Raw genomic sequence first — 225,797 nt, 5'->3', positions numbered from 1 at the left:
GATCCCGGGACTGAGCAGCGCGCTCGTCTACGAGCCGTGCGACAAGGGCGGCCCGAGCGGCGACTTCTACGACCTGTTCCCGGCGGGCGACGGCCGCTGGTGCTTCGCCGTCGGCGACGTGCAGGGCAAGGGGCCGGAAGCGGCGGTCGTGATCGGCCTGGCCCGGCCCTGGCTGCGGCTGCTCGCCCGGGAGGGGTATCGCGTCGCCGACGTCCTCGACCGCCTCAACCAGCTCCTCCTCGACGACGCGACCGAGGCCGCCGACGCGGCGGCCCGTGCCCTGGTGGCCGCCGGCGGCCGGGCCGTCGCGTCCGCGGACCAGACCCGCTTCCTGTCCCTCCTCTACGGCGAACTGGTCCCCTTCGCGGGCGGCGTCCGCTGCACCCTCGCCTCCGCGGGACACCCGCTGCCGCTTCTTCTGGGCTCCGACGGCGAGGTCCGTACCGCCGCGCAGCCCCAGACGCTTCTCGGGGTCGTCGAGGACGCCACGTACACCGCCGAGACCATCGACCTGCGCTCGGGCGAGAGCCTGTTGTGCGTCACCGACGGGGTCACCGAGCGCCGCTCCGGCTCCCGCCAGTTCGACGACGGCGACGGGCTGGCGCAGGCGCTCTCCGGGTGCGCGGGGCTGAGCGCCGATCTGATCGCGGAACGGATCAGGCGACTGGTGCACGAGTTCGGCGGTCTGCCGCCCGAGGACGACCTGGCGCTGCTGGTGCTCCAGGCCGACTAGGCCCGTCCGTGCGGGACAATGGAGGACATGCCTTCCGCACTCCCCGACGGCGAGCCCGTCCCCGCCGACGGCGCGCTGCCCGCGTCCGCGCTCGCCGGGGCCGCCGGGCGCCCCCTCGGCTTCTACCTCCACGTCCCGTACTGCGCGACCCGCTGCGGTTACTGCGACTTCAACACATACACCGCCACGGAGCTGCGCGGCACCGGCGGCGTCCTCGCCTCCCGGGACAACTACGCGGACACCCTGATCGACGAGATCCGGCTGGCCCGCAAGGTGCTCGGCGACGACCCGCGCGAGGTCCGCACGGTCTTCGTCGGGGGCGGGACGCCGACGCTGCTGGCCGCCGCCGACCTCGTACGGATGCTGGGCGCGATCCGCGACGAGTTCGGCCTGGCGGCGGACGCGGAGGTCACGACGGAGGCCAACCCGGAGTCGGTCGACCCGGCGTATCTGGCGGCGCTGCGGGAGGGCGGCTTCAACCGGGTCTCCTTCGGCATGCAGAGCGCGCGGCAGCACGTGCTGCGCGTGCTCGACCGCACCCACACCCCGGGGCGCCCGCAGGCGTGCGTGGCGGAGGCACGGGCAGCGGGCTTCGAGCACGTGAACCTGGACCTGATCTACGGCACGCCCGGCGAGTCGGACGACGACTGGCGCGCCTCCCTGGACGCCGCGCTCGGCGCGGGACCGGACCACATCTCGGCGTACGCCCTGATCGTCGAGGAGGGCACACAGCTCGCGCGCCGCATCCGCCGGGGCGAGATCCCGATGACGGACGACGACGTCCACGCGGACCGCTACCTGATCGCGGAGGAAGTGCTGTCGGCGGCGGGCTTCGACTGGTACGAGGTCTCCAACTGGGCCACCTCCGAAGCCGCCCGCTGCCTACACAACGAGCTGTACTGGCGAGGCGCGGACTGGTGGGGCGCGGGCCCGGGCGCCCACTCCCACGTGGGCGGGGTGCGCTGGTGGAACGTGAAGCACCCGGGGGCGTACGCGGCGGCGCTGGCGTCGGGCCGAACACCGGGCGCGGGCCGCGAACTCCTCTTGGGGGAGGACCGGCGGGTGGAGCGGATCCTGCTGGAGCTGCGGCTGCGGGAAGGTGCCCCGCTGGACCTGCTGCACCCCGCCGGCCTCGCCGCCTCCCGCCGTGCCCTGGGGGAGGGCCTGCTGGAGACCGGCCCTTACGGCGAGGGACGTGCGGTGCTGACCCTGCGCGGGCGGCTGCTGGCGGACGCGGTGGTCAGGGACCTGGTCGACTGATCACCCGGCGGAGTGAATCACTGCGGAGCGCCGGTTCGGTCCCTAACCTGGTTCACAGGCTGCCGCCAAAAGTACGCGGCGGATGTGGAGGGCCACGGAGCTGACCGCTGTGGACGAGCGCGGGATGACCAAGTACTTCGAGGAGTTCGAGCCTCCCGAGGGGGTCAAGGCCGAGCTTCTCCGTGGGGTAGTCGTGATGACGGCCAGTCCTGACATCGTGCACAACCTGATCGTCGCCGATGTGCAGGACCAGATCCCGCGGCAGTACTTTGCCCGACTCCAGACCATGGACGTCGACATCGTCGGCGAGGCCAGCGAGCCGGTGCCGGACTTGGTGGTCGTGGAACGCGACGTCGTGCCCGGGTCGGGGCGCCCGTTGCCGTGCCGACTGGTCACGATGGTCGTCGAGGTCTCGTCCAAGTCCAGCGTCCACCAGGACTACGTGGTCAAACGGTCGATCTACGCGGCGGGAAGAGTGCCTGCATACCTCGTCCTCGACCCGATCATGGCGAAGTGTGTCCTGCTGACGAAGCCAGCGGGTGATGGTGAGGACGCCGACTATCTGAGCCAGGAGATCACCAAGTTCGGCAATTCGCTGCCGCTGGAGATTCTGGGCCTCGAACTGGATACGAGTGAATTCGGAACGTTCGCCGGCGTCAGGCCTCACCGCTACCCGTGACGAAGTCGATCAGCTCCTCCACCCTCCCCAGCAGTTCCGGCTCCAAGTCCTTGTAGGACCGCACCCGCGCCAGGATCCCCTGCCAGGCCGCACCGGTGTTTTCCGGCCATCCCAGCGTCCGGCACACCCCCGTCTTCCAGTCCTGGCCGCGAGGCACACGCGGCCACCCCGCGATCCCCAGGGACGACGGCTTCACCGCCTCCCAGATGTCGATGTACGGATGGCCGACCACCAGCGCGTGTCCGCTCGTCACCGACTGCGCGATCCGCCACTCCTTCGTGCCCGGCACCAGGTGGTCCACCAGGACGCCCAGCCGGGCGTCCGGACCCGGCGCGAAGGACGACACGATGGCGGGCAGGTCGTCCACGCCCTCCAGGTACTCCACCACCACGCCCTCGATGCGCAGGTCGTCGCCCCACACCTTCTCGACCAGTTCCGCGTCGTGCCGGCCCTCGACGTAGATGCGTCCGGCGCGGGCCACGCGCGCGCGGGCGCCGGGGACGGCGACCGAGCCGGAGGCCGTGCGGGCCGGTCGTGGCGGAGCACCCGACGACGGGCGTACGAGCGTGACCGCGCGGCCCTCCAGCAGGAAGCCACGTGGCTCGAGCGGGAACACCCGGTGCTTGCCGAAGCGGTCCTCCAGGGTGACCGTGCCGGCCTCGCAGCGGATCACCGCGCCGCAGAAGCCGGTGCCGGGCTCCTCCACCACCAGACCGGGTTCGGCCGGGACCTCCGGCACGGGCTCGGGCTTCTTCCACGGCGGGGTCAGGTCCGGAGAGTACTGGCGCATTCGGATGACGATAGGAGAAAGCGCGGCCCCGCGATCACGACACGCCGAAACGCGCCGCCAGCGCGTCCCGTTGCGCCCGTACGAAATGCGCGTCGACCAGCGCTCCGTGACCAGGCACGTACAGCGCGTCCGTGCCGCCCAGCGCGAGGAGCCGGTCGAGGGCCGCGGGCCAGCGCGACGGCACGGCGTCGGGACCCGCCTGCGGCTCGCCCGACTCCTCGACCAGGTCGCCGCAGAACACCACCTTCGGGTCGCCCGGCACCAGCACCGCCAGGTCGTCGGCCGTGTGACCCGGGCCCACGTCGGCCAGCAGCACCTGCCGGCCGCCGCCCAGGTCCAGCGTCCACTCGCCGGAGACCAGGTGGCGGGGCGGCGCCAGGGCGGCCGCCGCCTCGTCGGCCAGGTCCGCGGCCAGACCGTTGCGGACGGCGTCCGCGCGCAACTCCCCGCGCTCGTACGCGAACACCGCGTCCACCCCCACCGCCGCGTACACCTCCGCGTCCGGGAACGCCGCCGCCCCGAAGACATGGTCGAAGTGGGGATGGGTGAGCGCGACGTGCGTCACACCGTGGCCGGACAGTTCCTCCGCCCACGCCCGCAGCCGGGCGCCTTCGGCCAGACTCGACCCGGCGTCCACCACGAGCGCTGTACCCTCGCCGAGGACCAGCCCGGCCGTGCAGTCCCAGCCCGGCAGCCGGCACCGCCCGACCCCGGCGGCCACCCGCTCCCACCCCAGCTCTTCCCAAGTCACCGTCATACGGCGACGCTAGCCGTGACGGTCACCGCGCGGGACCAGCCTTGCCCGTGCCGTACCCCGCGGCCGTACACTGGGCCGGTAAGGCTGGCACTCGCACGCACAGAGTGCCAGGAAAGGCGCCAAGGGGACGACTTCTGGAGGTGTGCGCGATGCTGAGTGAACGCAGGCTCCAGGTGTTGCGCGCCATCGTCCAGGACTACGTCGGCACCGAGGAGCCGGTGGGATCGAAGGCGCTCACCGAGCGGCACAACCTCGGCGTCTCCCCGGCGACCGTCCGCAACGACATGGCGGCCCTCGAGGACGAGGGGTTCATCGCCCAGCCGCACACCAGCGCCGGGCGCATCCCCACCGACAAGGGCTACCGGCTGTTCGTCGACAAGCTCGCCGGCGTCAAGCCGATGACCGGCCCCGAGCGGCGCGCCATCCAGAACTTCCTGGACGGCGCCGTCGACCTCGACGACGTCGTGGCCCGTACGGTACGGCTGCTCGCGCAGCTCACCCGGCAGGTCGCCGTCGTGCAGTACCCGTCCCTGACCCGCTCGACCGTGCGGCACGTGGAACTCCTCTCGCTCGCCCCGGCGCGCGTGATGCTCGTGCTGATCACGGACACCGGCCGGGTCGAGCAGCGGATGGTGGACTGCCCGGCGCCGTTCGGCGAGACGTCCCTGGCGGATCTGCGGGCGCGGCTCAACAGCCGGGTCGCGGGACGTCGCTTCACGGACGTCCCCCGCCTGGTGGAGGATCTGCCGGAGGCCTTCGAGGCCGAGGACCGCGGCACGGTCTCGACGGTGCTCTCCACGCTGCTGGAGACGCTCGTCGAGGACAACGAGGAGCGGCTGATGATCGGCGGCACCGCCAATCTCACCCGCTTCGCACATGACTTTCCCCTCACGATCCGGCCCGTCCTGGAGGCGCTGGAGGAGCAGGTCGTGCTCCTCAAGTTGCTCGGGGAGGCCGGGGATTCGGGCATGACCGTAAAGATCGGTCACGAGAACGCCTATGAGGGACTCAACTCCACGTCGGTGGTGTCGGTCGGCTACGGTTCGGGCGGCGAGGCAGTCGCCAAGCTCGGCGTGGTCGGACCGACCCGCATGGATTACCCGGGAACGATGGGAGCGGTACGCGCAGTGGCACGGTACGTCGGACAGATCCTGGCGGAGTCGTAAGTGGCCACGGACTACTACGCCGTTCTCGGCGTGCGCCGCGACGCGTCGCAGGAAGAGATCAAGAAGGCCTTCCGGCGGCTCGCGCGCGAGCTGCACCCGGACGTGAATCCGGACCCGAAGACCCAGGAGCGGTTCAAGGAGATCAACGCCGCCTACGAGGTGCTGTCGGACCCGCAGAAGAAGCAGGTCTACGACCTCGGCGGCGACCCGCTCTCGCAGTCCGGCGGCGCCGGCGCGGGCGGCGGCTTCGGGGCCGGTGGCTTCGGCAACTTCTCCGACATCATGGACGCGTTCTTCGGTACGGCGTCGCAGCGCGGGCCGCGCTCGCGCACGCGCCGGGGCCAGGACGCCATGATCCGGCTCGAGGTCGAGCTGGACGAGGCGGCCTTCGGCACGACCAAGGACATCCAGGTCGACACGGCGGTCGTCTGCAACACCTGCAACGGTGAGGGTGCGGCGCCGGGCACGACCGCCCAGACGTGTGACATGTGCCGCGGTCGCGGTGAGGTGTCGCAGGTGACCCGGTCCTTCCTGGGCCAGGTCATGACCTCGCGCCCCTGCCCGCAGTGCCAGGGCTTCGGCACCGTCGTGCCGAACCCGTGCCCGGAGTGCGCGGGCGACGGCCGGGTCCGCTCCCGCCGCACCCTGACGGTCAAGATCCCGGCCGGTGTCGACAACGGCACGCGCATCCAGCTGGCCGGCGAGGGCGAGGTCGGGCCGGGCGGCGGTCCGGCCGGTGACCTGTACGTCGAGATCCACGAACTGCCGCACCCGACGTTCCAGCGGCGCGGTGACGACCTGCACTGCACGGTCACGATCCCGATGACGGCGGCGTCTCTCGGCACGAAGGTCCCGCTGGAGACGCTTGACGGCCTCGAGGAGGTCGACATCCGCCCGGGCACCCAGTCCGGCCAGTCGATCCCGCTGCACGGCCGGGGCGTCACGCACCTGCGCGGCGGCGGCCGGGGCGACCTCATCGTCCACGTCGAGGTCCTGACCCCGACGAAGCTCGACCCCGAACAGGAACGCCTCCTGCGCGAGCTGGCCAAGCTCCGCGGCGAGGAACGGCCGCAGGGCCAGTTCCAGCCCGGGCAGCAGGGCCTGTTCTCGCGGTTGAAGGATGCGTTCAACGGGCGCTGACACGGGCAACCCGGCTCGTTGATCAGCGCTCCATGCCGGTGGCCTATGCCAACGGAAGGGTGGATTCGGACTTGTTCGGGGGACGTGACAACATGCCGTCATGTCCTCCGCACTGACCGATCTCTTCCCACATCCGATCGTGCAGGCCCCGATGGCGGGCGGTGTCTCCGTCCCGCAGCTCGCCGCCGCCGTCTCCGAGGCGGGCGGCCTCGGCTTCCTCGCCGCCGGGTACAAGACCGCCGACGGCATGTACCAGGAGATCAAGCAGCTGCGGGGGCTCACCGGCCGCCCCTTCGGGGTGAACCTCTTCATGCCGCAGCCCGAATACGCCGACCGCGCGGCCGTCGAGGTGTACGCGCACCAGCTGGCCGGCGAGGCCGCCTGGTACGAGACCGACCTCGGCGACCCGGACAGCGGCCGCGACGACGGCTACGACGCCAAGCTCGCCGTACTCGTCGAGGACCCGGTCCCGGTGGTCTCCTTCCACTTCGGCGTCCCCAGCCGCGAGGTCATCGACTCCCTCCACCGTGTCGGCACCTCCGTCCTGGTCACCGCCACCACCGCCGAGGAGGCCCTCGCCGTGGCGCGGGCCGGCGCCGACGCGGTGATCGCGCAGGGCGTGGAGGCCGGCGGCCACCAGGGCACCCACCGCGACAACGCGGAGAACGACGACTCGGGCCTCGGCCTGCTCTCCCTCGTCGCCCAGGTCCGCGAGACCGTGGACATCCCGGTCGTCGCCGCCGGCGGCATCATGCGCGGCAGCCAGATCGCCGCCGTCCTCGCGGCGGGCGCGAGCGCGGCCCAGCTCGGCACCGCGTTCCTCGTCACCCCCGAGTCCGGCGCCGCCGACGTGCACAAGCAGGCGCTGACCAACCCGCTGTTCTCGCGTACGGCGCTGACCCGTGCCTTCTCCGGCCGGCCCGCCCGGGGTCTGGTCAACCGCTTCATGCGCGAGCACGGCCCGTACGCCCCCGCCGCCTACCCCGAGGTCCACCACCTGACGTCGCCGCTGCGCAAGGCCGCCGCCAAGGGCGCCGACGCACAGGGCATGGCGCTGTGGGCGGGCCAGGGACACAGGATGGCCCGGGACCTGCCCGCGGGACAGCTGGTGGAGGTGCTGGCCGCCGAACTCGCCGACGCCCGGACAGCGTTGTCGACCGGGGGCGGGCCGCGATGACGGCGCCGGTCTTCGTCGTCGAGACCTTCGACGCGGGGCGCGGGGGACAGTACGTCCTCGACGGCCCCGAAGGGCGGCACGCGGTCTCCGTGAAGCGGCTGCAGCCCGGGGAAGAGGTCGTCCTCACCGACGGCGCCGGGCGCTGGGCGGAGGGCGAGGTGGTCGCCACCGAGGGCAAGGACCGGCTGATCGTCCGTCTGACGTCGGTGGCCGAGGAGCCGCCGGAGTCCCCCCGGATCACCGTCGTCCAGGCCCTGCCCAAGGGCGACCGCGGGGAGGTGGCCGTCGAGACCATGACCGAGGTCGGCGTCGACGCGATCGTGCCGTGGCAGGCCGCCCGCTGCATCACCCAGTGGAAGGGCGACCGCGGCCTCAAGGCGCTCGGCAAGTGGCGGGCCACCGCCCGCGAGGCCGGCAAGCAGTCCCGCCGGGTCCGCTTTCCCGAGGTCGCGGACGCGGCGACGAGCAAGCAGGTTGCCGCGCTTCTCGCCGAAGCCGACTTCGCCGCCGTGCTCCACGAGAGCGGCGACACCCCGCTCGCCACCGCCGAACTGCCCGCCGAGGGCGAGATCGTGCTCGTCGTCGGCCCCGAAGGCGGTGTCTCCCCCGAGGAGTTGGCGCTCTTCGAAGAGGCGGGTGCGCGGGCGTACGTGCTGGGGCGTACGGTGCTGCGTACGTCGACGGCCGGGACCGTCGCCGCGGCCCTGCTCCTCGGGCGCACCGGCCGCTGGTCCTGACACCGAGGTTGGTCCTGACACCGGGGGAACACCGTGGAACTCGCCCGGATACGGCTGCTCGTCACCGACTTCGCCGCCTGCTACCGCTTCTACGCCGAGGTCCTCGGCCTCAAGCCGCAGTCCGGGGCGGTCGAGGGGCCGTACGAGAAGTTCAGTCCGCACGTCGGGTCCGCCGGGATAGCCCTGCAGGCCCGCGCGATGATGGCGGAGGTGCTGGGCGAACTCGGCGACACGGCGACGGGACACCGCTCGCTGGTCGTGCTGCGGGTCGACGACCTCGACACGTACTGCGAGCAGATCACCTCCCGCGGTGCCGAGCTGATCCACGGCCCGGCCGCCATGACCGACCGGATGCGGGTCGCCCATCTCAAGGACCCGGAGGGCAACCTCGTGGAGCTCCAGGAGTGGCTGCTCCTGCGTACCTGACGGCCCGTCCGGAGTGCCCCGCGAGCGTGACGTGCACGAACACTTGAGTGGCCGTTTGTGCCCTACCGCCACGTCCGCCGCGGTGGCAGGCTGCCCTGCATGGGGGCATTGAGGTGGATTCGGCGCCGTCCGCGGGGGACGCGTGCGGCGGCCATGGCGGGGCTGGCGGTGCTCACCGTGGGGACGGTCGTGGCGTGCGAGCCGGGCGGCCTGGGCTCGGCGACCGTCGCCTACACGACCGACAAGACGGCGACGGCCGAGTTCGAACGACGGAACGTCGACGTCCGCTGGCTCAGCTGCACCGGCACCTACGGCAGCAAGGCCTACACACCCGGCAAGACACCCTCGCCCGCCGAGACCACCGCCGTCTCCGTCGACTGCCAGGGGCAGACCACCGACAACCGGAAGATCACCGTCAAGGGCAAGATCACCCGGGCCGTGGACGGCGCGTGTGTGCGCGGCGACCTCACCGGCCGGGTGGGCGGCAAGATGTGGTTCCACGTCAGTGGGCTGGGCAACTGCGACGCCACGCCAACTCCCGTGTACGCACCACCCGTCACCCACCGCCCCTCGGGCGGGCAGCGGCCCGCTCCCACGGTCACCGTCACCCGGACCATCTGGTGCAAGGGCGACCCCACCTGCTGGCCCGTCTCGGGGAAGTGATCGGAACCGGGTCCGCCGAGGTCGCGCGATGTTTATGGTGATCGGGTGACTGAGTCCACGATGGCGGGTTCCGCGGCTTCCACAGGTTCAGCAGGTCCCTCTTCCTACCTCCGATTCCCCCATCTGCACGGCGACCTGGTCGCCTTCACCGCCGAGGACGACGTCTGGCTCGCACCGCTGGAGGGGGGCCGGGCCTGGCGGGTCAGCGCCGACAACGTTCCGGTGACCCTGCCCCGGATCTCGCCCGACGGCACGACCGTCGCCTGGACCTCCACCCGCGACGGCGCCCCCGAGGTGCACATCGCCCCCGTCACCGGAGGCCCCGCCAAGCGGCTGACGCACTGGGGCAGTTGGCGTACCCAGGTGCGCGGCTGGACCCCCGGCGGCGAGGTCCTCGCGCTCAGCACCCAGGGCCAGCCCAGCCTGCGCCGCACCTGGGCCCGGGCCGTCCCGCTGGACGGCGGTCCGGCGACGACGCTGCCGTACGGACCCGTCGGGGACGTGGCGTTCGGCCCGTCCACCGTCCTGCTGTCCGCGCCGATGGGCCGCGAGGCCGCCTGGTGGAAGCGCTACCGGGGCGGTACGGCGGGCAAGTTGTGGATCGACGCCCAGGGCGACGGCGAGTTCGTACGGCTGCACCAGGAGCTGGACGGGAACCTCGAGTACCCGGTGTGGGTGGGGGAGCGGATCGGCTTCCTCTCCGACCACGAGGGCACGGGAGCCTTCTACTCCTCCCTCGCCGACGGCTCCGACCTGCGCCGCCACACCCCTCTCGGGGGTACCTCCCGCTCGGGCGGAGCCGAGAGCGGGGAAGGTTTCTACGCCCGGCACGCGGCCACCGACGGCCACCGGGTCGTCTACGCCAGTGCCGGTGAACTGTGGCTGCTCGACGACCTGGAGGGCGCCGAGCCCCGGCGCCTCGACATACGGCTCGGCGGGCCCCGCGTCGACCTTCAGCCCTACCCTGTGCACGCCTCCCGCTGGCTCGGCGAGGCGTCCCCCGACCACACCGCGCGCGGCAGCGCCGTCTCCGTGCGCGGCGCCGTTCACTGGGTCACCCATCGCTCCGGGCCCGCCCGCGCGCTGGCCGCCCGGCCCGGCGTACGCGCCCGGCTGCCGCGCGCCTTCCGTGCCGACGGCGAGGACTGGGTGGTGTGGGTGACGGACGCCGAGGGCGAGGACGCCCTGGAGTTCGCCCCGGCGACCGGCCCGGCCCCGGGCGCCATCCCGCGCCGGCTCGCCGTCGGCCGGCTCGGCCGGGTCCTCGAACTGGCCATGGCGCCCGACGGCAGCCGCGCCGCCGTCGCCGCGCACGACGGACGGCTGCTGCTCGTCGAGCGGGAGACCGGCGAGGTGCGCGAGGTCGACCGCAGCGCCGACGGCGAGGTGTCCGGCCTCGCCTTCTCGCCCGACTCGGCCTGGCTCGCCTGGTCGCACCCCGGCCCGCGCCCCCTCTCCCAGCTGCGCATCGCCCACACCACCGACCTGACGGTCACCGAGGCGACCCCGCTGCGCTTCCAGGACTACGCGCCCGCCTTCACACTCGACGGCAAGCACCTCGCCTTCCTGTCGACCCGCTCCTTCGATCCGGTCTACGACGAGCACGTCTTCGACCTGGCCTTCGTCGTCGGTGACCGTCCGCACCTCATCACCCTCGCCGCGACCACGCCCTCGCCGTTCGGCCCGCAGCGGCACGGCCGGCCCTTCGAGACCCCGGACCGCGACGAGACCCCCGACAGCGAGGGCACCCCGGTCACCCGTATCGACCTGGAGGGTCTCGCCGACCGGATCGTGCCCTTCCCGGTCGAGGCCGCCCGCTACTCCAACCTGCGGGCCGCGAAGGACGGCGTGCTGTGGCTGCGGCACCCCGTGCGGGGCGTCCTCGGCGCCTCCCGCGCCACCCCCGAGGACCCGGACCCCAAGACCGAGCTGGAGCGCTACGACCTGGTCCAGCAGAGAGTCGAGCACCTCGCCGCCGACGCCGACCACTTCGAGGTCAGCGGGGACGGCAAACGCGTCCTGCTGTGGACCGACGAGCGCCTGCGGGTCGTCCCCAGCGACCGGCGCGCCTCCTCCGACGACGACGGCGACACCAGCGTCACGGTCGACCTCTCCCGGGTACGGCAGACCGTCGACCCGGCGGCCGAGTGGCGGCAGATGTACGAGGAGACCGGCCGCATCATGCGGGACCAGTTCTGGCGGCCCGACCTCAGCGGGGTCGACTGGGACGGCGTCCTCGACCGCTACCGCCCCGTGCTCGACCGCGTCGCCACCCACGACGACCTCATCGACCTGCTGTGGGAGGTGCAGGGCGAACTCGGCACCTCGCACGCCTACGTCGTCCCGCGCGGCGGACACGGCTCCGGCGCCCGGCAGGGGTTGCTCGGCGCCGACATCTCCCGCCATCCGGACGGCAGTTGGCGCATCGACCGGGTCCTGCCCTCGGAGACGTCCGACCCCGCCGCCCGCTCCCCGCTCGCCGCGCCCGGCGTCGCTGTGCGCGCCGGGGACTCGATCGTCGCCGTCGGCGGCCTCCCGGTCGACCCCGTGACCGGCCCCGGCCCCCTCCTCGTCGGCACGGCGGGACACGCCGTCGAGCTGACCGTCTCACCGTCCGGCGGCGGCGACCTGCGCCACGCGGTCGTGGTCCCGATCGCCGACGAGGAGCCGCTGCGCTACCACGCATGGGTCGCCGACCGCCGCGCCTACGTCCACGAACGCTCCGGCGGCCGGCTCGGCTACCTCCACGTGCCCGACATGCAGGCCCCCGGCTGGGCGCAGATCCACCGGGACCTGCGGGTCGAGGTGGCCCGGGAGGGCCTTGTCGTCGACGTCCGCGAGAACCGGGGCGGCCACACGTCCCAGCTCGTCGTGGAGAAGCTGGCCCGCAGGATCGTCGGCTGGGTCGTACCGCGCGGCCTACGCCCGTACAGCTACCCGCACGACGCGCCCCGCGGCCCCGTGGTCGCAGTCGCCAACGAGTTCTCCGGCTCGGACGGCGACATCGTCAACGCGGCGATACGCGCGCTCGGCATCGGCCCCGTCGTCGGCACACGCACGTGGGGCGGCGTCATCGGCATCGACAACCGCTACCACCTGGTCGACGACACGCTCGTCACCCAGCCCAAGTACGCGTTCTGGCTGGAGGGTTACGACTGGGGGGTGGAGAACCACGGGGTGGACCCGGACGTGGAGGTGCCGCAGCGCCCGCAGGACTGGGCGGCGGGCCGGGACCCTCAGCTGGACGAGGCGGTGGCGCTGGCGCTGGCCTCGCTGGAGAACACGCCCGCGAAGGTGCCGCCGCAGCTGCCCTGACCGTCCGGGGGCTGCCGTCCCGGACCCCCGTTTCGGCCTGAACGGCCTCGTCCTCAAGCGCCGGACGGGCTGGTTTCCGGCACCCTCGCTACCATGCACCCGTACGAGATCACCGGAGCGAGGAGGCACACCTATGCCAGGGGAGCCGCAGGACGACTGTCTGTTCTGCAAGATCGTCGCGGGGCACGTCCCGGCGACGATCGTCCGTGAGACGGAGACCACCGTCGCCTTCCGGGACATCAACCCCCAGGCGCCCACCCACGTCCTGGTGATCCCCAGGGTGCACTACAGGGACGCCGCCGAACTCGCCGCCGCCGAACCGGCCGTCGCCGCCGACATACTGCGCGAGGCCAAGGCGGTCGCCGACGAGGACAAGCTCGAGAGCTACCGCATGGTCTTCAACACCGGCAGCGGCGCGGGCCAGACCGTCTGGCACGCCCACGCCCACGTCCTCGGCGGCCGCGGCATGCAGTGGCCCCCCGGGTAGGCCGGTGAGTCACCGTGTCCGCACGTGAACTGGTGGTCCTCGGCACCGCCAGCCAGGTCCCCACCCGGCACCGCAACCACAACGGCTATCTGCTGCGCTGGGACGGCGAGGGCATCCTCTTCGACCCCGGCGAGGGCACACAGCGCCAGATGCTGCGCGCCGGCGTCGCCGCCCACGACCTGAACCGGATCTGCGTCACGCACTTCCACGGGGACCACTCGCTGGGCCTGCCCGGTGTCATCCAGGGCATCAACCTGAACCGGGTGCCCCACTCCGTCACGGCCCACTACCCGCGCTCGGGTCAGCGCTTCTTCGACCGGCTGCGGTACGCGAGCGCCTACCACGAGTCGGTCGAGATCATCGAGGCCCCCGTGGACCGGGACGGCGACCTCGTGGTGACCCCGGCGTACACGCTCCGGACCCACAAGCTGTCGCATCCCGTCGAGGCGTACGGCTACCGGCTCGTCGAGCCCGACGGGCGCCGCATGCTCCCCGAGCGGCTCGCCGCGCACGGGATCGAGGGACCGGACGTGGGCCGGATCCAGCGCGAGGGCGTCCTCGGCGACGTGACACTGGACGACGTCAGCGAGCCTCGGTACGGCCAGCGGTTCGCGTTCGTCATGGACACCCGGCTGTGCGACGGGGTGTACGCCCTCGCGGAGGGCTGCGACATGCTCGTCATCGAGTCCACGTTCCAGGACGAGGACGCGGAACTCGCCGAAGACTCCGGGCATCTGACGGCCGGTCAGGCGGGCCGGGTCGCCCATGAGGCCGGCGTGCGCCACCTGGTGCTCACCCACTTCAGCCAGCGCTACTCCGAGCCGGAGGTGTGCGAGCGACAGGCGCGGGCCGCCGGCTTCGAGGGGGAGCTGACCCTGGCGCACGACCTGCAGACGGTGCCGGTCCCGAAGCGCAGGTGAAACGGCCGTACGATGCTTTGATGCCCCTCCCCAAAGCGGAACTGCACCTCCACATCGAAGGTACCCTCGAGCCCGAGCTGGCGTTCGCGCTGGCCGCGCGCAACGGGGTCGAGCTGCCGTACGCCGACACGGACGCGCTCCGTGAGGCGTACCGCTTCTCGGACCTCCAGTCCTTCCTGAACCTGTACTACGGACTGATGGCCGTCCTGCGCACCGAGCGGGACTTCGAGGACCTCGCGAACGCCTACCTCGCCCGCGCCGCGGCGCAGGGCGTGCGGCACGCGGAGATCTTCTTCGACCCGCAGGCCCACATCGCCCGGGGTGTGGCGCTGGGCACGGTCGTGGAGGGGCTGTGGGCGGCCCTCGGCAGCAGCGAGGAGAACCACGGTGTCTCCACGCGGCTGATCATGTGCTTCCTGCGTGACGAGTCCGCCGACTCGGCACGGGAGACCCTGGAGGCGGCCAGACCCTACCTCGACCGCATCACCGGCGTCGGCCTCGACTCCGCCGAGGTCGGGCACCCGCCGGTCAAGTTCCGTGAGGTGTACGAGGCCGCGGCCGCGCTGGGCCTGCGGCGCGTGGCGCACGCGGGCGAGGAGGGGCCGCCGCAGTACATCACCGACTCCCTGGACCTGCTCGGTGTCGAGCGGATCGACCACGGGCTGCGCTGCATGGAGGACCCGGAGCTGGTCGCCCGGCTGGTCCGCGAGCGGGTGCCGCTGACCTTGTGCCCGCTGTCCAACGTCCGGCTGCGCGCCGTCGACACGCTGGCCGACCACCCCCTGCCCGCCATGCTCGACGCGGGCCTGCTGTGCACGGTCAACTCAGACGACCCGGCGTACTTCGGCGGCTACGTCGACGACAACTTCACGGCAGTGCGCTCGGCGCTGGGCCTCGACGAGCAGCGGCTGCGCGAGCTGGCGCGGAACTCGTTCCTGGCGGCGTTCCTGGCGGACGACGAGGAGCGGAGGGCTCGGTACCTGGCCGAGGTCGAGGCGTACGACTTCGGTTGATCAGCCGGCCTGACGCCAGTGCGGCGCTCCCCCGGAAGGCGCCGTCGTCTCGATCTTGCGTCTCGTCTCCCGCATCACCGTGACGATCTGCTCCTCGTGCTCCGGCGTCAGCCGGGCCACCGGTACCGAGCAGCTGATGGCGTCCAGCGCCGGTGCGTCGTAGCGCAGGGCGAAGCCGAAGCCGACGATGCCAAGGACGCCCTCCTCGCGGTCGATCGAATAGCCGCGGGAGCGGGTGGCGGCGAGGTCGGCCGCCAGCGCCGCGCGGGTCGTGTGCGTGTGGGGCGTCCGGGCCTCGTACGGCCCGTCGGGCAGGTCGGCGTCGGGGCGTTCGGCCAGCAGGGCCTTGCCCAGCGCGCCCACGTGCGCCGGCAGCCGCCGCCCCACCCGGCTGATCGTCCGCAGATATTCGTGCGACTCCCGCGTCGCCAGGTACGCCACGGACCATCCGTCGAGCCGTCCCAGGTGGATCGTCTCGCCCAGTGCCTGGGACGCCTCGTCGAGATACGGGCGTACGACGTGTACGCGCGGGTCCGAGTCGAGGTAGCTGGTGCCGGTCAGCAGCGCGTGGATGCCGATGCCGTAGAGCGAGCCGGTGGCGTCGGTGCGGACCCAGCCGCGGGAGATCAGGGTCTGCAGCAGCGCGTACATCGAGCTGCGTGGCACCCCGAGTTCGTCCGCCAGTTCCTGCAGCCGTGCCGGGCGGTCGCCGCGTTCGGCGAGCAGTTCCAGCAGCTCCACCGTGCGCGCCGCGGACTTCACCTCACGGACGCCCGCTGTCGCGCCCCCTGTCTCCGACATGTGGCGATCGTAATCGGGGCGACCGCACCGTTGACGCCTTCTGTTCGTGTATCTAATCTCTGTCTCCATACGTAGATGATGTCTACATCGGGAGATGGACGAAGGGTGACGCTCCATACGGATGTGGCGCGGCGGCTGCGCGACGGGATGGCGGACGGCGTGCTGTCGTTCCCGCTCACCGCCTTCCACGCGGACGGCTCCCTCGACCCCGACGGCTTCCGCGCCCATGTCGCGGCGCAGATCGCCACCGCACCGGGCGCCGTCTTCCCGGCCTGCGGCACCGGCGAGTTCTTCTCGCTGGACGAGGGAGAGTACCGGCGAGTCGTCGAGGTCACCGTCGAGCAGGCCGCCGGCCGTGTGCCCGTCGTCGCCGGCACCGGGTACGGCTGGGCGCAGGCCGCCCGCTTCGCCCGGATCGCCGAGGAGGCCGGCGCCGACGCGCTGCTCGTCCTGCCGCACTACCTCATCGCCGCACCCCAGGACGGGCTCGTCGGGCAGCTCGAGGAACTGGCCGCCCGCACCCGGCTGCCGCTCATCGTCTACCAGCGCGGCCAAGTCGCCTTCACCGCCGACTCGTTGCGGCGTATCGCGCGCATCCCGAACGTCATCGGCCTCAAGGACGGCCACAGCGACCTCGACCGGCTGCAGCGGCTGACGCTCGCCGCGCCCGAGGGCTTCCTGTTCTTCAACGGAGCCGCCACCGCCGAGATCCAGGCCCGCGCCTACGCCACCGTCGGTGTCCCCGCCTACTCCTCCGCCGTCCACGCCTTCGCGCCCGAGATCGCGAACGCCTTCTTCGCCGCCCTGCACGGCGACGACCACGGGACGGTCGACAAGCTGCTGCGCTCCTTCTACGTCCCCTTCGTCGAACTGCGCGACCGTGTACCGGGATACGCCGTCTCGCTGGTGAAGGCGGCGGCCCGGCTGCGCGGCCGCCCGGTGGGACCCGTGCGCGCCCCGCTCACCGAACCCTCGCCCGCCGATGTCGCCGACCTGAAGACCCTGCTCGCCACCGGACTCGACCTCGTTGGAGCCGCCCTGTGAACCTCACGATCGAGAGCGTCCGCCTGACGCCGATCCTGGTCGCCGACCCGCCGCTGCTGAACACGCAGGGCGTCCACCAGCCGTACACCCCCCGTCTGATCATCGAGGTCGAGACGGCGGACGGGATCACGGGCATCGGCGAGACGTACGGCGACACCAAGTACCTGGAGCTGGCGCAGCCGTTCGCGGAGAAGCTGAAGGGGCGTCAGGCAAGCGATCTCAACGGGCTGTTCGGCGTCGCGGACGAGGTGGCCGTGGACGCCTCCCGGGTCTCCGGTCAGGTCGACGTCGGCGGGCTGCGCGGCGTGCAGACCGCCGACAAGCTGCGGCTGTCCGTCGTCTCCGGCTTCGAGGTCGCCTGCCTCGACGCCCTCGGCAAGGCGCTCGGCCTGCCCGTGCACACACTGCTCGGCGGCAAGGTGCGCGACGCGGTCGAGTACAGCGCGTACCTCTTCTACAGGTGGGCCGGCCATCCGGAGGGCGTGCCTTGCGAGAAGGACGACTGGGGCGCGGCCGTCGACCCGGCCGGAGTCGTCGAGCAGGCGCGGAAGTTCAAGGAGCGCTACGGCTTCACGTCCTTCAAGCTCAAGGGCGGTGTCTTCGCGCCCGAGGAGGAGATCGCCGCGGTACGCGCCCTCGCCGAGGCGTTCCCCGGGCACCCGCTGCGCCTGGACCCCAACGGTGCCTGGTCCGTCGAGACCTCGCTCAAGGTCGCCGAGGAACTGGGTGACGTCCTCGAGTACCTGGAGGACCCGGCGCTCGGCACGCCCGCCATGGCGGAGGTGGCCGCGCGGACCGGCGTTCCGCTGGCCACCAACATGTGCGTGACGACGTTCGCCGAGATCAAGGAGGCGTTCACGCGCGACGCCGTCCAGGTCGTCCTCTCCGACCACCACTACTGGGGCGGGCTGCGCAACACTCAGCAACTGGCCGCCATCTGCCGCACGTTCGGCGTCGGCGTCTCCATGCACTCCAACACCCACCTGGGGATCAGCCTGGCCGCGATGACCCACGTCGCGTCCACGGTCCCGAACCTCCACCACGCCTGCGACTCCCACTACCCCTGGCAGTCGGAGGACGTCCTCACCGAGCGCATGACGTTCGAGAGCGGCAAGGTCGCCGTCTCCGATCTCCCCGGCCTGGGCGTCGAACTCGACCACGACAAGCTGCGCTTCCTGCACCGGAGGTGGCTCGACGACGACGGCACGCTGAAGGACCGCGACGACGCGGCCGCGATGCGCGTCGCCGACCCCGACTGGACCACTCCTCCGGTGCCGCGCTGGTAGGTATGACGGGCTTCTTCGTCGAGGGCGTGTTCTCCGTCGTCCTCGGCCTCGTCGCCTACCGCTTCCAGGTGGGACTGCCGGCCGCGGTTCCCGTGGCTGTTCGCGATCGCCGCCGGCTGGGTCAGCGGCCCGAACTCGGAGTACGGGGCCGTTCGACGTGAGCGGACGCTCACTGTGCGTGGTGTGGTGCAGACTGGCCAGATCCGTACCACGTCAGGGAGCGCACCGTGACCGCGTCCAAAGCGTTCGCCGGAGAGGAACCGGAGTACGTCGCCGAGGCAGCTGTCTGTCAGACCCATGTCGACCCGCTGGCGGGCCTGCGCACGCCGGACGATCCGCCCTGGGACGTCTACCTCACGGGAACGGTCTTCCTGGACATCATCTTCACCGGGCTCGACTCCGCCCCGGTGCGCGGGACCGAGTCCTGGGCACGCGGGATGGGGTCGAGCCCGGGCGGTGTGGCGAACATGGCCGCCGCGCTGGCCCGGCTGGGACTGAGGACGTCCCTGGCGGCGGCCTTCGGCGACGACCACTACGGCGAGTACTGCTGGGACGCGCTCGCCCGGGGGGAGGGCATCGACCTGTCCCCGTCGCGCACGGTGCCCGACTGGCACTCCCCGGTCACCGTCTCCATGGCGTACGAGGGTGAGCGCACGATGGTCTCCCACGGCCACGAGCCGCCCATGGAGGCCGTTTTCGGCGAGGACGGGGGCCCGGAGTGCCCGCCGTGCGCGCGGGCCGCCGTCGCCTCCCTGACCCCTGGCCGGCGCGCTCCCTGGATCGCCCAGGCCGCCCGCAAGGGCGCGCGTATCTTCGCCGACGTCGGCTGGGACGACACGGGCGCGTGGGACCTGTCGGGACTCGCCGACCTCGAACACTGCGAGGCGTTCCTGCCGAACGCGACGGAGGCCATGCGCTACACCAGCGCCGACTCCCCGCGCGCCGCCGCCCACGCCCTGACCGAGTACGTGCCGCTCGCCGTGGTCACCCTCGGCTCCGAGGGCGCCTACGCCGTCGACCGCCGCACCGGCGAGACCGCCGAGGTCCCCGCCATCGCCGTGGAGGCCCTCGACCCGACCGGCGCCGGGGACGTGTTCGTCGCGGGCTTCGTCACCGGCACCCTCGCCGACTGGCCGCTGGCGGACCGGCTGGCCTTCGCCGGGCTCACCGCCGCGCTGTCCGTCCAGGAGTTCGGCGGCTCCCTGTCGGCCCCCGGCTGGACCGAGATCGGCGCGTGGTGGCGCAGGGTGCAGTCCGTGCCGGGCCAGGACCCGGCCGCCCTGCGCCGGTACGCCTTTCTTGAGCGTCTGGTCCCGGAGGAACCGGCACGGCCCTGGCCACTGCGCCGGGCGGTGCCGACGATCGGCTTCCGGCGTTCGGCGTAGGCTGTGGGGGTTTCTTCGCGGGTGTGGCGTTCGGCTGCGGGGTGGTCGGTGAGCGGTGTGTGGTGCTGCTGGAGCGGGCCCGCCCTGGGCGCCCGCCGAGCGGTGCAGGCTGCCGGCGTTCCGTCCGAGGCGGCCGGAGCCCGTCACGGGTGTGGCGCGTGATGCCGTGAGCATACGGAAAAGGCCTACGGCGTTGTCGGTGCACCGTCGTACCCTTGAATCGCGAGGCCGCCCTCAGCTACGCGGCCGTGACGAGGAGGAACCGCAGGCCTTAAGCGCCGGCCCATGACTCAGACACCCACAGCTCACACCCCCGCGCAGGGGCAGGCGAGAGCACAGTTCACGGTCCCCGCACAGCACCCGATGGTCACCGTCCTGGGATCCGGCGATTCCCTCCTGCGCGTGATCGAGAAGGCCTTCCCGGCGGCCGACATCCATGTCCGGGGCAATGAGATCAGCGCGGTCGGCGAGCCGGGTGAAGTCGCGCTCGTCCAGCGCCTGTTCGACGAGATGATGCTGGTGCTCCGCACCGGACAGCCGATGACGGAGGACGCAGTGGAACGCTCGATCGCGATGCTGCGGGCGAGTGAGGACGGGGAGGGCCCGGCGGAAACCCCGGCCGAGGTTCTGACGCAGAACATCCTTTCCTCGCGCGGCCGCACGATCCGCCCCAAGACCCTCAACCAGAAGCGGTACGTCGACGCGATCGACAAGCACACGATCGTCTTCGGCATCGGCCCCGCGGGCACCGGCAAGACCTATCTCGCCATGGCCAAGGCGGTGCAGGCCCTGCAGTCCAAGCAGGTCAACCGCATCATCCTGACCCGTCCCGCGGTCGAGGCCGGCGAGCGCCTGGGCTTCCTGCCCGGCACGCTCTACGAGAAGATCGACCCCTATCTGCGCCCGCTGTACGACGCGCTGCACGACATGCTCGACCCCGACTCCATCCCGCGCCTGATGGCGGCGGGCACGATCGAGGTCGCGCCGCTGGCCTACATGCGCGGCCGTACGCTCAACGACGCCTTCATCATCCTGGACGAGGCCCAGAACACGAGCCCCGAGCAGATGAAGATGTTCCTCACCCGCCTCGGCTTCGACTCGAAGATCGTCATCACCGGTGACGTGACCCAGGTCGACCTGCCGAACGGCACCAAGTCCGGCCTCCGGCAGGTGCAGGACATCCTGGAGGGCCTCGACGACGTCCACTTCTCCCGCCTCTCCTCCCACGATGTCGTACGGCACAAGCTGGTGGGCCGTATCGTCGACGCGTACGAGAAGTACGACAGCACGCACGGCACCGAGAACGGCACCCACAAGGGCGGCCGGGGCAGGTCCGGGCACAAGGGGAAGTAGAGACACGGCGCCACCATGTCGATCGACGTCAACAACGAGTCCGGAACCGAGGTCGACGAGCAGGCGATCCTCGACATCGCCCGCTACGCGCTCGCGCGGATGCGCATCCACCCCCTCTCCGAGCTCTCGGTGATCGTCGTGGACGCCGACGCCATGGAGCAGCTGCACATCCAGTGGATGGACCTGCCCGGGCCGACCGACGTCATGTCCTTCCCGATGGACGAGCTGCGCCCGCCCGCCAAGGACGACGACGAGCCGCCGCAGGGGCTGCTCGGCGACATCGTGCTGTGCCCCGAGGTCGCCGCCAAGCAGGGCGCCGAGGCGCCGACGCAGCACACCATGGACGAGGAGCTCCAACTGCTCACCGTCCACGGTGTGCTGCACCTGCTCGGCTACGACCACGAGGAACCGGACGAGAAGGCCGAGATGTTCGGCCTCCAGGCCGCCATCGTGGACGGCTGGCGGGCGGAGAAGGGCCTGACCGGTCCGTCCCCGGCGCCGACGGTCTCGTAGCCGGACCGGTCCCGTATGAATCCGCAGATCGTCGTCGGTGCAATCGCACTCGTCGTCGTGGCCTGGCTCGCCGCCTGCGCCGAGGCCGGCATCGCGCGCGTCTCCAGCTTCCGCGCCGAGGAGGCCGTCAAGTCCGGGCGGCGCGGCAGCGCGAAGCTCGCGCAGGTCGCCGCCGACCCCACGCGCTATCTCAACGTGGCGCTGCTGGTCCGCGTGACCTGCGAGATGGCCGCCGCCGCGCTGGTCACCTACGCCTGTCTCCAGGAGTTTTCCGACAGCACGGCCGAGGCGCTCCTGGTCGCCATCGCCGTCATGGTCCTCGTGTCGTACGTCGCCGTCGGCGTCTCCCCGCGCACCATCGGCCGCCAGCACCCGCTGAACACGGCGACGGCCGCGGCGTACGTGCTGCTGCCGCTCGCCCGGGTCATGGGGCCGATCCCGTCGCTGCTGATCCTCATCGGCAACGCGCTCACCCCCGGCAAGGGCTTCCGCCGTGGTCCGTTCGCGTCCGAGGCCGAGCTGCGCGCCCTGGTCGACCTCGCCGAGCAGGAGTCGCTGATCGAGGACGAGGAGCGCCGCATGGTGCACTCGGTCTTCGAACTCGGCGACACCCTCGTGCGGGAGGTCATGGTCCCGCGCACCGACCTGATCGTCATCGAGCGCTACAAGACCATCCGCCAGGCCCTCACGCTCGCCCTGCGCTCCGGCTTCTCCCGCATCCCGGTGACGGGCGAGAGCGAGGACGACATCGTCGGGATGGTGTATCTGAAGGACCTGGTCCGCAAGACGCACATCAGCCGCGACGCCGAGAACGACCTGGTGTCCACGGCCATGCGTCCCGCGTTCTTCGTGCCCGACACCAAGAACGCGGGCGACCTGCTGCGCGAGATGCAGAAGGAGCGCAACCACGTCGCCGTCGTCATCGACGAGTACGGCGGCACGGCCGGCATCGTCACCATCGAGGACATCCTCGAGGAGATCGTCGGCGAGATCACCGACGAGTACGACCGCGAACTGCCGCCCGTGGAGGAGCTGGGCGACGACCGGTACCGGGTCACCGCCCGCCTCGACATCACCGACCTCGGCGAGCTGTACGGCCTCGAGGAGTACGACGACGAGGACGTGGAGACCGTCGGCGGACTGCTCGCCAAGGCGCTGGGCCGGGTGCCGATCGCCGGGGCCTCCGCGGTCGTCGACCTGCCGGACGGCCGCGAACTGCGCCTCACGGCGGAGGCCGCGGCGGGCCGCCGGAACAAGATCGTGACCGTCCTGGTGGAACCGATCGGCCCGGCCGAACCCCCGGAGGAGGCGCCCGAGTGACCCCGCACCGGCTGCGCTCCCTCTGCCTTTCCTTCAACGCGGTCGTGGAGGACTTTCCGTTCGATCCGGAGACGTCGGTCTTCAAGGTCCAGGGCAAGATGTTCGCGCTGACGAGCCTGGACGCGCGCCCGCTGACGGTGAACCTCAAGTGCGACCCGGAGGACGCGATCCGGCTGCGCGCCGAGCACGAAGGGCTGATCGTCCCGGGCCGGCACATGAACAAGCGCCACTGGAACACGGTCACCGTGGACGGCGAGCTCCCGGACCGCCTGATCCGGGAGCTCGTCGAGGACTCGTACGACCTCGTCGTCGCCGGGCTGCCGCGCGCCGACCGGCTCCGCCTCGACCGCCCCTGAACGGTTTCCCAGGCCCAGCGCCACCAGCACCGCCGCCGCGGGCACGATCACCGCGTCCAGCGCCGGCACCGTGTGGACGCCCGACAGCAGATCGTCCGAGGTCGTGGCCGGCACGCCGAGCAGCGGGATGCCGACGGTGATGCCGGTCTGCTGCGCCGGGGTCACCAGGCCCGTGGCCAGGCCCTGTTCCTCGTCCGGGACGCCCGACGTGGCCGTCAGGCCGTAGGAGATGATCGCGCCCAGGTGGCACATGCTCGCCAGCGACACGGCCGCCGTGGCGAGCCACACCGACCCCGACTCGCTGTACCGCTCCCGGTCCAAGAGCTGGGAGTGCAACGCCGTACCGTCGTCGCGCAGTTCCGGGCCGCCAGTTCGGCCCGTCCCGACGACGAGGGCTTCCAGGCACTGCTTGCCCAACTGACCGAGGTGAGCTCCGAGTTCGCGACGCTGTGGGCCGAGCGCGACATCGAGGACGCCGGGCAGATCCGCACGGAACTGGACCATCCGCGGGCCGGTCTGCCGTGTGTGGAGTCGACGGCGATGAAGGTGCCGGCCCGCCCCGGCCTGACGATCGTGCCGCACACCCCGCTGGACGAGGCGAACACCGCGGCGAAACTGGAGTGGCTGGCCACGCCGGAGGGGCGGCGCGGGGCGATGTACCCCGTGGCGGGGTGAGCGGGGCGGTGCTCCGTATGCTCGGGGCATGACCGACAGCAACGGGCTCGCCCCGGAGGACCGCAAGATCGTCACCCTGGCCCGCTCCGCACGGGCCCGCAACGGCGTGCCCGAGGGCGCGGCCGTACGGGACGAGACGGGCCGTACGTACGTCGCCGGGACCGTGACCCTCGACTCCCTCAAGCTCAGCGCCCTGCAGACGGCGGTGGCGATGGCGGTGGCGTCCGGGGCGAAGTCGCTGGAGGCGGCGGCGGTGGTGACGGAGGCGGAGACGGCGTCCGAGGCCGACCTGGCGGCCGTACGCGACCTGGGCGGTCCTGCGACGCCGGTACTGGTGGCGGGGCTCGACGGAGCGGTACGGGCCACGGTCACGGCGGGCTGACCGGACCTGGGGAGCAGCCCCGCGGCTGCCGGGGCCGCTCGTGTCCGACCGAGCGTTCAGGCCCGCCGGCCCGCCGGTCCGCGGCTCAGAGCGCGTCGGGGCCGCGTTCGCCCGTCCGGACCCGTACGACCGTCTCGACGGGCAGCGCCCACACCTTGCCGTCGCCGATCTTCCCCGTCTGCGCGGCCTTGACGATCGCGTCGATCACGGCGTCGGAGTCCGCGTCCTCGACGACGACCTCGATCCGCACCTTGGGCACCAGGTCCACCCGGTACTCGGCACCCCGGTACACCTCGGTATGGCCGCGCTGACGGCCGTACCCGCTGGCCTCGGTCACGGTCAGACCGTGCACGCCCAGCTCCTGGAGCGCGGCCTTGACCGCGTCGAGGCGGTGGGGCTTGACGATCGCGGTGATGAGCTTCATGCCTGCGGCTCGACCTTCTGGACGGAGTTGATCACGGAGGGGACGACGATCGTAGGCCGTCCCGGCGTGCACCGTAAGGTCCAGGCCGGGCGAACCGGAGGAGGCGGCGCCCATTCGGTCTCCACCGGTGTGGGCCGGTGCCAGGGAGTCACCGCTTCGGAGCTCCGATCGCGCAGGGGTGTGCTTCCGTGACGTTTCGTCGTGGGCGGGTTTCCGGAATCTCACCGTGTGCGCGGTGGTGCGGCCGGGCCTCGTGGATCAGGGACAATGAACGCCATGAGCGTTCGTACCCAGTCATCCGAGCAGCCGGCCGAGGCCGTCCACCGTGCCGGCTTCGCCTGCTTCGTGGGCCGTCCCAACGCGGGCAAGTCCACCCTCACGAACGCTCTGGTCGGGCAGAAGGTGGCGATCACGTCCAACCGGCCGCAGACGACGCGGCACACGGTACGGGGCATCGTGCACCGCCCCGACGCCCAGCTGATCCTGGTCGACACGCCTGGCCTGCACAAGCCGCGCACGCTGCTGGGCGAGCGCCTGAACGACGTGGTCCGTACGACGTGGGCCGAGGTCGACGTGATCGGCTTCTGCCTCCCGGCGGACCAGAAGATCGGTCCGGGCGACCGCTTCATCGCGAAGGAACTGGCGGGGATCCGCAAGACCCCGAAGGTGGCGATCGTCACCAAGACGGACCTGGTCGACTCCAAGGCCCTGGCCGAGCAGCTGATCGCGATCGACCAGCTGGGCAAGGAGCTGGGCTTCGAGTGGGCGGAGATCGTCCCGGTGTCGGCGGTGGGGTCCAAGCAGGTGGACCTCCTGGCGGACCTCCTGATCCCCCTCCTCCCGGAGGGCCCGGCGCTCTACCCCGAGGGCGACCTCACGGACGAGCCCGAGCAGGTCATGGTGGCCGAGCTGATCCGCGAGGCGGCGCTGGAGGGCGTCCGCGACGAGCTGCCGCACTCGATCGCGGTGGTCGTGGAGGAGATGCTCCCCCGCGAGGACCGCCCGGCCGACCGCCCCCTCCTGGACATCCACGCCAACCTCTACATCGAACGCCCCAGCCAGAAGGGCATCATCATCGGCCCCAAGGGCAAGCGCCTGAAGGACGTCGGCATCAAGTCCCGCAAGCAGATCGAGGCGCTGCTGGGAACACCGGTCTTCCTGGACCTCCACGTGAAGGTGGCGAAGGACTGGCAGCGGGATCCCAAGCAGCTGCGGCGACTGGGGTTCTGAGCCTCGGAACCGTACAACCGACGTCGTGTCCGGGTCGCGGTGCCGGGAACCCGTCGGTCCGGCATCGCCATAACGTCAGACGGTCTCGAGCAGCTCCTCCAGCGCCTGGTCGTACGCCCGGAACTCCGCCTTCCCGACCTCGGGCGCGTCCGAATCGGGGCGGAGGATGCCGGGGAGGTGGGCAACCCGCCACATGCGGAAGACCAGTGCGGGAGCGCTTGCGCCCCCCGGGTCGGCCAGGTCGGAGGCGATGCCGAGGATCCGGGCGATTCCGGCAGCGCCCGAGCGGGTCTCCGTACCGACCGTGATGGCCGCGGTGATCAAGGCCTGCAGGACGTTGACGAGGTGCAGATCCGCGGCCATGCGGCACATGCGTCGCACCATCGATGGTTCCTCCAGCCCCTCGAGCGGCTGCGGGACCCCCGTGACGCCCGCGGACCACAGGAGCAGGAACGCCGCAGGCACCTCGTGGTGAACCGTCCCAGCTCGTCGACGATCGCCATGGCCGAGTCACAGAAGCGGCAGACGGACCGGACGTCGCAGAGCAGGCGTTCCACGTCCTCCTGCCGCCGGGCCAGGAAGTCGCCCACCGAAACGTCGGCGAGACTCCAGGTGTGCGTCGAGTTCACCGCGCCGACCTCCACCACGCCCCCGAGCGGGCCGAAGACCTCACGCGCGAGCACGCTCTCCGGAACGGAATAGATCTGTTCTGCCACTACCGTCCGCCTCGCATTTTCCAGAATCGCCCCGTCATGTGCTGAATGATCGCGTCGTCCTCGGGACCGGACACTGCGTGGCTGCCCACCCGGCTGCGGTTTCGTCGGGTCAGGAGCGGGCCGTCGGTGTGGACATGTCCTGCAGGCCCACCACTCGCAGCAGTTCGAGGCGTTCGTGGGAGGCCGTGCCGGGGCGGGCCGTGTGGATGATCAGGCGTTGGTGGGCTTCCGCGCTGAGGAGGACCTCGCAGTCCAGTTCCAGCAGGCCCACGACCGGGTGGAGGAAGCGTTTGGTCGAGGCTCGGCGTATCGCCACCTCGTGGTCCGCCCACAGGGCGGCGAACTCCTCGCTGTGCTCGCGCAGTTCGGCAACCAGTGCGGCCGGTTCGGGGTCGGCCGGGCGGGACGCCGACACCGCGCGCAGGTTGGCCACCTGCTGGCGTGCGTGTTCCTCGCGGTCCTCCGGTGGGAACTGTGCGCGTGCCGACGGGTCGAGGAAGTAGCGGCGGACCATGTTGCGGTAGCGGGCCGGGCGGGCGGACGCGTCGCCCGTCAGCGCCCTTGCCATCGCGTTCTGGGCGAGGACGTCACCCAGGTCCGTGATCACCTGCGCCGGTGCGTCGTGCAGACGGTCCAGGACGAGCAACAGCCCCGGGCGGACGTGGCTCGACGTCGTCTCGTGGCGAGGTGGTTCCTCGTCCGCCAGGTGGAACAGGTGGTCCCGCTCGTCGTCCGTCAGGCGCAGGGCACGAGCCAGCGCCGTCAGCATCTGGCGTGACGGGCGCGGGCCCCGCGACTGCTCCAGACGCGTGTAGTAGTCCACCGACATCCCGGCCAGCGTCGCCACCTCCTCGCGGCGCAGCCCGGGGGTGCGGCGGCGGGCGCCCGGGGTCAGGCCCACGTCGGCCGGGTCGAGGCGGGCGCGGCCGCGGCCGCGGCGCAGGAAGTCGGCGAGTTCGGTCCGGTTCACCTCTCCAGCGTGACCGAGCCCGCCCGGCTTATCCAGGGAGTGCCGGTCCCCTGATCGGAAGGTCTCTCCCGGTGCCCGCGCCGTCGGCCGAAGCCGGCCGGGACTAAAGGAGCACCACCATGCTGACCCTGGTGACCGGACGGCCGGTCCGCCACCGGCAATCGCAGATCCGGGTACCGGAGCACGTACGGCAGCACGCCCACCGCCGTGAACACCGCGCACGCCGCGTACCCGGCCCCGATCCCGCCCGTCGCCGTCGCCAGTCCCGTCCCGACGACCACGCCCAGGATCTGCGCCGCCCCCAACCAGCCGCCCACCGCGCCCCGTTGGAGCCGCGGAACCCGGTCCGGCACCGCGGCCGTCACCGCCGCGAACGCCGCGTTCAGGGTGAGCTGAACCAGGCACCAGCCCAGCGTCATCGTCCACACCCCGCCGGCGTCCGCGAGCAGCAGCAGCAGCGAGAGCGCGCCGCCCGCCGCACAGGCCACGATCCACGGAGTACGGCGGCCCAGGAGCGCGGTCGTGCGGTCCGACAGCGCGCCGAACAGCGGGTTGGCGACCAGCGACACCACCGCGCCCACGCCGGTCACCCAGGCCAGCGTCGTCTCCTTGGACATGCCGGAGCCGGGCGCGAAATCCTCGGCCTGGGAGGCGAGCAGGATCTGCAGCGGGCCGAACCAGCCCACCCAGATGGCCCCGTTGGCGAGCGAGAGCGCGGCCGTCCAGCCCCGGCCCACCGGCTCGACGGGCTCGGCCAGAGCACCGGGGAGCGATTCGGCCGTGGTCATCCCTGCGCCCGCAGCACGTCCCGGAACCAGCGGTACGACGCCTTCGGCGTCCGTTCCAGCGACGAGTAGTCCACGTGGACCAGACCGAACCGGCGCGCATACCCCTCCGCCCACTCGAAGTTGTCGAGCAGCGACCAGACGAAGTAGCCGCGCACGTCCACCCCTGCCTCGACAGCCCGGTGCAATGCCCTTATGTGGCCGTCCAGATAGGCGATCCGGTCCTGGTCGTCGAGGCCCTCGTACGAGCAGCCGTTCTCGGTGATGACGACCGGCGGGAGCCGGTCGCCGTAGCGGTCGCGGAAGCCGGTGAGCAGCTCCGTCAGGGCCTCCGGGACGACCGGCCAGCCGAAGTCGGTCACCGGGCGGTCCTCGATCTCCCGGACGGAGAAGGGGAGTTCGGCCGGGATCGGCAGACCGCCGAACTCGATCTCCGTGCCCTGCGGGGCGCCCACCCGGGTCGGGGCGTAATAGTTGACGCCGTACCAGTCGATCGGCTCGGCGATGACCTCGAGGTCCGACTCGACATCCCCGGGCATCGACTCACCGATGCCTTCGGGGTATTCACCGAGAATGATCGGTTCGGCGAAGAGGCGGTTGAGCAGGAGGTCGTAGAAGGCGGCCGCCTCCATGTCCGCAGGGTCCGGCGAGGCCGCCCACGTCGGCCCGTGCGAGTTGGCGATGCCGATGTCGGCCGCGCCGGCCGCGCGCAGGGCCCGTACCGCCAGGCCGTGGGCGAGGAGCTGGTGGTGGGCCACCGGCAGGGCGTCGAACAGCAGCCGTCGGCCCGGCGCGTGCGCACCCAGCGCGTGACCCAGCAGGGTGTGTTCGGCAGGCTCGTTGAGGGTGATCCACTTGGTGACGCGGTCACCGAGCCGGGTCGCGACCAGCGCCACGTACTCGGCGAACCTCGACGCCGTGTCCCGCTCCAGCCAGTCGAGGCCGAGCGGCAGGTCCCAGTGGAAGAGGGTCGGCACAGGGCGGACGCCCGCCGTGCACAGCTCGTCCACCAGACGGTCGTAGAAGTCCAGGCCCTTCGGGGAGTTCACCCGCGGCCAGGAGACGGAGAAGCGGTACGCGTCCACGCCCAGCCCGGCCAGGAGCGTTACGTCCTCCGGGTAGCGGTGGTAGTGGTCGCAGGCCACCGCCGCCGTCGAGCCGTCCTTCACCCGTCCCGGCTCGGCCGTGAACGCGTCCCACACGGACGGCTCGCGCTCGTCCGCCGCGCCCTCGATCTGGTGCGCCGAGGTCGACACGCCCCACAGGAAACCGGCCGGGAACCGAGGTATCGCGTTCGTCACCATGGGTGGGATCATCTTTACCGACGGTAATGGAAGTCAACGCCCAGGCATGAACCGGAAGTTACGCCCCCTCTTTGAGGACGCGCGTGATGAGCTTGCGCTGTTCCCCGGTCAGCCGCGGGTCCGCCGCGTACACCGTCTTCCCGTCCACAGTGATCTGGTAGCTGAAGCCGTCCGGCACGCCGACGGGGGGCGTGCCCCGGCCGGCGGCCACCGCCTGCTCGGCCAGGGCATGCCACTCATGGGCGTCGGGCCGGCCCGAGGTGTCCACCTCGGCGTACCGCTCGATGCCCGCGAACCCGCCCGTGCGCTTCACCTGAATCCGCATGGGTCCCTGTGTAGTACGGAACTAGGCCGTCCGCACCCCGACCTGCTCCCACGCCTTCAGGACGGCCTGCAGTTCCTCGCCCTCCTGGAAGCGGGCCTTCGCCGCCGCGGCCGTCAGCTTCGCGAAGTCCGCGAAACTCGCCTGCGTCGGCAGCTCGCCGCCGGTCAGCACGTCGTACCAGATCTGCCCGGCCCGCTCCCAGGCGTTGCCGCCGAGGGCGGTCGCGGCCAGGTAGAAGGCGTGGTTGGGGATGCCGGAATTGAGGTGCACGCCGCCGTTGTCGCGGCCGGTCTTCACGTAGTCGTCCATCGTCGCGGGCTGCGGGTCCTTGCCGAGGACGTCGTCGTCGTACGCCGTGCCCGGTGCCTTCATCGAGCGCAGCGCGCTGCCGCTGACGCCCGGCGCGAGCAGGCCGGCGCCGATCAGCCAGTCGGCCTCGGCGGCTGTCTGGCCCAGCGAGTACTGCTTGATCAGCGAGCCGAAGACGTCCGAGAGCGACTCGTTGAGCGCGCCGGGCTGGCCGAAGTAGGTGAGGTTCGCCGTGTACTGGGTGACACCGTGGGTCAGCTCGTGGCCGATGACGTCGACCGGGATGGTGAAGTCGAGGAAGATCTCGTTGTCCCCGTCGCCGAACACCATCTGCTCGCCGTTCCAGAAGGCGTTGTCGTAGTTCTCGCCGAAGTGGACGGTCGCGTCGAGCGGCAGGCCCCCGCCGTCGATGGAGTCGCGGCCGTAGGCCTTCAGATAGAGGTCGAAGGTGGCGCCCAGACCGGCGTATGCGCGGTTCACGGTGGCGTCCTGGCCGGGCTCGGAGCCCTCCGCGCGGACCTTCTCGCCGGGCAGGTCCTGGGTGTGCCCGGCGTCGTAGACCGTGCGGTGCGGCTGATCGGCGGCGGCGCCCGCGGGCGGGGCGGCGGCGGATGCGCCGAGGACCGTGGTCAGGCGGCGGTGGGTGCGCTCGTAGGCGTCGCGCTCCAGGGTCCGGCGGGCGGGGTCGGCCAGGGCGGAGTCCTCGTGCTGGGCGAGCTTGTCGAGGACGTGTGGCGGCACGATGGTGCAGAAGACGGGCTGGAAGCCCCCGTTGGTCGTCATGCCTCGCACCATTGCACTGAGTTACTTTTCTGTCACTACCCGCAACCATGATTGGTGAAATACGGGGATATTCGCCCTGCGCCGGTGGCGGAGAGTGGTATGGCGCACCTTTTTGCCCGGATTATTCTTTTTATCTTTCGGGTCCCGCATACTGATACGGGCCCGCGCATCCGGCGCGGCTCGGCTAGGCTGCGGAGCATCATGCATTTCGGGCTGCTTCTCCTTAGCTGCCGCGGCGAGGGCCTGTAGTCGAGGCCGACTCCCTCCCCGCGGAGCTTGGCGTTGCGTCGTCGGCCGTCCTTCCGGACACGGGAAACACCGGACCACCGGACACCCGCCCTTCTCGAGGAGCCCACGCGATCATGGCGAACCGCCAGCAGCCCAGTTCCATGCCGATCCACAAGTACGGCCGATACGACCAGGTCGACATCCCGGACCGCACCTGGCCCGACAAGCGGATCACCGTCGCCCCCCGCTGGCTCTCCACGGACCTGCGCGACGGCAACCAGGCCCTGATCGACCCCATGTCGCCCGAGCGCAAGCGCCGGATGTTCGACCAGCTGGTCAACATGGGCTACAAGGAGATCGAGGTCGGCTTCCCCGCCTCCGGCCAGACCGACTTCGACTTCGTGCGCTCGATCATCGAGGAAGAGGGCGCGATCCCCGAGGACGTGACGATCTCCGTCCTGACCCAGGCCCGCGAGGACCTGATCGAGCGGACCGTGGAGTCCCTGAAGGGCGCCCGCCGGGCCACCGTCCACCTGTACAACGCCACCGCCCCGGTCTTCCGCCGGGTCGTCTTCCGCGGCTCCAAGGACGACATCAAGCAGATCGCCGTCGACGGCACCCGGCTGGTCATGGAGTACGCCGAGAAGCTGCTGGGCCCGGAGACGGAGTTCGGCTACCAGTACTCGCCGGAGATCTTCACCGACACCGAGCTGGACTTCGCGCTGGAGGTCTGTGAGGCGGTCATGGACGTCTACCAGCCGGGCCCCGGCCGCGAGATCATCCTCAACCTGCCCGCCACCGTCGAGCGCTCCACCCCGTCCACGCACGCGGACCGCTTCGAGTGGATGCACCGCAACCTGTCCCGCCGCGAGTACGTCTGCCTGTCGGTCCACCCGCACAACGACCGCGGTACGGCCGTGGCGGCGGCCGAGCTGGCGCTGATGGCCGGCGCCGACCGCATCGAGGGCTGTCTGTTCGGACAGGGTGAGCGCACCGGCAACGTCGACCTGGTCACCCTGGGCATGAACCTGTTCTCGCAGGGCGTCGACCCGCAGATCGACTTCTCCGACATCGACGAGATCCGTCGTACGTGGGAGTACTGCAACCAGATGGAGGTCCACCCGCGCCACCCGTACGTGGGCGACCTGGTCTACACGTCCTTCTCCGGCTCCCACCAGGACGCCATCAAGAAGGGCTTCGACGCGATGGAGGTCGACGCGGAGGCCAAGGGCGTCACGGTCGACGACCTGGAGTGGGCCGTGCCGTACCTGCCGATCGACCCGAAGGACGTCGGCCGCTCCTACGAGGCCGTCATCCGCGTCAACTCGCAGTCCGGCAAGGGCGGTATCTCCTACGTCCTGAAGAACGACCACAAGCTGGACCTGCCGCGCCGGATGCAGATCGAGTTCTCGAAGCTCATCCAGGCGAAGACGGACGCCGAGGGCGGCGAGATCACGCCGGGCGAGATCTGGACGGTCTTCCAGGACGAATACCTGCCCAACCCCGAGAACCCGTGGGGCCGTATCCAGGTCCGCAAGGGTCAGTCGACCACGGACACCGACGGCGTGGACACGCTGACCGTCGAGGCCACCGTCGACGGTGAGGACACCGTCCTCACCGGCTCCGGCAACGGTCCGATCTCGGCCTTCTTCGACGCCCTGCAGTCCATCGGCGTCGACGTACGCCTGCTGGACTACCAGGAACACACGATGAGCGAGGGCGCCTCCGCGCAGGCCGCCTCCTACATCGAATGTGCGATCGGCGACAAGGTTCTGTGGGGCATCGGCATCGACGCGAACACGACGCGTGCGTCGCTGAAGGCGGTCGTCTCCGCGGTGAACCGCGCGGCCCGCTGACCCCTTCTGACCGGGCATTTCGGGGCCCAGACCGCCGCATGCGGCGGTCTGGGCCCCGTCGGTTATCGGCCACCGGGCCGTAGAGGTCACGGAAAGGTCTCGTCCGGGGTACTGACTCCGCCTCCGTAATGTGGCTAACATCACGCCAGCGCGGCGATGTTGCCGCGGGGCTACGGAGGTGCGACGTGCTGCCAGTACGGGGACGAGACGGCCGTGCCACCAGGGCTGCGCGCTTCCTGGGCATCCGCACCGCATGGACGCCCGGGGGAGACGGCGAGTTCTTCTGCCCGGGCTGCGGAGGCGACCGCAACTACCAGCGGCTGACCGGCCGCCGGCGCTTCACCGTCCTCGGTGTGCCTGTCCTGCCACGCGGCACCACCGGACCCGTGGTCGAGTGTGCGGCATGCCGCCACCACTTCGGCACCGACGTCCTCGACCACCCGACCACCTCCCGCTTCTCCGCGATGCTCCGCGACGCCGTGCACACCGTCGCCCTGGCCGTCCTGGCCGCGGGCGGCAGCTGCGCCCGTACGGCCCTGGAGGCGGCCGTGAGCACCGTCCGCGCGGCCGGGTTCGCCGACTGCAGCGAGGAGCAGCTCGCCGCCCTCGTGGAGGCGCTGGCCGCGGACACCGGCCGGGTGCTCGACCAGCCGTCCGGCGCGGGGCTGGCGATAGAGCTGCACGAGGCCCTCGACCCCCTCGCGCCGCACCTCGCTCCGGCCGGCCGCGAGTCGATCCTTCTCCAGGCCGCCCGCATCGCCCTCGCCGATGCCCCCTACACCCCCGCCGAACGCGACGTCCTCACCACCGTCGGCGCCGCGCTCACCATCTGCTCCGACGACGTGGCCCGGCTGCTGGCCGCCGCGCGTACCCCGTCCTGATACTCCCCGGGGAGTAGTCCGGCCCGGCGAGCGCCCGGCGCAGTACCCCCGAACTCGCCCTCCCGCGCGACGATTCCGGCCCGCCGCACCGGAAGTCTGGACACGCATCCAGACAACCCCGCCGGAGGGAGGGCCCGTTTCCATGGGGGCCGCAGAAACGACACGTACACGACGACGCGCCATCCCCTGGCTGCTGCTCGCACTGTGGATCGGCGTCCTGGCCGTCGTCTCGCCGTTCGCCTCGAAGCTCGGCGACGTCCAGCACGACCGGGTCACCGACTACCTGCCCGCGAGTGCCGACTCCACCCAGGTCGCCAAGATCCAGGACCAGCTGCCCGGCGGCCAGACGACCGAGCTGGTCCTCGTCTACCACCGCGACGGCGGGCTCACCGCCGCCGACCGGCAGACCGCGGCCCGGCAGGTCGAGACCGTCGCCGGGCGGCACGAGCTGACCGGCACCCCGCGGGCCGTGCCGTCCCGCGACGGCACCACCGTCATGTACCCGGTCGCCAGCAACGAGCCGGGCACCGACGAGAAGAAGCGCGACGCCCTCGTCGACGACGTCCGTGGCGTCGCGCACGACCAGGACGGGCTGACCGTCCAGGTCGGCGGTCCCGGCGCCCTGTCCACCGACGCCTCCGACGTCTACCAGTCCCTCGGCGGGCCCCTGCTCTACACGACCGTCGCCGTCGTCGCGATCCTGCTCATCCTCATCTACCGCAGCCCGCTGCTGTGGCTGGTCCCGCTGGTCGTCGTCGGCATGGCCGACTACCTGTCCACGGGCGTCGCCTACGGCCTCCACCAGGCCTTCGGCACGACCGTCTCCGGACAGAGCACCGGCATCATGACCGTCCTGGTCTTCGGCGCCGGCACCGACTACGCCCTGCTGATCGTCTCCCGTTACCGCGAGGAGCTACGGCGCCACGAGCGGCCGTACGACGCGATGCGCGCGGCCCTGCGCGGCTGCGGGCCCGCCGTGCTCGCGTCCTCGGGCACGGTCGCCGCCGGCCTGCTGTGCCTGCTCGCCGCCGACCTCAACTCCAGCCGCGGCATGGGTCCGCTCGGCACGGTCGGCGTACTGTGCGCGCTCGTCGCCATGCTGACGCTGCTGCCCGCGCTGCTCGTCCTGTCCGGCCGCCGCGTGTTCTGGCCGCTCGTGCCCGCGTTCGGCAGCACGCCCAAGGCCCGCCGGTCCCTGTTCGCGGCGATGGGCAGCTCCGCCGGGCGCCGCCCGCTGACCGTCCTCGCCTCCGGCGCCGTCCTGCTGGGCGCGCTCGCGCTGGGCGCCCTGAACCTGCCCGGCACGGTCAAGCAGCAGGACTCCTTCGTCGACAAGCCCGAGTCCGTCGCCGCCCTGGAGACCCTCGCCAAGGCCTACCCCGAGCGGTCCGCGCAGCCCATCGACGTCATCACACCGGCCGACCGGGCAGGCGCCACGCTCACCGCGATCCGCGGCACCCACGGCGTCGCGAGCGCCCAGCAGGGGCGTACCGGGGAGGGCTGGACCGAAATCTCCGTCATCGCCTCGGCCCCGCCCCAGTCCGCGGCCGAGACGGCGACCATCAAGGACCTCCGGGACACCCTGAAGGGCTCCTACGTCGGTGGGCCCAGCGCCCAGCAGATCGACCTCGAGGACACCAACGCACGTGACCGGCTCATCGTCGTGCCGATCGTGCTCGCCTCCGTCCTGCTGATCCTGATCGCCCTGCTGCGCTCCCTGGTGGCGCCGCTGATGCTGGTGGCGGCGGTCGTCGCGGTGTGGGGTGCCGCGCTCGGCATCGGCGGACTGGTGTTCGGCCCGGTCCTCGGCTTCGAGGGCACCGATCCCGGACTCGGCCTGCTGTCCTTCGTGTTCCTGGTCGCCCTCGGCGTCGACTACGGCATCTTCCTCATGCACCGCATGCGCGAGGAGTCGCTGAACGGCGCCGAACCGGCCGCCGCCGCGCTGACCGCCCTGCGCACCACGGGCGGCGTCATCGCCTCCGCCGGGCTCGTCCTGGCCGCCACCTTCGCGGTGCTGACGAACATGGGCCTCGTCCAACTCGTCGAACTGGGCTTCGTCATCGCGGTCGGTGTGCTCCTCGACACCTTCCTCGTCCGCACCTACCTGGTCACCAGCGCGAGCGTGGCGCTCGGCCGCAGGGTCTGGTGGCCGGGGCGGTTGTCCCGGAGGCCTGACCCGGTACGCCCCGAACGGCAGCCCGAGCCCGTGTGAACCGCCGGGCGCCCCTCCCTCCCGGAGGGGCGCCCGCCTGTCGGAAGATGAACCCCGTGCACCCAACCACGACAGCCCTGCGGCCCCACCGCGGCGAGCGGATCATGGCGGCCATCAACCGGGACCCGCTCACGGCGCCGCACCGCACCCGCAACGACGCCGTGCTCGCGGCCGGTGTCGCCGCCCTCGCCACGGCCATCGCGCTCCTCGGCGACGGGGGGCGTGTCCCCGGCGCGGTCGGCTGGATCCTGCTGTTCGCGGCCCATGTGCCGCTCGTGTGGCGACGCACCCGTCCCGTCCTTGCCCTGGCGGCACTGGCGGTCTGCGTGGTGCCGTACCACGCGCTCGACTACAACCACATCGCGCCCACCCCGGCCTCGTACATCGCGCTCTACACGGTCGCCGTCACCGGCCGCCCGCTGCGCACGGTGCTGACCGGCATCATCGTGCTGACCTTGTCCACGAACATCATGCTCACCGTCAACACCCACCAGGCCATCGAAATGCTGCGGGTGTCCGGCTGGGTCATCGCCGTGCTCTTCTTCGGCGTCGACGTCCGCTACTACCGCCAGTACGTCTCCTCCATCGTCGAACGCGCCGAGCGCGCCGAACGCACCCGCGAGGAGGAGGCCCGCCGCCGCGTCGCCGAGGAGCGGCTGCGCATCGCCCGGGACCTGCACGACCTGCTCGCCCACAGCATCACCGTCATCGGCGTCCAGACCTCCGTGGCCGCCCATGTGCTCGCCGCCGACCCGGACCGCCTGGACCGCACGGCCGTGGCCCGGGCCCTCGACGACATCGCCGAGACCTGCCGTACGGCCCGCGGCGAACTCCGCACGACCCTGGAGGTCCTGCGCGACCCCGGCTGCCCCGACAGCCGTGACCCCCTCCCGGGCCTGCACGGTCTGCCCGATCTGGCGGAGACCGCCCGGGCCGCCGGCGCCGAGGTGGACCTGTCCGTCAGCGCCGACGGGGTGCCGCCGGCCGTCGGCGCCGCCGTCTACCGGATCGTGCAGGAGGCGCTCACCAACGCGGTGCGGCACGGCGGCCGGGACGACCTCTCCGTCCGGGTGAGCGTGACCGAACACGACGGCGCCCTCCGCATCCGGGTCACCGACGACGGGGCGGGCCCGACCGCCGGAACCCCCGGCTTCGGGCTGGCCGGCATGCGGGAGAGGGCGCGCAGCGTCGGCGGCACGCTGGACGCCGGCGGACTGCCCCACCAGGGCTTCGAGGTGAGCGCCGTACTGCCCCTGGAGGCGGCCCGATGAGCCCCGTCCGTGTGCTGCTCGCGGACGACCAGACCCTGGTGCGGGCCGCCTTCGCGATGCTCGTCGAGTCGGCCAAGGACATGCAGGTCGTCGGACAGGCCGGCACCGGCCGCGAGGCGGTCGCACTGGCCCGCAGCGAGCGCGCCGACCTCGTCGTGATGGACATCCGCATGCCCGACCTCGACGGCATCGAGGCCACCCGCCTCATCGCCGCCGACGAGGACCTCGCCGGGGTCAGGGTCCTCGTCCTGACCACCTACGACACCGACGAGCACATCGTCGAGGCGTTGCGCGCCGGCGCCTCCGGGTTCCTGGTGAAGGACACCCGTCCGGCCGAACTCCTCGACGCCATCCGGACGGTGGCCGCGGGCGACTCCCTGCTCTCCCCGGGACCCACGGCCCGTCTCATCGCCCGCTTCCTGCGCAGCCCCGCCGCCACCCCGGCGACGGGCGGCCCCGACTGTCTCTCCGACCGGGAGCGCGAGGTGCTCACCCTGGTCGGACGGGGCCTCAACAACACAGAGATCGGCGAGGTGCTGGGCCTGAGCCCGCTCACCGCGAAGACCCACGTCAGCCGGATCATGGGCAAGCTGGGGGCGCGGGACCGGGCGCAACTGGTCATCGTGGCGTACGAGTCGGGGATGGTGACTCCGGGAAACATGTCCGGGTGACCTTTCTGAGCCGCAGCATCCTCACCGCCACCGTGCTTCTCACCCCTCTCACTCCACTCGGCATCGCGCAGACCGCCGTCGCGAGCCCCGGCTGCACCTCCTCCGTGCCCTACGTCGCGGGGCAGGGCGGCTACGACACGTACCGCATCCCCGCCACCGTCACCACGCGCCGCGGCACCGTGCTCGCCTTCGCCGAGGGCCGGCACGACAGCGCGGGCGACACCGGGAACATCGACGTCGTCCTCAGACGCTCCACCGACGGCGGCTGCACCTGGGGCCCGCTCGGCGTCGTGGCCGCGGGCAACGGCGACACCCGCGGCAACCCCGCTCCCGTGGTGGATCCGCGCACCGGCGCCGTCGTGCTCGTCACCTCCTACAACAGCGGTGCCGTGACCGAGGCGCAGATCATGCGCGGCGAGGTCACCCCGGCCCAGAGCCGCCGCGTGTTCGTGCAGCGCAGCTGGGACGACGGACAGCACTTCTCGCGGCCGTACGACATCACGAGCGCCGTGAAGCCGAAGAACTGGCGCTGGTACGCGACCGGCCCCGGGCACGCCGTCGCGCTCACCCGGGGCCCGCACCGGGGCCGCCTGGTCGTCCCCGCCAACCATTCGGCCGCCCCGCCCAAGGGCTCCACCGACACCGGTCAGGAGGCCAAGTACTACGGCGCCCACGCCCTCTACAGCGACAACGGCGGCCGCACCTGGCGGCTCGGCTTCGTCGACTCCTCCTACGACGGGCGCGAGAACGCCAACGAGTCCTCCGCCGCCCAACTCCCCGACGGTCGCCTCTACTTCAGTTCCCGAGACCAGAACGGCACCACCCCCGGCAACCGCCTCGACAGCTACTCGGGAGACGGCGCGCAGACCCTCGACCGCCCCTACGCCGTCCAGCCCACCCTGGACGACGTACCCGTGGTCCAGGGTTCCGTCCTCCAACTCCGTGGCACGAGCGCCCCGTTGCTGTTCTCCGGGCCCTCCGTGCCCACCGCCCGCCAGGCCATGGCCGTGTGGCGCAGCACGGACGGCGGGCGCACGTTCACCAAGGCGCTGACCCTCTCCCAGCAGAAGGCCGCCTACTCCGACCTGGCGCAGGTCGACCACGGCACCGTGGGGATCCTCTACGAGACGGGGACGACCGGGACGTACGACACCATCGAGTTCCGCAGGCTGCCGACGACCTGAGCCAGTGCTGTGACCGGAAAGGTTCACCGGCTCGCGACGCCCGGCACGGCACCTCGCGGCGTTGTCGCGTCACCCGAGTACATCCAGTACGCGGGTGACGCTCCGCCTTGCGAGGCACCGCACCGGACGCCGCGAGCTTCCCGGCAAGCCTTCCCGGCCACAGCACTAGAGCAGCCCGGCGGCCGCCAGGAACTTGCCCACCCGCTCGGTCTCCTCCGCCGACAGCGGGACCTGCGGCTCGGCGGTCGCCGGGCAGTCGATCATGCCGCGCAGCTGCAGTGCCGCCTTGAACGCCCCGAGGGCCGACGAGCTGCCGCCCATCCGCGCCGGGTCCCCGACCCGCACCATGCCGAACAGCGTGCACAGCCGCTCCTGTTCGGCCCGCGCGCCGGCCCAGTCGCCCGCGCGGCACAGCCGGTAGAGGCGGACGTAACCGTGCGGGTCGACGTTGGCGAGACCGGGCACGGCACCGTCGGCGCCCAGCGCCAGCGCCGCGTCGACGAGCAGCTCGGAGCCTGTGAGCACGGCGAAACCGGTGGTGTCCGGGCGGTGCTGGGCGCCGGTGACGACCTCGCGGAAAGCGGCCAGGTCGCCGCTGGAGTCCTTCAGCCCGGCGAGCGCGCCGTCGGAGGCCAGCTCCAGGACCAGCTCGGCGGGGAGCTTGGTGTGGACGGCGACCGGGATGTCGTACGCGACGACCGGGACGGTGCTGCGGGCCGCGATCAGCCGGAAGTGGCGGGCGATCTCGGACGGGTGGGTGCGGGTGTAGAAGGGGGCGGTGACGACGACCGCGTCCGCGCCGGCCGCCGTGGCGTCGGCGACATGGTCGAGGACCCGGGCGGTCGTCATGTCGATCGCGCCCGCCAGGACGGGCAGCTGACCGGCGACATGGCCGGTCACCGTCTCGGTGACCAGCCTGCGCTGCCGGTCCGTCAGATAGGCGGCCTCGGAGGTCGAGCCGAGCACGAACAGCCCGTGCACCCCCGCCTCCACCAGCTGGTCCACCAGCCTGATCAGCGAGGGGACGTCCACTTCGCGGTCCGGGGTCAGGGGCGTGCAGACGGGCGGGACGACACCGGTCAGCGGGGTGGGAAACGTCATCAGGGCTCCCTGGGAAGACTCTGGCGAACCAGGTCGCGGGTCGACTGGTCCTCCTCCACAGGATGGTGACAACGGTAGCGATGTTCTGGGCGCGACGCGACCGAAAAGTCCGGCATGACGGTTGTGCACACTTCGTCCGCCTTCCAGCAGCGGGTGCGGAACGGGCAGCCGCTGGGCGGCCGGGTCGCCGACGGCACCGGCCCCGTCAGCGGGATCGGGTCGATCGGGTCGAGCAGACCGGGCGTCGCGGAGAACAGGGCGCGGGTGTACGGATGGCGGGCCTGGTCCGTCACCCGGTCGGCCGGGGTCTCCTCGACGATCCGGCCCAGGTACATGGTGATCACGCGGTCGCTCATCCGCCGTACGGTCTGGATGTCGTGCGAGACGAACACCAGGGCAAGGCCCAGTCGCTCCTTCAGGTTGAGCAGGAGGTTGAGGATCTGGGCGCGCACGGACACGTCCAGGGCGCTCGTCGGCTCGTCGGCGACCACGAGATCGGGGTCGAGCGCCAGCGCGCGGGCGATGGCGACGCGCTGTCGCTGACCGCCGGAGAGCTGCCCGGGCAGGGCGTCGGCAAGCGCCCTCGGCAGGCCGACCAGGGCCATCAACTCCCGTACCCGCTCGTCCCGTCGAGCCTTGGAACCGTGATGGTGGACGTCCAGTGGGTCGCGCAGGATCCGTCGCACCGGCAGCCGGCGGTTCAGGGCCGTCGCCGGGTCCTGGAAGATCATCCCGGTGCTAGCGCCCACGGTCGCCCGGCGCTCGGCAGGTGGCAGGGACCACAGGTCGCGACCGTGGAAGGTCACCGTCCCGGCCGCCGGCCGCTGGATGCCCACCAGCACCTTCGCCAGCGTCGACTTCCCGCATCCCGACTCACCGACCACCCCGACCGTCTCCCCGGGCGCCACGGCGAGATCGGCGCCGGTCAGGGCGTACACCCGGTCCCGGGTGAACACCCCGCCGGTGCGGGCCCTGTGGACGACATGGGCGCCGGAGACCTCGACGACGGCGTTCACTTCACGGCCTCGCTCTCGGTCGTCACCAGGTCCACCGCCGGATGGTGGCAGGCCGCCGTGTGCGTGCGGGTACCGGCCAGGGCGGGGGCCGTCGTCCGGCACACCTCGCTCGCCGCCGTGCAGCGGTCGGCGAAACGGCAGCCCGCCGGGAAGTCGGCCGGGGAGGGGACGACGCCCCGGATCTGCGTCATGCGCTCGGCCGCCGACTCCAGCGACAGCACGCTGCCGAGCAGACCGCGCGTGTAGTGGTGGGCCGGCGCCGCCACCAGATCGGCGGTGACGCCCGTCTCCACGATCTGCCCGCCGTACATCACCACCACCCGGTCGGTGACGTCCGCGACCAGTGCCAGATCGTGCGAGACCAGGATCAGCGCGAAGCCCAGCTCCTCGCGCAGCCTCAGCAGCAGCTCCATGACCTGCGCCTGCACGGTGACGTCCAGGGCGGTCGTCGGCTCGTCGGCGACGATCAGCTTCGGGTCCCGGGACAGGGCCATGGCGATCAGCACCCGCTGGCGCTGGCCGCCGGAGAGTTCGTGCGGATAGCTGCGCAGGGTGCGCTCGGGGTCGAGGCCGACCAGGGTGAGCAGTTCCTGCGGACTGCGACGGCCGCCGCGCCGCACCAGTTGCCCCAGCTGGGCGCGGATGGTCATCGCCGGGTTCAGAGAGGACAGGGCGTCCTGGTAGACCATCGCCATCTCGTGGCCGAGCAGCCGCCGCCGCACACGCATCGGCTCCGCCAGCAGGTCCCGCTGGTTGAAGCGGACCTGGCCCCGGACGCGGGCGTTCCTCGGCTGCAGCCCCATGATCGTCAGCGCGGTCAGCGACTTGCCGCAGCCCGATTCGCCCACCAGGCCCAGGACCTCACCGGGGCGCACCTCGAAGCTGATCCCGTCGACGATGTCCACCCCCCGGTGCCGGCCCTCGAAGCCGATGGCGAGGTTCTCCACCGCGAGCACCGGCTGCCCGTCCGCGTCCGGCAGCGGCCGGGCCCGCGAGCGCAGCCGCTGGGCCGCCCGGTCCAGGCCGGGCAGCTGGATCACCTCACCGCTGCTCGGCTCCGGCGCCTCCAGCCGGTCCTCCTCGGGCGCCGCCGCCACCTCACGGGCCGCCGGAGCCGCCCACGCGTCCGAGACGCCCTCGGAGAGGATGTTCAGCGACAGGACGGTGATCAGCATCAGCAGCCCGGGGAAGACGGTCGCCCACCAGCCGCCGGTCAGCACCATGTTCTTGCCGTCCGCGATGACACTGCCCCACGACGGGTCCGGCGGCCGTACACCGGCGCCGATGAAGGACAGCGACGCCTCGAAGACGATGGCCTCGGCGACCTGCACCGTGCAGAACACCAGCACCGGGGCCGCGCAGTTGATCGCCACGTGCCGCAGCACGATGTGCGGGGTGCGGGCGCCGATGACCCGTTCCGCCGTGACGTAGTCCTCGCCGTACTGATCCAGCACGTTCGCCCGGACGACCCGGGCCGTCGGCGGCGTGAACAGGAACGCGATGGCGCAGATCAGTACGGTGATGCCGCCGCCGAACACCGCGACCAGCACGGCGGCCAGCGCGATGCCCGGAAACGCCATCACCACGTCGAGACAGCGCATCAACGTCTCGTCGACGGCCTTGCGCGAGGTCGCGGCCACCGCACCGATCAGCGCTCCCACCACCAGCGCGAGCGCGGTCGCGCCGAGCCCGATGGCGAGGGACCAGCGGGCCCCGTACATCAGCCGGCTGAGGATGTCCCGGCCGAGGCTGTCCTGCCCCATCCAGTGCTCGGCGGACGGATGCCCGGTGCCGTCCACCGGGGGCTGCTGGTCGAGCGGGTCGTCGGGGGAAAGGACCGGCGCCAGCAGGGCCGTCAGCACGACGACGGCCAGGAAGCAGACGGCCGCCTTCGACAGCGGCGGCAGCCTGCGCCAGCCGAGCAGCCGGACGCCGGGCCGGGAGAGCCGCGCGGTGAGCTCCTTGCGCGTGACCATCACGTCGCCTCCCGCAGCCTTGGATTGACCAGCAGATAGAGGATGTCGATGACGAGGTTGACCACCACGAACCCGGCCGCTGTCGTCAGCACGACCCCCTGGACGACCGCCGGATCACCGTTCTGCACGGCGTCGATCATCAGCTTGCCCATGCCCGGCAGCGAGAAGATCGTCTCGATGACGACGGCCCCGCCCAGCAGATAGCCGACCCGCAGACCGAGCACGGTGAGCGGATTCATGAGGGCGTTCCTGAGCACGTTCCGCCCGACGACCACCCGCGGCGGCAACCCGCTCCCGATCGCCGTGCGGACGTAGTCCTTGTCCAGCTCCTCCACCACGGACGTCCGCACGATCCGGGTGAGCTGCGCCGCCACCGGCAGCGACAGCGCGAGCGCCGGCAGGGTCATCGCCCTGAGCCAGCCGGTGAACGAGTCGGCCGGGTTGATGTAGCCGCCGGTCGGGAACCAGCCGCGGTCCACCGCCAGGTACTGGATCATCAGCAGCGCGAGCCAGAAGCCGGGCGCGGCGACCCCGGTCAGGGACACGACCCGGATGATCTGGTCGGGCAGCCGGTCCCGGTAGATCGCCGCGGTGACCCCGCCGATCAGCGCCAGCACCACCGCGACGGCCAGGCCCAGGAAGGTGAGCTGGAGGGTGAGCGGCAGCGCGGTGGTGACCTGGTCGACGACCGGCGCCCGGGTCAGGGCACTGGTGCCCAGGTCGCCGTGGAGCAGGTCGCCGACGAAGTGGACGTAGCGCACCGGGAGCGGGTCGAGCAGCCCGTTGCGCTCCCGGAAGTCGTGCAGTTGCCGGGGTGTCGGATTGGCGCCCTGGAAGAACGCGGACGCCGGGTCGACGTCCGAGAACCGCATCACCAGGAAGACGAACAGCACGATGCCGAGCATCAGCGGCACCAGCAGGGCGAGGCGGCGCAGCAGGATCCTGACGACGGTGGTCATGCCGTCAGGTCCACTTGGCCTGGAGGAGGTTGATGCCGGGATACGGCTGTGCCCTTATGCCGGTGAGCTTCTTCGGGTCCCAGGCGGTCATCAGCTCGTTGTGGACGACCGGGTAGAGCACGGCCTGCTCGGCGACGACGTCGATGTAGTCCTGGATCATCGTCTTCTTCTTCTCCGGGTCCGGCTCCCGGGTGGCCCGGTCCATGTCCTTGAAGAGCGCCTTGGCGACCGGGTCACCGGCCCACCGGGTGTACTGCATCCAGAGGTTGGTGGGCCCGTAGTTGTAGTGCATGATCAGGTCGGCGTCGAGGCCGAACTGGTTGGGGTTCGAGGCGGCGGCGACCACCTGGTAGTCCTGCTTCTGGTCCATCTTGGTGAAGACGGCCGTGGTCTCCTGCGGGGACAGTGTCGTCTCGACACCGATCGCATCCCACGACGCCTTGATGGTGGGCAGACAGTCGACGATCCAACTGACGTTGTTGGCAAGAATGTTGATCTTCAGATTCGTGACCCCCGCTGCCTTCAGCAGCGCCTTCGCCTTGTCGGGGTCGTAGTCGTAGACCGTCTTGGCCCGCCGGTAGGAGGGGTTGCCCTCGTTGAGGAAGGACGACGACGGCTTCCCGTGCCCCTTCAGCGCGACCTCGACCATCTTCCCGGTGTCGATCGCGTAGTGCAGCGCCTGCCGCACCCGCACGTCGTCGAAGGGCTTGTGCTTCGTGTTGAACATCAGGAACAGGTTGTTCATGCCGGCCCCGCCCGCGACCGACAGCCCGCCCTGCTCAAGACGCGTGATGTTGGCGTACGGGATGTTGTCGGCGATCTGCGCGCCCGCGCCGGACCCGGAGATCTTGGCGACGCGCGGCGCGGCATCGACGATCGTCAGCCAGTTCATCTTCTTGAACGCGGCCTTGCGCGGCCCGTTGTAGGCCTCGAACGCCTCGAAGGTGGTGTTCGACTTCGGGTGGTGCGCGGTCTGCCGGTACGGCCCCGAGCCGACCGCCTTGCCCTTGATCGCGTCGTCCCAGGCACCCGGTTGCGAGAACACGTGCTTCGGCATGATCTTCGCGAGGGTGAGCCGGGAGACCCCGTCCGGGAAGGGGAACTTGAGCTCCAGCTCGACGGTCTGCGCGTCGACCTTCCGGACCTCCTTCAGCCAGCTCTCGAAGAACCCCTTGGCGAGGGTCTGCGTGTTCGGGTCGAGGATCCGGTCGAAGACGAACACGACGTCGTCGGCGGTGACGGGCTTGCCGTCGTGGAAGGTGGCGCCGGGCCGCAGCGTGAACTTCCAGGTGGTGGCGTTGAGGTCGGCGGGCACCTGGGTGGCCAGCGCCGCGTACGGCTCGCGCGAGATCGGGTCGGTGTCGAGCAGGCCCTCGTAGATATGGTTGTTGGCTGCCATGCAGAACGCGGACGCGGTCTGTGTCGGGTCCCAGCTGCCGTCGTTGCCGTACCCGATCACGGCGGTCAGCGTCCGGTCCTGGCCGTTCCCTCCGCCGCCGGTGTCGTTCGTCGACTCCGGCCCGGACGAGCAGGCCGCCAGCGACGAGGACAGGGCGGCCGCCGCGCCCAGGGCACCGGTGTACTTCAGGAACGACCGGCGGTGCAGCGCCGGAACGTCGCGGGTCACGTCGCGGATCACGTCGTCGCGCACGATTCCTCCAACAAGGTGGGTGAGGAGATACGACGTCCTACGTCCTGCGGTCAGCGCGACCATAAGAGGGCCCACGGGGGTGGTCAAGGGATCGCACACGAATGGCGTAGCCGCCAGAGGTCGCACCAATGGCGTAGCGAAATGGCGGGAGTTGGCCCTGGTCGGGTCGGGAGATAGGACGTAGGACGTCCGCTGCGCGTACGATGCGGCGCATGTCCGCCGGGGAGCCCAGGAACAACCGGATACAACGCGCGGTCGTCCAGCTGATCCTCGACCGCGGCCTCGGTCCCGGTGCGCCCCTGCCCACCGAGGCGGAGCTGATGGAGGACCTCGGCGTCAGCCGCAACTCCGTCCGCGAGGCACTCAAGGCGCTCCAGGCCCTCGACATCGTCGAGATCCGGCACGGCTACGGCACGTACGTCGGCCAGGCGTCCCTGACCCCGCTGGTCGACGGCCTCACCTTCCGCACCCTCACCCGGCACGCCGACGACCCCGGGGCGCTGGCCGAGATCCTCCAGGTCCGGGAGGTGCTGGAGGAGGGGCTGATCCGCCGGGTCGCGACGACGGTGACGGAGGCGGAGCTGGACCGGCTGGAAGCGGTGGTCACCCGCATGGAACTGGCCGGCCGCGCGGGTCGCCCGTTTCCCGAACTGGACCACCAGTTCCACGAGTTGCTCTACGTCTCGCTGGGTAACGCCCTCGTCCCCCAGCTCCTCGGCGCCTTCTGGACGGTGTTCCGCCGCGTCGCGGGCGCCCGCGGCTGGACGGCGGACCCGGCCCCCGACGTGACCGTCCGCCGCCACCGCGACATCGTGACGGCCCTGCGCGCCCGTGACGCGGCGGGCGCGCAGCAGGCGATGGCGGTCCACTTCCGGGGCATAGAGGCACGGGCGGTACGGGGGTCGTGGGGGGTGGGCTGAGAATGGGCCGATGGTGAGCGTGCGCGAGGAGCCGTGGGAGGAGGGCGGTCCGGGCGTGCTGCGGCTGCCGTCGGGCCGGCTGGTACGGGGCCGGGGCCTGCGCCGCCCGCTCGAGCCCGGGGCGCCGACCCCGTCGTACGGCCTCTACCTCCTGGGCCACCGCCCTCCGCCCGTCCCCTGGGAGTCGGCCTGGCTCCGCTGGCCGGACTTCCGCCTCCCGACGGACCGCGCGTCCGCCCGCTCCCTGCTCACCGAGGCATGGAGACGAGCGGCGACGGACCGCGTGGAGCTCGCCTGTGGAGGCGGCCGGGGCCGCACCGGGACGGCACTGGCCTGTCTGGCGGTCCTGGACGGGGTACCGCCCGAGGAGGCGGTGGCCTTCGTACGGCGCGGCTACGACCGGCGGGCGGTGGAGACGCCGTGGCAGCGGAGGTATGCGCGGGGGTTCGGGGAGCCGGGATTGCGGTGAGGGCGCCCGGAAGACGGCCCCCGCCCCCACGCCTCGGCCGTGCGGGCAGAATGGGGACATGAGTCTGTTCCGCGACGACGGCATCGTGCTGCGCACCCAGAAGCTGGGTGAGGCGGACCGGATCATCACGCTGCTCACCCGGGGACACGGGCGTGTGCGGGCCGTGGCACGGGGCGTGCGCCGGACCAAATCCAAGTTCGGGGCCCGGCTCGAGCCCTTCTCCCACGTCGACGTGCAGTTCTTCGCGCGGGGGAGCGAGCTGGTCGGGCGCGGGCTCCCGCTCTGCACGCAGAGCGAGACCATCGCGCCGTACGGCGGCGGGATCGTCAGCGACTACGCCCGCTACACCGCCGGGACCGCCATGCTGGAGGCCGCCGAGCGGTTCACGGACCACGAGGGCGAGCCGGCGGTGCAGCAGTACCTGCTCCTCGTCGGCGCCCTGCGCACCCTCGCCCGCGGTGAGCACGCGCCGCACCTCGTCCTGGACGCGTTCCTGCTCCGCTCACTCGCCGTCAACGGCTACGCCCCCAGCTTCGGTGACTGTGCCAAGTGCGGCATGCCCGGACCGAACCGCTTCTTCTCGGTCGCCTCCGGCGGCTCCGTGTGCGTGGACTGCCGGGTGCCCGGCAGCGTCGTACCGTCGCCGCAGACCCTCGTCCTCCTCGGCGCGCTGCTTACGGGAGACTGGGAGACCGCGGACGCGTGCGAGCCGCGGTACGTCCGGGAGGGCAGCGGGCTGGTGTCCGCCTACCTGCACTGGCATCTGGAGCGCGGGCTGCGCTCGCTCAGGTACGTGGAAAAGTCGTAAGCACAGTCGTAAGCACCACAGAGGAGACGAGAAGCACATGGTGGTACGCGGGATCCTGGGGCGCCAGCGCCGCGAGTACAAGACGCCGGAGCCGCACCCGTCCGGCGCCCGCGCGCCGAAGCTCCCCGGCGAGCTGGTCCCGAACCACGTGGCGATCGTCATGGACGGGAACGGGCGCTGGGCCAAGGAGCGCGGGCTGCCGCGCACCGAGGGGCACAAGGTCGGCGCCGAGCGGGTGCTTGACGTCCTCCAGGGCTCGATCGAGGTCGGCGTCCGCAACATCTCCCTGTACGCCTTCTCCACCGAGAACTGGAAGCGCTCGCCCGACGAGGTGCGCTTCCTGATGAACTTCAACCGCGACTTCATCCGCAAGACCCGGGACCAGCTCGACGAACTCGGCATCCGGGTGCGCTGGGTGGGCCGGATGCCCAAGCTGTGGAAGTCGGTCGCCAAGGAGCTCCAGGTCGCCCAGGAGCAGACCAGGGACAACGACCTGCTCACGCTGTACTTCTGCATGAACTACGGCGGCCGCGCCGAGATCGCCGACGCGGCGCAGGCGCTGGCGGAGGACGTGAAGGCGGGGCGGCTGGACCCCGCGAAGATCACCGAGAAGACCGTCCAGAAGTACCTGTACTACCCGGACATGCCGGACGTCGACCTGTTCCTGCGGCCCAGTGGTGAGCAGCGCACGTCCAACTACCTTCTGTGGCAGAGCGCGTACGCCGAGATGGTCTTCCAGGACGTCCTGTGGCCCGACTTCGACCGCCGCGACCTGTGGCGGGCCTGCCTCGAATTCGCCTCCCGCGACCGTCGCTTCGGCGGAGCCGTACCCAACGAGGAGCTGCTGAAGATGGAGGCGGAGATGAAGGGCCGCATCGACAACTGACCACCAGGGCAGGCACCCGCGCCCCCGAAGGGCGCGGGGCAGTGTCCGTATGCGGCTCCGCCGCGTGGGCGCGATCAGCCCACGACAGCCGGCAGCCCGAAACGGTCGGGTAGCTCCACGGCGCTCACGACCCGGTCAATCCGGCGCAGCAGTCCGCGCACGTGCCGAAGATCTCCACCGTGTGGGCCACGTTGACGTAGCCGTGTTCCGTCGCGATCGACTCCGCCCACTTCTCCACGGCGGGACCCTCGACCTCGACCGCCTTGCCGCACACGCGGCACACGAGGTGGTGGTGGTGTTCGCCGCTGGAGCAGCGGCGGTAGACGGACTCGCCGTCGGACGTGCGCAGGACGTCGACCTCGCCGGCGTCGGCGAGGGACTGGAGGGTGCGGTAGACCGTCGTCAGGCCGACCGAGTCGCCCTTGTGCTTCAGCATGTCGTGCAGGTCCTGTGCGCTGCGGAACTCGTCGACCTCGTCGAGGGCCGCAGCCACGGCGGCACGCTGCCGGGTGGAGCGGCCCTTCACGGGCGGTCCAGCGCTCGTCACCGTTGCCTCCTCACGTCTGCGTCTGGTGGGCCATTCTGCCAGCCCGGACTGTGCCCGGTCAGACTGCGGCCGCGTCTCCGGCACCGCGCGTGGCCGGAACGGCACACTCCGCAGGGTCCCCGGCCGGGTGCGCCGCGGCGGCCGCGCGGGCGCGTCGGCGGGCCAGGGGGGTGGCCAGTGCGGTCAGCGCCAGGAACGCGGCGATGGTCAGCAGAACGATCGTCGCACCGGGGGGCACGTCCTGGTAGTACGACGTGATCGTGCCGCTGATCGTCACGGTCACGCCGATCGCCACGGCGATCGCGAAGGTCGCCGCGAAACTCCGGCTGAGCTGCTGCGCCGCGGCAACCGGCACGACCATCAGCGCGCTCACCAGCAGGAGGCCGACGACCCGCATCGCCACGGTGACGGTGACCGCCGCCGTGACCGCGGTGAGCAGGTTCAGCGCGCGGACCGGCAGGCCCGTGACGCGGGCGAACTCCTCGTCCTGGCTGACCGCGAACAGCTGGCGGCGCAGCCCCAGGGTGACCAGGACCACGAACGCGGCCAGCAGACAGATCGCCGTCACGTCCGACTGCGACACCGTCGACAGCGAGCCGAACAGATACGAGGTGAGGTTGGCGTTGGAGCCGCCCGGCGCGAGGTTGATGAACATCACGCCGCCCGCCATACCGCCGTAGAAGAGCATCGCGAGGGCGATGTCGCCGCGGGTCCTGCCGTACCAGCGGATCAGCTCCATCAGGACCGAGCCGAGCACGGAGACGGCCGTCGCCATCCACACGGGAGACCAGGAGAGCAGGAAGCCGAGGCCGACACCGGTCATGGCCACGTGCCCGATGCCGTCGCCCATCAGGGCCTGACGGCGCTGGACCAGGTAGATACCCACCGCGGGGGCCGTGACGCCGACCAGGACGGCGGCGAGCAGTGCCCGCTGCATGAAGGCGTAGTTCAGGAAGTCCATCAGCTCAGCAGTCCCGTACGGATCGATTCGGTGCCCGCCGGCGCGTGCGGGTGGACGTGGTCGTGGCCGGGCAGCGCGTGCTGGCCGACCGCGTGCGGGGGCGGGCCGTCGTGCAGGACACAGCCGTCGCGCAGGACGACCGCCCGGTCGATCAAGGGCTCCAGCGGGCCCAGTTCGTGCAGGACCAGCAGGACGGTCGTGCCCGACGCCACCTGTTCCCTGAGCGTCCGGGCGAGGATCTCCTGGCTGGCCAGGTCGACGCCCGCCATCGGCTCGTCCATGATCAGCAGCTCGGGTTCGGCGACCAGGGCGCGGGCGATCAGCACCCGCTGGTGCTGGCCGCCGGAGAGGGCGTTCACGGAGTCCTTGGCCCGGTCGGCCATGCCGACCAGCTCCAGCGCCCGGCGCACGGCCGCGTGGTCGGCGCGGCGGAAGACGCCGAAGCGCGTGCGGGACAGCCGGCCCGAGGACACGATCTCGGTGACCGTCGCCGGGACGCCGCCCGCGGCGGTGGTGCGCTGCGGTACGTAGCCGACGCGCGACCAGTCGCGGAAGCGGCCGCGCGGGATGCCGAACAGCTCGATCTCGCCGTCGCTGATCGGCACCTGGCCGATGACGCCGCGGATCGCGGTCGACTTGCCGGAGCCGTTCGCGCCGAGCAGGGCGACGACCTCGCCGCGGCGCACGGTGAGGTCGATGCCGCGCAGGACGGGACGCGCACCCAGCTCGGCGCGAACGCCGCGCATCGATATGACGGCCTCGCTCGTGACGTCCATGTCGTCCATCTCGCCCTCCGTACCGGTCACTTGGCACCCAGGGCCGTCTGCAGGGCCTTGAGGTTCGCTTCCTGGACCGTGAAGTAGTCCTTGCCGCGCGACTTGTCCGTTATGCCCTCGACCGGGTCGAGGACGTCGGTCTTCAACCGTGCGTCCCGCGCGATGGTCTTAGCGGTCTCGTCGCTGACGAGCGTCTCGTAGAAGACGGTGGTCACGCCGTCGGCCTCGGCCAGCTTCTCCAGGTCCCTGACGCGCGCGGCGCTGGGCTCCGACTCGGGGTCGAGGCCGTTGATGGCCTCCTCGGTGAGGCCGTAGCGCTCGGCGAGGTAGCCGAAGGCGGCGTGGGTGGTGAGGAAGACCTTGGTCCTCGTGTGTGCGAGGCCGTCCTTGAACTCGGTGTCGAGGGCGTCGAGCTTCTCGACCAGGGCCGCGGTGTTCTTCCTGTAGTCCGCCGCGTGGTCCGGGTCCGCCTTCTCGAAGGCCTTGCCGACGCCCTCGGCGACCTGGGCGTAGCGCACCGGGTCGAGCCAGATGTGCGGGTCCTTGCCGCCGGACTCCTCGCCGTCGTGGGTGTCGTGCTCGGCCGCGTGGCCGCCGACCTCGTTGCCGTGCTCCTCCAGCGTGGTCAGGGAGGCGGCGTCGATCTTCGTCCTGATCTCGGACTGGGCCACGGCGTCGTCGACGGAGGGCTGGAGGTTCTTGAGGTACAGCACCGCGTCGGACTCCTGGAGCTGCGCGGTCTGCCGGGCGCTGATCTCCAGGTCGTGCGGTTCCTGGCCGGGCTGGGTGAGACTGGTGACATGGACGTGGTCGCCGCCGATCCGCTCGGCGAGGAAGGCCATCGGGTAGAACGACGCGACGACGTCGAACTTGTCCGTATTGCCCGCGGCGGCGGTGTCGGTGGAGCAGGCGGAGAGGGCTGTGATCCCCAGTGCTGCCGCGGTGGCCGCGGGTATGAGGCGTCGTCGTACGTTCATGACAGTCATTTTCAACGAAGATGGAAACCGTTGTCAACAAGCCTCGTGAGGGGCCCGAAGGGCATACCGATTTGGCCGAGGGGGAGCCCGCGCCGGTAACCTGAAGCATTCGCTGGAAGCATCTCGCTTCGTCGCCCGTCGTCGTAATGAAGAGAGCACCGTGGCCGCCGACAAGATCGACACCATCGTCAGCCTGAGCAAGCGCCGTGGCTTCGTATTCCCCTGTAGTGAGATCTACGGCGGCCAGAAGGCCGCCTGGGACTACGGACCGCTGGGTGTCGAGCTCAAGGAGAACATCAAGCGTCAGTGGTGGCGCTACATGGTGACGTCGCGCGAGGACGTGGTCGGTCTCGACTCGTCCGTGATCCTGGCCCCCGAGGTCTGGGTCGCCTCCGGTCACGTCGCCACCTTCACGGACCCGCTGACCGAGTGCACCGCGTGTCACAAGCGGTTCCGCGCCGACCACCTGGAGGAGGCGTACGAGGCCAAGCACGGCCGCCTCCCGGAGAACGGCCTGGCCGACGTCAACTGCCCGAACTGCGGCAACAAGGGCCAGTTCACCGAGCCCAAGCAGTTCTCGGGCCTGCTGTCCACCCACCTTGGCCCGACGCAGGACTCCGGCTCCGTCGCCTACCTGCGCCCCGAGACCGCCCAGGGCATCTTCACCAACTTCGCCCAGGTGCAGACCACCTCGCGCCGCAAGCCGCCGTTCGGCATCGCGCAGATGGGCAAGTCCTTCCGCAACGAGATCACGCCCGGCAACTTCATCTTCCGCACCCGCGAGTTCGAGCAGATGGAGATGGAGTTCTTCGTCAAGCCGGGCGAGGACGAGAAGTGGCAGGAGTACTGGATGGAGCAGCGCTGGAGCTGGTACACCGGCCTGGGTCTCCGTGAGGAGAACATGCGCTGGTACGAGCACCCCCAGGAGAAGCTCTCCCACTACTCCAAGCGCACCGCCGACATCGAGTACCGCTTCAACTTCGGCGGCAACGAGTGGGGCGAGCTGGAGGGTGTCGCCAACCGCACCGACTACGACCTCACCGCGCACTCCAAGGCCTCCGGCCAGGACCTCGCCTACTACGACCAGGAGGCCCAGGAGCGCTGGACGCCGTACGTCATCGAGCCCGCGGCCGGTGTCGGCCGCGCGATGCTGGCGTTCCTGCTCGACGCCTACGTCGAGGACGAGGCCCCCAACGCCAAGGGCAAGATGGAGAAGCGCACGGTGCTGCGCCTCGACCACCGCCTGGCCCCGGTGAAGGTCGCGGTGCTCCCGCTGTCCCGCAACCCGGAGCTGTCCCCCAAGGCCAAGGGTCTCGCCCAGGCGCTGCGTCAGCACTGGAACATCGAGTTCGACGACGCCGGTGCGATCGGCCGCCGCTACCGCCGCCAGGACGAGATCGGCACGCCGTACTGCGTCACCGTGGACTTCGACACGCTCGAGGACAACGCGGTGACGGTGCGCGAACGCGACTCGATGAAGCAGGAGCGGGTGTCGCTGGACCAGATCGAGGGCTACCTCGCCGGGCGTCTGCTGGGCGCCTAGGCGCGGCACCTTCGAACGCCGGGGTGGGCCGGAACGATCGGCCCACCCCGGCGTTCGTCTTGCTCAACTCCCTTGCAGCGCCTTGACGTTGTCGCCGAACGTCCAGTTCTTCGAGCCGTCCCGGTTGACCGACCACGTCATCAGGCCCTTGCGCGAGGTGCCGTGGTGCCGCCAGGCCTGGGAGACCAGGGGCGGTGACATGTAGCCGCCGCCCGCGCCGGACTGCACGGGTAGGCCCGGGACCTGCTTGTCGTACGGCACCTTGATCGTGGTGCCCTGGACCACCGGGCGGGCGCCGAGGAGGGCGTCTTCACCACCCCGGACCCGGCGGCCACGGCCCGGGCGGTCTTCCACGCCACGGGCCGCTTCCACGACCCCGCCTACGCACGGGAGTGGCGACAGCCGCAGATCGAAACGGAGTTGGAGGCGGTGCTGGACCTGCTGCTCCGGCGGCTGAGGGCGGGCTGGTGCTGTGACCGGAAAGGTTCACCGGCTCGCGACGCCCGGCACGGCACCTCGCGGCGTTGTCGCGTCACCCGAGTACATCCAGTACGCGGGTGACGCTCCGCCTTGCGATGCACCGCACCGGACGCCGCGAGCTTCCCGGCAAACCTTCCCGGCCACAGCACTAGGCACAGGCCGTGCAGGTCCAGAAGTCGCGCATCAGGGGTGTCGGCGTCGGGTTTCGCATCGCCACCTGGGTGAGCAGGATCGTGATCGTTCCCGTGGGCGGGATCAGGTGGGCCGTCGTGCCGGTGCCGCCCACCCAGCCGTAGCGGCCGGGGACCGTCCAGGGGGCGGTCGGGGTGACGTCGACCGCGCCGCCGTAGCCCCAGCCCTGGCCCTCCAGGAACAGGGCGCCGATCTCGCGCTGGGCCGCCGTCAGGTGGTTCGTGGTCATGCGGCTCACCGATGTGGGGGACAGGAGACGGCGGCCGTTCGCCTCGCCGGCCGACAGCAGCAGGCGGGCGAACTTCAGCCAGTCGTCCGCCGTCGAGGCCAGGCCACCGCCGCCCGACGGGAAGCGTGGCACGTTGCTGAAGTTGCCGTCCGGGGTGTCCGCCAGGGTCAGGGTGCCGCTTTCACCGACTGCGTAGGACGAGGTGAAGCGGGTCCTTTTCGCTGCCGGGACCTCGAACGCCGTGTCCGTCATCCCGAGCGGCTCGAAGATCCGTTCCGCCATGAAGTCGGGGAGCGTGCCGCCCGAGACGCGGGCCACCAGGATGCCCTGGAGGTCCGAGCACGTCTGGTACAGCCAGGCCTCGCCCGGCTGGTACAGCAGCGGCACCCGCGCCAGCTCCCGCAGCCAGGTGTCCGGGTCCGGGTACGCCTGCGGGGCGCGGCCGTCCTTCTGCACCTCGAACAGCGCCCCCACCGCGGGCAACGCGAAGTCGGACGGGAAGCCCCAGCCCGCCCGCGAACTCAGCAGGTCCTCCACGGTGATCGGCCGGGCCGCCGGGACCACGTCGTCCGCGGGGCCGGCCGGGCTGCGGACCACCACCGGCTTCGCGAGTTCGGGCAGCCAGGTGTCCACCGGGTCCTCCAGACCGATCCGCCCGTCCTCGACCAGCATCAGCACCGCCGCGGCCGTGATCGGCTTGGTGATCGAGGCGATCCGGAAGATCGAGTCCCGGGCCATCGGGGCGGAGCCCTCGGCGTCCACCGAGCCGACGGCCACCACCTCGATGTCATCGCCCCGGGCCACCAGGCCCACGGCCCCGGGCACCGTGCCGTCCTCGACGTGGCGTCGCAGCAGGTCGTGCAGTGCGGTCATGGTCCGGTCCTCCGGTGGTCGCTGTCACGGTCGTACATACGACTCCCGCCGCCCCGCCAAGTCGTCGGTGCTCAGCGGGACGTCGGCGACTCCGTCGGGTCCACCGTCGCCTGGTGCGCCTCGGCGAGATGTTCCTCCGCCTTCAGCCACGGGAGGAACTGCGCACCCTGCCGCCAGCCGCACGTGTCACACATGATCGTGCGCTGGATGCCCGTGCGCTGCACCCTGACCACGTGTTCGCGGCCGTGCTGGTCCCACCGGCTGACCTTGCTCGTGTTGATCTGCAGCATGACGCCTCCAGCGTCCGTCCGCGTCCGTCCACAGGGAGAGGTTCCGGATGATGCAGCCAGAAGTGTGCAGCAGGACCAACATCAACAGGGTGTCCTTCATCGCGAGTTGGCCAAGCCGTGTCCTGGCTCACGCCACCTTGTGCGGCAGCCGCAGGCTGAGCAGACCGGTCAGGACCACACCGCCCAACTGGACCAGCAGCGTTGTCACCAGCGCGTCCCTCATCCCCAGGGACGGAACCAGGGACAGGAACAGGGTGCCCAGCGTCGCCACGCCCAGCGCGAGCGCCGCCTGCTGTGTGGTGACCATCACGCCGCTGCCGACGCCGCCCCGGGCGTGCGGCACCTCGGACATGATCAGGCGCATGAGGACCGGGAGTTGGAGCGCCTGCCCGGTACCGGCGACCGCGACCCCCGGCAGCAGTTCCACGATGCCCAGGTGTGGCCAGTCCCGCCAGGCGGCCAGGGCGATCAGTCCCACGCCCACGCCCTGCACCACCGAGCCCGCGGTCACCACGCGGGTGCCGTAGCGGGCGACGAGCCGCGGTCCCGCGAGCGAGGCGAAGAAGAAGGCGATCGCCATGGGGGCCAGGGCAAGGCCCGCGGGCACCGGACCGAGCCCCGCGCCGCTCTGCAACGCCACCGCGATCACGAACATGAAGCCGCTGAAGCCGATGGAGAACGGCACGATCAGCACCAGGCCCCTGCGCAGCGAGGGCAGTGCCAGCAGGCTCGGCGGCACCAGCGGCGTACGGCCGGCCCGGTCCTCGTGGCGCTCCACGGCGTAGAACGCCCAGGCCGCGAACGGGAACGCGGCCAGCGACAGCCACGTCCACGGCGCCCAGTGGGCGGCGCGGCCCTCGGTGAGCGGGGCGAGCAGCGTGAGCAGGGAGACGGCGAGCAGGGCCGTGCCGGCGCCGTCGACCGGCTCGGGGTGGTGCGAGCGGGTCTCCGGGACGGCGCGGGCGGCCAGCACCAGGCCGATCACCACGACGGGCACGTTGACGAGGAACACCGCGCGCCAGCCGGTGCCCGCGATGTCCGCGGCGACCAGGACGCCGCCGAGGATCTGGCCGGCCACCATGGACAGGCCCGCGGTCGCGCCGTACAGGCTCATGGCCTTGGCACGGCGCGAGCCCGTGGTGGACGCCTGGATGGTGGCGAGCACCTGCGGCAGCATCGCGGCGGCCGAGGCGCCCTGCGCGACCCGCGCCGCGACCAGGCTCCAGGCGTCGGGCGCGAGCCCGCAGGCCAGCGAGGTCAGGCCGAACGCGGCCATGCCGCCGAGGAACAGCCGGCGCCGGCCGAAGAGGTCGCCGAGCCGGCCGCCGAGGACGAGCAGCACGGCGTACGCGAGCCCGTACCCGGCGACGACCAGTTCGAGGACGGCCTCGCCGGCGGCGAGGTCCTTGCCTATCGTGGGCAGGGCGACGTTGACGATGAAGAAGTCGACAAGAGGAAGAGCCGCGGCCAGCAGGACGGTGAAGAGTCCGAGGCCGCCGAGTGACGGTGGCGCGGCCGGGGACCGGACGGTCGAGGCGGTGACGGTTTCGGTCATGATCCTGAGCCTGCGCCTCGGCTCAGACTGGTACCAGAGTTTCCTTATCCTGGTAGAGGAACTACCTGGCAACAGGCTCCGTCCGGCGGCAGGCTGGAGGCATGACGACCACGGCCCAGGAAACGGCCGCTCCGGCGGTACGGGGTTCCGACATCCGGCGGCACGAGCTGGCCGCGTTCCTGCGAAGCCGCCGCGAGCGGATCACACCGGAGCAGGTGGGGCTGCCGCGCGGAGCGCGCCGCCGCACACCGGGCCTGCGTCGCGAGGAGGTCGCGCACCTCTCCGCGGTCGGCGTCACCTGGTACACGTGGCTCGAGCAGGCCCGTGACATCCAGGTCTCCGTCCAGGTCCTCGACGCGCTGGCCCGCACCCTGATGCTGGACGCCAGCGAGCGCGCCCATCTCTTCCAGCTGGCCGGGGCCGTCGACCCCACGCCTGCCTCGAACTGCTCCGGGGTCACCCCGGCCCAGTTCGAACTGCTGCGCCAGCTGGAGCCGGTCCCCGCCTGCATCCAGAACAGCAAGTACGACATCCTCGCCTACAACCGCACCTACGCCCGCCTCATGGGCGACCTGGACGCCGTGCCGCCGGAGGACCGCAACAGCCTGCTCCTCGTCTACACCAACGTCGAGTGGCGCGCGTCGATCGTCCACCTCGACGAGACCATGCGCCTGATGGCCGCCAAGCTGCGCGCCTCGATGGCCGGTCACCTCGGCGAGCCGGGCTGGAAGATGCTGGTCAAGCGACTGAAGGAATCGTCGGCCGAGTTCCGCGCGCACTGGGAGCGGTACGAGGTGGTCGGCACCCGCTCCAAGACCAAGCAGTTCCTCAACCCGTATGTCGGCCTGATCACCGTGGACCACACCGACCTGTGGCTGACGCCGCAGTCGGGGGCGCGGATGGTGACGTACGTGCCGAGCGACGCCCAGTCCCGGGAGCGCCTGGAGAAGCTCTACGATCTGGTACGAGCGACCGGTCCCACCCAGGGGCGCGGGGCTGCGTAGATCGTGCGGCTCCGCCGCGTGGGCGCGCACAACCACGACGGGCCGTCGGCTAGGAGTGCTCCACAGCCCCCACGACGTGCCGCATCTCAGGCGACTCCAGCTTCTCGGCCGTCCGCTCGGCAGTCCTACGCGCCCAACGCCCACTGGTCAACCCGCCAAGGACAAGCACGGCGACTCCGCACGCCGTCAGGATCCACCAGCCCGGCCGCGCCGCCGAGACGAACGCGTCCTTGTACGGCGATACGCCCACTCCGGACGCCAGCACCGCGCCGATCACCGCGACGCCCAGCGTCTGCCCCAGCTGCCTGCTGGTCGAGGCGACCGCCGCGGCCACGCCGGCCTGCGCACGCGGCATGCCAGACACCGCCGTGTTGGTGATCGGCGCGTTCACGAAGCCGAAGCCGACGCCGAACAGGACGTACCCGGCGAAGAGCGTGACGTCCGAGGTCTCCGCCTCGAACGCGGCGAACAGCAGCCCGCTCGTGGTCATGGCGAGCCCCGCGACCAGCAGCGGCAGCCGCGGGCCCCGGCTGCCGACCAGCCGTCCGGACAGCGGCGCACACAGGAACGTGAGCGCGGCCATCGGCAGCATCCACAGGCCCGCGTGCAGGGCGTCGAGCCCGCGCACGTTCTGCAGATAGAGCGTCGACAGGAAGAGGAAGCCGCCGAGCGCGGCGAACGCGCTGATCGCGATCACCGTGGCGCCGCTGAACGGGGCCGACCGGAAGAAGCGCAGGTCGATGAGGGGTTCGGGGCGCCGGGGTTCGTAGGCGAGCAGGCCCAGCAGAGCGAGGAGGGCGACCACCGCGAAGGGCGTCACCGTGCCGGCGCCCGCGGAGGGGGCCTCGATGATCGCGTACGTGAGCGAGCCGAACAGGGCGATCACCAGGATCTGGCCGACCGGGTCCGGGCGGCGGGCCCGGGGTGCGCGGGACTCGGGGACGTACCGCAGGGTGAGCAGCAGCGCGGCCAGGCCCACCGGCAGGTTCACCCAGAAGATCGAGCGCCAGCCGACCGACTCCACCAGCAGGCCGCCGACCAGCGGGCCGGCGGCCATGGATATGCCGAGGACCGCGCCCCACGCGCCGATGGCACGGGCGCGTTCGCGCGGGTCGGTGAAGGTGTTGGTGATGATCGACATGGCGACCGGGTTGAGCATCGAGCCGCCGACCGCCTGGACCATCCGGAACGCGATCAGCGATTCCAGGTTCGGGGCGAGGGAGCACAGCAGCGAGCCGAGCGAGAAGACGATCAGGCCGGCCATGAAGACCCGCTTGCGGCCGATCCGGTCGGCCGTGGAGCCCGCGAGCATCAGGAGCGAGGCCAGCACCAGCGTGTACGCGTCGATCGTCCACTGCAGTCCGGCGGTGGTGGCGTGCAGTTCACGCTGCATCGAGGGGAGCGCGACGTTCAGGACGGTGTTGTCGAGGCTCACGATCAGCAGGCTCATGCAGCAGATGGCGAGGACGAGCATTCGTCGGCGGGGGCTGAGCTCGGGCATGGCCCCATGGTACGCAGAGTTCAATAGTGCGTCTAACTAATGACTGTTACAAGATCACTGCTCATGCGGGACAATGGGCCAATGCCCACGCCCGTGTCCCCCTTGCAGATCGGCCCGCACGCCGTCCAGCCGCCCGTGATCCTCGCCCCGATGGCCGGGATCACCAACGCGCCCTTCCGCACCCTGTGCAGGGAGTTCAGCGGGGGCAAGGGCCTGTTCGTGAGCGAGATGATCACGACCCGGGCGCTGGTCGAGCGCAACGAGAAGACCATGCAGCTGATCCACTTCGACGCGACCGAGAAGCCGCGCTCGATCCAGCTGTACGGCGTCGACCCGGCGACCGTCGGCAAGGCCGTCCGCATGATCGCGGAGGAGGACCTCGCCGACCACATCGACCTGAACTTCGGCTGCCCGGTGCCGAAGGTGACGCGCAAGGGCGGCGGCTCGGCGCTGCCGTACAAGAGGAACCTGCTGCGCGCGATCCTGCGGGAAGCCGTGAGCGGGGCCGGTGACCTCCCGGTGACGATGAAGATGCGCAAGGGCATCGACGACGACCACATGACGTACCTCGACGCGGGCCGGATCGCGGTCGAGGAGGGCGTGACGGCCATCGCGCTGCACGGACGGACGGCCGCGCAGCACTACGGCGGCACGGCGGACTGGGACGCCATCGCCCGGCTCAAGGAACACGTGCCGGAGATCCCCGTGCTCGGCAACGGCGACATCTGGTCGGCGCAGGACGCGCTGCGGATGGTGCGGGAGACGGGCTGCGACGGAGTGGTCGTGGGGCGCGGGTGCCTGGGCCGGCCGTGGCTGTTCGCGGACCTGGTCGCGGCGTTCGAGGGGCGTGACGACGCCATCCTGCGGCCGACGCTGCGGGAGGCGGCCGACGTCATGGTCCGGCACGCGACGCTGCTCGGGGAGTGGATCGGCGACGAGGCGCGGGGTGTCATCGACTTCCGCAAGCACGTGGCCTGGTACCTGAAGGGCTTCGCGGTCGGCTCGGAGATGCGCAAGCGACTCGCGATCACGTCGTCGCTGGCGGAACTCCGGGCGGGGCTGGACGAGCTGGACCTGGACCAGGCGTGGCCGACGGGAGCCGACGGTCCCCGTGGCCGCACGTCCGGCAACAACCGGGTGGTGCTGCCGGACGGTTGGCTGAAGGACCCGTACGACTGTGCAGGGGTGGGGGAGGACGCCGAACTCGACACCTCCGGTGGCTGAACCTCCGGCGTCAGTTCGTCTTCGGGTGTGATGTCGAGCCGTACGCCGTCAGGAAGCGGTCCCGGAAGGAACTCATCTTCCACACCGGCGCGTTGTGGGCCGGGCGCAGGCCGTCCGTCCAGTGCCAGTCGGCGATCTTGTCGAGCACCTTGGGGTCCTTCGCCACGATCGAGATCGGTACGTCGCGGCTGGCGTGGTTGCCGCTGACACGGGCGATGGGCTGATGGTCGCCGAGCAAGACGAGGACCGTGTCGTCGGTGCCGTAGCGCTCCAGCCACTGGGTGAGGGCGGTCACCGAGTACTGGATCGACTTGCCGTACTCCTCGCGGGACTTGGTGGTGTCCGCGATGACGTCGGCCGGCTTGGCGCCCGCCGCCTGGATGCCCTTGAAGACCGAGCCGTCGCCCAGCTCGTCCCAGTCGACCATCTTCGGGATCGGCGCCCACGGCTGGTGACTCGACGTCAGGATCACGAACGACATCAGATCCTTGCCGTCGGCGCGCTTCTTTCCGTGCACCCGCTGCTGGAACTGCTCGAGGGCGTACTGGTCCGGCATCGTCGACCAGCTGAACTTCGGGCCCTGGTAGCCGAGTTGGAAGGCGTTGTAGACCTTGTCGAGGCCGTAGTACGACGCCTCGGGCCACCCCTTCTGCACACCCGGCATCACCCCGACCGTGTCCCAGGCGCCGGTCTTCCGGAAGGCCTCCGTCAGACTCATGTGGTCGCTCGCCATCACCGTGCGGTAGCGCTGCTGATTGCTGATCCACAGGCCCGACATGGTCGTCGAGTGGCCGAGCCAGCTGCTGCCGCCGTAGGTCGCCGACGTCAGCCACCCGCTCTTCGCGTGGAAGCCGGCCTCGGCGAGCGCCCGGGTGTCGGCGGCGAGCGTGCTGTCGACTCCCGGCGCCATGATCGGGTCCTCGACGGCACTGCGGCCGTAGCTCTCGATGAACGTGAACACCACGTCCTTGCCGCGCAGATCGGGCAGCAGCTGGTCGGGGGGCGTGTTCCCGAAGGCGTCGACCTTGGCGACCTTCTCGAACTCCGCCTCGTCCTTGAGGGTGTCGGAGATCCGGCGGGCCTGGATCTCCAGGCCGGACACGGTGCGGTCGGACGCGAGCGGCACGCCGGCGATCTGCAGACCGAACGCCGAGCAGGTGATCCAGGCGACCCCGGCGATCAGCGTGCCCCGGGTGGCCCTGCCGCTGTGCCGGGCCAGGAGGTTGCTCAGCCGGACCGTGGACAGGGCGAGCAGCACGAAGAGGAGGAGGACGAGGGCGACGACACCGGCGGTCGCCGCGAGGGTGGCCGTCCGGCCCAGGGAGTCCTCCAGGTACGACTCGGCGTCGGCGAGCAGACTCCAGTCGAGGACGGGGTTGAAGCCGCGGCCGAGGTACTGGACGAAGCCCATGTCGAGCACGTTCAGCACGGTGAACGCCCCGAGCGCGACACCGGCGACGGCGGCCACGACGATCCGCGGCCGACGCGGCAGCGCCAGCGCCACGGCCGCCCCGATGACCGCCTCCCCGGGAATCCGCATGAACCTCACGAGCCGCAGCGCGACGACGTTGTTCGGCAACAGGAGCGCGGCGAGCACGAGGAGCGCGGCGAGGACGGTGACGGTGAGGGACAGTGTGACGGCAGCCCGGGGGTGAGCCTCCCGCCACTGCGCCCGCCGCCGACGGAGACGGGCGCGCAGGGTGGGGCGGGGTGTCGGGGCCGCACGGCCGGAGGCGGCTTCCACGGCATCGGCGGAATCTCCGGCACCGGTGACTTCGGCCTCGGGCGGAGCACCGTCCGGGGCGTCGGCCTCGGCCTCGGCCTCGGCCGGGGCGCCCGCGGAGCCGCCGTCGTCGGACGCTCTCCGAGGTTTGCCGAGCGCCCCCCGCGATGTCGGCGAAGCCCCAGGCGGCACCGCTTCGGGACTCCCGTCGTCGGTCGGTATTTCGCGGATGCTCGTGTCCTGAGACAACCCGGGGGTCCTTCCGTGCGTGGCCCGTGGAGGGGACGGCGGGCGGACGTCGGGAACGTCACTGCCCGCCGTCATCCTGTACGGGCTGTCCACGGCCCTCGTTCACGCCCCCCGGCAAACACCGGGCAAACCTCTCGACGGCTTCTCGCGCGTGGTCAGCCCGTCAAGGGCCGCCACCGCTCCTCCCGCACGGGGTCGATCCTGCTGAGCCACACCAGCGTCCCACCGATCAGGCCCGGCTTGTCCCGGGTGGCCAGGTCCGGCGCTTCGAGCATGTCGGCAGCCTCTTCCAGGTAGGTGACCTGGGTGTCGAGTTCGTCGCCGGGGGCTTCGTCGTAACGGGACCAGCTGCCCAGGTAGCCGGTCGCGGCATCCAGGTACAGGCCCGAGGTGCTGTCAGCCGGGCCCAGGGCGACGACCGGAATCCAGGTCGGCTTCCATACGGTGATCCGCTCGTCTTCGGGGCGGTTGGCGTTGAGCGTGTCCTGGTTGGCCCGGGAGTCCATCTTCAGCCGGTAGGCGGCGGCCACGGCGTCCAGGGTCATCAGAGCCCGGTTGCCGGGCAGGCATCCCCCGCCGTCGGCCCCGTCGTCGCCCGCTGTCAGCAGCCACAGGACGCGCAGCCCGAGGGGTATCCGAACGCCGAGGTCCTCTTCCAGAGCGGCGATGGCGGCGGAACTGGCGCCTGCGCGGAGCGCGGCGCAGGAGTCGGGGGCGTTGCTCTGGAGCCGGCGGGCGATGCGGTGCCAGGCGTCGGCGATCTCCCGAACGGTGACCGCGGCAGCGGCGGTGTCGACAGGCTGGTCCTGGTCTCGGCCCTGCTCTCGGTCCTGATTCTGGTCATGCGCGGCGGCCGAGGGCTCCGTGGAGTCGACTGGTCTCAGGAAGCGAATCCGGATCCGGTCGGGCTCGCGGACGTAGCCGACGGACAGGTCGGGGCAGTCCTCGAACAGGTCGCCGTCGGCCATCACGGTGAGGACGCCGTGCAGTCCCGAGGGCCGACCCATGTCCGGGTCGTCGGCCAACCGACCGGCCAGGACCTTCAGCGCGTAGGGGACGCCGGCCCCCAACTGGACGGCGGTGGCGCGTACGTCCGGGGGGACTTCGATGTGCACGGCCTGGTACTCCTTGCCGGTTGGATACAGGAAGCCGGTCGGTGTTTCACGGGTGCTTCTTCCCGCCGATGACCGCTGCCGCAAGGGCCCCCGCCACACAGCCGAGGAGCAGCACGGCGACAGCGACGAGAGTGGGGTTGACGAACGCGGGAACCAGGTCGTGATCGGCATTGCACCTGTTGTGCAGCGGAAACCAGCGCGACGGCTCGCGCCAGTGCTCCGCCCGGTAGGCGTCGTCGTAGCGGATGCCACGCAGCGCGCAGGACTCTCCGACGTCGAGGCCACCGGAGAAGGCCCCGATGATCCAGGTGAAGAAGCCGACGGCCGCCAGGACGAACGAGGGAAAGAACCACCAGACGGGCCGTACCCACCGGTGGGTACGCAGGCCGCGCGCGGTCTGCCAGACGCTCAGTACGAGCACGGCCAGAACGAGCGGGGGCAGACCGGCGACGGCCAATGCCGAGAGAGCGTCCACTGACGACCGGGTCCCTTCGTTCAATTGCGGACCGCGCGAGCCCGGGTGGCCTCCGGTACTTCCCGCGGTTCGCTTCTTACGTCGCCCGCAGGCACCCCCCGGTTCCCCTGCGGACCGCGTTGGTGACGCTGTCGTTCACAGGGCGACCTCCGCCCACACCGTCTTGCACGGGCGGGGCCCCTGTACGACACCCCAGCGGTCCGCCAGTGCGTCGAGGAGCACGAGACCGCGGCCCGACTCGGCGCCGGGTGCGCGCCGTTGGACACGGGGCAGGGCGTCGCCGCGGGTGTCGGTGACCTCGATGCGAAGGGTGCGGCCGACGACATGGAGCGTGAGCCGCACGCTACGGCCCGCGACACGGCCGTGCGTGACGGCGTTGGCGGCGAGCTCGGCCACGATGAGGTCCGCCGGGTCCGACGGAAGCCCCCAGGACCGCAGTTGCTCGACACCGAGGAGGCGGGCGAGACGAGCGCCTCGCGGAGTGGGGGACAGCAGCACCGTGAAGTTGCGGATGCGGGTGCTCAAGTCGATCTGGGAGGTGGAGATTTGCTGGTTCACGTCACTCAGCGTGGCCGCCTCTGCTTACCGTGAACAGTGACGAGCGGGTTGCGTACGGTGACTGTCCTGGCGTTGTCCAGCGATGTCCACCGTGTCCGGCAGCGGAGGGGCGCGTGATGGCGACGGACGTGGAGATCGTGAACGTGGCGGACGAGCCGGGGTGGGAGGTGGACCCGGACGACGAGTGGGGCGTCGCCGTCATCGCCATGGTGGGACGGCAGTTGAAGCTGCGGCGTGAGCAGGCGGGGATGCGGGCGGCCGACCTCGGAAAGGCCGTTGGGTACGGCGAGGACATGATCTACAAGATCGAGAGCGGGAAGCGGATTCCCCAGCCCGCGTTTCTGGACACGGCGGACGAGGCGCTGAGGGCGGGGGGCCTCCTCGCAGCGATGAAGGAGGACGTGGACAAGGTCCGGTACCCGAAGAAGGTGCGGGATCTGGCGGACCTGGAGGCCAAAGCGGTGGAGCTTCAGCTCTACGATCCACTGAACATCCACGGGCTGCTCCAGACGCCGGAGTACGCGCGGGCGCTGTTGTTGATGCGACGGCCCGCCTACACCGAGGCCGAGGTGGAGCGGTTCATTGCCGCGCGCATGGCACGTAAGTCGGTCTTCGAGCGGGACCCGGTCCCTGAACTCGGCTTCGTCCTGGAGGAGTGGACGCTGCGGCGCCCGCTGGGAGGCCGGACGCTGCTCCGTCGTCAACTGGAGTATCTGCTGGAGGCCGCGCAGTTGCGGAACGTTGAGCTTCAGGTGATGCCGACGGACCGCGAGGAGCACGCGGGACTCGCAGGCGGCATCGAGCTGCTGAAGTTCAAGGACGGCTCGGCCACGGGGCGTTCACCGGTGGTGGGCAACGGCCGCCCGCTTCACGAGCCGAGGCAACTCCATGTCCTTGAACTGCGGTATGGCATCATCCGGGCTCAGGCCCTCACACCACGTGAGTCGACTGCCTTTGTCCAAGAACTGCTGGGGGAGACATGACCCGCAACGCCTCCGCCGAGGAAACCTCCCACCTGGTGTGGCGCAAGAGCAGCTACAGCAGCAGTAGCGAGGGCGACTCCTGCGTCGAGATCGCGATAGCCCCCCGTACGGTCCACATCCGGGACTCCAAGTCCGTCACCGAGGGCCCCCGGCTCGCCGTCACCCCATCCGCCTGGGCGGACTTCGTGACGTACGCCGCCGAGGGCTGACCGGTCCGGGCTACGCCCCCCCACCGCCGTCAGCAACGCCGGCGGTGCCGCCGCCGAGCGGGACTCGCGGACGCATGCGTGCGGGTACGGCACCGGTTCCGGGTGGGTGTCGCGGCCGTAGCCGGCCACCACCTCCGGCAAGCGGTGCCCGGTCGCCGTCGCCGCGTCCACCAGGGCGTGCGCGACCGTGCGTGCCTCGTCGTGCAGGCCGTAACGCGCCAGACCCAGCGTGATCAGCGCGTTGTCGTGCGGCCAGACCGAGCCGCGGTCGTAGGAGAGCGGGTGGTAGGCCGGTTGGCCCGATGCCAGCGTGCGGACGCCCCAGCCCGAGAAGAAGTCCGGCTCCAGGAGGCGTCGGCCGACCACCTCGCCGTACTCCTTGTCCAGCAGCCCCGACCACAGCGGATGCCCCGCGTCCGACGCCGGCGCGTCGACCTGGCGGCCGTCGCCGTCCAGGGCCAGCGCCGGGAAGGAGTGCTCCCGCATCCAGAAGTCCCGCTGGAAGCGGCCGCGGAGGTCGGCGGCCGCCTGTTCCAGCAGCGCCCGCGTGCGTGGTGTCCTCCCACACCGTGCGCGCCAGCCACGCCGTGCGGCGCAGCGCGTCGTACGCGTAGCCCTGGGCCCCCGCCGCCATCACCGGGCCGCTTGCGCGGGTGCCGTCGGCCGAGCAGATGGCGCCGGGGGAGTCCTTGAGCAGATGATGCCCGTCCGTCATCCCCGGTCCCCTCCCTTGCCGGTCCTGGCGAAGTCACCCGTGTCGAACGTGCCGGCGCCCGCGCGGGACACGCCGTGTCCGGGGTGCTCCTGGAGCAGATCCAGCGCGAGCGCGGCGGTCCAGCTGAAGCCGGTGGTGCCGCAGGCCTCGCCGGTGTACGGGTCGACGTACTCCGCGAAGTCGGTGCCGTCGGCCCGCTCCAGCACCGACTCCCGCAGGTCGTCGGCCAGTTGACGCTCCCCGTGCAGCCGCAGCCCGCGCTCCAGCAGCCAACTGGTGTTGAACCAGGCCGGCCCGCGCCAGTACCGGTGCGGGTCGAACGCCTCGCCGAGGAGGTCGTAGCTGGGGACGAGGCGGGTGGTGTCGCCCAGGCCGAAGTGCGGCCCACGCACCGTACGGACCAGCGCGGCGACGATGTCCCTCGGCAGCCCCGGAAGGAGGAGCGGGGTCAGGCCGGAGACGCTGCGCTCCGGGATCAGGCCCCCGCCGCGCACGTCACGGCAGAAGAACATCCCCGCCGCCGGGTCCCACAGCCGCTCCACCAGCGCCGCGGTGAGGCGTTCCGCGCGCGCGTGCCGGGCCGTGCCGGTCGCACCGAGCTCGTGCGCGATCTCGGCCAGCGCGTGCTCCGAGGCGATGAGGAGCGCGTTGAAGGAGGGGTCCTCCACCGCGAAATCGCCCTCCCCGTCGGCGTACCGACCGTCCCGGTAGTCCGTCGCCAGTCGCACGTACCGCCCGTAGTCCAGATCCGTAGGCCGGTCCTCGGGGGCGCCGTGGGCGAGGTCGGCGCGGCGGAAGGAGCGGGCCGGGGCGGGCGTGACGCGGGAGAGGGGGGCGTCCCAGCAGGGGCTGTTGTCCATACCCTGTTCCCAGGGATGGACGACCGACGTCAGTCCGCCGCCGCCCAGGTCCCGCCGGTGCAGCAGATAGCGGTGCCAGGCGGCCAGCCGGGGGAGGACCCCGGCCAGGAAGCCGCGGGCTCGCGACAGACCCGGGTCGGCGCGGTGCACCAGCCAGGCCGCCAGCGCGTGCACCGGTGGCTGCACGATGCCGGAGGTCTGTGCGGTGCGCGGGGCGCCCGCAGCGCGCCCCGCGGTCGAGGAGCGCCAGAAGTCGGGGCTCGGGAAATAGGCGTCGAGAGGTACGGAGGGGTTGAAGACGATGTGCGGGACGCGCCCGTCGGCCCACTGGGCGGCCAGCAGCGTCTCCAGCTCCGTCTGCGCCCGCAGCGGGGACAGATGGCGCAGCCCGATCGCGATGAACGCCGAGTCCCAGGACCACTGGTGCGGATACAGGCTCCGCGAGGGCACGGTGGACGTGCCGGTCCAGTTGCCCTCCAGCACCTGCGCGGCCCTGACGTGCAGCGACCGCGGTGTGCGCGGCGGATCGTATACGACCCCGTACTCCGCGCGGTGGGCTGTGAGCTGGGCACTGCGATCCACTCGGGGCTCCCCGAAGACGTCCGGCCGATCAGGTTCGGCTGTAGCTAGCGTAGGGTTACGTCTATTTAACACGCAAAACTCAATATGTAATGCAGGCTTGAGAAACACAAGGGGGTGCGCATGGCTGGACGGCCCGGCAGGACCGGCAGAGGCGGCAGTCAGACCGGCGCCGGCGATCTGCTCGAACTCGTGCGCAGCGGGCGGGCGACGACACGCGGCGCGCTCCAGCAGGCCACGGGCCTGTCGCGGGCTACCGTCGGCCAGCGTCTCGACCGGCTGTTCCGGGCGGGCTGGCTGCGCGAGGGCGCGGGCGGTCCGGTCGACTCCCCACGCGGCGGACGCCCCTCCATCACCCTCGAGTTCGACGGCTCCCACGCGGTGGTCCTCGCCGCCGACCTCGACACCCGGCACGCCCGCGCGGCCGTGCTCACCCTCACCGGCGAGCTGCTCGCGGAGCACTCGGGCACGCTGGTCGTCGAGGACGGCCCGGAGTCCGTCCTCGGTGAACTCGGCCGCTGGTTCGGCGAGTTGCTGGAGAAAGCCGGGCACCGGGCGGAGGAGGTGTGCGGGATCGGGCTCGCGGTGCCGGGCCCCGTCGACAGCGAGACCGGCCGCGTCGTCCAGCCGCCGATCATGCCCGGCTGGGACGGCTACGACATACGCGGCCGCCTCTCCCGCGCCCTCCCCGAACACACCGGCGCGAGCACCGTCCCCGTGCTCGTGGACAACGACGCAAACCTTATGGCGTACGGCGAACAGCGCACCGGACACCGGGACTGCTCGGCCTTCGTCCTGGTCAAGGTGTCGACGGGCATCGGCGCCGGAGTGGTGGTCGACGGCTCGATCTACCGCGGCATCGACGGCGGCGCCGGGGACATCGGGCACATCCGCGTCGGCGCGGAGGCGCTGTGCCGGTGCGGTTCGTACGGTTGTCTCGCCGCGGTCGCGAGTGGTGGCGCCGTGGCCCGGAGGCTTGCGGGGGCGGGGGTGCCGGCGGCCTCCGGCTCGGACGTACGGGACCTGCTGGCGGCCGGGCACCCGGAGGCGACGGCGCTCGCACGGGAGGCCGGACGCCAGGTCGGTGACGTCCTGGCCACCGTCGTCACCCTGCTCAACCCCGGTGTCCTGATGATCGCCGGAGATCTGGCCGGAACCCCCTTCCTCACCGGTGTGCGCGAGCTGCTCTATCAGCGGGCGCTGCCGCGCTCCACCGCTCATCTGGACGTCGTGACCTCGCAGCTCGGCGAGCGGGCGGCACTGGTGGGCGCGGGCGCGCTGGTCGTGGAGCACTTGTACGCGCCGGATCGGGCGGAGGAGCGGCTGGCGGCGCTCGGTGTGTGACGTGGCGTGCGCGGGCCGTTCCGGACGTGACGCCCCGTAGACGGGCGGTTCCGGACCGTCGTATGTCGGGGATGTTTCCCGTCCGTTTTCGTGTCCGCATGGTGAAATCCAGCCGTCCTTGAGGCGTGATTCACGCCACCCTTGATAAGGGTTCCGCTCAGATGAGCGGATCTTGGGCGACTGCACTTCTCCAAGGGGTGGCACTGGGTGCCACCCCTTGATCGTTCATCGATCGAAATCAGACGTGCGGTAAGGGTGCTCATCTGAGCGAAATTAAGCCCTTCTGGGCCAGATGCGTTCAAGAAGTGAAAACGTCAGCCACCCGGAGCTTGCCAAGCTTTGACTTCCGATCCGGTGGATGGCGGCTGGTTGCGCGCGGATGACGCGTGAGTGGACGTACCCAGATGCCTTCGATCTGGGTATGTTCCTGCACGTCAGGGCAGCCACCGAGTCCTCGAGGAGTCGAGACCCGTGTCGGAAATCAAAGAACCCCACGTAGTGAAGTTCGTTTACGACTTCACCGAGGGCAACAAGGACCTCAAGGACCTCCTCGGCGGTAAGGGTGCGAACCTCGCCGAGATGACGAACCTGGGCCTTCCCGTCCCTCCGGGCTTCACGATCACCACTGAGGCCTGCAAGGTCTACCTCGACAGTGGCGAGGAGCCGGCGGCACTGCGTGACGAGGTGAGTGCGCACCTCGACGCGCTGGAGCAGCGCATGGGCAAGAAGCTCGGCCAGGCCGACAACCCCCTCCTCGTCTCCGTCCGTTCCGGGGCGAAGTTCTCCATGCCCGGCATGATGGACACCGTCCTGAACATCGGCCTCTCTGACAAGTCGGTGCAGGGGCTGGCCAAGCAGGCCGGTGACGAGCGGTTCGCCTGGGACTCGTACCGCCGCCTGATCCAGATGTTCGGCAAGACCGTGCTCGGCGTCGACGGCGACCTCTTCGAGGACGCGCTCGACAAGGCCAAGGAGACCAAGAAGGTCACGGTCGACACCGAGCTGGAGGCCGCTGACCTGAAGAAGCTGGTCACCACCTTCAAGAAGATCGTCAAGAAGGAGGCCGGCCGGGACTTCCCGCAGGACCCGCGCGAGCAGATGGACCTCGCGATCCACGCGGTCTTCGACTCCTGGAACACCGACCGCGCCAAGCTCTACCGCCGTCAGGAGCGCATCCCGCACGACCTCGGCACCGCCGTCAACGTCTGCTCGATGGTCTTCGGCAACCTCGGCCCCGACTCCGGCACGGGCGTCGCCTTCACCCGCGACCCCGCCTCCGGCCACCAGGGCGTCTACGGCGACTACCTGCAGAACGCCCAGGGCGAGGACGTGGTCGCGGGCATCCGCAACACCGTTGCGCTCGCGGAGCTGGAGAAGATCGACAAGAAGTCGTACGACCAGCTCATGCAGATCATGGAGACCCTGGAGAACCACTACAAGGATCTCTGCGACATCGAGTTCACCATCGAGCGCGGGCAGTTGTGGATGCTGCAGACGCGCGTCGGCAAGCGCACGGCGGGAGCGGCCTTCCGCATCGCGACTCAGCTGGTGGACCAGGGCCTCATCGACGAGACCGAGGCGCTCCAGCGCGTCACCGGCGCCCAGCTGGCCCAGCTGATGTTCCCGCGCTTCGACGAGCACGCCAAGACCGAGCAGGTCGGCCGGGGCATCGCGGCCTCGCCGGGCGCGGCGGTCGGCAAGGCGGTCTTCGACTCGTACACCGCGGTGAAGTGGTCCCGTTCGGGCGAGAAGGTCATCCTGGTCCGCCGGGAGACGAACCCCGACGACCTCGACGGCATGATCGCGGCCGAGGGCATCCTGACCTCGCGCGGCGGCAAGACCTCCCACGCGGCCGTGGTCGCGCGCGGCATGGGCAAGACCTGTGTCTGCGGCGCGGAGGAGCTGGAGGTCGACACCAAGCGGCGCCGGATGGTCGTGCCGGGCGGTCACGTGGTCGAGGAGGGCGACGTGATCTCCATCGACGGCTCGACCGGCAAGGTCTACCTGGGCGAGGTCCCGGTGGTCCCCTCCCCGGTGGTCGAGTACTTCGAGGGCCGGATGCACGCGGGCGCCGACGACGCCGACGAGCTGGTCGAGGCCGTCCACCGCATCATGGCCTTCGCGGACCGCAAGCGCCGCCTGCGGGTGCGCGCCAACGCGGACAACGCCGAGGACGCGCTGCGCGCCCGTCGCTTCGGCGCCCAGGGCATCGGTCTGTGCCGTACGGAGCACATGTTCCTCGGTGACCGCCGCGAGCTGGTGGAGCGCCTCATCCTGGCCGACACGGAGGCGGAGCGCGAGGAGTCCCTGAAGGAGCTGCTGCCGCTCCAGAAGCAGGACTTCGTGGAGCTGTTCGAGGCCATGGACGGCCTGCCGGTCACGATCCGTCTCCTCGACCCGCCGCTGCACGAGTTCCTCCCGGACATCACCGAGCTGTCGGTGCGCGTCGCGCTGGCGGAGGCGCGGAAGGACCCGAACGAGAACGACCTGCGCCTGCTCCAGGCGGTGCACCGCCTGCACGAGGCCAACCCGATGCTGGGCCTGCGAGGCGTGCGTCTCGGCCTGGTCATCCCCGGTCTGTTCACGATGCAGGTCCGGGCGATCGCGGAGGCCGCGGCCGAGCGCAAGGCGGCCAAGGGCGACCCGCGCGCCGAGATCATGATCCCGCTCGTCGGCACCGTCCAGGAGCTGGAGATCGTCCGCGAGGAGGCCGACGAGGTCATCGCGGAGGTCCAGGCGGCGACGGGTGCGGAGCTGAAGCTGGCGATCGGCACGATGATCGAGCTGCCGCGCGCCGCGCTGACGGCGGGCCAGATCGCGGAGGCGGCGGAGTTCTTCAGCTTCGGCACGAACGACCTCACGCAGACGGTATGGGGCTTCAGCCGGGACGACGTGGAGGCCTCGTTCTTCACGGCGTACCTGGAGAAGGGCATCTTCGGGGTGTCGCCCTTCGAGACGATCGACAAGGACGGCGTCGGCTCGCTGGTGAAGGCGGCGGCTGCGGCGGGCCGCGAGACCCGCCCCGACCTGAAGCTCGGCGTCTGCGGCGAGCACGGCGGCGACCCGGAGTCGGTCCACTTCTTCCACGAGGTCGGACTGGACTACGTCTCCTGCTCCCCGTTCCGCATCCCGGTGGCCCGCCTCGAGGCCGGCCGCGCGGCGACGCAGTCGACGGGCAGCGACCACCGCTGACCACCTCCGGAGACCCGGCCGCGACGCTGGGCCTCCCCCGACCCCGGAGCCGTCGTCGGTCCCCGACCCTCAGACCGATCGGCGACGGCTCCGGCACACCAAGAAGAAGGGGCGGCACCCTGTGCGGGGGTGCCGCCCCTTCCTGCATCGGTGAGCCACGGTCGTCCTGTTCGGACGATGCGCACAGCTCCGCGCCGAGCCCCTGGCCACGCGCATGGGAGGCCAGCCTTTTGACCTGCGACATCTATGACCTGCGCGGAGGCGGTGGGATTTGAACCCACGGTGACGTCGCTGCCACGACGGTTTTCAAGAGCGTCGCGATGTCATGACCGATACCCACTCTGAGCTGCGCCAATGCACCAATCGGCCCCACCTGCCAGCACTTTGGCCCACACATGGCCCACAGCCACCCAAGTCGAGCACATCATGGCGAAGTCACCGGCGGTGGCAGCGCCGGCCGCGGTCGCGGCCCGCGCGGAGGGGCCGAGTTCGTCGATGAGGTGCTTGAGCGTCTCGGGGGCCGCGTGAGTTGTCGATGACGACCTAGTAGCCGCTCATAAGCGCAGCACGGGCGAGTTGGCTGCCGACCTTGCCGACGTCGATAATGCCGATGACTGTCATGGCAGGTACCTCAGTGTTCTGGTGAGACGATTGCGTTGTCGGCCGGCGTGGCCCGCCCGCGCCTGGAGCTCAAGTAGGCCGCGGTGAGCAGCGAGGCGCCGGCGAGCACGCCGACGATCACGTCCACCGCGTTCTTCATTCCCGGCAGGAGTTGGCCGCGGGCCGGAGTCGCCGGGGCGTTGAGGACGGCGGAGGTCACGGCCAGCACCACGACCGCGCCGGCCTGGAGGCTTGTGTTGAGCAGCCCTGAGGCCAGGCCCTGCTCATGGTCGGCGACTCCGGCGGTCGCCTGGACGTTGAGGGACGCGAAGGCCAGGCTGAAGCCGATCCCGAACAGGAGCATGGTCGGAAGCAGGAACTCCGCGTACGGCATCGACGGAGTGGTCCGCAGGAACAGGGCGTAGCCCGCGGCGCAGCACACCAGCCCAGCGAGGATGCCTGCCTTGGTGCCGAGCCGCTCGATGACCGGGCCTAGGCGGGGAGCCACGAGGATCACGACTACACCGGCCGGGAGGAAGGCCAGTGCCGTGCCGATCGGCGACCAGCCGAGGGCGTCTTGTACGTACAGGGTGGCGGTGAACTGGAAAGCGACGAAGCCGCCGGAAAGCGCGAAGCCGGCCAGGTTGGCGTGGACGAGCGTGGGGCTGCGCAGGATGCCCAGGCGAACCAGCGGATGGTCGTGGCGCAACTCGATCACGGTGAAGGCGGCCATCGACGCGGCGCTGACCGCCAGCAGCCCGATGGTCGGCACGCTGGCCCAGCCCCGAGCCGGCGCTTCGACGACCGCGTAGACCAGCACGAGCAGGGAGCCGGTCGCGGTGAGGGCGCCGCCCAGGTCGAACTGGGCCAGCCGGACGCGCGCGGCCCCGGCCCTCGGGATCACCTTCCAGCCGATGGCCACGAAGACCAAGGCGACCGGTCCGGGGAGCAGGAGCGTGGCCCGCCACCCGACTTCGGTCAGCAGGCCGCCGATGACCAGTCCCAACGAGTACCCACTGGCACTGCAGAGGGTGTAGATCCCGAACGCCCGGTTGCGGGGCCGGCCTTCGGCGAAGGTGGTGGTCAGGATGGACAGGCCGGCGGGAACCGTGAAGGCTGCCGCTACGCCCTTGACGAAGCGGAGGGCGATGATCGCGAACTGGTCGCTCAGGCCCGCACTCACGATCGAGGCCACGCCGTAGACGGTGACCGCGGCCAGGAACACATTCCGTCGGTTCACCAGGTCCGCAGTCCGGCCACCGAGCAACAGCAGGCCGGCAAAGCCGAGGACGTAGCCGCTGACGATCCACTGCAGCGAGCTGGCCCCGAGATGCAGGGAATGGCCGATGGACGGCAGGGCAACCCCGATGATCGAGGTGTCGAGGCCGTCAAGGAAAAGAGCACCGCAGACCGCGACGAGCAGCAGCCAGACGGCCGGCGTCCAGTTGAGGTCGCGTACAACGGTTGGGGCACGTGTGACCGGGACCGCGTCAGGCGGCCGGGTCTGGGAGGAGGTCATGGGCGGTCCGGGGAGCGGTGCCGTTTCTGGCCGGTTCCCCTTCCCCTTTCGAGTGAGGTGTGCGCGGGTTTCCCGCACGCGGGCCAACGGTGTTCTGGCGTGTGTCGGGGTTCGTGCAGGCCGCGGCGTGGCCGGCGGGCATGGCTGCGGCCTCATCACGCGGGTTGCGGCCTGGCGGGGTGCGCTGCGCGTGGGCGGCGCACCCCGCCAAGGCTGGACCTGGCTGGCGCCGCCGTCGACGTAGACTTCCGCGCCGGTCATGAAGCTGCTGCGGTCGGAGGCGAGGAACGCCACGATGCCGGCGGTCTCCGCGGGGTCGTGGAGGCGGTTCATCGGCACGGTCGCGATCACGCCCGCGCGCAGCTGCTGTTCGTCACCTACGCGAAGGAGTGGTTCGGCGTCGCCCCGACCTCCGAAACGATCGAGTACGCCGAGCACTCCTTCCACAAGGTCCGTGACGGACGCTTCTACGAGATGAACTACCTGATCGACGCCCAGGCCGTACAGCGACAACTCGGAATGTGACGCCCGGAACCGACCCTCGCCCCACCCGAAGTCACCGCACCTCCGAGAGCCCGGCCGCCGGCCGGGCTCTCGTCGAGTGCCGACTGTGTCGCGACTCGGATCTCGCCCGTGTCCCCGGAGGGGTACCGCCTACAGGCGCTCGCCGCCGGTGGCGTCGATGATTTGGCCCGTGATCCACCGGGCGTCGTGGGAAGCGAGAAGGGCGACGACGTCGCCGACGTCGGCGGGTCCGCCCATGCGGCGGAGCGCGCGCAGCCCGACGATGTTGGCGACGGCCTCGGAGTTGCCGCGCAACCAGCCGGCGTTCATGTCGGTGTCGGTGGTGCCGGGGCGGATGGCGTTGACGGTGATGCCGCGCGGGCCGAGGTGCTGGGCGAGCGGGCCCGTGAGAGCTTCGAGGGCCCCCTTGGACATGGTGTATCCGGCGATGCCGGCCATGGGGACGCGGGTGGCGCCTGAGGAGACGTTCACCACGCGTCCGCCGTCGGCCAGCCGCGGCAGGGCTTCCTTGATGATCAGGTACGGCGCGGTGGCGTTGACCTGCAGCAGGCGGTTGAAGTCCTCGGTGGAGGTCTCCTCGATGACGCCGTCGACGACGATCCCGGCGTTGTTCACCAGCACCCGCACGGGCACGTCGCGCAGCGCGCCCGCGGCCGCGTCGTAGGAAGCCCAGAAGGCGGTGCCGGTGTCGGGTTCGGCCAGGTCGGCGGCGAAGGAGAACGCCGCGCCGCCGGCCGCGGTGATCTTCTCGACGACGTCGGCCGCGGCGGCCGAGTCCTGGCGGTAGTGAACTGCGACGGTGTACCCGTCGGCGCCGAGACGGCTGGCGATGGCCGCCCCGATGCCGCGGCTGGCGCCGGTGACAACAGCGATGCCGTCGGACTTACGGGCGTCGAGCGCTTCGATGTCGCGCAGGTCGGTGTCAGACATGATGCCTTTCTTTCGCCCTGGATCGGGCAGTACTGGGTGCTGATGACGTGCGACGCTCCCGCGCTCTGGTCGCGGCGGCTGCCACGGTGGGGGAACCTCGACTCTCCGACTTATATTCCGGTTGGAATAGAAGTTGCAAATCGGCGATGTGGGTCGTGCTGCGCGCGACCGTGGGTGACCACCGGCAGCAGGTGCCGACACCGAGGTGGGACGGGCCGAACCCAAGTCCGGCGCTGCGTCGCCGTGCCCCTTCAGCTCCGCGATGACGTCGTCCCGCCTGGCCGACCGGCCGTCCTCGGTGAGCTCATCGTGAATGAACTCGGTCATTCGATCGAACTCATGTGCGTTGAGCGCCTGGATGTGACGCTCGAAGACTTCGCGTACTTCCTTCTCGGACATGCCGGCCTCTGTGTCGCCCCGAACCGCGGAGTGCGTGCACTCGGACGGATTGACCTGCGACGACGCCTTCCACGAACCTCCGCGGTGACTGCCGTCGTGGGTAGGAACCGAGAGTGCAATACTTCTATTCTGTTCGGTATAGAATTCAGTCTGGTCGCCGCTCGGGGCTGGAGTACGCTGCACACATGGCTGGTTCGCGGAGCGTCGTCATGGGTCGGCCTCGAGAATTCGATATCGACGAGGCGCTTGAGCGCGCCATGCAGGTGTTCTGGGAACGGGGATACGAGGGGGTCAGCCTCACCTGTCTGGCCAAGGCCATGGGCATCACGAAGCCAAGCCTGTATGCAGCCTTTGGCGACAAGAAGGAGCTGTTCCGCAAAGCTCTGGAGCGCTACACCGAGGGCCCGGCCGACTACGGGACGCGCGCCCTGGAGGAGCCGACCGCACGAGGCGTGGTCGAGGCGATTCTCCGCGGAGCGGTTCGGACCACGACGCGCCCCGGCGGCCCTGCGGGATGCCTGGGCGTGCAGGGCGCGCTGGCGTCGAGCGAAGTCGGGCGGCCCGCGCACGACATGCTGGTCGAGTGGCGGAACGCTTCGGCTCTACGCCTTGAGGAGCGTTTCCAGCGGGCCGTCGACGAGGACGATCTGCCGCGCGACGCCGACCCCCGACGGCTCGCCCGATATGTCATGTCGGTGTCGTTCGGCATCGCCGTCCAGGCCGCCAGCGGCCTCGGCCGCGACGAACTCCAGGACATCGCCGACGTGGCACTGGAGTGCTGGCTGCCAAATCGGGCGTGCGACGGACGCACACGGGGCGTTCCGGCTGGTACTACGCAGCTAGATCTGACCGATCTGGAGGCGCAGGCGCCGTGAGACACGGTGAGACGGCCGGCTCGGGGACGACGCTCGCCGCGCTCTCCCGCGGCCTGCCGCTCGTCCACGAACCGGGCGAGCTTGTGCATCTTCTCGATAGCGACCCTCGCCAGCCCGTCTACTCGGCAGGTAGCGGACCCTGGGCGAGGCTGGCTCGGCTTTCGGGTGGCCGACATGTCGATGGCCACGTGGGTGATGTTCTTGCGCCAGGTCAGCTCGGTGGTGGACAGCCAGGCCGGCACGTCGGCGGCGGTGCGGCCCTCGACCTGGCCGAGCAGCCCGCCGGGGCCCAGCGCACCGACGAAGCCGGTGTGCCAACGGTCACGCACCAGCTGCCACTTCCCGGTTTCGGCGTCCTGTTCCCACTTCGTGCAGCCCCGGCGGGTCTCGTCGATGCCCAGCACTCGCACCTCGGGCAGCGGCGCCCCGGTGACCTCGCGGGCCTGCACGGTGAAGGCGGCCGTCACCGTCGACCAGATGAGGCTTGGTCACGCTAAGCCGTCGATCACGCTGAACGTCTACACCCACCTGTGGGAGGCGGAGGACGACCGGACCGCCGACATGATGGAGGCCGCGCTGAGCGACGTGCCCTGTGAGGGGCGGCAGACCCCGAATCCCCTGTTCAGGGGGTTGGTCTTGCACCCTGTGCGGGGGTGCCGCCCCTTTCGCGCTGTTCCTCAGATGGCGCCCTGGGTGTTGACGGGCCCGACCTGGAAGAGACCGGAGCAGATCTTCCAGGGAGCCGGCACGAGGACCGCCTTGTACGAAGCCGGCGGATAGACCCTCAGATAGGCCCCGGTACGCAGACACGACCCACCGACCGGACCGTTCGCGGTACGGACCACCGCGGACGCGGAGTGCCCGGGCGTGAGCGTGACGGTGGAGTAGGCCCGGCCGGTGCGGGTGGCGGCCGGTCCGATCTGCTTGTGCGCGGTGTCCAGAACACTGACACCGGGGTAGCCGCGCAGGGCACAGCTGGTGGTGCTGGTGTTGGTGAAGGTCACGGGCCAGTAGAGGGAGCCTGCGGCGCCTTCCTTGCGGCCCATGGAGAGGTAGAGGTCGGTTGTGGAGCAGGTGCGGAGGGCGCTCGCCGCTTGTGCCGCGTGCGTCGCCGTCGCCTGGGACGTCGCCGCCGACGCCCCCCACGCGACCCCCGCGGTCGCGAGCCCCGCGAAAAGGGCGGTCAGAGAGGCGATGGTCCCCCGTCGGGAGAGGAGTTGAGAGGAGTGAAACATGGCGCATCCGCCTCCATCGGGCGAATGGGTGGATGTAGGTCACTGTGTTGGATGCACGCACAGCGCGAAAAGTTGTGCGGGAGGGGCGACAGGTCCTAGTCCCACCAGAACGACCAGTCGGTGCGCCCCACGAGCGCTGCCGCGTAGTCGGGGAACGGCGTGGGCGGGTCGTCCACGATGTTGTCCGCGGTCGACAGCACATGCTCCAGGGCCAGTATGTTCGCGTGTGCCGCCGCCACGGGCGGACGAGCCACCGAGACCCACAGTTCGCTGCCGTACAGGGCCACCACGCGCACGCCGTACCGGTCCTCCCAGCTCCGCAGCAGAGCGCACAACAAGGGCAGCGGGGCCTCGGCCGACCAGCCGAGCAGGGCCACCACGTCGCTGCCGCGCGAGGCGGGCACGAGGGTGAGCCGGCAGTCGTACAGCCCGAACCGGCCCGCACGGATGAGCGAGGCCAGTGTCCTCGACGAAGCCTCCTCGGGTGTGAGGCCGCCGGATGTGACCGGCATGGACGGCGCCAGGCCCGGCCACCGCTCATAGGGCGGGCCTGGGTCGTGCGGCCACGGTTCGATCCCCTCCGGCACGGGAGCCGGCGTCGGATCACTCCAGAACGGGAGCCTGCGGCGCCGGTACTCGGCGAAGTCCGCCGCGAGCACCTCCTCCAGGCGCACGGCGCCGATCCGGTCGAGATCAAACGACCTCCCCATGGCGCTCGGCCAGGACAGAACGGGGAACAGCCCGTTCGTCCTGTCCTCCAGCAGCCGGGGCCACAACTGCTCGATGTCCTCGGGAAATTCGTCCGAGACCCACACGGGCAGCGCACCATGCTTCACGAACCGGCCGGGAGGCAGCCCGGCGGGCAGCTGGAAGTCCATGGCCGGACGGTAGACGCCGCCTCTGACATCACCTGGGCCACCCGGCGCGGGAATGCCGCCGTCGGACCCGCACCGGTGGCCGCCGGTGGAATGCCGGCCATGAGATGGTCGCCCTCTCAGGGGCTGTCCGAGGCGAGGTAGGCGCGGAGGCGCCGCAGATGGGTCGCAGATGCCCGGAAGGTGATCCCGGAATGCTCTGAGCCCAGAACGACATCGCAGGTTCCGCCGTTGCCGACCGTCAGGTGAATCCGCCTGGCCTCGGCGGCCCCCCATCCCGTGACGCGAAGATCTGTCACATCTGTGCAGACGAGGTAGAACTCGAAGGCGTTGAATCCCTTGTCCTGCCATTCCGGGCGGGGATTCACAGGGAACTCGCGGGTGCCGAGTCCCAAGGTCACGGAGTTGTCCCGTTCGTCGATGTGGACGTAGAAGAGATTGCAGGCGTCCTGGGGCGGTGGGTTGGTTCCGTACAGTTCGCCCAAGTATTCAGGAGCGGCGAGAAGCCGTTGCCAGTCAGCGCCCATAGAACTTGCTCTCATCCGTTCCGGGAAGGGACTTGTAGAGTCGCGCGTCCAGCTTGCCGGCGAAGAGATGAAGACCGCCGTCCGCACCGTCCGGCTGCATCTTGAACGCGCTGACGTGACTGACTGTCGCAAGCTCGTAGCAGGTGAATTCCATTGATACCCCGCTGCCTCGGACGGTGACTCGCATACGTCGCTGCTCGCCCCACGGCTCCATCTCCACGTCACCCGACGTCGGTGGTGCCCAGTGTGTGAGGGAGATGTTTTCCACGTCCAGGAACTGGAGCTGGCACTGAACCGCATCCATACCCGCATCGGTCCATTCCGGAGGTGCTGATCGCGGGAAGGCCGGCAAGTCGACACGGAGCGTGACCGATGGCCCACTGGGGCTGAGATTGATCGATCTGACGTTTACGCCGGCCAACTCCGGGACCGTTCCGTACATCGCCTGAAGCATCTCCGGATTCACCAGGCGCCTTTCAACGGTCATAGTAATAGTGCTCCTCGCAGCCAGGAACCTGCCCGTTTCGCGTGTCCTCGAACGGTCTCACATGGACATGCGGTCCCTGATATCCAGGTTCGCCTGGTTTCTGATGACCGAACCAGTGGTCCTGGAAAACAATAAGGTCCTCGCCGTTGGGATGCTCGTAGACCTCCTCCGTGTAGTAGATCATCTCGCCGTTCTCGGCCTTGAGTTGCCTGCCCCCCTGCCATTCCGGTGTCGTGGCCTTGACCCAGTTGTTGACCTCGAGAGGTTCCGCTCCCTCCGGAATGCCGGCATCCCGCAGAGCCTGCGCCTTGGCTTCATCGAACGTTCGGCCGACCGGTTCGCCGCACCCAGGCGTGAGGCCGAGGGGGTCGATCCATGTGTGAGGGTTGTGCACGTAGGCGACTGGGTTCGGGGCAGGCGCCAGGCCGAGCGGATCGACGGTGAGATAGCGCGCCGTCTCCGGGTCGTATGTACGGAAGTAGTTGTAGTGGAGGCCTGTTTCACGGTCGTAGTACTGCCCTGGGAAGCGCAGGGGCGTATAAGCGGTCGCATCGGCATTCCACGTGGTGCTGCCCCAGAGCGTCGCCCGGGTGCGCCAGGCTATGTCGCCCGATTCGTCGACGAGTTCCGCCGGCGTGCCGACGAGGTCGGTGACGATGGCGAAAAAGCGTTGGTCGATCACGCTTTGTGGAGCGTGCGTGTCGATCAGACGCTCCGTCTGAGCCAGCGGACGCGTCCCGTCGTGGTCCCATGTGAGGACTATCGGGCTTGTTCGACCCTCAGCCGTGCTGACCTGTTCGCAAAGAGTGTGCCCGTCCCAAGTGAAGGTCGTCTCCTCGACGACACTTTCACCATCGGCTGCGAGACGTCGCTTCGCGACCCGGCGCCCCAAGGGGTCGTAGCGATAGAGCCAACGGGTGCCGTCCGGGGTGATGACGGACGTCAGCCGGTCCTCGGCGTCCCAGAAGAAGCGCCAGGTGTCCGGCTTCCGGGACAAGCGGATCTTCTGGCGCAGCACAATGCGGCCGACGGCGTCGTGCTCGTATCGGACGTCTCCGGCACGCGTGATCCGAGTGCCCTCGTACGTTCTCGCCCCCGTGGCTTCCTGTCCTGGGTGAGCCGCCGGCCAGTCGGCGAAGGTCTGATTGCCGATGTCGTCATAGGCGTAGGTCTCCGTCCACCGTGCGGCATGGACGGCGGTGACGCGGCCACCGGCGTCGACGTCGAAACGGCGGCTGCCGTTCAAGTGGTCGTCGACCTGGATCAGGGCACCATCGGCGCGGTACGTGAAGGCCCGATGCTGGATCATGTCTGGTCCTGAGCGGACGTCCTGTGTGGCGAGGCGCCCCACCTCGTCGAACGTCTGAGCCACCATGACGGTGTCACCGAAGCGTCGGGCGGTTTCCCGGCCCGCCGCGTCCCGGTCGAAGGTGATGGAGCGCCCCGCGGCGCCGACTTCAGCCACACGGCCGGCCTCGTCGTATCGCCAGGAACTGGTCGCTCCCGCGGGAGTGGTCCGCTGGACCCGTCTGCCGAGGGCGTCGTAAGCGTAGTGAAGCGTGCGGTCGTTCACCGTCTCCGACCGCCTCAAACCCCGCTCGTCGAGCTCCAACTCGACTGCGGCGTCAGGACCGACAGCATGGATCAGTCGACCGGACGGGGCGTATGCAAAAGTCGTGATCCGTCCTTCGACGTCCTTGCGAATCATCTGACCGAGCGTGTTTCGCGTGTAACTCACCGTCTGACCGAGCGCGTTGACCCGACGTACGAGCCGGCCCGCGGCATCAAGGGTGTAACTGCGCATGCGGCGGTCGAAATCGGTCTCTGCCACGAGGCGACCGGCGGCGTCGTACTCATACGTCCAGGAGCGGCCGATCGGGTCGATGACCTGTGTGAGGCGCAGCTCGGTGTCATGGACGAACACATGGCGCACACCGTCGGGGCCTGTACGCGCACCGACGAGGTCGAAGTGCGTGTACTCGAAAGAAGTGGTGCCGCCGACCGGGTCGGTGTGGCTGAGGCAGTTGCCTTCGCCGTCGTACGTCCACGTCTCGGACGCACCGTCCGGTGTGGTACGCCGCACAAGCAGGCCCTCGACTGTCCACTCCAGCCGGGTTGTCGCGCGCACCGCGTCAGTGATGGCAATCGCGCGCCCGAACGCATCCCGGTCGCAACGAGTGACCGAACCCGAAGAGTCCGAGATCTCCAACGGGAGACCGGCGGCGTCGCAGCGCATGCGGGTCACACAGCCGAGTGGATCAGTGACCGCCACAAGACGCCCGTACCTGTCGTAAGAACGACGTGTGGTGGCCCCCGAGGGATCGGTGACTGCCATTCGGTTGCCGCGGTCGTCGTACTCCTGCCGCCAGACTGCACCACCCGGAAGTGTCACCAGAACGGGCCGTCCGGACTGGTTGTATCGAGTGGTCGTTTCCTGCCCGTCGGCGCGCAGGATCGAAATGATGTGCCCGAGCTCGTCGTACCGGTACCGGGTGGTGCAGCCGAGCGGGTCCGTCACCGCGGTGAGCTGGTGCTTGTCGTCCCACTCCTGGGTCGTGACGTTGCCGAGCGGGTCGGTCTCCCGCACGAGGCGTAGATTCTCGTTGTGCTCGTAGACGCGGATGTGACCGAGGGAGTCGGTGACGCGGGTGGTGCGAGTGCCGGTGTCGTAGGTGAGGGTGGAGGCGAGGGCGTTGCCGGTGCCGCCGGTGGCTATGACGCGGCCCCGCTCGTCGTACCCGTACCAGTAGGTCGTGTCGTTACGGTCGGTCCACGAGGTGATACGGCCCTCGGTGTCGTAGGTGTACCGCATCGGCAGACCTGAGGAGTTGATCTCCTCCGTCAGGTGGCCACGCTCGTCGTAGGCGAAAGTGAGCAGGGTGGTGCCGGGCCGGTTCGGATGCGCGGGGTCGATCAGGCGCAGGCCCGTGATGCGGCAGCGCGCGTGGTCGTGGTCGATGGCGATCCGGTAGCCGCCGGAGTGGACCACCGCGCCGGGGACGTCGCCCTCGTCGTACTCGACGGTGATGCGATTGCCGTTACGGTCCTGGATGTGCTGCAGCGGCAGGTCCACGGCCGTGTCATCGGCTGCCGCGACAGGGCTGTGGAACACGTACGCCAGGCCGGAGTCGGGATCGTCGACGCGGACGGCGCCGTCGGTCCCGGTGTCCCAGGCGAGTGTGACGCGTGAGCCGGGAGTTTCCGGCCGGACGGATTCGCCGGTGTCCGCATCCGGTCGGGGGAAGCACAGACGGGCACCGTCGGCGGTCGCGTAGACGAATCCCTCGTCGTCGGCCTGGATGCGCTGGTCGAGGGTGGAGGCCCAGGACGGGCCGAACCAGCCGCCCCACCGGTACGAGGACACGTGCGTGCGCTCCAGGACCAGCGGGAGTACGCCCGGCAGGGTCACATCCGTGCGGGTCAAGGACATGTCGCCGGTGGCCACGTCGATCGGGTCCCGTACGAACTTCTTGACCATGTTGCGGATCGACGCCGGCAACTTGTCGAAGGCCGGGTTGAGCTTGAGGCGCTCGAAGGCCGCACAGTCCAGCCCCATGGCCTTGCTGAGTTTGGCCAGTGCGGCCGGGCCCAGTGCCTTCAGTCCCTTGCCGAGCGCCTTGCCCAGCACCCCGAACCCGACACCCATCAGCGCGCCCTCGGCCAGGATCCCGGCGAGTTTGTCAGGATCCTTGAACGCGGAGGGATCCTCCAGCATGGTCTGGAAGGCCGTGAATTCCAGCCCGCCCTTGGCCATCCTGGCCACCGCGGCGACCCCGCGGATCTCCTTGAGCGCCTTCAGCGCCCGCTCCACGCCCCGGATGACCTCCAGCACCCCCCGCACCACGGAGCCGAGTGCCGTGCCCTCCTCCTCGATCCGGCCGACCAGCGCGACCACCTTCAGGGCCCGCTCGCCGGCCATCAGGGTGGAGGCCACCTCGGAGGCGCCGGCGGTGAGCACGGACAGGGCCAGTCCCGCGATCTCGAACTCGACTATCTCCGCGAGGATCACGCCGATCTCGGAGAGGAGTTCGTGTGCCTTGTCCGCGAAGTCGTCCAGTGCCTTCGCGCCGTCGCGCAGGGCGTGCGCCATCTCGGTCGCACTCTTACGGGCGGCCCTGGACCGCTTGTGGAAGGCCTTGGCGGCCTTGCCCTCCCACTCCACGCCGGACAGGGCCCGTTCGGCGGCCGAGGACGCGTCCTCCAGGCCCTTCGCCAGATGCCGCCACTTCTTCGCGATCTCCCGCACCCCGTCCGGGTCCACCGCCGGATCCGAGATGCCCAGGAACTCCAGTCCGCTGGCGACCGAGTCGCCGAACATGTGGTTGAACTTGTTGATGTAGTGCAGTGGATTGAGGTCGACCACCGACCTCAGCCCTTCTTCGCCCGGGCCTCGGCCGCCAGCAGAATGTCCAGCAGATCGAAGGCGTCGGACACCTCACCGATCAGCTTCGCCTCCGCCTCCCACTCCTCCTCCAGCTGCGTGGTCAGTTTGGACAGGGTGGTCATGCCCTTCTCTATCTCGCCCTTCGCGCCCAGCAACGACCCCAACGCCCCAAGCGCCTTGAGATCGTGCTGTTGCTCCTTGAAGTCCGCCAGCGGCTTCGCCGTGTGATGCCCCACCGTCCGCAGTCCCGACGCCGCCTTGTGCATGGACGCGGCTTCTTTCCTCAGGTCCGACACGCGAACCCACCCCCGTATTCACGCATGTGCACATGTCAACCCCACGACACTAGAGAGAGCGGTTATGCGGGAGGTATGGGCGAGCTCAAGCCCGGGCAAAGATCGTCGATCGAGTGGCCGTCGCTCCAGGCCGAGAGGGACCCATGGGTGCCTAGGCTTGAGGCAGTGGAGTCGGCGGTGGAGGGAGTGGTGTCATGTCCGGCTGGACGGCCAGTGACATTCCCGACCTGAGCGGACGCGTCGCCGTCGTCACCGGGGCCAACAGTGGCATCGGATACGTCACCGCGCGGGAGTTGGCCCGGAAGGGGGCCCGGGTGGTGCTCGCCTGCCGGAGTGCGGTGCGGGGGAGTGCGGCTGCCGATCGGATCGTGGCCGAAGTGCCGGGTGCCGAAGCCGAGTTCGGGCGGGTGGATCTCGGGGATCTGGGGTCCGTGCGGGAGTTCGCCGACGGGTTCTCCTACGGGCGGCTCGATCTGCTCGTCAACAACGCCGGTGTGATGGCGCCGCCGTACGGGGTCACGGCCGACGGGTTCGAGACGCAGTTCGGGGTCAATCATCTGGGGCACTTCGCCCTCACCGGGCTCCTGCTGCCCGTCCTGCTCGCAGCGCCCGCCGCCCGCGTCGTGACCGTGTCCAGCATCATGCACGTCATCGCCAATATCGATCTCGGCGACTTCAACAGCGAGCTTCGGTATCGGCGTTGGGTCGCCTATGGGCGGTCCAAGAGCGCCAACCTGCTCTTCACGCATGAGCTGGCCCGGCGGCTCGCGGTGTCCGGCTCCGATGTCGTCGCGGCCGCCGCCCATCCCGGGTACGCCGCCACCAACCTCCAGACCGCCGGTCCGCGTGCGGAAGGGCGACGTGTCGCCGAGCAGTTCATGCGGGCCGGCAATCGTGTGTTCGCGCAGTCTGCCGAGGCGGGTGCCCTGCCTTCGCTGTACGCCGCCACCGAGCCCGGCGTGCGTCCCGACTCCTTCACCGGTCCGTCCATCGCTGGGTGGCGTGGCCGGCCCGCGTCCTCGTGGCGGGCGCCGTGGACGCTCGACGACCGGGCGGGGGAACGGCTTTGGGCGCAGTCCGAGGAGTCGACCGGGGTGACGTACGCCGCGCTCAAGGTGTGATCGCCGCCGGTCACAGCGAACCTCCGCTGTCCACCACCAAGTCCGTGCCGACGACCGTCGCCGCGTCGTCCGAGGCCAGGTACAGGACCGCCGCGGCCACCTCCTCCGTCGTCGAGATCCGGCCCAGCGGAAGCGTGGCCCTCACCCGTTCCGCGCGGTCGGTCTCCGTCTCGCCCGGGCGCAGGGACATGGGGGTGGCGGTGGCTCCGGGGCTGACCACGTTGATGCGGACGCCGTCGCGGATGTGGTCCAGGGCGGCGCCGCGGCTCAGCGCCGTCACGGCGGCCTTGGTCGCCGAGTAGGCGGCGGCCCCGGGGGACGTGGTGTGCGGTCCGAACGTGGAGGAGACGTTGACGATCGCGCCGCCCGTCGGCTGCCTGCGCATGCGGGCTGTCTCCGCCCTCAGGGCCAGGAAGACCCCCGTGACGTTGATGTCGAGCTGCGTGCGCCAGTCGGCCTCCGACAGGTCGGCCAGGGGGCGCCCGCCCCGGAAGACGCCCGCGTTGTTGACCGCCACGTCCAGCGAGCCGTACCGGTCCACCGCCGCCGCGACCAGCGCCTCGGCGTCGGCGGACCGCGAGACGTCCGTCGGCACCGCGAGCGCCTCGCCGCCCCGCTTCTCGATCAGCGCGACCGTCTCGTCCAGCGGCTCCGGACGTCGTCCGGCGACGACGACCTGGGCACCCTCGGCGGCGAACGCGAGCGCGATCGCCCGTCCGATGCCGGATCCGGCCCCCGTGACCAGGGCGGTACGGCCACGGAAACGCGTGGCGATTCGGGTGGTCATGATATCCCCCTTATTTGAACGATCGGTTCAGTATCCGGGCCCGAACAGAGTCGTGGACATCGGTGCACGGGGTCAGTCCAGCAGGGCCAGCACCTGTTCCGCCGCGTCCCGGACGCGGGTCGGGTCCGGTGACGCCTTGCCCACGACGCGCAGGCCCTGCATCACCACCAGCAGCATGCGGGCGAGCGTGCGCGGGTCGCGGTCCTCGGGCAGTTCGCCCTGCGCCTGCGCGCGCACCAGCGCCGAGTGGAGCAGGGTCTCCATGTAGTCCCAGCGCTGCTCCACCCGGCGGGCCGCCTCCGGGTCGTGCGGTGCCAGTTCCGTTGCGGTGTTGGTGACCAGGCAGCCGCACAGCCGCCGTTCCTCGGCCGCCTCGCCGGCGAATCTGCGGAGGACGCCTCGTACGGCGGGCAGTGCGGGGCCCGGTGCGGACAGTTCGCGCAGCAGCAGGGCGTCGCGGTTGTCGCAGTACCGGTCGAACGCCTTCAGGTACAGGTCGTGCTTGCTGCCGAAGGTCGCGTAGAGGCTGGCGCGGCCGATGCCCAGGTGCTCGACGAGGTCCGCCATCGACGTCGCCTCGTAGCCGCGCCGCCAGAACAGCTCCATGGCCGACTGCAGCGCGGCGTCGGGATCGAACTCCTTGGTCCTGGCCACGTGGTGCAGCCTAGGTATTTCTAGAACGATCAGTCAAGCAAAAGTTGTCCCGCGCTTCGGACCTCGTACGTCGCGATCCGTACCGTCTCGTCGTCCAGGCACTGCCCCGTCGCCAGGTCGAAGCGCTGCTTCAGCAGCGGCGAGGCGACGAACGGGCGGCCCTGGTGCGCGCCGGTCAGGCCGCGGGAGAGGACCGCCGCCCCCGTGAACGGGTCGCGGTTGTCGATGGCGTACAGCAGGCCCGCGCGGTCGCGGAACAGCGCCACCTGGCGCCCGTCGGGCAGCAGCGCCGCCACCCCGCGGCCCGGGAGCAGCGCGCACGGCGCACAGACCGTGAACCAGGCGTCCACCAGGCGCAGTCGGACCTTCAGGCCGGTCGTCTCGGGTGCCAGGGTCATCGCTGGGCGCTTCCTTCCATGGCGTCTTCCAGTACGTCTTCGAGAGTGTCTTCCCGGGTGTCCGCCGGCCGCCGGCCGATGGACAGCAGCGGCAGGTCGGGCTTGATCTGGTCGCGCTCGGGGACGAAGCCGACGAGCGGGTCCGGGGTGTCCGGCGCGTTCACGAAGGACACGAACCGGGCCAGCTTCTCCGGGTCGCCCACGGTCTGCGCCCACTCGTCGCGGTAGTTCGAGACGTGCGCCGCCATCAGCGCCTCCAGCTCCTCGCAGATGCCGAGGGAGTCCTCCACGACCACCTTCCGTACGTGGTCCAGGCCGCCCGGGATCCGCTCCAGCCAGACGCTGGTGCGCTCCAGGCGGTCCGCCGTGCGGATGTAGAACATCAGGAAACGGTCGATCAGACGGATCAGTTCGGCGTCCGACAGGTCCTGCGCCAGCAGGTCCGCGTGGCGCGGGGTGGCGCCGCCGTTGCCGCCGACGTACAGATTCCAGCCGTTCGCCGTCGCGATGACGCCGAAGTCCTTCGACTGGGCCTCGGCGCACTCGCGGGCGCAGCCGGAGACCGCGGACTTGAGCTTGTGCGGGGAGCGCAGGCCCCGGTAGCGCAGCTCCAGATCGATCGCCATGCGGACCGAGTCCTGGACGCCGTAGCGGCACCAGGTCTGCCCGACGCAGGACTTCACCGTGCGCAGCGACTTGCCGTACGCGTGCTCGGACTCGAAGCCCGCGTCCACCAACCGTGTCCAGATCAGCGGCAGTTGCTCCACCCGCGCGCCGAACATGTCGATGCGCTGGCCGCCGGTGATCTTCGTGTAGAGGCCGAAGTCACGGGCGATCTCACCGATCACGATCAGCTTCTCCGGGGCGATCTCACCGCCGGGGATACGGGGGACGACCGAATACGAGCCGTTCTTCTGGAGGTTGGCGAGGAAGTGGTCGTTGGTGTCCTGCAGCGCCGCCTGCTCGCCGTCCAGGACGTAGCCGTTCGCGCCGATCGTCGGGGCGAGCGAGGCGATGATCGAGGCGACCGCCGGCTTGCAGATCTCGCAGCCGTCGCCGCCCCGGGCGCCCTCGCGGCCGTAGCGGTCGAGGAGGTCCTGGTACGACGTGACGCGCAGCGCGAGGACGATCTCGTAGAGCTCCTCGCGCGTCCGGGAGAAGCACGCGCACAGGCCCTTGTCGACCTCGACGCCGCCCGCCTCCAGCTCGGCGGTGACCAGCTGACCCAGCACCTTGACGCAACTTCCGCAGCCCGTACCGGCCTTGGTGCACTTCTTCACCCCGGGCACGGTCGTGCAGGAGTGCTCGGTCACCGCCGCGCGGATCGTGCCCTTGGTGACGTTGTGGCAGGAGCAGATCACCGCGTCGTCCGGGAGGGCGGCGGGGCCGAGCTGGGCGGGGGCGCCCGCGCCCGGCGGGAGGACCAGCTGCTCCGGCGAGATCGGCGGGACCGAGCCGGTGAAGGCGCGCAGCGTGCCGTACGCCTCCGCGTCGCCGACCAGGACGCCGCCGAGCAGCGTGCCGTCCCGGCCGATGACCAGCTTCTTGTACAGGCCCGAACGGGAGTCGGAGTAGACCACGTCCAGGCAGTCGTCGGCCGCGCCGTGCGCGTCGCCGAAGGACGCCACGTCCACGCCGAGCAGCTTCAGCTTGGTGGAGAGGTCGGCACCGGTGAAGGAGGCCTCGTCGGCGGCGATCGTCGCGGCCGCCGTCGCCGCCTGCTCGTAGCCCGGCGCGACCAGGCCGTAGACCCGGCCGTCCGCCGCGAGCGCGCACTCGCCGATCGCGAACACGTGCGGGTCGGTCACCGTACGGCACTGCTCGTCGACGGCGATGCCACCGCGCTCGCCGACCTGCAGTCCGCAGTCCCGGGCCAGTTGGTCGCGGGGGCGGACACCGGCGCTGAACACCACCATGTCCGTGGCGAGTTCACTGCCGTCGGACAGTTTCATGCCGGTGACGGTGCCATCGGTCCCGGTGACGATCTCCTGCGTGCCCGTCCCGGTGTGCACGGTGAGGCCCATGTCCTCGATCGTGCGCAGCAGCGCCGCGCCGCCGCCGTCGTCGACCTGCACCGGCATCAGACGCGGCGCGAACTCCACGATGTGCGTGGCGAGTCCGAGCCCCTTGAGCGCACCCGCCGCCTCGAGCCCGAGCAGCCCGCCGCCGACCACCGCACCCGTCGTCACCTGCGACTTCGCGTACGCCTCGATGGCGAGCAGGTCCTCGATCGTGCGGTAGACGAAGCAGCCCTCGGCGTCCTTGCCCGGGACCGGCGGCACGAACGGGTAGGAGCCGGTGGCCAGGACGAGCGTGTCGTAGTCGACAGTCAGCCCGGAGCGGGCCGTCACCCGCCGCGCCGCCCGGTCGACGGTCTCGGCCGGATCGCCGATGTGCAGCTCGATGCCGTGCTCCTTGATGAACTTCTCGTCCGTCAGGGAGAGTTCCTCGGGTGTGCGGCCGGAGAAGTACGAGGTGAGCTGCACGCGGTCGTACGCCGGACGCGGCTCCTCGCACAGTACGACCACGCGGTGCGTGGCGGTCAGGCCGCGCTCGGCGAGGGCTTCGAGGAAGCGCTGGCCGACCATGCCGTGGCCGACGAGCACGATCGTGGGGGTGGCCCCCGGGGTGGCGGTCATCAGGAGCCTCCATCGTTGGTGAGCAGGTGGAGCAGGGGTCCGTCACCGGGGAGCGGCTCGGCTCCCTCCCAGGCGCGGGCCAGTGCGCCGACGGTGCCGAGTTCGCCGACGAGGACGCCGCCGACGAGCCGGTCCTCGCGGACGACGACCTTGCGGTAGGTGCCCCGGGTGGCGTCCGCGAGCTGGACGACGTCGTCGCCGGCGCGCGGCTCGGTCTCGCCGAACGCGGCCAGGTCGAAGGGGGAGCCCGGCCCGGTCAGCGTGAGCCGGGTCAGGGAGCGAGTGCCGGTGTAGCGCGGGCTGCCTCGCCGGGCGAGCAACTCGGCCAGGACGTCGGCCTGTTCGAGCGCCGGTGCCGCGAGTCCGTACACCGTGCCGTCGTGCTGGGCGCAGTCGCCGACGGCACGGATGTGCGGGTCGGAGGTGCGCAGTTCGTCGTCGACGAGGACGCCCTTGTGGACGGCGAGCCCCGCGTCCTCGGCGAGGCCGACGCGCGGATGCACCCCGCAGGCGACGATCACGAGATCGGTGTCCAGGGCGTAGCCGTCGGCCAGTTCGACGGAGCGGACCACGCCGCCGACACAGCGCACGTCCCGCACGCGGCACTCGGTGTGCACCTCGACGCCGAGGTCCGTCAGATGCCGCAGCACGAGCTTCGAGGCGCTCGGGTCGAGCTGGCGCTCCATGAGCCGCTCGGCCTGCTGGGCGAGGACGACCTGGGCACCGCGCACCGCGAGCGCCCTGGCCGCCGACACCCCGAGCAGCCCACCGCCGACGACCACCGCCCGCACACCCCGCCGGACCGCCTCGGACAGACCCAGGCAGTCGTCCATGGTGCGGAACGCGTGGACGCCCTCGGGCAGCCGGCGGTCGGGGGTGAACAGGCCGCGCAGGGCCGGCAGCACGGGGTTGGAGCCGGTGGCCAGCACCAGCGTGCCGTAGGGGATCTCGTTGCCGTCCGCGCACTCCAGGGCGCGCCGGGCGCGGTCGATGCGGGTGACCCGGGCGCGGACCAGCTCCGCCGGGGCGGGCAGCGCGATCACGTCGGGGGCGTAGCGTCCGGCCAGCACCTCGGCGAGCAGGACCCGGTTGTACGGGCGGTGCGCCTCCTCGCCGACGATCAGCGCGGGCGTGCCCAGCTCACCGAGCCGTCGGGCGATCCGTACGCCCGCGAGGCCGGCGCCGATCACCACCACACGCCTATTCGAGGTCATGTCCGGGAGCGTGCGGTGCCGGTGTTACCCGGTGGCATCGCATCTGTTTCCCGCGAGGAACACTGCCCTCAGCCGGGACGGGGCGGGGATGTGAGGGTTCGGGACGCGGGCCGGGCGAGGCTCTGCGGTGGGGTCGTGCCGGCCCCGGGGGTGGGGCCGGCCGAACCCCCGGGTTCCGTGCTGCCACCATCGTGTACGAGCGGCTCGGGCGGAAACCTGGGGGCGTAGGTTCTTCGCAGCTCACATCAGGGGGAAAGCCATGGACGGTGCTCGGGGCGTGCCGGTGCGCGACAGCATCCTCGGTCGGCTCGGGCGGATCGTGCGTGAGCCCTTCACAGCGGACACATGGCGCCGGGTCGCCTGTGCCGTGCTCGCCCTGCCGATGGGGGTGGCGTGCGTCCCCTTGGCGCTGCTCGGGGCGCCGACGGGGAGGTGGCAGCGGGCGCTGCTACGGCGGTTCCTCGGCGCGGAGCTGCCGCCGGGCGGGTCGCGCTCGGGCCTGGCCCACGCGCTGTCGGCCACGCCGCTGAACCTGGTGTGCGCCGCTGTCACCCTGTACGGCTGGTCGATCGTCCCCATGAACCTGGGCTGGCCCCTGCGGGCCGGGTCCGACCACTCGCACGCCTGGGGCGGCCCGACCTTCGCAGGGGCCTGGGCCTTCCACGCCGGTTTCGGGGGCATCGGGTTCCTGCTGCTCATGCCGTGGCTGGGGCGGGCCCTGGCCGCGCTGCAACTCCGTGTCGCGCGTTCGCTCCTCTCCTAGGTCGGCTCCCGTGAACCGCCTCCGCTCCCTCGCCGTCGGCACCTTCGGGCCGCGCGCCCTGGCCGCCGTCCTGTACGGGGTGCTGTCCTTCCCGCTCGCCCTGGCGGGCTTCGTGCTCACCGTGGTGGGGCTGGTGTGCTGCGGCTGCGCGTCACCGACGACGGACGCGGCGGCGCGGTCGTCGGCGCGGGCGGCGCTGCGGCTGCGCGCCGAGCACCCCCGCACCGGGGTGCTGCTGTTCTCGCAGTACGTCGAGACGACGTACGCCTCCCGGCTGCTCGGTGATCCCGCCGGGTTCGGCTACCTGCTGAAGGAACGGGTCGTCGACATCGGGGAGTTCGTCGGCGCGCTGGAGCGGGTCGCGGCGGGCGGCACCGCGCTCGACCCCGAGGTGGTCGCGCAGCTCTTCGGCGCGAGCCGCCGCGCCACCGCCCTGGACACGCTCCCGCCCCGCGAGCGCGAGGTGCTCGCGCTGATGGCCGAGGGCCGCACCAACCACGGCATCGCCACGGCGTTCACGGTCTCGGAGCGGGCGGTGGAGAAGCACATCGCCAACATCTTCACCAAGCTCGACCTACCGCCGTCCGAGACCGGGCACCGGCGGGTGCTGGCGGTGCTGCGGTATCTGGAGGCGACGGGCTGACCTGCGCGATTGGCCGACCTGGGGACCGGTTAGGGTCGCGATCATGCCCGACATACCGCTGACCGTGATCGCCCTGCTCTGCCTCGCCGCCCTCGCGGCAGGCTGGATCGACGCGGTGGTGGGTGGTGGCGGGCTTCTGCTGCTCCCTGTGCTGCTGCTCGGGCTCCCGGCGTCGACCCCGGCCGCGTACGCGCTCGGGACCAACAAGGCCGTCGCGATCGTCGGTACGTCGGGCGCCGCGGTGACGTACGCCCGCAAGGCACCCGTGGACGTGCGCACCGCCGTCCGCATCGGACTCGCCGCCCTCGCGGGCTCCTCCGCCGGGGCGTTCTTCGCGGCGGGGATGAGCACCGACGTGCTGAAGCCGGTGATCATGGTGGTACTGCTCGCCGTGGCGGCGTTCGTGATCCTGCGCCCGGCCTTCGGCTCCGCCCCGGCCGCCGGCCCCGCCACCCGCCGCCAGATCCTCTCCGCGATCGCCCTCGCGGGCCTGGGCATCGGCTTCTACGACGGTCTCATCGGCCCCGGCACCGGCACCTTCCTGGTCCTCGCGCTCACCGCCGTACTCCACCTCGACCTCGTCACCGCCTCCGCCACCGCCAAGATCGTCAACTGCTGCACCAACGCGGGAGCGCTCGCCATGTTCGCCTGGCAGGGCACGGTGCTGTGGCAACTGGCCGCGCTGATGGCCGTGTTCAACCTCGCCGGCGGCACGCTGGGTGCGCGCACGGCGCTGAAGAAGGGCAGCGGGTTCGTCCGGATCGTGCTGCTGACGGTGGTGTTCTCGCTGGTGGCGAACCTGGCGTACCAGCAGTGGCTGGCGTGAACGGACGGCTCAACGGCTGCCTGTCAGATGGGCGAAGACGACCACGTTGCCCTGATACCCGGTGCTCTTCGAGTACCCCCCGCCGCAGGTGATGACCCGCAGCTCCGGGCGTTTCGCGGCGCCGTAGACCTTCTCGTCGGGGAAGTTGTGCGCCTGGTAGACCTCGACGGCGTCCACGGTGAACACGGCGACACTGCCGTCGTCGCGGTCGAGTTCGATCGCGGCACCGCGCCTGAGGGCGCCGAGGTCGTAGAAGACGGCGGGGCCCTGCGTGTTGTCGACGTGGCCGGCGACGATCGCGGTGCCGGTGTCGCCGGGGGTGGTGCCGGCCTCGTACCAGCCGGCCAGGTTCTTGTCGTCGGCGGGCGGCACGTCGAGGCTGCCGGCTGACGTCAGGCCGAGGCCCATCAGCGGGGCGTTCACCCTGATCGAGGGGATGCGGATACGGGTGGGCGGGGACGGCGGCAGCGCGGGCGCCGAGAGTTTCTCCTCACCGGGATCCGGGCGGCTCTCGGCGGTGGCGGGCTGCGGCGGGGCGTGTGTCCCGGCGGTGCCCAGCAGCCACACCCCGGAGCTCAGGGCGACCACGGTGACGGCGGCTATCGCGGAGTCCCCGATCCTGTGCATGCGAACCTCCCGGACGTTCCGGAGTGTGACCCCTGCCCCCTCCGGGCCGCGAGGGGCGTCGGACCCGGAGGGGGCGGGACTTGCGGTACCGGCGGACGGACAGCGGAGGGTGTCCGTCAGATCCCGTCGCCTCTCGCCCGGCGATGCAGGAGCCAGGTACCGCCCGCGGCGGCGACGGCCAGAGCCGCCACGCCGGCCGCGGTCTGCACGGGGTCGGAGCCGAGTGCGCCGCCGACCCCCGTCTTCACGCTTCCGCGCGGTTGCGCGCCCCCGTGCGCCGGGGTCACCGTCACGATCAGATCACCGCTGACCTGCCGCTCGCCCACCGCGCACTTCGCGACGATCTCGTACGTCCCCGGCTGCGCGCTCGGCGGCACCTGGAACTGGCCGATCGCGTCGCCCTCGTGCGCGCTGGGGGCGAGCGTGAACTGCCCGGCGCCGACCGCGCTCGCGTCGCCCGTCGCCGATCCCTTGTCGCCGCACGCCTTGGTGTTGACCGAAACCTGACCGCCGGGGGCGGTGGTGGACGGGTACACCTCCAGGGTGCCGGTACCGCCGCCGTACGCGGGGGCGGTGGCGAGACCCGTCGCGGCGACGGCGAGCGTGGTACCGGTCAGCATGCGGGCGGTGCGTCGCATGGTGCTCCCTCGAGTGCCAGGTTCACGGCCCGCAACACCCCCATGTGCCGCCGAGTCGGTCGCGCCCCTGCCCTACCGAGGTAAAGCCCACAAAGCCGAGTGCGCCCCCCGAGAATCCGGAGGGGCTGCGACGAACGGGTGTCGAAGACAGGCGCCGCGCGGGCGGTTCGAGCGGCGTCAGGGCAGGTCAACGGCGCGCGAGGGGGTGTATCGGAAGAGCACACGAATGGCGCGACGGGAGCGAGTGAACGGGTGACATACCGCGCGGGCGCTCCTGTCGGTACGTCATGTGCCGGCAGGTCACCTGTCCGCACGGGCTCCGCGAGGCGGCGTCAGGAGTGGCCGCGTGCGGTCCGTGGCCGGCCGACGTACTACGAGGCCGGTGAGCAGTTCGCCGCCGCCGTCACCGCATCCCCCGCCGCGCGGCGGGGGATCGTACGCGGCACGGCCGCCCCGGTTCCCTGACCGAGGCGGCCGTCCAATACCTGTGCAGACGTGCTCAGTTCACGTTCACCGCGGTCCAGGCCGCCGCCACCGCGTTGTACTCCGCCGAACCGTTGCCGTAGAGGTCCTTCGCCGCGTTCAGTGTCGCCGTCCGGGCTCCCGCGTAGTTCGTCGAGGACGTCATGTAGACCGTCAGGGCGCGGTACCAGATCTTGCCGAGCTTGTCGCGGCCGATGCCGGTGACCGTGGCGCCGTTGTGCGTGGGGGAGTCGTAGCTGACGCCGTTGATGGTCTTCGGGCCACTGCCCTCCGCCAGCAGGTACGCGAAGTGGTTCGCGACGCCAGAGGAGTAGTGGACGTCCAGGTTGCCGACCGACGAGCTCCAGTAGTCCGCCGAGGAGCCGTCCTTCGACGGCTTGTCCATGAAGCGGAGCGCCGCCGCCCCGAAGCCCGAACGGACGATCTTCTCGCCGATGAGGTAGTCGCCGGGGTCGGAGGGGTTGTTGGCGTACCACTCCACGAGCGTGCCGAGGACGTCGGACGTGGCCTCGTTCAGGCCGCCGGACTCGCCCGAGTAGGTCAGGCCCGCCGTGGACGAGGTGACGCCGTGCGACATCTCGTGCCCGGCGACGTCCAGCGCCACCAGCGGCCCGAACGTCGTGCCGTCACCGTCGCCGTACGTCATGCAGAAACAGTTGTCGTCCCAGAACGCGTTGTTGTAGTTGTTGCCGTAGTGGACGCGGTTGTACGAGCCCTTGCCGTCGCCCGCGATGCCGGTGCGGCCGTGGACGTTCTTGTAGTAGTCCCACGTCTCGTTCGTGCCGTACTGCGCGTCCACCGCCGCGGAGGCGCGGTCGGAGGCCGTACCCGTGCCCCAGTGGTTGTCGGCGTCCGTGAACACGGTCGACGGGGCGCGGCTGAAGCAGATGCTCAGAATGCACAGGTCGGTCTTGTTCGCCGCGTCACCCGTGTACGTGTTGCCGCGCGTCGCGTCCTTGAGCTGGTACGTCGATCCCGACAGCGTCGTCTCCAGCGGCACCGTCCCGCCGTACAGCGACTTTCCGTCGCCGGTCGCCGTCTCGATGCTGTCCCAGGCGTCGATCTGCGCCCCGGTCCGCGCGTCGGTCAGCACCGTACGGGCGACCGGGTTGCCGAGCGAGTCCTGTGCCACCGCGTTGGTGCGCCAGGCCAGTTTCGGCGTGCCGTGCAGCGCGTCGACCACCAGCTGCGGCTTGGCGGACAGCTTCTTCAGCGTCTCGCCGAGGTTGACGGCGCGCAGCGCGTTCGCCGCGAGATCGGCCGCCTTCGGTGCCGACACCGCCGGGGTGACGGACGACAGGGATATTCGGTTCCTCGTCGCACGGTTCGCGCTGCGGTACGAGCCGTCGGGCGCCAGGTGGACCACGAAGTCGCCGCCCAGCACCGGGAGTTGCCGGTACGTACGGTCATAGCGGACGTGCTGCACGCCGTCCTTGTCGACGATGACGTCCCGCACGCTCGTGTCCTGCGTGGGCGTCAGACCCAGGTCCGCGGCCTGCGCCAGCAGCGCCGACGCGGCGTTCTCGATCGCGGTGGCCCGGCTCGGCCGGGCGTCGGCGTGTGCGGCGGGGGAGAGCGCGGCGGCCAGCAGGGTGGCGGTGGTGGCGGCGATGCCGGCCGTGGCGAGACGGGATCCTCGGATGTGCCGTGTCCGACTCATCGGTCTCCTTGGGAAGGCGCCTGACGGCGTGGGGGTGGGCGGGGGGATGGCGCAGACGTTGACTGAGATTTAAGAGGTCGCGGACATGTCATGTCCATAGCGCCTCCATGGAGACGTGTGTGGGGGTGAAGGGGGGAGAGAATCGGTCCTGTGATCACTCCGGTTCTGCCGTTCTTCGTCTACGGCACCCTCCGCCCCGGCGAGCCCAACCACGACCGCCACCTGCGCGGCCGTACGCGCAGGGAGGAGCCCGCCCGCCTCATGGGCGCGGTGCTGTACGACGGCCCCGGCTATCCGTACGCCGTCGAGGCGCGGGCAGGAGTGGCCCACGGCGAACTCGTCACCACACTGCCGGAGGCGTACAGCCGGCTCCTGGCGGAGCTGGACCGGTTGGAGGAGTACGTGCCGGGCGACCCGAGCAACCTCTACGACCGCGTCGAACGCGAGGTCGTACGCCCCGACGGCAGCACGTCACGGGCCTGGGTCTACGTCGCCGCCCCGGCCGTCGCCGCCCGTCTGCACGCCCACGGCACGCTCGTCCCCGGCGGCGACTGGCACACCCGCCGCCCCCACCGGCCCCGTTAGGACCCCACGGCCTCCACCCGCACCGCGCACGCCTTGAACTCCGGCATCCGAGAAGTCGGGTCCAGGGCCGGGTTGGTGAGCGTGTTCGCGCGGCCCTCACCCGGCCAGTGGAAGGGCATGAACACCGTGTCCGGACGGATCGAGGTCGTCACGCGCGCCGGCGCCACGGCGCGCCCGCGCCGCGAGATCACGGCCACCGGATCGCCGTCGACCGCCCCGAGCCGCGCCGCCAGCCACGGGTGCAGCTCGACGAACGGGCCCGGTGCGGCGGCGTTCAGCTCGGCCACCCGTCGCGTCTGGGCGCCGGACTGGTACTGGGACACCACCCGGCCCGTCGTCAGCAGCAGCGGGTACTCGTCGTCCGGCTCCTCGGCGAGCGCCCGGTGCGCCACGGCGACGAACCGGGCCCGCCCGTCCTCGGTGGCGAACCGGTCCAGGAACAGCCGCGGAGTGCCGGGGTGCGGGACGGCGGCGCGCACGGCGTCGTCGTGGTCCTGCGCGGGGTCGACGACGTATGCGTCCAGCGCCGCGTCCTCACCGTCCTCCGCACCGTCACCCGCCGGGCACGGCCAGAACACGCCGTTCTCCGCCACCAGCCGCCGATAGGTGATCCCCGAGTAGTCGGCGGGGCCGCCCGCGCTCGCCCGGCGAAGCTCATCGAAGACCTCCTCCGGGTCCGTCGGGAAGCCCTTCTCCACGCCCAGCCGGTCGGCCAGTTCGTGCAGGACCTCCAGATCGCTGCGAACCCCGTCCGGCGGGGTGAGTGCCTGGCGCCGCAGCAGCACACGGCCCTCCAGACTCGTCGTCGTCCCCGTCTCCTCGGCCCACTGCGTGACCGGCAGGACGACATCGGCGAGTTCCGCCGTCTCGGAGCGGACCACGTCACAGACGGCCAGGAAATCGAGCGACTTGAGCCGGCCCTCGACATGCGCGGCACGCGGCGCCGAGACCACCGGGTTGGAACCCATCAGCAGCAGGGCCCGGATGTCCGTGCCCAGCGCGTCCAGCAGCTCGTAGGCGCTGCGCCCAGGACCCGGCAGCGAGTCCGGGTCCACCCCCCACACCTCCGCCACGTGCCGCCGCGCCGCCGGATCCGTCAGCTTGCGGTAGCCCGGCAACTGGTCGGCCTTCTGGCCGTGTTCACGTCCGCCCTGCCCGTTGCCCTGCCCGGTCAGACAGCCGTACCCGGACAGCGGCCGGCCCGCCCGCCCGGTCGCCAGGCACAGGTTGATCCACGCGCCCACCGTGTCGGTGCCCTTGGACTGCTGCTCGGGACCGCGGGCCGTGAGGACCATCGCCGCCTCCGGCTCGCAGAACAGCCGTACCGCCTCCCGCAGTTTCGGCACCGCCACACCCGTGATCCGCTCCACGTACTCCGGCCAGTGCGCCATCGCCGCCGCGCGCGCGTCCGCCCAGCCGGTCGTGCGCTCACGGATGTACGCCTCGTCGGTGCGGCCCTCCGCCACCACCAGGTGCAACAGGCCAAGCGCCAGGGCCAGATCGGTCCCCGGCCGGGGCGCCAGATGCAGATCGGCTTGCTCGGCCGTCTTGGTCCTGCGCGGATCGACCACGATCAACGTGCCGCTGTTCTCCCGCAGTTCGGAGAAGTACCGCAGCGCCGGCGGCATCGTCTCGGCGAGGTTGGAGCCGACGAGGATCACACAGCCCGTCCTCGGGACGTCCTCCAGCGGGAAGGGCAGCCCCCGGTCCAGACCGAAGGCCTTCGTGCCGGCGGCCGCAGCGGACGACATGCAGAAGCGGCCGTTGTAGTCGATCTGCGAGGTGCCGAGGACGACACGCGCGAACTTCCCGAGTGTGTACGCCTTCTCGTTCGTCAGCCCGCCCCCGCCGAACACCCCGCAGGCGTCCGGTCCGTACCCCGTCCGGGCCCGGGAGAGACCGGCGGCGACGCGATCGAGGGCTTCCCTCCAGGACGCGGGCACGAGCTTCGAGCCGTCGTCCGAACGCACCAGCGGGGAGGTCGGCCGCACCGCGGACGAGAGCACCGCCGGGGCCGTACGGCCCTTGCCGCACAGCGCTCCCCGGTTCACCGGGAAGTCGGTGCGCCCGGTCACCTCGGCGCCCCCCGGCACCGGCGTCACGTTCATCCCGCACTGCAGGGCGCAGTACGGGCAGTGGGTGGGCGTCGAGGTGGTGTCCATGCCGCCCACAGTGCGTCGTACTTGTTACGTCCCGTGACGAGCCCCGGTTACACGGCCGGGACGACCACCTCCCCGCCGTGCCCCGCGCACCGTGAGGTCCCCCGCTCATCGCCCGGAGGCCAGCGCCCGCGCGACCCCCGGCTCCTTCGGCCCCAGGAAGCGCGGATCCGGCCGGAACACGACGTCCAGCGCCGCCTTGCCCGCCGCGAAGACCTCGCGGGTGCCGCCGTAGTACCAGGTCACGTCGTGCTTGTCGGACACCCCGACGCCGTACGAGTCGACGCCCGCCGCCTCGCACAGGGCGACCGCGCGCCGGATGTGGAAGCCCTGGCTGATCAGGACCGCCCGGTCGACGCCGAAGATCCTCTTCGCGCGGACGCAGGAGTCCCAGGTGTCGAAGCCCGCGTAGTCACTGACGATGCGGGCGTCCGGGACGCCGTGCCGGGTGAGGTAGGCGCGCATGGCGTCCGGCTCGTCGTAGTCCTCGCGGCTGTTGTCGCCGGTGACCAGGACGACCTTGATCCGCCCGGCCCGGTACAACTCGGCCGCGGCGTCCAGCCGGTGCGCGAGGTACGGCGACGGCTCGCCGTCCCACAGACCGGCCCCGAACACGACGGCGACCTGGGTGCGCGGTACGTCCGCGGCATCTCGGAGCCGGTCGCCGGTGGACACGAACAGCCAGGTCGCGGGAAGCAGCGCCAGCACGCACCCGGCCATCACCCCCTGCACCAGTCGCCGCCACCCGGCACGCGTGCGGGGCAGCTGCGGCCGACGGATCTTCATACGTCCCCCCGGTTCGCCTCGTCCCTTCAAGACGCGGCCCACGACGATCCGGTTCACCACGCGGCCTCACATCGTGCGGACCCTTGGCGTGAAACGCCGGAAAACACTCGTGACCGCGGCGCAACGGACGCGCAACGTCCCGCCGTCAGGATCGCTCCATGACGGCGTCGACCCCTTTTCGTGACGAGTCCGGCCTCCACCTCGACAGTACGGCGCACCTCATGAACAGCATCAGCAGCCGGCTCGCCGGCCGGCTCAGCCCCGTCTCGCCGAGCGGCAGGCGCCGCCCGGGACCGCCCGCCCTGGTCCTCGTGGCCCACGGCAGCCGCGACCCGCGTGCGCTGGGCACCGTCCGCGCGCTGATGGACCGTGTACGGCGGCTGCGCCCGGCCGTGCCCGTGCACCTCGGCCACATCGAACTCGACGAGCCACTGCTCCCCGACACCCTCGCCGCCCTCGGAACCACCCCCGCCGTCCTCGTCCCGCTGCTGCTCAGCCGCGGCTACCACGTCGAACGGGACATCCCCGAGATGGCGGCGGCCGCCGGGGCCCACGCGCGCGTGGCGGCCCCGCTCGGCCCGCACCCCCTCCTCGTGGACACCCTCCACGCCCGTCTGATCGAAGCCGGCTGGCGCACCCGGATGGCCGATGCCACCCGCCGCACGAGCGGCGTGGTCCTGGCCGCGGCGGGCTCCCGCGACCCCGACTCGGCCAAGGACACCCGCCGCACGGCCCACCTCCTGGCCGCCCGCCTGGGCGTCCCGGTGGTCCCGGCGTACGCGTCGGCGGCGGCGCCGACGGTGGAGACGGCGGTACGTTCCCTGACGGCAAGGGGCCGCAACAGGATCGCGGTGGCGTCTTGTTTCACAGCTCCGGGCCGGTTCGCAACGCAGTGCGCGGAAGCGGCCCCGTGGATCGCGTCGGCACCTTTGGGAGCCCACGAGGCGATGGCCAAGTTGATCGTCCACCGCTACGAGCAGAGCTTGTCGACTTCGGCAAGGACGGCTGCTTGAGGGGCGCGCGGCTGTATCGATGTGCGGCTCCGCCGCGTGGGCGCGATCGACCACACACAACCCGCGCCCGCGTACTCGAGCGAACCCGGCAGACGATGAGGCGTCTACTGTCGAACCATGGCAGGCATCGCATACGACCCGGCGTCAGCCGAACGATGGGCCCCGGAGCCCGACAAACGCCCCGGCCGCACCGCGTTCCAACGCGACCGGGCCCGCATCCTCCACTCCGCGGCCCTACGACGCCTCGCCGGCAAGACCCAGGTCGTCACGCCCGGTGCCCAGACCCAGGCATGGGACGCCAGCCCCCGCACCCGCCTCACCCACTCCCTCGAGTGCGCTCAGGTCGGCCGCGAGCTGGGCGCCGCCCTCGGCTGTGACCCCGACCTGGTCGAGGCCGCCTGCCTGTCCCACGACCTCGGCCACCCCCCGTTCGGCCACAACGGCGAACAGGCGCTGAACGAGTTCGCCGACGACTGCGGCGGCTTCGAGGGCAACGCCCAGTCCCTGAGACTCCTGACGCGCATCGAGCCGAAACGCTTCACCCCGGAGGGCTCCGTCGGCCTCAACCTCACCCGCGCCACCCTCGACGCCGCCACCAAGTACCCGTGGCAGCGCGGCGGCCACCCCACCGACCCGGCGTCCCCGAAGTTCGGGGTGTACGAGGACGACCGGCCGGTCTTCGACTGGGTCCGCAAGGAGGCGCCCGGCAGGCGCACGTGCTTCGAGGCACAGGTCATGGACTGGTCGGACGACGTGGCGTACTCGGTGCACGACGTCGAGGACGGCCTGCACGCCGGCCACATCGACCCCGACTGTCTGCACGCCGAGCCGGAGCGCCGGGCGGTGTTCGAGGTCGCCGTCGGCCGCTACGTCCCGGCCGGCACCGACCCCGCCGAACTCGCCGAGGCGCTCGACCGGCTCCAGGACCAGGAGTGGTGGCCGCACGGCTACGACGGCACGGCGGTCGCCCAGGCCCGCCTCAAGGACGCGACGAGTCAGCTGATCGGCCGGTTCTGCCTGGCGGCGGAGGGCGCCACACGGGAGGCGTACGGCAGCGGGCGGCTGACGAGATACGGCGCCGAACTCGTCGTACCGAGAAGCACCCGGATGGAGTGTGCGGTCCTCAAGGCGGTCGCCGACCGGTACGTCATGCAGCGCGCCGAACAGGAGCGGCTCCGCGCCGACCAGCGGATCGTCGTCGCGGAGCTGGCCGAGGCGCTCACCGCCCGCGCCCCCGACGGCCTGGACCCGCAGTTCCGCGCCCTGTTCGAGGCGGCACCCGACGACCACGCGCGCAAACGCGTGATCGTCGACCAGATCGCGTCCCTCACCGACGCCTCCGCCCGTTCGCTGCACGCGCGCCTGACGGGACGCGTGTGACCTACACGGGAAACTGGCGGTGTGCGTGTGACACGGATGTGGCGCCGGGTGGCCTGATCGGGGCACTCCCTCTTCCCGCAGCACACGCGGTGCGGGACGCTCGCATGTGGCGGCACCCTTACGAGGAGGCATCAAGTGGTCGACGCGGATCAGACATTCGTCATCGTCGGAGGCGGCCTGGCCGGCGCCAAGGCGGCCGAGACGCTCCGGGCGGAGGGCTTCACCGGGCGCGTGATACTGATCGGTGACGAACGCGACCACCCCTATGAGCGCCCGCCGCTGTCCAAGGGCTACCTGCTCGGCAAGGAGGAGCGGGACAGCGTCTTCGTGCACGAGCCCGCCTGGTACGCGCAGAACGACATCGAGCTGCACCTCGGCCAGACCGTCGACTCGATCGACCGCGCCGCGAAGACCGTCCACTTCGGCGACGACGGCACCCAGGTGCACTACGACAAGCTGCTGCTCGCCACCGGCGCGGAGCCCCGCCGCCTCGACATCCCCGGCACCGACCTCGCCGGCGTCCACCATCTGCGCCGCCTGGCCCACGCCGAGCGGCTCAAGGGCGTGCTCACCTCGCTGGGCCGGGAGAACGGGCACATCGTGATCGCGGGGGCGGGCTGGATCGGTCTCGAGGTCGCGGCGGCGGCCCGTGAGTACGGCGCCGAGGTCACCGTGGTCGAACCCGCGCCGACCCCGCTGTACGGCGCCCTCGGCCCCGAGCTGGGCAACGTCTTCGGTGAGCTGCACCGCGAGCACGGCGTCCGCTTCCACTTCGGCGCGCGGCTGACGGAGATCGTCGGCCAGGCCGGCATGGTGCTGGCCGCCCGCACCGACGACGGCGAGGAGCATCCGGCGCACGACGTCCTCGCGGCGATCGGCGCGGCGCCGCGCATCGGGCTGGCCGAGGCGGCCGGGCTCGAGCTGGCCGACCGGGCCCACGGCGGGGGCGTCGTGGTGGACGAGCGGCTGCGCACCTCCGACCCCGACATCTTCGCGGCCGGGGACGTGGCGTCGTTCCCGCTCGCCCTGTTCGGCACGCGGCTGCGGGTGGAGCACTGGGCGAACGCGCTCAACGGCGGTCCCGCGGCGGCGCGCGCGATGCTCGGGCGGGACGTGATCTACGACCGGGTGCCGTACTTCTTCACCGACCAGTACGACCTGGGGATGGAGTACAGCGGCTGGGCGCCGCCGGGGTCGTACGACGAGGTCGTGATCCGAGGTGACGCGGGCAAGCGGGAGTTCATCGCGTTCTGGCTGAAGGAGGGCCGGGTCCTCGCCGGGATGAACGTGAATGTGTGGGACGTCACAGATCCCATCCAGCAGCTGATCCGGTCGAGGACCCGGGTGAACACGGAGAACCTGGCGGACCCGCACGTGCCCTTGGACAGCCTGGGCGCCTAGGCGTCTGCCGGGTCCGGTCGTCTTGCGGGTGCAGGTCGCCATATGGCTGGGCGCGCCGTTCCCCGCGCCCCCTCGGGGCGCTGCAGCCCCCGTGCTGCCTCTTCCGGTCGGCGCCCCCGGACCCCCGCCGGAAGACATCGAGCCCCAGGAGTGTCGGATCGGCCCCGTAGAATCAGTGCGTGGCAGGACGGATCAACGATGAGGACGTGAAGGCGGTACGGGACGCGGTTCCGATCGACGCCGTCGTGTCCGAGTACCTCCAGCTGCGCAACGCGGGCGGCGGCAACCTCAAGGGGCTGTGCCCGTTCCACGACGAGAAGTCGCCGTCCTTCCAGGTCAGCCCTAGCAAGGGGCTCTTCCACTGCTTCGGCTGCCAGGAGGGCGGCGACACCATCACGTTCGTGATGAAGGTCGACCACCTCTCCTTCTCGGAGGCCGTCGAGCGTCTCGCCGCCCAGGCCGGCATCACCCTGCGCTACGAGGAGGGTGGGTACAACCCCGCCCACCAGCGCGGTGAGCGCATCCGTCTGGTCGAGGCGCACAAGATCGCCGCCGAGTGGTACGCCGAGCAGCTCGCCACCGGCCCCGAGGCCGACACCGGCCGGATCTTCCTCGCCGAGCGCGGCTTCGACCAGGCCGCCGCCGTCCACTTCGGCGTCGGCTACAGCCCCCAGGGCTGGGACCACCTCACCCGCTATCTGCGCGGCAAGGGCTTCACCGACAAGGAACTGCTGCTGTCCGGCCTCGCCCAGGAGGGCCGCCGCGGCCCCATCGACCGCTTCCGCGGCCGCCTCATGTGGCCGATCCGCGACATCGGCGGCGAGGTCGTCGGCTTCGGCGCCCGCAAGCTGTACGAGGCGGACAACGGCCCCAAGTACCTCAACACCCCCGAGACGGCGATCTACAAGAAGTCGCAGGTCCTCTACGGCATCGATCTCGCCAAGAAGGACATCGCGAAGGCCAGCCGCGCGGTGGTCGTCGAGGGCTACACCGACGTCATGGCCTGCCACCTCGCGGGCGTGACGACGGCCATCGCGACCTGCGGCACGGCCTTCGGCGGCGACCACATCAAGATCCTGCGCCGGCTGCTGATGGACAACGGCAGCGCCCGCGTGATCTTCACCTTCGACGGCGACGCGGCCGGCCAGAAAGCGGCTCTGCGTGCCTTCGAGGACGACCAGAAGTTCGCCGCCGAGACGTACATCGCCATCGCCCCCGACGGTATGGACCCCTGCGACCTGCGCCTCGCGAAGGGCGACGAGGCGGTCGCCGACCTGGTCGAACCCCGCACCCCGCTCTTCGAGTTCGCGCTGCGGCAGGTCGTCGGCCGGTACGACCTCGACACCCCGGCGGGCCGCGCCGCCGCGCTGGACGAGGCCGCGCCGATCGTCGCCCGCATCAAGAACAGCGGAGCCCAGCACGAGGTCGCCGTCGAACTCGCGGGCATGCTCGGCATCCTGGACACCCAGTTCGTGGTCAAGCGCGTCGCGCAACTGGCCCGCTGGGCCCGCGACCGGGGCGGCAAGGGCCCGGCTCCGGCCCGCACCCCGCAGCAGCGGTACGACACACCGGCCGCCCGTCCCACGCCCCCGGGCCCGGCCCTCAACCTCCGCAACCCGGTGTACGCCACGGAACGCGAGCTGCTCAAACTCGCCCTCCAGCGCCCGGAGTTGGTGGCCCCCGCGTTCGACGCGTACGGCGTCGACGAGTTCACCGCCGCGTCCTACGCGGCCGTACGCCAGGCCGTCATGGACGCGGGCGGCGTCGAGTACGGCGTCCAGGACCCGCAGGAGTACCTGGTCCGCGTCCGCGAGGCGGCCCCCGACGACACGGTCCGCGCGATGGTGACGGAGCTGGCCGTCGAAGCGATCATGCGCCGCACGGTCGACGAGGCCTACGCGGGCGAACAACTCGTCTGGGTCCGCCGCCGGGCCGTCGACCGCCGCATCCACGAGATCCAGATCACCCTCACCCGCCTCGGTACGAACGGCGACCCCGCCCATCTCGCCGCCGTACAGAACGAGTTGTGGGTGCTCCAGCAGTACGGACAGGCGCTGCGCGAGCGCGGTGCCGCGGCTCTCTAGTCCGCCGGATACGCCAGGGTAACCGCGCGGTCACCGAACGGACGCAAAAAGTCACCGCACGCCCCTCGTGGCGGCGATGTATCTTACCCCACACTGGGGGCGGTGCCTGAGTCCTCGGAGCGCGGCCGATCCGTCGCCCACGGGTCCGACAATCCCGCGGTTCCGCTCATCACGTACGGGACGGACAACGGCGAGGCCGTCGACTCCGCCCCCGAAGTACCGCTGCCGTACACCTTGGCAGCGATCATCCTGGAGGTCGCCCCCGTGCAGACCCAGACCCTCACCCAGACCGACAGCAGCACGAAGGACGGGACGGACGCGGAGACCGAAGTCTTCGCGGGCGTGCCGCCGCAGAACCGCCTCGCACTCCACCCCGAGACGGAGCCCGCGCCCGAGCCGGCCGAGCCGCCCGCCGAGGCGCTCACCGCGGAGGCCCCCGAGCCCGTCGAACCGCCCGTCGCCCGCACCGAGACCAGCGGCCCCTCCTCGGACCTGTTCCGCCAGTACCTGCGCGAGATCGGCCGCATCCCGCTGCTCACCGCGGCCGAGGAGGTCGAACTCGCCCGCCGCGTCGAGGCCGGTCTGTTCGCCGAGGAGAAGCTGGGCAACACGCCCGAGCTCGACGACCGGCTCGCCCTGGACCTCGACCGGCTGGTCGTCATGGGGCGGATGGCGAAGCGCCGGCTCATCGAGGCGAATCTGCGGCTCGTGGTCTCCGTCGCCAAGCGGTACGTCGGCCGCGGCCTGACCATGCTCGACCTCGTGCAGGAGGGAAACCTCGGGCTCATCAGGGCCGTCGAGAAGTTCGACTACGCGCGCGGCTACAAGTTCTCGACGTACGCCACCTGGTGGATCCGGCAGGCCATGTCCCGCGCGCTGGCCGACCAGGCGCGCACCATCCGCGTCCCCGTGCACGTCGTCGAGCTGATCAACCGCGTGGTGCGGGTGCAGCGGCGGATGCTCCAGGAACGCGGCTACGAACCCACGCCGGACGAGGTCGCCGCCCACCTCGAACTGCCGCCCGAGCGGGTCAGCGAGGTGCTGCGGCTCGCCCAGGAACCCGTCTCGCTGCACGCGCCCGTGGGCGAGGAGGACGACGTCGCCCTCGGTGACCTCATCGAGGACGGGGACGCCGCGAGCCCCGTCGAATCGGCGGCGTTCCTGCTGCTCAGGGAGCACCTGGAGGCGGTGCTGTCGACACTGGGGGAGCGCGAACGCAAGGTGGTCCAGCTGCGTTACGGCCTCGTCGACGGCCGCCCCCGCACACTGGAGGAGATCGGCCGCATCTTCGGCGTGACGCGGGAGAGGATCCGCCAGATCGAGTCGAAGACCCTCAACAAACTGAGGGACCACGCGTTCGCGGACCAGCTGCGGGGTTACCTGGACTGAAGAGGGGGCCGCTCCCCGAAGAGAGCGGCCCCGTCAGTACTCAGTCGACCTCGGCCACAGCCTGGGCGAACTGCGCCTTGTACAGGCGCGCATACGCCCCGTCCGCCGCCAACAGCTCGCTGTGCGCGCCCTGCTCGACGATCGAACCGTTCTCCATCACCAGGATCGTGTCGGCGTCCCGGATGGTGGAGAGCCGGTGCGCGATCACGAACGACGTGCGTCCATGGGCGAGTTTGGCCATCGCCTTCTGGATCAGGACCTCCGTCCGCGTGTCCACCGAACTCGTCGCTTCGTCGAGCACCAGGATCACCGGGTCGGACAGGAACGCCCGCGCGATGGTGATGAGCTGCTTCTCACCGGCGCTGACGCCGGTGCCCTCGTCGTCGATCACGGTGTCGTAGCCGTCGGGCAGCGTCCGGACGAACCGGTCCGCGTGAGCCGCCCGCGCCGCCTCCTCGATCTCGCCGCGGGTGACCTCGCGCGAGGCGCCGTACGCGATGTTCTCCGCGATCGTGCCGCCGAACAGCCAGGTGTCCTGCAGCACCATCCCTATCCCGGCGCGCAGTTCGTCCCGGGACATCCTCGCGATGTCCACGCCGTCGAGCGTGATGCGCCCGCCGGAGACGTCGTAGAACCGCATCAGCAGGTTGACCAGCGTGGTCTTGCCCGCGCCGGTCGGGCCGACGATCGCGACCGTGTGACCGGGCTCGACCTTCAGCGACAGGTCCTCGATCAGCGGCTTCTCCGGGTCGTACCGGAAGGACACGTGCTCGAGCGCCACCCGCCCGCGCAGCTCCGCCGGCCGCTCGCCCGGCACCGGGTCCGCCTCCTGCTCCTCCGCGTCCAGGAGTTCGAAGATCCGCTCCGCCGAAGCGACGCCGGACTGCACCAGGTTGGCCATCGAGGCGACCTGGGTCAGCGGCATCGAGAACTGCCGCGAGTACTGGATGAAGGCCTGCACGTCACCGATCGACAGCGCGCCCGAGGCGACGCGCAGCCCGCCGACGACCGCCACCAGCACGTAGTTGAGGTTCGACACGAACATCATCAGCGGCTGCATCACGCCACTGTTGAACTGAGCCTTGAACCCGGCCTCGTACAGCGCGTCGTTCTGCTCGGCGAACTGCTGCGCCGACTCGTCCTGGCGGCCGAACACCTTCACCAGGGTGTGCCCGGTGTACATCTCCTCGACGTGCGCGTTCAGCTTGCCGGTGGTGCGCCACTGCTGCACGAAGTGCGGCTGCGACCGCTTGCCGATGCGCGTAGCGACGACGAACGACAGCGGCACGGTCACCAGCGCGACCAACGCGAGCAGCCACGACACCCAGAACATCACCGCCAGCACCCCGATGATGGTGAGCACCGAGTTGATGAGCTGGCCCATCGACTGCTGGAGCGTCTGGCCGATGTTGTCGATGTCGTTCGTCGCCCGCGACAGCACCTCGCCGCGCTGGCGCTTGTCGAAGTACGACAGCGGCAGCCGCGCCAGCTTCCCCTGCACGTCCTGCCGCATCCGGTACATCGTGCGGTTCACGGACCGGTTCACCAGCCGCGTCGCCACCGCCATCAGCAGACCGGCCACGAGGAACGTGCCCGTCGCGAACAGCAGGACGTCGCCGACCGCGCCGAAGTCGATGCCCTTGCCCGGGGTGAAGTCGGTGCTCTGCAGCATGTCCGCGACGGTGCCGTCGCCCCGCTCGCGCATACCGGCGAGCACCTGTTCCTTGGTGGCCCCGGCGGGCATCTGCCGGCCGATGATCCCGGCGAAGACCAGGTCGGTGGCGCGGCCGAGGATCTTCGGCCCGATGACGCTGAGGGCCACGCTGAAGACGACGCACAGCAGCAGTACGCAGATCGTGACCCGCTCGGGCCGGAACCGGGCGAGGAGCCGTTTGCCCGACCCCTTGAAGTCCATCGAGCGCTGGTCGGGGCCGCGCCCGGCCATCATGCGTCCCATGGGCCCGGCCATCAGGCAGCCTCCGCTTCCGTGAGCTGGGAGAGCACGATCTCCCGGTAGGTCTCGTTGTCCGCCATGAGCTCGTGGTGCCGGCCGGTGCCGACGACGCGGCCCTCGTCCAGGACCACGATCCGGTCGGCGTCCCGGATGGTCGCCACGCGCTGGGCGACGATCACCACGGTGGCCTCGGCGGTCTCCCGGCCGAGCGCCGCGCGCAGGGCCGCGTCGGTGGCGTAGTCGAGGGCGGAGAAGGAGTCGTCGAAGAGGTATATCTCCGGGCGCTGGACCAGCGTCCGGGCGATGGCCAGGCGCTGGCGCTGACCGCCGGAGACGTTCGTACCGCCCTGCGCGATGGGCGCGTTCAGCCCGCCCTCCAGCTTCGTCACGAAGTCCTTGGCCTGCGCCACCTCCAGCGCGTGCCACAGCTCCTCGTCGGTGGCGTCGGGATTGCCGTACCGCAGGTTGGTGGCCACCGTGCCCGCGAACAGGTACGGCTTCTGCGGCACGAGACCGACCGTCCGTGCGAGCAGCTTCGGTTCGACGTCCGCCACGGGGACGCCGTCCACCAGGACCTCGCCCTCGGTCACGTCGAACAGCCGCGGGACCAGCCCGAGCAGCGTCGACTTGCCGCTGCCGGTGGAGCCGATGACGGCGGTCGTCTCACCCGGCCGGGCCACCAGGTCGATGGACTTCAGCACCGGCTCCTCGGCACCCGGATAGCGGAACCCGGCGCCGCGGATCTCCAGATGACCGTGCCGGCGCAGCTCGCTGACCGGCGCGAGCGGCGGCACGACGCTCGACTCGGTGCCCAGGACCTCCTGGACGCGCTCGGCGCACACCTCGGCCCGCGGCACCATCATGAACATGAACGTGGCCATCATCACGGACATGACGATCTGCATCAGATAGGCGAGGAACGCCGTCAGGTCGCCGATCATCATCCCGCCGCTCGCGATGCGGTGGGCGCCGAACCAGACGACCGCGATGGACGACAGGTTCACCACCGTCATGACGATCGGGAACATCAGTGCGAGCATGTTGCCGGTCGCCAGCTGCATCTCGGTCAGCTGGGTGTTCGACTTCTTGAACCGGTCCTGCTCGTACTCGTCGCGGACGAAGGCGCGGATGACGCGGTTGCCGGTGATCTGCTCGCGCAGCACCCGGTTCACCGTGTCGAGGCGCACCTGCATGGCGCGGAACAGCGGCCGCAGCCGGCGCACGATCAGCGTCACCGAGATGCCGAGCACCGGCACGACGGCGACCAGCACGCCGGACAGCGGCACGTCCAGGCCGAGCGCGAGAACGATACCGCCGACGCACATGATGGGCGCCGAGACCATCAGAGTGAACGACAGCAGGACCAGCATCTGGATCTGCTGCACGTCATTGGTCGTACGGGTGATGAGCGAGGGCGCGCCGAAGTGACCAACCTCACGCGAGGAGAAGGACTGCACCCGGTCGAAGACAGCGGCACGGACGTCCCGGCCGAGCGCCGACGCGGTGCGCGCGCCGTAGTACACGGCACCGATGTTGCACACGACCTGCGCCAGCGAGACGCCGATCATCACGGCGCCGAAGGACAGGATGTAACCCGTGTCACCCTTCACGACACCGTTGTCGATGATGTGCGCGTTCAGTGTGGGCAGGTAGAGGGTGGCGCAGGTCTGCAGGAACTGCAGCAGCACCAGTACGGCGATGGGTTTCTTGTAGGGCCTGAGATAGGTCCGCAGAAGTCGTATGAGCACGCTACGTCTCTCGGAGTCGGCGGTGAGGGGCGGTCGGTCGGTCTGCCCTTGGCCCCTATCGTCCGACACTCCACCCGCGTTACCTCAACCGATTAACCCAACAGCGGACCAAGGTTCCATCGCGAACCGGTCTCAGGACCTACGGCTCATGCCCGGAACGCCCCGGGATGGGTCTGTTCCCGCACCGACACGAACTGCTGACGCACCGCCTGACCCACGGCCAGCTCCTCACCGGGGTCGAGAACCTGGGCCGCCGCGCCCTGCCACACCGGCGGGGTCCGCGGATCCTGCTTGCCCTGCGACACACCGAGCGCCCACGCCGCCTGTCGCGCGGCACCGATCGCCGCGTAGTCCGCGGGCTGCGGTACGACGACCTGAGCGCCGAACAGCGAGGGCGCCGCGGCCTGTACCGCGGTCAGCTCGGCGGCCTGCCCCAGCAGGAAGATCCGCCGCACGTCCACGCCCCGGCCGCGCAGCACGTCCAGCGCGTCCGCGAGCCCGCACAGCATGCCCTCGAACGCGGCCCGCGCCAGATGCTCGGGCTTCATCGACTCGCGCCGCAGCCCGGCCAGCGTCCCGGCGGTGTGTGGCAGGCTCGGCGTCCGCTCGCCCTCCAGGTAGGGCAGGAGGACGAGGCCGTGCGAGCCGGGCGTCGACTTTATCGCGAGGTCGGACAGGCTCTCCAGGTCGGACAGCCCCAGGAGTTCGGCGGTGCCGCGCAGGGTCCGTACGGCGTTCAGGGTGGTCACGACGGGCAGGTGCATGCCGGTGGCGTCGGCCAGCGAGGTGATCATCCCGGACTGGTCGGCGAGCGCCTCGGGGTGGACGGCCATCACGGAACCGGAGGCGCCGAGCGACACCACCGCGTCGCCCAGCCCGATCCCCAGCCCGAACGCGGCGGCCATCGTCTCGCCGGTGCCCGCGGAGATCAGCAGCCCCTCCGGCGTCGTACCGGCCGCCGCCGACGGTCCGATCACCTCGGGCAGCGCCGCCTCGTGACCGAGCGCCAGCTCGACCAGATCGGGCCGGTAGGCGCCGGTGGCCGCGGACCAGTAGCCGGTCCCGGAGGCGCCGCCCCGGTCGGTGGTCCGGCGCAGCGGCCGCCCGAGCAGCTGCCACACCAGCCAGTCGTGCGCCTGGAGCAGCATTGCCGTGCGCATCGCGTTCTCGGGTTCGGTCCTGGCGAGCCAGCGCAGCTTGGTGACAGGCTGCGCGGCCTGCGGCACGGATCCGACGGCCTGCGCCCAGGCCTCGCGCCCACCGAGCGCGTCGATCAGATCGGCGGCCGAGACCTGCGCGCGCTTGTCGCCGCCGACCATCGCCGGGCGCACGGTGTTGCCCTGGGCGTCCAGCGGGATCAGCGCGTTCTGCTGCGCGGAGACGCCGATGGCCTGCACACCCTCGAGGAGCCCACCACCGGCCGCCTCGCCCAGGGACAGCAGCCAGGCCTGTGGGTCCATGTCGGAGGGGCGTGCGCCTTCGGCGTTCTCCACCGGGTGCGGCGCGTAACCCTGTCTGAGCACGGCTCCGGTGTCCGCGTCACAGACGACGATGCGAGTGAATTCGGGCGAGCTGTCCAACCCGGCGACTATCCCCATGCCTCCAGATTTTGCCCCATCGCGCCGGTTGGTTCGGCCGTGCACGCCAGGAGGTTCCCCGCGCCCCTTCCGGGGCGCTGGAACAACCGGCGTTCGGGGGCGGCCCTACGTGTTGCTCGTGCCCCAGTCGTCCTCGGGGGTGCCGTTCATCGCGCGCTCGCGCAGGGACCGTACCCGTTGGGCCACCGAGTCGGGGACGCGGTCGCCGACCCTGTCGCTCACCGTGTGGAAGGCCTTGCCCGCGTAGCGGCGTCCCTGCTGGGCCGCCGTCTCCGCGGTGTTGCGGACGGCGGGGTTCTGCGCGAACTGCTGAGCTGACTTCTTCAGCTGCTCGTAGCGCTCGCGCCCGGCCCTCGTGCCCAGCACGTAACCCAGGGCCAGTCCGGCGACGAACGTGAGCCGGTAGCGCATGGCGGCCACCCTTTCCCTTGCGTAGGTCTCTGGTGCGGCATCGGCGACGGGGGAACCGATTGGCGGAGCACCCCCCTGCTTGCGCTAATGTATGTGTCGCAGCGAGCGCGCGCCCCCTGGCGAATACCCAGGTAGGTACGTTCGATGCAACGAGGCATTCCTCCGTAGCTCAATTGGCAGAGCAGCCGGCTGTTAACCGGCAGGTTACTGGTTCGAGTCCAGTCGGGGGAGCTCGGTCCTCCGTAGCTCAATTGGCAGAGCAGCCGGCTGTTAACCGGCAGGTTACTGGTTCGAGTCCAGTCGGGGGAGCATGCTGAACGAGGACCCTCAGGGGTCCTTTTTCATGTCCGGGGGGAACTGCGCAGGCCACGGCGGAGTCATCAAGGTCATGCGAAGCCGACCAGCCGAGGCAGGAGATCGTATGAGCGGCTATGCTGCGGCAGACGGCGCGTACACATGTACGCGACACGCCGTTATGGGGCGGTAGCTCAGCCGGTTAGAGCAGCGGACTCATAATCCGTCGGCCGTGGGTTCGAGTCCCACCCGCCCCACTGTCCACTCCTGTGACGCGCGAAGACGTCTCATCAGGGGTGCGGATCCAGGAGTTCGGGACAACGGACTGAATCCGCTGATCGACAGTTCAACCGTGTTTGTGTTCACGGGTGTTGGCGTCTTCGTCGGCCTGCGCAGATGGACGGCTCGGATCGCGGTGGCGGACACAGCGGACACAGCGGACTCTCGGAGGGCCGGATCGCCGGGCCGTCTGCACGCCTTCGGCGGCAGAGCTGACCGACACGCCCGGTGTGATCGAGGTAGCGGAAGGTGGCATTGGCCCTGTCCATGCCCACCGGGACCTCGACGGGGCTTCCAGCGCCGTCTTCCTCACCGACCGATCATGGAAGTCACGACCCGGACCCCTGAACCACCACCGGGCTCCCGTACGACATCCCTCTCCGGTCACAGCACTAGGGAGCGTGACGCGTTGCGTCCTCCGGCGACGGATAGATCTCGTAACCCTCACGCAGGCCGCTGAGGTCGAACACCCTGAGTATCCGGCTGGAGGCGACCGCGATCCGCAATGAGCCTTGGTGTTTACGGATGCGTTTCGTGACCACCACGACCACGCCCAGTCCCATCGAGTCCATGAAGGACACGAAGCTCAGGTCCAGGACGAAGTGGCGGTGTCCCTCGTCGATGAGCTTGAGCACTGCTTCACGGATCACGGGAGAGGTGTGGGCGTCCACATCGCCGTCGATCTCGACGACCGTCCAGCCGTTCACCATGTCGTAGCTGACGGTCATGTGCTCGTCGCGGATCATGTTCGTTCGCATCGCCATCCCACCTCACGTCTTTGTGCGGCTCCGGCGACACAGCACACTGCATGACGTACGCTCCGCCGCGCCTGCGGTCGGCGATCAGCATCCGCGGCTTGCCGCCCTGGTGGACCCTTGTGCGTTCATCACCGTTTCTTGGCCAGCCACTCGGCCAGGACAGCGGCCTGGCTGTGGTCCACGTCCTTGGTGGCGGTCAACAGCATGACCTTGTCGTGCGCCGCCAGGTCATGCAGGTGCCCGGCCGCCTCGCGGTGTCCGGCATCGCGCAGTTCGGCCAGGTAGCGGCGACGGAACTCGGTGAAGCGGCTGGGCTCATGGCTGTACCACTTGCGCAGCTCGCTGGAGGGGGCGACATCACGCAGCCACTCGTCCAGATGCGCGTCCTCCTTGCGCATGCCCCGTGGCCAGACCCGGTCGACAAGCACGCGCTTCCCGTCCTGAGGAGAGGTCTCTTCGTAGACTCGCCTGTAGGTGATCTGTTCGGCCATGACAGCGCCCTCCATATCGGTCGCACGACGGGCTTGTCCGATGTGTCCATTTTATCGATGACCGTCGACTCGGCCGGTGGAGCGGACTGCGCCTTGTCGCACGGTCGCGTCCCCTCCAGGGAGGCGAAGAGAACGAGGAGGTGGGAATGAGAGGTGGCCACCCGGTGACCGAGGCACACGACTTCCCCGCGGTGACGGCTCCTCGGACGCGCACGGTCCGCGATCTGGACGCGGCGGTGGCCACATGCCGGGCCTGCCCGCGGCTGGTGGCCTGGCGGGAGGAGATCGCACGCGTCAAACGCGGTGCATTCAGGGAGTGGGAGTACTGGGCCAGGCCTGTGCCCGGCTTCGGTCCGCCGGATGCAAAACTGGCGATCATCGGTCTGGCTCCGGCCGCGCACGGCGGCAACCGCACCGGGCGCATTTTCACCGGCGACCCGTCCGGCGACGCACTCTACGCCGCTCTGTACGACATCGCTCTGGCGTCCCAGCCGACCGCCGCACACCGGGACGACGGGATGGAACTGTACGCCGTACGCATCACCGTGCCGGTGCACTGCGCACCGCCCGGCAACCGGCCCACCACCACCGAACGCGACACCTGCCGTCCCTGGCTCGCCCAGGAGCTGGAACTCCTGCGCCCGACGCTGCGGGCGATCGTGGTCCTCGGAGCCTTCGCCTGGCAGGCGCTGCTGCCCGTGCTGGCCGACGCGGGCTGGCAGGTGCCCCGCCCGCGCCCGGCCTTCGGGCACGGCGCCGAGGTACGGGTCCGCGATGCCGGCGGCGAACGGGAGGTGTATCTGATCGGCGGCTACCACCCCAGCCGGCGCAACATGTCCACCCGCACTCTGACACCCGCGATGCTCCGGGATGTGCTGCGCCGGGGCGCTCAGGTCGCTGGGCTGCCTGCGCGTCCTGAGCGAAAGGGCCCGCGTTCCTGATCGCTGCCGCCGGCCGGCACCGCGCGGACGGGTCATCCGGTGATGAGCCGGTCGAGCGGTACGTCCGCATCGGTGATCGTGCTGCGGTCGGCCCGGATGCCGGTGCTTCCACCGTCCCGCCGCCGAGGACGGCGCCGCCGACACCGTCCGCTGGTCAGACGCACCGACCGCCACATGATGCCGGGACTCCCGTGACCCAGGTGCCCCAGTTGGCGGGCGTGGCCGACGGAGAGACGCTGGAGGAGCAAAGACGAGTCACGTGCACGCTCCGGCCTTCCGTCCGGGAGGTGTCATGTACAGCAAAGTCACAGTCGCTGGTCATCCGATCCACCCCATGCTCGTCGGCTTCCCGGTCGCCTGCTACACCGGCACCCTCATCGGCTTCGCCGTCTACGCGGCCAACGGCCATCAGTTCTGGCTCAACCTGGCCATCGCCCTGAATGTCGTCGGTGTCGGCAGTGCACTGGTCGCCGCCCTCCCCGGATTCGTCGACTGGGCCTTCGGTATCCCGCGCGGCTCGGCCGCCAAGACCGTCGGCCTGGGCCACGCCGGCCTCAACGTCATCGCCCTCGTGCTGTTCGCGATCGCCCTGGGGGTGTACGTCACCCACTGGAACGGCCCCGCCACCGGAGCCACGCTCGGCCTCGCGCTCGCTGCGGCCGGCTTGGCCTGCACGCTTGCTGCCGGCTTCCTCGGCTGGATGCTTGTGCAGAACTACCACATCGGCATCCGCCTCACTCCCACCCAGGAGCGCGACGAACTCGCGGTGCAGAACACGAAGGTGACAGTCCTGCACCATCACCGGGCAGCCTGAACGACGGCCTGCAGAGACCGCGAACCACCTCATCACGAGGATCGACGACGGCACCACCCTGGTAGTTGAGGAATCAATTAGTTTCGTGCGCTGTTCAGCCTCACATGAAACGCATCGGATTCCTCTCCTTCGGCCACTGGTCCGACACCCCGCACTCGCAGACACGGAGCGCCTCGGACACCCTGCTGCAGTCCATCGACCTCGCCGTGGCCGCCGAGGAACTCGGTGCCGACGGGGCCTACTTCCGTGTTCATCACTTCGCCCGGCAGCTGGGCTCGCCGTTCCCGCTGCTCTCCGCGATCGGTGCCAGGACCTCGCGCATCGAGATCGGCACCGGCGTGATCGACATGCGCTACGAGAACCCCATGTACATGGCCGAGGACGCGGGCGCCGCGGACCTCATCTCCGGCGGCAGGCTCCAGCTCGGCATCAGCCGTGGGTCACCGGAGCAGGTCATCGACGGGTGGCGGTACTTCGGATACGCGCCGAGCGAGGGCGACACCGACGCCGACATGGCGCGCAAGCACACCGAGGTGCTGCTGACCGTGCTCCAGGGCAAGGGCTTCGCCGAGCCCAATCCGCGACCCATGTTCGCCAACCCGCCGGGGCCGCTGCGCATCGAGCCGTACTCCGAGGGGCTGCGGGAGCGGATCTGGTGGGGCGCGGGCTCCAACGGCACCGCGACCTGGGCGGCCAAGCTCGGCATGAACCTGATGAGCTCGACCCTCAAGGACGACGAGGGCGGGGCACCCTTCCATGTGCAGCAGGCGGCGCAGATCCGGGCCTTCCGCGAGGCCTGGGCCGAGGCGGGCTGGGAGCGCGAGCCGCGCGTGTCCGTGTCCCGCAGCATCTTCGCGCTCACCGACGACCGGGACCGCGCCTACTTCGGCCGCGAGGGCGACAGCAGCGACCACGTCGGCTACATCGACGCCTCGACGCGGGCGATCTTCGGCCGTACGTACGCCGCCGAGCCCGACGTCCTGGTCAAGCAGCTGGCCGAGGACGAGGCGATCGCCGAGGCCGACACGCTGCTGCTGACCGTGCCCAACCAGCTGGGCGTGGACTACAACAGTCATGTCCTGGAGAACATCCTCACCCACGTCGCGCCGGCGCTCGGCTGGCGTTGACCGTCACCCGCGGGGGAGCCGCCGTGAGCAAGATCCTGATCATCGGGGGTACCGGTTACACCGGGGCCAACGTCGCCGCCGAGGCCGTCGCACGGGGCCATGAGGTGACGTCGTACTCACGGTCGGCCCCCGCGGCCCCGGTCGACGGGGTGACCTACACGCACGGTTCGGCGGAGGACGCCGCGAAGCTGATCCCCGGCCAGGACGCGGTGGTCGCGGCGCTGTCACCGCGCGGCGACCTGGTCGGCCGGCTGCCCGGCCTCTACCGGGACCTCGCCGGTGCCTCGGCCGCCGCGCGGGCCCGGCTGATCGTGATCGGCGGGTTCTCGTCGCTGCGCAGCGCGCCGGACGGGCCCCGATACGCCGAAGGGGACGTCCCGGAGCGGTTCCGCTCCGAGGTGCGCGACATGGAGGCGGTCCGGGAATGGCTCACCGGCTCCGCGCCGGACACGCTCGACTGGACCCTGGTCTCGCCGGCGGGCGGCTACGGCTCCTGGGCCGCCGGTGAGCGGACGGGGACGTACCGCGTCGGCGGGGAGGTCGCCCTCTTCGACGAACAGGGCAGGTCGGAGATCTCCGGCGCCGACTTCGCGCTCGCCGTCGTCGACGAGATCGAGCGCGACGCGCATCCCCGAGCGCACATCTCCATCGCCTACTAGCGGGTACGTCCACCTGTCGGCCCCTCCCTCGTGGAGGGGCTTTTCCGTGTCCGGCGGGCCGTTGCGGCGGCCGGTGGGGCAGAGTCTCCCGTTCATTCGCCGTCCGTTCGTCCTTTACTCAATCTTGGATACAACCCGCACACAGGTCCGCGACTCTCAGTGCGCTTCGGGCGATTCTCCGCCGCAGCGGCGAAAAGTGGCCGTGGCCTGAGTGGGAAGAGGGGGGTGGTCTCCATGGTTCCTTCACGATTCCTGTACGTAGTGCGGGGAGCGGGACAGAGACCCGGGAGGGGAGAACAGGCGGTCGGCTGGCGGCTCGTCGGGTCCAACCACCGTGAACTCGGTCGTAGCGCCGAGTCGTTCGACGGGTTCGCCGAGTGCCGGGCCGCGGTGCTGCGGCTGCGTGAGCGAATAGCCGACGCCAAGGCGCTGCTGAGCACGACGGAGTCCGCCGGCGGCTGGAGTTGGCGCCTGGAGATAGACGGCCGCGCCGCAGCGGTCGCCGGGCGGCCGTACCAGCGCCAGCGCGACTGCCAGTACAACCTCGGGCAGTTCCTGAACGCGGTCCCGGTGGCCGACCTGGCCGAGCCGACGCCCGCCAGGCCGCGCGAGGCGGGCGGGACGCGACCGCACGGCACCGGGCGGGCGGCCGACCGCCCCGAGCCCGGACTTGCGGCTCGGCCCCAGCCCGGTCCCGCTTCTCGCCCAGCCCCCGGCATCGCCTCCCGCTCCATACCGCCCGGTCCTCCCAAGAGCCGGCCGGACCTCGCCGGACGCCCTGCTCCCGCCGACGGCGACGGCGTCGGCGGTGCCCGTGATCACGCTGGGACCGGTGCCCGATGAGCGTGGTCGCGCCCGGACTCGGGCAACCCTCCGCGCCGGAGCCGGACTTCGGCGACGACGGGACGAGGCGTGCGCCGCGCGGTCGTGTCGAACCCGTCGACCGCGTCTTCCGCGCCGTGCTCGGTGGCAGCGGCGCCGTCGTCCTGGCGATCATGCTGCTGGTCGGTGTCTTCCTCACCTACCGCGCGGCGCAGGCGCTCGGCGTGGCGAAGTTCAGGTTCCTGACCACCTCCGCGTGGGAGCCGGACTCCCATCACTTCGGCATCGCGGCCGTCCTCACCGGCACCGTGCTCATCGGCGTGACGGCGATCATCCTGGCCCTGCCGCTGGCGCTGGGCACCGCGCTGTACATCTCGGAGTACGCGCCGCGCAGGCTGAAGCGGACCCTGATCAGCCTTGTCGACCTGATGGCGGCCGTGCCGAGCGTGGTGTTCGGACTGTGGGGCGCCTTCTTCCTCCAGGGGCACGTCGTCGGGCTCTCCCGCTGGATCTCCACGTACTTCTCCTGGATCCCGCTCTTCAAGGTCGACGGGGCCGACCCGCACGACCCGCTGCAGGCCGACACCGCCTACACGTCGTCCACCTTCATCGCCGGCATCGTCGTCGCGCTGATGGTCACGCCCATCGCCTGCTCGGTGATGCGGGAGACCTTCTCGCAGGCGCCGGCCGGTGAGCGCGAGGGCGCGCTGGCGCTGGGCTCGACCCGCTGGGGCATGATCCGGGCGGTCGTGCTGCCGTACGGCCGTGGCGGCGTGATCGGCGGCACCATGCTGGGCCTCGGCCGCGCGCTGGGCGAGACGATCGCCGTCTACATGATCATCTCGCCGGTCTTCTCCGTGCAGCCGCACATCCTGCAGAACGGGACCAACTCCGTCTCGTCGCTGATCGCGCTGCGCTACGGCTCCGCGAGCGACTTCGGCATGTCGGCCCTGATGGCCGCCGGCCTCGCGCTCTTCCTCATGACCCTCGTCGTGAACTTCATCGCGTCCTCGATCGCCGCCCGCGGCCGGTCGGGTGCCGGAACGGAGGCCTGAGCATGACCACCGACCTCCTGAAGGAGCCGGCCGGACGGACCGTACGGCCCGCCCTCGAGGACCGGGACGACTCGCCCGAGGTCCGCCGCAACACCTCGTCCGTGCACACCTCCGACGTGCTGGCTCTGCTGGGCGCTGCCCTCGGTGGGCTCTCGCTGACCGCGCTGCTGTTCGTCTGGATCGCGCCGTTCGACTCGATCCTGGGCTTCGTCGTCGTGGCGTACCTGCTCTTCGTCGGCCTGTACGCCGTGCTGGTCTCCTTCGACGAGAACAGCGTGGCCGTACGGGACAAGGTCGCCGCCGTCCTGTGGCAGAGCCTCGGCGTGCTGCTGCTGGCCGCACTGGTGATGGTGGTGGTGTTCACGCTGTGGCGCGGCAAGTCCTCCCTGGTACACCTCAACTTCTTCACCCAGGACATGGCGACCACCGGACCGCTGCAGCCGCTCACCCGGGGCGGCATGGTGCACGCGATCGTCGGCACCCTGGAGCAGATCTCCATCTCCCTGGTCATCACCGTGCCGCTCGGGCTCTCGTGCGCGGTGTTCCTCAACGAAGTGCCCGGACGCTACGCGCGTTTCGTCCGGACGATCGTCGAGGCGATGACCGCGCTGCCGTCCATCGTGGCAGGCCTGTTCATCTACGCCACCGCGATCCTCCTCCTCGGCCTCGACAAGTCCGGCTTCGCCGCCGCGCTGGCGCTCAGCGTGATGATGCTGCCCATCGTCATCCGCGCCTCCGACGTGGTCATCCGGCTGGTGCCGAGCTCGCTGCGCGAGGCGTCGTACGCCCTCGGCGCGAGCAAGTGGCGCACGGTGTGGACGGTCATCCTGCCCACCACGCGCTCCGGCCTGACCACCGCCGTGATCCTGGGCACCGCCCGCGGCATCGGCGAGACCTCACCGGTGCTGCTCACCTCCGGGATCAACACCGGGCTGAACGCCGACCCGACGAACGGTCCGCAGCTCTCGCTGCCGCTGGCCACCTTCGATCTGGTGCGCTCCCCCCAACCTGCCTACATCGCCCGGGGATTCGGCTCCGCCGCGCTGCTGATGGCGCTCGTCCTGCTGCTGTTCGTGCTCGCCCGCGTGCTCGGCGGCCGCGGCCCGGGCGAGCTGACCCGCAACCAGCGGCACCGGCGCGTGCAGGCCTCGCGGCGCGACGTCGCGCGCATGAGCAGGCGCGCTCAGTTCAGGTCCGCCGCCCCTGTCGCCGCCCCAGGCCTCGAGTAGCCGCTCCGACCATCCCGCCCCGCCCCGCCCCACCACACCGACCAGGAGTCACCTGTCATGCCCGGATCGCCTCCGGCACCTCTCGCACGTCTGAGAGTCCTCACCGCTCTCTTCCTCTTGGCCGCCCTCCTGTTCGGCGCCGAACCCGCCACGGCCGCGACGTACGTGCCGATCTCGGGCGCAGGGTCCACGTGGAGCAAGAACGCGATCGACCAGTGGACTGCCAACGTCGGGCAGTACGGCATGAACGTGCACTTCGACGGAACGGGCTCGTCGGACGGCCGTAACCAGTTCCGCAACGGCACCGTGGACTACGCCGTCTCCGAGATCCCGTACGGCATCAAGGACTCGGGCGTCGTCGACTCGCCGCCGTCCCGCAAGTACGCCTACATGCCGATCGTGGCCGGCGGTACCTCGTTCATGTACAACCTCACCATCGGCAACAAGCGGGTGACCAACCTGCGCCTGTCGGGCGAGGTCCTCGCCAAGATGTTCACCGGGGAGATCAAGTACTGGAACGACCCCGCCATCAAGGCAGACAACCCCGCGCTCGCGAACGCGCTGCCCGCCCGCCGGGTCGTGCCCGTGGTGCGCTCCGACGGCTCCGGTACGACCGCCCAGTTCACCACCTGGATGAGCAAGCAGTACCCCTCGCTGTGGGACAACTACTGCCACCAGGCCGGACGCGACACCCCCTGCGGGGCGACCTCCAACTACCCGGTCGTGTCCGGCAGCGGCTTCGTCTCCCAGGCCGGCTCGAACGGCGTCTCCGGTTACGTCGCCGAGGCGGGCAACGTCGGCACCATCACCTACGTCGAGTACTCGTACGCCGTCGTCACGACCGGGTTCCCGGTCGCCAAGATCCTCAACAAGGCCGGGTACTACGTCGAACCGACCGCCAAGAACGTGGCGGTGTCCTTGCTGAAGGCGCGGATCAACGAGAACGCCTCCTCGCCGAGCTATCTGACGCAGATCCTCGACGACGTCTACAACGACTCCGATCCGCGCGCCTATCCGCTCTCCAGCTACAGCTACATGATCATCCCGACCAAGCTGGAGTCGAAGTTCAACGCCGAGAAGGGGAAGACCCTCGGCGCCTTCGCGTACTACTTCCTGTGCCAGGGCCAGCAGCACGTCGACAGCCTCGGCTACTCGCCGCTGCCCATCAACCTCGTCCAGGCCGGTCTGAACCAGGTGCGCAAGGTCCCCGGTGTCGACATCGAGAAGATCAACATCAAGTCCTGCAACAACCCGACCTTCTCCACCGACGGCACCAACACCCTGGCCAAGACGGCCCCTTACCCGTCCGCCTGTGACAAGAAGGGCGCGAGCCAGTGCTCGACCGCCACGGGCGGGTCCAAGACCGCGACCAACATCGGCGGTGGATCCGGCGGCGGTTCGGGCGGTGGCTCCGGTGGTAACTCGGGCGGTGCCTCCGGCGGGGGTGCCGGTAGCGGAGGGTCCGGTAGCGGCGGGTCCGGGGGCGGTGCCGGTTCCGGCGGCGCGGGGTCGGGCACGGCGGGCGCTTCCGGCGGCACCTCCGGCGGCGCGGGCACCGGCGGCACCACGATCGACCCGGACACCGGGCAGGCCATCGGGGCGAACGGAGACGGATCCGGCGGTACCGGCGGGGACGCCTTCGCCGTACCGGTCAACACCTCGCGGAGCATCAGCAGCGGCTCGCGGATCGCGCTGATGTCCGTGGCCGGCGTCCTGCTGCTCGCGCTCACGGTCGGACCTCCGCTGCTCACCCGCCGGCTGAAGCGGGGCAACTCGTGATCGCCGCACTGCGCCGCTTCCTCACCACGTCCGTCGCCGTCGCCGTCGTCCTGCTGTCGGTGATCGGCACCACCGTGCTCGTCTCGGCACCCGGCCCCGCCCAGGCCGCCACCGACGACTCGGCGGCGACCGTCTCCGGACAGGGCCCGTACGCCGACCTGAAGGTGACGGTCAGTCAGACCAAGAATCTGGTCGACCAGGTCGTCAAGATCTCCTGGAAGGGCGGCACCCCGACCGTCTCCGACACCACCTACGCCGCCGACTATCTGCAGATCATGCAGTGCTGGGGCGACGCCGGCTCCGGACCGGACCCCGACCAGTGCCAGTTCGGCGGCTCCTCCGCGCTGGGCGCGGGCGCCGGCAGCCAGGCCGCGGGGGCGTACACCAACACCCGGCAGCTCACCTACGGCGATCCCAAGGACCCTGACAGTCTCAAGGACCCGGCACAGCAACTGCCGCCCGCGTCCGACTCGGGCATCTCGTACGTCCCGTTCCGCTCAGTGTCCGATGTCGTGAGTTCGACGGGGAACTGGAACGACTTCTACGACGTGAGCACCACCAACGAGATCCCCTACGCCCGCACCGGCCCCGACGGTACCGGTGAGGTCTACTTCGAGGCCCAGACCGGCGTGGAGGCACCCGGCCTCGGCTGCGGCGAGGTGCCCAAGGGGGCATCCGGTGCGGCGGCCGGACGCAAGTGCTGGCTCGTCGTCGTACCGCGCGGCGAGAGCGAGGTCGACGGCACCTCGTACACCGCCCAGGCCAGCGGAATGCTCCAGTCCTCACCACTGAGCGCGAGCAACTGGCAGCACCGTCTCGTCGTACCACTGAGCTTCGAGCCGATAGGCAACTTCTGCCCGATCGGCGCCGACGAGCGAAGCACGCTCGGCAACGAGCTGGTCACCGAGGCCATCCAGCGCTGGGAACCCGCCCTGTGCCAGTCCGGGAAAAGGACCATCTACAGCTTCGCGTCGAGCACCGACCACACCGCCCGCATCAAGCTGCGCTCCGACGAGCCCGGCATGGTCTTCCTGGGCCGCCCCGCGACCGGTGAGGACCTGACGCCCGGCATGCGGCCTGTCTACGCGCCCGTCTCCCTGTCCGGCCTGACCATCGGCTTCTTCATCGAGAGCCAGTCCGGCTTCAGCGCGCCCGACGCCGTCAGGGCCCGCGACGGAGCCCGTCTGACGTCCCTCAACCTCACCCCGCGGCTGTTGGCCAAGCTGCTCACCGAGTCGTACCAGGACGGCAATTCGCGCTTCGCCAAGAGCACCGAGGGCAACCCGTTCAACCTGGGCCGCGACCCGGAGTTCCTCAAGTACAACCCGGACTACGCGGATCTCGACTTCGGCGGTGCCCTCGGCGACGTGCTCGTGCCCGAGGCGCTGTCCGACTCGACGTGGCAGCTGTGGAACTGGGTGAACAGCGATCCGGCCGCGCGCGAGTTCCTCAGCGGCACCCCCGACAACCAGGGCAGCTACGGCGATCGCGGTTTCACGGGCATGACGGTCAACCCGAACTACAAGGACATCGCCCTCCCGCGGGAGGAGTTCCCGAAGAGCGATCCGTTCTGCCAGCAGTTCGCGGACCATCCCGACAGTCCGCTGTGCATCCAGGACAAGCATCCCTACGCCAACGACCTGCACAACGCCGCCCGCTCCGCGGCACGCGGGGACACGCTGGCCCGCAGCACCTGGGACGCCACGACTACGCCCCCCGGTTACAAGAAGAACCCGCCGCAGGCCGCCGGCAAGCGGGCCATCCTCGCTCTCACCGATACCGCGACCGCGGCGCGCTACGGCCTGGTGACGGCCCGGCTGCAGAACGCGGCCGGCCGGTTCGTGGCCCCTTCCACGGCCGGGATGCTCGCCGCGCAGGCGGCGATGAAGCCGTCCGGGGTCGCGGGCGTGGACGAGCCCGACCCGACCACGAAGTCCGCCACCGCCTATCCGCTCACCTTGTTCACCTACGCGGCGACCGTCCCCGAGAACCTCACCCGCGCGGAGGGCCAGGAGTACGCGGCCCTGCTGCGGTACGCGGCGGGCAACGGACAGCGGCCCGGTGTCACCGCGGGCACGCTGCCCGAGGGCTATGCCCCGCTGCCCGCCTCGGCCCGTGCCGAGACCCGCGCGGCCGCCGACGCCATCGCGGCCCGCGCCGGCAAGCCGGGCCCGGGCGACGGGGACACGACGGGCGGTACCGGTACGGGGGCGGGTTCCGACACCACGGGCGGGAGCGCGGTGGGCGGGGCCGGCTCCGGGGACGGTGGCGCCGGAACGCCCGGCGATCCCGCCGGGACGGGTGCCGGGTCCGGCGGCACCGGCGCCAAGGGGGCTTCCACCCTCTCCACGTCCGCCAATCCGTCCGGCAGCCCTTCCACCGCGCCCGCGGCCGCCGACCAGGCGCTGCCGGACACACCCGACTGGGCGCTCGGCGCCGTGCGCTACGCCCTGCTGATCGCCCTGGTCACCGGCCTCGCCGCCGCGGTCTGCGGCCCCGTCCTGCCGACGGTGGTGCCGCGTCTCGTGGCCGGCGTCGCGGCCTGGCGCGCCAGGGACAAGACGTCCCGCGACCCCGGGAGGTGATGCCCGAACCCGACTGAACGACAGGTCCGCGCCAACGAACTGTCCGAAAAACCGCGCCGGGCACCACCCGGCGAAAGCCTAACCCGAGAGGTATCGCACGTGAACAAGAGAATGGCAGCCGTCGCCGTCGCCGCCGTCGGCCTCGCCGGACTGCTGACCGGCACCATCGCCGTCACGCAGGCCGCGGCCGACCCGTCGGGCACGCCGACCTACCGTCAGCTGTCCGGCGTCGGTTCCGACACGACGCAGGACGTGATGAACGGCATGGCCAACGCCGTCACCATCAACGGCACCAAGGTGATCGGCTCCTACGACGCCACCGGCTCGGCCAACATCACCACCAAGGACCCCGCCACCAAGCCGGGTTGCACCATGACCCGCCCGAACGGCTCGGGCGCCGGCCGCACCGCCCTGCAGAACTCGCTGCAGGCGAACGCGGGAGCCGGTGACGGCTGCCTGGACTTCGCCCGTTCCTCCAGCCTCAACCTGGCCGCCTCCAACCCGGGCCTGACCTACGTCCCGTTCGCGGTGGACGCCGTCACCTACGCCGTCACGCCCACCGGCACGACGCCGCGCAAGCTGACGCTGAACGACCTCAAGGCGATCTACCACTGCGACGCCAACTACGTGGGCACCGCCCCGAACTACAGCCTCAACGTGCTTCTGCCGCAGGCCGGTTCCGGTACCCGCAGCTTCTGGGAGTCCCAGATGGGCATCACGGACGCCGACGTGGTCGCCGGTATCTACCCCTGCATCAAGGACACCAAGAACGGCAAGCCGGTCCAGGAGCACGACGGCCGCGTTCTCGACGACAAGTCGATCGTCCCGTTCTCCATCGCCCAGTACAACTCGCAGGCCTCGCAGACCATCGCCGACCTGCGCGGACGGGCGATCCTCGGCACGATCGACGGACTCGCGCCGACGGTCCTCAACTCCAACTTCGGTGTGAAGCGCGACGTCTACAACGTCATCCCGACCAGCAAGATCGCCACGGCGCCGTACAGCCAGGTCTTCGTCGGCTCCGACTCCCTGATCTGCAAGCAGACGTCGGTGATCAACACCTACGGCTTCGCGGTCAACCCGAACTGCGGCAGCACCAGCCAGCAGACCCCCTGACGCCCTGAAGATCCTTTAGAGATCCTCGTAGAAGGAGAGCACGACAGTGCTGAAGAAAACTCTCTCGCGGGCCCTGGCGGGCGGTCTCGCGGGCCTGGTCGCCGTGCTGGCGGGCGGCCTGATCGTGGCGCCCTCGGCGTCGGCCGCCGAGATCGGCACGGCCGTGGTCGACCCGGCCACCGGCTTCGACGACTCGGGCATCAGCCTGACGACGTCGGGTGCCTGCCCGGACAGCGCGACCAACATCCTCGTGACGGTGGCCGGTTCGGGCTTCCCGGACGAGGGCCAGAACGTGGTCGGCAACTCGCCGATCACCACCTACCCCACGGCGCCGAACGGCGGCATGGTCGTGCCGCTGACGCAGACCATGCGCGACTACGCCAACACGGCGGGCTTCACCACACTGACCGGCAAGTACACCTTCACGGTGATCTGCCGTACGGCGTTCAACGCCACCAGCCTGGGTGACTACACGACGTCGATCTGGTTCACCTCGAACACCGAGTACCAGAACACCGACCCGGCCGTGAAGACCGACACCACCACCTCTCTCGCGGTGTCCCCGAACGCCCCGGTCACCGCGGGCACCCCGGTGACGCTGACCGCGTCCGTCGGCCCCGCGGGTGCCGAGGGCAAGGTCCAGTTCCGCGACAACGGCAACGCGCTGGGCAACCCGGTCACCGTCTCCGGCGGCCAGGCCGAGCTCACCACGAGCGCCCTGAAGGCGGGCGACCACTCGCTGACCGCCGTGTTCACCCCGGCGAGCACGGCCTACAACGGCTCGACGTCGAGCGCGGTCGCCTACACCGTCGAGGCCGCCCCGGCGACCCCGACCACCACCGCGCTGGCCGTCTCCCCGGCCGGTACCGCCGACAAGTTCAGCCCGGTCTCCATGACGGCCTCGGTGTCGCCGGCCTCCGCGGCCGGTTCCGTGAAGTTCCAGGACACCGTGGGCGGCACCACCACCACGCTGGGCACCGTGCCGGTCGCCGCCGGCCAGGCCTCCTTCAGCACCAGCAGCCTGGACGAGGGCGACCACTCCTTCACGGCCGTCTTCGTCCCGACTGACCCCGACGCGTACGCCGGTTCCGCCTCCGGTGCCGTCCCGTACGTGATCGGTGCGTTCGCGGGCGTCACCGCGTCCGAGGACATCACCACCACCGTCGAGTCGGGCGCCCTGGTCATCAGCGTGGACAACCCGCACGTCACGCTGCCGTCCCCGCAGCTCAACGCCGACGGTGACCTGCTCACCACCGCGGGCGCGATCAACCCGGTCACGCTCACCGACACCCGCGCGGGCAACCCCGGCTGGTCCGTCAGCGGTCAGGTGACCGACTTCTCGGACGGCGGTTCGCACCAGATCAACGGCCAGAACCTCGGCTGGACCCCGAAGGTGATCGACAAGGGCGCGGCCCAGACGGTCACCGCCGGTGGCGCGGTCGCCGCGGCCAACGGTGTGGCTCCCGCCGACTCGGGCTCGGCCGGCCTGAAGTCGTCCCGCTCGCTGGCGGGCGGCAGCGGTCTCGGCACCGCCCACCTCGGCGCCGACCTCGCGTTCAACGTGCCGACCTCGACCGTGGCCGGCACCTACACCGCGACGCTCACCCTGACGGCCATCTGACCCGGTCGGATGGCTGACGGGGCGGCTCCACTTCCCCCGAGGACCGCCCCGGGCCGGGACGGGTGCCCCACCCGTCCCGGCCACCGCCGCTCCCTCTGCGACTTCCACCCCCGTCCCCCGCTACCCCGTACCGGTCTCGCTCGCGCTCGAACGGACGACGCCTCATGATCACGACCTCAGCCCGCCGCATCGCCGCCGTCCTGGCCGCCTGCCTCCTCGCCGTCCTCCCGGCCACGCACGCGTCGGCCGCGGTACCCGGTGCCGGAGGAACGGGGCGTACCACGTTCGGCGTCCAGCCCTCGGCCGCGAAGAAGCCCGACGCGCGGCCCAACTTCTCCTACGGCGCCACCCCGGGCGCCCGCGTCACGGACCACATCGCCGTCTTCAACTACGGCAAGAAGCCCCTCACGTTGAGGGTGTACGCCCAGGACGCGTTCACCACCGCCGACGGCGGCTTCGACCTGTTCGCGGCCAAGCACCGGCCCGCGGACGTCGGCTCCTGGATCAAGGTCGACAAGAGCCGTGTGAAGGTCCCGGCCCGCTCCCGCGTCATCGTGCCCTTCACCCTGCACATCCCGCCGAAGGCGACTCCCGGCGACCACGTCGGCGGCATCGTCGCCTCGCTCGCGGCCACGACCACCGACAAGAAGGGCGACCGGGTCGCCGTCGACCAGCGCGTCGGCGCGCGTGTCTACCTCCGCGTGGCCGGTGAACTCACCACCCGGCTCACCGTCGAGGACCTGCGCACCGTCTACCACGGCACCGCCAACCCCTTCGGCGCCGGCTCCGCGACCGTGACGTACACCCTGCGCAACACCGGAAACGTACGGCTCGCCGCCCACCAGACGGTCCGCGTCCGCGACGGCCTGGGCGGCACCGCGAAGACGGCGCCCCTCCATGAGCTCCCCGAGTTGCTGCCGGGTGACGCGATCCACGTGAGCACGTCGGCCACCGGCGTCCGCCCCTGGTTCCGCGACACGACCACGGTCACCGTGGACCCCGAACCGGTGCGCGGTGACATCAAGCACCGCATCCTGCCCCGCGTCACCCGCACCGAGGCCTTCACCGCCGTACCGTGGGCGCTGCTCGCCCTGCTGCTCGTGCTCGCCGCGATCGTCACCTTCGAGGTGATCCGACGCCGGCGGCGCCGTGACTCGGCGGCCCCGTCGGTCCGTTCGGCGCGTACGACGTCCGGCGCCCGGCAGGCGGTCGGCCTCGCGGCGGTGCTGCTGGTCACCGGCGCGCTCCTTGCGGGCACGCCCACCGACGCGCGGGCGGCCACCGGCGGCGGGCTCGCCGTCACCCCCGCGAAGGGCACCGACACCGAGCCCATCAGCCTCACCGCCGAGGCGCCCTGCCCGAGGAAGACCGCCAACGTCATCGCACGGGTCAAGGGGGCCGGCTTCCCGCGCGACGGACAGATCGTCGTCGGCAACGCGCCGCTCACCACCTACCACTCGGTGCCGGGCGGCGGCCTCGAGATCCCGCTCATCTACACGATGAAGGACTACGCGAGCATCGCCGGTTTCACCGACCTGCGCGGCAAGTACACCTTCACCGTCAGCTGCCTCAAGGGTGCCTTCGACCTGACGAGCCTGAAGGACTTCACCGGCTCGCTGGACTTCGAGCGGAAGAACGCGTACCGGGACGGCACGAAGGTCGCCCTGTCGAAGGCGGCGGCGGGCGGTGAGTCCACCCCGGCCACCGGCGGTACGGCCACTCCCGCACCCGGCGAGCAGGGGCAGCAGCAGGAACAGCCGGGCGGACTGCCCGTGCCGGGGGAGACGCCCGACGGCTCCGCCCCGGTGGCCGGCGCCACCCCCCTCGACGCGGCGCGCGCGAGTGCCGCCGAGACCTCCACCGACTCCTCGCTCACCGCCTGGGCGGTGGGCGGCTTCAGCGTCTGTCTGCTGGCGCTCGTGGCCGGCGGCACCCTGTGGGCGCGCGGCCGCCGAGCCGGGGCCGAACGGCCCGACACCGGCGAGTGAACCCCCTCGCCACCCCGTCCTGAACCACCGTCAAGGGAGAAACACCGTGTCCTTCACACCTCACCGACCCCGGATGTCCAGGGCGGCCACCGTCCGTGCCGGCGCGCTGATCGCGGCCTGCGGCGCGGCGGGGCTGCTCGTCTCCGCGGTGACCGTCGCCCAGGCGTCGGCCGCCGAGTCCGCCGGCACGCTGGAGGTGGCCCCGACGACCGGCAAGAACGACGACGGGATGAGCCTGACCACCTCGGGTCCCTGCCCGGACACCGCGACCAACATCATCGTCTCGGTGAAGGGCAAGGGTTTCCCGGCCGAGGGCCAGAACGTGGTGGGCAACTCGCCGGTCGGCACGTACCCGACCGCGGAGAACGGCGGCCTGCGCGTCCCCCTGTCGGAGACGATGCAGGACTACGCGGCCACGGCGGGCTTCACCAAGCTCGAGGGCCGCTACGACTTCACGGTCACCTGCCGTACGGCGTTCAACCCCACCAGCCTCGCCGACTTCACGGCGCCGATCTGGTTCACCTCCGACACCGACTACACGGCCACGGACCCGGGCGTTCCGAGCACCTCGCCGACCGCTTCGGACACCACGACCGCGACCCCGTCGAACACGGTCGAGCCGTCGGACACCTCTCTGCCCTCGGACACCGCGACCCCGAGCGACAGCACCGAGCCCACCGACACCGGTGAGCCGACGGACAGCGTCTCTCCCTCGGACACCTCGGCCGCCGACGGCGGTGCCACGGGCGGCGACTCCGGCGACTCCGGCGGCTCCCTGGACGTGTCGACCGATGTCAACGGCGGTGCGTCCGGCGGCGGTTCCGGCAGCGGCTCGCTCGCGGCCACGGGTGTCGACGCGGGCGCGCTCGGCGCCGTGTCGGCCGCGCTGGTCCTCGCGGGTGTCCTCGTCGTCCGCCGGGCCCGTGCACGCGAGGACTTCGACGCCACCACCGACACGACCAACGTCTGAGCCGGAAGAGAGATCATGCGCTTCACGACGCGTTTCACGACCGAGCGCTTCAAGGCCGTACGCAGGCCGCTGGCCGCCGCGCTCGTGTCCCTGCTCGCCGCCGGCTCGCTCGCGCTCGGCACCGGCGGTGCCAGTGCCGACGTGCTCGGCGGGATGGCGGTGGACCCGGCCACCGGCGCCGACACCAGCGGCATCCTGCTGACTACGGCCGGCCAGTGCCCGCAGCCGGCGACCAACCTCATCGTCACGGTGCGCGGCGCCGGTTTCCCCGCCGAGGGCCAGATCGTGGTGGGCAACTCGCCCATCGACATCTACCCCGCCACCCAGAACGGCGGCTTCGCGGTCCCGCTGACGGAGACCATGCGCGACTACGCCAGCGAGGCGGGCTTCACCACCCTCCAGGGCCGGTACGACTTCACGCTCACGTGCCGTATGCCGTTCGGCTCCACGACCTACGGCGACTTCACGGCGCCGATCTGGTTCACGTCCGACACGACGTACCAGTCCACCGAGCCCGTCACCGTCACGCCCACTACCACCAAGCTCACCGCGAGCCCGGCGAGCCCGGTCGTGCAGGGCACGGCGGTCAAGCTGACGGCGGCCGTCTCCCCGGCGACCGCGACCGGCACCGTGCGCTTCCTCGACGGCACCACCCAGCTCGGCAGCCCGGTCACCGTCTCCGGCGGCACGGCCACCCTGAGCACCAGTTCCCTGGCCGTCGGCACGCACAGCCTGAAGGCCTCGTTCACCCCGGCCGACCCGGCGGTGTACGGACCCTCGGTGTCCGCGGCGCTGTCGTACACGGTGAAGATCAAGCCCCCGGCGGTCGTCTCGGCCGCGAAGGTCACCGGCACCGTGCGCGCCGGCTCCACCGTGACCTGCTCGGTGTCCTTCAGCGGCGCGACCTCCGTGTCGTACGCCTGGCTCAAGGACGGCAAGGTGATCAGCGGCCAGACCGCGAAGACCCGCACGCTCGGCGGCGCCGAGTACAAGCACAAGATCGCCTGCCGCGCGACCGGCAAGAACACCACGGGCAGCACGGTCTCGACGAGCCCGGCCGTGACCGTGGGGCTCGGCCCGGCCCTGAAGGTCGGGACGAAGCCCTCGATCTCCGGCACCCACAAGGTCGGCTACAAGCAGACCGCGAAGCCGGGAAGCTGGAAGCCGGCGGCCACCTCGTACAGCTACGTCTGGAAGCGCGACGGCAAGACCATCAGCGGCGCCACCAAGTCGACGTACACGCCCACCCGTTCGGACCGCGGCCACAAGCTGACCGTGACCGTCACGGCGAAGCGCGGCGGATACGCCAATGGCAGCGCCACCTCCGTATCGGTGAAGATCGCATGACGGCACCGGTCACCTCCCCCGCCGGGCCCGTGGCGGCCGACCTAGTGTCGGCTCCCGGGCCCGGCGGGGCGCGCCCCAGCCGCCCGGCACGCCCGCCCGCGGGGCCCGGACTGCGCATCGCCGGCGCGGCGTTGACCATCCTGGCAGCGCTGCTGCTCGGCTTCGTCGCGGACGCCGGTCTCGTCAGCAACCTGCGGCACGCCCGTGACCGGCAGGTCGACTACGCGACCTTCCGTTCCGACCTCGCCAACGGCCTCGCCCCCATCGGGCAGTCCGCAGGCGGCAGCCGGGCGCCGAAACCGGGGGAGCCCGTCGCCCTCCTCGAGATTCCCGCACTGGGACTGCGCGAGGTTGTCCACGAGGGCACCACGGCCGACGCCCTGTCCCACGGCCCCGGCCACCGCCGGGACACCCCCCTGCCCGGACAGCTCGGGGTCAGCGTCATCATGGCCCGCCAGGCGACGTACGGCGGGCCCTTCCGGCGGCTGGGCGAGCTGAGCACGGGTGACAAGTTCACCGTGACGACGGGTCAGGGCAAGCACACGTACCAGGTGATCGGGCCGCGCCGGCCCGGTGACCCGCAGCCGCCCGCGCCCGCCGAGGGCCACGGCCGGCTCACCCTCATCACGGCCGACGGCACCCCGTTCATGCCCCGGGGCATCCTGCGCGTGGACGCGGACCTGGTCTCGGACGTCCAGGCCACTCCGGCGCCTGCCCTCGCGGCAGGCGCGCTGCCGGAGGAGGAGAAGCCGATGGCCACCGGGACCTCGGCCTGGCTGTCGCTCGTGCTGTGGGGCCAGGGCCTCGTCCTGGCCGCCGCCGCCCTCACCTGGGCCCGCACCCGCTGGGGCCGGCCGCAGACCTGGGTCGTGGGCGTCCCGCTCCTGGGCGCGCTGGGCCTGGCCACCGCGGACCAGGCGCTGATGCTCCTGCCGAACCTGCTGTGACCGCCCGCCCCGCCGCCGAAGTTGCTCCACCGTCGACGAAGGACAAGCCGTGACCGACCAGACGACCCAGACCGAGACCACACTGCCCCTGCCCCTGGCCGCGGCCGTGCCCGGGGTGAGCGGCGCGACGCTCGAAGCGCGCCGCATCTCGGCATGGTTCGGTGACCACAAAGTCCTCGACCGGGTGTCGCTGACCATGCCCGCCGGCCTGGTCACGGCCCTCATCGGCCCCTCCGGCTGCGGCAAGTCGACGTTCCTGCGGATCCTCAACCGCATGCACGAACTCGTCGCCTCCGCGTCGCTGGCCGGCGAGGTCCTCGTGGACGGCCAGGACATCTACGCCGCCGGGCAGCGGCTGACCGAGGCCCGGCGGAAGATCGGCATGGTCTTCCAGAAGCCGAACCCGTTCCCCGCGATGTCCATCTACGACAACGTGACATCGGGCCTGAAGCTCACCGGGATCCGGATGAGAGGCGACGCCAAGGACGACCTGGTGGAGGAGTGCCTGGCGAAGGCGGGCCTGTGGAAGGAGGTGCGGGACCGGCTGCGCCAGCCCGGCGGCGCGCTCTCCGGCGGCCAGCAGCAGCGCCTGTGCATCGCCCGCTCCCTCGCGGTACGGCCCCAGGTCCTGCTGATGGACGAGCCCTGCTCCGCGCTGGACCCCACGTCCACGCGGCGGATCGAGGAGACGATCCGCGAACTGGCCCACGAGGTCACGATCGTGATCGTCACCCACAACATGCAGCAGGCGGCGCGGGTCTCCGACCAGTGCGCGTTCTTCCTCGCGGAGCAGAACACGCCCGGCGCGATCGTCGAACACGGCCCCACGGCCATGATGTTCGCGAGCCCCTCGGACCCGCGCACCTCGGACTACGTGGAGGGCCGCTTCGGCTAGCCACCCCGCCGACAGGTCACGTTCCAGAGGCATGACCCACGCCCCGGTGGGAACGATCTGCCGTACCCGGTCGTGACCGTGAGGCAGTTCGAGGCATGAGGAGGGCGTCATGGAGCGTCGGATCCGTGTGCGAGTCAGCCGTCGGCCCGCCGCTCCCCGCGGCCAGGAGATCGACCGCAGGACACCCTCCGGGCGGATCCTGCCGTACTGACCGGAGGCCGCCGACGGCGGGTCAGGCGGCCAGCGGGTCCAGGACCAGCGGCTCGATCTGTCCCTCCAGCATGGCCCCGATGCCCTGGACGGCGCACAGCTCCGGCCGTTCCGCGATGTTCACCGGCATGCCCGTCGCCTGACGCAGCATCTGATCGAGGCCGGGCAGCAGCGCGGAGCCGCCGACCATTATGATCCCGCGGTCGGCGAGGTCGGCCACCAGGTCGGGCGGGCAGCCCCGCAGCACCTTGCCGATGCCGTCGAGAACGCCCGTCAGCGGGGTCTGGATCGCGTCGCGCACGGCGGCCGTGTCCACCCGTACGGACCGGGCGAGGCCGGTGGCCACGTCCCTGCCGTGGATCTCGGTGGACGTCGGCCCGTGTGCGGTGAGGCCGTTGCCGGACAGGGCGAGCTGGAGCGGCCGTACGGACTGGCTGGGCAGCATCAGCTCGTGCTCGAGCCGCAGGTGCTGCACGATCGCGTTGTCGACGGCCTCACCGCCCACCGGAATCCGCTCGGCCGTGACGATCGACCCGAGGGACAGCACGGCGACCTGCGTGTGGGCCGCACCGCACACGACGATCATCATGCCCTCGGGCTGCTCGACGGGGAGCCCGCAGCCGACGGCGGCGGCGATCAGTGTGTCCACCAGCTCGACCCGGCGCGCACCGAGCCCCACCAGGGTCTCGATGGTCGCCCGCTGGGCCAGCGGTCCCGCGTCGTGCGGCGTGCAGGCCGCGCCCCGCAGCCGGGGCTTGCGGCGCAGCGCGCGGCGCATCTTGTCGCCGAGCAGATGACGCAGCATGCGCTGGGCCATCTGGATGTCGACGACGGTGCCGCCCGAAATGGGCCGTACGACCCGGATATAACTGGGCGTCCGTCCCGTCATCCGCTCCGCGAACTCGCCCACGGCGATGAGCGCGCCGGTGCGGGTGTTCACGGCAGCGGCGGACGGCTGGTCGACGACCAGCCCGGCGCCCTTCACATACACCCGGGTACGGGCCGCCCCCAGATCGACGGCGAAGTGGCAGCGGCGCAACTGCTCCAGCCTGACGGTCATCGCGGTTCCTCCCGGGTGAACGAAGCGGCTCCGCCGGTGTGGCGTGCCTTGTTCGCCATCCTGTGTGGTAGGCGGGGGGGCGCGCCGCTTGGAGGGGGCCGGGCGGGGTGCGGCTGAACGGGGGGTTCGGGGCGCTCTTGGCGGGAACCTGCCAGGACGGTTTTCCGCCACCACCGCTCAACCCCCCGGCAACACAAGCCCCATGACACTTCTCGCAGCGCTCACCGCACTCGGACGAGAAGAGGCGTGGATGACCAGAGGAGCAGTCAGACGTGGCGCGACCCTCCTGTCGGCGGGGCTCGTGCTCGCGTTGGTGCCGATCGCCCCGGCGGTCGCCCGGGAGGCCGCGGGCCAGGGCACGCGCCCGCCGGACGCCGCCACCACCGTCACCCTCGTCACCGGCGACAAGGTGACGGTCACGGATCTGGGGCAGGGGAAGAAGACGGTCACCGTGCAGCGGCCCGCCGGGGCCACCGGGGCCGTGCGCACGCAGACCAGCAACGGCGACATCACCGTCGTACCCGACGAGGCGCAGCCGTATCTCCGGGCGGGGACCCTGGACCGGCGGCTGTTCGATGTCAGCGGGCTGATACGGCAGGGGCTCACCGACAAGAACAGCGACGAGCTGCCGCTGATCGTGACCTATGACAAGGGCGCACGGACCGTCACCCCGCGCGGAGCCGAACGGACGCGCAGCCTCGCGAGTCTGCGCGGCGCCGCCGTCGCGGCCGACAAGGGCCGGACCTTCTGGCGGTCGTTCACCGGGCAGGGCGGCATCGACAAGGTCTGGCTGGACGGGCGCGTCAAGGCCGACATGGCCGAGAGCAACGCGCAGATCGGCACCCAGGCCGCCTGGGACACCGGGCTCACCGGCAAGGGCGTCACCGTCGCCGTGCTCGACACCGGCGTCGACCTGACCCACCCCGACCTCGCGGACCGGGTCAGCACCACCAAGAGCTTCATCGAGGGCCAGGAGGTCGCGGACCGCAACGGCCACGGCACCCACGTCACCTCCACCGTCGGCGGCAGCGGGACAGCCTCCGAAGGCAAGGAGAAGGGTGTCGCCCCGGAGGCCACCCTCGCGGTCGGCAAGGTGCTCAGCGACCAGGGCTCGGGCAGTGAGTCCCAGATCATCGCGGGCATGGAGTGGGCGGCACGGGACGTGCACGCCCGGATCATCTCCATGAGCCTCGGCTCCACCGAGGCCAGCGACGGCACCGACCCCATGGCGCAGGCCGTCGACACCCTCACCGCCGAGACCGGCGCCCTCTTCGTCGTCGCCGCGGGCAACACCGGCGTCCCCTCCTCCATCGGATCGCCCGGCGCCGCCGACGCGGCCCTCACCGTCGGCGCGGTCGACTCCGCCGACCAGGCCGCCTACTTCACCAGCGGCGGCCCCCGGTACATCGACAACGCGCTCAAGCCGGACATCTCGGCCCCGGGCGTCGACATCCTCGCCGCCCGCTCCCAACTCATCGGCGGCAGCGGCTACTACACGGCCATGAGCGGTACGTCGATGGCGACCCCGCACGTCGCGGGTGTGGCCGCCCTGCTCGCCCAGGAGCACACCGACTGGACCGGCGCGCAGCTCAAGGACGCGCTGATGTCGACGTCGAAGCAGCTCGACGAGTCCGTCTACACGCTGGGCTCGGGGCGGGTCAGCGTCCCGGACGCGATCGACGCGACCCTCACCGCCACCGGCAGCGCCGACCTCGGCTTCTACAGCTGGCCGTACGACGCCGACAAGCCGGTCACGCGGACGCTCACGTACACCAACTCCTCGGACACTGCTGTCGAGTTGAGCCTGTCCGTGCAGGGCGCCCCCGGCGGCGTCGCCACCCTCGCCGACACCAGCCTCACCGTCCCCGCCCACGGCACCGCCGCCACGACGGTGACCGGTGACGGCTCCAAGGCGCCGGTCGGCAACACCAGCGGGCAGATCGTGGCCTCCGTCGCCGGCACCCCCGTCGCGCACACCGCGTTCGGGCTGGTCAAGGAGGAGGAGCGGTACACGCTCACCGTCCACGTCAAGGACCGGGCCGGCGCGTCCACCTCCGCCCCCCTCGCCGTGCAGCAACTCGCCACGGGGGTCGACCCCTTCCCGACCCAGGTTGGCGACTCCGGCACCCTCGAGCTCCGGCTCAAGCCCGGCACGTACAGCGTGACCTCGTTCCTCGACGTGCGCGGCAGCCACGGCGCGGACTCGCTCGGCCTCGGCTTCCTCGCGGCGCCCGAGATCACCCTCGACCACGACCAGGAGATCACCCTCGACGGCCGGAAACTGCGCGAGATCAAGGCCGACGTCGACCGGCGCACCGAGAGCCGCCAGCTGATCATGGAGTACGACCGCAACGCGCACGGCTCCGACCTCTTCGACGCGGTCCAGCTGCCCCTGACCTACGACAGCATCTTCGCCGCGCCCACCGGCAAGGTGACGCAGGGCAGCTTCGAGTACCGGACCGTGTGGCGGCTCGCCAAGCCGCTCCTCGAGGTCAAGGGGATCGGTGAGGCCACCGTCCAGTCGGGCGGCACGCTGCTCGAAGGACGCACCAAGCTGCCGCTGGTCGACATCGGGGACGGTCCCGTCACCGGCGATGTGCGCGGCAAGGCGGTACTGGCCCGGCTCGCCGCCGACGCCGACCCGAACGCGCTGGCCCAGGCCGTCCAGGACGCGGGCGCCAAGGCCCTGTTCGTGACCGACGACGCGCCCGGCCGGCTCATGGCCTGGTGGGGCGCCGACGACGGCTCCGACCGGCCCCTGCAGATCGCCACGGTGGACGCGGCGGACGCGGACCGGCTGCGCGACGCCGGCCAGGTCGACATGACGGGCACGCGCAACTCGCCGTACGTCTACGACCTTTCGCAGGGCCACCCGGGCGGGGTCCCGGACCGCGACCTGACCTACGCGCCCACCGGCCGCCAACTCGCCGCGTTGGACGTGAAGTTCCACGCCGTGAAGCCGGTTCCGGGTGGCGAGTTCCGCTACTCGATCACCGACGCCTTCCCGATCGGCCTCGGCTTCCAGTCGTTGATCGACTTGCCGGCCGAGCGCACGGACTACGTCTCCACCGGTCCCGGCCAGCTGTGGCACGAGTCGGTGACCGCCGGCAACGGCGCGCTGGAGGAGCGCAGCGGGCTGGTCAGCTACACCGGCGGCACGCATCCCGAGCTGAACTGGTTCAAACCCGTCTGGCACCCGTGGCTGGGCACCGGGCTCGGCTTCGGACAACAGCGGTCCGGCAACGTGATCCAGATCAACGCCCCCGGCTGGGGCGACTCCGGGCCGGACCACACCGGCTTCGGCGACGTGTGGAGCGGCGAGACCGGGATGGACCAGTACACCGCCGTCTCCGTCGACGGCACCCAGGTCGACCGGCGCAAGAGCTCCGCCGCGTACGTCTGGGACGCGCCCGCCGACGAGCACACCTACCAGGTCACCACGGACACCACGCTCGATCCCGAGCAGTGGGACCTGGCCACGAAGGGCCACGCGGAGTGGACCTTCAAGTCGGCGGCCACCCCGGAGGACAGCTGGACCTACCTCCCGCTGATCAACCTCGCCTTCGACGTCGACACCGACCTCGCGGGCGACGTGCGGGGCGGCAGCCGGGTGCCCATCGGGCTCGGCGCCGAGTACGTGGCCGACGCGTCCGGCACCGGAACCCTCGGCGGCGGCAGGCTGGAGGTGTCGTACGACGACGGCACCACCTGGAGGACCGTCCAGCTCACCGACGGGCGAGGCGCCTCCTGGCACGGGACGCTGACCGTGCCGCGCGACGCCGAGCACATCTCCCTGCGCGCCTCCGCGCGCGACGACCGGGGCGGCTCGGTGACACAGGAGATCATCCGGGCGGTAGGGGTGAAGTAGCCGCGAGCGGCGTCGCCTTCCCGCACGGGGAGGCGGCGCCGCCCGGCAGGGCCGAGGGTCACATGCGCCGCTCGGTCCGGGTCACGCCCAGCTGTGCCAGGTCCTGTGGCCGGATCCGGAGTCGGTTCGCCGTCGACTCCGCCTCCGCCGGCGGCCGCTTCAGTATCACGGCGGCCATCTCGGGTGCGATGACCGAGAAGTAACTGTCCGGTGTGGCCCAGGTGTTGCCGGGCGCGGCCAGCGCCAGCGCCCCTCCCGAGCCGCCCTCCCCGATCAGCAGCGTGGTGACCGGCGTCCGCGCGGTGGCCACCGCGGTGAACAGTTCGGCGATCGCACTGCCCGCACCCTGCCGCTCCGCCTCGGCGTCGTTGGCCGCACCCGGCGTGTCCACCAGGGTCAGCACCGGGATGCCGAGCCGGTCCGCGAGCCGGATCAGCCGGGCCGCCGTCCGGTAACCGGCCGGCCGGGTCGCCGCCCCGGTCTGCGCCGCGTACGCCACCGTACGGCCCTCGTGCGTGCCGAAGCCGCACAGCATGCCCTCCGGATCACGCCCGCCGCACCGGTCCCCGCTGATCGCCACGCGCTCGGCGAAGTAGGCGTCCAGGTAGGCCCGTGCACGCGGGCGTTCGGGGGAGCGGGCGCGCCGGACGGCGTCCCAGCCGGTGGCCGGCAGACCGGTTGCCCCCAGCGGCTCGGGCGGCGGTGCCTGGTCGGCCGGCGTGGTCAGCAGCCGCAGCCACCGCGCCAGTGTCTCCCGCAGCTCCTCGAGCCGTACCACCGCGTCCGCCGAACCCGCCGCCACCTGCGCCTCCGCCGTGTAAGCGGCCGGGTCGGCGTCCGGCGGGCGGACCCGGGACCCGGCGAAGCCGACCTGTGCGCCCGGCAGGGCGAGGATCACATCGGCGCCCGCGCCCAGGGTGGCCCAGCCGCCGCCCGTCGTGGGGTCCCGGAGCACGGCGATCTGCGCCAGGCCCGCCTCCCTCGTGAGCGCCGACTGCCGTGCCACACGCTGGAGTTGGGCGAGCGCGAGCATGCCCTCCTGCATCCGGCTGCCGCCCGTGGCGACCAGCGGGACGACCGGCAGCCGATGGGCGCGCGCGTGGACGTACGCCGCCTCGAGCCGGTCCCCGGTGCGCCGGCCCAGCGAGCCACCGAGGAAGCCGAACTCGAAGGCGATCAGCACGGCTCGGGTGCCGCCGATGCTCGCGGTGCCGCAGACGACGGACTCCTCCTCGCCGGTGCGGTCGGCGGCGCGGGCGCGCGAGGCGTCGTAGCCCGGCCAGGCGAGCGGCCCGTCCGGCTCGGACCTCCCTTCCAGGTACGGGAGTTCGGCGAACGTCGAGGCGTCGCAGACCAGGGCCAGGATCTCGCGCGCCGACTGCCGCTCAGGCACCGCCCAGCGCCCGCTTCATGATCTTCCCCATGTCGTTGCGGGGCAGCACGTCCAGGAGCCGGACGACCCGCGGGCGCTTGTGCGGGGCCAGGCGGCGCGCCACATGGTCCGCCAACTCCTCGAGAGAAGGCGGTGATTCTGGGTCGACCGGCACGATCCACGCCACGATCCGCTCGCCCAGATCCGCGTCCGGCTCCCCGGTGACGGCCGCCTCGCGCACCCCCGGATGCTCCAGCAGCGCGTTCTCGATCTCCCCGGCCCCGATCTTGTAACCGCCGCTCTTGATCAGGTCGGTGGCCTTGCGCCCGACGATCCGCACATACCCGTCGGGCTCCCGCACGGCCATGTCCCCGGTCCGGAACCAGCCGTCCGCGGTGAACGCGGCGGCGGTGGCGTCGGGCCGGTTGAGGTACTCGGTGAACAGATTCGGGCCGCGCACCTGGATCTCACCGACGGTCTCCCCGTCGTACGCCGCGAGGACCGTCCCGTCCTCCTCGACCAGCCGCAGCTCCACACCGGGCAGCGGCACGCCCACCGTGCCCGCCCGTGCCTCGCCGTCGGCGCGCACGCTCGTGTTCATCAGGGTCTCCGTCATGCCGTACCGCTCGATCACCCGCTGCCCGGTCGCCGCCGTGATCCGCTCATGGTCGTGCACCGGCAGCGCGGCGGACCCGGAGACCAGCAGCCGGGCCCGGCCGAGCGCCTTCGCCAGCCCCGGGTCGTCGGGCAGGGCCTCGGCGATGCGGTGGTACATCGTCGGCACCCCGAACAGCATGGTCGCGCCGTCGTTCAGCTCCCGGGCGACGCCCGCCGTGTCGAACCGGCCCAGGTGCCGCACCGAGCCGCCGCGCCGCAGCGGGCCCAGGATGCCCAGCACCAGCCCGTGCACATGGAACAGCGGCAGCCCGTGCACCAGCACGTCGTCCCCGGTCCACTGCCAGGCGTCGGCCAGCGCGTCCAGGGTCGCGGCGACCGCCCGGCGGGAGATGACCGCGCCCTTGGGCGGTCCCGTGGTGCCGGAGGTGTAGACGATCAGCGCGGGATCGCCCTCGGACGTACGGTCCTCGGGGACGCCTCCGGTACCCTGCGTGTCCACGCCGACGCGCTCCAACCCCGCGAGGGCGGCGGGAAGTCCGGCACCCGGCGCGGCCAGGACCAGCGTGGGCGCACTGTCGGCGAGGATGTGGGCCAGCTCCTTCTCGCCCGACCTCGGGTTGAGCGGCACCGCGGCGACCCCGGCGAGCAGCGCGCCCACGACGGCTACGGCCGTCTCCGGTTCCGGGGTCGCCCAGACGGCCACGCGGCCCGCGTCCCGGACCCGGGCGGCGACGGCACCCGCGGCGGCGGCGAGATCCGCGTAGGTCAGCGACCGTTCGCCGAACCGCAGGGCGACTCGCTCGCCCGGACCGCCGGTCAGGGCCGGAAAGAGGGAGGACACGCGGCACACTCCTAACCTGTCGGGACATACGTACGACAGCACCCTTCCTACACCAGCCGCCGCGTCCCCACGACCGTGCTCAAGTCGTGAGCAAGCCGCGGCTCGGCCGCCCGCAACGCGGGGATGCTCCAGCCAGTGCACTTGCCTTCGGCGATGTGTGCCGTCCCGGTTGCGCCGTGGGCACGGAGGTTCGACCCGGTCTGCCGGTCGTGTGTGGCTGGTCGCGCAGCTCCCCGCGCCCCTTCGGGGCGCTGGCGAACCGCAGCGGACTTCGCCCGACCCTGCAGACGGGCTCGGGCCGACCGGCCGAAGGGGAGGGCAACCAAACCGGTGCGTCAGCGTCCGAGTAAGGGCACAGCGGGACAGCGGATCTGAGGCCGACTGAACGGTGGCTCATCCAGCACGGGTCCAGTCGGCCAACCCAAGGGGCGCGGGGAACTGCGCGACCAGCCACGCCGGGGCCGCAGCCGATCGACGGCACATCGCGGCGTCCAGCGGAGCGCTCAGCCGGCCGCCTCCACCACATCCGCGACGACGCAGCTCACGTTGTCCGGGCCACCCACCTCGTTCGCCTCGGCGACCAGGGCGCGTACCGCCTCGTCGGGAGTCCGGCCGGTGGACAGCAGCTCGGCTATCCGCTCGTCCGTGACGACCCCGGACAGACCGTCGGAGCACAGCAGGTAGCGGTCGCCCGGCAGGGCCTCGTGGAGTTTCAGGTCGGGGGTCCCGGTGCCGAGGGCCTTGAGGAGCAGGGTCCGCTGCGGATGCGACGTGGCCTCCTCCGGGGTCAGCCGGCCCTCGTCGAGCAGAGACTGCACCACCGAGTGGTCGTGGCTGATCCGGAACAGGCCGCCGTCGCGCAGCAGATACGCGCGCGAGTCCCCGATGTGCACCAGCGCCAGCCGCGAGCCGGTCCACAGCAGCGCGGTCAGCGTGGTGCCGGCGTTCTCGCCCCCGGCCGCGTCCCGCACGGCCTCGCTCGCGCCCTGCACCGCGTCCTCCAGCAGGTTGAGCACGCTGCCCGCGGGCAGCTCCTCGTGCTCCAGGTACTTCAGCGCCTCCACGGCGGCACTGCTCGCGGGCGCCCCGGCGGGCCCGTACCCGTCGGCCACGGCGAGCAGCCGCGCGCCCGCGTAGGCCGTGTCCTGGTTGGCGGGCCGTACCCGCCCGGTGTCCGAATGAGCCGAGTAACGCAGTTCCAGCATGACGGTGTCCTTCCTCGCTTCCGCGGTGAGGTGGTCGACGAGGAACGCGGCGAGGTCCCGCCGTACGGCCGTCTCCCGCTCGACCCGCGCCCAGTAGGCCCGGATCTCCCGAGCGGCGGCCCCCGCCTCCAGGGCGCACACCTCACGGATCCCGGCCAGCGGCATCCCCAGCCGGCGCAGCCAGGCCACGAGCCGCGCCCGCTCCAGCTGGCCGACGGTGTAGTACCGGTAGCCGGTGTCCGGGTCGACCCGCGCGGGCCGCAGCAGATCCAGCTCGTCGTACAGCCGCAGCGCCTTGGGCGACAGCCGACTGGCCTTGGCGAAGGCCCCGATCGTCAGCATGGTCTCCATACGCCACCCCGTCCGTACGTCCGCTCGTCGTTCCGCCACCGATGCTGTGGCTTCACCAAGGGTGAAGGTCAAACCCGTTGTCGAGGTTGCCGTGCGCGCGGATAGCCTGCCGTGGACCAGTCGAGCGTCCGTACGACCATGGAGGTCGCCGCCGTGCCCCGCATAGCCCTCGCCACCTACGACTCCGCAGCCGAGCCGAACAGGGACCGTGATCTTCCGGTGCTGGAGCGGGCGCTGACGGGCACCGGGGCCGAGGCCGTCACCGTGGCCTGGGACGACGAGGGTGTGGACTGGGCCGGGTTCGATCTCGTCCTCATCCGGTCGACCTGGGACTACAGCTGGCGGGCCGAGGAGTTCGTGGCGTGGGCGGAGCGGGTCGCGAAGGTCACCCGGCTGGCCAACCCGGCCGACGTCGTGCGGTGGAACACCGACAAGCGCTACCTCGGCGATCTCGCGGCGGCCGGCGTGCCCGTCGTGCCGACCCGCTACCTGGCGCCGGGTGACACCGCCGAGCTGCCCGACGGCCACGAGTTCGTGGTGAAGCCGACCTTCGGGGCGGGCGCCCGGTTCGCCGCGCGCTACGCGCCCGGGGAGCGGGAGACCGCCGTACGGCAGCTGGCGCGGATGCACGAGGAGGGGTACACCGCGATGGTGCAGCCCTACATGGCGGGCATCGACGTCACCGGGGAGCGGGCCCTGCAGTTCTTCGGCGGCCGTCTGCTGCACGCCAGCCGCAAGCGCGCCGTCCTGGCGCCCGGCACCGCCTACGACGCCGCCAAGGTGGCCCACCCCGACCTGGAGCCGTGGACCCCGGCACCGGCCGAACTCTCCGTCGCCGAGCACGCGTTGGCCGCCGTACCGGAAGCGCCCGAGCTGCTGTACGCGCGTGTGGACCTCGTCGACGGCGACGACGGTGAGCCGCGGGTGATGGAGCTGGAGCTGGTCGAGCCGAACCTGTTCCTCTTCCTGCACCCGGGGTCACTGGCCGGGGTCGTGGGCGCGGTGCTGGCGGCCGCCGGCCGACCCGCGTCCGCTACCCGCTGACCGCCGTCCGCTGGAGCAGCCCCCAGGTGAACTCGGCGACGACCTCGTGCCGTACGCCCTGCGCGTCGGGGGCCGCGAACGCCAGGCCCCAGCGGGTGGGGGCCGAGCCCTCCAGCGGGCGGGCGGGGGCGAAGGCGCGGGCCGCCTCGTCGACCGTGCAGGACCAGGGCGTCAGGTCCTCCAGGATCCTCAGCTCGGGGGCGGCGGCGCCCGGCGCGCGGACCAGCCACTCGTTCCACACCGCGCCGTCGGGGGAGACCAGCACCTCGAAGCGCAGCTCGGGCCACAGCGGCAGCGGCCACCGCCAGGCCGCGCATTCCAGGTCGCCGATGGTGCGCTTGGACTCGGACTCCGGGGCGCCCAGCACCGACCGGTACCGGGAGGTTGCCGAACGCGCCCGGCGGGAGCGGACCATCGCCTGCCACCGCTTGTTGGCCTCCCGCATCTCCGCGAGGGACACACCCAGTTCCCGGCGGGCGTCCTCCACCAGGCCGGGATTGTGGTCGGCCATGCGGCGCAGCAGCACCAGCTGGAACTCGCGCGGGGTGAAAGGACCGGCGGGGCGCTTTCCGGAGGTCGGCATGCGACCCATGGTCGCCCACCGGACGCGTTGCCGGTCGCCGGTTCGCGCACCCATTGCCCGTGCAACCGCCCATGGCTAACCTGTGTTCGTCATGCCGATCGCCTGTTGAAATTTCGAACAGACGCAGACTCAAGGGAGGGGGCCGGACATGGGACGCCTCGTACCTGCCGTGACCCGGGCTCTCGACATTCTCGAGCTCTTCCTCGACGGGGACGGGACGCTCTCCGCCCCCGACATCGTGCGCAGGCTCCAGCTGCCCCGCACCACCGTGCACGAACTGGTCACCACGCTCGCCGCACGGTCGTACATCGTGCCCGTGCCCGGACAGCCCGGACGCTACCGGCTCGGCGTACGCCCGTACCAGCTCGGCAGCCGCTACGCCGAGCAGCTCGACCTCGCGGCCGAGGGCCAGCAGGTCGCCCGGTCCGTCGCCGAGACGTGCGACGAGACGGTCCATGTGGCCATCCTCGAGGGCACCGACGTCATCTACATCGCCAAGGTCGACTCGACGCACGCGGTACGCATGGTGTCGGCGGCGGGGCGCAGGCTGCCCGCCCACTGCACCTCGGTCGGCAAGATGCTGCTGGCCTCGCTGCCCGAGCCGGAGCTCGCGGCACGCGTCCCGGACGGCGCCGAACTGGTCGCGATGACCCCCAACAGCATCACCGACCCGGTCGCGCTGCGCGCGGCGCTGGCCGGGATCAGGCAGCGGGGCATCGCGGTGGAGAGCCGCGAGTCCAACCCGGACGTGTCCTGCGTGGCCGCCCCGGTCCGCGACCGCACCGGCCAGGTCGTCGCGGCCCTCTCCATCTCGGTCCCCATGATCCGCTGGAGCGACGAACGCCGCGCCGAACTGGAGCAGCTGGCCGCCAAGGGCGCGGCCGAACTGTCCGAGCGCCTGGGCCACCGGAGTGCGGCATGACGGTTCACACGGCTCACTCGGCGTTCGAGGTCGCGGTGCGCGCGGAGGCGACGCTCGGCGAGGGCCCCACGTGGGACCCGGCCGCCGGCCGCCTCATCTGGCTGGACATCCTGGGCTCACGGATCCACACGTACGATCCCTCGACGGGCCGCCGCACGGTCCGCGCGACGGACCAGCACGTGGGCGCGGCGAAGCCGAGGGCGGGCGGCGGCCTGGTCCTCAACCTCCGTGACGGAGTGGGCCTGTTGGACCCGGACGACACCTTCCACTGGCTGCACCGTGAGCCGGTCCCCGGCCGCCGCGCGAACGACGCGGCGGTGGCTCCGGACGGTTCGCTGTGGGCGGGCACGATGCGGTACGACGAGACGGCGGGCGGCGGCGCGCTGTCGCGGATCACGGGCACGGGCGAGACCCGCACGATCCTCCCCTCGGTGACGGTGAGCAACGGCACGGGCTGGAGCCCCGACGGCCGCCTCCTGTACTACATCGACACACCCACGCGCCGGATAGACGTCTTCGACTACGACGGTGAACAGGCCCTGAACCGGCGTCCGCTGACGACCGTCGAGGAGAGCGCGGGCTATCCCGACGGCCTCACGGTGGACGCGGACGGATGTGTGTGGGTGGCGCTGTGGGACGGCGGGGCGGTGCGCCGCTACACGCCGGCGGGCGAGCTGGACCGCGTGATCCCGCTGCCGACACCGCGGACGACGGCGTGCGCGTTCGGGGGGCCGGACCTGACGGACCTGTACGTCACAACGGCGAGGGTGGGCTTGGACCGGCCGCATCCGGTGGCGGGGTCGGTACTGGTGATCCCGGGAGCGGGGAAGGGAGTACCACAACCGGCCTTCGAGGGCTGAACGAAGCCGGGCCCGGCGGGCCCACCCCTCTCCGCGTAGCTGCGGGCAGTCGTGTCCCCCCCCGCACCTCAAGGGCCTGGGGACCCCCAGGCGGCACGGGTGGGCGATGGGGGTCCCCCGCTCTAGCGGAGCCGAGAGCGGGGGAGGCAACCCGCAAGCGCGGGCGAGCGAAACCCACCCCCGGCCGGCCCTGGCCGCACCTACAACAGCCCCGCCGCCTTGCGCTCCTCCGCGGTCAGCGGCGGCCCGCTCAGCGCGGGCTTCAACGGTCCGACAACCGCCGCCAGCACCACACTGGGCGCCAACAACACCTCCACTCCCCGCTCGAGCGACGTCACATCGGTCACCCGCCGAGCGATCCGCCCATTCCCCGTCGCCGTGTACAACAGCCGCCCCACATAAGCCGCAGCCACTCGCTCCCGCAGCGTAGGCCCACCGTCCGTAGCCCCCGGATAGAAGACATCCGTCCCCGTCGACAGATCCCACGCCGCCCGAGCCGCCCGGCCGACCGCCCGCTGCAACAGCCGGGCAAGCCCGGGTGTGCCCAGGTCGCCGCCCTGACGCTCGATCACATCCCGTACCTTCCATGCCTCTTGTGCCGCCACCGACATCCCGTGCCCGTACACCGGGTTCAGCGCACACAACGCATCCCCGAGCACCACGAAGTTCTCCGGCCATACGGGCATCCGCTCGTAGAAATGGCGCTGGTTGGCCGTGGTCCTGGTGAACGCGACCTCCTCGCCCAGGGGTTCGGCGTTGGTCATCAGCTCGGCGATGACCGGATGTGCCAGCTCATCCCGGGCGTACCGGGCGAAGTCCCCGGCATCGGCGGTCGGTTCGCCACCCCGGCTGCCGTACAGCGTGATCATCCACTTGCCGTCCTCGACCGGCATCAGCACCCCACCCCGTCCGGGGCGACGCCCGCCCCGCGGATCCCCCTGGACGTTGACGATCGGGAACCCGCCCCGCGCCCCTTCCGGCGCCCGGAACACCCGCGTCGCGTAGGCGATCCCGGAGTCGACCTCGCGGCGTTCGGGCGCGGGCAGCCCGAGGGAGGTCAGCCAGTGCGGAGCGCGCGAGCCGCGCCCGGTCGCGTCGACGACCAGGTCGGCCGAGAGCGTGCGCTCCGCGCCGGGTCTCTTCCGGCCCGCCCCGCCGTCCGATCCGGGCCCACCCGGGTGCTCCCGCAGCCGTACCCCCGTCACGCCCGTGTCCGTGCCCGACAGGCCGACCGCCTCGGTCCGTTCCAGCAGCTCGATCCGCCCGTCGGCCAGCACCTCCGAGCGCACGACCCAGTCCAGCAGGTCCCGGCTGCTCGGCAGCACGAACGCCGACTCCTCCCAGCGCCGGTACCAGCCGTACGGCGACAGCGCCACCATGTCGGTCGTCACCGGCAGCCGCGTAACCCCCGCCGCCCGCAGCCGTGCCGTCACCCCGGGGACCAGCTGCTCCAGTGCCCGTGCGCCTCCGGACCACAGTTGGTGCACGTGCCGGGCCTGCGGCAGCCCCCTGCGCGGCTCGGGTCCGCCGGGCAGCGCGTCCCGCTCGACCACGAGGACGCGGTCCGCGAAGGAGGCCAGGGCGCGGGCCGCGAGCAGCCCGGCGAGGGAGCCGCCGAGGACGACGGCGGTGGTGGTGCGATCACTCATGTACGGCAACGCTCTCTGCTGGGACGGCCGCACGCGCGCGTACCGCCGCGATGTCGTCGGGATGGCGGAGGGCTCGGGAGACGGCCCCGATCTCCTGGAGCAGGTTCGTCGTGTCGGGTCCGACGGCCGCGTCGGACGGCGGCTCCGGCGTACGGCGGCGGGCGTCGACGGCGTCCAGGATGCTCACCGCGGCGGCCAGCGCGCCCGCCCGGCGCGGCGGATGGCCGAGCTCGAGCGCCGCGTCGTACGCCCGCCGGCCCAGGTCCGTGTCGATGTACCGGGCCAGCGGCAGCAGTACGTCCCGGATGAACGTTTCACGCCGGGTCAGCCGGAGTTCGGGTGTGGCACGCACGCGCGGGACGCCCGTACCGCTGACCGTCTTCATCAGCTGGTACAGCGGCCGCAGTTCGCGGTGTGCCAAGCGCAGCCGCCAGCGGTCGTGCGCGTACTGGCCGGCGTGCGGAAGGATGAAGCCGACCGCGATCAGGATGGCGGACAGGGCGGCGACCGGCGGCGCCAGATCGGTGCTCAGCCAGTCCAGGTCCCGCCCGAGCCAGCGCGCGAAGACGGCTGTCAGCTTGGACCCGTCGAAGATCAGGTTCAGCACGTAGCCCGCGCCCAGCAGCTTCAGACCCCAGCGCAGCCAGGCGTCGAGGCCCTCGGTGCGTACCCAGTTCCAGATCAGCCAGGACGTGATGAGACAGGCGACCGCGTGTGCGCCGAGGTAGAGCAGGATCTCCTCGCGCATGAACGGCGTGTTCGCGTAGTAGGTGTCCAGGTCTCTCAGCCGCTCGACCGGCGCGTCCGCGAGCGCGAACAGCACCCACAGGGCGACGATCACGCCCGAGTAGACGGAGACGACCCAGCGCATCGCGCGCCGTGTCGCGGCCGAGCGTTCCGACAGGCCGTGACGCCAGGCGATGATCAGCAGCAGACAGGAGCCGCAGAACGCGGTGAGCAGCGAATAGCACCACGGCGCCGAGATGTTGGGCACGCCGGTGACCTGGTTGGTCCAGGCGATCGTCGACGGCGTCACGAAGACGAACACCGCGCAGGCGAGCAGCAGCAGCCCTCCTACGGCACGCAGCAGCGGGTCCCGCCAGAGCCGGACGATCGTAGGCAGCTTGATCACCAGGGCCGCCGTCAGCACCGCCGTGGGGATCCAGAAGGAGATGTAGAACTCGCTGAGGACGCCTGAGGGGTCCAGCGCCAGCCCGTTCACCGTTCCGCTCCCGTACGGCCGCGGTAGCCCAGGGCCCGCTGGAGGGGGTCGGGCGGCGCGGCCGGACCGGCGAGCCGGGACCGGAACAGGGCGGCCAGCCGGTGGCCGAAGTCGTCGGCCTCGGCCTCGTCGGCCTTGCGGGAACCGTTGCGCGCGGCCACGGTCAGCGCGTCACCGCTCAGCCCGGGAGCTTCGGCGAAGGCGCGGGCGGCCTCGGCACCGAGCGGATGGTGATGCCGGTGACCGGCGTGCAGATGCCACAACTCATGGCCGAGTATGACGAGTTGCTGGACGGCCTCGGCGCGTTCCTCGACGATCACCAGGTCGAAGTCGGCGAACTCCACGCACAGACCGGTGACTTCGATCTCGTCCGGGAACCGCTCGAAGCGCAGTTTGACGCGCCGTCCACCGCGTTGCTCCGTCATCTCCTCGCACAGTGCGCCGCACAACTCGCGTAAGCCGGTGGGTGCTTGGGGCCGGGCACGCACCGCACGGGCGAGACCGGCGGCCAGCCGGCGCCTGCTGCCGCCGCGCCGCGGGCCGAGCAGCCTCGCGACGAGCCGGGCCGCCCCCTGCCGCGCGCCCGCGATGTCCATCGCCTCCCCCTTCGCCCCGCCGGACGGCGGCTCGTCCGAGATTACGCGTCCACCTGAGTCCGCGCCATGAGATCCGGCGACCGTTCGTTCAACAGGTAACCATCGCCACGGACGCCGACCCGGACGCCCCGGAACGGGTCACAGCGCACCGGACCGAGAGCACCGTCGTAAGGGACGGCTGGCTCACCCCCGTACTCGAGCCGCTGTCCTGGAACGCGATCCGGCTCGCCCAGTGGTCATCGGCCGGGGGAGTCCACCGCTGTCACCGGCAGTCCTCCGGCCGCGCTGCCCAGCAGGGTCAGCCGCACCTGGCCGGGTCCCGACTCCGTGGTGCCGTCGGACAGGACGGCCAGGGCCAGGGTGTTGGTGCCCCGGGTGCGCAGGATGCCGTTCGGCAGGACGAAGGTGTGCTGCGGGCCGACGTCGTTGATGTACTGGCCCATGTTCCAGCCGTTGAGGAAGATCTGCACCCGGTAGGCGCGGGCCGGGTCGTCCTCCAGGACCAGGCCCACCGAGGCGTCGACGTCACCCGGCAGCGACAGCTTGAAGCTCGTCCGGTACCAGGTCACGCCCTGCCCCTGGTCCGCGCGTGGGAAGCCGGCCGGCTTCCAGCCGCCGTCCGCGAAGCCGGGCAGATGCCAGCCCTCCCGCTCCCCGTACAGACCGCCGTTGTTCTGCGGCCCGCGCACCGGATCCGGCGCGGCCTCGCCCTGGATCCGCCAACTCACCTTGGGCGAGGCCCCCTTGAAGGTCACCTCGGTCAGCCCGCGGGCCACCTTGTGCGTGTCGAGGGCCTTGCCGTCCTGGTCGTGCTGCATGCGCCGCACGAGCACGGACAGCACGTGGCCGCCGGGCGCGGTCAGCTTTTCGCGTACGCCCTCGGGCAGTTGGGCGATGGAGAAGGTGGCCGTGTCCGCCCAACTCCCCTGCCTGACCGTTTTCTTGTCCGGCACGGGCATCCGGTGCGAGCCCAGCGGGTGACCGTCCAGCCAGGCCATGAGCATGCCCTGGGTGCCCGTGCTGTAGGCGAGGGAGACGGACTCCAGACCGGCGGTGGCGTCGAGGTGCCCGCGGTACCAGACGTCGCCGTAGTGGAAGCCGTAGTCGTCGGCGAACAGCACCGGCTGCCCCTTGGGCACGGGCGTCGTGCTGAACGACGTCGTCCTGTCTGCGACCGTCCACGCCGAGTCGTCGAAGCCGGGCGCGGCCTCGGGGTTCTCGCTCCGGCGCCGCCAGCCGCCGATCGCCGGCAGCACCGGTTTCGTGACCCCCGGCATCAGTGCCTCGGACACCAGGCTTCCGGCCATTGCTGTGCGCATCCGCACCGGGCGCCCGTTCCACTCCACGGCCGCCATGCCGCGCGGCCCCCACACCTCGAGACCGGTCTGCTGGATGACGTCGCCGGTCAGCCGTACCGTCGAGCCGTCGAGTGCGACGTCACGCAGCAGCGCCGGGCCGTAGACCAGCACGGTCCCGGACGGGGTGTCGTACGGGAAGAGGCGCATGGCGGTCGCGTCGTCGGCGAAGAGGAGCAGCAGCGGCGTCTCGCTCTCGCCGTGCTCGACCAGTACCCGGGTCAGCCCGCCCTGGCCCAGGGGGACGGTCACGTGCAGCGCGTTCCGGTCGTAGACCCACGCGGCCTCCGCGTCCAGCCGGTTGACGAGGGGCTCGCTCGGGCACTCCAGCACGAGGTGCGCCATGTCGCCGTACCGCCCGCTGAACAGCGCGATGTCCTGCCGTCCCGCGGTGAGCACCGCCATCGGCTGGGCGGTGCAGTACCGCAGCCTCCGCTTGCCGAGGGAGAGCCCGGTGGTCAGCAGCCGGGCGTCATGGGCCGGGACGGTGAGCTGGAGCTCGCCGGCGTCGGTCGGCAGCGTGGAAGTGACCTCCTCGTCCCCGTCGTTGCGGACGACGTACACATGGGCCGCGGTGTCGGGGTTGGTGAGGTGGTAGACCTTCAGGTCCGCGGCTTCGACCGATGCCGCCTTGTCGAGCTTGGCGAAGTCGGGCACGCGCTGGACCATGTGCCCGAGCTCGTGCATCGGGGCCGCCTTGGGGGTGACGTTGCGGGCCTCGTCGATGGCTGCGCCGTAGTCGTACGACGTGTAGACGACCGGCGCGGGCAGCCAGCCCCAGGAGGTGCCGCCGAAGGCCATGTAGACGTTGTGCAGCGTGAGCCCGTTGGCGAGGTTGGTCAGACAGAAACGCCGCTCGTAGGCCGCGTCCCGGGTGCGCCGCGACTCGGCGTACCCCTTCCCCTGGAACTCCACCCCGCCCCACGGATCGAACCAGCCGCCCCCGAACTCGGGCACGAACCCGGGCGTACGCGGACTGGCCGTGGCGCCGCCCTTGGCCCCGCCGACGCCGAAGTGCCCCCAGTCGGGCGGCACCTGGGAGGGTGACGGATACCCGTCGAACCCGTACAGCCACCCACCGCTCTCACCGTGGGTGTCGAACGCCCCGGGGACCCAGTACCCGTTGCGCCCCTTGTCATTGTGGAAGAGGGGCACGTCGATCCCGTCCCGGCGCACCTTCTCGTACAAATGGGACATGTAGGAGCGGCCGGTGCCGTCGGTGACGTGGGCGTCGTACTCGTTCTCGATCTGGTACAGCAGTACGGTGCCGCGGCCCTCGGTGAACAGATGCCGCCGGATGATCCGGTTCACGGCGGTGAACCACTCGTCGACGTGCGACAGGTAGGTGGGGTCGGCGGTCCGGGCGGTTCCCTTGGTGGCGGTGAGCCAGCCGGGGAAGCCGCCGCCGTCGATCTCGGCGTTGATGTAGGGCCCGGGACGCACGATGACGTAGAGCCCGGTCTCCGTGGCGGTGCGCAGGAAGAGACCCAGATCCCGGACGCCGGTGAAATCGTACTGTCCCGGGGCAGGGGAATGGACATTCCAGGACACATAGATACTGACGGCGTTGTATCCATGGGCTCGCATCTTCTGGAGCACATCGCGCCACAGGGAGGGGCTGGGCAGCCGGAAGGGATGCATCTCACCGGACCACACGACCAGGCGTCTGCCGTCCACCAGCAGCGAGTAGTGGTCGTACCCGATCGTGTGTGTGCGTCCGTCCGCGCCGGGCGGGGCCGGCGCGGGACCGGTCGGCACACTGCGCGCGGCGTACGCCGAAGGTGCCCCGGGGCCGCCGCTGCCGCCCAGGGCGAAGCCGAGTGCGGCCGAGCCGGCCAGGGCACTGAATGAACGTCTGCTGAGCGCCAAGGGTTCCTCCGTGGCGATCCTACGGGGCGCGGGTCCGGCCATTCTCCACGGTCACACGGCCCACAATGGACCCATGAGGATCTCGGCGCGGGCGGATTACGCGGTACGGGCGGCTCTCGAGCTGGCCGTACGGCATGGTGACGCCCCGGTGAAGGCAGAGGAAATCGCCGCCGAACAGGGTATCCCGCACAAGTTCTTGGAAGGCATCCTCGGCGACCTCCGGCGCGCCGGAATCGTGGACAGCCGGCGTGGCGGGGGCGGCGGCTACCGCCTGGCCAGGGAGGCGACACTGATCACGGTCGCCGACGTGATCCGCGCGGTCGACGGCCCGATCGTCTCGGTGCGGGGGGAACGCCCGACGGGGCTCTCCTACACGGGCACGGCCGAACCCCTGCTCCCGCTCTGGATCGCCCTGCGCGCGAACGTCCGCAAGATCCTGGAGGGGGTCACGGTCTCGGACCTGGCGACGGGGGCACTGCCGGAGCCGGTGCGGGAACTCGCGGCGGAGCCGGGGGCTTGGGAGAACCCGTAGGCGATCTCGGGCGGTACCGGCTTGTTGTGAAATCTGCCGTTGTGTGTCAAATGCCTGGCGTGCGGGGGGATTCGGGGAGGTGGCGTGCCTTCCGGCTCTTCTCAGCCCACCTGGCCCATCCCCGCCGGGTTCGGCCAGCTCTGGGCGTTGGGCCAGCCCGTTGCCGGGGCCGGGGTCAGGCCGTGCGGCGGGGCCGTCATGCCTCGGACCTGGGCGGCGGTGAGGCCGCCGCGGGCCGGGACGCCGGGGGGTGTGGGACCGGGTGGCGGTACGGCGACGGGTACGGGACCGGGGCCGGCGGCTGGTGCCGGTACGAATGGGGGAACCGGTGCGGGCATGGGTGCGGGAGTCGGGGCCGCCACCGGCATCGGCATCGGCGCCGGAACCGGGGTCGGCATGGGCATCGGTGCCGGTATCGCCTGGGCCGCCGCCGCCGGCATCGGCATCCCGCCGGGCTGTTGCGCCGCGGTGGGGAGCGGCATGCCGGTGCCTGCGGCGGCCGGGGTGAAGGCCGGACCGGCGAGCCCCTGTGCTGCCAGTCCCGCCAGGCCCGGGATCCCCGTGCCGTTCGTTTCGCTCACCAGTCTGTCCACTGCCGCCGTACCCGAGCTGTAGTTGGTCCCTGTACCCAGCTCGGGTACGGAGGCTCCCCTCCTGGACCCGTAGAGCACCTGTTCCAGGCCGGACACCAGGCGACGCACGTCCACCTGGGGGCGCACCACGAGCCGCAGGAAGCGGCTGGAAGAGCCGATCTTGTTGCCGCACTCGCGGACCAGGATCCGGTGCTCGGTGAGCATCCGGTCCCGGACCACCGTGCCCTCGGCGCCCACGGGAAGGCGCACGAAGAGGAAGTTGCCCTGGGAGGGGTAGACCGTGAGGCCGGGGAGGGCCGAGAGGTGACTGGCCATCTCCAGGCGGTCCCTGCGTACCTGGTGGAGACTCTGCGTGTACTCCGCTCCGTGTTCCTTCAGCATGAACACCACATGTTCCGCGAAGGAGTTGAGGTTCCACTTCGGGAGCATCCGCCGTATCCGGCCGGCCAGGGCGGGGTTCGCCACCAGGTAGCCGAAGCGGATGCCGTGCAGGCCGAAGTTCTTGCCCAGGCTGCGCAGCACGATCACGTTCGGGCGCAGCATCGCCTCCTGGACTACGCTCGGTTCCGCCTCCGCGTCGGCGAACTCCAGGAACGACTCGTCGATCACCACCAGGTCCAGGTCCGCCAACGCGTCCATGAACTGCACGACCGAGTGCCGGGGGACGTAGCCGCCGTCCGGGTTGTTCGGGTTGCAGACGACTGCGACGCGGGTGCCCCGTGCGCGGATGAACTCCGCGTACGCCGCCAGGTCCAGGGCGAAGCCGTTCGACTCCTGGAGCGGGAACATGTCCACCCGCTTGCCCGTCTCCATCGGCTGGTCGGTCCAGCGGCCGAATGTCGGGACGGGGATCGACAGGGACTCGCGTACCAGCAAGTGGTCGATCCAGGTGATCAGTTCTGTGGAGCCGTTGCCCATGGCCACGCATTGCGGTGGTAGTCGGAGCAGGGCGCACAGCTCCGCCGTGATCGTGTCGGCGCTGCTGGGGTAGTACGTGACGATGTCGCGCAGGCGTGCCGCCATCTCCTCGAACATCGCCGGTGTGGGGAAGTACGGGTTGCAGGGGATGCAGAAGTCCACCGGCCCGGCACCTTCGCCGCCCTCTCGCGTCAGCGCCGCCATCGACGGGCTGTGCGCCGCTGTGCTGCGGAACAGCGAGGTGACGTTGTCGGCCATGGAACCTCCGTACGGCGCGGGCCCGGCGGGGACGGCGCGGGCCCGTCGTCCGTGGGTGGCCCGCGCGGGGGAGCACGGGCCACCCTTCAGTACGGAGACCCGGGCGGTGCCGTTCAACTCATGTGAAAGAAGTGTGAGTCGGTGACCGTCCGGGTGCGGTCCGTCACGCGCTGAACGAGTGGCTCGTCGTCGTCCGGTATGTCTGGCCCGGGCGCAGTACCGTCGAGGGGAACGCCGGCTTGTTCGGCGAGTCCGGGAAGTGCTGGGTCTCCAGGCACAGTCCGTCACCCTGGCGGTAGGTACGGCCCGACGGGCCGACCAGGGTGCCGTCCAGGAAGTTGCCCGAGTAGAACTGCACTCCCGGCTGGTCGGTGGCGATCTTCAGGGTGCGGCCGGAACCCGGGTCGCGGAGCGTCGCCACGTGCTCCGGCGTCGCCGTCACTCCCTTGTCCAGGACGAAGTTGTGGTCGAATCCCTTCGCCGTGATCAGCTGGGGGTGGCCCGCGCGAATGTCCCGGCCGATCGGTTTCGCGGTGCGGAAGTTGAAGGGCGTGCCCGATACCGGTGCCAGCTCGCCCGTCGGGATCAGGCCCGTGTCGGTGGGCGTGTAGCGGGCTGCGGCCAGCCACAGTTCATGGTCGTAGATGCCGCCGCTGCCCTCGCCCGCCAGGTTGTAGTAGGTGTGGTTCGTGAGGTTGACGACCGTGGGCTTGTCCGTCGTCGCCTCGTAGTCGATGCGCCAGTCACCGTGCCGGGTGAGGGTGTACGTCACCTTCGTGCGGAGCGTGCCCGGATAGCCCATCTCGCCGTCGAGGCTCGTGTAGTACAGGTGCAGCCCGACGTCGGAGCCCGAGGTGAAGCCCTCGACGTCCCACACCCTCGTGTTGAAGCCCTGGGCGCCGCCGTGCAGGCTGTTCTCGCCGTCGTTGACGGACAGTTGGTAGGCCGTGCCGTCGAGGGTGAAGCGGCCCTTGGCGATGCGGTTGCCGTAGCGGCCGATGGTCGCGCCGAAGAAGGTCGTGCCGGCCACGTAGGCCGCGAGGTTGTCGTAGCCCAGCGAGACGTTGGTGTAGCGGCCGTGCCGGTCGGGGATCTCCAGGGACTGGACGATGCCGCCGTAGGAGAGGACCTTCAGGCGCGTGCCGCCGTTCGCCAGCGACCAGCGGTAGACCTTCGTGCCGTCCGCGAGCTTGCCGAAGAGTTCCCTGACAGGCCGGCCGGATGCGGCCCGTGCCGTGCCCGCCGTGGCCGCGGTGAGGCCCGCTGCCGCCGCGCCCGCGATGACCGTACGTCTGCTCATGCTCATGTCCATTGCGGCTCCTGCAGGTTGAGGGCCCGTCCGGAGTGGACGGGCCCTGGACTGACTTACGAACCGGACTTGCGCTTGTTCCACACGTCGAAGCCGACCGCCGCGAGCAGGGCGAGGCCCTTGATCACCTGTTGCCAGTCGGTGCCGACGCTCAGGAGGTTCATGCCGTTGTTCAGCACGCCGAGCACGAGACCGCCGATGATGGCGCCGAGGACGGTGCCGACACCGCCGCTCATGGAAGCGCCGCCGATGAACGACGAGGCGATCGCCTCGAGTTCGAAGTTGACGCCCGCCTTCGGCGAGGCCGCGTTGAGGCGGGCGGCGACCACCAGACCCGCCAGGGCCGCGAGCACGCCCATGTTCAGGAAGACATAGAAGGTGACCTTCTTGTCCTTGACGCCGGAGAGCTTGGCCGCCGGCAGGTTGCCGCCGATCGCGTAGATGTGACGGCCGAAGATCGCGTTGCGCATCACGTAGCCGTAGCCGACCACCAGCACACCCAGGATGATCAGCACGATCGGGGCGCCCTTGTAGCTGGCCAGAAGCATGGTGAGCACGAGGATCGCGGCGACCAGCGCGACGAGCTTGAGGAGGAAGAGGCGGCCGGGGAGGACCTCGAGCGCGAACTCCTGCTGGCGGCGGCGGTCGCGGACCTCCTGCCACACCACGGCGGCGATCAGGACGAGCCCGAGCAGCAGCGTGAGGTTGTGGTAGTTGGTGTTCGGGCCGACCTCGGGCAGGAAGCCGTTGCCCATCTTCTGCAGGCCGTTCGGGAACGGACCGAGGGTCTGCCCCTTCAGGAGGATCTCCGTCAGACCGCGGAAGAGCAGCATGCCGGCGAGGGTGACGATGAAGGACGGTATCCCGAGGTACGCGATCAGGAAGCCCTGGAGCGAGCCCGCCACCGCGCCCACCAGCAGGCACAGCACCAGCGCGATCGGCCATGCCACCCCGTGCTGCACGGTCAGCACGGCCGCGAACGAGCCCACGAACGCCGTCAGCGAGCCGACCGACAGGTCGATGTGCCCGGCGATGATCACCAGCATCATGCCGATGGCGAGGATCAGGATGTAGCTGTTCTGCAGCACCAGGTTGGAGACGTTGCGCGGCAGCAGCAGGTCGCCGTCGGTCCAGATCGCGAAGAGGACGACGATCAGGCCGAGGGCGATCAGCATGCCGTACTGGCGCATGTTGCGGCGCAGGCCGGCGAGCATCAGACCGAGCAGGCCCGCGCCGGCGGGACCCGGCGGCGCGGGGGCCGGGCTCTTGGCGGTCACATCCGTGCTCATCGCGATACCTCTTTGTCCTTCGTCATGTGCCGCATCAGCACTTCCTGCGTGGCCTCGGCCCGCGGCACCTCGCCGGTCAGCCGGCCGGCGGCCATCGTGTAGATGCGGTCGCACATGCCGAGCAGTTCGGGCAGCTCGGAGGAGATGAAGACGACCGCCTTGCCCTGTGCGGCCAGCTGGTCGATGACCGTGTAGATCTCGTACTTGGCGCCCACGTCGATGCCGCGCGTCGGCTCGTCGAGGATCAGCACATCCGGCCCGGCGAAGATCCACTTGCTGAGGACGACCTTCTGCTGGTTGCCGCCGGACAGCTTCCCGACCGGCTCGAAGACGGTCGGCGCCTTGATGTTCATGGACGTGCGGAAGCCCTCGGCGACCTGCCGCTCCTCGTGCTCGTCCACGACCCCCCGCCTGGCGACCTTGCCGAGCGCGGTCAGCGAGATGTTGCGGCCGATCGTGTCGATGAGGTTGAGGCCGTAGTGCTTGCGGTCCTCGGTGACGTACGCGATGCCGTGCCCGACCGCCTCCGCGACGGTCTTCGTACGGATCTCGGTGCCGTCCTTGAGGACCGTTCCGCCCGCGTACCGCCCGTACGTCCGCCCGAAGACGCTCATCGCGAGTTCGGTACGGCCGGCCCCCATCAGGCCCGCGATGCCGACGATCTCCCCGCGCCGCACCTGGAGCGACACGTCGTCGACGACCTTGCGCTGCTGGTCGATCGGGTGGTGCACGGTCCAGTTGCGGATCTCGAGGGCGGGAGCCGCATCGAGGGACGCCTCGTGCGGGGTGCGCTCGGGGAAGCGGTGGTCGAGGTCGCGGCCCACCATGCCCGCGATGATCCGCTCCTCGGTCGTCTCCGGCGCCTTCACGTCGAGCGTCTCGATGGAGCGGCCGTCGCGCAGGATCGTCACCGAGTCGGCGACCCTGCGGATCTCGCCCAGCTTGTGGGAGATGATGATCGAGGTGATGCCCTGCTTCTTCAACTCCAGGATGAGATCGAGGAGTTTGCCGCTGTCCTCGTCGTTCAGGGCCGCCGTCGGCTCGTCGAGGATGAGCAGCTTCACCTGCTTCGACAGCGCCTTGGCGATCTCGACGAGCTGCTGCTTGCCCACGCCGATGTCGGCGACCCGGGTCTCCGGGTGCTCGTCGAGTCCGACCCGGCGCAGCAGTTCGGTGGCGTGCCTGAGCGTCTCGTTCCAGTTGATCAGTCCGCGGCGTGCGTGCTCGTTGCCGAGGAAGATGTTCTCCGCGATGGACAGGAACGGCACCAGTGCCAGCTCCTGGTGGATGATGACGATGCCGTGCTGCTCGCTCGCCCGGATGTCCCGGAAGCGGCACACCTCACCCTCGAAGAGGATCTCGCCCTCGTAACTGCCGTGCGGATGGACACCGGAGAGCACCTTCATCAAGGTCGACTTCCCGGCGCCGTTCTCCCCGCAGAGGGCGTGGACCTCGCCCTGGCGGACGGTCAGCGTGACGTCCGACAGCGCCTTTACACCGGGAAAGGTCTTGACGATCGAGCGCATCTCCAGGACGGGTCCCGCCATGGTCGTGCCTTCCAATCCGTAGGAACCGTCGCTTACTTGAGCTCGGCGTCGGTGTAGTAGCCGCCCTTGACCAGCACGTCCTCGTAGTTGGTCTTGTCGACGCTCACCGGCTGGAGCAGGTAGGAGGGCACGACCTTGCTGCCGTTGTCGTAGGTCTGGGTGTCGTTGACCTCGGGCTTCTTGCTGTTCAGCACGTCGTCGACCATGCCCGCGGCGACGTCCGCGAGCTTGCGGGTGTCCTTGTAGACGGTCTGCGTCTGCTCACCGGCGATGATCGACTTCACCGAGGCCAGCTCGGCGTCCTGGCCGGTGACGACGGGCAGCGGCTTGCTCTTCGAGCCGTAGCCGTCCGACTTCAGCGAGGACAGGATGCCGATCGAGATGCCGTCGTACGGCGAGAGGACCGCGTCGACCTTCTGCGACTTGTACGACGACGTGAGGATGTCGTCCATGCGCTTCTGCGCGGTGGCGCCGTCCCAGCGCAGCGTGGTGACCTTGTTGAGCGCGGTCTGCCCGGAGCGGACGACCAGCTTCTTGCTGTCGATGTACGGCTTCAGGACGCTCATCGCCCCGTTGAAGAAGTACTTGGTGTTGTTGTCGTCGTTGGAGCCGGCGAACAGCTCGATGTTGAAGGGGCCCTTGCCGTCCTTCAGACCCAGCTTGTCCACGATGTAGTTCGCCTGCAGCTCGCCGACCTTGGTGTTGTCGAACGAGGCGTAGTAGTCGACGTTCTTGCTGCCGAGGATGAGGCGGTCGTACGCGATGACCGGGATGTTCGCGTCCGCGGCCTCCTGGAGCACGTTGTTCAGCGACTTGTTGTCGATCGCCGCGATGATCAGGCCCTTGACGCCCTGGGTGATCAGGTTCTCGATCTGCGAGACCTGCTGGTCCGGGTCGTCCTCGCCGTACACCAGCTTGGTCTGGTAGCCCTTGGCCTTGAGGTCCTTGACGACGTTGTTGCCGTCGGCGATCCAGCGCTCGGAGGACTTGGTGGGCATGGCGATGCCGATGGTCCCGCCCTTGGCGCTGCCCTTGTCGTCCTTGCTGCCGCCCTCACTGTTCTGACCGCACGCGGACAGGGCGAGGGCGAGGGACGCGGCCGATGCCACGGCGGCGAGTGCGGCTCTGCGGTTGCGCATGTGATCCGTCCTTGTTCTTCTCGTCGTTGAGAGGGGTCACGCGGTTGCGGGAAAACGGTGGAGCGGGCCGGGCAGCCGCGAGCCGAGCGGCGCCATGCCGTCCTCCGCGCCGTGCCGAGCGAGCAGATCCAGGGCGAGCCGGCCGCGCCGCACCCGCTCCCGGGCGGTGTCCAGGGTCAGGTCCCGCAGATGGGTGCCGTACGGATAGATCCCGGGAGCCTTGGACAGCCCGAACTTCAGGTAGAGCGGTGCACCGCGCCGGATCAGCTCGGCGACCTCGTACATCCGCACATAGCCGCCGAGGTCGTCGGGAGCCTCGATGTACATGTCCATGGGGGCGGCGGACACCCGCCGGATCTCGGTGAGATGATCGAGCGTCAGATCGCTGGGCACGTTGATGGAGTCGGCGCCGAGCCGCTCGATGACGGCGTACGACGCCGGGTTGACCGGCCCGACGAGCGCGGACACCTTCAGTGTGGTCTCGGCCGGGATGATCCCCGCCTCGCGCGCCCGGTGCAGCGTCCACAGCACGCCCTCGTCGGCGACGAGCAGACACCGGACGCCCAACTCGGTCGCCCGTACGGCGTCTTCGACGCAGCCGGCGACCGCGTCGTGACCGCGGGCCCGAAGGCCCCCGCCGCGCGAGTCGGAGCGCACCGAGGCGCCGATGTCCCAGGTGCCGCGCGGCCCCGTGAACAGGCACAGTTCGATGTCACGCTCGTTGGTGGCCTCGACCATCTCGGTGATCTCGGCGTCGGTCAGCATCCATACGCCGCTGCCCTGGCTGATCCGGTGGATCGGCACGTCGAGCCGCGAGGACTCCTTGAGCACGACCGCCAGCGCCTCGGGACCCTCGCACGAGGGGATCTCGGTGCGCCAGCGGCCACCGCCCGGGAAGGAGTGGGCGGAGGCGTCGGCGGGGTCGAGGGTGGGCGCGCCCAGGCCGAGAGCGGCGAGTGCCTGCTCACCGGGCCTTCGGGCTGCCGTGGCGGAAGCGTCGGTCACGGGCTGTCCTTCGTGTTCGGTATTTCGTACGTGGTTCGCAACTCGGGGCGGAGAAATGGACAGGAGGGTGCGGACGGGCCTGGCCCGGTGCTGCCCTGCTAAGGCCGGAGCAGCACCTTCCCCACCTTCGGATCGCCCGCCCCCACCAGCTCGATGGCCTGCGAGAACTCCGTCAGTGGCAGCTCGTCGGTGACGAGCGGCAGCGGGTCGAGCAGGCCGGCCCCGAACACCCGCACCGTGTGCGCCCAGGCGTCCGGCGGTGCCCCGAAGACGGTGTGCACCTCCAGCTGCCGTACGACCAGGTCGGTCGGGTCGAGCCCATCCGCTCCCGGTGCCGGAATGCCGGTGAGGACCAGGCGTCCGCCGCGCCTGAGCAGGGAGGCTGCGGTGCGCGCGGCGGACGCGGACCCGGCGGTCTCGATCACGACGTCGATGTCGTCCGGGAGGTCCTGGTCCTTCGTACGGAAGTCGGTGGCGCCGAAGTGCCGGGACAGGTCCTCCCGGTCGCGTCGCGTGCCCACGACCAGCAGCTCTGCGGGGGAGACGGCCGCCAGGAACTGCACGGCGAACATCCCGAGGGTGCCCGTGCCGACCACCGCCACCCGCTCGCCCGGCCGCGCCCCCGCCTTGAGCGCGGCGGCCGCGACACAGGCGGCGGGCTCCAGGAGCGCGGCTGCGGTCAGGTCGGCCGCGTCCGGGAGTACGTGCAGCAGCCGGGCCGGGAGGGTGAGCGTGCCGGCCATGGCGCCGGGCTGCGTGAACCCGGTCTCCTCGTATCCGGCGGTGCACAGGGTGGTCTCGCCGGCGTGACAGCGGTCGCACACCTGGCAGTTGCGGAAGCCCTCGCCGACCACCTTGCGCCCGACGAGGGTCGACGGCACCCCGTCCCCCACCGCCCGCACGGTCCCGGACCACTCATGACCGGGGACGATCGGGTAACGGACGTACCCCTCGGGCCGGTTGCCCTGGTACACCTCACGGTCGCTGCCGCAGATCCCGACGGCGTGCACGGCGACCAGCGCCTCGCCCGGACCGGGTTCACGTGGCTCGTGCGGTACGAGCCGGTGCGCGCCGGGTGCCTCGACGACGACGGCGCTGCTCACTTCCCGCTCCCCTTCGGCCGGCGCTGCTCCCAGCCCTCGGCCCACAGGTCGAAACGGGCCTGCTGCTGGGGGAATTCGGCCGCCGCGTCGGTGTCCAGCTCGACGCCGAGACCAGGTCGGTCGGACAGCCGGAAGTAGCCGTCCACGACCTCCGGCGCGCCCTTGACCACCTTCTTGATCTCGGCGTCGGCGAAGTCGTTGAAGTGCTCCAGGATCTTGAAGTTCGGCGTGGAGAAGCCGACTTGGAGCGAGGCGGCGGTGAGCACGGAGCCGCCGACGTTGTGCGGGGCGACGAGCACGTAGTGCGCCTCGGCCGTGGCCGCCAGCTTCCTGGTCTCCCAGATGCCGCCGATGTGGCCGACGTCCGGCTGGACGATGTCGGCGGCCTGGCTCTCGAACAGCTCCCGGAACTCGATCCGGTCGTGGATCCGCTCCCCGGTGGCGATGGGCAGCTCCACCTTCCCGGCCACCTTCGCCAGTGCCTTGAGGTTCTCCGGCGGCACCGGCTCCTCCAGCCAGGCCGGCTTGAAGGGGGCCAGCTCGCGCGCCAGCCGCACGGCCGTCGCGGGGGAGAAGCGCCCGTGCATCTCCAGCATCAGCTCGGTGTCCGGGCCGACGGCGTCGCGCACGGCCTCGATCAGCGACACGGAGTACAGGGTCTGCTCGTGGTCGAGCTCGAAGTGCCCGGTCCCGAACGGATCGATCTTCAGCGCCTGGTACCCGCGCTCCACGACCCCCTGAGCGGCCTTGTGGTACGCCTCCGGGGTCCGCTCGGTCGTGTACCAGCCGTTGGCGTACGCCTTCACCTTGTCGGTGACCTTGCCGCCGAGCAGCTGCCAGACCGGCACCCCGAGCGCCTTGCCCTTGATGTCCCAGCAGGCCATCTCGACGACCGCGATCCCGGACATCACGATCTCGCCCGCGCGCCCGAAGTCGCCGTACTTCATCCGGCGCACCAGGTCCTCGACAGCGAACGGGTCCGAGCCGAGGATGTGGTTGGCCTCGGCCTCCCGTAGATAGCCGATCAGCGCGTCGGTGCGGCCCAGCATCCGGGTCTCGCCGACTCCCGTGATCCCCTCGTCGGTGTGCACCTGCACGTACGTCAGATTGCGCCACGGCGTCCCGACCACGTGCGTGCTGATTCCGGTGATGCGCACGGCAGTTGCCCCTCAGCTGTTCGAGATTTCGTCACACGTTCGAAATGCTGGCGTGACAGTAAGGACGGGGCGACGGGGGTGTCAATGGGTCGAACAGGTAACGGTTCCGACAAGGCTAGGGGCGAGGTGGTAGCCATATAGCTGGGCCGGCTCAACTTGCCACACCGGTATGGTGGGTTCCCCACACAATTTTCACAGCAGCCCCTATGAACGTTACCCGTGAGGAATTTAGTCTTCCGGCGTCATGGACTACTGCCACCCGTGCCGACGGCACCTCAATGGCGCCCTCGCCTGCCCGGGGTGCGGCACACCGATCGAACAACTCCGCGCGCACGCACGCGAGATGAACGCGCGCCCGCAGCCGTCGTACGAGGAGGAGTACACGTACGACGATCATGGCGGCGCGGGGGACGAGGACGCCGCGCGGGCGGCGGACGACGAGCCCGATGACCCGGATCATCCGGATGGTCCGGATGGTCCGGATGATCCGGACGGGGACGACGAGCCACGTGGCAGGGCCGCGCGCCGCCGGGAACAGGGCCGTGGCCGGGGCCGCTCGCGCGGCAGGGCGGCGGACGAGGGTCCGGCCGGTGCCGAGGCGAGCCGCCGCGACCGCAAGGCCGCCGCCCACCGCCGGCGGCGGCGCCGGATCGTGCTGATCGCCGCGGGGTTCGTGCTGGCGGCCGGTGGCCTGAGCCTGGCGGAGCTGGGCACGGACGCCCCCTTCTCCAGCGCCCGCCCCCCGGTGGCCGGGAGCGAGTCGGCCGACGGCGGTACGTCCTCCTCGGCCCCGGACGAGACGGCCGAGCCGGTCGACGACAGCACGGCGGCCCCGGGGGCCACGTCACCGCACGCGTCGGCGTCCCCGTCGGCCTCCGAGTCCGCCAAGGCGTCCAAGTCCCCCGACGGCGAGCCCACCAGGTCGGAGGAGTCGGCGGCGACGACTCCCCGTGTCACGGCCCACCCGTCCACGAGCCCGGCCCCGCGCCCGACGGCCACCCCCACGTCGAACCCCTCGCCGTCGAAACCGGCCCCGCAGCCGTCCCCGACGAAGACGTGCAACCGGTTCCTGTGGTGGTGCACCTGAGACGAGGCGGCCCCCTCGCCTACGCCGGCGTCACCGCGACCACCACACCGTGTTCCGCGGCCGGGCTGACCGCCGCAGACACCCGTACCGCCACCGCCCGGACCAGGCGGCCGGTGCGGGAGACGGCCGTCAGGAGCCGGGGCTGGAGCTGTTCGAGGCCGGCGACCAGGAGTTCCTCGCCCGCGATCAGTAGCGGCCGGGCCGCCTTCGTCGTCGCCGCCGCGGCCTCCGCCAGATCGGCCAGGGGCGGGAGCGCCGTGCGGACGACGCCCGCGCCGGCGGTGGCCGCCCGTTCCGCGAGGGCCGCCTGGAGCGGCATCAGGGGTGCCAGGGCCGACGTGAGGGCGTCCGCGATACGGCGCAGTTCGGGGGAGGAGTCGCGCAGCACCTCCGCCGCCACGCGGATCACCGGGGTGAGGACGAGCAGGGCGCCCGCCGCCGCTCCGGCCGCCGCGGGCAGCAACGGGGACGCGGACTCCGTCAGCTCGCCGAGGACCGCCGCGATCTCCTCCACCGCGGGGCCGACCGCGTCCAGCACGGGCAGCAGGCCGTCGCCGAGCGCGGTGAGCAGGGCCTGCGCCGGTTCACTTACCGGGTGGGTGGCGAGCGGGGCGCCGCTGGCGCCCAGCCGGGTCAGCGTGTCGACCATCCGGTAGAAGGCCTCCTGCGCCTGCGGTGACGCGCTGGCCTCGGCCAGTTCCGCCGTGGTCCGGCGCAGCACGCGCAGCAGCTCCGGGCCCGAACCGTCGCGTGGATCCAGGGTGTTGATCGCGATTCTGGTGATGTTCCCGGCCGTGTCCAGGAGTTGGCCGGTGATGTCGGTGGTGCTGCGTGCGACGCGCAGCATGTCCTGCCTGCCGGGGAACGAAGGAATGGTCGCCATGATCAGTGCCGCCTGCCTCTCGTCACCGGGCCGGGCCGAGCGGCGTTGAGCCGAGCCGAGCCAGGTCGAGCCGAGCCGAACCGGGTAGATCCGAGTCCGGCCGTCCCCAGCATGCCCTGTGCGGAGCTTCCGGTATCGGCAGTCCGGGGGTATCAGTAACGCCTACGGTCCCTTGTTGCGGTAGATCCGAACCGGTACATCTCTCCGATCCGCCCCCGAAGCTCCCGCAACATCCGCGCCAGGGCGGGGGGCAGCCGTGGCGACGCGGGGGCCCGTCAACGACCCCTGTCCCACCACCGCGTCAGCGGGACGGGGCAGGGCGCAAGCGCAGCGGCACAGCCTGTGGCGCCCGTTGGGCAAGCCCGTCGCTCTGCCGAGGGGTGAGCGCGATCAGACCAGTGTCACCGTGGTGTTGCCGCGTGTGGCCTTCGAGTACGGGCAGACCTGGTGGGCCTGCTCGACGAGGGCGCGCGCGGTGTCCGCGTCGACGTTCGGGATGACCGCCGAGATCTCGACGATGATCCCGAACCCGTCCTCGTTCTTGCCGATGCCGACCTTCGCGGTGACCGTCGAACCGGAGACGTCGGCCTTCGCCTGACGTGCGACCACGCCGAGGGCGCCCTGGAAGCAGGCGCTGTACCCGGCGGCGAACAGCTGCTCAGGATCGGTGCCGGCGCCGCTGCCGCCCATCTCCTCGGGCGGGCTCACGACGACGTCGAGCCTGCCGTCGTCGGTGGCGACCCGGCCGTCACGACCGTTCTCGGCGGTGGCGACGGCGGTGTACAGGACGTCGGACTGCTGTACGGCCATACGGTGTGTTCCTCCGGGGCCCGCCGGGACTCGCGCCCACGATCGCCGACGGTTTCGGAAAGAAGTCACCGGATGGCGGAAACCTTGGAAAGGGCCGAACGAGCCGAAGCGGCCGTCAGAGCTTGACGATCATCTTCCCCGTGTTGTCGCCGCGCAGGACGCCGAGGAACGCCTCCAGGGTGTTCTCGATGCCGTCGACGACGGTCTCGCGGTACTTGAGCGCACCCGAGGCGACCCACGGGACGACCTCCGACACGAACTGCGGCTGAAGGTCGTAGTGGTCGCCAACCAGGAAGCCCTCGATACGGCCACGGGTCTGGATGAGGCGCGCGAGGTTCCGCGGGCCGGGCGCGGGCTCGGTGTTGTTGTAGACCGAGATCATTCCGCAGATCGCGATACGGCCGCGCAGGTTGAGGGAGCCGACGGCCGCCTCCAGGTGCTCGCCGCCGACGTTGTCGAAGTAGACGTCGATCCCGTCGGGTGCCGCGGCCCGCAGCTGCTCGCTCACCGGCCCGTTCTTGTAGTTGAAGGCGGCGTCGAAGCCGTACTCGTCGACGAGCAGCTCGACCTTCTCGTCGGACCCGGCCGAACCGATGACCCGCGAGGCGCCCTTGAGCTTGGCGATCTGGCCGACCTGGCTGCCCACGGCACCCGCGGCGCCGGAGACGAACACGACGTCGCCCTCCTTGAAGGAGGCGGTGCGCAGCAGACCGGCGTAGGCGGTGAGGCCGGTCATGCCGAGGACGCCGAGGTACGTCGACGGCGGCGCGGCCTCCGGGTCGACCTTTACGGCGTGCTTCGCGTCCATGACCGCGTACTCGCGCCAGCCGAAGAAGTGCAGCACGTGGTCGCCGGCCGAGATGCCCTCGGCGTTGGAGGCGAGGACCTCGCCGACGGCACCGCCCTGCATGACCTTGCCCAGCTCGTACGGAGCCGCGTACGACTTGGCGGCACTCATCCGGCCGCGCATGTACGGGTCGACCGAGAGATGTGTGTTCCGCACGAGCACCTGGCCGTCGCCGGGCGTCGGGACCTCGGTCTCGACCAGGGCGAAGTCCTCGGGCTTCGGCCAGCCGACGGGGCGGCTGAGGAGATGCCATTCGCGGTTGCTCATGAACGGTGCCTTTCGCAGGTACGTCAGCTGTACGTCGGCAGCTTTATTTCAGTATCTGAAACAACCATGCCCCTGAATATTTCATGATGTCAAGTAACGGGATAGGGTGGAGGGCATGTCCACCCCACAGAAGACCCGCCCCGACGCACTCACCCTGGAGGTCGTCGAGCTCATCGGTGACGTGGTGGCCCGGTTCCACGCGGACTACGAGGACGTGGCGGCCGAGCACGCGCTGACCGGCGCCCAGGCCCGCCTGCTGAGCCTGCTGTCACTGGACCCGCTGCCGATGCGGAAGCTGGCGAACAAGCTGAAGTGCGAGCCGTCGAACGTCACCGGGATCGTGGACCGCCTGGAGTCCCGAGGCCTGGTGGAACGCCGGCCGGACCCGACCGACCGCCGGGTGAAGCTGGCGGCCGCGACGGACGAGGGCCGCCGGGTCGCCCGCGAGCTGCGCGAGGGGTTGCGCTTCGCCCGCGAGCCCCTGGCGGGCCTCACGGACGGCGAACGCCGCTCACTGCGGGACCTGTTGCGGCGGATGCGGGACGCGTAGCGCCGACGGGTCAATCCGCGGTCAGCAAACTCCGGGCCAGAGCGCGCAGTTGGCCGATCAGGCCCGTTCAGGTGCGCAGACCTTATCGATCACCACTGACAAACGGGGCCCACCGTCCGGCCGATAGGGTTCCCGCATGCGTGATCTCGGGGTGGGTTTCGGTTATCTCCTCAAGGGCCAGCGGTGGGTGGGCCGGCACGGGAAACAGTTCGGGTTCGGGCTGCTGCCCGGGCTGATCACCCTCGTCCTCTACGTCGCCGCCCTGGTCGCCCTCGCCGTGTGGGGCGGGCACTTCGTCGGCTGGGCGACCCCGTTCGCCGACGACTGGCCGAGCCCCTGGCTGGGCTTGTTCCGCGGCTTCCTCACGGCCGTGCTGTTCGCCCTGGGCCTGCTGCTCGCCGTTCTCACCTTCACCGCCGTGACGCTCCTGGTGGGACAGCCCTTCTACGAGAGCCTCTCCGGGACCGTCGACCGGGACGTGTCGCCCGACGGCATCGCGCCCGAGTCCGGCCTGCCCCTGTGGCGCGAGCTGTGGATCTCGGCCCGGGACAGCCTGCGCATCCTGGTCCGCGCCCTTCTGTGGGGCGTCCTGCTCTTCGCCCTCGGCTTCCTGCCGGTCGTCGGGCAGACCGTCGTACCGGTGATCGGCTTCTTCGTCACCGGCTTCTTCCTCACCGAGGAACTCACCGGCGTCGCCCTCCAGCGCCGCGGTGTCGAACTGCGCGCCAGGCTCACCCTGCTGCGCTCCCGCAAGACCCTCGTCTGGGGCTTCGGCCCCCCCCTCGCCCTGGCCTTCGCGGTTCCCTTCGCCGCGGTGTTCCTGATGCCGGGCGCGGTCGCGGGCGCCACGCTCCTCGCCCGGGAACTGCTGGGCGAGGAGATCGCGGGGGAGGACGCGCGCGACGGCGCCGACGACTCCGAGGATCAGCCGGTCACGTGGTGAGGGCAGGTCACTTGGTGAACGTCACGTCCGCCGCCACCGTCACGATCGACCGCACCTGCTCGATGATGTCCAGCCGGTTCCGCACGAACTCCGGGTCCGTGACCGTGCCGGTCGCCGGATCGGTGTTCCCGGTGCCGAACTGCAGCACCGGCGTGTGCACGTGCCCGCCCGGCAGCGTGCCGTGCAGACCCAGCCGGTCCCGCAGCAGCGTGGCCCGGTAGGCGATCTCGTTGGAGAGGTAGTCCCCGCCGCCCCCGGCCCGCGCCGTCGACCCGGGGGTCGGGCCGTCGGGCCGTACGACGGCATCGGTGCCGCCCGCCGGGATCTCCGTGACCTCCGTGTGGTCGTACACCGGGAAGCGCCCGGTCGGCGCGGCCACGATCGCGGCGTACGGCAGCGTGGTCGTCGTCCACTGGGGCTGCGAGGCGGGGTCGGTGACCGGGACCGTCTCGGTGCGGGAGACGTTGTCGTTGTCCGGGAAGCCGCCGCGCCACGCCCCGTTGGTGCGCTCCACGTCGAAGCGGCCGACCCGCCCCTGGCTCACGGTCGTGAACAGGTCCACCTTCGGCAGATACGGCCGCAGCGCCCGTTCCACCGCTCCCTCGGAGAAGTCCTGCCAGCGCACCGGGAACACGGCCGTCTCGATGCGCGTCGGCCCGTCCGCCGTCTCGATCACCGTGCCGTCCAGCGCCAGCGCGGTCGCCCCGGACGGGTTGGAGATGCGGATGTCCCGGTCGAGCGTGAAGGGGTCGAAGCCGGTGACGAGGATGCGCCGGATCCCCTTGCCGCGCGGGTGGCCGACGTCGGTCTGCCCGCGCGACGTGCGTTCCAACTCGGCGAGCAGAGCGGAACGTCGGGGGTCGCTGAGCGCGAACCTCGGCACGTACGTGCGTACTTCCCGCGTCATCCCCAACCGCGCCCAGTACAGCGGCCGGTCGTCGTCCCGGCTCAGGCCGCCTCCTTCCGGCCCCCGCCCCTGCGCTCGGTCCACGGCCCGCCGCCACAGCGCGGATCCCTGCCGTACGACGATGCGGCGGGCCTGTGCGTAGGAGTGCGCGGCGTCGAGCGCGTGGGCGAAGTCCGGCGCCACGGCGTCGAATCCGGAGCGCCGGAGGATCTCCTGCGGGACGGCCTGGTCGAGGCGCCGTTCCTCGACGGTGGGGGAGGGCGCGGTGTCCGCGGCGGCCGTCGCCGTGGGGGCGGTCAGGCCGGCCAGCAGGCTCAGTCCTAGGACACCGATCCGAACACGTAGGGAGGTCAAGGGAGTTCAGGTCCTTCCGTCGCGGTGGGGCGCGTGGTGCGGGACGGCGGAAGTATCGCGTGACCTGAGTGGTCTACGCCATGGTGCGTGCGAGCCAGCCCCTGCTGCTCCCAGGTCGCCCGCGTCGAACACACCGACGGCAGCGCCCTGTTGTACCTCTCCGGCCAGATCGCCGAGGGCGCCGGCCGCGCAGAGCAGACCCGGGGCGCCTTCGAGACGATCGCCGCCCTGCCCGGGGCCCACGGCGCGACCCTCGCGGACGTCATCGACATCCGCACCGACCTCACCGAATCACGGAACTCGACGAATACGGCGCGGTCCGCCGGGAGTTCCCCACCGGCACCCCGCCGACCAGCATGACCTTCGAAGTACCCCGGCTGTTCCGGCCGGAGGCCCAGGTGGAGATCGAAATTGTGGCGGCGGTGCCCGCGGACAGGTGATACTGCCACCCGTGAAGACAGCCAAAGCCGTCAACCTCGGCGTCCTCTTCCTCCTGGAAATCGGTGTCCTCGCGGCTGTCGCCTACTGGGGGTTCGGCGTCGTCGACACCGGCCGTTTCCTGCTCGCCGTCCTCGGCCCGGGTCTCCTGGGCTGGCTGTGGGGCCTGTTCGGCTCCCCGAGAGCGAGGTTCAAGCTGCACGGCGCCGCCCGCGTCGCCTTCGAGACGCTCTGGTTCGGCACGGGTGTCGTGGCGCTGTACGCCGCCGGCCGGCACACCTGGGCACTCGCGTTCGCCGTCGTGTGCGTGCTCAGCAAGACGCTCGCGCACGTGCGGGGCGACGGGGAGACCGCTGTCACGGACTGACGGCGCGAACAGGCGGGCGTTTGTGAAGGGTTCGTACGAGATCACCGGCTGCCGCTCGATCACCGGTTTCCGCCTCGCCGCCCCGATTAACGTCTGACCCGGGACGAGCCCCCACGTGGCCCCGGCCCGGGACCTGACCCCTGGACCGGGGCTCGCGGCGGAGGCGGCTCCACTGAACGCCCGAGCGGCTAGCCGCGGACGCCGAAGCCGTACACCGTCTCCGAGCGGTACACCTCGCCCGGCCGCAGCTGGGTGCTCGGGAAGTCCGGGCGGTTGGGGGAGTCGGGGAAGTGCTGGGTCTCCAGGGCGATCGCCTCGCCGGGGGCGAAGGGGTCGCCGATGTGGTCGGCCGTGTAGAGCTGGATGCCGGGCTCGGTCGTCGACACCGTCAGGACGCGGCCGGTCGCCGGGTCGTACAGATCGACGACCTCGACCGGGGTGTCCGTGACGCCCTTGTCGAGGACGAAGTTGTGGTCGTAGCCGGAGCCGACCTTGCGCGCCGTGCGGAAGTCGAAGCGGGTGCCCGTCACGTCCTCCGGTTCGCCGACCGGGATCTGATGCACGTCGACCGGCGTGAACCGGGAGGCGGCGAGCCGCAGTTCGTGTCCGCCCGCGTTCCCCGCGCCGCCCAGGTTGAAGTAGCTGTGATTGGTCAGGTTCACCACGGTCGGCGCGTCCGTGACCGCCTCGTACGCGATACGCAGCGCACCGGACTCGTCCAGGGTGTACGTCACGGTCACGTCCAGACGTCCCGGGAAGCCCTCCTCGCCGTGCGGGCTGACCCGGGTCAGCCGCACCCCGTGCTCGACCGGCTCCGCCTCCCACAGGCGCTTGTCGAAGCCGCGCGGACCGCCGTGCAGGTTGTTGGGCCCGTCATTCGGTTCGAGCGCGTAGATCAGGCCGTCCAGCGGGAAACGGGCACCGCCGATCCGGTTGGCGTACCGGCCGATCAGGGCGCCGAGGAACGGCTCCGGCTGGGTCAGATAGCCGTCCAGGCCGGCGAATCTCAGCACGATGTTCGCCGCCCGCCCGTCCCGGTCGGGGACCTCCACGGACTGGACGATCCCGCCGTACGTCAGGACCCGTACCCGCACTCCCGCGCGCTTCAGCGTCCAGCGGTGGACCGGAGTGCCGTCGGGAAGTGTGCCGAAAAGTTCGCTCATGTGGAAAAATTCTAGGTCACGGCCCCTCCGCAGTGACGGTCCGGTAGGCGATGGCGGCGAGCCGCGCCTGGCCGTCCTTGCTCGGGTGGAACCAGTCCCAGTGGCTCAACTGGTCCGTGTCGAATTGGTACGCGTAGACCGCGCCCCCGTCGAAACGGCACCGCCGGTCCTTGGCGCACACCTCCTCCAGCACCTTGTTGTAGTCCTTCACCCGCTGCTGCACCTTGTCCCGGCGCACGGTTGCCGCCGAGTCCAGGTCGTCCGCGTCCCCCAGCATCGACGGGCAGATGCCCAGCTTCCACACCTGCCTGCCCAGCGGGCTCGTACGGCCCTGCGACCACAGCCGCTTCAGGTTCGGCACGCTCGCCACGTACACCTGCGTCTTCGGCAGCGCCCGGCGCAGCGTGGCCAGTGCCTCCTCGAACTCGGCGCGGAAGTCCTCCACCGAGGTCATCGCCCTCGTCGAGGAGCGGCAGGCGTCGTTCGCCCCGGCCATCACCGTCACCAACTGGGGCCTGCGCGCGGCCGCCTGCGCCATCTGGTCCGGCAGGTCGGCCATCCGGGCGCCCGTCTGCGCGTAGTTCCAGCTGTACTCCTCCGCCCGCTCCCGCCCCAGCAGCCGCACCGCCAGACTGTCGACCTGCGTGCTGGTGCCGGTCGCCCAGGACACCTCGGGGCAGTCCGACAGCACCGAGCACGCGTCGAAGCCGCGGGTGATGGAGTCGCCGACGGCGGCCACCGAGGACGGGCTGCGGTCCCACACCGGGCTCGGCCGGGCCTTGGTGGCCTTCGGCGCCGGGGAGCCGCCCCCCAGTGCGTGGCAGCCCGTCACGCCCAGCGCGGCCGCCAGCGTGACGGCGAGGACGGCACGGGAACGCCGACGTCGGTTTCGCATGCCCTGGTCCATCCCCTTCTCGTACTGTCCTGGTGCCCAACCCATGCTGTGCCCCTTCAAATCAAGAACAACGCGCGAGGGTTCCCGGGGTTCGGCATGCAACGGCTCACACCCGTACAAGCGTCCCCCTGGGTGAATGGCGGGGGATCCTGGCAGCGGGACGGACGGTACGTCACACTCCTCGCGCCGCCGCACGGTAGCCTCGGCCTCAACGCGGCCGTCGTGCCACGGCCGCCCTGCCCGACCGCACAATGACCCGCTCTGCCCGGAGGTCCCGGTGACGACACGTGGAGTTCTGTACGTGCACTCCGCGCCGCGCGCGCTGTGCCCGCACGTCGAGTGGGCCGTCGCCGGGGTGCTCGGCACCCGCGTCAGCCTCGACTGGATCCGGCAGCCCGCGGCCCCCGGCACCTGGCGCTCGGAGTTCTCCTGGCAGGGCGAGGCGGGCACGGCCTCCAAACTGGCCTCGGCGCTGCGGGGCTGGCACCTGCTCCGCTTCGAGGTCACTGCCGAGCCCAGCCCCACGGCGGAGGGCGAGCGCTACAGCTGCACGCCCGAACTCGGCATCTTCCACGCCGTCACCGGCATCCACGGCGACATCCTCATCCCCGAGGACCGTCTGCGCGCGGCGCTGCTGCGCAGCCAGCGCGGCGAGACGGACCTGGAGGCGGAACTCACCAAGCTCCTGGGCAAGCCCTGGGACGACGAGCTGGAGCCGTTCCGATACGCGGGAGAGGGAGCCCCGGTCCGCTGGCTGCACCAGGTGGTGTGACCCGGCCTCAGGAGCAGCGCCCCGAAAGGGGCGCGGGGCTGCGCTGACATGCGGCTTCGCCGGGTAGGCGCGAACGGCCCCCGCGGACCCGCACCCGGCACACAACAGACACCGAGAGACGGCGATTGGCCCGCACCCCACCCGGGGTGCGGGCCAATCGCCGTTCACGGCAATCTACGGCCGGACTCAGACCGTCCGGAAGGCCAGGACGACGTTGTGGCCGCCGAAGCCGAACGAGTCGTTCAGCGCGGCGATACGGCCCTCCACGGGCAGCTTGCGGGCCTCACCGAGGACGACGTCCGCGTTGGCCGCCGCCTCCGGGTCGAGGTTCTCCACGTTGATGGTCGGCGGAGCCACCCGGTTGTAGAGCGCGAGCACCGTCGCGACCGACTCCACACCACCGGCGCCACCGAGAAGGTGACCGGTCATCGACTTCGTCGCGGAGACCGCGATGTGGTCCGCGTCGTCGCCGAACACCTTGCGCAGCGCCTTCAGCTCGGCCACGTCACCGGCGGGCGTCGACGTGGCGTGCGCGTTGACGTGCACGATCTCCGCCGGGTCCAGGTCGGTGTTGTCGAGCAGGTTCTGCAGCGCGTGCGAGATGCCGCGCCCCTCCGGCTCCGGCTGCACGATGTCGTGGCCGTCGGCGGAGATGCCCTGGCCGACCGCCTCCGCGTACACGCGGGCACCGCGCTTCGCGGCGTGCTCGGCGGACTCCAGGACCACGACACCCGCGCCCTCGCCGAGGACGAAGCCGTCCCGGTCGACGTCGTAGGGACGCGACGCGCTCTGCGGGTTCTCGTTGTTCTTGGACATCGCCATCATGTTGCCGAACGCGGCGATCGGCAGCGGGTGGATCGCCGCCTCCGTGCCGCCCGCGACGACGACGTCGGCGCGGCCCGTGCGGATCATCTCGATGGCGTAGCCGATGGCCTCGGCGCCCGACGCGCAGGCGGAGACCGGGGTGTGCACGCCGGCGCGCGCGCCGACGAGCAGGCCGACGTTGGCCGAGGGGCCGTTCGGCATCAGCATGGGGACGGTGTGCGGGGAGACACGGCGGACGCCCTTCTCCTTCAGCACGTCGTACTGGTCGAGGAGGGTCGTCACACCGCCGATGCCGGAGGCGATGACCGTGCCGAGCCGGTCGGGGTCGACGGCATCGTCCTCACCCGCGCGGGCGGTGAAACCGGCGTCCTTCCAGGCCTCCTGAGCCGCGATCAGCGCGAACTGCGCCGAGCGGTCGAGGCGGCGGGCCTGCGGCCGCGGAATGACCTCGGTGGGTTCCACGGCGACCGGCGCCGCGATACGGACCGCCTGCTCGGCGGCCCACTCCTGCTCCAGGGGCTTGACGCCGGACTTGCCGGCGACCAGGCCCTCCCAGGTAGAGGCTGCGTCGCCACCCAGCGGTGTGGTTGCGCCGATACCGGTGACGACCACGGTGCGATTGGTCGGGCTCACGGGAATTCTTTCTCCAACGAAGTACGAGGATCAGCGGCGCCACCGCCGGGTGGCGGGGCTTGCAGCGTCAGACCCGAGGGCTGACTCAGGCCTGGTGCTTGAGGATGTAGTCGGTCGCGTCGCCGACGGTCTTGAGGTTCTTGACGTCGTCGTCCGGGATCTTGACGTCGAAACGCTCTTCGGCGGCGACGACGACCTCGACCATGGACAGCGAGTCGACGTCCAGGTCGTCGGTGAAGGACTTGTCCAGCTGGACGTCCTCAACCGGGATGCCGGCGATCTCGTTCACGATGTCGGCGAGACCGGCGACGATCTCTTCCTGAGTGGCGGCCATGTTGGCGCTCCTTCGTAGATATCCAGAGGGTGTGGCGGTGTTGCTGGACCCGTACCGGAAGCATGATCCGGCACGGAGTGCCTAGGGGAGGGTAACGACCGTAGCGGCGAAGACGAGACCCGCCCCGAAGCCGATGAGAAGCGCGGTGTCGCCGCTCTTCGCCTCGCCGGTCGCCAGGAGCCGCTCCATCGCGAGCGGGATCGAGGCGGCCGAGGTGTTGCCGGTGGTGCGGATGTCACGGGCGACCGTGACGTGTTCCGGCAGCTTGAGGGTCTTCACCATCGAGTCGATGATCCGCGCGTTGGCCTGGTGCGGGATGAAGACGTCCAGATCGTCCGGGGTGATCCCGGCCGCGTCCAGCGCCTGCTGCGCGACCTTCGCCATCTCGAACACGGCCCAGCGGAACACCGCCTGGCCCTCCTGCGTGATCGCGGGGAACTTGACGTTGCCCTCGCTGTCCAGCGGGAGGTCGGAGACGTCGCCGGTCCGGAAACGGTCCCACGGGATCGTCTGCTTGATGGTCTCGGACTTGTCGCCCTCGGAACCCCAGACCGTGGGGCCGATCGCGGGCTCCTGCGAGGGGCCGACCACGACCGCGCCGGCGCCGTCACCGAAGAGGAAGGCGGTGGCGCGGTCCTCGAGGTCGGTCAGGTCGGACAGCCGCTCGACACCGAGGACGAGGACGTACTCGGCCGAGCCCTCGACGATCATGCCCTTGGCGAGCGTGAGGCCGTAGCCGAAGCCCGCGCAGCCCGCGGAGATGTCGAAAGCGGCGGCCTTGTCCGTGCCCAGCTTGTCGGCGATCTCGGTCGCCACGGCCGGGGTCTGGCTGAAGTGCGAGACGGTCGAGACGACCACGGCGCCGATCTGCTCGGCGGAGATGCCCGCGTCCGCGATCGCCTTGCCGGCGGCCTCGATCGACATGGCCGCGACGGTCTCCTCGGGGCCCGCCCAGTGCCGGGTCTCGATGCCGGAGCGCGAACGGATCCACTCGTCGGACGAGTCGATCTTCTCGAGGATCACCTCGTTGGGCACCACCCGGGTCGGGCGGTAGCCGCCGACGCCGAGGATGCGCGCGTACGGGGCGCCCTTGCTGGGCTTGATCTTCGACATGTTCGTTCGGGCTCCTTAGGGCGTCAGGCGTGCTCGGCGATGAGCTCGCGGGCCGCGTCGAGGTCGTCGGGGGTCTTCAGGGCGAGCGTCTTGACGCCGGGCAGGGCGCGCTTGGCCAGGCCGGTCAGGGTGCCGCCGGGGCACACCTCGATCAGCGCGGTGACACCGAGGTCCTGGAAGGTCTGCATGCACAGGTCCCAGCGGACGGGGTTGGCGACCTGGCCGACGAGGCGCTCGAGCACCTCGGCGCCGGTGGCCACGGTCCGGCCGTCCTTGTTGGAGACGTAGGTGACCGTCGGGTCCGCGGGCGTGAGGTCCGCCGCGGCCTTGGCCAGCGTCTCGACCGCCGGGGCCATGTGGTGCGTGTGGAAGGCGCCGGCGACCTTGAGCGGGACGACCTTGCGGACGCCCTCGGGCTTGTCCTCGGCCAGCGTGGCGAGCTGCTCCAGCGTGCCCGCGGCGACGATCTGGCCCGCGCCGTTGATGTTCGCGGGGGTCAGACCGAGCTTCTCCAGGTGCTTGACGGACACCTCGGGGTCGCCGCCGAGCAGCGCCGACATGCCGGTCTTCGTGATCGCGGCGGCGTCGGCCATCGCGAGGCCGCGCTTTCGGACGAGGCCGAGCGCGGTGGTCTCGTCGAGGACACCGGCGAAGGCGGCGGCGGTGATCTCACCGACGCTGTGACCGGCGACGGCGCCCGGACCGAGGTCGGCAATGTCACCGAGTGTCGCGGCGGACAGGATCCCGGCCGCGACCAGCAGCGGCTGGGCCACCGCGGTGTCACGGATGGCGTCCGCGTCGGCCTGGGTGCCGTAGCGGACCAGGTCGAGACCGATGGCGTCCGACCAGCCGGCGACACGGTCGGCGGCACCGGGGAGGTCGAGCCAGGGAGTCAGGAAGCCGGGCGTCTGGGCGCCCTGGCCGGGAGCGACGAGTACGAGCACTCTCACACTCTCTCTTGGGGACGGCCACGGCCGCCCGTGGGGACAGGGACGAAGAACACGAAGGGGTTTTGTAGGCCCCCGACAAATAGTTAGGGCTGGAGATCTCCATCCACCAGACGCCCCAGGATCAGGGCGATCCGCAGCGTGAACGCGGATCGTACATCGGATGGCGACCACCCGGTGACGTCAGTCACACGTCGAAGCCGGTAGCGCACGGTGTTCGGGTGAACGAAGAGCATGCGGGCGGCGCCCTCCAGGCTGCTCGCCTGTTCCAGGTAGACGGAGAGCGTCTCCAGGAGCGCGGAACCCGCCTCCTCCAGCGGTCTGTAGATCTCCTCCACCAACTGCTCGCGCGCGCTGGGATCACCGGCGATCGCGCGCTCCGGCAGCAGATCGTCCGCCAGAACGGGCCGCGGTGCGTCCTGCCAGGCGGAACACGCCTTGAGCCCCGCCGCGGCGGCCTGCGCGGACCGGGTCGCTGCCTGCAGATCGGGTACGACGGGCCCCGCGACCACGGGTCCGGCGGCGAACGGGCCGATCAGCGACTTGGCGACGGCGAGCGGGTTGTCCCGGCCGCCCGCGATCACCACGAGCCGGTCGCCGAGCACCCCGGTGAGGACCTGGAGCTTGGCGTGCCGGGCGGCCCGGCGGATCGCCTCGACGGTCAGCTCGGAGTCACCGTCGGGAGCGGTGCCCAGCACCACGCACACATGCTCCGGCGCGTTCCAGCCGAGCGCGGCGGCCCGGCTGACGGCACCCTCGTCGGCCTCTCCGCTCAACACGGCGTTGACGACCAGGGACTCCAGCCGCGCGTCCCAGGCACCGCGTGCCTCGGCGGCCTGCGCGTACACCTGGGCGGTCGCGAAGGCGATCTCACGGGCGTACACGAGCAGTGCCTCGCGCAGCACGGCCTCGTCGCCGGGTGCGGCCACCTCGTCGATGGCCGACTCCATGACCTCGATGGTGGTGCGCACCATCTCCACGGTCTGGCGCAGCGTGATGGCCCGCGTCAGCTCCCGCGGCGCGGTCCCGAACACGTCCGTCGAGATGGCCTGCGGGGCGTCCGGGTGCCGGAACCACTCGGTGAAGGCGGCGATGCCCGCCTGGGCCACGAGCCCGATCCAGGAACGGTTCTCCGGGGGCATGGCCCGGTACCACGGCAGCGTCTCGTCCATCCGGGCGATGGCCTGCGCGGCGAGAGAACCGGACGACTTCTCCAGTCGCCTCAGCGTCGCGGAGTGGGTATGAACGTCACGCGCTGCGGGATCGGACTGACGGGATTCGGGTTCGGGCACGGGACAAGACTGCCTTATCTGGATTGCTCGGTCGCCCACGGGGCGCTCTCAGCCGGTGTCGGACCAGCGAGGGTCGGTGGGCCCTCGCCGTCGGCCGAGGAGGAGGCAGCGGGGCGCTGTCGGGCCCTTGGCGTTGTGCTGTTCGTTCGGTCACATTGTCCGGCCGGGCTACCGTTATGGGCGTGATTAACGTATGGCGCGCTGCGGAGCGGTATCCGGGAGGGGAGCCGGAGGCCGGGATCGAGTCCTGGCACGCCTTCTCCTTCGGACCGCACTACGACCCCGACAACCTCCGCTTCGGCGCAGTGATCGCCTGCAACGAGGAGCGCCTCGCCCCCGGCGCCGGTTTCGGCGAGCATCCGCACAGCCACACCGAGATCGTCACGTGGGTGGTCGAGGGCGAGTTGACCCACCGCGACTCGACGGGCCACGAGACGGTGGTACGGCCCGGTGACGTGCAGCGCCTGAGCGCCGCGGGCGGCGTACGCCACGTGGAACGCAACGACGGCGACGTCCCGCTCACCTTCGTACAGATGTGGCTGGCCCCCCTGAACCCCGGCGGCGAGCCCGCGTACGAGATCGTCCACGGCATCGCCGACTCCACGCCGTACGCGGTCCCGGAGGCCGGCGCCATGCTCCACGTACGCCGCCTGGCAGAGGACGAGCGGACGGCGGTACCCGACGCTCGGTACGTGTACGCGCACGTGGTGAGGGGCGAAGTGCGGCTGAAGGGGGAGAAACTCGGCCCCGGGGACTCGGCCCGGATCACGGACGTGAGGGATGTGGAGGCGGTGGGGCTGACGACGGCGGAACTGCTGCTGTGGGAGATGTCGTGACCCCCGCATGGCCGCGGACGGCAGCGCCGCAGTCCCGGCGCCCGCCCGGCGGCCGCATTCGACCAAGCTGCCCCGTAGCTGCGGGCAACTGAAACCCACCCCCGCCCGGCGACAGCCGGCGTCAGCCCCGCAACTCCGCCAGCACCGCGTCCGTGAACACCGGCCACGCCTCGACCGCCCACGGCCCGAACGCCCGGTCCGCCAGCGCGGCGCACGCCACTCCCGCAGCCGGGTCCACCCACAGAAACGTACCGGACTGCCCGAAGTGCCCAAAGGTCCGCGGGGACGACGAACTCCCCGTCCAGTGCGGCGACTTGGAGTCCCGGATCTCGAATCCCAGCCCCCAGTCGTTCGGGTTCTGATGCCCGTACCCCGGCAGCACACCCTTCGTCCCCGGGTACTGCACCGTCATCGCCTCGGCCACCGTCCGCGGGTCCAGCAACCGCGGCGCCTGCAACTCCGCCGCGAAGCGCAGCAGATCCGCCACTGTGGACACCCCGTCCTTCGCGGGCGACCCCGTCAGCGACGTCGACGTCATCCCCAGCGGCTCCAGCACCGCCTGTCGCAGATACTCCCCGAAGGGAATGTCCGTCGCCTTGGTGACGTGATCCCCCAACTGCTCGAACCCGGCGTTGGAGTACAGCCGCCGCTCGCCGGGGGGCGCCGTCACCCGGTGTTCGTCGAAGGCCAGGCCCGAGGTGTGGGCGAGGAGATGACGGACCGTCGCCCCGGGCGGCCCGGCCGGCTCGTCGAGTTCGACCGCCCCCTCCTCGTACGCGACGAGCACGGCGTACGCCGCGAGCGGCTTGGTGACCGAGGCCAGCGGGAAGCGGGTGTCGACCGGGCCGTGGGTCCCGAGGACCGTGCCGTCGGCCCGTACGACACCCGCCGCGGCGGTGGGCACGGGCCAGTTCTCGATCAGCGCGAGGCTCTGCAGCGACATGCCGTCGAGCCTACGGGCTCACAGCTTCAGCTCCAGCAAGGGGTCGGGCTTGGGCCGGAAGCCGAGGGAGTCGTAGAGCGGCCGGGCCTGCGCGGACGCGGTGAGCTGGACCTGGGCGGCGCCGCGCGAGCGGAACCACTCCAGCAGTTCGCCCATGCACGCGCGCGCGTACCCGCGACGGCGCGCTTCGGGATCGGTGGCGACACTGAACACGAAGCCGACCGTGCCCCGTGGGTTGGCGGACCGGCCGATCCGGTACTCGATCGTCCCGGCCACGAGTGCGGCCAGCGCCCCCGGTCGCTCGGGGTGGTCCACGACGAACGCGGCGAAGTCGCCGTCCGGTTCGCCGAGGCGCACTCGGAGACCGGGCAGGGATTCTCCGTGCCAGTCCGCCGAACGGTCACTTCCGGCTGTGTCTTCCGGAGAGACGTCCCCCGGGCCGCCCAGCGAATCGATCATCACCTGGCGCAGACGCAGCACTTCCGGCGCGTCCGCGGGCTCTGCACGTCGTACGAGACTCATGTGCCGCACGGTAGTCACCGCGCCCCGGCCCGGTCCTGCCCATTTCTTACCCGGTTCGCTTGCTTGGAGTGCACTCCAAGGCCATAGCGTGGAGGCCATGACGGTGATGCAGACCACGCCCGCGGCCACCGAGCACGACCCCAACCCCGCCGACATCTGCTCCGCCCCGCCCCGACGGCACCCCCGCCCCGACGGCCAGGACAGCTACACGATCAGCGAGGTCGTCGCCTTCACCGGGCTGACCGCCCACACCCTGCGCTGGTACGAGCGGATCGGTCTGATGCCCCACATCGACCGCTCGCACACCGGCCAGCGCCGCTACAGCAACCGTGATCTGGGTTTCCTGGACTTCGTCACCAAGCTGCGGCTGACCGGCATGCCGGTGGCCGACATGGTGCGGTACGCGGAGCTGGTACGCGAGGGCGACCACACGTTCGGGGAGCGGCAGGAGCTGCTCGAGTCCACCCGCCGGGACGTGCTGACGCGGATCGCGGAGCTGCGCGACACGCTCGCCGTGCTCGACCGCAAGATCAGCTTCTACGCGGACGGCGTGCGCGAGTACGAGCGGGAGCACGCCGGGTGCTGATCACAACTCCGCCAGCAGCTCGGCCTTCTTGACCGAGAACTCCTCGTCCGTGACCAGGCCCGCCCGGTGCAGCTCCCCGAGGTGCCGGATCCGTTCGGCGATGTCCGCCGGGTCGCGTCGGGCCGGTGCCGTCTGCATCGCTGCCACCGGGCCGCGTGCCCGGACCGCGGCCAGGACGGCCGCCGCGAAGGGCAGCGACTCGTGGACCGGGCCGTAGCCCAGTCCGAAGACGACCGCCGCCGGGTCCTGGTCGGGCTGGGCGGGCGGATCGGCGGTGGCGTCGGGGAGGAGGAGCCGCAGATGTCCCTCGAAGACCTCGGGGGAGCGCCACTCGACCCCGCTCAGCTCGGCGACCGGGAAGCTCTGGTCGCCGGCCTTCCACTTCGCCGAGGACGCGCCCGTCCAGAACCAGCGGAACTGCACGGCAGCACCGTCGAAGGTCGCCTTCGCGTCGTACGCCTTGAAGTGCAGCGGCGCCTCGGGGGCGGGGACCAGATGGTGTTCGGCAGGACCGGACTCGGTCAGCAGCCCGCGCAGCTCGTCGGCGTAGTACTCCGCGAGGGTCTCGCGTTCGGCGGGCAGGACGAGGCGGTAGGGGTCGTTGCCCTCCTTCAGCTGCCCGGCCGCAGCCTCCAGCAGCGGATCGGCGCCGGGACGGGGCTCGGCCCGCAGGACGACCGTGCCGCGCCTGCCCGGAGTGAGTGTCACGCCCTGGAGCGCGGAGAGGGGGACACGCCGTTCACCGAGGGCCTGGAACAGCTTGGGCGTTCGAATCCCCCTTTCGTAGCGGATGAGCACGGAGTCGGACTCGAACTCCCAGGCGGCATGAAATCCGGCCAGTACGTCACCCATGCGGCTCATCGTATGCGGCACGCGCTCCTCCGTCCCCTCCCCGCGCAGACCGCAGTTCCTGCGCCTCTACGCGCGTTTTGCCGCCGTCGCACCGGGCAAACCCGTCCGGCACCCGTCGTCTTCGTGAGCACAGGTGACCGAGCGGTACGCGCCAACTCCGATGTCGGCGAAGTTCCGCAGGCTGTCCGTGCCCGGCTCGAAGTAGCCGGCGTGCCCCTCGGCGTCCCGCGCGGACAGCACCCGGGCGCCGAAGCCGCTGGACACCGGGTCGGCGCCGTGGCCCAGACCGCCGACCTCCAGGTACGGCACGTCCTGCACCCAGTCGGTCGCGTCCCGCATCGCCCACACCCGGGCGCCGGTGCCCAGGTGATCGGCCTTGGCGACCCGCATACCGGGGCTGGCGGCCACCGCTATGTCGACGACCCGGCCCGGCATGCCGCGCGCGGCGACCCCGCAGACCACGGAGCCGTAGCTGTGGCAGAACATCGAGACCGGCGCCATGCCGGGCAGCGCCCGCAGCAGCGCGTTCAGCCGTACGGCGCCGTCCTCGGCACGCATCGCCGTGGCCGCGTCGACACCGAGGCCGTCGGGCGCGGTGTAGTCGGCCCAGGCGATCACGGCCGTACGCGTCGACGGGCTCGCCTTGCGCTCGGCCGCGTGGAGCGCCTCGGCCATGCCGGCCGTCGCGGAGTATTTGCGCTTGGTCTTCTGGAAGGTGAGCAGATCGGTGTCGACTCCGGGGACGACGACGGAGATCCGTTCGGCCTTCGACAGGCTGCCGAACACCTCGGCGAGCCGTCCCGAGCCCTCGGGGTCGAAGGCGAGGATGTGCCGGCCCTTGGTCAGCAGCGCCTCGTAACGGTGCATACGACGGCCCGCCAGCTGCTGGCCGGCGGGCGTGAGACGGCTGTCGTGCATGCGTTTCTTCTCGGCCTTGCGCGCGTCGTTCAGGGCGATGCGGTTGGCGCGGTAGCGCAGCTCGACCGGGGCGCCGTTCATGTTGCCGACGGCGAGCGGGAAGCGGTGCGCGAGGTCCGTGCGCTCCACGGCGGTGAGCGCGGCGAAGAAGCGGGTGAGCTCGGCGGGGGCCGCTTGCGGGTCCGGAAGCCGGTGGCCGTGCACGCTGCCCTCCTCCCACGCGGTGAGCGAGGCCTGGAGCGCGGTGGACTCCCGGTGGCTGCGCAGAGCCGTCCAGCCGGTGGTCGCGAGCATCACGAACACGACGGCCAGCGCGAGCAGCATGCGCCAGACGTTGAGTTGCGGGGAGGTGTCGAAGGAAGTCACTGGGAGGACACACTAGGAGAACGGGAGGGTCTCGCGGTAACCGAGTGACTGGTATCACGTTTCGGCGTGTGTGACGACGACCTCAGCCGTAAGGACGGGATCAGGTCGCCGGCCGCCAGTTCCCCATCAGGGCCGGTCCCACCTGGTCGAGATAGGCCGCGGTCAGCTCGCGCATCGCCGAGATGCTGAAGTCGTCCCCGGCGGACCAGCGGCGCTCGGTCACCCGGATCACCGCACCGAACACGGCCACCGCGAGGCGCGGCCGGGGGTCCTCCTCGGCGTCGACGCCCTCGCGCGCGGCCAGTACGCGCGCCAGCTCGTCCTCCGCGTCGATGGAGCGGCGCAGATGGACGGCGAGCAGCATGGGTGTCGATTCGATCACCTGGTACATCCGCAGATACAGGTCGAGCGGGACGACGGCGGCGACGCTCTCGTGCATCGTGTCCCAGCCCTCCAGCACGGCCTGGCGCAGCGCCTCCAGCGGCGTCTCGTGCGGCGGCCGTTCGCGCACGGCCTCGACGAAGTGCGCCTCCGCTATCTCCTGGAGCGCGAAGGCGGCCTCCTGCTTGCCGGGGAAGTAGCGGAAGAAGGTGCGCTGCGAGACCTCGACGGCGTCGGCGATCTCGTCGACGGTCGTCTCCTCGTACCCCTTTGTAGTGAAAAGCTCGACGGCGGCGCGTAGGAGCGCGTCCTTGGTGCGCCGCTTCTTGCGCTCGCGCAGCGTCTCCATAGGACCTCTCCTTCGAACTGTTCTCCCAGTTCAGGCTATCTGTGAGTGACGTGACAGTTACCGACTTGTGAATTGGTTTGTCAACTGTCAGGGGCTGACATTAGCGTTTGCGCTATGACTAGTCAGACCACCATCGACGCTGCGGGGGCGGGGGACCGGGCACCGGCGGCCACGGCAGACCCGGCCCCGGCGTCGGGCCTGCGCGGCCATCCGTGGCTCACCCTCATCACCGTCGCCGTAGGGGTCATGATGGTGGCCCTCGACGGCACCATCGTGGCCATCGCCAACCCGGCTATCCAGAAGGACCTCGGCGCCACGTTCGCCCAGGTGCAGTGGATCACCAACGGCTACTTCCTCGCCCTCGCGGTCTCCCTGATCACCGCTGGCAAGCTCGGTGACCGCTTCGGCCACCGGCAGACCTTCCTCATCGGCGTGACCGGCTTCGCGGCCGCCTCGGGCGCCATCGGGCTGTCCGACAGCATCGCCGCGGTCGTCACCTTCCGCGTCTTCCAGGGCCTGTTCGGCGCGCTGCTGATGCCGGCCGCGCTCGGCCTGCTGCGGGCCACCTTCCCGGCCGAGAAGCTCAACATGGCGATCGGCATCTGGGGCATGGTCATCGGCGCGTCCACCGCGGGCGGCCCGATCCTCGGCGGCGTCCTCGTCGAGCATGTCAACTGGCAGTCGGTGTTCTTCATCAACGTGCCGGTCGGTCTCATCGCCCTCGTCCTGGGCCTTCTCATCCTGCGGGACCACCGCGCCGAGAAGGCGCCGCGCTCCTTCGACGTCCTCGGCATCGCGCTGCTGTCCGGCGCGATGTTCTGCCTGGTCTGGGCGCTCATCAAGGCCCCGGCGTGGGGCTGGGGCGACGGCAGGACGTGGGCGTTCATCGCCGCGTCGGTGCTCGGCTTCGCGCTCTTCTCCTTCTGGGAGACGCGCGTCAAGGAGCCGCTGATCCCGCTGGGCCTGTTCCGCTCCGTGCCGCTCGCCGCCGGTGTGGTTCTCATGGTCCTGATGGCCATCGCCTTCCTGGGCGGCCTCTTCTTCGTCACGTTCTACCTGCAGAACGTGCACGGCATGAGCCCGATCGACGCGGGCCTGCACCTGCTGCCGCTGACCGGCATGATGATCGTCGGCTCCCCCCTCGCGGGCGCGATGATCACCAAGTTCGGCCCGCGCCTTCCGCTCGCGGGCGGCATGGCAGCGACCGCGGCCGCGATGTTCGGCATGTCGACACTTCAGACGGACACCAGCAGCGGTGTCATGTCGCTCTGGTTCGCGCTGCTGGGCCTCGGCCTCGCGCCGGTCATGGTCGGTGCCACCGAGGTCATCGTCGGCAACGCCCCGATGGAGCTGTCCGGCGTGGCCGGCGGTCTCCAGCAGGCCGCGATGCAGATCGGCGGCAGCCTCGGTACGGCCGTGCTGGGCGCGGTGATGGCCTCCAAGGTCGACGGCGACCTCCCGGGCAACTGGGCCGACGCGGGCCTTCCGAAGCTCACCCCGGCCCAACTCGACCAGGCGTCCGAGGCGGTCCAGGTGGGTGTGGCGCCGGTCGCCAAGGGCACACCGGAACAGATCGTCGAGAAGATCACGTCGGTGGCCCACGACACGTTCATCTCCGGCATGAGCCTGGCGTCGCTGGTCGCGGCCGGTGTGGCGGTGGTGGCGGTGTTCGTGGCGTTCCTGACGAAGCGCGGCGAGAACGCTTCCGCGGAGGCCGGAATGGGGCACATCTAGCTTCGGCTGTTCTTCGTCCGCTGGTCGGTGGGGACTGCTGCACTTGGGGGCTAGGCCCCCAGACCCCATCGGCCGGACGGGCCGGCTGATGCCGTGCTGCTTGCATGTGAACGACCACCACACCGCGTCACCCTGCGTCCGGGTGTTCCCGTGCGGAGCCTCGCGTTCGACGCAAGACGTAAGCGGGGGGCGGTGCCGTCAGGCACCGCCCCCCGTCAGCCGTCCAGGCCGCGCAGCGTTACGCGTCGCCCCCGGCCGCCCCCGGATGGGCCGCCGAGACGTCCAGCAACTGGTACCGGTCGATGGCCTGCTTCAGGACCGAGCGGTCGACCTTGCCCTCCCGCGCCAGCTCCGTCAGCACCGCCACCACGATCGACTCCGCGTCGATGTGGAAGAAACGGCGTGCCCCGCCCCGCGTGTCCGCGAAGCCGAAGCCGTCCGCGCCGAGCGACTGGTACGTGCCCGGCACCCACCGCGCGATCTGGTCCGGAACCGATCGCATCCAGTCGGACACGGCCACGAACGGACCCTCGGCGCCGCCGAGTTTCTGCGTCACGTACGGCACCCGCTGCTCCTCCTCGGGGTGCAGCAGGTTGTGCTCCTCGACGGCCACGGCCTCGCGCCGCAGCTCGTTCCAGGAGGTCGCCGACCAGACGTCGGCCCGTACGTTCCAGTCCTCGGCGAGGATCCGCTGCGCCTCCAGCGCCCACGGCACCGCCACGCCGGACGCCAGGATCTGCGCCGGCACCGTGCCCGCCGCGCCCGCGCTCAGCCGGTGGATGCCCTTGAGGATGCCCTCGACATCGACGTCCGCCGGTTCGGCCGGGTGCCGGATGGGCTCGTTGTAGACGGTGAGGTAGTAGAAAACGTCCTCGCCGTGCGGGTGTTCGGCGTCGCCGCCGTACATCCGGCGAAGACCGTCCTGGACGATGTGCGCGATCTCGTACGCGTACGCCGGGTCGTACGCCACGCACGCCGGGTTCGTCGAGGCGAGCAGCTGGGAGTGGCCGTCCGCGTGCTGGAGGCCCTCACCGGTCAGCGTCGTACGGCCCGCGGTCGCGCCCAGGAGGAAACCGCGCGCCAACTGGTCGGCCATCTGCCAGAACTGGTCGCCGGTGCGCTGGAAACCGAACATCGAGTAGAAGACGTACACCGGGATGAGCGGCTCGCCGTGCGTCGCGTAGGCCGAGCCCGCCGCGATCAGCGAGGCCGTGCAGCCCGCCTCCGAGATGCCGTCGTGCAGCATCTGGCCGGTCGGCGACTCCTTGTAGGCGAGCAGCAGATCGCGGTCCACCGACTCGTACTGCTGCCCGAGCGGATTGTAGATCTTCGCACTCGGGAAGAACGAGTCCATGCCGAACGTGCGGTACTCGTCCGGTGCGATCAGGACGAAGCGGCGGCCGATCTCCTTGTCCCGCATGAGATCTTTCAACAGTCGTACGAACGCCATCGTCGTCGCGATGGACTGCTGGCCGGTGCCCTTCTTCACGGTCGCGTACGTCTTGTCGTCCGGCAGCGGCAACGGCCGGGAGCGCACGACGCGGGTCGGGACGTAACCGCCGAGACCCTTGCGCCGGTCGTGCATGTACTGGATCTCCTCCGAGCCGCGGCCCGGGTGGTAGTACGGCGGCAGGCCGGACTCCAGCTCCTGGTCGGAGATCGGCAGGTGCAGGCGGTCGCGGAAGCCCTTGAGGTCGGCGACCGTCAGCTTCTTCATCTGGTGCGTGGCGTTGCGGCCCTCGAAGTTGGGGCCCAGCGTCCAGCCCTTGATCGTCTTGGCGAGGATCACCGTCGGCTGGCCCTTGTGCGCCTTGGCCGCCGAGAACGCCGCGAAGATCTTCCGGTGGTCGTGACCGCCGCGGCCCAGGTGCAGGATCTGGTCGTCGGTCATGTTCTCGACCATCGCGCGCAGCCGGTGGTCGTCCCCGAAGAAGTGCCGGCGGATGTACGCGCCCGACTCGGTGGCGTACGTCTGGAACTGGCCGTCCGGCGTGGTGTTCATCCTGTTGACCAGCACGCCGTCGCGGTCCTGGGCGAGCAGCGGGTCCCAGGTGCGGTCCCAGACCAGCTTGATGACGTTCCAGCCGGCGCCCCGGAAGACCGACTCCAGTTCCTGGATGATCTTCCCGTTGCCGCGCACCGGACCGTCCAGGCGCTGCAGGTTGCAGTTGACGACGAAGGTCAGGTTGTCGAGGCCCTCGCGCGCCGCGATGGACAGCTGGCCCAGCGACTCCGGCTCGTCCATCTCGCCGTCACCGAGGAACGCCCACACGTGCGACTTGGACGTGTCGGCGATGCCGCGCGCCTCCATGTAGCGGTTCATCCGCGCCTGGTAGATCGCGGCGAGGGGACCGAGGCCCATGGAGACCGTCGGGAACTCCCAGAAGTCCGGCATCGAGCGCGGGTGCGGATAGCTGGACAGCCCGTTCGGGTACTTCGACTTCTCCTGGCGGAAGCCGTCCAGCTGGGCCTCGCTGAGCCGGTCGAGGAGGAACGCGCGCGCGTAGATGCCCGGGGAGGCGTGGCCCTGGAAGAAGACCTGGTCGCCGCCGTCGCCCTCGTCCTTGCCGCGGAAGAAGTGGTTGAAGCCCACGTCGTAGAGAGAGGCCGAGGAGGCGAAGGTGGCGATGTGGCCGCCGACGCCGATGCCCGGGCGCTGAGCGCGCGAGACCATCACGGCCGCGTTCCAGCGGGTCGCGTTGAGGATCTTGCGCTCGATCTCCTCGTTGCCGGGGAAGAAGGGCTCGTCCTTGGTGGCGATCGTGTTGACGTAGTCCGTGCTGCGCATCTCGGGCACGGCCACGCGCTTCTCACGTGCCCGCTCGATCAGGCGGAGCATCAGATAGCGGGCCCGCTCCCGGCCACGCTCGTCCACGGCGGCGTCCAGGGAGTCGAGCCACTCCTGGGTCTCCTCGGGATCGAAGTCAGGAACCTGACTCGGAAGGCCGCCAATGATGATCGGGTTGCGATCGGATCCGGAAGCCACGCTGTTCCTTACCTGTCAGAGGGCTGCTTGTGTCGCGATTTCCGCTGTCATCATCTGTGTCTGCACCGTTCCCCATCGTGTACCTCGGGGCGGCTCACGTCATCTCTACCGCGAGGTAACCGAGAAGTCCGTACGGTTTCCCTCGAGTCTCTCTCCGGCCCGCCCGACGAGAACACGGTGCAAAAGGGACGTAAGGGTGTGATGTGGGCTGCGCCCGCTCGGGGTACGGTGCCAGGAGTTGGGGCGACACGGCCCGGATCGTCACCGTTTCGGCGGTCTGAACCGCCGGGTACTTGCGCGATCCGCCCCGCCCGTGTGGACTACGGCCAATGCTTCGCGCACGCGCGTGGCTGAGTTATTCACCAAGACATGATCAGGAGGCAACCCGTGAGCGCGACCGCGGACCACGCGGAGGAGCGGACGAGCCCTGCCGTCAGGCTGGGGTTCCAGCCCGAGCAGGTGGTCCAGGAGATCGGCTTCGACGACGACGTCGACCAGGAGCTCCGCGAGTCCATCGAGGAAGTCATCGGCAGCGACCTGGTCGACGAGGACTACGACGACGTGGCCGACGCCGTGGTGCTGTGGTTCCGCGACGACGACGGCGACCTGACGGATGTGCTGGTGGACGCCACCACGTACATCGAAGAGGGCGGGTCGATCCTGCTGCTGACGCCGAAGACCGGCCGTGACGGCTACGTGGAGCCGAGCGACATCTCGGAAGCCGCGACGACGGCGGGGCTGTCGGCCTCCAAGAGCGTCAGCGTCGGCAAGGACTGGAGCGGCTCCCGTCTGGTGACGCCGAAGGCCGCGAAGAAGCGCTGACCGGTTCCGAAGGGTGACCGTCGGCTGCGGTGACCGTCCCTGGGGGCTGCGCTCCCAGACCCCCGCATCGGCCTGACGGCCTCGTCCTCGAACGCCGGACGGGCTGGTATTCGCCGGGCTGGGCCTCAGGGCTCAGCCCGGCCCCCATATGCCATGCGCCTGCCGCCACACGGTGCGCGCCTGCCGCTGCGTAGGGTGGTCTCACCCGAACAGCCCCTCCGAAGGGATGCAGGACGATGGCGATCCAGGTCGGCGACACGGCGCCCGATTTCGAACTCAAGGACAACCACGGCCGCACCGTGAAGCTCTCCGACTTCCGCGGCGACAAGAACGTGGTGCTGCTCTTCTACCCCTTTGCCTTCACCGGCGTGTGCACCGGTGAGCTGTGCGAGCTGCGCGACAATCTGCCGACGTTCGTCAACGACGGCACCCAGCTGCTCGCCGTCTCCAACGACTCCGTCCCCACCCTGCGCGTCTTCGCCGAGCAGGAGGGCTTCGAGTACCCGCTGCTGAGCGATTTCTGGCCGCACGGCAACACTTCGCGCGCGTACGGCGTCTTCGCCGAGGACAAGGGTTGTGCCGTCCGCGGGACCTTCATCATCGACAAGGAGGGGGTCGTGCGGTGGACCGTGGTCAACGATCTGCCGGACGCCCGTGACCTGAACGAGTACGTGAAGGCGCTCGACACCCTCTGAACCCGAGACACCTGTGATCGTTCGGGTCCACGGCCTGCGAGGGGCGGGAACCCGTCACTAGGATCGAATCGTTGATCCGGTATCCGACGTACGACGGGGCTCCCCGCCCCTGGACACCACATGGAGGACTCGTGGGAGTCAGCCTCAGCAAGGGCGGCAACGTATCGCTGACGAAGGAGGCCCCGGGCCTGACCGCCGTCATCGTCGGTCTGGGGTGGGACGTCCGCACCACGACCGGCACGGACTTCGACCTCGACGCCAGCGCACTGCTGCTGAACGCGGCCGGCAAGGTCGCCAGCGACCAGAACTTCGTCTTCTTCAACAACCTCAAGAGCCCCGACGGCTCGGTCGAGCACACCGGTGACAACCTCACCGGTGAGGGCGAGGGGGACGACGAACAGATCAAGGTCAACCTGGCCGGGGTCCCGGCCGATGTCGACAAGATCGTCTTCCCCGTGTCGATCTACGACGCAGAGAACCGCCAGCAGTCCTTCGGCCAGGTGCGCAACGCGTTCATCCGCGTCGTCAACCAGGCCGGCGGACAGGAGATCGCGCGGTACGACCTCAGCGAGGACGCCTCCACCGAGACCGCGATGGTCTTCGGTGAGCTCTACCGCAACGGCGCGGAGTGGAAGTTCCGCGCCATCGGCCAGGGCTACGCCTCGGGCCTGCGCGGCATCGCGCAGGACTTCGGTGTCAACGTCTGATGTCGGCAACGTAGACGCGACCACCCCGTCCGGCGCCGCGCCGTTTACGCGCGGCGCCGGACGCACAGGACAACCGAAGAAGCACCACCAAGGGGAGGACCATCACCATGGGCGTCACGCTCGCCAAGGGAGGCAATGTCTCCCTCTCCAAGGCCGCACCGAATCTCACGAATGTCCTGGTAGGACTCGGGTGGGACGCGCGCTCGACCACCGGCGCCCCCTTCGACCTGGACGCCAGCGCGCTGCTGTGCCAGGGCGGGCGCGTGCTGGGCGACGAGTGGTTCGTGTTCTACAACCAGCTCAAGAGCCCCGACGGCTCGGTGGAGCACACCGGTGACAACCTCACCGGTGAGGGCGAGGGCGACGACGAGAGCATCCTGGTCGACCTGCCGAAGGTGCCCGAGACCTGCGACAAGATCATCTTCCCGGTCTCGATCCACATGGCGGACGAGCGCGGCCAGACCTTCGGGCAGGTCTCCAACGCCTTCATCCGGGTCGTCAACCAGGCCGACGGCCAGGAGCTCGCGCGCTACGACCTCAGTGAGGACGCCTCCACCGAGACGGCCATGATCTTCGGCGAGCTCTATCGCTACCAGGGCGAATGGAAGTTCCGGGCTGTGGGACAGGGGTACGCGTCGGGTCTGCGGGGCATCGCTCTAGACTTCGGAGTCAACGTTTCGTAAAGCCGAGCACGGCGTGGGGGAGAGACCCTCCCCCAAGCTCCGCTTGGGGGGACCCCATACAGGATTGGGTAGCCAGTGCTTCTGAAAACCTTCGGCTGGTCGTTCGCGATTACCGCGCTGGGCCTGGTCGCTGCGGTCTTCTACGGGGGGTGGACCGCGTTCGGCATCGTGGCGATCCTGTCCATCCTCGAGATCTCGCTGTCGTTCGACAACGCGGTGGTCAACGCCGGAATCCTGAAGAAGATGAGCGCCTTCTGGCAGAAGATCTTCCTCACGGTCGGTGTGCTCATCGCGGTCTTCGGCATGCGCCTCGTCTTCCCCGTCGCGATCGTCGCGATCAGCGCCAAGCTGGGCCCCATCGAGGCCGTCAACCTCGCGCTGAACAACAAGGACCGCTACCAGGAACTGGTCACCGACGCCCACCCGGCGATCGCCGCGTTCGGTGGCATGTTCCTGCTGATGATCTTCCTCGACTTCATCTTCGAGGACCGGGACATCCAGTGGCTGCGCTGGATCGAGCGTCCGCTGGCCAAGCTCGGCAAGGTCGACATGCTGTCGGTCTGCATCTCCCTGATCGTCCTGCTGATCACCTCCTTCACGTTCGCGACCCACGCCCACCAGCACGGCGGCGCGCACGTCGACAAGACACAGACGGTCCTGATCGCCGGCGTCGCCGGCCTGATCACATACATGATCGTCGGCGGTCTCTCCAGCTTCTTCGAGGACCGGCTCGAAGCCGAGGAGGAACGCGAGCACGAGGAGGAGGAAGAGGCCGCCCGCACCGGCAAGAAGAAGCCGGCCGTCGTCCTCGCCGGCCAGGCCGCCTTCTTCATGTTCCTCTACCTCGAGGTGCTGGACGCGTCCTTCTCCTTCGACGGTGTGATCGGCGCGTTCGCCATCACCAACGACATCGTCCTGATGGCGCTCGGCCTCGGCATCGGTGCGATGTACGTCCGGTCGCTGACCGTGTACCTGGTCCGCCAGGGCACACTCGACGACTACGTGTACCTGGAGCACGGCGCCCACTACGCGATCGGCGCCCTGGCCGTGATCCTCATGGTCACCATCCAGCACGAGATCAACGAGGTCATCACCGGCCTGGTCGGCGTCGTCCTGATCGCCTGGTCCTTCTGGTCCTCGGTGCGCCGCAACCGCGCACTGGCGGCGGCCGAGGGCAACGCGGGCTCGGACGAGAAGGCCGAGGTCTCCACCGGGGTGTGACAGCCCGGTGGGTGAGGAACGCTCTGTGCGGGGCGGCCGGCGCGGTCGGCCGCCCCGCAGTGCTGACATCCGTGTGTGGGGGCGGGAATGGGTTTCTTCGACGGACTGCTGGGCGGACGCGCGGCCGAGTTCGACTCGGGCAACGCCGCGACCAACTCCATCCAGCTCACCAGGCGGCACCAGCAGGTGTCCCTCACCAAGCAGGACGCGGCCACCGGGCATCTGCGCATCAACCTGACCTGGCGGATGCGCACGTCCGACATCGGCGGCGTCGAGCGGACCAGCCTCTTCCGGCACCCCTTCAAGGCACTCAAGCCCCCGGAGGTTCTCGGCCACGGGCAGAGCATGGTCAACGTCGACCTCGACCTGGGGTGCCTCTACGAACTCGCGGACGGCACGAAGGGCGTCGTACAGCCGCTCGGCGGCTACCTCGGCGACGTGAACTCACCGCCGTACGTCAAGCTCAGCGGTGACGACCGCTTCGGCTCGGCCTCCGGCGAGACGATCTACGTCAACCTCGACCACCGCGACGCCATAAAACGCCTGCTGGTGTTCGTGTACATCTACGACCAGACCCCGGCCTTCGACCGCACCCACGCGATCGTCACGCTCTATCCGAGCAACGGGCCACGCATCGAGATAGGCCTGGACGAACGCCACCCCCAGGCCCGCTCGTGCGCGGTGGTCCTGATCGAGAACGTCAAGGGCGAACTGACGGTCCGCCGAGAGGTGAAGTTCGTCTACGGCTTCCAGGGCGAACTGGACCGCCTGTACGGCTGGGGCCTGCAGTGGGGCCGGGGCTACAAGTCCAAGGTCGACTGAAATGCCCCTGGAAGGGGGCGCGGGGCTGTATCGATATGCGGCTCCGCCGCGTGGGCACGAGAAACCACGAACAACCGGCGCTCGCGCAAGCACCACACCCCCGAGCTGTCAGGCGCCCCGCCCGATGAACTGCGGCCCCTGCGGCGGCAGCCGGAACTCAGGATCCTGCACGGCAGTGACCGGCGGCGGATACCCGTACCCCGACTGAGCCTGCGGATACCCGTACGCAGGCTGAGCGGCAACCGCCGTGGGCGCCGCCCGGGGATACCCGTACGCCGGCTGCGTGGGAACCGCAGCCACCGGGGCCTCAGGAGGCAACGGCTGCGAAACCTCCGGCAGAGCCGCCGCAGGCTCCGTAGCAGACTCACCCTCGTCCACCGAGATCCCGAAGTCGGTCGCCAGCCCCTTCAGCCCGTCCGAGTAACCCTCGCCCAGCGCCCGGAACTTCCACCCCTCCCCCCGCCGGTACAGCTCACCGCAGATCAGGGCGGTCTCCGCCCCCGTCTCCGGCTGGATGTCGAAGTGGGCCAGCGGATCACCGTCCGCGGTCGTCGCGTCGTACAGCACGATGCGCAGAGCGCTTACGCGGTCGAACGTGATGCCGTCCGCCGAAGCGACCAGCAGAATCCGGCTGACATCGGTCTCGACACCGTTCAGATCTGTCTGGATGGTGTCGGTCAGGCCCTCGGCGAGACGCTTCTTGCCGAGCCGCCAGACCTTCCCGGAGGGGTGCCGGGGCTGGTTGTAGAAGACGAAGTCCTCGTCGGATCGCACACGACCGTCGGGGCCGAGGAGCAGCGCCGAGGCGTCGACGTCCGGGACCCCCTGCCCGGGTGTCCAGCGCAGCACGGCGCGGACCGTGGTGACTTCGAGCGGGACGTTCGACCCCTTCAGCATCGCGTGCGTCATGCGGTCATCCTGCCTTCTCGGTCCTGATCACGACAATGCGGGGGCGCCGCGGTCCATCGAGGCTGTGTTTGCCTGCGTTACCCGAAGTTCATGCCCGGCGGGAACCACTGACATAGATCCATACGTACTATTACCGGCCACCTACACACCGAAATCCACAGCCTTACCTGGCGGCACGGGGGAGTTCTATGCGTCATTTCGGGCACATCGCCGCCGAGGTGCGACAGCGCCTCTTCCACCAGGAGCCGGGCGAGTTCAACGCCGACTCCCCGGCGCGGCTGCTCTCCGTGGCCCTGGGCGCCACGCTGTACAGCCCGGCAACGCGGCCGAGGCTCGCCGACGACATCGTCAAGCAGGCTGAACGCGGCGTGGTCTCGATGGTGCTGTGCCTGGAGGACTCCATCCCCGACGCGGACGTCGTGGAGGGCGAGGAGAACCTCGTCCGCCAGTTCGCCGACCTGTCCTCCCGCGCGGACGCGGCGCTGCCGCTGCTGTTCATCAGGGTCCGCACCCCCGACCAGATCCCCGATCTCGTGCGGCGCCTCGGTCCGACCGTCCGGCTGCTGTCCGGATTCGTGATGCCGAAGTTCACCGAGGAGCGCGGGATCCCCTTCCTGGAGGCCCTCTCCGGCGCCGAGGCGGCCAGCGGACGCCGGCTGTTCGCCATGCCGGTCCTCGAGTCGCCCGAGCTGCTCTACCGCGAGTCGCGCGTGGAGGCCCTGGAGGGCATTTTGCGCGCGGTCGACAAGTACCGCGACCGGGTGCTCGCCCTGCGCCTGGGCGTGACCGACTTCTGCTCCTCGTACGGCCTGCGGCGCGCTCCCGACATGACCGCGTACGACGTCCAGATCGTCGCCTCCGTGATCGCCGACGTCGTGAACATGCTGGGGCGGGCCGACGGCACCGGATTCACGGTGACCGGGCCCGTGTGGGAGTACTTCCGGGTCCCCGAGCGCATGTTCAAGCCGATGCTGCGCACCAGCCCCTTCCTGGAGGGGCAGGCCGTGGAGCTGCGCGAGTCCCTCATCGAGCATGCGATGGACGGGCTGCTGCGGGAGATCTCCCTGGACCAGGCCAACGGCCTGCTCGGCAAGACCTGCATCCACCCTTCGCACGTCCTGCCCGTGCACGCGCTGTCCGTGGTCAGTCACGAGGAGTTCAGCGACGCGGCGGACATCATGCGGCCGGAACGCGGCGGCGGGGGTGTACTGAGGTCTGCGTACACGAACAAGATGAACGAGGTGAAGCCGCACCGCGCCTGGGCCGAGCGGACCATGCTGCGGGCCGAGGTCTTCGGCGTCGCCAACGAGGACGTCGGCTTCGTGGAGCTGCTCGCCGCCGGGATATCCGACTGACCGCGCGACCTGAGGAACGCATGAAGAACGCAGTGAACAACGGGGTCTGGTCCGGCAGTTGGGTCGCCGAGCGACTCGGCGTCGAGCTCGTGGGCGACGCCGCGCTGCCCGGCCTCCTCGGGCTGGCGCTGCGCCGCAACCCCAAGCGCGCGCACCTGCTCGTCTCCAACGTGCTCGGCAAGCACGTACCGCAGTCGCCCGCCGTGGTGTACGGCCAGGGGGTCACCCTCGGACGGCGCGTGCGCGGGCTGCTCGGCGACGAGGAGGCGGCCGCCGCGGTGGTCCTCGGGTATGCGGAGACCGCCACGGGCCTCGGCCACGCGGTCGCCGACGGCCTCGGCCTCGCCCCGTATCTGCACTCCACGCGCCGCCCGGTCGCCGGGGTCGCGCGGGCGGGCGGCTTCGAGGAGTCCCACTCCCACGCCACCTCGCACCTCCTCCTCCCGGAGGATCCAGCGCTGCTGGTCGGCGACGGCCCCCTGGTCCTCGTCGACGACGAGTTCTCCACCGGCAACACGGTCCTGAACACCATCCGTGACCTGCACGAACGCTATCCGCGGAAACGGTACGTCGTGGTCGCGCTCGTCGACATGCGCGCACCCGCGGACGCCGCCCGCCTGGAGGACTTCGCCCGCGAGATCGGCGCCCGCGTGGACCTGATCGCGGCGGCCTCGGGGACGGTACGACTTCCGGAGGGTGTCCTGGAGAAGGGGCAGGAACTGGTGGCCCGGCACGGGGCGGCCGGTGGTGCGGCCATGCGTTCCGCAGTGGCCCTTCCCGAACGACCCGTTCGTGTCGACCTGCGCTGGCCGTCCGGCCTGCCCGACGGTGGCCGGCACGGGTTCACGCCCGCTCATCGGGACCGGCTCGAGCGGGCCCTGCCCGCCATGGCCGCGCGGGTCGCCGAGGCGCTGCCCGCCGGTGCCCGGCGGGTTCTCGTCCTCGGCTGCGAGGAACTGATGTACGCGCCGCTCCGGCTGGCCCGTGAGCTGGAGCAGCTGCAGTGCGGCGAGGTGCGGTACTCCACCACCACCCGCTCACCCGTCCTCGCGGTCGACGACCCCGGCTACGCGATACGCACCCGCCTCGTCTTCCCCGCACACGACGACCCGGCCGACGGCCCCGGCGAGCGCTACGCCTACAACGTCGCCGGACGGGGCTTCGACACCGTCGTCGCGGTCGTCGACTCGGCCGCCGACACCCCCGAACTGCATGCCCCCGAGGGCCTGTTGGCCCAGCTCGGCGCCCATGTCCCGCACGTCCTGCTCGCGGTCGTACCGTCGTACGTCCCCGAGCCCCCGCTCGTCCCCGAAAGGCCCGCCATGCTGCCCGAGCCCCTCCGCGGCCCCGCCTTCTCCTCGTACGCACCGGACGAGGTGGGCTGGCTGCTCCAGGACCTCTCGGACGTGACGCTGGAGGCGCCGACCGAGGAGCGCGAGGAGGCGATCCAGAGCGGCGGCGCGCACTACGCCGAGTCGCTGCCGGTGGAGTACCAGCCCAGCGAGCAGTACCAGGAGCTGTTCCACACGGCCCTCGAAGCCTCGGCCGCCCGGCTGGCGCAGGCCGTCGGCGTCGTCACCGAGACCGTGCTCGCCGAACTCCCCCACTCCCGACTTCGCTCGAACGGGGGGACCCCCATATCCCGCCCGGTCCTGGTCTCCCTCGCCCGTGCCGGCACCCCCGTCGGCGTGCTGATGCGCCGCTGGGCGCAGTTCCGGCACGGACTCGACCTGCCGCACTACGCCGTCTCGATCGTGCGCGGCCGGGGCATCGACGCCAATGCGCTGCGCTGGCTGGCCGCCCACCACGACCCGCGGGACGTCGTCTTCGTCGACGGCTGGACCGGCAAGGGCGCCATCACCCGCGAACTCGCCGACGCGATCCGGGAGTTCGAGGAGTCCGACGGCATCACCGGCTTCGACCCGGAGATCGCGGTGCTCGCGGACCCCGGCTCGTGCGTGCGGACGTACGGCACCCGCGAGGACTTCCTCATCCCGTCCGCCTGTCTCAACTCGACGGTCTCCGGCCTGATATCCCGTACGGTGCTGCGCGCGGACCTGGTCGGCCCGCACGACTTCCACGGCGCGAAGTTCTACCGCGAACTCGCCGGCGCGGACGTGTCGGTGGCCTTCCTCGACGCGGTCGCCGCCCGCTTCCCGGAGGTCGCGGACACCGTGGACGTGGCCGTGAAGGAACTGGCCGCCACCGACCGCACCCCGACCTGGGAGGGCTGGGCGGCGGTCGAGCGCATCAGCGAGGAGTACGGCATCCACGACGTGAACCTCGTCAAGCCCGGCGTCGGTGAGACCACACGCGTACTGCTGCGCCGCGTGCCCTGGAAGATACTCGCGCGGGCCGGGGCGGGCTCCGACCTCGACCATGTACGGCTGCTTGCCGAGCAGCGGGGCGTACCCGTCGAGGAGGTCGGCGAACTGCCGTACACCTGTGTCGGGTTGATCCACCCCCAGTACACGCGCGGGGCGACCGGCGCCGACGGCAGGGCGGTGAACGTCTGATGCCGGTGCTGGTGGCGAGCGACCTCGACCGTACGCTGATCTACTCCGCGGCGGCCCTGGCCCTGACCATGCCGGACGCGCGGGCGCCGCGGCTGCTGTGCGTGGAGGTGCACGAGAGCCGTCCGCTGTCGTACATGACGGAGACGGCGTCCCAGTTGCTGACCGACCTCGGGGACGCGGCGGTGTTCGTGCCGACGACCACGCGGACGCGCAAGCAGTACCAGCGCATCAACCTGCCGGGGCCGGCGCCGACGTACGCGATCTGCGCCAACGGCGGCCATCTGCTGGTGGACGGCGTATCCGACCCGGACTGGCACGCGCGCGTGATGGCGCGGCTGGCCGAGGAGAGCGCGCCGCTCGACGAGGTGCGGGCACATATGGAGGCGAGCGCCGATCCGGCGTGGGTGCGCAAGCACCGGGTCGCCGAGGATCTGTTCGCCTACCTGGTCGTGGAGCGTGAGCTGCTGCCCGAGGACTGGGTGAAGGAGCTGGCGGTGTGGGCGGAGAACCGCGGCTGGACGGTGTCCCTGCAGGGCCGCAAGATCTACGCCGTACCGAAGCCGCTGACCAAGAGCGCGGCGGTGCGGGAGGTTGCGCGTCGGACGGGCGCGGAGCTGACGTTGGCGGCGGGTGACTCGTTGCTCGACGCGGACCTTCTGCTGGCGGCGGACCGGGGCTGGCGCCCCGGCCACGGCGAACTGGCCGACAGCGGCTGGACGGCCCCGGCGATCAGTGCGCTGCCGGAACGGGGGGTGCTGGCCGGGGAGCGGATCCTGCGCGAGTTTCTGCGGGGGACTCGGCAGGGCGGGGTGGTCTGAGACCGTCGGCGTCGTGCGGGTGCGCGGGGTGGCGCGACACGGGCGGGGTGCCTGGGGAACGCAGGCGGCTGCGGGCCGGTGGGGATCAGGCACGATGGCGGCGCAGACGGCCGGCGGCACAGGCGCCCCACCTTCGGCGGAGCGTCAGCCGCAGCAACCTCCGCCGCAGCAACCCCCGCCGCCCCCGCGAGGGGCGGGTGCCGGCGTCGGGGACTTGGTGCCGGACACCGACACCGTCGACAGGAGTTTCACCGTGTCGTCGTGGCCCGAAGGGCATGTCGCCGGGGCCGAGGACTGCGCCATCGGGCGGCTCAGTTCGAAGGTGTCGCCGCAGGTCCGGCAGCGGTACTCGTAGCGAGGCATGTGCACAGGCTAACCGCTGAGGGCCGGTCACGACTGCTGTTGCCGGGCCTGTTGCTCCGCCTCGGCCGCCTCGGGGTGGCGGGCCCGCCAGTACGGGTTGTCGTGCGGCAGGACCGAGCTGACCCTGCCGTACATCCCGAACACCATCAGGAGGATGCCGACGACGAAACTGAACAGCACGTTCTGGATCTTGAACGCGAGGAAGTTCTGGGGGGTGTCGAGCAGAGCGAGGTTCAGGAAGCCGCTCAGGATGAACAGGACGCCGAGCACCATGTTCAGCGTGGACGCGAAGTTCCCGCCGATCACCATGCCGGCGAAGAGCAGCAGCCCCACGCAGATCGACAGAACGCTGAGCGAGCCGTTGGTGTTCAGCCCGAGCGTGGTGTTCCCGCCGGTGTTGAAGAATCCGATGTTGTCCGTGAGGCCGAGGATGCCGAAGGCGAGCAGGAACAGGCCCATCAGGCCCGCGCCGACCCGGTAGACCTTGTTCAGGCGGTGGTCGACCGGCAGGTGCTCGTCGAACCGGATCCGCTGACGGCTTTCCGTGTGCAGTACGTGTGCGGCCATGTCCGCCTCCTTGTGCGTGTGCGGAGGCCGTGCGTCTTCCCAATATCCGCCCGCCGACGCCCGGCGGCAACGGCTCAGTGCCCGGCGCCGCCGCGGTCCTCGCGGATCTGCGCGACCACGCGTGCCACCGACTGCCGTACCGCCTCGGTCTCGGTCAGGAAGTGCCAGTAGTCGGGGTGCCGCCCTTCCAGCGTGCCGATCGCCCGCTCCAGCCGGGACACGGCGTCGTCCAGCGGCCGGGCGTGCCGCGGGTCGGGCGTCGAGCGGCCCGCCATGGCCAGCCGCTGAGCGTCCCGGATCGCGAACCTGGTGCGCTCGATCTCCTGCTGCGGGTCCTTCTGTACGGCGTTCAGCCGCCGCAGCCGGTCACCGGCGGCCGACACCGCCTCGTCGGTGGTGTTCAGCAGCGCCCGTACCGTCGACAGCAGCGAGGTGGCGTCCGGCCAGCGCTGTTCGTCCCGCGCGGCCTGCGCCTCCTTCAGCTTCAGTTCGGCCTGCCGTACGTTCTCTCCGGCCTGCTCCGGCACCTGCTGCAGGTCCTGCCAGCAGGCGGCCGTGAACCGGCGGCGCAGTTCGCTCAGCACCGGGTCCACCTGCCCGGCGCGCGTCGTCAGGGCCTGGGCCCGGGTCCGCAGGCTGACCAGCCGGTGGTCGATCTCGGCGGCCTTCTCCGGCAGTCGCTCCGCCTCGGCCCGGATCGACTCGCCCTCCCGGGCCACCCGCTCGGCCCGCTCCAGCGTCTGCGGCACCCCGTGCTGACCGGCGCCCTGGTTGAGTTTCGTCAGCTCGGGGGAGAGGGTGGCGAGCCGGGCGGCCAGATCGTCGGCCTTCAGGCCCGAGCCCCGTACGGCGTCCAGGGCGTTCGACGCGCCGAGCAGCGCCTGCCGGGCCCGCTCCACGGCGGGCGCGAGCCGGGCCAGCTGGGTCTCGGCCTTGCCGAGCAGCGGCCCGAGACCGCTGCCGAACCGGTCCAGGTCCTGCTTCACCCGGACCAGTTCGTCCATGGCGGCGGTCAACTCGGTGCGCGCCCGCACGGCGGCCGAGGCCTCCAGGCCGTCCCGGTCGAGGTCGTGCGCGTCCACGGCCTCGATGTAGCGCCCGCTGGCCTCGTCGATACGGCGGCCCAGCGCCTCGAAGTCGGACACGGCACGCCGGGCCGCGGGGGAGCCGTCGACGGCGGTGATCGTCTCTATCGAGATCCGGAGATCCCGCTGGGCGGTGTCGAGTTCGTAGAACGCGGCCGCGGCGGCGTCCTTCGCGGCCTGCGCCTCCGCCCGCTGGCTCTCGGACCGCCCGCCGAACCAGCGCCGGGTGCCGCCGCCCGCGAACGCGCCCGGCAGCGCGAGGCCGGCGAGCAGGGGCAGGCCGATCAGGGTGAGGGTGTCACGGAGGGGCGAGGGACCGCGCCGGGGCCGCGCGAACGGCGGGCGCGGCTGCGAAGGTGTCGTGGCCGGTGTCGCCGTCACATCCCTCTCCCGTGCTGTCATTCGCCCTGGGCGCTGTCATTCTCCCACCCGTAGAAGACGAACACACGGGCCGGTCAGTTCGCGGTTCGCACCGTGACTTTCCCGTCGCGGGTACGGGCGCCGACCACATGCGGACTGGCCGGGTCGCGTGGCACCGACACGTCCACCGCACCGTCACGGGACTGCGCCGTGACCCGGTACGCGGCGCGGGGCAGCGCGACGGTGACCGAGCCGTCGCCGCTGCGCGTGTCCACCAGGTCGGGTACGACGCCCAGTCGGAGCCGTACCGAACCGTCACCGCTGCTGATCCGGACCCGGGCCGACGCGACCTCGGCCCGCACCGAGCCGTCGCCGGTGTGCACCTCCAGCGGGCCGGTGGACTCGGTGACGTGTACGGACCCGTCGGCCGTCCGGATCCCGAGCGTGTCCCTGAACCCGCGTGCCCGCACGCTCCCGTCCCCGTCCCGCACCTGGACGGAGACCCCGCGCGGCACCTCGATACGGTGCCGGACCGCACAGTCGGCGACGAACCCCGAGCACGTCAGCCGCAGCACCAGCCGGTCACCCTTCATCGCCCAGGTCACCCGGGGATCCTTCCCGGCCACGACGGACGCCTGGAACCACCGTGTCACCTCGACGCTCCCTGCCTTCGCCGAGGGAGAGGCGACGATCTCCAGCGCGGAGTCGTCGGAGTCGACGACGAGGGTACGGCCGTGCAGCGCGAAGGAACGGTGATCGGGATGCTTGTCGTCCCCCGCGGAGGCGCCGCACCCGGTGGCGGCGACGAGGAGCGCGGCGCCCCCGACGGCTGCGGCGACACGAACGGGCACGGTACGGGTCATGCTGATTTCTCCCTGAGCCGGACGGATGCGGGTCTGTCACGACCGTAGGGATCAGCGCCGGCCGGGACGATCCGGCCCGCTCCCGGATCCGGGGTGGGGCTAACCCCCCTGATACGGGTTTGCGGGGTACCGCCCGGGGCAATGTAGGCTGTCGACTCGTCCTGCCCGTCCCGGGTGCGTAGCTCAGGGGTAGAGCGCCTGCCTTACAAGCAGGATGTCGGCGGTTCGAAACCGTCCGCGCCCACCAGTCGCAGGACACCGGCAGGGCCCGGGCCGTCGGGGAATTCCCCGACGGCCCGGGCCCTCGCCCTTCTCCTCCTACGCCGGTCCGGCCGAGCCCGCCGGGTACTCCTCCATGGGGACCAGGTCCCGCTCCCAGGCCGAGATGACCGGGGCGAGGACACGCCACGCCTCCTCCGCCTCGTCGCCGCGGATGGACAGGGCGGGGTCACCGTTCAGGACGTCGAGGAGCAGCCTGCCGTAGGCGGGCAGGCCGGGTGGGTCCATGCGGGCGGCCAGTGCGAGCTCGGTGAGGTCACCGGCCCGGGAGCCCGTGCCCATCAGGTCGAGGGTCAGGCCCTCCGGCTCCAGTCCGAAACGCAGCACATTCGGCACGGCCGCACTGCCGAGCCCGAAGGGCAGATGGGGGACCGGACGGAAACGCACCGCGACCTCCTTGCGGTCCGCCGTGAGCGCCTTGCCGCTGCGCAGCCGGAACGTCGTCCCCGCCCACCGCCAGCTGTCCAGCTCCAGTTCCACCTCGGCGAAGGTCTCGGTGCGGCGGCTCGGGTCCACACCCTCCTCGTCCGTGTACGACGGTACGTCATGGGCGCCCATGCGGCCCGCCGCGTACCGGGCGCGGCGCGTGTGATGCGCCACGTCGTCGTCGGTGAGCGGACGGACGGACCGCAGCACGTCGACCTTGCGGTCACGCAGATCCCGTTCGCCCAGCGTGATGGGCGGTTCCATGGCGACCAGACAGAGCACCTGCAGCAGATGGTTCTGCACCATGTCCTTCAGCGCGCCGACGTGGTCGTAGTAGCCGGCCCTGCCCTCCAGGGCGAGGGTCTCGTCCCAGACGATCTCGATCTCGGCGATGTGGGTGCTGTTCCACAGGGGTTCGAGCACGCGGTTGGCGAGTCTGCTGCCGAGCACGTTCTGCACGGTCGTCATGGCCAGGAAGTGGTCGACCCGGAACACCGCCTGCTCCGGGACCAGTTCGGCGAGCAGCTGGTTCAACTCCTGTGCGCTGTCCAGGTCTTCGCCGAACGGCTTCTCCAGCACGATCCGGCTGCCCGGCGGCAGTCCGGCGTCGTGCAGCGCGCCGACCACGCGGGGGAACAGCGACGGGGGCAGCGCGAGATAGACGGCCACGGGTCCGTCACCGGCCACGGCCGCCCGGACGTCGGCGGCGTCGGTGACATCCGCCCTCCGGTAGTCGGCCGACGCCGCGACCGCCCGCCGGGCGTCGGCGGGGAAGGACTCGCCGTGGCGGTCGAGCTGCTCGGCGGCCCAGTCCCGGAACTTCTCGCTGCTCCAGTCCTCGCGGCTCGCGCCGGTCAGCCGAAATCCGTCGCCGATGTGTCCCGCCGTCCGCAGGGCCGCCAGGGCCGGAAGGAGGTAGCGCGCGCTGAGGTCACCCGTCGCGCCGAGGAGGACGATCCGGTCGATCACCGTCGGGTCCCCGCCTTCGCCCGGTCGAGGTTCACACCGCTCGCGATGATGCCGATGTGGCTGAATGCCTGGGGGAAGTTGCCCATGAACTCTCCTGTGGACGGATGGACCTGCTCCGACAGCAGCCCGAGTGCACTGGCCCGCTCGCACAGGGAGTCGTACAGCTCTTCGGCCTCCTCCGTGCGGCCCTGCTTGACGAGGTTGTCGACCAGCCAGAAGCTGCACAGCATGAAGGCGCCCTCGTCGCCCGCGAGGCCGTCGGGGGACTCATCGTGCAGATAGCGGTAGAGCAGCCCGTCGCCGGCCGACAGACGCTCGGCCACGGCCGCCGTGGTGGCCACCACGCGCGGGTGGTCGGCCGGTACGACCTCGCGCAGCGGCAGCGCCAGCAGGCTCGCGTCGAGGACTCCGCCGCCGTTCAGGTGCACGCTCAGGGTCCCAGCGTCCTCGTCCCAGGACTCCTCCAGGATCAGCCGCCGCAGCCGCTCGGCCGACGCGCGCCACTCCTCGGTCCGGCCGGGCAGCCCGTGCCGCTCGGCGATGCGTACGGCCCGGTCGAGCGCCACCTGGCACATCCCGGCCGAGTAGGTGAAGGCGTGTCCCTCGCTGCGCACCTCCCAGATCCCCTGGTCCGGCCGGTGCCAGGCCTGCCCCGCGCTGTCGGCGAGCCCGGCCAGCCCCTCCCACACCGCGGGCTGGATCTTGCCGCCCGCGAGCAGCCACTGGTCGGCGCAGTCGAGGATCTCGCCGTAGACGTCGTGCTGGCGCTGGTCGGCCGCGCTGTTGCCCCAGCGCACCGGGGACGAGCGCCGATAGCCCTCCAGCTCGGCGTCCTCCACTTCCTCGGGCACCGTGCGGCCCTCGACGGTGTACATGATGCGGGGCTGCCGGCTCTGTTCGAAGGCGTCGAGGACCCAGCCGAGGAAGGAGTCGGCCTCGCTGCCGAAGCCGATGCGGCGCAGCGCGAACACGGCGTACGCCGCGTCACGGATCCAGGCGTAGCGGTAGTCCCAGTTGCGGATGCCGCCGATGGGTGCGGGCAGGGACGAGGTGGGTGCCGCGACCAGGGAGCCGCTGGCCCAGTCGTCGCACATCTTCAGGGTGAGCGCGGCGCGTCTGACCAGGGCCTCCTGGGGGCCGCCGTAGGAGAAGTGACGCATCCAGCGGTGCCAGGCGTCTGCGGTGCCCGTCAGCATGGCGTCGGCGTCGAAGCGGTGGTGGCGGTGGAAGCGCCCCCACGACAGCACGAGGTCGAGGCGCTCGCCCTGGTGCAGGTCGTGGGTGGTGCGCAGGCCGTCCAGGGGGCGGTTGGAGCGCAGATGGAGCCGCAGCCCCGGCTGCCGGGCGGGCCGTACCTCGAGTCCGCTGAACCGTGCGTGCGCCTGCCCGTCGCCGCGCGGCGCCAGCTCCGCCCGCAGGCGTACGTTCCCGTCCACGACGACCGCCGACCGCACGAGCTCGGAACGCCCGGCGGGCAGGTCGTCCGTGAGATCGGCGCCGGAGCGCAGGGCGAGCGCGTCGGTGAGGCGCACCAGACCGGTCGCCGTGCGCAGCTCCGTCACGAGCACGCCGGTGTCGCCCTCGTACCGCTGCCGCGCCTCCACGACATCCTCGGGCGCCACGGTGAAGTGGCCGCCGCGCGTGTGATCCAGCAGACCGCAGAACAGCGGTTCGGAGTCGAAGCGCGGCAGGCACATCCAGGGGATGGAGCCGTCGAGCCCCACGAGTGCCGCCGTGGTGCCGTCCCCGATCAGGCCGAGATCCTCCAGTGGGAGATAACCGTCCCGCCTGCGCACCGGCCGGAACGGCGGATCGGGATCGTACATACGGCCTCGCTTCCCTGACGTCCGAGCCCCTTCACGCGCTTCACTGCGGGAAGCCGACCAGTACCTTCACGACGTCCTCGAGCTTCTTGTCCGACACCTCGAAGGCCCGCTCCATCTCGTCGAACGAGAACCGGTGGGTGGTCATGAGCGTCGGATCGACGCGCTCCTTCTCGAGCACCCGCAGCAGCCGCTCCATCCGTAGCCGCCCGCCGGGGCAGAGCCCGGACGCGATGGTCTTGTCGGCCATGCCGACGCCCCACTCGACACGCGGGATGTGCACGAACTCGCCCTCGCCGAAGTAGCCGGTGTTCGAGACGGTCCCGCCGGGCTTGGTCACCTTGACGGCGGTCTGGAACGTCACGTCCGCGCCGAGCGCCTCGATGGCGGTGTCCACGCCCTGGCCGTCGGTCAGTTCGAGGATCCGCTCGACCACGTCCTCCTGGGTGAAGTCCACGATCTCGTCCGCGCCGTAGGTCCGCGCCAGCTTCTGCCAGCTGGGCACCGACTCGACGCCGATGACGAGTCCGGCGCCGCGGAGCCGGGCGCCCGCGGTCGCCATCATCCCGACCGGTCCCTGCGCGAGCACGGCCACGGTCCCGCCCATCGGGATGTCGCCCTTCTCGGCGCCCATGAAGCCGGTGGACAGCATGTCGGCGCAGTAGACCGCCGCCTCGTCGGGAATGCCGTCGGGGATCTTCGCCAGGTTGCCGTCGGCGTCGCTCACATGGAAGTACTCGGCGAACACCCCGTCCTTGGTGTTGGCGAACTTGAAGCCGCCCAGCGGCGCGCCCGACTGCGACGGATGGCCGTTCTGGGACGCGAGGTCGCTCCAGTCCGGCGTGATGGCACCGACCAGCACCCGGTCACCGGGACGGAAGTCCCTGACCTCACTGCCCACGGCGTGCACGATCCCCACCGCCTCGTGGCCCAGCGTCAGGTTCTGGCGCGGCCCGATGCCCCCTTGGACGGTGTGGGAGTCGGAGGTGCAGATGAGGGCCTTGGTCGTGCGTACGACGGCATCGCCGGGCCCTGGTTCGGGCACGGGTTTCTCCATGAAGCCGACGCGCCCGATCTCCTTCATCACAAACGCCTTCACCGTGTCGCCCTTCCATCGGTCCGCTGCCGTCACCAGGAACGTTCGCCGGCCCACGATTCCGTGGGGCACCCTCGGCCACCGTCTCAGAGCGGGCCCCGGCCCGCCCGGTGGCGTGCCCCGCCGCTCGTACGTTCCGGTGAACCCGGGTCATGTCGCGAGGCGAATCCGCGGCGCCTCCGTACCTCGCCTGAATCGTGGTGCTGCCGCCGCGCTGCTCGCCGGGCGGAGGACGGAGGGCGCATGGCCGGCAGGAACGCGGGACGGTGCTTCGTCGGGTCGTTCACGTCGTCGGGCGGGCGGGGGATCGTCGTGGCGGACGTGGACCCGCGCACAGGTGCACTGACGGCGACGGGTGTGATCGCCGATCCGGTCACCGACCCGTCGTACCTGGCCGTCGGACACGCGGAGACCGGGCCCGTCCTGTACGCCGTGTCCGAGGTGGCACCGGGCTCGGTGGCCGCGTACGACGTCGCGGGGCCGGAGCCGAGCCCGCTCGGCGAGCCCGTACTCGTGGGCGGCGACGAGCCGACGCACCTCGCACTCGCCCAGGGCTGTCTGCTGACCGCCAACTACGGCTCCGGCAGTGTCAGCGTGCTGCCGCTGACCGGAGCGGGCCGGCCGCTGCCGCCGAGCAGCGTGCTGGGCCACACCGGTTCGGGACCGCACCCGGAGCGCCAGCGCGCGCCGCACACCCATCAGGTCCTGCCCGATCCGTCGGGGCGCTGGGTGCTCAGCGTCGACCTCGGCACGGACGCGGTACGGGTGTGCGCCCTCGACGCGCTGACGGGGAACCTGACCCTGCACGGTACGACCACGCTCCCGCCCGGCACCGGGCCACGGCATCTGGCGTTCCACCCGTCCGGGGGCCACGCGTACGTCCTCGGCGAGCTGAGGCCGGCGGTCGTGGTGTGCCGTTGGGACGCGGTGGCCGGGGTGCTTCAGCCGGCCGGGGAGGCCGAACTGTTCCCGGAGGGCATCGACGTCCCGGTACAGCCGTCGGCCCCGGTGGTCGCGCACGACGGCCGTCACCTGTGGGCGGGGGTGCGGGGCACGGACACGGTGGCCGTATTCGCTCTGGACGGTTCGGGGGAGGGGGCGGAGCTGGTGACGGCGGTGCCGTGCGGCGGCGAGTGGCCCCGCGACCTGGCACTGGACCCCTCGGGCCGTCATCTGTACGCGGCGAACGAGCGCTCGGGGGATGTCACGTGGTTCGACCTGGACACCGCGACGGGCGTACCACGACCCGCGGGGGCGCTGTCCGTGCCGTCGGCGTCCAACGTGGTCTTCGGCTGAGAACCGGAAGGACGAGGAGGAAACCGGATGGCCGAGCGGAACGAGGGCCGCGACCGCATCGTGGTCGGGGTGGACGGCTCGGAGGGATCGAAGAAGGCCCTGAGCTGGGCAGTGCGCCAGGCGGAACTCAGCCGTGCCGTGGTGGAGGCGGTGATTGCCTGGGAGATCCCGCAGTACCACGGCTCACTCGGCTGGCTGCCGCCGTCGAGCACGGAGAACGCGGCGCTGGAGGGACGGGCCCGTGAAGCGCTGGAGGATGCGGTGGAGTCGGTCGTGGGGACGAGCCCCGCGGTGGAGGTCCGCGCGGTGGTCAGCTACGGCACCGCAGCGAGCGTCCTGCTCGACGCGGCCCGCGGCGCCTCACTCCTGGCGGTGGGCAGCCGAGGCCTCGGAGGCTTCAAGGGCCTGCTCCTCGGTTCGGTCGCCCAGCACTGCGTCCAGCACGCCCCGTGCCCGGTGCTGGTGATCAGAGACGCGGCCGAGTGAGCACGGGCGGCGGGGAAACGGCTCGGGAGAGCGGGTAGGGCTGAGGTGTTCGGCGGGACCCGGGCCGCGGTGCTGCCGGTGTGCGAGCGGACGGTCACGTCCGCAGCTCTGCGGACGCGTGGCCGAGGTGGCCGCCTGTCCCTCCGGTGATCTCGCCGGTGTTCGGGCGGGTCGAGCTGTTCACGGCTCGCGCGTGGCGAAGGCGCTCGGCGCTTCGGGTACGCGGCCTCGCCGCTGTGCGTGCGGATCGCCGCCTCTGCCGCCCGGGCGAACCCCTCGCCTCCGCTGCGTGTGCCCGTTCCCGGGCTGTCGCTTCGCCGGTCTGCGGCGGATCATCACGTCCACGCCCGGGTGAACCGCTCGCTTTCGACGCGTCCGCCCATCCCCGGGCCGTCGCCTGGCCGAACCGCGATCTCCCGGCCGCCGCCGGGCCGACCCGCAGTCCCTAGGCCTCCGCCCTGCCGATCTCCAGCCGGATCGTCCCGTCCTTCGCCCCCGCGACCCGTACCTCCGTCAGGTCCCGTACCACCACATCCGGCCCGTGGGCCCCCGCACGCGCCCCCACGCCCACCACTCGCATCCCCGCCGCTCGGCCCGCCGTGATGCCCGCGCCCGAGTCCTCGAAGACCACGCAGTCCGCCGGGGCCACGCCCAGTTCCGCCGCTCCCTTCAGGAAGCCCTCGGGGTCTGGCTTGCTCGCGCCTACCGACTCCGCCGTGATGCGGACGTCGGGGAGGGGCAGGCCCGCCGCTGTCATGCGGGCCGTGGACAGGGCGACGTCCGCCGAGGTGACCAGGGCGTGCGGGAGGTCGTGCAGGGAGGCGAGGAAGACGGCCGCGCCGGGGACCTCGACCACGCCGTCCACGTCGGCCGTCTCCTGCGCGAGCATCCGCGCGTTGTCGGCGAGGTTCTGCTCCATGGGGCGGTCGGGCAGCAGCACGGCCATCGACGCGTGGCCCTGCCGGCCGTGCACGACCTTCATCACCTCGTCGCCGTCCAGCCCGTGTCCCTCGGCCCAGCGCCGCCAGATGCGTTCGACGACGGCGTCCGAGTTGACCAGGGTGCCGTCCATGTCGAGGAGAAGGGCGCGGGTGGTGAGGACGGTGGGCGGCATGGGCAGCTCCAAGGTGCGGTGCTCGGCGCCCGGGGCCAGAGCCCCGGAGGGGACAAGGCGGCCCCGCCCGCCGGTCAGGGAAAACGGGCGGAGGCCACTTTGTTTCCTCACGGTACAAAATAACCACGGCATCGCGCCACCGCACCGGCGAGCATTCACCTGACGTTCAGCTCACGCCGCCACGGCTTCCCACAGGCTCCACACGCCCAGCGCCAGCATCAGTACCGCCGCGATCTGCGTGATCAGCTTCAGCGGCACCCGCTTCATCAGCGCCTTTCCGCCCACGATGCCCAGCCCGGCCACACTCCACAGCGCCAGCACCGCGCCGAGGCCGACGGAGAGCGGGTCGTCGTAACGGGCCGCGAGATTGGCCGTCATGATCTGCGTGAGGTCACCGAACTCGGCGACGAGGATGAGCATGAATCCCGTGCCGGCGACCTTCCAGAAGGTCTGATTCTCCGGCTGCCGTACCTGCTCCTCGTCCTCGTCCTTCTTGAGCAGCAGCATCGCCGCTCCGCCCAGGAACAGCACGCCGGTCAGTGCGTGCACGATCTGCTGCGGCAGCAGGGTCAGCGCGCTGCCCGCCGCGACGGCGAGTGCCACGTGGAGCGCGAAGGCGGCCGCGACGCCCGCGAAGACGTACGAGGCGCGGTAGCGGGTGCCCAGGACGAGGCCGGCGAGCGCGGTCTTGTCCGGCAGTTCGGCCAGGAAGACGACGCCGAAGACGAGCGCCGTCACGGTGATGCTGATCAAGGTTCCTCAATCGGTCGGGGGCCGCCCCACCGAGAGTGTTGAGCTTCGCGATCACGACACCTCGGCACGGCAGCACACTCGGCGCCCGTGTTGTGGGACACGGGCATGCACTGCGTTGCCGAAGGTCTCGCTGGCCGGTCCGCACGGAACCTGCCTCCGGGCGCCGGCTCAGACGAGCTGAGCAGTGTGTCGACGGTCCGGCGAAGAGCTACTCCCCTTCTGCGCCACCCATGGTAACCGACGGAAAAGTCCAGCCCTGAACCTTGTCATGTCATGTACGTGTCACTAGCTTCTTACCGCGCGCACACCTCCCAGCAACACCGGATCGCGAGCATTCCCTCGCCCGCGGTCCAACACCCCCACCCCTCAAGGGAGTTCGCATGTCGAAGTTCTACGCGCGTCGACGGTTCAGCATACTCACGGCGCTCACGGGTCTTCTAGCCTCTGTCGCGCTCTTCAACTCCCCGACCGCCTCCGCCGCACTCCCCACCCCCGTCAGCGCCTCCACGGCCCGCAGCTACCTCTCCCAGCTGACCGTGGCCACCGAGAACCGCACCGGCTACAGCCGCGACCTGTTCCCGACCTGGATCACCATCAGCGGCACCTGCAACACCCGTGAGTACATCCTCAAGCGGGACGGCAGCAACGTCGTCACCGACTCCGCCTGCGTTGCGCAGAGCGGCAGTTGGTACTCCCCCTACGACGGCGCGACCTGGTCCGCCGCCTCCGACGTCGACATCGACCACCTCGTCCCGCTCGCCGAGGCCTGGGACTCCGGCGCGAGCAAGTGGACCACCGCCCAGCGCCAGGCCTTCGCCAACGACGTGACCCGGCCCCAGCTCCTCGCCGGCACCGACAACGTCAACCAGTCCAAGGGCGACCAGGACCCGGCCACCTGGATGCCGTCCCGCACGGCCTACCGCTGCACCTACGTGCGCGCCTGGGTCCAGGTGAAGTACTACTACAACCTCTCCGTCGACTCCGCCGAGAAGAGCGCGCTCACCAGCTACCTGAGCGGCTGCTGACCTCGCACCCGAGCGGCTGACCGCCGGAACCTCCCCAACTGGCTCCGTCGTTCCGTACCGTACGGGGCGACGGAGGAGGGGAGATCATGGCCGGACTGCGCCTGGGACCACTGCTGAGGTACGCCGGCGGCTCGACCGCGACCGTCTGGGTCGAGGCGAGCCGTCCGTGCGCCGCCGAGGTGCGCTGTGACGACGGTGCGGGCGGCGCCGCCCGCACCTTCCAGGTGGCGGGTCATCACTACGCGCTGATCGAGGTGACCGGCCTCACACCGGGCGCCTCTTCGTCGTACGAGGTGTTCCTCGACGGCACCCGCGTGTGGCCGCTGCCCGACTCCCGCTTCCCGCCCTCCGTGATCCGTACGCCCGACGGTACGGACGACGTCCGCGTCGCCTTCGGCTCCTGCCGCTGGGCCGCGCCCCCGGCCGACGAGAAGGACCCCGTCGGCCCCGACGCCCTCGACTCGCTCGCGGCCCGGATGGCCGCCGACCCGGACGGCGAACGCCCGGACGTGCTGCTGCTGTTGGGTGACCAGGTGTACGCCGACGAGACCTCGCGGGCCACCCGCCGCTGGCTCGCCGCCCGCCGCGGCCTGTCCGACCCGCCGGGCAGCGAGGTCGCGGACTACGAGGAGTACACCCGGCTCTACTACGAGTCCTGGCTCGACCCCGAGGTGCGCTGGCTGCTGTCCACCGTGCCCAGTTGCATGATCTTCGACGACCACGACGTCATGGACGACTGGAACACCTCCGCCTCCTGGCTCGCCGACATGCGGGCCACCGACTGGTGGCAGGAACGGCTGCTCAGTGGCCTGATGTCGTACTGGGTCCACCAGCACCTGGGCAATCTGACCCCGGCCGAACTGGCCGCCGACCCGCTCTACGCGGCCGTCCGCGAGACCCCGGACGGCACCGACGTGCTGCGCGCCTTCGCAGCCAAGGCCGACGTCGACCCTGCCTCCGTGCGCTGGAGCTACCGGCGCGACTTCGGGCGCGTACGGCTGCTGATGGTGGACACCAGGGCCGCGCGGGTGCTCGAGGAGCGCAGCCGCGCCATGCTCGACCCGGGCGAGGAGCGCTGGCTGCGTGAACAGGCGCTCGGGGACCGGGGGTCGTACGACCATCTCCTCGTCGGCACCTCGCTGCCCTGGCTGCTGCCGCACCTGGTGCACGACGCCGAGACCTGGGACGCGGCGCTGTGCCGGGGCGAACGCGGCGCGCGCTGGGCGCGGTTCGGCGAGCGGCTGCGCCGCGCCGCCGACCTGGAGCACTGGGCGGCCTTCCCGGCGTCGTTCGCCACGCTGGCCGCACTGCTCGCCGAGGCCGGGTCGGGGACGGACGCGCCGGCTACGGTCTGCGTGCTGTCCGGGGACGTCCATCATGCGTACGTCGCCGAGCCGTCGTGGCCGTCCGGCGCACCCGACGCCCGCGTACTGCAACTCACCTGCTCGCCGGTGCACAACTCCATCCCCCTGTCGATACGGGTCGGCTTCCGCTTCGGCTGGAGCGCGGCGGCCCGGGTCCTCGGGCGGCGCTTCGCCCGGCACGGCCGCTGTTCCCCGCCACCCGTCAACTGGCGTAAAACGGGCGGACCGTGGTTCGGCAACCAGCTCATGACCCTTGCCTTGAACGGGCGTTCGGCTCGGCTGCGTCTGGAGCAGGCACGTGCCGACGGCAGCCTCGAGACAGTGGAGGAGTCCACCCTCACCCCTGCGTGAGGGACAACAGCGACGTCTGGGACGCGCGTTGGCTTCCGGGGTCGGCGGCGGCATGATGCGGCGGGCCGTCCGCTCACGGCGGCCGGTCCGGTCGACCGCGCGCCGGAGGCCGTACATGTCGAGACGCACCGCGCCCGAGCCTTACTTGCAAGCATTGACCGGGCAGACGTGGACCTGACCCGGGTCCCTCGATCGGTACCGCCGCCCTGATCCGGCTCGTCCCGGGTGGCCTCGACGATTTATCGATTCTCTCCAGGCCCCGGTGACCCTTCCGTCACACCCGCGGCGTACGCTCTATGGCTGTCATCGGGGGATCATCGGGGAGTCGTCTTGCTGGAGAGCGTGGGGTCGCTGACCGCCGGGCCGTGGATCTACGCCATGGTGGCCCTGTCGGTCCTGCTGGACGTCTTTCTGCCCGTACTGCCGAGCGGCGTCCTCGTGATCACGGCGGCCACCGCGGCGACGGCCGGCGGTGTCGCGCACAAGGTGCCGGACATAGTCTTCCTGATCCTCTGTGCGGCCACCGCGTCCGTCCTCGGCGACCTGGTGGCGTACCGGCTCGCCTGGCGCGGCGGCGAACGGCTGGACCGGGCGATCGCCCGGTCCCGCCGCCTCACCACGGCGCAGGAACGCCTCGGCCAGGCCCTCGCCCGGGGCGGCGGCGCCCTGGTCGTCCTCGCCCGCTTCGCCCCGGCCGGCCGCTCCATCGTCTCCCTGTGCGCGGGCGCCGCCCACCGCCGGGTCCGTGACTTCCTGCCCTGGTCGGCGCTGGCCGGCCTGTCCTGGGCCGCCTACAGCGTCGCCCTCGGCTACTTCGGCGCGCAGTGGCTGGGCGCGACCTGGCTGGCGACGGGGGTGTCCCTCGTGGCGCTGTTCGCTGCGGGCGCGGGGGCGACGTACCTGATGCGACGGGAGCCGGAGACGCAGCAGGAGCAGACCTCGTAGGAAGGCCGTCAGCCGGCGGAGCTCCGCACGGCCTGCCCGCGGATCTCCAGCCCGCCGAGCAGTTCGGCGGTGGCCTGCGCGACCGCGTCGACCGCGCGCTCGAAGACCTCCTGATTGTGGGCGGCGGGCGCCCGGAACCCGGAGACCTTCCGCACGTACTGCAACGCGGCGGCCCTGATCTCCTCCTCCGTGGCGTCGTCTTCCAATACGGGCGGACGAAGTGTCTTGATGCTCCGGCACATGGCGCCAGTGTCCCTCAGGCGCGCTCTTCCCGTCCTCCCCCGGGTGACGTCCCCGTGTTCCGCAGACCCGGTCACCGTCGTTTCATCGTTCGTGTGAACCTCGGGAACGAACTCGCCTCTCAAAATCGAACAGGCGTAGCATTGCCGCGTGGCTGAGACCTATGACTTTCCGAGTGACCTCCTCGCCGGTCAGGAGGAGCTGCATCAGGTCCGGGCCGAGCTCTCGGCCCTGTTGAAGCGGCTTCCCTGGTCGGTGGAACCGCTGGACGGGTTCAGTGACACCCAGAGCTGGCGCAAGGTGGAGCGTCCGGCGTCGCCGGGGTGGACGGACGACGAGCAGGCAGAGGTGGAGAAGCTCCGGCAGCGGGAGCACGAACTGGCCGTGTTCGTGAGCGGCCACCGCTTCTGGGCGGAGGTGGCCACGGCCGAGCGGGTGGACGCGCGGATGAGGCTCAAGCACGCCCAGGAAGAAGTGGGGTAGGCGCGTTCGGTCAGGGCTGCGTCGTCTCCGATTCCAGGCTCGCCCGGGTCGCCGCCCCGTACACCCCCGACTCGTCCCCTCCGATGCCCCGGGTCGATTGGTACGTACGAACGGCGTTCTCGGTGCGGTTGTCGAACTTGCCGTTCGCCTTGCCGTAGAAGAGGCTCAACTGGCGAAGGCGGAGCTGGAGTTCGGTCACCTCGGCGCCGCTGTCGCCGCGGCGCAGGACCGGAGCTGCGGCGGGCTGTTCCGCGTCGGCCGAACTGGTGAGCGTGGCCGTCTGGGTCGGCTGCACCGAGCGGGAAGCGGTGGCTGACGGAGGCGTGGTCGACCTTGTCGCCGACGGGGTGAGGGAGGGGCTCGGGTTCGTGGCGGGCGAGGCCGAGGGCGACTCGGGCTCCGCCTGGGCCGCCGTGGATTCCGGCACCGGCACCGATGCCGTGTCGGTCGTCGTCGCGTCCGGCACGCTCTGCCGTAGGTCCTGGGGTGCGGCCCCGTTGCGCGTCGGGGTGTCGTAGGACAGCAGGCCGCTCGCGAAACCGGCCGCCGCGACCGTTGCCACCGCGGCTCCGGTCACGGAGAGGAGCATGACCCGGCGGGAGCGGCGGCGCGGGGGGCGTGCCGTGCCTGCCCCCGGTTCCGGGCCGTCCTCGCCCCGTTCGAACAGGCTCAGGTCGGTCGTGGCCGGCTCGGACGCCGTGGTGGCCACAGGTGGCACGGCGGGCACGGCGCGCAAGGCCATCGTCGCCTCCGCTGCGCGCTCCGGCTCGGTGGCACCACCTGTGTCCGCCTCGCCTCCCTCCGCAAACGGCTCCAGCTCCACGTAAGGCCGTATCCGCAGTGGATCGAAGTCCTCAGCCGCCGCTGCCTCCGCCGTGCGTACGTCGCGCAGGGCGTCGGACGCCTCGCGGCCGCAGGCGCACGCCGGGGTGTTGTCGGCGGCCCGTGGCGTGCCGCACTGCGGGCAGTGGTTGCCCTGTGCGCCCGCCCCGCCTGTCCCGCTCGTCTCGTTCGTCACGATCTCCACCTGCTCCCCTCGCGTCCCCTCGCGAGCTTCAGAGATTATCCAGACCTCCCACACATCTCGTTGGCAAGCCCCCCGGAAACCCCGGACCGAACCGGACAGAAACCCCGGAACGGCCCGGAAATCCCGCCCCGCGCAGGACTCGACAGGCCGGAACAGAGCACACCGTTCACGATGGAAGGTGCCCACGAGAGCCTGGGAGGTCTCATGGCCGTGGATACGTACGCTCCGACGCAGACCGACGAACGCGTCGCCGGAAACGTCCTCGTGTCGATCGGAGCCCTGCTCCTCGGACTGCTGCTCGCCGCGCTCGACCAGACCATCGTGTCCACGGCGCTGCCCACGATCGTCAGCGACCTCGGCGGGCTCGAGCACCTGTCCTGGGTCGTCACCGCCTATCTGCTGGCCTCGACCGCCGCCACCCCGCTGTGGGGCAAGCTCGGCGACCAGTACGGGCGCAAGAGGCTGTTCCAGACCGCGATCGTCATCTTCCTCATCGGCTCCGCCCTGTGCGGCATGGCGCAGAACATGCCGCAGCTCATCGGCTTCCGGGCGCTGCAGGGGCTCGGCGGCGGCGGGCTGATGGTGCTGTCCATGGCGATCGTCGGCGACATCGTGCCGCCCCGGGAACGCGGGCGGTACCAGGGGCTGTTCGGGGCCGTCTTCGGCACCACCAGCGTGCTCGGGCCACTGCTGGGCGGGCTGTTCACCGAGCATCTGAGCTGGCGCTGGGTGTTCTACATCAACCTGCCCGTCGGCGTCGTCGCCCTCGCCGTGATCGCCACCGCCCTGCACATCCCGCGCAGGTCCGCGCACCACGTCATCGACTACCTCGGCACCCTCCTGATCGCCTCGGTCGCCACCTGCCTGGTCCTGGTCGCCTCGCTCGGCGGGACGACCTGGGCGTGGGGTTCGCCGCAGATCATCGTGCTGGCCGTCCTCGGTGTCGTGCTGGCCGTCGCCTTCGTGGCCGTCGAGCACCGGGCCGCCGAACCCGTCCTCCCGCTCAAGCTCTTCCGCATCCGCACCTTCAGCCTGGCAGCCGTCATCAGCTTCATCATCGGGTTCGCCATGTTCGGAGCGATGACCTATCTGCCGACCTTCCTCCAGGTCGTCCACGGCATCTCGCCGACCCTGTCCGGCGTGTACATGCTGCCGATGGTGGTGGGCCTGCTGCTGTCCTCGACCGTCTCCGGGCAGATCGTCAGCCGTACCGGCCGCTGGAAGGTGTTCCCCGTCGCCGGTACGGCCGTCACGGCCATCGGGCTGCTCCTGCTGCACCGGCTCGACGAGCACAGCTCCACCGCCGAGATGAGCACGTACTTCTTCGTGTTCGGCCTGGGCCTCGGCCTGGTCATGCAGGTCCTCGTCCTCATCGTGCAGAACGCCGTCTCGTACGAGGACCTGGGCGTCGCCACCTCCGGCGCGACCTTCTTCCGCTCGATCGGCGCCTCGTTCGGCGTCGCCATCTTCGGCACCGTCTTCGCGAGCCGCCTCGCCGACGCGCTCGCCGCCGCCTTCCGGGGCGTACGCCTGCCGCCCGGTGTGTCGCCGGACACGCTCAAGGCGGACCCGCGCGGCATCGGCACCCTGCCGCCCGCGCTGCGCCCGGCGGCTCTGCACGCCTACGCCATGTCGATCACCGACGTCTTCCTGTACGCCGCCCCGGTCGCCCTCCTCGGCTTCGTCCTGGCGTGGTTCCTGAAGGAGGACCGGTTGCGCGGCTCGGTGACGGCGCCGGACGGCACCGAGACGCTGGCCTCCAACCCCGTCGAGCGGTCCTCGTACGACGAGTGCGCCCGAGCGCTGTCCGTGCTCGGCACCCGGGAGGGGCGGCGGGAGGTCTACCGGAAGATCACCGAGCGGGCCGGGTACGACCTGCTGCCCGTGGCGAGCTGGCTGCTGCTGCGGATGCGGAGGTACGGCTCGGTGGAGCCCGGTGTGCTCGCCGCGCGCGGTCTCGTCCCGCTGAACGTGATCCTCGACGGCGCCCGCCAGATCGAGGAGCGGCGCCTGGCCGTGCGCGAGGGCCTCGACCTGGCGCTGACCGAACAGGGCGGCCTGGTCGCCGAGCGGCTGGCGCGGGCCCGCGAGGACTCCCTGGCGGAGCTGCTGGGCGACTGGTGGGGCCCGGACCGGCCCACTGACCTCACCCTTCTGGTGAAGGAGCTGACCGACGAGATGTGCGGCTCGGAGGGCGAGCAGCCGCAGGGCCGGGCCGTGGCCGGTGCCACGCGGGTGTCGAAGGTCAGCTGAGGAGTCCGGTCAGCTCCTTGCGGAACCAGTGCTCGGCGTACCGGTCGTCGTTGTGCGGCGCGGTCTCCGCGTAGCCGAGCCGGGCGTACAGGGCGCGTGCCTCCACCAGGTCGTTCCGGGTGTCGAGGACGATCCGGCGGGCGCCCAGCGCCCGGGCCGCGTCCTCGGCGGCGGCGACCAGGAGCGCGGCGCCGCCCCTGCCGCGCAGTTCCTCGCACACGAAGACCCGGGTGAGTTCGGCGGTGTCGGCGTCGAGGAGCCGCACGCCGGCACTGCCGCCCGGCGTGCCCTCGTACCGCCCGACCAGCAACTGCCCGCCGGGAGGGGCGAGTTCGGTGCCGGTGCGGGCGGCGATCTCCCGCTCCAGCTCGGCCGGGTCCGTGCGGCGGCCCTCGTGCAGCAGATACCAGCGGTCGCTGACCTCGGTGTAGTACGCCCGCCACAGTTCGGCGGCGGTGGGCGAGTCGAAAGGCTCGGGGGCGATGGTCCAGGTCATGAACAGCATTGTCAGGCGGGCGTGTCGACCCGCCGCAACCGAATATGCGTGACCTCGGGGGAGTCCAGCACCTGCGTCCGGCGCCACTCGATGTGCTCGTGCCCGAGATGGTCGAACAGCCGCCGTCCGCCGCACAGGAGCACCGGCACGACGTGCAGGAGCAGTTCGTCGAGCCACTCGTTGCGGATGAACTCCTGGACCAGTTCGGCGCCGCCCGCGAGCGACACGTCCCTCTCACCGGCCGCCTCCCGGGCCAGCTCCAGCGCCCGCTGCGGACCTTCGGTCACGAAGTGGTAGGAGGTGCCGCCCTTCTTCACGACCGACTCGCGCGGATGGTGGGTGACGACGAACACCGGCAGATGGAAGGGCGGTTCCTCGCCCCACGGGATCTCGCCGGTGACGTACATGCCGTGCCCCATCACCACCGCCCCCGGCCGTTCGACGTGCTCGGCGATCAGCTCGTCGTCCGGACCGCCGGTGCCGCCCTCCAGCCCCTGCATCCGCCGGAACGTGCGCAGCCCGAACACCCACGAGTGCAGCCGCTCCCCGCCGACGCCCAGCGGATACTCGCGTCCCGACCGGGGCCCGGCGATGTACCCGTCCAGCGACACCGCCAGCCGTGCGATGACCTCACCACTCATGACGACCTGCCTTCTCGGCGCGGGCCGCCCACCGGCCCGCTCACCCATGCGTCGAACGGGCCACCGCCGATTCGACACACCGCGCCAAGACATTCCGGAGACGCACCACCCGCATCGGCCGGGCAGGCCGGTCGGGGCCACCGCACCAGGGCTACCCGGCGTTCGCCATCCGGTCGAGCCACTCGCTCAGCAGGGCCCCCTCACCGGCGGTCAGCCCCGTCGGTTCGCCATTGCCGAGCGCCTCGCGCAGCGCGACCGCCCGGTTCGCCACGCCGGCCGGGGTCGCGGGGCCCGCGTCGCCCTCGGCCGTGATGGCACGCAGGACGAACTCGCGGGCCACGTCCGGGAGTTCGGGATCACGTTCGGCGGGCGGCAGCGCGATCTGTGAGAGGACGACACCGATGCCGGTCGCGTACATGAGCCGGCTGGCCCGGTCGACGCTCATGCGCAGCCGGCCCGCGTCCCCGACCCGCGCGATCTGGTGCCGGAGCATGCCGAAGGCCTCCCGGCCCGCCGGCGAGCCGTTCTCGCGCGCCTCGCCGTACATCAGGGTGTAGAAGGCCGGCATCGACAGACCGAACTCCACATGCAGGTCCCAGCCCCGGCGCAGGTCCTCCAGGAGGTCGTCGGTCTCGCCGAGCGCGTGCTTGTCGGCGAGGTAGCTGCGGAAGCCATAGGACGCGACCGCGTCGAGGAGCCCCTCCTTGTCGCCGAACAGCCGGTAGATGGTGGGCGGTTGCATGCCCGCGGCGGAGGCCACCGCACGCGTGGACACCGCGTCCCGGCCGTCGCGCGCCAGCAGCTCCGAGGCAGCAGCCAGCAATCGCTCCCTGGTGCCGCGGCGGGCCGTCCGTTTTGCCGTATAAGTCACGTCGGCCTTATTCGACGGTTTGCCCATGTTTCCGATGTTAGCGTGATTTTTGTGGCGTTGTTTCCATATCGGGGTTAACGTATTCGTCGTTAGCGCGATTTGGCTATCACTGGAAACGCGCCACACGCCCGCACGAGGTGACCATGAACATGCACCCGACCACGGAAAGCTACGACTACGTCGTCGTCGGCGGCGGGACCGCCGGCAGCGTCGTCGCCGCCCGCCTGTCGGAGGACGACAGCGCGCGCGTGCTGCTCCTGGAGGCCGGAGGCGCCGAGAAGTCGGCCGCCATGGCCGCACCGCAGGCCTGGCCGACCCTGATGCGGACGCCCGCGAACTGGGGCGACACCACCACCCCGCAGGTGGCCACCGGCACGACCGTCGCCCTCGCCCGAGGGCGCGTCCTGGGCGGCGGATCCGCGATCAACGCCATGACCTTCGCGCGCGGCCACCGCTCCGGCTACGACGCGTGGGCGGCCGAGGGCGCGAAGAGCTGGGGGTTCGACGACCTGCTGCCGTACTTCAAACGGAGCGAGAACGCCCCCGGACGGGACCCGACGCTCCGCGGCACCGACGGCCCGCTGACCGTGGGGCCGGCCAGTCCGCCGCACCCGGTCGTGGCCGCCCTGCTCGAGGCGGCGGCCCAGACGGGGTACCGGCGTGCGGCCGATATCAGCGGCGGGCTGGAGGAGGGGTTCGGCTGGGCTGATCTGAACATCGTCGGCGGCGTGCGGCAGAGCGCCGCTGACGCCTACCTCGCGGTGGCGCCGTACCGCCCCGACCTGACGATCGTGACCGACGCGCTGGTGCACCGACTGCACCTCAGGAACGGTCGCTGCGTCGGCGTCGAGTACAGCACCGGCGGCGAGATCGTCTCCGTCGGCTGCTCGGGCGAGGT

Annotated in this window: 200 protein-coding genes, 4 tRNA genes and 6 pseudogenes (2 of these 210 only partly in view); 105 read left to right on the top strand and 105 right to left on the bottom strand. The window is 71.0% G+C overall.

Annotated features, from left to right (window positions below; translation table 11 throughout):
* From IEZ19_RS12420 to IEZ19_RS12410, 3 genes are all read left to right on the top strand, one after another.
* Nucleotides 1-733, top strand: the end of a protein-coding gene (locus IEZ19_RS12420) for a SpoIIE family protein phosphatase (RefSeq protein ID WP_189311195.1). Its footprint begins 1,232 nt before the window's first position; 733 of the gene's 1,965 nt are visible here — the last part of the coding sequence; its start codon lies off the left edge, out of view; it ends in the stop codon at nt 731-733.
* A gap of 27 nt (nt 734-760) precedes the next feature.
* Entirely contained in the window at nt 761-1,993 is a 1,233-nt protein-coding gene (hemW, locus tag IEZ19_RS12415) for a radical SAM family heme chaperone HemW (protein WP_189311194.1), read from the top strand.
* Between the two features lie 82 nt (nt 1,994-2,075).
* Nucleotides 2,076-2,672, top strand: coding sequence for a Uma2 family endonuclease (locus IEZ19_RS12410; protein ID WP_189311193.1), 597 nt, complete (start codon nt 2,076-2,078; stop codon nt 2,670-2,672).
* Here the strand turns inward: IEZ19_RS12410 and IEZ19_RS12405 are convergent.
* The gene (locus IEZ19_RS12405; RefSeq protein ID WP_189311192.1) at nt 2,650-3,462 is read right to left on the bottom strand and encodes a DUF3097 domain-containing protein; all 813 of its coding nucleotides are present in this window, start codon (nt 3,460-3,462) and stop codon (nt 2,650-2,652) included. The genes IEZ19_RS12410 and IEZ19_RS12405 overlap by 23 nt on opposite strands.
* A 34-nt stretch (nt 3,463-3,496) precedes the next feature.
* Nucleotides 3,497-4,219, bottom strand: coding sequence for an MBL fold metallo-hydrolase (locus tag IEZ19_RS12400; protein ID WP_189311191.1), 723 nt, complete (start codon nt 4,217-4,219; stop codon nt 3,497-3,499).
* A 149-nt stretch (nt 4,220-4,368) separates the two neighbouring features.
* Here IEZ19_RS12400 and hrcA point away from each other — a divergent pair, with 149 nt between their 5' ends.
* From hrcA to IEZ19_RS12350, 10 genes are all read left to right on the top strand, one after another.
* Nucleotides 4,369-5,385: a heat-inducible transcriptional repressor HrcA gene (gene hrcA / locus IEZ19_RS12395; protein WP_189311190.1), complete on the top strand. Its 1,017-nt coding sequence runs from the start codon at nt 4,369-4,371 to the stop codon at nt 5,383-5,385.
* Nucleotides 5,386-6,525 carry a molecular chaperone DnaJ gene (gene dnaJ, locus IEZ19_RS12390; protein WP_189311189.1) on the top strand — a complete coding sequence of 380 codons (1,140 nt, stop codon included), beginning with the start codon at nt 5,386-5,388 and terminating at the stop codon, nt 6,523-6,525.
* A 100-nt stretch (nt 6,526-6,625) separates the two neighbouring features.
* Nucleotides 6,626-7,702 (top strand): nitronate monooxygenase, encoded by a 1,077-nt coding sequence (locus IEZ19_RS12385; protein ID WP_189311188.1) that lies wholly within the window; start codon nt 6,626-6,628, stop codon nt 7,700-7,702.
* Nucleotides 7,699-8,439, top strand: a complete 741-nt coding sequence (locus IEZ19_RS12380) for a 16S rRNA (uracil(1498)-N(3))-methyltransferase (protein WP_189311187.1) — start codon at nt 7,699-7,701, stop codon at nt 8,437-8,439. The genes IEZ19_RS12385 and IEZ19_RS12380 overlap by 4 nt, the downstream gene beginning before the upstream one ends.
* Before the next feature lie 33 nt (nt 8,440-8,472).
* A complete protein-coding gene (locus tag IEZ19_RS12375) occupies nt 8,473-8,865 on the top strand; it encodes a VOC family protein (RefSeq protein ID WP_189311186.1) in 393 nt (130 codons plus the stop codon).
* 153 nt (nt 8,866-9,018) lie between these two features.
* Nucleotides 9,019-9,528 carry a hypothetical protein gene (locus tag IEZ19_RS12370; RefSeq protein WP_189311185.1) on the top strand — a complete coding sequence of 170 codons (510 nt, stop codon included), beginning with the start codon at nt 9,019-9,021 and terminating at the stop codon, nt 9,526-9,528.
* Nucleotides 9,529-9,588: 60 nt separating this feature from the next.
* A complete protein-coding gene (locus IEZ19_RS12365) occupies nt 9,589-12,843 on the top strand; it encodes a S41 family peptidase (protein ID WP_189311272.1) in 3,255 nt (1,084 codons plus the stop codon).
* Between the two features lie 133 nt (nt 12,844-12,976).
* Nucleotides 12,977-13,330: a histidine triad nucleotide-binding protein gene (locus tag IEZ19_RS12360; RefSeq protein WP_189311184.1), complete on the top strand. Its 354-nt coding sequence runs from the start codon at nt 12,977-12,979 to the stop codon at nt 13,328-13,330.
* A gap of 14 nt (nt 13,331-13,344) precedes the next feature.
* A complete protein-coding gene (locus tag IEZ19_RS12355) occupies nt 13,345-14,250 on the top strand; it encodes a ribonuclease Z (protein ID WP_189311183.1) in 906 nt (301 codons plus the stop codon).
* A gap of 20 nt (nt 14,251-14,270) precedes the next feature.
* A complete protein-coding gene (locus tag IEZ19_RS12350; RefSeq protein WP_189311182.1) occupies nt 14,271-15,263 on the top strand; it encodes an adenosine deaminase in 993 nt (330 codons plus the stop codon).
* Here the strand turns inward: IEZ19_RS12350 and IEZ19_RS12345 are convergent, their stop codons facing one another.
* The gene (locus tag IEZ19_RS12345) at nt 15,264-16,064 is read right to left on the bottom strand and encodes an IclR family transcriptional regulator (protein WP_189311181.1); all 801 of its coding nucleotides are present in this window, start codon (nt 16,062-16,064) and stop codon (nt 15,264-15,266) included.
* Nucleotides 16,065-16,169: 105 nt separating this feature from the next.
* On the opposite strand from IEZ19_RS12345, the gene IEZ19_RS12340 reads away from it, so the two are divergent.
* From IEZ19_RS12340 to IEZ19_RS12305, 8 genes are all read left to right on the top strand, one after another.
* Nucleotides 16,170-17,108, top strand: coding sequence for a 5-dehydro-4-deoxyglucarate dehydratase (locus tag IEZ19_RS12340; RefSeq protein ID WP_229840241.1), 939 nt, complete (start codon nt 16,170-16,172; stop codon nt 17,106-17,108).
* Entirely contained in the window at nt 17,105-18,394 is a 1,290-nt protein-coding gene (locus tag IEZ19_RS12335) for a glucarate dehydratase family protein (RefSeq protein WP_189311180.1), read from the top strand. The genes IEZ19_RS12340 and IEZ19_RS12335 overlap by 4 nt, the downstream gene beginning before the upstream one ends.
* 2 nt (nt 18,395-18,396) lie before the next feature.
* The gene (locus IEZ19_RS12330) at nt 18,397-18,555 is read left to right on the top strand and encodes a hypothetical protein (RefSeq protein ID WP_189311179.1); all 159 of its coding nucleotides are present in this window, start codon (nt 18,397-18,399) and stop codon (nt 18,553-18,555) included.
* A gap of 66 nt (nt 18,556-18,621) precedes the next feature.
* A complete protein-coding gene (locus IEZ19_RS12325; RefSeq protein WP_189311178.1) occupies nt 18,622-19,779 on the top strand; it encodes a carbohydrate kinase family protein in 1,158 nt (385 codons plus the stop codon).
* A gap of 285 nt (nt 19,780-20,064) precedes the next feature.
* Nucleotides 20,065-21,132, top strand: a complete 1,068-nt coding sequence (locus tag IEZ19_RS12320) for a PhoH family protein (RefSeq protein ID WP_189311177.1) — start codon at nt 20,065-20,067, stop codon at nt 21,130-21,132.
* A gap of 15 nt (nt 21,133-21,147) precedes the next feature.
* A complete protein-coding gene (ybeY, locus tag IEZ19_RS12315; RefSeq protein ID WP_189311176.1) occupies nt 21,148-21,645 on the top strand; it encodes an rRNA maturation RNase YbeY in 498 nt (165 codons plus the stop codon).
* Nucleotides 21,646-21,660: 15 nt separating this feature from the next.
* Nucleotides 21,661-22,965, top strand: coding sequence for a hemolysin family protein (locus IEZ19_RS12310; protein WP_189311175.1), 1,305 nt, complete (start codon nt 21,661-21,663; stop codon nt 22,963-22,965).
* Nucleotides 22,962-23,321: an MmcQ/YjbR family DNA-binding protein gene (locus IEZ19_RS12305; RefSeq protein WP_189311174.1), complete on the top strand. Its 360-nt coding sequence runs from the start codon at nt 22,962-22,964 to the stop codon at nt 23,319-23,321. Before IEZ19_RS12310 ends, IEZ19_RS12305 begins: the two co-directional genes overlap by 4 nt.
* Here IEZ19_RS12305 and IEZ19_RS50590 read toward each other — a convergent pair.
* Nucleotides 23,286-23,618, bottom strand: a pseudogene (locus IEZ19_RS50590) (MFS transporter); the annotation flags it as partial. The gene IEZ19_RS12305 and the pseudogene IEZ19_RS50590 overlap by 36 nt on opposite strands.
* On the opposite strand from IEZ19_RS50590, the pseudogene IEZ19_RS12300 reads away from it, so the two are divergent.
* Nucleotides 23,617-23,996, top strand: a pseudogene (locus IEZ19_RS12300) (MmyB family transcriptional regulator); the annotation flags it as partial. The pseudogenes IEZ19_RS50590 and IEZ19_RS12300 overlap by 2 nt on opposite strands.
* 28 nt (nt 23,997-24,024) lie before the next feature.
* Entirely contained in the window at nt 24,025-24,378 is a 354-nt protein-coding gene (locus IEZ19_RS12295; protein WP_189311173.1) for a cytidine deaminase-like protein, read from the top strand.
* Between the two features lie 85 nt (nt 24,379-24,463).
* On the opposite strand, the gene IEZ19_RS12290 is transcribed toward IEZ19_RS12295, so the two are convergent.
* Nucleotides 24,464-24,802 (bottom strand): P-II family nitrogen regulator, encoded by a 339-nt coding sequence (locus tag IEZ19_RS12290; RefSeq protein WP_189311172.1) that lies wholly within the window; start codon nt 24,800-24,802, stop codon nt 24,464-24,466.
* Between the two features lie 276 nt (nt 24,803-25,078).
* Here IEZ19_RS12290 and era point away from each other — a divergent pair, with 276 nt between their 5' ends.
* Nucleotides 25,079-26,032 carry a GTPase Era gene (gene era, locus IEZ19_RS12285; protein ID WP_189311171.1) on the top strand — a complete coding sequence of 318 codons (954 nt, stop codon included), beginning with the start codon at nt 25,079-25,081 and terminating at the stop codon, nt 26,030-26,032.
* 75 nt (nt 26,033-26,107) lie between these two features.
* On the opposite strand, the gene IEZ19_RS12280 is transcribed toward era, so the two are convergent.
* The 6 genes and pseudogenes from IEZ19_RS12280 to IEZ19_RS12255 form a co-directional block, all read right to left on the bottom strand.
* Nucleotides 26,108-26,416 carry a hypothetical protein gene (locus IEZ19_RS12280; protein WP_189311170.1) on the bottom strand — a complete coding sequence of 103 codons (309 nt, stop codon included), beginning with the start codon at nt 26,414-26,416 and terminating at the stop codon, nt 26,108-26,110.
* 441 nt (nt 26,417-26,857) lie between these two features.
* Nucleotides 26,858-27,718 carry a helix-turn-helix transcriptional regulator gene (locus tag IEZ19_RS12275; protein WP_189311169.1) on the bottom strand — a complete coding sequence of 287 codons (861 nt, stop codon included), beginning with the start codon at nt 27,716-27,718 and terminating at the stop codon, nt 26,858-26,860.
* A 98-nt stretch (nt 27,719-27,816) separates the two neighbouring features.
* A pseudogene (locus IEZ19_RS12270) lies at nt 27,817-28,506 on the bottom strand (MFS transporter); the annotation flags it as partial.
* Complete coding sequence (locus IEZ19_RS12265; protein ID WP_189311168.1) at nt 28,503-29,819, bottom strand: GH1 family beta-glucosidase; 1,317 nt, start codon at nt 29,817-29,819, stop codon at nt 28,503-28,505. The pseudogene IEZ19_RS12270 and the gene IEZ19_RS12265, both read right to left, overlap by 4 nt.
* A 46-nt stretch (nt 29,820-29,865) precedes the next feature.
* A complete protein-coding gene (locus IEZ19_RS12260) occupies nt 29,866-30,132 on the bottom strand; it encodes a protealysin inhibitor emfourin (RefSeq protein WP_189311167.1) in 267 nt (88 codons plus the stop codon).
* Nucleotides 30,133-30,153: 21 nt separating this feature from the next.
* Complete coding sequence (locus IEZ19_RS12255; RefSeq protein WP_189311166.1) at nt 30,154-31,224, bottom strand: M4 family metallopeptidase; 1,071 nt, start codon at nt 31,222-31,224, stop codon at nt 30,154-30,156.
* 362 nt (nt 31,225-31,586) lie between these two features.
* On the opposite strand from IEZ19_RS12255, the gene leuA reads away from it, so the two are divergent.
* The 6 genes from leuA to IEZ19_RS12225 all read left to right on the top strand — a co-directional run bounded on the left by leuA (nt 31,587) and on the right by IEZ19_RS12225 (nt 39,530).
* Nucleotides 31,587-33,308, top strand: a complete 1,722-nt coding sequence (leuA, locus tag IEZ19_RS12250) for a 2-isopropylmalate synthase (RefSeq protein WP_189311165.1) — start codon at nt 31,587-31,589, stop codon at nt 33,306-33,308.
* A gap of 185 nt (nt 33,309-33,493) precedes the next feature.
* On the top strand, nt 33,494-34,189 hold the full coding sequence (locus IEZ19_RS12245; RefSeq protein WP_189311164.1) for a TerB family tellurite resistance protein: 696 nt from the start codon (nt 33,494-33,496) through the stop codon (nt 34,187-34,189).
* Between the two features lie 142 nt (nt 34,190-34,331).
* Nucleotides 34,332-36,404 carry an MMPL family transporter gene (locus IEZ19_RS12240; protein ID WP_189311163.1) on the top strand — a complete coding sequence of 691 codons (2,073 nt, stop codon included), beginning with the start codon at nt 34,332-34,334 and terminating at the stop codon, nt 36,402-36,404.
* Nucleotides 36,405-36,451: 47 nt separating this feature from the next.
* On the top strand, nt 36,452-37,675 hold the full coding sequence (locus IEZ19_RS12235) for a sensor histidine kinase (protein WP_189311162.1): 1,224 nt from the start codon (nt 36,452-36,454) through the stop codon (nt 37,673-37,675).
* Nucleotides 37,672-38,346, top strand: a complete 675-nt coding sequence (locus IEZ19_RS12230; RefSeq protein ID WP_189311161.1) for a response regulator transcription factor — start codon at nt 37,672-37,674, stop codon at nt 38,344-38,346. The genes IEZ19_RS12235 and IEZ19_RS12230 overlap by 4 nt, the downstream gene beginning before the upstream one ends.
* Entirely contained in the window at nt 38,343-39,530 is a 1,188-nt protein-coding gene (locus tag IEZ19_RS12225; protein ID WP_189311160.1) for a sialidase family protein, read from the top strand. Before IEZ19_RS12230 ends, IEZ19_RS12225 begins: the two co-directional genes overlap by 4 nt.
* Nucleotides 39,531-39,695: 165 nt before the next feature.
* Here IEZ19_RS12225 and IEZ19_RS12220 read toward each other — a convergent pair whose 3' ends face one another.
* From IEZ19_RS12220 to IEZ19_RS12200, 5 genes are read right to left on the bottom strand one after another with little or no spacing between them, the layout of a single operon-like run.
* A complete protein-coding gene (locus IEZ19_RS12220; RefSeq protein ID WP_189311159.1) occupies nt 39,696-40,631 on the bottom strand; it encodes a dihydrodipicolinate synthase family protein in 936 nt (311 codons plus the stop codon).
* Nucleotides 40,631-41,647: an ABC transporter ATP-binding protein gene (locus IEZ19_RS12215; RefSeq protein WP_189311158.1), complete on the bottom strand. Its 1,017-nt coding sequence runs from the start codon at nt 41,645-41,647 to the stop codon at nt 40,631-40,633. Before IEZ19_RS12215 ends, IEZ19_RS12220 begins: the two co-directional genes overlap by 1 nt.
* Nucleotides 41,644-43,623 (bottom strand): dipeptide/oligopeptide/nickel ABC transporter permease/ATP-binding protein, encoded by a 1,980-nt coding sequence (locus tag IEZ19_RS12210; RefSeq protein ID WP_189311157.1) that lies wholly within the window; start codon nt 43,621-43,623, stop codon nt 41,644-41,646. The genes IEZ19_RS12215 and IEZ19_RS12210 overlap by 4 nt, the downstream gene beginning before the upstream one ends.
* Nucleotides 43,623-44,582 (bottom strand): ABC transporter permease, encoded by a 960-nt coding sequence (locus IEZ19_RS12205; protein WP_189311156.1) that lies wholly within the window; start codon nt 44,580-44,582, stop codon nt 43,623-43,625. The genes IEZ19_RS12210 and IEZ19_RS12205 overlap by 1 nt, the downstream gene beginning before the upstream one ends.
* 4 nt (nt 44,583-44,586) lie before the next feature.
* On the bottom strand, nt 44,587-46,218 hold the full coding sequence (locus IEZ19_RS12200) for an ABC transporter substrate-binding protein (protein ID WP_189311270.1): 1,632 nt from the start codon (nt 46,216-46,218) through the stop codon (nt 44,587-44,589).
* A 218-nt stretch (nt 46,219-46,436) separates the two neighbouring features.
* Between IEZ19_RS12200 and IEZ19_RS12195 the strand changes: the two genes are divergently transcribed.
* From IEZ19_RS12195 to IEZ19_RS12180, 4 genes are read left to right on the top strand one after another with little or no spacing between them, the layout of a single operon-like run.
* A complete protein-coding gene (locus IEZ19_RS12195) occupies nt 46,437-47,153 on the top strand; it encodes a FadR/GntR family transcriptional regulator (protein WP_189311155.1) in 717 nt (238 codons plus the stop codon).
* Nucleotides 47,154-47,163: 10 nt separating this feature from the next.
* Nucleotides 47,164-47,622, top strand: a complete 459-nt coding sequence (locus IEZ19_RS12190; RefSeq protein WP_189311154.1) for a phosphatase domain-containing protein — start codon at nt 47,164-47,166, stop codon at nt 47,620-47,622.
* A 58-nt stretch (nt 47,623-47,680) separates the two neighbouring features.
* Entirely contained in the window at nt 47,681-48,430 is a 750-nt protein-coding gene (gene recO / locus IEZ19_RS12185; protein ID WP_189311153.1) for a DNA repair protein RecO, read from the top strand.
* 37 nt (nt 48,431-48,467) lie between these two features.
* A complete protein-coding gene (locus IEZ19_RS12180) occupies nt 48,468-49,316 on the top strand; it encodes an isoprenyl transferase (protein ID WP_189311152.1) in 849 nt (282 codons plus the stop codon).
* A gap of 124 nt (nt 49,317-49,440) precedes the next feature.
* Here IEZ19_RS12180 and IEZ19_RS12175 read toward each other — a convergent pair whose 3' ends face one another.
* From IEZ19_RS12175 to IEZ19_RS12160, 4 genes are read right to left on the bottom strand one after another with little or no spacing between them, the layout of a single operon-like run.
* Nucleotides 49,441-49,863, bottom strand: coding sequence for a Fur family transcriptional regulator (locus IEZ19_RS12175; RefSeq protein ID WP_189311151.1), 423 nt, complete (start codon nt 49,861-49,863; stop codon nt 49,441-49,443).
* Between the two features lie 58 nt (nt 49,864-49,921).
* Entirely contained in the window at nt 49,922-50,824 is a 903-nt protein-coding gene (locus tag IEZ19_RS12170) for a metal ABC transporter permease (RefSeq protein ID WP_189311150.1), read from the bottom strand.
* Nucleotides 50,824-51,609, bottom strand: coding sequence for a metal ABC transporter ATP-binding protein (locus tag IEZ19_RS12165; protein ID WP_229840239.1), 786 nt, complete (start codon nt 51,607-51,609; stop codon nt 50,824-50,826). The genes IEZ19_RS12170 and IEZ19_RS12165 overlap by 1 nt, the downstream gene beginning before the upstream one ends.
* 17 nt (nt 51,610-51,626) lie before the next feature.
* Nucleotides 51,627-52,577, bottom strand: a complete 951-nt coding sequence (locus tag IEZ19_RS12160) for a metal ABC transporter substrate-binding protein (protein WP_189311149.1) — start codon at nt 52,575-52,577, stop codon at nt 51,627-51,629.
* Nucleotides 52,578-52,737: 160 nt separating this feature from the next.
* Between IEZ19_RS12160 and IEZ19_RS12155 the strand changes: the two genes are divergently transcribed.
* On the top strand, nt 52,738-54,120 hold the full coding sequence (locus tag IEZ19_RS12155; RefSeq protein ID WP_189311148.1) for a glycine--tRNA ligase: 1,383 nt from the start codon (nt 52,738-52,740) through the stop codon (nt 54,118-54,120).
* A gap of 63 nt (nt 54,121-54,183) precedes the next feature.
* Here the strand turns inward: IEZ19_RS12155 and IEZ19_RS12150 are convergent.
* Nucleotides 54,184-54,405 (bottom strand): annotated as a pseudogene (locus IEZ19_RS12150) (chitinase); the annotation flags it as partial.
* Here IEZ19_RS12150 and IEZ19_RS53435 point away from each other — a divergent pair.
* Nucleotides 54,364-54,681: a hypothetical protein gene (locus IEZ19_RS53435; protein ID WP_189311268.1), complete on the top strand. Its 318-nt coding sequence runs from the start codon at nt 54,364-54,366 to the stop codon at nt 54,679-54,681. The pseudogene IEZ19_RS12150 and the gene IEZ19_RS53435 overlap by 42 nt on opposite strands.
* A gap of 67 nt (nt 54,682-54,748) precedes the next feature.
* On the opposite strand, the gene IEZ19_RS12140 is transcribed toward IEZ19_RS53435, so the two are convergent.
* The 3 genes from IEZ19_RS12140 to IEZ19_RS12130 form a co-directional block, all read right to left on the bottom strand.
* On the bottom strand, nt 54,749-55,894 hold the full coding sequence (locus IEZ19_RS12140) for a serine hydrolase domain-containing protein (protein ID WP_189311147.1): 1,146 nt from the start codon (nt 55,892-55,894) through the stop codon (nt 54,749-54,751).
* A 71-nt stretch (nt 55,895-55,965) separates the two neighbouring features.
* On the bottom strand, nt 55,966-56,184 hold the full coding sequence (locus IEZ19_RS12135) for a hypothetical protein (RefSeq protein WP_189311146.1): 219 nt from the start codon (nt 56,182-56,184) through the stop codon (nt 55,966-55,968).
* 127 nt (nt 56,185-56,311) lie between these two features.
* The gene (locus IEZ19_RS12130; protein ID WP_189311145.1) at nt 56,312-57,739 is read right to left on the bottom strand and encodes an MFS transporter; all 1,428 of its coding nucleotides are present in this window, start codon (nt 57,737-57,739) and stop codon (nt 56,312-56,314) included.
* 101 nt (nt 57,740-57,840) lie between these two features.
* On the opposite strand from IEZ19_RS12130, the gene IEZ19_RS12125 reads away from it, so the two are divergent.
* Nucleotides 57,841-58,743 (top strand): helix-turn-helix transcriptional regulator, encoded by a 903-nt coding sequence (locus IEZ19_RS12125; protein WP_189311144.1) that lies wholly within the window; start codon nt 57,841-57,843, stop codon nt 58,741-58,743.
* Between the two features lie 49 nt (nt 58,744-58,792).
* Here the strand turns inward: IEZ19_RS12125 and IEZ19_RS12120 are convergent, their stop codons facing one another.
* Nucleotides 58,793-60,244 (bottom strand): MFS transporter, encoded by a 1,452-nt coding sequence (locus IEZ19_RS12120; RefSeq protein WP_189311143.1) that lies wholly within the window; start codon nt 60,242-60,244, stop codon nt 58,793-58,795.
* Nucleotides 60,245-60,325: 81 nt separating this feature from the next.
* Here IEZ19_RS12120 and dusB point away from each other — a divergent pair, with 81 nt between their 5' ends.
* On the top strand, nt 60,326-61,468 hold the full coding sequence (gene dusB / locus IEZ19_RS12115) for a tRNA dihydrouridine synthase DusB (RefSeq protein WP_189311142.1): 1,143 nt from the start codon (nt 60,326-60,328) through the stop codon (nt 61,466-61,468).
* Nucleotides 61,469-61,478: 10 nt separating this feature from the next.
* Here dusB and IEZ19_RS12110 read toward each other — a convergent pair whose 3' ends face one another.
* The 4 genes from IEZ19_RS12110 to IEZ19_RS12095 all read right to left on the bottom strand — a co-directional run bounded on the left by IEZ19_RS12110 (nt 61,479) and on the right by IEZ19_RS12095 (nt 65,588).
* On the bottom strand, nt 61,479-63,440 hold the full coding sequence (locus IEZ19_RS12110) for an alkaline phosphatase family protein (RefSeq protein WP_373296955.1): 1,962 nt from the start codon (nt 63,438-63,440) through the stop codon (nt 61,479-61,481).
* A 155-nt stretch (nt 63,441-63,595) separates the two neighbouring features.
* Nucleotides 63,596-64,555, bottom strand: a complete 960-nt coding sequence (locus tag IEZ19_RS12105; RefSeq protein ID WP_189311141.1) for an SMI1/KNR4 family protein — start codon at nt 64,553-64,555, stop codon at nt 63,596-63,598.
* Nucleotides 64,556-64,601: 46 nt separating this feature from the next.
* Complete coding sequence (locus tag IEZ19_RS12100; protein ID WP_189311140.1) at nt 64,602-65,030, bottom strand: hypothetical protein; 429 nt, start codon at nt 65,028-65,030, stop codon at nt 64,602-64,604.
* A 135-nt stretch (nt 65,031-65,165) separates the two neighbouring features.
* Nucleotides 65,166-65,588: an ATP-binding protein gene (locus IEZ19_RS12095; RefSeq protein ID WP_189311139.1), complete on the bottom strand. Its 423-nt coding sequence runs from the start codon at nt 65,586-65,588 to the stop codon at nt 65,166-65,168.
* A 116-nt stretch (nt 65,589-65,704) separates the two neighbouring features.
* Here IEZ19_RS12095 and IEZ19_RS12090 point away from each other — a divergent pair, with 116 nt between their 5' ends.
* Together IEZ19_RS12090 and IEZ19_RS12085 are read left to right on the top strand one after the other, a co-directional pair.
* Nucleotides 65,705-66,571: a helix-turn-helix domain-containing protein gene (locus IEZ19_RS12090; RefSeq protein ID WP_189311138.1), complete on the top strand. Its 867-nt coding sequence runs from the start codon at nt 65,705-65,707 to the stop codon at nt 66,569-66,571.
* Complete coding sequence (locus IEZ19_RS12085; protein ID WP_189311266.1) at nt 66,568-66,780, top strand: DUF397 domain-containing protein; 213 nt, start codon at nt 66,568-66,570, stop codon at nt 66,778-66,780. Before IEZ19_RS12090 ends, IEZ19_RS12085 begins: the two co-directional genes overlap by 4 nt.
* 15 nt (nt 66,781-66,795) lie before the next feature.
* Here the strand turns inward: IEZ19_RS12085 and IEZ19_RS12080 are convergent.
* Together IEZ19_RS12080 and IEZ19_RS12075 are read right to left on the bottom strand one after the other, a co-directional pair.
* A pseudogene (locus IEZ19_RS12080) lies at nt 66,796-67,471 on the bottom strand (amylo-alpha-1,6-glucosidase); the annotation flags it as partial.
* Between the two features lie 20 nt (nt 67,472-67,491).
* A complete protein-coding gene (locus IEZ19_RS12075) occupies nt 67,492-68,937 on the bottom strand; it encodes an MGH1-like glycoside hydrolase domain-containing protein (RefSeq protein ID WP_189311137.1) in 1,446 nt (481 codons plus the stop codon).
* 120 nt (nt 68,938-69,057) lie between these two features.
* Between IEZ19_RS12075 and IEZ19_RS12070 the strand changes: the two genes are divergently transcribed.
* A complete protein-coding gene (locus tag IEZ19_RS12070; RefSeq protein WP_189311136.1) occupies nt 69,058-70,278 on the top strand; it encodes an ROK family protein in 1,221 nt (406 codons plus the stop codon).
* Nucleotides 70,279-70,749: 471 nt separating this feature from the next.
* Entirely contained in the window at nt 70,750-73,470 is a 2,721-nt protein-coding gene (ppdK, locus tag IEZ19_RS12065; RefSeq protein ID WP_189311135.1) for a pyruvate, phosphate dikinase, read from the top strand.
* A gap of 631 nt (nt 73,471-74,101) precedes the next feature.
* On the opposite strand, the gene IEZ19_RS12060 is transcribed toward ppdK, so the two are convergent.
* Complete coding sequence (locus tag IEZ19_RS12060; protein ID WP_229840237.1) at nt 74,102-75,589, bottom strand: MFS transporter; 1,488 nt, start codon at nt 75,587-75,589, stop codon at nt 74,102-74,104.
* A gap of 285 nt (nt 75,590-75,874) precedes the next feature.
* Nucleotides 75,875-75,922 (bottom strand): annotated as a pseudogene (locus IEZ19_RS53430) (hypothetical protein); the annotation flags it as partial.
* Between IEZ19_RS53430 and IEZ19_RS12055 the strand changes: the two are divergent.
* Nucleotides 75,908-76,114, top strand: coding sequence for a nuclear transport factor 2 family protein (locus IEZ19_RS12055; protein ID WP_189311133.1), 207 nt, complete (start codon nt 75,908-75,910; stop codon nt 76,112-76,114). The pseudogene IEZ19_RS53430 and the gene IEZ19_RS12055 overlap by 15 nt on opposite strands.
* 129 nt (nt 76,115-76,243) lie before the next feature.
* On the opposite strand, the gene IEZ19_RS12050 is transcribed toward IEZ19_RS12055, so the two are convergent.
* Nucleotides 76,244-77,443 (bottom strand): SDR family NAD(P)-dependent oxidoreductase, encoded by a 1,200-nt coding sequence (locus tag IEZ19_RS12050; protein WP_308428951.1) that lies wholly within the window; start codon nt 77,441-77,443, stop codon nt 76,244-76,246.
* A gap of 185 nt (nt 77,444-77,628) precedes the next feature.
* On the opposite strand from IEZ19_RS12050, the gene IEZ19_RS12045 reads away from it, so the two are divergent.
* Nucleotides 77,629-78,318 carry a TetR/AcrR family transcriptional regulator gene (locus tag IEZ19_RS12045; protein ID WP_189311132.1) on the top strand — a complete coding sequence of 230 codons (690 nt, stop codon included), beginning with the start codon at nt 77,629-77,631 and terminating at the stop codon, nt 78,316-78,318.
* Nucleotides 78,319-78,995: 677 nt separating this feature from the next.
* Here the strand turns inward: IEZ19_RS12045 and IEZ19_RS12040 are convergent.
* From IEZ19_RS12040 to IEZ19_RS12015, 6 genes are all read right to left on the bottom strand, one after another.
* Nucleotides 78,996-79,553: a DUF4232 domain-containing protein gene (locus IEZ19_RS12040; protein WP_189311131.1), complete on the bottom strand. Its 558-nt coding sequence runs from the start codon at nt 79,551-79,553 to the stop codon at nt 78,996-78,998.
* 95 nt (nt 79,554-79,648) lie between these two features.
* Nucleotides 79,649-80,431, bottom strand: coding sequence for a DUF4253 domain-containing protein (locus IEZ19_RS12035; RefSeq protein WP_189311130.1), 783 nt, complete (start codon nt 80,429-80,431; stop codon nt 79,649-79,651).
* Nucleotides 80,432-80,547: 116 nt separating this feature from the next.
* Nucleotides 80,548-80,955 (bottom strand): Imm50 family immunity protein, encoded by a 408-nt coding sequence (locus IEZ19_RS12030; RefSeq protein WP_189311129.1) that lies wholly within the window; start codon nt 80,953-80,955, stop codon nt 80,548-80,550.
* Entirely contained in the window at nt 80,945-81,442 is a 498-nt protein-coding gene (locus IEZ19_RS12025) for an Imm50 family immunity protein (RefSeq protein WP_189311128.1), read from the bottom strand. The genes IEZ19_RS12030 and IEZ19_RS12025 overlap by 11 nt, the downstream gene beginning before the upstream one ends.
* Nucleotides 81,432-85,805 carry a DUF6531 domain-containing protein gene (locus IEZ19_RS12020; protein ID WP_189311127.1) on the bottom strand — a complete coding sequence of 1,458 codons (4,374 nt, stop codon included), beginning with the start codon at nt 85,803-85,805 and terminating at the stop codon, nt 81,432-81,434. Before IEZ19_RS12020 ends, IEZ19_RS12025 begins: the two co-directional genes overlap by 11 nt.
* Before the next feature lie 5 nt (nt 85,806-85,810).
* Nucleotides 85,811-86,092, bottom strand: a complete 282-nt coding sequence (locus tag IEZ19_RS12015; RefSeq protein WP_189311126.1) for a hypothetical protein — start codon at nt 86,090-86,092, stop codon at nt 85,811-85,813.
* A 224-nt stretch (nt 86,093-86,316) separates the two neighbouring features.
* Here IEZ19_RS12015 and IEZ19_RS12010 point away from each other — a divergent pair, with 224 nt between their 5' ends.
* Nucleotides 86,317-87,243, top strand: coding sequence for an oxidoreductase (locus IEZ19_RS12010; protein ID WP_189311125.1), 927 nt, complete (start codon nt 86,317-86,319; stop codon nt 87,241-87,243).
* 10 nt (nt 87,244-87,253) lie between these two features.
* Here the strand turns inward: IEZ19_RS12010 and IEZ19_RS12005 are convergent, their stop codons facing one another.
* The 5 genes from IEZ19_RS12005 to IEZ19_RS11985 all read right to left on the bottom strand — a co-directional run bounded on the left by IEZ19_RS12005 (nt 87,254) and on the right by IEZ19_RS11985 (nt 92,935).
* The gene (locus IEZ19_RS12005) at nt 87,254-88,030 is read right to left on the bottom strand and encodes an SDR family NAD(P)-dependent oxidoreductase (protein WP_189311124.1); all 777 of its coding nucleotides are present in this window, start codon (nt 88,028-88,030) and stop codon (nt 87,254-87,256) included.
* A 72-nt stretch (nt 88,031-88,102) separates the two neighbouring features.
* Nucleotides 88,103-88,684: a TetR/AcrR family transcriptional regulator gene (locus tag IEZ19_RS12000; RefSeq protein ID WP_189311123.1), complete on the bottom strand. Its 582-nt coding sequence runs from the start codon at nt 88,682-88,684 to the stop codon at nt 88,103-88,105.
* A gap of 29 nt (nt 88,685-88,713) precedes the next feature.
* Entirely contained in the window at nt 88,714-89,082 is a 369-nt protein-coding gene (gene nirD / locus IEZ19_RS11995; protein WP_189311122.1) for a nitrite reductase small subunit NirD, read from the bottom strand.
* Nucleotides 89,079-91,721, bottom strand: coding sequence for a nitrite reductase large subunit NirB (gene nirB / locus IEZ19_RS11990; protein WP_229840235.1), 2,643 nt, complete (start codon nt 91,719-91,721; stop codon nt 89,079-89,081). The genes nirD and nirB overlap by 4 nt, the downstream gene beginning before the upstream one ends.
* Nucleotides 91,721-92,935, bottom strand: coding sequence for an NAD(P)/FAD-dependent oxidoreductase (locus tag IEZ19_RS11985; RefSeq protein ID WP_189311121.1), 1,215 nt, complete (start codon nt 92,933-92,935; stop codon nt 91,721-91,723). The genes nirB and IEZ19_RS11985 overlap by 1 nt, the downstream gene beginning before the upstream one ends.
* Nucleotides 92,936-93,194: 259 nt before the next feature.
* Here IEZ19_RS11985 and IEZ19_RS11980 point away from each other — a divergent pair, with 259 nt between their 5' ends.
* The 3 genes from IEZ19_RS11980 to IEZ19_RS11970 are packed head-to-tail and all read left to right on the top strand — an operon-like array spanning nt 93,195 to nt 95,167.
* Nucleotides 93,195-93,698 carry a hypothetical protein gene (locus tag IEZ19_RS11980; RefSeq protein WP_189311120.1) on the top strand — a complete coding sequence of 168 codons (504 nt, stop codon included), beginning with the start codon at nt 93,195-93,197 and terminating at the stop codon, nt 93,696-93,698.
* Between the two features lie 10 nt (nt 93,699-93,708).
* Nucleotides 93,709-94,341, top strand: a complete 633-nt coding sequence (locus IEZ19_RS11975) for a LuxR C-terminal-related transcriptional regulator (RefSeq protein WP_229840233.1) — start codon at nt 93,709-93,711, stop codon at nt 94,339-94,341.
* A gap of 43 nt (nt 94,342-94,384) precedes the next feature.
* Nucleotides 94,385-95,167 (top strand): sulfite exporter TauE/SafE family protein, encoded by a 783-nt coding sequence (locus IEZ19_RS11970; RefSeq protein ID WP_189311119.1) that lies wholly within the window; start codon nt 94,385-94,387, stop codon nt 95,165-95,167.
* A 9-nt stretch (nt 95,168-95,176) separates the two neighbouring features.
* On the opposite strand, the gene IEZ19_RS11965 is transcribed toward IEZ19_RS11970, so the two are convergent.
* The 3 genes from IEZ19_RS11965 to IEZ19_RS11955 all read right to left on the bottom strand — a co-directional run bounded on the left by IEZ19_RS11965 (nt 95,177) and on the right by IEZ19_RS11955 (nt 98,575).
* Nucleotides 95,177-95,794, bottom strand: a complete 618-nt coding sequence (locus tag IEZ19_RS11965; protein ID WP_189311118.1) for a class F sortase — start codon at nt 95,792-95,794, stop codon at nt 95,177-95,179.
* A gap of 116 nt (nt 95,795-95,910) precedes the next feature.
* A complete protein-coding gene (locus tag IEZ19_RS11960; protein ID WP_189311117.1) occupies nt 95,911-96,432 on the bottom strand; it encodes a GVDTG sorting domain-containing protein in 522 nt (173 codons plus the stop codon).
* 499 nt (nt 96,433-96,931) lie between these two features.
* Entirely contained in the window at nt 96,932-98,575 is a 1,644-nt protein-coding gene (locus IEZ19_RS11955) for a M4 family metallopeptidase (protein ID WP_189311116.1), read from the bottom strand.
* A 150-nt stretch (nt 98,576-98,725) separates the two neighbouring features.
* On the opposite strand from IEZ19_RS11955, the gene IEZ19_RS11950 reads away from it, so the two are divergent.
* Entirely contained in the window at nt 98,726-99,160 is a 435-nt protein-coding gene (locus tag IEZ19_RS11950) for a gamma-glutamylcyclotransferase family protein (RefSeq protein ID WP_189311115.1), read from the top strand.
* Here the strand turns inward: IEZ19_RS11950 and IEZ19_RS11945 are convergent.
* A complete protein-coding gene (locus tag IEZ19_RS11945) occupies nt 99,157-101,322 on the bottom strand; it encodes a molybdopterin oxidoreductase family protein (protein ID WP_189311114.1) in 2,166 nt (721 codons plus the stop codon). The two genes, IEZ19_RS11950 and IEZ19_RS11945, sit on opposite strands and share 4 nt — an antisense overlap.
* Nucleotides 101,323-101,427: 105 nt before the next feature.
* Nucleotides 101,428-102,105: a SanA/YdcF family protein gene (locus tag IEZ19_RS11940; protein WP_189311113.1), complete on the bottom strand. Its 678-nt coding sequence runs from the start codon at nt 102,103-102,105 to the stop codon at nt 101,428-101,430.
* A 158-nt stretch (nt 102,106-102,263) separates the two neighbouring features.
* On the opposite strand from IEZ19_RS11940, the gene IEZ19_RS11935 reads away from it, so the two are divergent.
* The 5 genes from IEZ19_RS11935 (at nt 102,264) to IEZ19_RS11915 (ending at nt 109,372) form a co-directional block, all read left to right on the top strand.
* A complete protein-coding gene (locus IEZ19_RS11935) occupies nt 102,264-103,118 on the top strand; it encodes a sirohydrochlorin chelatase (RefSeq protein WP_189311112.1) in 855 nt (284 codons plus the stop codon).
* 117 nt (nt 103,119-103,235) lie between these two features.
* On the top strand, nt 103,236-104,498 hold the full coding sequence (locus IEZ19_RS11930; RefSeq protein WP_189311111.1) for a deoxyguanosinetriphosphate triphosphohydrolase: 1,263 nt from the start codon (nt 103,236-103,238) through the stop codon (nt 104,496-104,498).
* 135 nt (nt 104,499-104,633) lie between these two features.
* On the top strand, nt 104,634-105,899 hold the full coding sequence (locus IEZ19_RS11925; protein ID WP_189311110.1) for an NAD(P)/FAD-dependent oxidoreductase: 1,266 nt from the start codon (nt 104,634-104,636) through the stop codon (nt 105,897-105,899).
* Between the two features lie 179 nt (nt 105,900-106,078).
* Nucleotides 106,079-107,983 carry a DNA primase gene (gene dnaG, locus IEZ19_RS11920; protein ID WP_189311109.1) on the top strand — a complete coding sequence of 635 codons (1,905 nt, stop codon included), beginning with the start codon at nt 106,079-106,081 and terminating at the stop codon, nt 107,981-107,983.
* A gap of 102 nt (nt 107,984-108,085) precedes the next feature.
* Nucleotides 108,086-109,372 carry an RNA polymerase sigma factor gene (locus tag IEZ19_RS11915; protein ID WP_189311108.1) on the top strand — a complete coding sequence of 429 codons (1,287 nt, stop codon included), beginning with the start codon at nt 108,086-108,088 and terminating at the stop codon, nt 109,370-109,372.
* Nucleotides 109,373-109,412: 40 nt separating this feature from the next.
* Here IEZ19_RS11915 and IEZ19_RS11910 read toward each other — a convergent pair whose 3' ends face one another.
* From IEZ19_RS11910 to IEZ19_RS11895, 4 genes are all read right to left on the bottom strand, one after another.
* The gene (locus IEZ19_RS11910) at nt 109,413-111,341 is read right to left on the bottom strand and encodes an ABC transporter ATP-binding protein (protein WP_189311107.1); all 1,929 of its coding nucleotides are present in this window, start codon (nt 111,339-111,341) and stop codon (nt 109,413-109,415) included.
* Nucleotides 111,341-113,074: an ABC transporter ATP-binding protein gene (locus tag IEZ19_RS11905; RefSeq protein WP_189311106.1), complete on the bottom strand. Its 1,734-nt coding sequence runs from the start codon at nt 113,072-113,074 to the stop codon at nt 111,341-111,343. The genes IEZ19_RS11910 and IEZ19_RS11905 overlap by 1 nt, the downstream gene beginning before the upstream one ends.
* Before the next feature lie 146 nt (nt 113,075-113,220).
* Nucleotides 113,221-114,672 (bottom strand): FGGY family carbohydrate kinase, encoded by a 1,452-nt coding sequence (locus IEZ19_RS11900; RefSeq protein ID WP_189311105.1) that lies wholly within the window; start codon nt 114,670-114,672, stop codon nt 113,221-113,223.
* A 105-nt stretch (nt 114,673-114,777) separates the two neighbouring features.
* The gene (locus IEZ19_RS11895) at nt 114,778-115,083 is read right to left on the bottom strand and encodes a YtxH domain-containing protein (protein WP_189311104.1); all 306 of its coding nucleotides are present in this window, start codon (nt 115,081-115,083) and stop codon (nt 114,778-114,780) included.
* A 158-nt stretch (nt 115,084-115,241) separates the two neighbouring features.
* Here IEZ19_RS11895 and IEZ19_RS11890 point away from each other — a divergent pair.
* The 3 genes from IEZ19_RS11890 (at nt 115,242) to IEZ19_RS11880 (ending at nt 115,634) form a co-directional block, all read left to right on the top strand.
* Nucleotides 115,242-115,314: transfer RNA gene (locus IEZ19_RS11890), tRNA-Asn, on the top strand.
* 5 nt (nt 115,315-115,319) lie between these two features.
* Nucleotides 115,320-115,392, top strand: a tRNA-Asn gene (locus IEZ19_RS11885).
* 168 nt (nt 115,393-115,560) lie between these two features.
* Nucleotides 115,561-115,634: transfer RNA gene (locus IEZ19_RS11880), tRNA-Ile, on the top strand.
* A gap of 414 nt (nt 115,635-116,048) precedes the next feature.
* Here IEZ19_RS11880 and IEZ19_RS11875 read toward each other — a convergent pair.
* Both IEZ19_RS11875 and IEZ19_RS11870 read right to left on the bottom strand, forming a co-directional pair.
* Nucleotides 116,049-116,414 (bottom strand): STAS domain-containing protein, encoded by a 366-nt coding sequence (locus tag IEZ19_RS11875; protein WP_229840230.1) that lies wholly within the window; start codon nt 116,412-116,414, stop codon nt 116,049-116,051.
* 128 nt (nt 116,415-116,542) lie between these two features.
* Nucleotides 116,543-116,905 carry a DUF488 domain-containing protein gene (locus tag IEZ19_RS11870; protein WP_189311102.1) on the bottom strand — a complete coding sequence of 121 codons (363 nt, stop codon included), beginning with the start codon at nt 116,903-116,905 and terminating at the stop codon, nt 116,543-116,545.
* Between the two features lie 146 nt (nt 116,906-117,051).
* On the opposite strand from IEZ19_RS11870, the gene IEZ19_RS11865 reads away from it, so the two are divergent.
* The 16 genes from IEZ19_RS11865 to IEZ19_RS11790 all read left to right on the top strand — a co-directional run bounded on the left by IEZ19_RS11865 (nt 117,052) and on the right by IEZ19_RS11790 (nt 136,800).
* Entirely contained in the window at nt 117,052-117,846 is a 795-nt protein-coding gene (locus tag IEZ19_RS11865; protein WP_189311101.1) for a uracil-DNA glycosylase, read from the top strand.
* 292 nt (nt 117,847-118,138) lie between these two features.
* Nucleotides 118,139-118,660: a DUF2231 domain-containing protein gene (locus IEZ19_RS11860; RefSeq protein ID WP_189311100.1), complete on the top strand. Its 522-nt coding sequence runs from the start codon at nt 118,139-118,141 to the stop codon at nt 118,658-118,660.
* A gap of 104 nt (nt 118,661-118,764) precedes the next feature.
* Entirely contained in the window at nt 118,765-119,787 is a 1,023-nt protein-coding gene (locus tag IEZ19_RS11855; RefSeq protein ID WP_189311099.1) for an LLM class flavin-dependent oxidoreductase, read from the top strand.
* Nucleotides 119,788-119,810: 23 nt separating this feature from the next.
* Nucleotides 119,811-120,446: an NAD(P)-dependent oxidoreductase gene (locus IEZ19_RS11850; RefSeq protein ID WP_189311098.1), complete on the top strand. Its 636-nt coding sequence runs from the start codon at nt 119,811-119,813 to the stop codon at nt 120,444-120,446.
* A gap of 234 nt (nt 120,447-120,680) precedes the next feature.
* Nucleotides 120,681-121,289 carry a YegP family protein gene (locus IEZ19_RS11845; RefSeq protein ID WP_189311097.1) on the top strand — a complete coding sequence of 203 codons (609 nt, stop codon included), beginning with the start codon at nt 120,681-120,683 and terminating at the stop codon, nt 121,287-121,289.
* A complete protein-coding gene (gene pstC, locus IEZ19_RS11840) occupies nt 121,286-122,323 on the top strand; it encodes a phosphate ABC transporter permease subunit PstC (protein ID WP_189311096.1) in 1,038 nt (345 codons plus the stop codon). The genes IEZ19_RS11845 and pstC overlap by 4 nt, the downstream gene beginning before the upstream one ends.
* A gap of 2 nt (nt 122,324-122,325) precedes the next feature.
* The gene (gene pstA / locus IEZ19_RS11835; protein WP_189311095.1) at nt 122,326-123,552 is read left to right on the top strand and encodes a phosphate ABC transporter permease PstA; all 1,227 of its coding nucleotides are present in this window, start codon (nt 122,326-122,328) and stop codon (nt 123,550-123,552) included.
* A gap of 57 nt (nt 123,553-123,609) precedes the next feature.
* Complete coding sequence (pstS, locus tag IEZ19_RS52580; protein WP_189311094.1) at nt 123,610-125,331, top strand: phosphate ABC transporter substrate-binding protein PstS; 1,722 nt, start codon at nt 123,610-123,612, stop codon at nt 125,329-125,331.
* Complete coding sequence (locus IEZ19_RS11825; protein WP_189311093.1) at nt 125,328-127,916, top strand: type 2 periplasmic-binding domain-containing protein; 2,589 nt, start codon at nt 125,328-125,330, stop codon at nt 127,914-127,916. Before pstS ends, IEZ19_RS11825 begins: the two co-directional genes overlap by 4 nt.
* Before the next feature lie 99 nt (nt 127,917-128,015).
* Entirely contained in the window at nt 128,016-129,032 is a 1,017-nt protein-coding gene (locus IEZ19_RS11820) for a substrate-binding domain-containing protein (RefSeq protein ID WP_229840228.1), read from the top strand.
* Between the two features lie 46 nt (nt 129,033-129,078).
* Complete coding sequence (locus IEZ19_RS11815; RefSeq protein ID WP_229840226.1) at nt 129,079-130,653, top strand: Ig-like domain-containing protein; 1,575 nt, start codon at nt 129,079-129,081, stop codon at nt 130,651-130,653.
* Between the two features lie 164 nt (nt 130,654-130,817).
* Nucleotides 130,818-132,641, top strand: a complete 1,824-nt coding sequence (locus IEZ19_RS11810; protein WP_189311092.1) for a WxL protein peptidoglycan domain-containing protein — start codon at nt 130,818-130,820, stop codon at nt 132,639-132,641.
* A 46-nt stretch (nt 132,642-132,687) separates the two neighbouring features.
* Nucleotides 132,688-133,611 (top strand): hypothetical protein, encoded by a 924-nt coding sequence (locus IEZ19_RS11805; RefSeq protein WP_189311091.1) that lies wholly within the window; start codon nt 132,688-132,690, stop codon nt 133,609-133,611.
* 15 nt (nt 133,612-133,626) lie between these two features.
* The gene (locus tag IEZ19_RS11800; protein WP_189311090.1) at nt 133,627-134,958 is read left to right on the top strand and encodes an Ig-like domain-containing protein; all 1,332 of its coding nucleotides are present in this window, start codon (nt 133,627-133,629) and stop codon (nt 134,956-134,958) included.
* A complete protein-coding gene (locus IEZ19_RS11795; RefSeq protein WP_189311089.1) occupies nt 134,955-135,905 on the top strand; it encodes a sortase in 951 nt (316 codons plus the stop codon). Before IEZ19_RS11800 ends, IEZ19_RS11795 begins: the two co-directional genes overlap by 4 nt.
* Nucleotides 135,906-136,020: 115 nt before the next feature.
* Nucleotides 136,021-136,800 (top strand): phosphate ABC transporter ATP-binding protein, encoded by a 780-nt coding sequence (locus IEZ19_RS11790; RefSeq protein ID WP_229840252.1) that lies wholly within the window; start codon nt 136,021-136,023, stop codon nt 136,798-136,800.
* A gap of 232 nt (nt 136,801-137,032) precedes the next feature.
* Here IEZ19_RS11790 and IEZ19_RS11785 read toward each other — a convergent pair whose 3' ends face one another.
* Nucleotides 137,033-138,070 carry a rod shape-determining protein gene (locus tag IEZ19_RS11785; protein ID WP_189311088.1) on the bottom strand — a complete coding sequence of 346 codons (1,038 nt, stop codon included), beginning with the start codon at nt 138,068-138,070 and terminating at the stop codon, nt 137,033-137,035.
* Nucleotides 138,071-138,320: 250 nt separating this feature from the next.
* Here IEZ19_RS11785 and IEZ19_RS11780 point away from each other — a divergent pair, with 250 nt between their 5' ends.
* Nucleotides 138,321-141,938: a S8 family serine peptidase gene (locus IEZ19_RS11780; RefSeq protein ID WP_189311261.1), complete on the top strand. Its 3,618-nt coding sequence runs from the start codon at nt 138,321-138,323 to the stop codon at nt 141,936-141,938.
* A gap of 58 nt (nt 141,939-141,996) precedes the next feature.
* Here IEZ19_RS11780 and IEZ19_RS11775 read toward each other — a convergent pair whose 3' ends face one another.
* The 3 genes from IEZ19_RS11775 to IEZ19_RS11765 form a co-directional block, all read right to left on the bottom strand.
* Nucleotides 141,997-143,331: a carboxyl transferase domain-containing protein gene (locus IEZ19_RS11775; protein WP_189311087.1), complete on the bottom strand. Its 1,335-nt coding sequence runs from the start codon at nt 143,329-143,331 to the stop codon at nt 141,997-141,999.
* The gene (locus IEZ19_RS11770; RefSeq protein WP_189311086.1) at nt 143,324-144,769 is read right to left on the bottom strand and encodes an acyl-CoA synthetase; all 1,446 of its coding nucleotides are present in this window, start codon (nt 144,767-144,769) and stop codon (nt 143,324-143,326) included. Before IEZ19_RS11770 ends, IEZ19_RS11775 begins: the two co-directional genes overlap by 8 nt.
* A 503-nt stretch (nt 144,770-145,272) precedes the next feature.
* Nucleotides 145,273-146,316, bottom strand: coding sequence for a MerR family transcriptional regulator (locus tag IEZ19_RS11765; protein ID WP_229840224.1), 1,044 nt, complete (start codon nt 146,314-146,316; stop codon nt 145,273-145,275).
* A 162-nt stretch (nt 146,317-146,478) separates the two neighbouring features.
* Here IEZ19_RS11765 and IEZ19_RS11760 point away from each other — a divergent pair, with 162 nt between their 5' ends.
* Nucleotides 146,479-147,369, top strand: a complete 891-nt coding sequence (locus tag IEZ19_RS11760) for an ATP-grasp domain-containing protein (protein WP_189311260.1) — start codon at nt 146,479-146,481, stop codon at nt 147,367-147,369.
* Here IEZ19_RS11760 and IEZ19_RS11755 read toward each other — a convergent pair.
* Nucleotides 147,359-147,961, bottom strand: a complete 603-nt coding sequence (locus IEZ19_RS11755; protein ID WP_189311084.1) for a hypothetical protein — start codon at nt 147,959-147,961, stop codon at nt 147,359-147,361. The genes IEZ19_RS11760 and IEZ19_RS11755 overlap by 11 nt on opposite strands.
* A 139-nt stretch (nt 147,962-148,100) precedes the next feature.
* Here IEZ19_RS11755 and IEZ19_RS11750 point away from each other — a divergent pair, with 139 nt between their 5' ends.
* On the top strand, nt 148,101-148,874 hold the full coding sequence (locus IEZ19_RS11750) for an IclR family transcriptional regulator (protein WP_189311083.1): 774 nt from the start codon (nt 148,101-148,103) through the stop codon (nt 148,872-148,874).
* Entirely contained in the window at nt 148,871-149,734 is an 864-nt protein-coding gene (locus IEZ19_RS11745; protein WP_189311082.1) for an SMP-30/gluconolactonase/LRE family protein, read from the top strand. Before IEZ19_RS11750 ends, IEZ19_RS11745 begins: the two co-directional genes overlap by 4 nt.
* 200 nt (nt 149,735-149,934) lie before the next feature.
* Here IEZ19_RS11745 and IEZ19_RS11740 read toward each other — a convergent pair whose 3' ends face one another.
* The 4 genes from IEZ19_RS11740 to IEZ19_RS11725 form a co-directional block, all read right to left on the bottom strand.
* Nucleotides 149,935-151,383, bottom strand: coding sequence for an NAD(P)/FAD-dependent oxidoreductase (locus IEZ19_RS11740; protein WP_189311081.1), 1,449 nt, complete (start codon nt 151,381-151,383; stop codon nt 149,935-149,937).
* Nucleotides 151,376-152,605, bottom strand: coding sequence for an MAB_1171c family putative transporter (locus IEZ19_RS11735; RefSeq protein WP_189311080.1), 1,230 nt, complete (start codon nt 152,603-152,605; stop codon nt 151,376-151,378). The genes IEZ19_RS11740 and IEZ19_RS11735 overlap by 8 nt, the downstream gene beginning before the upstream one ends.
* Nucleotides 152,602-153,201: a toxin-antitoxin system, toxin component family protein gene (locus IEZ19_RS11730; RefSeq protein WP_189311079.1), complete on the bottom strand. Its 600-nt coding sequence runs from the start codon at nt 153,199-153,201 to the stop codon at nt 152,602-152,604. The genes IEZ19_RS11735 and IEZ19_RS11730 overlap by 4 nt, the downstream gene beginning before the upstream one ends.
* A gap of 236 nt (nt 153,202-153,437) precedes the next feature.
* Complete coding sequence (locus IEZ19_RS11725) at nt 153,438-156,425, bottom strand: beta-galactosidase (protein ID WP_189311078.1); 2,988 nt, start codon at nt 156,423-156,425, stop codon at nt 153,438-153,440.
* 73 nt (nt 156,426-156,498) lie between these two features.
* On the opposite strand from IEZ19_RS11725, the gene IEZ19_RS11720 reads away from it, so the two are divergent.
* On the top strand, nt 156,499-156,957 hold the full coding sequence (locus IEZ19_RS11720; protein WP_189311077.1) for an RrF2 family transcriptional regulator: 459 nt from the start codon (nt 156,499-156,501) through the stop codon (nt 156,955-156,957).
* 101 nt (nt 156,958-157,058) lie between these two features.
* On the opposite strand, the gene IEZ19_RS11715 is transcribed toward IEZ19_RS11720, so the two are convergent.
* The 8 genes from IEZ19_RS11715 to IEZ19_RS11680 all read right to left on the bottom strand — a co-directional run bounded on the left by IEZ19_RS11715 (nt 157,059) and on the right by IEZ19_RS11680 (nt 167,275).
* The gene (locus tag IEZ19_RS11715; protein ID WP_189311076.1) at nt 157,059-158,726 is read right to left on the bottom strand and encodes a pyridoxal phosphate-dependent aminotransferase; all 1,668 of its coding nucleotides are present in this window, start codon (nt 158,724-158,726) and stop codon (nt 157,059-157,061) included.
* Between the two features lie 163 nt (nt 158,727-158,889).
* Nucleotides 158,890-160,032, bottom strand: coding sequence for an aldose epimerase family protein (locus IEZ19_RS11710; protein WP_189311075.1), 1,143 nt, complete (start codon nt 160,030-160,032; stop codon nt 158,890-158,892).
* A gap of 59 nt (nt 160,033-160,091) precedes the next feature.
* Complete coding sequence (mmsB, locus tag IEZ19_RS11705; RefSeq protein ID WP_189311074.1) at nt 160,092-161,324, bottom strand: multiple monosaccharide ABC transporter permease; 1,233 nt, start codon at nt 161,322-161,324, stop codon at nt 160,092-160,094.
* Nucleotides 161,321-162,871 carry a multiple monosaccharide ABC transporter ATP-binding protein gene (mmsA, locus tag IEZ19_RS11700; protein ID WP_189311073.1) on the bottom strand — a complete coding sequence of 517 codons (1,551 nt, stop codon included), beginning with the start codon at nt 162,869-162,871 and terminating at the stop codon, nt 161,321-161,323. The genes mmsB and mmsA overlap by 4 nt, the downstream gene beginning before the upstream one ends.
* A gap of 32 nt (nt 162,872-162,903) precedes the next feature.
* A complete protein-coding gene (gene chvE, locus IEZ19_RS11695) occupies nt 162,904-164,010 on the bottom strand; it encodes a multiple monosaccharide ABC transporter substrate-binding protein (RefSeq protein WP_189311072.1) in 1,107 nt (368 codons plus the stop codon).
* A gap of 36 nt (nt 164,011-164,046) precedes the next feature.
* Nucleotides 164,047-165,015, bottom strand: coding sequence for a hypothetical protein (locus tag IEZ19_RS11690; RefSeq protein ID WP_189311071.1), 969 nt, complete (start codon nt 165,013-165,015; stop codon nt 164,047-164,049).
* A gap of 98 nt (nt 165,016-165,113) precedes the next feature.
* The gene (locus tag IEZ19_RS11685; protein WP_189311070.1) at nt 165,114-166,118 is read right to left on the bottom strand and encodes a zinc-dependent alcohol dehydrogenase; all 1,005 of its coding nucleotides are present in this window, start codon (nt 166,116-166,118) and stop codon (nt 165,114-165,116) included.
* Complete coding sequence (locus IEZ19_RS11680) at nt 166,115-167,275, bottom strand: mandelate racemase/muconate lactonizing enzyme family protein (protein ID WP_189311069.1); 1,161 nt, start codon at nt 167,273-167,275, stop codon at nt 166,115-166,117. The genes IEZ19_RS11685 and IEZ19_RS11680 overlap by 4 nt, the downstream gene beginning before the upstream one ends.
* A gap of 244 nt (nt 167,276-167,519) precedes the next feature.
* Between IEZ19_RS11680 and IEZ19_RS11675 the strand changes: the two genes are divergently transcribed.
* Nucleotides 167,520-168,362 carry an SCO2400 family protein gene (locus IEZ19_RS11675; RefSeq protein ID WP_189311068.1) on the top strand — a complete coding sequence of 281 codons (843 nt, stop codon included), beginning with the start codon at nt 167,520-167,522 and terminating at the stop codon, nt 168,360-168,362.
* A gap of 19 nt (nt 168,363-168,381) precedes the next feature.
* On the opposite strand, the gene IEZ19_RS11670 is transcribed toward IEZ19_RS11675, so the two are convergent.
* The 3 genes from IEZ19_RS11670 to IEZ19_RS11660 form a co-directional block, all read right to left on the bottom strand.
* Entirely contained in the window at nt 168,382-169,245 is an 864-nt protein-coding gene (locus IEZ19_RS11670; protein ID WP_189311067.1) for a hypothetical protein, read from the bottom strand.
* Between the two features lie 390 nt (nt 169,246-169,635).
* Nucleotides 169,636-170,055 (bottom strand): organic hydroperoxide resistance protein, encoded by a 420-nt coding sequence (locus tag IEZ19_RS11665; RefSeq protein WP_189311066.1) that lies wholly within the window; start codon nt 170,053-170,055, stop codon nt 169,636-169,638.
* 115 nt (nt 170,056-170,170) lie between these two features.
* A complete protein-coding gene (locus tag IEZ19_RS11660; protein ID WP_189311065.1) occupies nt 170,171-171,169 on the bottom strand; it encodes an NADP-dependent oxidoreductase in 999 nt (332 codons plus the stop codon).
* A 115-nt stretch (nt 171,170-171,284) separates the two neighbouring features.
* Here IEZ19_RS11660 and IEZ19_RS11655 point away from each other — a divergent pair, with 115 nt between their 5' ends.
* A complete protein-coding gene (locus IEZ19_RS11655) occupies nt 171,285-171,719 on the top strand; it encodes a MarR family winged helix-turn-helix transcriptional regulator (protein ID WP_189311064.1) in 435 nt (144 codons plus the stop codon).
* Nucleotides 171,720-171,855: 136 nt separating this feature from the next.
* Complete coding sequence (locus IEZ19_RS11650; protein WP_189311063.1) at nt 171,856-172,662, top strand: EI24 domain-containing protein; 807 nt, start codon at nt 171,856-171,858, stop codon at nt 172,660-172,662.
* A gap of 7 nt (nt 172,663-172,669) precedes the next feature.
* On the opposite strand, the gene IEZ19_RS11645 is transcribed toward IEZ19_RS11650, so the two are convergent.
* Nucleotides 172,670-173,923: a pyroglutamyl-peptidase I gene (locus tag IEZ19_RS11645; protein WP_189311062.1), complete on the bottom strand. Its 1,254-nt coding sequence runs from the start codon at nt 173,921-173,923 to the stop codon at nt 172,670-172,672.
* A gap of 87 nt (nt 173,924-174,010) precedes the next feature.
* Between IEZ19_RS11645 and IEZ19_RS11640 the strand changes: the two genes are divergently transcribed.
* Nucleotides 174,011-174,283, top strand: a complete 273-nt coding sequence (locus tag IEZ19_RS11640) for a hypothetical protein (RefSeq protein WP_308428950.1) — start codon at nt 174,011-174,013, stop codon at nt 174,281-174,283.
* A gap of 91 nt (nt 174,284-174,374) precedes the next feature.
* Nucleotides 174,375-174,728, top strand: a complete 354-nt coding sequence (locus tag IEZ19_RS11635) for a YrdB family protein (protein WP_229840220.1) — start codon at nt 174,375-174,377, stop codon at nt 174,726-174,728.
* A 188-nt stretch (nt 174,729-174,916) separates the two neighbouring features.
* Here the strand turns inward: IEZ19_RS11635 and IEZ19_RS11630 are convergent, their stop codons facing one another.
* Both IEZ19_RS11630 and IEZ19_RS11625 read right to left on the bottom strand, forming a co-directional pair.
* Entirely contained in the window at nt 174,917-175,891 is a 975-nt protein-coding gene (locus tag IEZ19_RS11630; protein WP_189311060.1) for an aldose epimerase family protein, read from the bottom strand.
* 16 nt (nt 175,892-175,907) lie between these two features.
* On the bottom strand, nt 175,908-176,786 hold the full coding sequence (locus tag IEZ19_RS11625; RefSeq protein WP_189311059.1) for an SGNH/GDSL hydrolase family protein: 879 nt from the start codon (nt 176,784-176,786) through the stop codon (nt 175,908-175,910).
* A 277-nt stretch (nt 176,787-177,063) separates the two neighbouring features.
* Between IEZ19_RS11625 and IEZ19_RS11620 the strand changes: the two genes are divergently transcribed.
* Entirely contained in the window at nt 177,064-177,558 is a 495-nt protein-coding gene (locus IEZ19_RS11620) for a DUF3145 domain-containing protein (protein ID WP_189311058.1), read from the top strand.
* Nucleotides 177,559-177,744: 186 nt separating this feature from the next.
* On the opposite strand, the gene fabF is transcribed toward IEZ19_RS11620, so the two are convergent.
* From fabF to IEZ19_RS11595, 5 genes are all read right to left on the bottom strand, one after another.
* Nucleotides 177,745-179,016 carry a beta-ketoacyl-ACP synthase II gene (gene fabF, locus IEZ19_RS11615; RefSeq protein ID WP_189311057.1) on the bottom strand — a complete coding sequence of 424 codons (1,272 nt, stop codon included), beginning with the start codon at nt 179,014-179,016 and terminating at the stop codon, nt 177,745-177,747.
* An 85-nt stretch (nt 179,017-179,101) separates the two neighbouring features.
* Nucleotides 179,102-179,350, bottom strand: coding sequence for an acyl carrier protein (locus IEZ19_RS11610; protein ID WP_007381745.1), 249 nt, complete (start codon nt 179,348-179,350; stop codon nt 179,102-179,104).
* An 81-nt stretch (nt 179,351-179,431) separates the two neighbouring features.
* Nucleotides 179,432-180,463, bottom strand: a complete 1,032-nt coding sequence (locus tag IEZ19_RS11605) for a ketoacyl-ACP synthase III (protein WP_189311056.1) — start codon at nt 180,461-180,463, stop codon at nt 179,432-179,434.
* A 23-nt stretch (nt 180,464-180,486) separates the two neighbouring features.
* Nucleotides 180,487-181,407: an ACP S-malonyltransferase gene (locus IEZ19_RS11600; protein ID WP_189311055.1), complete on the bottom strand. Its 921-nt coding sequence runs from the start codon at nt 181,405-181,407 to the stop codon at nt 180,487-180,489.
* 89 nt (nt 181,408-181,496) lie between these two features.
* Nucleotides 181,497-182,702: a PucR family transcriptional regulator gene (locus tag IEZ19_RS11595; RefSeq protein WP_189311054.1), complete on the bottom strand. Its 1,206-nt coding sequence runs from the start codon at nt 182,700-182,702 to the stop codon at nt 181,497-181,499.
* 176 nt (nt 182,703-182,878) lie between these two features.
* Here IEZ19_RS11595 and IEZ19_RS11590 point away from each other — a divergent pair, with 176 nt between their 5' ends.
* Complete coding sequence (locus IEZ19_RS11590) at nt 182,879-183,538, top strand: pirin family protein (RefSeq protein WP_189311053.1); 660 nt, start codon at nt 182,879-182,881, stop codon at nt 183,536-183,538.
* A gap of 121 nt (nt 183,539-183,659) precedes the next feature.
* Here the strand turns inward: IEZ19_RS11590 and IEZ19_RS11585 are convergent, their stop codons facing one another.
* Together IEZ19_RS11585 and IEZ19_RS11580 are read right to left on the bottom strand one after the other, a co-directional pair.
* Nucleotides 183,660-184,481, bottom strand: a complete 822-nt coding sequence (locus tag IEZ19_RS11585; protein ID WP_189311052.1) for a serine hydrolase domain-containing protein — start codon at nt 184,479-184,481, stop codon at nt 183,660-183,662.
* Nucleotides 184,482-184,499: 18 nt separating this feature from the next.
* Nucleotides 184,500-185,003, bottom strand: coding sequence for a GNAT family N-acetyltransferase (locus IEZ19_RS11580; protein WP_189311051.1), 504 nt, complete (start codon nt 185,001-185,003; stop codon nt 184,500-184,502).
* Between the two features lie 97 nt (nt 185,004-185,100).
* On the opposite strand from IEZ19_RS11580, the gene IEZ19_RS11575 reads away from it, so the two are divergent.
* Nucleotides 185,101-185,589, top strand: a complete 489-nt coding sequence (locus IEZ19_RS11575) for a MerR family transcriptional regulator (protein ID WP_189311050.1) — start codon at nt 185,101-185,103, stop codon at nt 185,587-185,589.
* Here the strand turns inward: IEZ19_RS11575 and IEZ19_RS11570 are convergent, their stop codons facing one another.
* From IEZ19_RS11570 to IEZ19_RS11560, 3 genes are all read right to left on the bottom strand, one after another.
* On the bottom strand, nt 185,590-186,441 hold the full coding sequence (locus IEZ19_RS11570) for a DUF4429 domain-containing protein (protein WP_189311049.1): 852 nt from the start codon (nt 186,439-186,441) through the stop codon (nt 185,590-185,592).
* Between the two features lie 66 nt (nt 186,442-186,507).
* Nucleotides 186,508-187,725 (bottom strand): alpha/beta hydrolase, encoded by a 1,218-nt coding sequence (locus tag IEZ19_RS11565; protein WP_189311048.1) that lies wholly within the window; start codon nt 187,723-187,725, stop codon nt 186,508-186,510.
* A 100-nt stretch (nt 187,726-187,825) separates the two neighbouring features.
* Nucleotides 187,826-188,455 carry a TetR/AcrR family transcriptional regulator gene (locus tag IEZ19_RS11560; protein WP_189311047.1) on the bottom strand — a complete coding sequence of 210 codons (630 nt, stop codon included), beginning with the start codon at nt 188,453-188,455 and terminating at the stop codon, nt 187,826-187,828.
* 114 nt (nt 188,456-188,569) lie between these two features.
* On the opposite strand from IEZ19_RS11560, the gene IEZ19_RS11555 reads away from it, so the two are divergent.
* Nucleotides 188,570-190,189 carry a DHA2 family efflux MFS transporter permease subunit gene (locus IEZ19_RS11555; RefSeq protein WP_189311046.1) on the top strand — a complete coding sequence of 540 codons (1,620 nt, stop codon included), beginning with the start codon at nt 188,570-188,572 and terminating at the stop codon, nt 190,187-190,189.
* Between the two features lie 238 nt (nt 190,190-190,427).
* Here the strand turns inward: IEZ19_RS11555 and aceE are convergent, their stop codons facing one another.
* The gene (gene aceE, locus IEZ19_RS11550) at nt 190,428-193,175 is read right to left on the bottom strand and encodes a pyruvate dehydrogenase (acetyl-transferring), homodimeric type (RefSeq protein ID WP_189311045.1); all 2,748 of its coding nucleotides are present in this window, start codon (nt 193,173-193,175) and stop codon (nt 190,428-190,430) included.
* A gap of 387 nt (nt 193,176-193,562) precedes the next feature.
* Between aceE and IEZ19_RS11545 the strand changes: the two genes are divergently transcribed.
* The 6 genes from IEZ19_RS11545 (at nt 193,563) to IEZ19_RS11520 (ending at nt 198,125) form a co-directional block, all read left to right on the top strand.
* Complete coding sequence (locus IEZ19_RS11545; protein ID WP_189311044.1) at nt 193,563-193,997, top strand: DUF3052 domain-containing protein; 435 nt, start codon at nt 193,563-193,565, stop codon at nt 193,995-193,997.
* 236 nt (nt 193,998-194,233) lie between these two features.
* Nucleotides 194,234-194,692: a peroxiredoxin gene (locus IEZ19_RS11540; RefSeq protein WP_189311043.1), complete on the top strand. Its 459-nt coding sequence runs from the start codon at nt 194,234-194,236 to the stop codon at nt 194,690-194,692.
* 131 nt (nt 194,693-194,823) lie between these two features.
* Nucleotides 194,824-195,399 carry a TerD family protein gene (locus IEZ19_RS11535; RefSeq protein ID WP_189311042.1) on the top strand — a complete coding sequence of 192 codons (576 nt, stop codon included), beginning with the start codon at nt 194,824-194,826 and terminating at the stop codon, nt 195,397-195,399.
* 107 nt (nt 195,400-195,506) lie between these two features.
* The gene (locus tag IEZ19_RS11530) at nt 195,507-196,082 is read left to right on the top strand and encodes a TerD family protein (protein ID WP_189311041.1); all 576 of its coding nucleotides are present in this window, start codon (nt 195,507-195,509) and stop codon (nt 196,080-196,082) included.
* Nucleotides 196,083-196,157: 75 nt separating this feature from the next.
* Nucleotides 196,158-197,303: a DUF475 domain-containing protein gene (locus IEZ19_RS11525; RefSeq protein WP_189311040.1), complete on the top strand. Its 1,146-nt coding sequence runs from the start codon at nt 196,158-196,160 to the stop codon at nt 197,301-197,303.
* 87 nt (nt 197,304-197,390) lie between these two features.
* Nucleotides 197,391-198,125, top strand: a complete 735-nt coding sequence (locus IEZ19_RS11520; protein WP_189311039.1) for a TerD family protein — start codon at nt 197,391-197,393, stop codon at nt 198,123-198,125.
* A 108-nt stretch (nt 198,126-198,233) separates the two neighbouring features.
* On the opposite strand, the gene IEZ19_RS11515 is transcribed toward IEZ19_RS11520, so the two are convergent.
* Nucleotides 198,234-199,034 (bottom strand): TerD family protein, encoded by an 801-nt coding sequence (locus tag IEZ19_RS11515; RefSeq protein WP_189311038.1) that lies wholly within the window; start codon nt 199,032-199,034, stop codon nt 198,234-198,236.
* Between the two features lie 188 nt (nt 199,035-199,222).
* On the opposite strand from IEZ19_RS11515, the gene IEZ19_RS11510 reads away from it, so the two are divergent.
* The 3 genes from IEZ19_RS11510 to IEZ19_RS11500 are packed head-to-tail and all read left to right on the top strand — an operon-like array spanning nt 199,223 to nt 203,723.
* Nucleotides 199,223-200,389, top strand: coding sequence for an HpcH/HpaI aldolase/citrate lyase family protein (locus tag IEZ19_RS11510; RefSeq protein WP_189311037.1), 1,167 nt, complete (start codon nt 199,223-199,225; stop codon nt 200,387-200,389).
* 20 nt (nt 200,390-200,409) lie between these two features.
* Nucleotides 200,410-202,905 carry a phosphoribosyltransferase gene (locus IEZ19_RS11505; RefSeq protein ID WP_189311036.1) on the top strand — a complete coding sequence of 832 codons (2,496 nt, stop codon included), beginning with the start codon at nt 200,410-200,412 and terminating at the stop codon, nt 202,903-202,905.
* Nucleotides 202,905-203,723 carry an HAD family hydrolase gene (locus tag IEZ19_RS11500; RefSeq protein WP_189311035.1) on the top strand — a complete coding sequence of 273 codons (819 nt, stop codon included), beginning with the start codon at nt 202,905-202,907 and terminating at the stop codon, nt 203,721-203,723. Before IEZ19_RS11505 ends, IEZ19_RS11500 begins: the two co-directional genes overlap by 1 nt.
* Before the next feature lie 144 nt (nt 203,724-203,867).
* Here IEZ19_RS11500 and IEZ19_RS11495 read toward each other — a convergent pair whose 3' ends face one another.
* The 4 genes from IEZ19_RS11495 to IEZ19_RS11480 form a co-directional block, all read right to left on the bottom strand.
* Complete coding sequence (locus IEZ19_RS11495) at nt 203,868-204,086, bottom strand: FmdB family zinc ribbon protein (protein WP_189311034.1); 219 nt, start codon at nt 204,084-204,086, stop codon at nt 203,868-203,870.
* Nucleotides 204,087-204,113: 27 nt separating this feature from the next.
* Nucleotides 204,114-204,653 (bottom strand): DUF4383 domain-containing protein, encoded by a 540-nt coding sequence (locus IEZ19_RS11490; protein ID WP_189311033.1) that lies wholly within the window; start codon nt 204,651-204,653, stop codon nt 204,114-204,116.
* A gap of 74 nt (nt 204,654-204,727) precedes the next feature.
* On the bottom strand, nt 204,728-206,140 hold the full coding sequence (locus IEZ19_RS11485) for a hypothetical protein (RefSeq protein ID WP_373296953.1): 1,413 nt from the start codon (nt 206,138-206,140) through the stop codon (nt 204,728-204,730).
* Nucleotides 206,141-206,193: 53 nt separating this feature from the next.
* Nucleotides 206,194-206,961, bottom strand: coding sequence for a DUF4097 family beta strand repeat-containing protein (locus IEZ19_RS11480; protein ID WP_189311031.1), 768 nt, complete (start codon nt 206,959-206,961; stop codon nt 206,194-206,196).
* 172 nt (nt 206,962-207,133) lie between these two features.
* On the opposite strand from IEZ19_RS11480, the gene IEZ19_RS11475 reads away from it, so the two are divergent.
* Nucleotides 207,134-207,208 (top strand) — tRNA-Val (locus IEZ19_RS11475).
* 71 nt (nt 207,209-207,279) lie between these two features.
* Here the strand turns inward: IEZ19_RS11475 and IEZ19_RS11470 are convergent.
* Genes IEZ19_RS11470 through IEZ19_RS11460 form a run of 3 tightly spaced genes read right to left on the bottom strand, consistent with a single transcriptional unit; the run spans nt 207,280 to nt 211,542 of the window.
* Entirely contained in the window at nt 207,280-208,635 is a 1,356-nt protein-coding gene (locus IEZ19_RS11470) for a glucose-6-phosphate dehydrogenase (protein WP_189311030.1), read from the bottom strand.
* Nucleotides 208,632-210,461 (bottom strand): glycoside hydrolase family 15 protein, encoded by a 1,830-nt coding sequence (locus IEZ19_RS11465; RefSeq protein ID WP_189311029.1) that lies wholly within the window; start codon nt 210,459-210,461, stop codon nt 208,632-208,634. The genes IEZ19_RS11470 and IEZ19_RS11465 overlap by 4 nt, the downstream gene beginning before the upstream one ends.
* Before the next feature lie 40 nt (nt 210,462-210,501).
* A complete protein-coding gene (locus IEZ19_RS11460) occupies nt 210,502-211,542 on the bottom strand; it encodes an NAD(P)-dependent alcohol dehydrogenase (protein WP_308428949.1) in 1,041 nt (346 codons plus the stop codon).
* 255 nt (nt 211,543-211,797) lie between these two features.
* On the opposite strand from IEZ19_RS11460, the gene IEZ19_RS11455 reads away from it, so the two are divergent.
* Nucleotides 211,798-212,850 (top strand): lactonase family protein, encoded by a 1,053-nt coding sequence (locus IEZ19_RS11455; RefSeq protein WP_189311028.1) that lies wholly within the window; start codon nt 211,798-211,800, stop codon nt 212,848-212,850.
* Between the two features lie 27 nt (nt 212,851-212,877).
* Nucleotides 212,878-213,336 carry a universal stress protein gene (locus IEZ19_RS11450; RefSeq protein ID WP_189311027.1) on the top strand — a complete coding sequence of 153 codons (459 nt, stop codon included), beginning with the start codon at nt 212,878-212,880 and terminating at the stop codon, nt 213,334-213,336.
* A 445-nt stretch (nt 213,337-213,781) separates the two neighbouring features.
* Here the strand turns inward: IEZ19_RS11450 and IEZ19_RS11445 are convergent, their stop codons facing one another.
* Complete coding sequence (locus IEZ19_RS11445) at nt 213,782-214,450, bottom strand: HAD family hydrolase (RefSeq protein ID WP_189311026.1); 669 nt, start codon at nt 214,448-214,450, stop codon at nt 213,782-213,784.
* Nucleotides 214,451-214,621: 171 nt separating this feature from the next.
* Complete coding sequence (locus IEZ19_RS11440) at nt 214,622-215,203, bottom strand: TMEM165/GDT1 family protein (RefSeq protein WP_189311025.1); 582 nt, start codon at nt 215,201-215,203, stop codon at nt 214,622-214,624.
* Nucleotides 215,204-215,583: 380 nt separating this feature from the next.
* Here IEZ19_RS11440 and IEZ19_RS11435 point away from each other — a divergent pair, with 380 nt between their 5' ends.
* The 3 genes from IEZ19_RS11435 to IEZ19_RS11425 all read left to right on the top strand — a co-directional run bounded on the left by IEZ19_RS11435 (nt 215,584) and on the right by IEZ19_RS11425 (nt 218,888).
* A complete protein-coding gene (locus IEZ19_RS11435; protein WP_189311024.1) occupies nt 215,584-216,228 on the top strand; it encodes an HNH endonuclease family protein in 645 nt (214 codons plus the stop codon).
* An 86-nt stretch (nt 216,229-216,314) separates the two neighbouring features.
* On the top strand, nt 216,315-217,943 hold the full coding sequence (locus IEZ19_RS11430) for an alkaline phosphatase D family protein (RefSeq protein ID WP_189311023.1): 1,629 nt from the start codon (nt 216,315-216,317) through the stop codon (nt 217,941-217,943).
* A 330-nt stretch (nt 217,944-218,273) separates the two neighbouring features.
* The gene (locus tag IEZ19_RS11425) at nt 218,274-218,888 is read left to right on the top strand and encodes a DedA family protein (protein WP_189311022.1); all 615 of its coding nucleotides are present in this window, start codon (nt 218,274-218,276) and stop codon (nt 218,886-218,888) included.
* A gap of 8 nt (nt 218,889-218,896) precedes the next feature.
* Here IEZ19_RS11425 and IEZ19_RS11420 read toward each other — a convergent pair whose 3' ends face one another.
* Complete coding sequence (locus IEZ19_RS11420) at nt 218,897-219,130, bottom strand: DUF2277 domain-containing protein (RefSeq protein WP_189311021.1); 234 nt, start codon at nt 219,128-219,130, stop codon at nt 218,897-218,899.
* 148 nt (nt 219,131-219,278) lie between these two features.
* Between IEZ19_RS11420 and IEZ19_RS11415 the strand changes: the two genes are divergently transcribed.
* Nucleotides 219,279-219,611 carry a DUF8825 domain-containing protein gene (locus IEZ19_RS11415; protein WP_189311020.1) on the top strand — a complete coding sequence of 111 codons (333 nt, stop codon included), beginning with the start codon at nt 219,279-219,281 and terminating at the stop codon, nt 219,609-219,611.
* Between the two features lie 10 nt (nt 219,612-219,621).
* Here IEZ19_RS11415 and IEZ19_RS11410 read toward each other — a convergent pair whose 3' ends face one another.
* Nucleotides 219,622-220,629 carry a peptidoglycan-binding domain-containing protein gene (locus tag IEZ19_RS11410; protein WP_189311019.1) on the bottom strand — a complete coding sequence of 336 codons (1,008 nt, stop codon included), beginning with the start codon at nt 220,627-220,629 and terminating at the stop codon, nt 219,622-219,624.
* 213 nt (nt 220,630-220,842) lie between these two features.
* Here IEZ19_RS11410 and IEZ19_RS11405 point away from each other — a divergent pair, with 213 nt between their 5' ends.
* Nucleotides 220,843-222,891, top strand: a complete 2,049-nt coding sequence (locus IEZ19_RS11405; RefSeq protein WP_189311018.1) for an MDR family MFS transporter — start codon at nt 220,843-220,845, stop codon at nt 222,889-222,891.
* Here IEZ19_RS11405 and IEZ19_RS11400 read toward each other — a convergent pair.
* The 3 genes from IEZ19_RS11400 to IEZ19_RS11390 form a co-directional block, all read right to left on the bottom strand.
* Complete coding sequence (locus IEZ19_RS11400; RefSeq protein WP_189311017.1) at nt 222,884-223,396, bottom strand: GNAT family N-acetyltransferase; 513 nt, start codon at nt 223,394-223,396, stop codon at nt 222,884-222,886. The two genes, IEZ19_RS11405 and IEZ19_RS11400, sit on opposite strands and share 8 nt — an antisense overlap.
* A 2-nt stretch (nt 223,397-223,398) precedes the next feature.
* Nucleotides 223,399-224,028, bottom strand: coding sequence for a dihydrofolate reductase family protein (locus IEZ19_RS11395; protein ID WP_189311016.1), 630 nt, complete (start codon nt 224,026-224,028; stop codon nt 223,399-223,401).
* A 151-nt stretch (nt 224,029-224,179) separates the two neighbouring features.
* Complete coding sequence (locus IEZ19_RS11390; RefSeq protein WP_189311015.1) at nt 224,180-224,926, bottom strand: TetR/AcrR family transcriptional regulator; 747 nt, start codon at nt 224,924-224,926, stop codon at nt 224,180-224,182.
* Nucleotides 224,927-225,048: 122 nt separating this feature from the next.
* Here IEZ19_RS11390 and IEZ19_RS11385 point away from each other — a divergent pair, with 122 nt between their 5' ends.
* Nucleotides 225,049-225,797: the beginning of a GMC family oxidoreductase gene (locus tag IEZ19_RS11385; protein WP_189311258.1), read on the top strand. 823 nt of this gene lie beyond the right edge of the window; 749 of the gene's 1,572 nt are visible here — the first part of the coding sequence; it begins with the start codon at nt 225,049-225,051; the stop codon falls past the right edge of the window.

This window comes from Streptomyces brasiliensis, from assembly GCF_014647875.1.
GTDB lineage: Bacteria > Actinomycetota > Actinomycetes > Streptomycetales > Streptomycetaceae > Streptomyces > Streptomyces brasiliensis.
The sequence above is the reverse complement of the archived record's forward strand: the minus strand, read 5'-3'. Positions and strand labels throughout refer to the sequence as shown.

What these genes read in the sequence shown, in the direction of transcription:
- hemW (WP_189311194.1), top strand. Translation starts at nt 761, where the DNA reads ATGCCTTCCGCACTCCCCGACGGCGAGCCCGTCCCCGCCGACGGCGCG.
- IEZ19_RS12410 (WP_189311193.1), top strand. Translation starts at nt 2,076, where the DNA reads ATGTGGAGGGCCACGGAGCTGACCGCTGTGGACGAGCGCGGGATGACC.
- IEZ19_RS12405 (WP_189311192.1), bottom strand. Translation starts at nt 3,462, where the DNA reads ATGCGCCAGTACTCTCCGGACCTGACCCCGCCGTGGAAGAAGCCCGAG.
- IEZ19_RS12400 (WP_189311191.1), bottom strand. Translation starts at nt 4,219, where the DNA reads ATGACGGTGACTTGGGAAGAGCTGGGGTGGGAGCGGGTGGCCGCCGGG.
- hrcA (WP_189311190.1), top strand. Translation starts at nt 4,369, where the DNA reads ATGCTGAGTGAACGCAGGCTCCAGGTGTTGCGCGCCATCGTCCAGGAC.
- IEZ19_RS12385 (WP_189311188.1), top strand. Translation starts at nt 6,626, where the DNA reads ATGTCCTCCGCACTGACCGATCTCTTCCCACATCCGATCGTGCAGGCC.
- IEZ19_RS12380 (WP_189311187.1), top strand. Translation starts at nt 7,699, where the DNA reads ATGACGGCGCCGGTCTTCGTCGTCGAGACCTTCGACGCGGGGCGCGGG.
- IEZ19_RS12370 (WP_189311185.1), top strand. Translation starts at nt 9,019, where the DNA reads ATGGCGGGGCTGGCGGTGCTCACCGTGGGGACGGTCGTGGCGTGCGAG.
- IEZ19_RS12365 (WP_189311272.1), top strand. Translation starts at nt 9,589, where the DNA reads ATGGCGGGTTCCGCGGCTTCCACAGGTTCAGCAGGTCCCTCTTCCTAC.
- IEZ19_RS12360 (WP_189311184.1), top strand. Translation starts at nt 12,977, where the DNA reads ATGCCAGGGGAGCCGCAGGACGACTGTCTGTTCTGCAAGATCGTCGCG.
- IEZ19_RS12350 (WP_189311182.1), top strand. Translation starts at nt 14,271, where the DNA reads ATGCCCCTCCCCAAAGCGGAACTGCACCTCCACATCGAAGGTACCCTC.
- IEZ19_RS12345 (WP_189311181.1), bottom strand. Translation starts at nt 16,064, where the DNA reads ATGTCGGAGACAGGGGGCGCGACAGCGGGCGTCCGTGAGGTGAAGTCC.
- IEZ19_RS12330 (WP_189311179.1), top strand. Translation starts at nt 18,397, where the DNA reads ATGACGGGCTTCTTCGTCGAGGGCGTGTTCTCCGTCGTCCTCGGCCTC.
- IEZ19_RS12320 (WP_189311177.1), top strand. Translation starts at nt 20,065, where the DNA reads ATGACTCAGACACCCACAGCTCACACCCCCGCGCAGGGGCAGGCGAGA.
- ybeY (WP_189311176.1), top strand. Translation starts at nt 21,148, where the DNA reads ATGTCGATCGACGTCAACAACGAGTCCGGAACCGAGGTCGACGAGCAG.
- IEZ19_RS12310 (WP_189311175.1), top strand. Translation starts at nt 21,661, where the DNA reads ATGAATCCGCAGATCGTCGTCGGTGCAATCGCACTCGTCGTCGTGGCC.
- IEZ19_RS12295 (WP_189311173.1), top strand. Translation starts at nt 24,025, where the DNA reads ATGACCGACAGCAACGGGCTCGCCCCGGAGGACCGCAAGATCGTCACC.
- IEZ19_RS12290 (WP_189311172.1), bottom strand. Translation starts at nt 24,802, where the DNA reads ATGAAGCTCATCACCGCGATCGTCAAGCCCCACCGCCTCGACGCGGTC.
- era (WP_189311171.1), top strand. Translation starts at nt 25,079, where the DNA reads ATGAGCGTTCGTACCCAGTCATCCGAGCAGCCGGCCGAGGCCGTCCAC.
- IEZ19_RS12280 (WP_189311170.1), bottom strand. Translation starts at nt 26,416, where the DNA reads ATGGTGCGACGCATGTGCCGCATGGCCGCGGATCTGCACCTCGTCAAC.
- IEZ19_RS12265 (WP_189311168.1), bottom strand. Translation starts at nt 29,819, where the DNA reads ATGATCCCACCCATGGTGACGAACGCGATACCTCGGTTCCCGGCCGGT.
- IEZ19_RS12260 (WP_189311167.1), bottom strand. Translation starts at nt 30,132, where the DNA reads ATGCGGATTCAGGTGAAGCGCACGGGCGGGTTCGCGGGCATCGAGCGG.
- IEZ19_RS12255 (WP_189311166.1), bottom strand. Translation starts at nt 31,224, where the DNA reads ATGACGACCAACGGGGGCTTCCAGCCCGTCTTCTGCACCATCGTGCCG.
- leuA (WP_189311165.1), top strand. Translation starts at nt 31,587, where the DNA reads ATGGCGAACCGCCAGCAGCCCAGTTCCATGCCGATCCACAAGTACGGC.
- IEZ19_RS12240 (WP_189311163.1), top strand. Translation starts at nt 34,332, where the DNA reads ATGGGGGCCGCAGAAACGACACGTACACGACGACGCGCCATCCCCTGG.
- IEZ19_RS12235 (WP_189311162.1), top strand. Translation starts at nt 36,452, where the DNA reads ATGAACCCCGTGCACCCAACCACGACAGCCCTGCGGCCCCACCGCGGC.
- IEZ19_RS12230 (WP_189311161.1), top strand. Translation starts at nt 37,672, where the DNA reads ATGAGCCCCGTCCGTGTGCTGCTCGCGGACGACCAGACCCTGGTGCGG.
- IEZ19_RS12220 (WP_189311159.1), bottom strand. Translation starts at nt 40,631, where the DNA reads ATGACGTTTCCCACCCCGCTGACCGGTGTCGTCCCGCCCGTCTGCACG.
- IEZ19_RS12210 (WP_189311157.1), bottom strand. Translation starts at nt 43,623, where the DNA reads ATGGTCACGCGCAAGGAGCTCACCGCGCGGCTCTCCCGGCCCGGCGTC.
- IEZ19_RS12205 (WP_189311156.1), bottom strand. Translation starts at nt 44,582, where the DNA reads ATGACCACCGTCGTCAGGATCCTGCTGCGCCGCCTCGCCCTGCTGGTG.
- IEZ19_RS12195 (WP_189311155.1), top strand. Translation starts at nt 46,437, where the DNA reads ATGCGGCGCATGTCCGCCGGGGAGCCCAGGAACAACCGGATACAACGC.
- IEZ19_RS12190 (WP_189311154.1), top strand. Translation starts at nt 47,164, where the DNA reads ATGGTGAGCGTGCGCGAGGAGCCGTGGGAGGAGGGCGGTCCGGGCGTG.
- recO (WP_189311153.1), top strand. Translation starts at nt 47,681, where the DNA reads ATGAGTCTGTTCCGCGACGACGGCATCGTGCTGCGCACCCAGAAGCTG.
- IEZ19_RS12180 (WP_189311152.1), top strand. Translation starts at nt 48,468, where the DNA reads ATGGTGGTACGCGGGATCCTGGGGCGCCAGCGCCGCGAGTACAAGACG.
- IEZ19_RS12170 (WP_189311150.1), bottom strand. Translation starts at nt 50,824, where the DNA reads ATGGACTTCCTGAACTACGCCTTCATGCAGCGGGCACTGCTCGCCGCC.
- IEZ19_RS12165 (WP_229840239.1), bottom strand. Translation starts at nt 51,609, where the DNA reads ATGGACGACATGGACGTCACGAGCGAGGCCGTCATATCGATGCGCGGC.
- IEZ19_RS12160 (WP_189311149.1), bottom strand. Translation starts at nt 52,577, where the DNA reads ATGAACGTACGACGACGCCTCATACCCGCGGCCACCGCGGCAGCACTG.
- IEZ19_RS12140 (WP_189311147.1), bottom strand. Translation starts at nt 55,894, where the DNA reads ATGACCGCACTGCACGACCTGCTGCGACGCCACGTCGAGGACGGCACG.
- IEZ19_RS12135 (WP_189311146.1), bottom strand. Translation starts at nt 56,184, where the DNA reads ATGCTGCAGATCAACACGAGCAAGGTCAGCCGGTGGGACCAGCACGGC.
- IEZ19_RS12130 (WP_189311145.1), bottom strand. Translation starts at nt 57,739, where the DNA reads ATGACCGAAACCGTCACCGCCTCGACCGTCCGGTCCCCGGCCGCGCCA.
- IEZ19_RS12125 (WP_189311144.1), top strand. Translation starts at nt 57,841, where the DNA reads ATGACGACCACGGCCCAGGAAACGGCCGCTCCGGCGGTACGGGGTTCC.
- IEZ19_RS12120 (WP_189311143.1), bottom strand. Translation starts at nt 60,244, where the DNA reads ATGCCCGAGCTCAGCCCCCGCCGACGAATGCTCGTCCTCGCCATCTGC.
- dusB (WP_189311142.1), top strand. Translation starts at nt 60,326, where the DNA reads ATGCCCACGCCCGTGTCCCCCTTGCAGATCGGCCCGCACGCCGTCCAG.
- IEZ19_RS12090 (WP_189311138.1), top strand. Translation starts at nt 65,705, where the DNA reads ATGGCGACGGACGTGGAGATCGTGAACGTGGCGGACGAGCCGGGGTGG.
- IEZ19_RS12085 (WP_189311266.1), top strand. Translation starts at nt 66,568, where the DNA reads ATGACCCGCAACGCCTCCGCCGAGGAAACCTCCCACCTGGTGTGGCGC.
- IEZ19_RS12070 (WP_189311136.1), top strand. Translation starts at nt 69,058, where the DNA reads ATGGCTGGACGGCCCGGCAGGACCGGCAGAGGCGGCAGTCAGACCGGC.
- IEZ19_RS12060 (WP_229840237.1), bottom strand. Translation starts at nt 75,589, where the DNA reads ATGACCTCCTCCCAGACCCGGCCGCCTGACGCGGTCCCGGTCACACGT.
- IEZ19_RS12050 (WP_308428951.1), bottom strand. Translation starts at nt 77,443, where the DNA reads ATGTCCGAGAAGGAAGTACGCGAAGTCTTCGAGCGTCACATCCAGGCG.
- IEZ19_RS12045 (WP_189311132.1), top strand. Translation starts at nt 77,629, where the DNA reads ATGGCTGGTTCGCGGAGCGTCGTCATGGGTCGGCCTCGAGAATTCGAT.
- IEZ19_RS12040 (WP_189311131.1), bottom strand. Translation starts at nt 79,553, where the DNA reads ATGTTTCACTCCTCTCAACTCCTCTCCCGACGGGGGACCATCGCCTCT.
- IEZ19_RS12035 (WP_189311130.1), bottom strand. Translation starts at nt 80,431, where the DNA reads ATGGACTTCCAGCTGCCCGCCGGGCTGCCTCCCGGCCGGTTCGTGAAG.
- IEZ19_RS12030 (WP_189311129.1), bottom strand. Translation starts at nt 80,955, where the DNA reads ATGGGCGCTGACTGGCAACGGCTTCTCGCCGCTCCTGAATACTTGGGC.
- IEZ19_RS12025 (WP_189311128.1), bottom strand. Translation starts at nt 81,442, where the DNA reads ATGACCGTTGAAAGGCGCCTGGTGAATCCGGAGATGCTTCAGGCGATG.
- IEZ19_RS12015 (WP_189311126.1), bottom strand. Translation starts at nt 86,092, where the DNA reads ATGCACAAGGCGGCGTCGGGACTGCGGACGGTGGGGCATCACACGGCG.
- IEZ19_RS12010 (WP_189311125.1), top strand. Translation starts at nt 86,317, where the DNA reads ATGTCCGGCTGGACGGCCAGTGACATTCCCGACCTGAGCGGACGCGTC.
- IEZ19_RS12005 (WP_189311124.1), bottom strand. Translation starts at nt 88,030, where the DNA reads ATGACCACCCGAATCGCCACGCGTTTCCGTGGCCGTACCGCCCTGGTC.
- nirD (WP_189311122.1), bottom strand. Translation starts at nt 89,082, where the DNA reads ATGACCCTGGCACCCGAGACGACCGGCCTGAAGGTCCGACTGCGCCTG.
- nirB (WP_229840235.1), bottom strand. Translation starts at nt 91,721, where the DNA reads ATGACCGCCACCCCGGGGGCCACCCCCACGATCGTGCTCGTCGGCCAC.
- IEZ19_RS11985 (WP_189311121.1), bottom strand. Translation starts at nt 92,935, where the DNA reads ATGACCTCGAATAGGCGTGTGGTGGTGATCGGCGCCGGCCTCGCGGGC.
- IEZ19_RS11980 (WP_189311120.1), top strand. Translation starts at nt 93,195, where the DNA reads ATGGACGGTGCTCGGGGCGTGCCGGTGCGCGACAGCATCCTCGGTCGG.
- IEZ19_RS11970 (WP_189311119.1), top strand. Translation starts at nt 94,385, where the DNA reads ATGCCCGACATACCGCTGACCGTGATCGCCCTGCTCTGCCTCGCCGCC.
- IEZ19_RS11965 (WP_189311118.1), bottom strand. Translation starts at nt 95,794, where the DNA reads ATGCACAGGATCGGGGACTCCGCGATAGCCGCCGTCACCGTGGTCGCC.
- IEZ19_RS11960 (WP_189311117.1), bottom strand. Translation starts at nt 96,432, where the DNA reads ATGCGACGCACCGCCCGCATGCTGACCGGTACCACGCTCGCCGTCGCC.
- IEZ19_RS11955 (WP_189311116.1), bottom strand. Translation starts at nt 98,575, where the DNA reads ATGAGTCGGACACGGCACATCCGAGGATCCCGTCTCGCCACGGCCGGC.
- IEZ19_RS11945 (WP_189311114.1), bottom strand. Translation starts at nt 101,322, where the DNA reads ATGGACACCACCTCGACGCCCACCCACTGCCCGTACTGCGCCCTGCAG.
- IEZ19_RS11940 (WP_189311113.1), bottom strand. Translation starts at nt 102,105, where the DNA reads ATGAAGATCCGTCGGCCGCAGCTGCCCCGCACGCGTGCCGGGTGGCGG.
- IEZ19_RS11935 (WP_189311112.1), top strand. Translation starts at nt 102,264, where the DNA reads ATGACGGCGTCGACCCCTTTTCGTGACGAGTCCGGCCTCCACCTCGAC.
- IEZ19_RS11930 (WP_189311111.1), top strand. Translation starts at nt 103,236, where the DNA reads ATGGCAGGCATCGCATACGACCCGGCGTCAGCCGAACGATGGGCCCCG.
- IEZ19_RS11910 (WP_189311107.1), bottom strand. Translation starts at nt 111,341, where the DNA reads ATGGCCGGGCCCATGGGACGCATGATGGCCGGGCGCGGCCCCGACCAG.
- IEZ19_RS11900 (WP_189311105.1), bottom strand. Translation starts at nt 114,672, where the DNA reads ATGGGGATAGTCGCCGGGTTGGACAGCTCGCCCGAATTCACTCGCATC.
- IEZ19_RS11895 (WP_189311104.1), bottom strand. Translation starts at nt 115,083, where the DNA reads ATGCGCTACCGGCTCACGTTCGTCGCCGGACTGGCCCTGGGTTACGTG.
- IEZ19_RS11875 (WP_229840230.1), bottom strand. Translation starts at nt 116,414, where the DNA reads ATGCGAACGAACATGATCCGCGACGAGCACATGACCGTCAGCTACGAC.
- IEZ19_RS11870 (WP_189311102.1), bottom strand. Translation starts at nt 116,905, where the DNA reads ATGGCCGAACAGATCACCTACAGGCGAGTCTACGAAGAGACCTCTCCT.
- IEZ19_RS11865 (WP_189311101.1), top strand. Translation starts at nt 117,052, where the DNA reads ATGAGAGGTGGCCACCCGGTGACCGAGGCACACGACTTCCCCGCGGTG.
- IEZ19_RS11860 (WP_189311100.1), top strand. Translation starts at nt 118,139, where the DNA reads ATGTACAGCAAAGTCACAGTCGCTGGTCATCCGATCCACCCCATGCTC.
- IEZ19_RS11855 (WP_189311099.1), top strand. Translation starts at nt 118,765, where the DNA reads ATGAAACGCATCGGATTCCTCTCCTTCGGCCACTGGTCCGACACCCCG.
- IEZ19_RS11845 (WP_189311097.1), top strand. Translation starts at nt 120,681, where the DNA reads ATGGTTCCTTCACGATTCCTGTACGTAGTGCGGGGAGCGGGACAGAGA.
- pstC (WP_189311096.1), top strand. Translation starts at nt 121,286, where the DNA reads ATGAGCGTGGTCGCGCCCGGACTCGGGCAACCCTCCGCGCCGGAGCCG.
- pstA (WP_189311095.1), top strand. Translation starts at nt 122,326, where the DNA reads ATGACCACCGACCTCCTGAAGGAGCCGGCCGGACGGACCGTACGGCCC.
- pstS (WP_189311094.1), top strand. Translation starts at nt 123,610, where the DNA reads ATGCCCGGATCGCCTCCGGCACCTCTCGCACGTCTGAGAGTCCTCACC.
- IEZ19_RS11810 (WP_189311092.1), top strand. Translation starts at nt 130,818, where the DNA reads ATGATCACGACCTCAGCCCGCCGCATCGCCGCCGTCCTGGCCGCCTGC.
- IEZ19_RS11800 (WP_189311090.1), top strand. Translation starts at nt 133,627, where the DNA reads ATGCGCTTCACGACGCGTTTCACGACCGAGCGCTTCAAGGCCGTACGC.
- IEZ19_RS11795 (WP_189311089.1), top strand. Translation starts at nt 134,955, where the DNA reads ATGACGGCACCGGTCACCTCCCCCGCCGGGCCCGTGGCGGCCGACCTA.
- IEZ19_RS11785 (WP_189311088.1), bottom strand. Translation starts at nt 138,070, where the DNA reads ATGACCGTCAGGCTGGAGCAGTTGCGCCGCTGCCACTTCGCCGTCGAT.
- IEZ19_RS11780 (WP_189311261.1), top strand. Translation starts at nt 138,321, where the DNA reads ATGACCAGAGGAGCAGTCAGACGTGGCGCGACCCTCCTGTCGGCGGGG.
- IEZ19_RS11765 (WP_229840224.1), bottom strand. Translation starts at nt 146,316, where the DNA reads ATGCTGACGATCGGGGCCTTCGCCAAGGCCAGTCGGCTGTCGCCCAAG.
- IEZ19_RS11755 (WP_189311084.1), bottom strand. Translation starts at nt 147,961, where the DNA reads ATGGGTCGCATGCCGACCTCCGGAAAGCGCCCCGCCGGTCCTTTCACC.
- IEZ19_RS11750 (WP_189311083.1), top strand. Translation starts at nt 148,101, where the DNA reads ATGGGACGCCTCGTACCTGCCGTGACCCGGGCTCTCGACATTCTCGAG.
- IEZ19_RS11745 (WP_189311082.1), top strand. Translation starts at nt 148,871, where the DNA reads ATGACGGTTCACACGGCTCACTCGGCGTTCGAGGTCGCGGTGCGCGCG.
- IEZ19_RS11740 (WP_189311081.1), bottom strand. Translation starts at nt 151,383, where the DNA reads ATGAGTGATCGCACCACCACCGCCGTCGTCCTCGGCGGCTCCCTCGCC.
- IEZ19_RS11730 (WP_189311079.1), bottom strand. Translation starts at nt 153,201, where the DNA reads ATGGACATCGCGGGCGCGCGGCAGGGGGCGGCCCGGCTCGTCGCGAGG.
- IEZ19_RS11720 (WP_189311077.1), top strand. Translation starts at nt 156,499, where the DNA reads ATGAGGATCTCGGCGCGGGCGGATTACGCGGTACGGGCGGCTCTCGAG.
- IEZ19_RS11715 (WP_189311076.1), bottom strand. Translation starts at nt 158,726, where the DNA reads ATGGCCGACAACGTCACCTCGCTGTTCCGCAGCACAGCGGCGCACAGC.
- IEZ19_RS11710 (WP_189311075.1), bottom strand. Translation starts at nt 160,032, where the DNA reads ATGAGCATGAGCAGACGTACGGTCATCGCGGGCGCGGCGGCAGCGGGC.
- mmsB (WP_189311074.1), bottom strand. Translation starts at nt 161,324, where the DNA reads ATGAGCACGGATGTGACCGCCAAGAGCCCGGCCCCCGCGCCGCCGGGT.
- mmsA (WP_189311073.1), bottom strand. Translation starts at nt 162,871, where the DNA reads ATGGCGGGACCCGTCCTGGAGATGCGCTCGATCGTCAAGACCTTTCCC.
- chvE (WP_189311072.1), bottom strand. Translation starts at nt 164,010, where the DNA reads ATGCGCAACCGCAGAGCCGCACTCGCCGCCGTGGCATCGGCCGCGTCC.
- IEZ19_RS11675 (WP_189311068.1), top strand. Translation starts at nt 167,520, where the DNA reads ATGGACTACTGCCACCCGTGCCGACGGCACCTCAATGGCGCCCTCGCC.
- IEZ19_RS11670 (WP_189311067.1), bottom strand. Translation starts at nt 169,245, where the DNA reads ATGGCGACCATTCCTTCGTTCCCCGGCAGGCAGGACATGCTGCGCGTC.
- IEZ19_RS11665 (WP_189311066.1), bottom strand. Translation starts at nt 170,055, where the DNA reads ATGGCCGTACAGCAGTCCGACGTCCTGTACACCGCCGTCGCCACCGCC.
- IEZ19_RS11660 (WP_189311065.1), bottom strand. Translation starts at nt 171,169, where the DNA reads ATGAGCAACCGCGAATGGCATCTCCTCAGCCGCCCCGTCGGCTGGCCG.
- IEZ19_RS11655 (WP_189311064.1), top strand. Translation starts at nt 171,285, where the DNA reads ATGTCCACCCCACAGAAGACCCGCCCCGACGCACTCACCCTGGAGGTC.
- IEZ19_RS11650 (WP_189311063.1), top strand. Translation starts at nt 171,856, where the DNA reads ATGCGTGATCTCGGGGTGGGTTTCGGTTATCTCCTCAAGGGCCAGCGG.
- IEZ19_RS11630 (WP_189311060.1), bottom strand. Translation starts at nt 175,891, where the DNA reads ATGAGCGAACTTTTCGGCACACTTCCCGACGGCACTCCGGTCCACCGC.
- IEZ19_RS11625 (WP_189311059.1), bottom strand. Translation starts at nt 176,786, where the DNA reads ATGCGAAACCGACGTCGGCGTTCCCGTGCCGTCCTCGCCGTCACGCTG.
- IEZ19_RS11610 (WP_007381745.1), bottom strand. Translation starts at nt 179,350, where the DNA reads ATGGCCGCCACTCAGGAAGAGATCGTCGCCGGTCTCGCCGACATCGTG.
- IEZ19_RS11605 (WP_189311056.1), bottom strand. Translation starts at nt 180,463, where the DNA reads ATGTCGAAGATCAAGCCCAGCAAGGGCGCCCCGTACGCGCGCATCCTC.
- IEZ19_RS11590 (WP_189311053.1), top strand. Translation starts at nt 182,879, where the DNA reads ATGGGCGTGATTAACGTATGGCGCGCTGCGGAGCGGTATCCGGGAGGG.
- IEZ19_RS11585 (WP_189311052.1), bottom strand. Translation starts at nt 184,481, where the DNA reads ATGTCGCTGCAGAGCCTCGCGCTGATCGAGAACTGGCCCGTGCCCACC.
- IEZ19_RS11580 (WP_189311051.1), bottom strand. Translation starts at nt 185,003, where the DNA reads ATGAGTCTCGTACGACGTGCAGAGCCCGCGGACGCGCCGGAAGTGCTG.
- IEZ19_RS11575 (WP_189311050.1), top strand. Translation starts at nt 185,101, where the DNA reads ATGACGGTGATGCAGACCACGCCCGCGGCCACCGAGCACGACCCCAAC.
- IEZ19_RS11570 (WP_189311049.1), bottom strand. Translation starts at nt 186,441, where the DNA reads ATGGGTGACGTACTGGCCGGATTTCATGCCGCCTGGGAGTTCGAGTCC.
- IEZ19_RS11560 (WP_189311047.1), bottom strand. Translation starts at nt 188,455, where the DNA reads ATGGAGACGCTGCGCGAGCGCAAGAAGCGGCGCACCAAGGACGCGCTC.
- IEZ19_RS11555 (WP_189311046.1), top strand. Translation starts at nt 188,570, where the DNA reads ATGACTAGTCAGACCACCATCGACGCTGCGGGGGCGGGGGACCGGGCA.
- IEZ19_RS11540 (WP_189311043.1), top strand. Translation starts at nt 194,234, where the DNA reads ATGGCGATCCAGGTCGGCGACACGGCGCCCGATTTCGAACTCAAGGAC.
- IEZ19_RS11530 (WP_189311041.1), top strand. Translation starts at nt 195,507, where the DNA reads ATGGGCGTCACGCTCGCCAAGGGAGGCAATGTCTCCCTCTCCAAGGCC.
- IEZ19_RS11520 (WP_189311039.1), top strand. Translation starts at nt 197,391, where the DNA reads ATGGGTTTCTTCGACGGACTGCTGGGCGGACGCGCGGCCGAGTTCGAC.
- IEZ19_RS11515 (WP_189311038.1), bottom strand. Translation starts at nt 199,034, where the DNA reads ATGACGCACGCGATGCTGAAGGGGTCGAACGTCCCGCTCGAAGTCACC.
- IEZ19_RS11510 (WP_189311037.1), top strand. Translation starts at nt 199,223, where the DNA reads ATGCGTCATTTCGGGCACATCGCCGCCGAGGTGCGACAGCGCCTCTTC.
- IEZ19_RS11505 (WP_189311036.1), top strand. Translation starts at nt 200,410, where the DNA reads ATGAAGAACGCAGTGAACAACGGGGTCTGGTCCGGCAGTTGGGTCGCC.
- IEZ19_RS11500 (WP_189311035.1), top strand. Translation starts at nt 202,905, where the DNA reads ATGCCGGTGCTGGTGGCGAGCGACCTCGACCGTACGCTGATCTACTCC.
- IEZ19_RS11495 (WP_189311034.1), bottom strand. Translation starts at nt 204,086, where the DNA reads ATGCCTCGCTACGAGTACCGCTGCCGGACCTGCGGCGACACCTTCGAA.
- IEZ19_RS11490 (WP_189311033.1), bottom strand. Translation starts at nt 204,653, where the DNA reads ATGGCCGCACACGTACTGCACACGGAAAGCCGTCAGCGGATCCGGTTC.
- IEZ19_RS11485 (WP_373296953.1), bottom strand. Translation starts at nt 206,140, where the DNA reads ATGACAGCACGGGAGAGGGATGTGACGGCGACACCGGCCACGACACCT.
- IEZ19_RS11480 (WP_189311031.1), bottom strand. Translation starts at nt 206,961, where the DNA reads ATGACCCGTACCGTGCCCGTTCGTGTCGCCGCAGCCGTCGGGGGCGCC.
- IEZ19_RS11465 (WP_189311029.1), bottom strand. Translation starts at nt 210,461, where the DNA reads ATGTACGATCCCGATCCGCCGTTCCGGCCGGTGCGCAGGCGGGACGGT.
- IEZ19_RS11460 (WP_308428949.1), bottom strand. Translation starts at nt 211,542, where the DNA reads ATGAAGGAGATCGGGCGCGTCGGCTTCATGGAGAAACCCGTGCCCGAA.
- IEZ19_RS11455 (WP_189311028.1), top strand. Translation starts at nt 211,798, where the DNA reads ATGGCCGGCAGGAACGCGGGACGGTGCTTCGTCGGGTCGTTCACGTCG.
- IEZ19_RS11450 (WP_189311027.1), top strand. Translation starts at nt 212,878, where the DNA reads ATGGCCGAGCGGAACGAGGGCCGCGACCGCATCGTGGTCGGGGTGGAC.
- IEZ19_RS11445 (WP_189311026.1), bottom strand. Translation starts at nt 214,450, where the DNA reads ATGCCGCCCACCGTCCTCACCACCCGCGCCCTTCTCCTCGACATGGAC.
- IEZ19_RS11435 (WP_189311024.1), top strand. Translation starts at nt 215,584, where the DNA reads ATGTCGAAGTTCTACGCGCGTCGACGGTTCAGCATACTCACGGCGCTC.
- IEZ19_RS11430 (WP_189311023.1), top strand. Translation starts at nt 216,315, where the DNA reads ATGGCCGGACTGCGCCTGGGACCACTGCTGAGGTACGCCGGCGGCTCG.
- IEZ19_RS11420 (WP_189311021.1), bottom strand. Translation starts at nt 219,130, where the DNA reads ATGTGCCGGAGCATCAAGACACTTCGTCCGCCCGTATTGGAAGACGAC.
- IEZ19_RS11405 (WP_189311018.1), top strand. Translation starts at nt 220,843, where the DNA reads ATGGCCGTGGATACGTACGCTCCGACGCAGACCGACGAACGCGTCGCC.
- IEZ19_RS11400 (WP_189311017.1), bottom strand. Translation starts at nt 223,396, where the DNA reads ATGCTGTTCATGACCTGGACCATCGCCCCCGAGCCTTTCGACTCGCCC.
- IEZ19_RS11395 (WP_189311016.1), bottom strand. Translation starts at nt 224,028, where the DNA reads ATGAGTGGTGAGGTCATCGCACGGCTGGCGGTGTCGCTGGACGGGTAC.
- IEZ19_RS11390 (WP_189311015.1), bottom strand. Translation starts at nt 224,926, where the DNA reads ATGGGCAAACCGTCGAATAAGGCCGACGTGACTTATACGGCAAAACGG.